A 230,686-nucleotide genomic window follows, 5' to 3' on the forward strand; every position below is an offset into this window, starting at 1 on the left:
AAATACCTAGACCTTTCACTATATTAAACTCTTCATTAAAAAAAATTACCCCAATTAATGAAATGAAAGTTATCCCTAACCCTGACCATATCGCATAGGCTACAGAAACATCTATCCCTTTGAGAGCGATACCCAAGGACGCAAAGCAAATTGTGTAACACATTACTACTAAAAGAGTTGCCCAAATACTATTAAAGCCATTAGAAAGTTTTAATGATACTGTTCCTAGTATCTCAAAAGAGATTGCTATCGCTAAAAAAATCCAAGCCAATATTAAGCACCTCAAATCATCTTGTTTGCAAAATCCGTAAAAATACCAAATATACCTTTACTCTTAGCTATTTCATAAATATTGTTATCATTAACAGTGTAGACACACACATTAATTAAATTGCAAAGCATATCAACTATATCAGACTGCAAAAACCTTATATCAGTATGGACATATTTTGCATTAACTATTTTAGATAATCTCATTATTTCTTTCACTGAATAATTATTATTCCATTCTATTAATAAAGCCAACGAAACTTCTTTGTCTAGATTTCTTAATTCTATTAAATTCTCAAAAATGAAAGAAGAAAAAATAATATGATGATTGGGGGAATCATACTTTTTGATAACATTGATTAATTCTCTTAGAAATTTCCTCTGAGAAAATTCCTTGTTTTTTAGTTCTATATTTACTAACATTCTACCTTCAATATTGCTTAACCATTGTAACACCTCTTCTAAGGTAGGGATCTTCTCGTCTTTATATAAATGATCAAACCAAGATCCAGCATCAAAATCCTTGATCTCGTCAACTGTAAAGTCTTTTACAAACCCTTTCCCATTTGTTGTTCTATCTATCTTCTCATCATGTATGACAACTATTTTTTCATCTTTTGTAATTTGGACATCCAACTCTAAGGCTCTAGCTCCACATTCATAAGCTTTTTGAAAAGCTATCATAGTGTTTTCAGGATAACATCCGCTAAGTCCTCGATGAGCATAAATTATCATTATGCACACCCTCCAGATAAAAAATACTTCATATGCTAGTTGATAATAACATTCAATTATAAAAATAAAGAAAATTAAAAATATAATAATTGACCTATAACTCATTTCCCTCCTCATGCCGTAGGAGCTGTGGAGAAAGCAGTGACTCTTGGAAGTTTACTAAATAACTTAGGAAGATATCTCTTCCATGGAATGTACTTATAGAAAGATTGTTACAAACGAATGTCACATTTTGTCGCTAGCATTTTTCTTGTATAGGATTTTTTCTCCTTTTAATAGTATAACGGGCTAAATACATTCACCCCCTAACGGTTAAATTTCACGCACAAATGAAGTTTTGGGATCGATAGCCTTTAGAGGAAGCTAACTTCCCCAAGATCCATCAAAAAAGTCAAAAACCCACACACTTCCCCGCTAAGCAACGAGGAACATGTGTGGGTCTCCGCTTCTCCACCACAACGTTATTAACTTGCTTTTAGCATATCATCTTTTGAAAACGCTGTCAAGCTATTTCTTCGGCAAAATTTGCACATAATCGAAGTCGAGCGTATCGACCGCGTCTTCGATCTGAAGGCGGGTGATAAACCGGTACGACCGGCCAGGGCGCGATGGCGGCAAGGTTTCCGGAATCGTGTAGGAAAACGGAATCTCCTTTTTCTCGTTCGGCTTGATCGAAAACGCACCGGCCGCTGGAATGACGGCGACAATGTCATCGAGCTCCTTGCCGTTTTCGATTGTTTTTTGCACAAGCTCCACATCGAGCCGCTCGATCCTTTGTTCCACCGTTCCGCCGTAAATGTGGACGGTTCCTTGAATCCTATCTCCCTGTCGCCATAACGATTTATCTAAGACCAAGTCGACGTGCGCCGACCCGACTCCGACCTTTGACATCATTTTGCGCAACAGCATCGTTGTCACCTCATTTTGCCTCTCTTGTCACATTCAATATTACGAAAAAAAACCACCGCCCGTTTCAGCCAAACGAAAAAATAAACAGACGCCCCCGCCGATGCGGCCACGTCTGTCCCAAGGCGAAAACAGGCGAACACGTTTTTGTTACCGCTTACATTTAAAATTACCGTATTTGCTTTCAATTGTCAATCAGCTATTCGTACACGTTTTCGGTTTCGATAATATAGTCGATCCGGATCACGGGAACCTCTTGCTGCTCCACTTCAGCAACGATCAAGCCGACGCGGTCGTGATAGATACAAAATGTGTCTTGCCCTTTGCGAAACGCTGATTCTCCATACGAAAGAACCATGTGGTAAATTTTGTTGTCGCTGAAATAGCGGCGGCTGACCCGACTGCCCAGTCGGACGATCACTTCTTGACCCGCGATTTTCCCGCGGTACATCCGCTTCTCCCCCTTTTCGCCGTTCCTATTCCAATGTATGGCTTTTTTTCCCCGTTCATGACTTTTTCCTTAGATGACTGGTGAAAAACAACCAATTGGCTCGATTGGGGAGAAGTCACGAGGAATGAAATGATGACGTTGCAACGTTTTTTGGTTTGGGAACACTGTCGGAGAGCAGTATTTCTCCTTAAATCACCGGCCTCTTAGAAGGACGGTGATCTCTAGGAGACCGGTGATTTAAGCGGACAAGCCGTTTATCAAACCCGTTTTTCAAATAGAAAAGCCTCGTCGCATCACGATCACCTTTCAAACGATTCCCCATTGCTCAAAAGAAACAACCGTTTTTCACCAGCCTTCTAGGCAACATGCCTGTTTGGCGATGGTGAAACAATTTTTTTCGGAAATTTCCTTTCTTTTGCTTGACGCGGTGACGCCCGGTAGTGTATAGTTAAGTCATCACATAACAGAATATATTTCAGGCATTCAGCATGAAGGCGCACCTTGGATTGCTGTGGAGTATATTTTGTTATTTGATAAAATCTCAAGGTTAGCCGATTAGGCTAAAAGTATTAGGAGGAATTCAGCATTATGCAACGTGGTAAAGTAAAATGGTTTAACAATGAAAAAGGTTACGGTTTCATCGAAGTGGAAGGCGGTTCGGACGTATTCGTACACTTCACAGCCATCCAAGGTGAAGGGTTCAAAACGTTAGAAGAAGGCCAAGAAGTTTCGTTTGAGATCGTCCAAGGAAACCGCGGACCGCAAGCAGCGAACGTTGTCAAATTATAAAGCTTCGTTGACATAGACGAAAGAACGGGAGCGGAAACGAAAGGCACCTTGCACAGTCAAGGTGCCTTTTTCCATTTCGATGCATAGATTCAGTCAAGAGGCAAACAATAGCAAAGGGAGGTGTTGATATGGCGAATCATGATGCCCACATACATACAGGCTACAACGATTTGAAACAAGTGGAACTGTTCGTGGAGACGGCGGAAAACATGGTCGGCCACGCCACAATGCAGCTCGACCCCGAGATGATTCAGCACGCCGAACGAGCGGTGCAAAACGCCCGCCATCAGCTAGCTCGCGCTCGCCAAGAAGCAACGGGCACAGACGATGATGTTCTCGCCCGCTGCGAACAGCGGCTGGCCCGCGCCGAACATCAGCTGCGCGAGGCGCAGTCATAATCCGAATCGAATGGGGGTCCCAAAAGGTGTGGACCCCATCCCATACCCATCAAGTTAAGAATTTTGGTCTTTGGCTATCATAGCGCACGACATGTTTCGTTTTCGATAGGACAGATGCCGCCTCTATCGTCTTGGCGCCCTTGATTGCCGCTTTTCCCGCCATTCCGACCCCTTTAGCAGGAGGAGCCATCGACGCAAGCAACATTCCCCCTGCCAGCAAACGGTCTCCTACAGAAAGGCGCTCGCCGGTAATCGGATCGTACTCGCCAAACACGCGCTGCACGTCGTACCAACCAAGAAGCTCCAATCCGAATTCTTTCATGTTATCGGCCAGCGTCTCGTCCGCTTGGCGCATCGCCGCGGCGGTATGGTAAATAATACTCGATTTTGTTGTTTTTTCTTGGCATGTATCGTTTATTTCTGCCTTATCCCCTCCCTAAGCTTGAGCAACTAATCATATCTCCCCCAATATATGCTTGCAATTTTCCTGCTTAATTTTGAACATGTAAAAAGGCTCATTCCTCCTTACCAGTCAAGTTGGAATAAGCCTTTGAAAGCTCGTCTAAGATATTTGTCAAGTTTTTAATTGTTTGGTTTATTGTTTTTGCTTTACGATCTTGTTTTAGGAACTGTAAATTCCTAACTACTATTCATTCCCTTCTGCCATTTCTTTCCATTCTACTTCCTTAGATTGAAAGTTTAGTATTATTACATCGTCTCCCCCATGAAGAACTATTTTAATACGCTCACCACATCCATCAAATGGAAGTAAATCAACCTCTAGTATTTCACTACTATCAAGATTGAATAATTCAGGTTCAGTTTTGTAGAATGTTACATCAGAGAATATTAATATGCCAAGTTGCATTTCCGGGTCAGTTTCAACATAGTAAGATTGCTTCCACTGACACAATTCTAAAGTTATCTTTAATTGCTTATTGACTTCATCATATTCTAATTTCTCTACAAGACTATCAAGAAGGTTGTAAGCTTTAATAAATTCTGATGGTTTCATGTTTCTCCTCCCAAGATATGGTTCTATGTGAGATGCTTTCGAGCCTTTTGGCACTGGATTGCCGTTAACATCAAGATAATAATCTCTTTTACCTGTACTATTTGGATTATATACATGATAATGATCTTTACCTTCAAAACCATTTGCTCCTGGTTTTCCGGGATCAAATCTAACCTTCATTCCAGTTTCAGGATCGATAAACTCTCGTGAGTTAGTATTTTTCGCCATTCCTTCCGGTGTAACATCTTTCCATCCATTGTTGATTAATTCCTTAAAGGCCGGTGAAAAAACGCTGTTTGCCTCGATCGATGATGGAACGCGTGAACATAGAAGCTGATGCAACCGGTTTTTCTATTTGAGAAACGATTGCGAGAAGCGGTTGTGTGAGTAAATCACCGTCCCCCTTAGGATCCTTTGGCAAGTTATTTATAGAAAATTTAGCTTTACCTGTACCCTTAATGGAAGAATGACTTGACTTGGGTATACGATCAATGGCCTCTCCTTCCATTTTCTTCATCATATGAAGAGTAGCATCTTCGACTTCATTTCTCGCTTCACTCATCCACACCTTTGGCACTGGTCCAACTCCCGCATACGCCGGCTGCCGTGAAACGGAGGCGACGCTTTTCACACAATCGCTGTAAGTCGTACCAGTCAAGAAGCTCCAAGCTGGATTCTTGTAAATAAGCCATGGTCAATTACTCTTAAAAATTAATTACAATCAATGGTTACTGAACGATTGAAAAGACAAAAACCTTGAAAGTCCTACAGCCAATCAAGGTTTAGTATGTTATTTATAAATCACTTGACACTTCCAAAGAGGATATTGTTCGTTAAAGTCTTTGAGGATATTCATCAGCGTTTGAGAGTCTTCTGGTAGTTTCCGTTCAATATGATCCCAGCCTTCAAAAATTAAAATTTCAGGCAATTCAACAAGACCAGTAATCGCATCCCAGAATGCATCCCAATTCATTCCATAAAAATCCGGTAAATCAAGCTCTTTTTTTAATAGAGAATGGAGTTCCTTAGAATCTTGAATATGACTCACATCTAACGTAACTTGTTTCCTACTTGATTTATCCTTTAATAAATCCATCATATCCCATCCTTTACTTATATGTTCCAATAAAATGCACGGTTTTATAATGATCAGTCGTAATATACATTAATCCATCATTCGAGTAGAGCAATCTTGTTCCCGGTTGTTTACTTCTAGACATTGTATTACTTAAACCTACATCTGCCTCGTACCACACTCTGCCCTCAGTGTTCGGTAATAGATTAGAAGTGTTTTTGAATATATCCCCTCCAATTTGTCCGCCCGGCACGTAATTATGAAGCGCTTTTCCTAGTGCCCAACCTTTTTGCATTGCCGCTGTCTTACTAACATAATTTGGAGGGAGTTGACCTGTTTTCCTTAAACTATCAACTAGAGGATTAGCCAACTCTGTAACTTTAAGAACCTCCTTGTACTTCGCGTATAATGCGATGTTGTCAGCTCCCGTTTTAACTAGATTCTTACCAGCTATCTCCCTCTCAACTTTCTTTATTATGTTGAGGGACGCATCTTTCGCTCCATCCTCCAAAAAGTGAGACACCGGTCCAACTCCCGCATACGCCGGCTGCCGTGAAACGGAGGCGACGCTTTCCACTAAATCATCCCATTGCTTCTTGAACAAACGGGCTGTTTCCGCAAACGGCGCTTTGACGACTTGCTGATAAGTCGTTTCGAAGATCGCCTTTATCTTATCATAGCGCACGACATGTTTCGTTTTCGATAGGACAGATGCCGCCTCCATCGCTTTGGTGCCCTTGATTGCCACCTGCCGGCCCCTTTAGCAGGAGGAGCCATCGACGCAAGCAACATTCCCCCTGCCAGCAAGCGGTCTCCTACAGAAAGGCGCTCACCGGTAATCGGATCGTACTCGGCAAACACGCGCTGCACGTCGTACCAACCAAGAAGCTCCAATCCGAATTCTTTCATGTTATCGGCCAGCGTCTCGTCCGCTTGGCGCATCGCCGCAGCGGTGCGATAGAGCAGCTCTTCGGCTTCGTTGAGCTTTTGTTCATAGCACCACAACCAATGAATCAATTCCTCCCGCAGCGCTTCGATGGCAGGCGTGCTGACGCCGGGGAGGTCCATCGCAAGGGAAGAGGGCTCCCATGACAGCGTCATCCGCGCCCGCTGGCACACATCTTCGGCATCGGGAATGTGCTTCGCGACCGTTTCTAATTCATCAGGTCTCAGCCGAATCATCGCCCGCACGGCTCCCTCGTGGTTGCGATGTATAGGCTCGTTCGATCAACCTCCTCATTCGTCGGCTCCTCTATCCCCCGTTTTCCTGTATCCATCGTGTCCGACCCGCTCAGCATTTCGCTTCACTCCTTCATTTGCGTTCACCATAAATGGTAACAGAAGTAATAAAGGTATAAATTATGATTTTTATACCATTTTTTCATGAATTGATTAGTTATATTTACCTATTTTTTACACAAAGAAGTATACAAAAGATCGTTACCATTTTCTTTATGAACTGAAACTAATATATGATCATTCCTTGGAGGAGCACATGCAAGCTCACAACGGGATGAATGCGAATCGGACAAACGATTTAAAGCGGTTTGCTTGTATCGAAAAATCGATCCGTGCCCCTATACATCCTTCTCAATTCGGAGGGGATGCCATCGAGTGCTACCTCAAACCCCACAATCGAATGGGCACGAATGTCTGTGATACGATGCTACTCCTCTATAATTACTTGTATCTCCACAAAAATATAGGTCACGGGAACTAAAATATCCTCGCAACCTATTATTAGTTTAGATGCTTAAATCAATCATAAAGTTAGGTGTAACTTTAACTTCGATTACCGGCTCTTTACTTTGTTGCTTTAGTATTATTAGTTTTGATTTCTCTACCCTAATTTCCTCTACATTTTGTATTTCAATATCATATAATGGATTTTGGAGTTGGTTATGGTCCAACCTTATTGTTACATATTGGTCATAAACCGAGAAGGAAAGTGCTAATTCTAATCCTAGGGAACCTTGCACTTGATATTTGTAAATTTCAGCTTCTCTATCAATTATTATTGGTTCACTATTGAATAATTCAAGCAGTAAATATTCATCATATTTAATTGCCATGAAAACCTCCCTCACCTTACTTCGGAATTACCGTGATAACATCACCTTTTGTGTTTGTAATTACAGTAACATCTTTACCATCATATTTTAGTGTATTTGGTCTATTTCCAGCAGTAGGTTTTACATTTCTAATTGTATCCTCTACAACCATCGGTGGAACACCCCTTGGGTCAACAAAATTTTTAAATTCTTTAGTACCTGGCTTTAATCCCTTTTCAAGGGCTCTTTTTTCTAACTCAGCCCTAACCTGGATAGTATCAGGTGCCATTCTTTCTAACGAGTGTTCTGAATATCTTCTTCCACCTATCTCGCCGCCTCCACGGGACATATCCCATCCATTATCATATTTGCCTATACCCTTAGCGAAAGAATTACTTGACTTGGGTATACGATCAATGGCCTCTCCTTCGATTTTTTTCGTCATATGGAGAGTGGCATCTTTCACTTCATTCCTCGCTTCGTTCATCCACACTCTAGACGCTGGACCAACTCCAGCATATGCCGGCTGCCATGCAGTGGATGCGACGCTCTCCACCAAATCATCCCATTGCTTCTTGAACAAACGGGCTGTTTCCGCAAACGGCGCTTTGACGACTTGCTGATAAATCGTTTCGAAGATCGCCTTTATTTTATCATAGCGCACGACATGTTTCGTTTTCGATAGGACAGATGCCGCCTCCATCGCTTTGGTGCCCTTGATTGCCGCTTTTCCGGCCATGCCGGCCCCTTTAGCAGGAGGAACCATCGACGCAAGCAACATTCCCCCTGCCAGCAAACGGTCTCCTACAGAAAGGCGCTCGCCGGCAATCGGATCGTACTCGCCAAACACGCGCTGCACGTCGTACCAACCAAGAAGCTCCAATCCGAATTCTTTCATGTTGTCAGCCAGCGTCTCGTCCGCTTGGCGCATCGCCGCGGCGGTGCGATAGAGCAGCTCTTCGGCTTCGTTGAGCTTTTGTTCATCCCGAGTTCGACAGTTTTGAGGCCATTTTAGGCAAATGAAAATGGCCAAAATGCTTTGATATCAAGGAGTTCACGATGTGGCCCCTAGAAAAAAAACGCCGAATTCCATAGGCACACGACTTGCCTATTTTAACTTTTAAAAGAGCTGAATATCGGTTATAATATAGACATGTACATACGACAAGTTACACGCAAAAAGAAAGATGGAATCACCGTAGCTTAACTCCATCATGAATCGTGGCCGAACGTAAGAGACGAATGCGAACGTCTCATGCTTGGACATTTTTCTTCAAAAAACGGCGACCTTGGTCAACGACCGAACGGACGGCCAAACAAGTGCAACTCTTTGCGGCTCTAGGGCTGGAGCCTCCTCCGAAGATTCTAGGCATCCATCCTTGCACCTAGATACACGCCCAACGTATGCCCAAATGCCTCTCGTCCATTTGGTATCAAGGGATGAGAGGCATTTTGTTTGCCTAGTCACTGTCGAACTCGGGTTCATAGCACCGCAGCCAATGAATCAATTCCTCCCGCAGCGCTTCGATGGCAGGCGTGCTGACGCCGGGGAGGTCCATCGCAAGGGAAGAGGGCTCCCATGACAGCGTCATCCGCGCCCGCTGGCACGCATCTTCGGCATCGGGAATGTGCTTCGCAACCGTTTCTAATTCATCAGGTCTCAGCCGAATCATCGCCCGCACGGCTCCCTCGTGGTTGCGATGTATAGGCTCGTTCGATCAACCTCCTCATTCGTCGGCTCCTCTATCCCCCGTTTTCCTGTATCCATCGTGTCCGACCCGCTCAGCATTTCGCTTCACTCCTTCATTTGCGTTCACCATAAATGGTAACAGAAGTAATAAAGGTATAAATTATGATTTTTATACCATTTTTTCATGAATTGATTAGTTATATTTACCTATTTTTTACACAAAGAAGGTGGAACACGTATACATCGGCCATGAGCGCTTGTCTGTTCCACGGTTGATTTTCCGCCGTCTGACGGCGGAAGAATGGCAAAAACGGATGGCGTATGTGCAAAAAAAAAGAAAAGGGAAGGCGCTGACACGCCAAACCCTCGAACAGAAGAAATACCACATCTTACCGACGAATTTACCACAAGAGTCGTTTGGTCAACAGGTTTATGAGCTCTATTCCCTGCGCTGGCCAATTGAATTGTTGTTTAAAGCCTAGAAGGCTGGTGAAAAAACGCTGTCACACATCAATCATCGCATTTTCATTCAGAAAAGAAGGCTGTTTCTACGAGGTTTCTCTAATTGAGAAATAGGTGGAAGCAGTAGTATTTTGCACTAAATCACCGGCCTTCTAGAAGGCTGGTGAAAAATCGCCGTTTGCCTCGATCGATGATGGAACGCGTGAACATAGAAGCTGATGCAACCGGTTTTTCTATTTAAGAAACGATTGCGAGAAGCGGTTGTGTGAGTAAATCACCGCCCCCTAGAAATCTGTATTTGATTGGGAGAAAGTCAAGAAGATGAAGAAAGAACGTTTCGAATGCCATTTATACGGGACGTTGATTGCCATTTTGGTCACCCAGACGTTTCTGTTTCACGCTCGGATGTATTGGCATCAAAAGGAAGACATTCAAATCAGTGAACGGAAAGCACTCGATCTTCTCCAATCGTATTGGCACCAGTTGCTTTTACGTTCGCCTAGGGCGGAAATCAACCTTTCCTCTCTCCTTTCCCTGTTGCGAAAACATGCCAAGAAAGATCGAAGGAAAGAGAAAGAAACGGCATCGGATATCTTAACGAAATGAGGGATAGGGTAGAAGCGGTGCCGTTCCGTCGCCCTATTGACGCGGACGGGGCGGGGCGGAAAGCAGCATTTCCCCGTACTGCCGCATCTGTTCGCCCACCGTGCAGCGCTGAATGCAAAACGACTGGGCGTACGTTTTTCCGTACTCTTTGCGGAACGTGCTCTTTAAAAAGCAGCCATCACAGTACATTTCTTCAAGCTGAGCGATTTGTTCCAATATTTCTTTCCGTCGGTTTCGCTTCTTTCCCATCGAACCTTACCCTTTCTCTGTCAATTCCATCCGGCTTGTGATCAGCTGCCCGGCAAGCGCTTGGCGGGCGAGCGCGTCCGCCTCTTTATTTTGCTTGCGGGAAATCGGTTCATACAACGGGTCGATGTGAAGCTCGCGCAGTTTTGCCTCGATACGGTCGAGCCAAGCGTTGTAATCGTCTTCAAAGCAAGGCCAGTCGCCCGACAGCTGCTTCAAGACGACGTGAGAATCGCCGCGAAACGTCACCGGCAAATGATGGACGCCAAGCTCCTCAAGCAGCTGCATCACAAACCAAAACGCCGCATATTCGGCCTCGTTGTTCGATTTGATTTCGCTGAGGCGGCGGTTGGCGCGCAGCCGGTAGCGCTGGTCGTTTTGCTTGTAATACACGACCGCGCCGACACCACCTTGGGAAGTTTGATGATCGAACCCGCCGTCAAAATAAACGACGACTTCATGCGGTTCGGCCGCGATTTCTTCAAGAAGTTTGCCAAGCTCCTTTTTCGACCATGCCGTGCCGTTTCGATCCATGAACTCGAGCGCCTTCGTCCGCCCGGTTTTTTCAAAATCGCCCGCGATGGCGAGCGCGTCTTTCGCCTCGAGCCATTCCGAAGTCAACCGCACCGCCTGTTTGTTGGGTGTGACGTACGTCCAATGAATTTGCACCTCCAACGTTCTGCCACCCTTTCGCATCACGATGATTGAGGCTGCTTTTTATTTTACCACACTCGTTCCCGTCTGTTCATCGTTTTCCGCCTCGATCGCTCTGTTTCAAAAAAGTATGTTTTTTTCAACGCATTTATGATACACTAGCGGCTAGCAATTGCTTATCGCCAAGACAAAAATAAGGAGGGAATCCAATTGAAGCAGCAAACCGTCGCTGATCTTAGTTTATTGGCCGTGACTTTCGTCTGGGGAGCGACATTCGTTGTCGTCCAAAACGCCATCTCTTTTTTGCAGCCGTTGTCGTTCAACGCGGTTCGCTTCGGCTTGGCCGGCTTGTTGCTGCTCGGCTGGATGGCCATCATGTCTCGCCCGCTGCTGCGAAATTGGTCATGGCGCGCGGTCGGCGCCGGAGCTTGGATGGGCCTCTGGCTGTTTGCTGGCTACGCCTTTCAAACGGTGGGGCTTCTCTATACGACGTCGTCCAAAGCAGGGTTTATTACAGGGTTGAGCGTCGTGCTTGTGCCGCTTTTTTCCTTTGTGTTGGGAAAAGAAAAGCCGACGGTCAATGCGACCGTTGGAGCGGTTCTCGCTGCCTTCGGACTGTACTGGTTGACGGGCGGAGCCGAGCTGTCGTTCAACCGCGGGGATCTGTTCGTCTTTTTGTGCGCCATGTCATTTGCCATGCACATTATTGTGACAGGTCGGTATTCCTCTCGCTATTCCACCCAAGTGTTGACGATGGTGCAAATTTTTACGGTGGCCTTGCTTTGTTTCTTATTTGCTTTTTTGTTGGAAGACGCCTCGCAGATGTGGAATGTTGCTGTGCTCCGCCGCCCGGAAGTATGGGGAGCGCTCGCCGTGACATCGCTGCTGGCAACGACCGCCGCTTTTTTGATCCAGACGGCGGTGCAAAAACATACGACGCCCGCCCATGTCGCTCTCATTTTTGCCACCGAACCTGTGTTCGCTGCTTTGACGGCGTATCTTTGGGTGGGGGAACGGCTGTCGCCATCCGCTTGGCTCGGCGGCTTCGCCATTTTGGCCGGCATGGTGTTTGCCGAACTGCCTAGCGTGCGCTTACGGAGGAAGCGGTGGCGGGCAAAGCGGAACATCTCCTCATAGCAGGACCATATCGAAGAAATCTTCTCTCTTCACTGAATACCCGGCAAACTGGAACATCTATAGCAAGGGCGGCAGACGCTGTCCTGTGTGAAAAGGGGGACAGCTCTTTTCCTCCTTTGCATATAGTTTGGCCGAAAGCGGTCATACTATCCGTGAGCGGAGGTGAAAGCGATGACCAAAAACGGCGGCCGCAATCGCGGCTCGAAGGCGCCGGGCGTCAACCCGCAAGGCTTTGGCCAAGACGGAACGTTCACCCCGGATCCAAAAAGCAAGCTCGAAAACGCGGCGAAAAAGCGGAACACAAAATAAAGCAGGCTTCCCGATGCGGAAGCCTGCTTTTTGTCGTTATTGCTTTACTTTCGCCAGTTTTTCGCGCAGCACCATTTGCAAAATGCCGCCGTGGCGGTAGTAGTCGATTTCGACTTCGCTGTCAAAGCGGACGATCACGTCAAACTCTTTTTTCTCACCCGTCTCTGGGTTCGTCGCCGTCACTTTGACAAGATCGCGCGGTTTGACGTTTTCATCGATGTGAATGTCAAACACTTCTTTGCCCGTCAAGCCGAGCGTTTCCGCGTTTTCGCCTTCTTTAAATTGCAGCGGCAGAACGCCCATCAACACAAGGTTCGAGCGGTGGATGCGCTCAAAGCTTTCGGCGATGACCGTCTTGATGCCGAGCAAGAACGTCCCTTTCGCCGCCCAGTCGCGCGAGCTGCCCATGCCGTAGTCTTTGCCGGCGACGACGACAAGCCCGGTGCCGTCCTGTTTGTATTTCATGCACGCGTCATAAATCGACATCACTTCACCGGTCGGCCAGTACGTCGTGTAGCCGCCTTCCGTGCCCGGCGCGATTTGGTTGCGGATGCGGATGTTGGCGAACGTGCCACGCATCATCACTTCATGGTTGCCGCGCCGCGAACCGTACGAGTTGAAGTCTTTCGGCTCGACGCCTTTCGAGATCAAATATTGGCCGGCTGGCGTGTTTTTGCCGATCGAACCGGCTGGTGAAATATGGTCGGTCGTGACCGAATCGCCGAATTTGCCGACGACGCGCAAGCCGGTAAGCGGTTCGACTTGGCGCACATCCGGGGACAGCCCTTCAAAGAACGGCGGATTTTGGATGTACGTCGAGTTTTCGTCCCATTGGTAAAGCGGCTCATCCGTCGTTTCGATGGCGTTCCAGCGCGGATTGCCGTCGAACACGCGCTCATATTCTTTGCGGAACAGTTCCGGATCGACCGCCCGTTTGACGACGTCTTTCACTTCTTCCATCGACGGCCAAATGTCGCGGAAGTAAACGTCATTGCCGTCTTTGTCTTTGCCGATCGGCTCGTTGAGCAGATCGATGTCGACCGTGCCGGCGAGCGCATAGGCGACGACCAGCGGCGGCGACGCCAAATAGTTGCCTTTCACTAGCGGATGGATGCGGCCTTCAAAGTTCCGGTTGCCGGACAGAACGCTTGTGACAAGCAAATCGCTTTCCGCGAGCGCTTTTTCGAGCTCCGGCGCGAGCGGGCCGGAGTTGCCGATACATGTGGTGCAACCGTAGCCGACGATGTTGAAGCCGAGCTGCTGGAGATACGGCAGCAAACCCGAGTCACGCAAGTAGCCGGTGACGACTTTCGAGCCCGGCGCAAGCGACGTTTTCACGTATTTCGGCACTTGCAAACCTTTTTCGACCGCTTTTTTCGCCACCAAACCAGCCGCCACAAGGACGTATGGGTTGGACGTATTCGTACAGCTCGTGATCGCCGCGATGACGACCGCGCCCGTTTTCAGCTTGACTTGTTCACCGTTCAGCTCGACGGTAATTTCCCGCTCCAAATCCGCTTCCGTCAGGCCGAAGCCTTGGTTGCCTTGCGGGGCTTTCACCGCTTCGCGGAACGATGGTTTCATTTTCGAGAGCGGGATCAAATCTTGCGGCCGTTTCGGTCCGGACAAGTTCGTTTCGATTTCCGACAAATTGATTTCGACGACGTCCGTAAACACCGGCTCCGGCGCGTCCGGCGTGTAGAACAAGCCGTTCGCTTTGCAGTACGCTTCAACGACTTGAACGTGATGCTCGTCGCGGCCGGTCAAGCGCAAATAGTCGAGCGCTTCAGCATCGACCGGGAAGAAGCCGCACGTCGCTCCGTACTCCGGTGCCATGTTGGCGATCGTCGCCCGGTCGGCAAGCGGCAAGGTCGCCACGCCCGGTCCGAAAAATTCGACGAATTTACCGACAACGCCTTTTTTCCGGAGCACTTGCGTCACCTTAAGCGCCAAGTCGGTGGCCGTCGCTCCGTCCGGCAACTTGCCCGTCAGGCGGACGCCGACGACTTCTGGCACTGGGAAGTAGGACGGTTGGCCGAGCATGCCAGCTTCCGCTTCGATGCCGCCGACGCCCCAGCCGAGGACGCCGATGCCGTTGATCATCGTCGTATGCGAGTCCGTGCCGACAAGCGTATCCGGGAACGCTTCGTATTCGCCGTTTTCCCCTTCGACTGCATGAACGACGCTAGCCAAATATTCCAAGTTCACTTGGTGGACGATTCCTGTAGCCGGCGGAACAGCCCGATAGTTGTTAAACGCTTTTTGCGCCCATTTCAAAAACTTGTACCGCTCGGCGTTCCGTTGAAATTCCAAGTCCATGTTGTACTCGAGCGCATCGTCCGATCCGTAACGGTCGACTTGCACCGAGTGGTCGATGACGAGATCGACCGGAATTTCCGGGTTGATTTCATACGGATCTCCGCCCAAATCGGCCATCGCTTTGCGCATGGAAGCCAGATCGACGACGGCAGGCACGCCGGTGAAGTCTTGCAAAATGACGCGCGACGGCTTAAACGGCACGTCGATATCTTTCATTTCCGGCGTTCCCCATTTCGCCAAGTTCTCGACGTGCTCTTTCGTAATGACGCGGCCGTCGACTTGGCGAAGCACCGATTCAAGCAACACTTTGATCGAGTACGGCAGGCGGCTCACCTGACCGATGCCCGCTTCTTCAAGCGCTTGCAAGCGGTAATAATTGTATTTTTTACCGTTGACTTCGAATGAAGAGCGGGCGTTGAATACATCTTGTTTCGCCATATGTACAACCCCCTTCACTTCACAATAATACTATACTATTTTTTTGCGCAAAAGTCGAAAAAATCGTATCCATTCTCGCATTCCTCGCAAAGCTTGGCACGACTTTATCTTATTATAAAACGGGAAGGACTGTAAATCATGGATTTCTAATGACCTTCCTCCTTGTTTTCTTATCACGCCCTAGTCGGAATATTCCCCTTGTTTCATCACAAACTACAACCGGAGGTGAACGAAATGGCCAAACGAAAAGCCAATCACGTCATTCCCGGCATGAACGCGGCTAAAGCGCAAGGGATGGGCGCCGGCTACAACGAAGAGTTTTCCAATGAACCGCTGACCGAAGCGCAGCGCCAAAACAACAAAAAACGAAAAAAGAACCAGTAGCGTGGCGGCCGCTCCGCCATCCCGGCCTGCCATAGCGCACAAAAAAGGGAATGTCCGCCGCCGGCATTCCCTTACTCGTTTTGATTGATTTCCTCCACAATGGCCTGCAAGTCGCTGCGAAATTTCTCGAGCTGCACGCGCTGTGTTTCCGAGGCGACTTCGAGCGCGTTTTCAATTTGGGCGAACGCCTCGTTGATTTCCTGACGCAAATGGGCCAGCTGGTGGCCGTAGTCGGCTTGATCGCGCACCAAGTGATCGTGCCATTCTTTCGCTTCCATCGTCGCCTTTTGCGCCGCTTGAAACGCGTCCTGTTTCGTTTTATGATACACCATCGCTCGTCCCTCCTTCGCGGTCGTTCACTACTTATCGTTTCAAACTGGGCGCAAATTATGCGCTGAATAAGCGAAAGCACAACGCCGCATGCTAACGGACAAAGGAGGGACAACCAATGACAAACAAAAATGACGGCAAAGATATGCGCAAAAACGCGCCAAAAGGCGACAATCCCGGGCAGCCGGAGCCGCTTGACGGTTCGAAAAAAGTGAAAAACCGCAACCATACGCGGCAAAAGCATAATTCAAGCCACGACATGTGACACAAGCAAGCGGAGTTTCCCTTCTCCGTTCAACCCGCCCGGCTTGCCGCTGGGCGGGTTGAACGGCTGTTGTCTTTATGTTTACATAATAAAATTATTGTAAAACCAAAAAGGTGGGCGGTCTCTAGAAGGCTGGTGAAAAACATTGGTTTCCTTTGGTCGATGAAAAAAAGTGTGCACTGTTGCAAGGCTTTTCTATTTGAAAAACGATGCTGGGAAGCGGTTGCGCGAGTAAATCACCGCCCTTCTAGAAGGAGGGGGATGTAAGGGAAAATGGTGCTCCCAACAGCGTTTCTCAATGTTGAAAAATCTTGCGACACCATAACCTGATCCCTTTTGGATTCTCGCAAATGGAGCGTTTTCACTGGGGTCTTCTAGAACATCCCATTGCCGCCCGTCTTGGGTTCATTTCCATTGAAGGACATCATCCCCACCCAAGCAACAAGCCGGCCGACGGCGATGACGATTAGCCTGTTTGCTGCTTGAGCGCTTCATACAGCTCTACGAATTCAGCGGCTAAGTCCTTGACCGTGATCGCCGTCATTAAATGATCTTGGGCATGCACCATCAGAAGCGTCACCACCGTCTGCCCGCCGCGCGCTTCTTGTTGCAGCAGCTCGGTCTGCAACCTATGGGCCGCCTGCAGTTCCGCTCCCGCCTGTTCAAGCATCCTGCGCGCCGCGGCAAATTCTCCTTTTTTCGCCGCTGCAATCGCCTCCATTGCATAACTGCGGCCGTTTCCCCCGTGAAGAATCAGTTGGAATACAGTTTGTTCATACGTTTGCATAACGCCCTCTCCTATAGTTTATAGAATTCACGGTACGTGATCAGCTGAACCCCGCGCTCGGCTATCTCGGCAACGAGCGTCGGGTCGGTCAGCACCGCCAGCTCTTCGACTCGCTGTTGACAATAGGAACTTCCTGACGCGAGCGGAACATCGATATACGCCGGGTGGCACATCACTTCCGCCGTTTGGCCGTCGCCAATTCGGTCGATAAGGGATAAAAAGCGGTCTTTCGTCAGCCCATCCCCGTAGAAATCCGGAAAAAAGACGTCGACGGTCGGCAGCCGATGCGGCCGCGCCGTCCGCACAGGGCGGATCGGCAACTGATAGCGTTCGGCCAATTGTTCCACAACCGGAAACACATTCGGGTGCTCATGAACGTGATGATGGCTGTCAATATGCGTCGGAGTGAGCCCGAACGAGAAGAAACGCTCCAACTGGGCGCAAAGCTCCCGTTCAATATCGCTGCGCCTAGCGCCGGCAAGCGCCTCCCCGCGCCGCGGAAACTCCCCATTTTCGTTCACTAGCGATGGAACATTGGCCAGCGGCCAGCCGCACGTCAGCACAAAATGAATGCCGACGCCGAGTTCCGGATGGTCCTTCGCCAACCGGGCGGCGTGTTCAGCCGCTGGCATGTTCGCCATCAGCGTCGCCGACGTGACGACACCGTTCTGAAACGCTTCCAAAATTCCGTAGTTGACCCCTTTCGAGTAACCGAAATCATCGGCGTTGACGATGCAATAGCGCGGCATTTCGCTCCTCCCCTTTACAGCGAGGGCGTTGCCCCCGCTCCGCTTAAAATTGTTGGATCGGCCTGCTCTTCGGCCGCTTTTTGTTTGTCCCAAACCGAGAAAAATGGATAGTAGATGGCAAACGCGATGAAGAAGTTAACGATTTGCAAAATACTCCCGGAAATTTTGCCTCCCGTCGCTGAGCGGTTTGTTCAGGAGGACAGATACAATGTTATGGAAACTTTCAAACGGCGTCATTTCCAAAATCAGCCGGGCTACCCAGACAACGACGAGCACAGCGGCTCCCGGGATCAAAGCAACAAAGGAGCGGGCCACAGCAGGCGGCACCCCGTCCGGCAATTTAATGACAATATTTTTTTGAATGATTTTCCGGTAAATTTCGGTTGACACAATCGCCAAAATCATGGCAACAAACAGCCCTTTGCTGCCGACCCATTGCACCGGAATGCCGCCGCTGACCATGATCGCCTCTTTTGCCCCTTCCGGCGTGAACGGCACTTGATACGGGGTCGCCAGCAAGAAAGCGGCCAGTGAAATCGCGCCGGCGGACAGCGCATCCACTTTATACTTTTCCGCCAGCCGATAGGCGACCCCGAAGCTGACAACAAGCGCCATAATATCGAACGTCGCTCCAACCGGATAAAGAAGCTTATCAAGCCAATGCTCGCCGAACCATTTCGCCATCCATTCGTTGTAACCAGGAATCGGCAAAAAAACAAGAATTAAAAATAAAGACCCGATAATCAACAATGGCATCGACAAAATAATCCCGTCACGAATCGCCTGCAAATGGCGCTGTTCGGCAATCTTGCCGGCGACAGGCATCACGCGGTCTTCCAACATCCGAATAAACCGGTCCATCCGCTTCTACCCCCTGTTTATTTTTTTAACCGCAGCGCAAAGTCCAACACGCCGGCGCCGTTGACCCGCCCATAGTCAGCTGGATTGATGACATCGACCGGAATGCCGCGCGCCTCCCCCTCTTTTTTGAAGGCGGCAAACTTATAGCGAATTTGCGGGCCAATGAGCACAACATCCGCTCGATCGAGATGGTCTTTCGCCTCATCGGCAGAGACAGCCCAAATAGTGGCTTCCATCCCCCGTTCCTTGGCAGCCTCTTGCATTTTCGTCACAAGCAAACTCGTCGACATGCCGGCAGCGCAAATGAGCAAAATGTTCATCCGCTTTCTCCTCCTTTTTTGCAATAATTCATTATTGTTTAAGCAAATTCCATGCCAACATCAAAAAGACAGCGCCGAAGCGGATGGAACGGTTGTGTGTTAACGGAGGGAAACTGTGTAATGGAAGCGTTTCCAATCGTCGCGCCTTATCCATCTCGTTTTCCTTGCAGCGAGCGAAAAAAGTGAACGATATGACACAGTTCATCTTCATCGATGCAAACACCGTACTGCTGTTCAAGCGGAAACAACCCCTCTTTGACCGCCCTGTACAGCGCGCCATCTTCATGCCCGCAAGCTTTCGACGCTCGTCGGTCACCGCCCGTTCTCTCTCCGGACAGCAGACGATCGAGCAAGCAGCAAAGATGAAAGACAAGCCCCACCAGATCGCGGCCATCCGCTTCAAGGCCGAGTTCCCGACCAATCGCCGCCAGCGCAGCGCGAATGGCAGGAATGGCTCGCGCCGGCGCGAGGTGGCGAAGATGGCCGGTCAGCTCTCTAGCCATATGCATATGAATTTCCTCGACATCGGCTAACGCTTGAATTTCTTTCATCGCCCTCAAGCTAAGCACGTCCTCAAGAGAAAAGTGCGGGATTCGCTCATCAAGGCAAAGGTGGCTGACAATACAGACGATGCGGAAATGTTTCGCGACGTTGGACAAGGTTTGCCGCGCTTCTTCCGCATCTGCCATTTGAATCGGAATAATGCGCCACATGCGCTCATCGAGCGGCAAATACGTTTCCAATATATGCTTTAGCGCCAACGCGCTTCCTTTTCCAGTAAAACAGGCAGTGACGATCGCCAGCATGTCCTGCTCCGCGGCCTCCTCCTCCCAAAGCGGCCCGCGAATGTAAAACGGCGCGGCGGCTTTCACTTCTTCGTAAATTTCCTGAAGCGCATAGCCGAGCATCGCTTTGCGGGCCGCTTCGAGCACGTGCGGCGTGCTGGCGGCGGAAATCACCCGCACCGGAACGGCGAGCTCTTTTTCCAAAAAGTTCGAAAACGACACAAGCGATCCCATGTCAACAAGCAACAGCACCCCTTTTTTCGATGGGACGGGCTGCAGCACCGCTTTCACCTGCTCGTAAATCCGTTTCGGGTCGGCATCAAGCGGCATATCGACCGCATGCACACACGCGGCGGCCAACAGCTGGTTCACGACATCCGCCATCGCCGAAGCCACACCGTTGCCATGCATCACAACGACGATCGCCACCCGTTCCTCCCGCTCTTCGGCTTGCTCCTCGTGGAACGCAAAAAACATCGTCAAAAATCCCGCTTCATCGATCGGGAAGTCGATATGCGTCCTTTCTTCCATCAGCTGAAGGCAGTCGAGCGCGACGGCGAATTCCTGCTTATAGGCGGCGCGAACTTCATTCAGTTTCGGATGGGAAACGATCGTCCCGGCCCGCAGGCGGTTGATCGCCGTTTGAATGTGCATGGCGAGCGCATACATCACCTTCTCGGCGAGGCGGCGCCCAAGTTTTTTCTCCGCATAGACAACCATCGCTTCGGTCAACTCAAGGACGTCGGGAGCGACCATTTTTTCAAGGTCGCGGCGATCGCGGATGCGCCGATCCACCCCTTTCATGTATTGCGAGAAATAATGCTTAATGTCCATTTCCAGCAATAGGTCCAGTTCATCGCCGACGATACCGCGCTCTTTTAGTTCTCCGTATTTGCGCTCAATCGCGCCGTAAACCGATTCGGATTCCGCCGCCGGCCCGCTCTCAACATCGGCCTCCCCCCCATGCGGCGGGAAGGCATACCACCGTCGCGGCAGCGAATAAGAGGCGGCTTGCGGATGTTTTTTCTCCAGCAAAAGTCCGCTTTGCACTTGAAATGGCAAATCGGCGCGATGAATGCGCACCGCTTGTTTCTTTCCGGTGACATAGTCGGCGTAGGCTTTGGCGCAAACGAGCTGCACATCGGCCTTCAGCTGCCCGACGTTGTTCGGGCACGGGTAAACCAAAAACGCGCGCATGGCATTGGCGGAGACGTCAATTTCTTTTCCGAGCCGCACCGCCTCTTCCTGAAAAAACTGCATCACCAGCCGAAAGCGTTCGTCAAGTGTCCGCTTCTCCAGCGGCGGCAGCAAAATATGCATTGGAATGCGGCGGCGGAACGTTTTCAGCAAATTCGACTCCGGATCTTCCGTTGTCGCACAAATGAGCAGCACATTCGCTGTTCTCTCCACATCCGTCTCGCCAAGCCGGCGGTAAATGCCGCGGTCAATAAACGTAAACAGCATTTCTTGCCCTTCGGCTGGCAGACGATGCACCTCATCCAAAAACAAAATGCCGCCGTCCGCCTTTTCAATCAGCCCTTTTTGCTCATAGGCCCCGGTATAGGCCCCTTTGCGGATCCCGAACAACTGGCCGAGCAGCAACTGGGGGGTGTTCGTGTAATCAGCGCAGTTAAACGTCACAAACGGCGCCCCCGGCGGAAAACGGCCAGCTGCGACGGCAAACTCGTGAAGCAGCTCCGCGAACATCGACTTCCCCGTTCCCGTCTCGCCGACAATCAGCATCGGCAGCCCTTTGGGCGGATATAAGACGGCAGCCTTTCCTTGCTCCACCGCGGCCGTCAAGCTCGGCTGCTGCTTGGCCAGCCGGTCGAGACGCGTCATCGCTTTTGGTCCTCGCGCCAGCGCAAAGCGAACCGGCCTTCCGGTTTGCTTTTGCACTTTTCCCTCCCGCCAAAGGCGGTTTAAATCACGGCTGACGTTGGCTCGGTCGAATCCGAGAGCGAGAGCCAACTCTTCAGCGCTTACCCACCGCTTCCCATTCCGTTCCCATTCTTGCAGCGTTTCGTAGACAAGATCGACTCTTTTCACAGCCGCTCCCCCCTTGATCAACACATTCGCAACCGCACCGGCAAACTCCTGCCGGCTTCCCGCGGAAACGTTGAACCGATCCGCCGCCCTTCCTTGGCCGGACACCGCTCCACCGGTCGAAAAGCGCCCGCCTTTGTCAGCGGTGTCATGACCGTCAGTGCGAAAACATCGAGAACACGGTTGACCCTCACGAAGCCAGAAAAACTCCGCTTTTTTCCCAACAACATGGCGGCGGAACATGTTTTTCCCTGCACTAGCATGAACATCACAACTCGTCGAAAAGCGATTTTCGCAGAAAAAAAGAGCGTCCCCAAAAGCGGGGAAACGCTCTCCTCTTTGTCGGTCGGCTGTGCTTTACTCAACCGCCATCCTTTTTGAAGCCGAACCGTTTATTTCGTAAAGACGTGATGCCCTATGCGAATCGTCACCGGGCGCGACAACATCCATTTGTCTTTTGTCACCCTTGGATTATAAAAGTAAAGCGAGCCGCGGCGGTCGTTCGGAAACAAGGCCAACGCCTTATCAACGGCCGCGTAATCTTGCTTGGTCGGCCGAATGCGGGTCAACTTTCCCGTTTTGACCGGCACAAACGCATAACCGCATTTCGTCTTTTGATAAATGACGCCGCGCACCGTTTTTGGAAACTCCGGATGCTTGGTGCGATTGAAAACGACAAGCGCCACTTCCACCTTGCCGGCAAACGGCTCGCTCGAACCGGTCTCCGCCTGCACCAACTGAGCGAGCAGCTTCCGGTCAGCGGCGCTTAATGTGATCGATTTCTTCTTTGCCGGGGCCGAAGCCGTCCGTTTCCCTGCCGCCGGAACTTTCAGCCGTTCTCCAGCGTAAATGAAGTCATGCTTTAAGCCGTTTAGCGCGCGCAGCGATGAAACGGTCGTATGGTATCGCTTGGCGATCGCTGACATCGTATCGCCCTTTTTTACTTGATAGTATGTATACGAGCCAGCCGCTTCCGTCGTCGGCCCCTGCGAGCCGAACGTCAAAAAACAGGCGGCAGCGAGCGCAATCATCGTCTTTTTCATTCCTTCGATCCCTCCCTAGCTCTCCACGTTCCTCCTAGCTTTTTTGTCTATTAGATAGATTAGCAGGCGGCGGGAAGGACGTCACTGTCTATCATTTCCATTCCTATCTAGACTTACCTTGCGAACGCTTGTTGTTCTAAGGCGGGACAGGTTTTTTTACAGTTGCGTTACAGTTGCGTTACGATTGATGACAGGCGCCGTTATCGGTTTCTTTGTGGCGAAACAGCGGGAGCGCGTTTTGAGCCAAAGTGGCGCCAAAGTGGCGCCAAACTTGCCAAACAGCACGCTTTTCGACATAATAATAGACGAATCTTGCGCCAAATCCGGCCGGAAAGCGGAATCGTCTTTTGGTTGGAATACAACCCGGCGGCCGTCGCATCCAATGGCTTGACAGGGCAAAGGGCGCATAGCACCGAATTAACGCATGGGAGTGGGGATCATGCTGACGGGATGGTTTCTTTGGTTTATTCTGTTTTGGGTCGTTTTTTTGCTCGTCATGATGTCCATTGGCGGCTTTTTCATGTTCCGCAAGTTTTTAAAGCGACTGCCGAAAGAAGACGGAAAATCGGAGCTGGACTGGCAGGAGTATTACATTGAACAGACGCGCCATTTATGGGGGGAAGAAGAAAAAGCGCTTCTTGAGGAACTCGTTCGCCCCGTGCCCGAATTGTTCCGTGACGTCGCGCGGCAAAAGATCGCCGGCAAAATCGGTGAACTTGCCTTGAAGGAACAGGCGCCGCGCATCACACGCGACCTGTTGATTCGCGGTTACATCATCGCAACGCCGAAGCGCGACCATAAATTTTTGATTCGGACATTGCAGGCGAAAAACATCGATCTCGCTCCTTATCAGCATTTGCTAGAAAGCCGCTGACCGTCCGCGGCTTTCCCGAAAAAGCGGTTCGCGAGCGTAAAAAAGCGCCCCGCTCGTTTTTCGGGACGCCATCATTTATGTGAGGACCGGCGGCTTCAACCGCGCGGCCAGCTTCCGATATGAAACGTACATGGCGATTCGCCACGGGACGATCATCGAAAACGCCAGCAAGTAAAACATTCCGCTTAATTGGCGGTAATCAATCGTCCGCCCTAAATACGTTTTCAAACCGAGGCGAATGATGATCAACCCGAGCAAAATCCAAATGAACGCCTTCGAACGTTTCAAATAAATGTCATGGCCGCGAACTTCAAATTTCGATGTTTTGATGAGGAACAACGAAAAAAACAACCCGAGAACGACCGCTTCGATGAGCTCGCCGCGCGTGACCCGGAACACCGGATCAATGAACATCAGCGCGCCGGTGCTCATAAACAGCGGCGGCAAAATGATTTTTTTGGCGTTGGTCGGCTTTTCCGACGCCTTCATGCGCACAAAAAAAACGAGAAACGCCATCACGACGGCGATGAGCGAAGTAACGAGCGGCAAAGCCATCACCTTCTTCCGACAAAAGTAGCTGGACAACGTTATTATAGCAAAAACCGTTTCGCTTGCCTACCACCACGTACCGATCACAACCCAGAAACTCCCTTTCCAAGTGCAAGTCTTTTTATAAAAGGCGGGCGACCGCTTCCAGCACGCGTTGTTCTTCGAATGGCTTGACGATGAAATCCGCCGCCCCCGCCTCGACCGCTTCCACGACCATGCGCTGCTGGCCGAGCGCCGAGCAGATGATGATTTTCGCTCCCGGATCCAACTCCTTGATCGCCCGCACCGCCTCGATGCCGTTCATCACCGGCATCGTGATGTCCATAATGACGAGATCAGGGCGCAGACGACGGTACAATTCCACTGCATCCTTGCCGTTTTCCGCCTCGCCGGCTACCTCATGATGCCCCTTCTGCAAAATGCGCGCCAACGTCACCCGCATGAACTTCGCGTCATCGACCACTAAAACAGAAGCCATATTCCACTCTCTCCTTTTCCACGAAAATCTTGTAAAAGCAAAACATGAGCGCCTTCATTGCTCGGTCAAAGGCGACATAGCGTTTTCCACGAAAATGTTGTAAAATCAAAACCCGGTAAAGCCGCCAAACAAGCTCGTCGCATACCCAATCAGTTTCGTCATCCAATCAAAATACAAAATCACGCCCATCGCGATCATGACATAGCCGCCCGCTTTCATCATGGACGCGCTATGGCGATGAATCCATTGCAGCTTGCCAAGGAAAAACGACAGTACGAAAAACGGGACGGCAAAACCGAGCGCATAAGCGAGCATATAGAGGATTCCCGACCCGGGATGGGTGGCCGCCAGCGCCACGACAGCCACTAAAATCGGGCCCATGCACGGCGTCCAGCCGGCGGCAAACGCCATGCCGATCAGCATCGAGCCGACATAGCCGGAGGGCCGCTCACGAAACGATACACGCCGATCTTGCAGCAAAAATCCCGGCTTCCATACCCCGGCCACGACGAGACCGAGCGCGGCGATCACCACGGCGCCGATTTGCCGAATCACATCTTGGTAATCGACAAACAAGCGGCCGATTAGCGAGGTGCCGAAGCCGAGCGAAACAAAAATGAGCGAAAATCCGAGCAAAAAACAACCCGTATGCCATAGGCTGCGGCGATTGAGCATCGCGTTTTCTTCTTTCAGCTCGCTGACCGACATACCGGTAATATAGGATAAAAACGCCGGATAAAGCGGCAGAGTGCACGGGGAAAGAAATGACAAAAACCCGGCGCCAAATGCGAGAAACACATTCAATTGATTCACGGGCGAATTCACTCCTAGTCGTTTCTATATAAGTTGCCATTTTGTTTTCCATCCCGCTGATGACTCTCATAACGGCTTGTACTTCGATGAAACCCGCAACGAAAAATCGGAAATTCTCATTTTGTTTTACGTAGCATTGCTCGCTCTTCTTGTCACCTTGCCAGCTTGTTAGATGATAAAGACGGGACACGGAGATCGGAAATGGTTTATTACAACCGATCTATATTTCTATTTTAGCAAAAATCCGCCCTTTCGTATAATGCGTTTCTCATGTTTTTTGGACAATTTTTCTATTTTCCATTTTTGTATTCATTGGTAAAATAGTATAAAATACAAGAGGAAAAGGGCGATTTTTCGTGCCAAAACAAAGCTTATTGACATTGATTGAACAAAAACGGATGGAGCTTGTCGATATCGTCGCCAAAACCGGCCTGAACTCGCCGGCCGCCATGAAAATCAGCAAAGAACTCGACACGCTGCTCAACGCTTATCAGCGCGAGCAAAGAAACGAGCGAAAGCAAAGCGCCTCCCGCTAAAACGGAACCGGCGCTTTTTCTTTGCCCAAAAGCGCCCATCGAACGCTGCCGGCGGCCAAAACGAAAAACCTTGCCGATGCCCCGCCTAGCGGCGGGCATCGACAAGGCCGTTTTGCAGCAAATACATTTGATAATAAATCCCCCGTTGCGCCAAGAGCTGCTGGTGCGTGCCGCGCTCAACGATTTCGCCGCGCTTTAGGACGAAAATTTGATCCGCGTCTTGAATGGTGGACAAACGGTGGGCGATCACCAGCGTCGTCCGTCCTTTTCGCATTCGCGCGAGCGCTTCTTGAATCGCTTCCTCTGTTTCCGTATCAATATGGGCGGTCGCTTCATCGAGCACCAAAATTTTCGGATCAGCGGCGATCGTGCGTGCAAAGGAAAGAAGCTGGCGCTGACCGCTCGATAACGTCGCCCCGCGCTCAGCGAGCACATGGTCGTAGCCCCCCGGCAGCCGCTCAATGAACGGCTCGGCTTGCACCAATCGGGCGGCCGCCCTCACCCGCTCCTCATCGATAGTTTCGTTGTACATGCGAATGTTGTCCCGCACCGTTCCGTAAAACAAAAACGGATCTTGCAAGACAAGGCCTAGCCGGCGGCGGAGCTCGGTGCGCGAATAATCGCGGATCGACCGGCCGTCAAGCAAAATATCGCCGCGGTCAAACTCGTAAAAGCGCATGAGCAAGTTGATGATCGAACTTTTGCCGCTGCCCGTATGGCCGACAAACGCGACCGTCTGTCCGGGTTGAATCACAAATGACACGCGCTTTACGACATCGCGTTTGCCATCGTAGGAAAAACTGACATCGCGAAACTCAATTTCACCGCGCTCGATCGTATACGGAGCTTGTTCCGGATGAAACGGCGCCTCCTCCTCGCGGTCAAGAAGGGCAAAGACGCGCGAGGCGGAAACGATCGCCTGTTGATACAGCGACAGGCGCATCATCATTTGCGTCACCGGCTCAAAAAAGCGCTCCAAATAGTTGACAAAAGCGTAAAGCACGCCGATCTCAACCGGGCTTTCGAGCGCCGAAATGCCAAAAAAGCCAAGCACCACCATAATCGAAACCATATAGATCACATCGATCGCCGGCCGAAGCAACAGCCCGTCAAGGCGGATGTTGCGCATCCCCGCCCGGTAATGCGCCTCATTCACAGCCGCGAACTCCCGGTAGAGGCGCTGCTGTTGACGAAACGCTTGAATGATGGCCATCCCTTGCAACGACTCATTCAATTTGGCATTCAGTTCGCTCAGCCGCTCGCGCATGTCTTGATAAAATACCGAGCTGTAACGGCGATACGTGCGCATAATGAGCGCGATGGCCGGCAGAATGAACAGGCAAAACAACGCGAGCCGGACGTTGAGCACAAACATGGTGATAAACACGCCAATGACAAACAGACCGTTTTGCACAAACACCGCTAAAACGCTAATAAACATGTCTTTGATGGCTTCCGTGTCATTCGTGACCCGCGAGACGATGCTGCCGCCTGGCGTTCGGTCGAAATAGCTCATCCCAAGGCGATGCACCTTGGAAAACACGTCCATCCGCAACGCTTGAATAATATATAAAGCGAGCCGCTGAAATTCAACAAGCTGAAAGTACGTGATCACGGTTTTCGCCCCGAGCACGCCGAGATAAGCGGCAGCCAACGCCGCCACCGGCTCAAAAGCCAGGCGGCCCGGCATGAGATAATCATCGATGAACACCTTCACCAAGTACGGCCCGGCAAGCTCGCCGGCCGTGGACAAAAGAAGAAGGAAAAACGCAAGCGCGGCTTCCTTTTTGTATCTCCCCATGTAAGAAAGCAACCGCCAAAGGACTCGCCGCTGTTCTTTGGCCGTCAACGTCTGTCCGTTCATGCCATCCCTCCGATCTGTGATCCTTCCACGAACGCTTCGAGCTGTTGGCGCTGATGCATATCGCGATACCAGCCGTCTTCGGCCACAAGCTTCTCGTGGGTTCCGGCCTGCACGATTCGTCCGCCATCGAGCACCACGATCCAATCGGCATGCTCGACCGCGCTTAAACGATGAGCGGCGATGATCGTCGTTTTGCCGCGCCGCTCTTGTTTTAAGGCGGCCAAAATGCGCGCTTCCGTTTTCGCGTCAACCGCCGACAACGCGTCGTCCAAAATGAGCACTTCCGGATTTGTCAACAGCGCCCGTGCGATCGACAACCGCTGTTTTTGCCCGCCTGACAAAGAAACGCCGCGCTCGCCGACAACGGTCGCATAGCCGTCTGGAAATTGAAGAATGTCCTCATGAATATGGGCGAGCTGCGCCGCCCGCACGATTTCCTTTTCCTCAGCCTCCGGTTGGGCGAAGGCGATATTGTCGCGCACGGAAGCCGAAAACAAAAAATGGTCTTGCGGGACGTAACCGATCGCCGAGCGGAGCGCCGACAGCGTGTAACTGCGAATGTCGTGGCCGCCGAAGCGAATTTCTCCGTCATAGCCGTCAAACTCGCGCAGCAACAGACGAAGCAGCGTCGTTTTCCCGGCCCCGGTTTTGCCGACAACGCCAAGCGTCGCCCCGCTCTTGAGCCGAAATCGAATGTCCGAAAGCGCCGTCCTCATCTCCCCAGGATAGACGAACCGCTTGATGTCGTACTCGATGTCGCCGCGCGGGGGAACATCGATGGCATCGGGAGCTTCGTGAATTTCGTCCTGCTCGGCCAGCAGTGCCCGCACCCGGTCATACGAGGCGCGCCCGCGCTCAACGATGTTAAACAGCCAGCCGAACGCCAACATCGGCCAAATGAGCAAGCCGAGATAGGTGGTAAACGACACGAGTTCCCCAATCGTCAGCTCACCGGTCAACACCATTTCGCTTCCAAACGCGACCGCGAGGAAAAACGACAGCCCGACAAGGAAGCCGATCGTCGGGTCAAAGAGCGCATCAATTTTGGCGACGGCGATATTTTTAGCCACCACATCTTCCGATTGACGACGAAACGCCTCCACATCTTGTTTTTCATAACCAAACGCTTTGATCACCCGAACGCCGCTGATGCTTTCCTGCACTTTATCGTTGAGTGACGAAAACGCCGCTTGCGCCGTAACAAACCGGCGATGAAGGATCGTTCCGTAGCGGCTCGTCGCCACCGCCATCACCGGCAGCGGCAATAGACTGATGACGGTCAGCTTCCAGCTGATCGAAACCGCCATGGTCGCCAGCACAAATCCGCCGAGCGTCAGCGAATCGACAAGCGTCAAAATGCCGCTGCCAGCCGTTTGCTGGATCGCTTGCAAGTCATTGGTCGCATGAGCCATCAGATCGCCGATCCGCTTCCGCTGGTAAAACGACGGCGACATCTTCGTAAAGTGTTCATACAGCTCATTGCGCAGTTGGCGAGTAAGCTTGACGGCCGCTCCGAAAATGCAAATGCGCCAAGCATAGCGAAGCCCATAGAGCGCCGCCGCCACAACGGCAAGGACGGCAAGCCAGCGAACAAGCACGCCGCGCGTCATCGTTCCATTTTTCATATGGTCAACCAAAATGCCGATCACTTTCGGCGGAACGGTTTCGAAAAAGGCGACGACCACAAGCAACAACACACCGGTCATGTACGCTTTTTTCTCTTGGCGAAAAAACCAAAACAAGTCGCGAAACACGCGCACAGTCCCATCTCCTTCCTTCGATTGCCGAACAATCGCTATATCATTGTAACAAAAATGAAAAAATTTTGAAAGGACATTTTCGCAAAATAAAAAGACACTCTTCATCGAGTGTCTATGTTTCCTTATTTCAGCTGGTTGTTCATCATTTTCATCATCTGGTTGATTTTCTTCTGCGAAGGCGTCATGCCCATTTGCATCATCATCATCCGAATCATCTGTTCATTGATCGGCGGATTTTTTTTCAAATAATTGATCATCGTTTTGCGGGCGATGAAAAACCCGATTGCCACACCGGCGATGAGCGCCAGCACGCCAACGAGAATCGTATCCCACATCGCAGCGATTTTCCTCCTTCTTGTTGTCTCTTTAACCAGTGTACTAAACGATGCGCCATTAGACAATATTCCGCCGCAAAAATCTTCACATTATGCGAATTTTCTCCCTGGCGCCGGCGCGCATAACCAATGGTAATCAGCAAAATCGGCAGCCACCGCCAAAAACGTTGGCGCTAGTTTGGCGAGCGCCCGTCCGATGTCGGCAGCCAGCGCGGCGCTGTCGGCAACAAGCAACAGGCGGCGTTTTTGGACGACAAGGAGCGCTTCCTCGCCAGATTCATGGCACAAAATGAACATATTGCGTTCCAAATTTTTGCCGACGCGTCCAGTGAACGATTGTTTCAAGCCGAGCTCGAGACGGGAAAACGACAACCGTTCGGTGATGAACTCCACTTGCTTGCGGCAAATCGCTTTTAACGGCGCTTTCGCGTGTTGATGCTCCCGTAGCAGTTCGACAATTTTTTCCGTCCGATGGCGATAATGCGCCGCCACTTCATCCTTCAACAAATAAATCCAATAACGAACCATGTTCGATCCCCCATTTCCGTTCCATCTGTTTTTATTATAGAAAAAGAAGGGGGAAAAATATGTCTATTGCCGGCAATTTTTTTCACTAACATTGTCGATTTTTGCGCGCAGCCTTTCAACCTGTGGCCGCTTGCGGCAAAGCTTGGCCCAGCCAGTTCAGCCGCGCCGCCGCGGGCCAACAACAAGCGGGTAACTGACGCGCGACACACGTCGGCGAAGGCGGTTCAGCCGCACGGCCGCGGGCCAAAAAACAAGCCGCCCTTGCTGCGGCGCAAGGGCAGCTGTCCCGAACTCTCTTCCGAAGCAACGAAGAAACTAGTCGATGTCCTCACATCCGCCCAATGAACTAGGCGGTGGAGGTCGTCATCCGCTCAATAAACTAGGCAGTGGAGGTCGTCATCCGTCCGGAAGATCGGCTTTCTCCGTTCATTTTCCAAGCAGCGCTTTGACGCGGCGAACCACGTGGTCGACGGTAAAGCCGTACTCAGCCATGATTTTTTCTCCCGGTGCGGAGGCGCCAAACCGGTCGATGGCTAACACATCGCCCTCGTGACCGACGTAGCGCTCCCAGCCGAGCGAGGCGCCCATCTCAATGGCCAGCCGCTTCGTCACGGTCGGCGGGATCACTTCATCACGGTACGCTTTTGGCTGCGCTTCAAAGCGGTCCCACGATGGCATGCTGATGACGGAAACGTGAATGCCTTCAGCAGCGAGCGCTTCTTGCGCGTTCACCGCCAGGCTGACTTCGGACCCGGTCGCCAAGAGCAGCGCCTCCGGAGCGCCGTTTTTCGCCGGTGAGACGACATAAGCGCCTTTTTTCATGCCTTCATACGCCAGCTCCGCCGTTTGCGGCAACGTTGGCACATCTTGGCGCGTCAACACGAGCGCGGTCGGCTTGTCTGTCGCTTCCAGCGCCAGCCGCCACGCTGCGGCGGTTTCATTGGCATCGGCCGGCCGGATGACCGACAAGTTTGGCATGGCGCGAAGCGAAGCAAGATGCTCCACCGGCTCGTGCGTCGGACCATCTTCACCGACAGCGATGCTGTCATGCGTCAACACATACGTGACCGGCAGCCCCATAAGCGCCGCGAGTCGAATGGCCGGGCGCAAATAGTCGGAAAACACGAAGAACGTGCCCCCGAACACCTTCAATCCACCATGGAGCGCCATGCCGTTCAACGCCGCTCCCATGGCAAATTCGCGCACGCCAAACCAAATGTTGCGGCCCTCGTAGCTGCCCGGCAAGAAGTTGCCGCCGCCTTTGATGAGCGTTTTGTTCGAGCTCGCCAAGTCGGCCGAACCGCCAAACAATTGCGGCACCGCTTTAGCGATGGCGTTGATCACTTCCCCAGAAGACGAGCGGGTCGCTAGGCTTTTGCCCGCTTCATACACCGGCAGCACAGCTTCCCAGCCGGCAGGAAGCGTTCCTGCGATCGCTTGCTTCAACTGGGCGGCCAGCTCCGGATGCGCCTGTTCGTAAGCGGCAAAGAGCTCGTTCCATTCCGCTTCCTTTTTCGCTCCCGGTTCTTGCACGGTCTCCCGGAAATGGGCGTACACCTCTTCCGGCACGTAGAAATCTTCGGCGAACGTCCAGCGGTACGCTTCCTTCGTCAACTTCGCTTCTTCCGCGCCGAGCGGAGCGCCGTGAACGCCGGATGTGCCCGCTTTTGTCGGCGCACCGTAGCCGATCGTCGTTTTGACTTCAATGAGCGTCGGCCGGCTGAGATCGGCCCGTGCTTCTTCCAACGCTTTTGCGATTTCTTCAATGTTGTTGCCGTCCTCAACGCGCAAATATTGCCAGCCATAGGCTTGGAAGCGTTGGGCGACGTTTTCTGAGAACGACAAATTCAGCTCCCCGTCCAAGGAAATGTCGTTCGAGTCATACAGGACGATCAAGCGGCCGAGCTGTAAATGGCCGGCAAGCGACGCTGCCTCGCTCGCCACCCCTTCCATTAAATCGCCGTCGCCGCAAATCGCGTACGTATAGTGATCGATGATGGGAAACCCGTCGCGGTTGTAAGTCGCCGCCAAATGCCGCTCGGCCATCGCCATGCCAACGGCCATCGCAATTCCTTGCCCGAGCGGACCGGTCGTTGCTTCCACTCCTGGCGTATGACCGTATTCCGGATGGCCCGGCGTCTTGCTTCCCCATTGGCGAAACTGTTTGAGATCGTCCATGGACACATCGTACCCGCTTAAATGAAGCAGGCTGTACAGCAGCATCGAGCCGTGCCCCGCTGACAGGACAAACCGGTCGCGGTTGAACCAGTTCGGATTGGCCGGATTGTGGTTCATCCATTTCGTCCAAAGCACATACGCCATCGGCGCCGCTCCCATCGGCATGCCTGGATGCCCAGATTTCGCCTTTTCGATCGCGTCGATCGACAGCGTTCGAATGGTGGTAATGGCTAATTCTTCGATTGAATGCGCCATCGTCTTCCTCCCTTTCATCAACATGGTGTCATTTACTATCATATAGAAAATAGACTCCCTTGTACAACGTTTAATTTCCCAACGAAGCATGGGAACGCCGCCGCGCGGCGCCAACACTTAATGGAGGCGCCGGCGTTGACTTTCTTTTAGCTTTTTCGGCGTGACATCGTTCCCGTTTGGATCGATGACCGTCACGGTATGAAGCATATCGGTCATCGCCTTGCGGAACGCCTGAATGTATTCGCGGCGCAACTTCGCCTGTTCGATCGTTTCTTCCGCCGTCAAGCCAGACGTTTTCGCCTTTTTGGCCAGTTCATTGATGCGGTCTAATTTCTGTTTGGCAAGCATCCGTTATCTTCTCCTATTCGTTAGGATGATCGTTCTCCGTTCTATGTTATCTGCTAAAACGCGAAGATGGCAACAATGACGCCTCGGCCACCTTCCTCTGCCTTTCTATCGCTTCGCAGCGCGCCTTCCTTGCCGCTCGCCCGTATATTCCTGATCGCGCTCGGTGCCGGGCTCGTAGCCGCTGGGCTGTTCGGCTTGCCGTTCGTCCATATATTCTTGGTAGCGGCGATGAACGGTCGCTTTGGACGCCTCATAGCCAAAGCTTCGGAGCGTGGCGGCGATATCGGCAAACGTGAAACCGCGCGCACGCAGGCGGACGATCTCTTCGATCGGCAGTTCGATGCGATCGCGCCCCGCGTTCTCTCCTTGGCGCCGCAAGTTCCGCTCCGGACGATAGCCGCGCGCGATGGCTCGCTGCATGCCGCGCTTGATTTTCGCGTTATGTAGTTTCCGCTGATACTCCTCGACGATCGCAATGATCGACAACACCATCTCATCGGCCTCGGACAGCGGCATCTCTCCGCGGTGGCTGGCGCTGTATAGCTTGACCCCTCGCTTTTTCAAGCAATGAAGCAGCGCCATGCGCGCATGGCCGCGCCCGAGCCGAGTTTCGTCTTGAACGAGCAAGACGTCCACGAGCCCCTCTTCACACAGTTCGAGCAGCTCGAGCACGCCGTCACGGTCAGCTTCATAACCGCTCGCCTGCTCGGCGATCACCTTGACCACCTCAAATCCGCTTTCCGCCGCGAGCCGTTCAAGCTCCTCCCGCTGCCGAGCCAGCGATGTTTCCTGCTCGCTTTTGTCCGTGCTGACGCGGCAATAAATGACCGCCCTCATGGCCATCCCTTCTTTCTTGTTACTGATTGGCGGCCAATGAACCGCCCCGCTTTGATTTTAACACGGGAATGACGATCTGTTCACCCGCTGTGAGACGGGAACTGCGAAGATGGTTCACCTCCACCACCCAGCGGATGAATTCGTCCGGCGATAAGCCGTGCTCCTGTTCATATTGCTTGGCCAACCCCCAAAGCGTATCGCCTGATGCGACGGTCACCGTCACATATTCCTGTTTATCAACCGGGCTGCCAGCGTAGATGAACGCGGCTGTGAAAAGCGTCATCAAAACTGAAAATACTAGATAGTGCACAAACGTTTTCTTCATTTTCCCCACCCCAAAAAGAGAATATTCGTTCGCTTTCCTTCATTATAATCAGGAACATTTGTTTGTGTCAACAAAAAATTCGAACTTATGTTTGTTTTTTCCCTTTCGGCATGATATAATGAAGGCAAATGACTTGCCGGAGGTGCAGGGAATGACGAAACTGTCGAAACGGCAGCAGCAAATTTTAGAGTTTATTAAGCAGGAAGTCAAAACGAAGGGCTATCCGCCGTCGGTGAGGGAGATTGGGGAGGCGGTCGGACTGGCGTCGAGTTCGACTGTCCATGGGCATTTGGCGCGGTTGGAAAGCAAAGGATACATCCGCCGCGACCCGACCAAGCCGCGCGCCATTGAAATTTTGGACAACGATGGCGGGAAGGAAAAAGAGGGCGAGGACATCGTCTCCGTGCCGATTATCGGGAAAGTGACCGCCGGGCAGCCGATTACGGCCGTAGAAAACATCGAGGACTATTTCCCGCTGCCGAAACGGCTCGCCGCCGGCGAAGAACAGCTGTTTATGCTTGAAGTGATGGGCGACAGCATGATCGAAGCCGGCATTTTGGACGGCGACTACGTCATCGTCCGCCAGCAATCATCGGCCCAAAACGGCGACATCGTCGTGGCCATGACCGAAGACAATGAAGCGACCGTCAAGCGCTTTTTCAAAGAAAAGGACCATATCCGCCTGCAGCCGGAAAACGCTCATCTCGAGCCGATCATCGTCCGCGATTGTACGATTCTCGGCAAGGTGATCGGCGTCTATCGCCTGATCGGCTAACGGAAGCGCAACGAAGACGGCGGACGGGGCGGACAAACGTCCATCACCTTGTCGGCTGACGCCGCGCGCCGCTGCAACGAGGCGGACGGGGCTTGAGCCAAAACCCGAACAGCGAGGTTGCCGGGTGTGAGCGGCCGGCCGCGGGAAAGGGCCGGTCCACAAGGCGGCATGGCAAAAGCGCGCGAGCCGAACAAGTTAGACCGCAGGAAAAAGAGCCGGTCCACAAGGTGTCTGGCTTCAAGGTAGGCACAACCAATCATGGGCCGGAAGCACCGGTACGTATATAAAAGAGGGGCTGACCTAAAGGCTGTCTGCCTTCAAGATCGACCGCAACCGATCATGGGCCAGAAGCGCTGGTACGTATATAAAAGAGGAGCTAACCCAAAAGGTTGCCGTTGCCTGCCTTCAAGATCGACGCAACCGATCATGCGGCCGAAGCAGTCAGCACGTATATAGAGCAACGAAAGAGGGTATCCCGATCTTTTTGGGATACCCTCTTTTTGATTAGTACAGCTCCATGTATTGATCCAATTCCCATTGGTGGACGGTCGTCCGATACATATCCCACTCGATTTCTTTCGCTTCAACGAAGTGCTCGAATAAATGCTTGCCGAGCGCTTGGACGATCACTTCGTCGGACTTCAAGTTTTCAAGCGCCTCAATGAGCGTAGCCGGCAAATCGACAATGCCTTCTTCGAGCCGTTCTTCTTTCGTCATGACGTAAATGTTCCGGTCCACCGGTGCCGGAGGGGTGAGTTTGTTGCGAATGCCGTCAAGCCCCGCCGCCAACAGCACCGCCATCGCTAAGTACGGGTTCGCCGACGGGTCAACGCTGCGCACCTCAATGCGCGTGCTCATGCCGCGCGAAGCCGGAATGCGAATGAGCGGGCTGCGGTTGCGCGCCGACCAAGCGACATAGCACGGCGCTTCATAGCCCGGAACGAGCCGCTTGTACGAGTTGACGGTCGGGTTTGTCACCGCCGTAAAGTTCGGCGCGTGTTTCAGCACGCCGGCGATAAACTGGCGCGCCGTTTCGCTCAACTGCAACTCGCCGTTCGGATCAAAAAAGGCGTTTTCCCCGTTGCGGAACAGCGACAAGTTGCAGTGCATACCCGAGCCGTTGATGCCGAAAATCGGCTTCGGCATAAACGTCGCGTGCAGCCCATGCTTGCGGGCGATCGTCTTCACGACGAGCTTGAACGTCTGAATATCATCGCACGCTTTGATGGCGTGGGCGTATTTGAAATCAATTTCATGCTGTCCTGGGGCAACTTCGTGATGGGACGCTTCGATTTCAAACCCCATTTCTTCGAGCTCAAGCACGATGTCCCGCCGGCAGTTTTCCCCCAAATCCGTCGGCGCTAAATCGAAATAGCCACCGCGGTCGTTCAACTCCATCGTCGGGTGCCCTTTTTCATCGAGCTTAAAGAGGAAAAACTCCGGTTCCGCCCCTAAGTTGAACGCCGTGAAGCCGAGCGCTTCCATCTCTTTGAGCACGCGTTTTAAGTTATAGCGCGGGCAGCCTTCAAACGGCGTGCCGTCGGCATTGTAAATGTCGCAAATAAAGCGGGCGACTTTCCCTTTTTCCGCCGTCCACGGAAAGATGACAAACGTGTCCAAATCAGGGTACAAATACATGTCCGATTCTTCGATGCGGACAAACCCCTCGATCGACGACCCGTCAAACATCATTTTGTTGTTCAGCGCTTTTTCCAGCTGGCTGATCGGAATTTCCACGTTTTTAATCGTGCCTAAAATATCGGTAAATTGCAGGCGGATGTATTTGACGTTCTCTTCCTTGACGATGCGCATAATGTCTTCACGCGTATATTTTGCCATCTTGAACCTCCTCACCGGCTCCGAAATCATTTCCCATCGTTAGTGAAAGAAGCGAGCGAGATCTCCTTGGCGAAGCGATGCGCGCTGAAACCGCCCGGCCTGAAGCAGCTCCGTCCGCAAAATTTCGCGCAGCTCTTCGTCCGACAGCTTCGGCTTTCCTGCCTTGTCGACTTTTTCCGGCTGTTCGTGACGCCCTTCCTGCCGCGCGGCAAAAATGCGCTTAATTCCAGCGAGGTTGACGCCTTGATCAATCAAATCTTTAATTTCAAGCAAACGATCGATGTCATTGAGCGAAAACAGCCGCCGATTGCCTTCGGTGCGCGCCGGCGTGACGAGGCCGTGCTCTTCGTAATAGCGAATTTGCCGGGCCGATAAGTCCGTCAGCTGCATCACAATCCCGATCGGAAACAATGGCATGGAACGACGAATTTGGCTGCTCATGCCAATTCCTCCTCGCTTTTCATACCTTTATTTTATCATAATGTGAAGAAAATAGTCAATTATATGTTACCTTTTCTCACAAACAAATGAGCTGCTGTTCCAGCAAGCGGTGAACAGCGGAGCAAACGGCGATTTTGACATGAGAATACGTCAATCCGCCCTGCACGTACGCCACGTATGGCGGACGCAGCGGCCCGTCCGCCGTCAGCTCGATGCTGGCTCCTTGCACGAACGTGCCCGCCGCCATGATCACTTGATCCTCGTAGCCGGGCATGTCGCTCGGATACGGAGTGAAATGGGCGTTCACCGGGGAAGCCGCTTGAATGGCTTGGCAAAAAGCAACCATTTGCTCTGGATCATTAAAGCGGACCGACTGCACCAAATCGGTGCGCTTCGCGTTCCATGACGGCGAAGTCTCAAGCCCGACCCGCTCGAGCAATGCGGCGGTGAACACCGCCCCTTTGAGCGCTTGGCCGACGACGTGCGGAGCGAGGAAAAACCCTTGATACATCTCAAGCAGGCTGTACAGCGAAGGGCCGACTTCGGCGCCGATGCCCGGCGAGGTCATCCGATAGGCGCACGCTTCGACGTATTGGTGCCTGCCGACGATATACCCTCCTGTTTTCGCCAATCCCCCTCCAGGGTTTTTGATCAACGAACCGGCCATCAAATCGGCGCCGACATGGCAAGGCTCTTTTTCCTCGACAAACTCCCCGTAGCAATTGTCGACAAACACAACGACATCCGGCTTGATCGCTTTGACAAAGGCGATCATCTCGGCGATTTCATCGACCGTAAACGACGGGCGCGTCGCATACCCGCGCGAGCGCTGGATGCCGATCATTTTCGTCCGCTCGTGGATCGCCTCGCGCACCGCCGGAAAATCAACGGCTCCGTCCGCCGTAAGCGGCACGCTCCGATAACGAATGCCAAACTCGTTCAGCGAACCGACGCCGCGGCCGCGGACGCCGACGATCTCCTCAAGCGTGTCATAAGGGGCGCCCGTGATGTAGAGCAATTCATCGCCCGGGCGCAGCACGCCAAACAGCGCGATGGCAATCGCGTGCGTGCCGGAAATGATTTGCGGGCGCACTAGGCCGGCTTCCGCGCCGAATACATCGGCGTAAATGCGATCGAGCGTGTCACGGCCGACATCATCATAGCCGTAGCCCGTTGTCGGGATGAAATGGCCGTCGCTCACTTGATGGCGGCGGAAACTGTCAAGGACGCGATGCTGGTTTCCGTCAACCAGCCTCTCAATCGAGCGATGGATCGGGGCAATTTGCGCCTCCACTTCTTCGATCAGCGCAGCGATCGTCTCTCCGTGTTTCCATGTTGTCCAAAACATTGGTGAACCCTTTCTATCATTGGAATGATTGCAGCTCCCTGTAAAGCGGGTGAGTCGGGAGTACGTACCCTTCGCATTCGTACGTCCCTTCTTGTTCATTATAGCGCCATTGCTGCAAAATCGTGTCCGCTTTTAACCGTGCGAGCCATTTTCCTTGGCCGCTTGGAATGGAGGCGTGGTAAAGGACCATTTGCCGCTTGATCGCCTCCTCCAAAAACGCGCGAAGCCGTTCGATATCAGCGGCAGAAAGCGCGCTCATGACGAGCGCCTCGGTCGTCGTCGGAATGAATTCTGGCGCCTGCCGGTCACGTTTATTGTACACTGTGACCATCGGAATGGAGGACGCCCCCAACTCCGCAACGAGCCGCAACACCGTTCGCTCATGTTCGGCGTAATCGGGATGCGACGAATCGACGATGTGCAGCAACAGATCCGCTTCCGTCACCTCCTCGAGCGTCGAGCGAAACGCGGCGACAAGCGTCGTCGGCAAGTCTTGAATGAACCCGACCGTGTCGGTGACAAGCACCGTATACCCGCACGGAAGGACGCATTGGCGCGTCAGCGGGTCGAGCGTCGCAAACAGCAAATTTTCCTCGAACGAATCGGCCGCCGTCAGCCGATTAAAAATCGTCGATTTGCCGGCGTTCGTATAGCCGACGAGCGCCACTTGAAACGCGTGATTTTTTTGCCGGCGCCCGCGGTACCGCTCGCGATGTTCGGCGATGCGGCGCAGTTCGGCTTTAATGTCGTCGATGCGGCGGCGAATGTGGCGCCGGTCGGTCTCCAGCTTCGTCTCCCCCGGACCGCGCGTGCCGATGCCGCCGCCCAAGCGAGATAGCGTCGCGCCTTGGCCGCCAAGGCGCGGCAACAGATACTCAAGCTGCGCGAGCTCCACTTGCAGCTTCCCTTCTTTCGAACGGGCGCGCCTTGCAAAAATGTCTAAAATGAGCTGCGTCCGATCAATCACTTTCACCTCGCCAAGCATGTTCGTCAAATTGCGGGCTTGACTAGGAGAAAGTTCACAGTTGAAAATGACAAGATCCGGCGTCAGCTGTTTGACGAGAGCGGCAAGTTCCTCTGTTTTTCCTTTGCCGATGTACGTCGCCGGGTGCGGCGCTTCCCGTTTTTGTGTCAACTCGGCTACCACCTCACCGTTGGCGGTCGCAACGAGCGAAGCGAGCTCCTCCATCGAATAGCGAAACCGCTCGTCATCGATTCCATGAAGTTGGCAGCCGACGATGATGGCTTGTTCGCGGCTCATAGCCTTCCTTCTCCTCTCGGGCGCAGCCATGTGATCCGCATGGAGCGCCAACCGTTTTTATGGCGCGGACGCTCGAGCGCATCCCGGCCATCGGCACGGGCTTCGCTCGGCTTTCCGCGAATGACCGAAAGCGGCTGTGTCCTCTTTGTTCATCATACCAAATTCAAGCAGCGCACGGCTAGTTCATTCCCGAAAAAACGATTGATTCCCGCCGCTTTTGCCTCTACAATGATACAAGAACACGACACGGAAAGGAACAGCACGAATGACGTGGGAAATATTGAGCATCATCGGCACGATCGCCTTTGCCATCAGCGGGGCGATCGTCGCGATGGAAGAGGAATATGATTTGCTTGGCGTCTACATTTTAGGGATCGTCACGGCGTTTGGCGGCGGGGCCGTGCGCAATTTGCTGATTGGGGTTCCCGTATCGGCGTTATGGGAACAAGGTTCGCTCTTTCTTGTCGCCTTAGTCTCGATGACGATCGTCTATTTGTTTCCGAAGCAGATGCTCCCGCCATGGAAGCGGTGGGGCAACTTTTTTGACGCCCTCGGGTTATCGGCGTTCGCCATCCAAGGGGCGCTGTATGCCGCAAAAATGGGCCATCCGGTAAGCGCGGTCATCGTCGCGGCGGTGTTGACCGGCAGCGGCGGCGGCATCATCCGGGACGTGCTCGCCGGGCGGAAGCCGCTCGTGCTGCATGCGGAAATTTACGCCGCTTGGGCGATTTTAGCCGGCATCGCCGTCGGCTTAAAATGGGCGGAGTCGCCCGTGGAGCTGTATGTGCTGTTTATTGCCGTCGCTGCTCTTCGCATTTTGTCATACACGTACGGCTGGAAGCTGCCGCGGCGGGCGGTGGGGGAAAAAGCGGGCGGGTAATCGCTTCCAGCGTAGATTCGAGTGATTGGGCATCAAACCATGGCCAAAGAAGAGATGGCAAGCAGGGGACTCCCCCGCGCGGGCGCTTCGCTTTCCTTACGCGCTTTGCCCGCTCCGCACCGCCACCGCCACTCCCGCGACGATGAGCGCCCCGCCTGCCCAAAAGGACGCGTCAAGCCGCTCATGCAAAAACAGCCAGCCAAAAAGCGAGCCGATGAGCGGCTGAAAAAAGAAAAAGAGCGAGCCGATGCCGGCGTCGATCATCTCCATCCCTTTGTTCCACAAGAAAAACGCGCCCGCCGTCGACACGATGCCAAGATACAACACGCCCATCGCAACGGGCGCATTCCATTGAACGGCCGTCAGCCCTGGGCGCTCCACCATCAACATCGGCGTCATGCCGACAAACGCTACCAAGATGGCGAAGGTCGTAATGGAAAGAACAGACATGCGCGCCGATGCCATTTTCACCAGCACCGACAACAGCGCCCAAGTGACCGCCGCGCCGACTAACGCCATATTTCCAGCCAGCGTCGACTCCCCGCTGCCCCCGAGGCCGACGATGACAATCACTCCCGCCGCCGCCAACACCAGCGCCACAAGCTTCCGCCACGTGAGCGCTTCCCCAAGCAGCCAGCGGGCAAATAAAACGACAAACGCCGGTGTTGAAGCCGTAATGAGCGAAGCCGTATGGGCGTTCGACCATTTCGTGCCGACAAATTGCAACGAAATGGAAATGACATAGCCGATGAGGCCAATCGCGATCACCATCAGCCAATCGCGCCCGCGCGTTGGCGGGCGCTCGCGTTTCATTGCCGCGATCAAGACTAGCGCGATCAAGGCGACACCGTAGCGCAGCCAGACGAGCGTCAGCGGCGGGATGTAGTCCAATACGTACTTGCTTACGACATACATCCCGCCCCAAATGCCGGCGGCGAGCGATAAATAGATGGAGGCAAGAACCGGTTGTTTCATCTTGCCCAGCGCTCCCCCTTTCGTCCGCTTTTCCTCATCTTATCACACCCGACCGGCTTCCGTCCCGCTTGGTTTTCAGCAAAAAAAGCAGGCTTGGCGGCCGCCCCGCTGCTGCTGGTGCGAACGTTATGTGTTTTGTCGCGCTTTACATTCGCTCGATGATCGTCGCTGTCGCCATGCCGTGCCCGATGCAAATCGTCAATAGCCCATAGCGGCCTTCCCGCCGCTCCAGCTCATGAACGAGCGACGTCATGAGCTTGACGCCGGTGGCGCCGAGCGGATGGCCAAGCGCGATGGCGCCGCCGTTGACATTCACTTTCGCAAGCGGGGCGCCGATTTCTTTTTGCCAGGCGAGCACGACCGGGGCGAACGCTTCGTTGATTTCAATGAGATCGATATCCTCGATCGTAAGTCCGGTCTTTTTCAGCACTTGTCTTGTCGCCGGAATGACGCCATCCAGCATATACGTTGGGTCGGAGCCGACGACCGTTTGCGCGACGATGCGCGCTTTCGGCTTCAGTCCGAACCGACGCGCTGCCTCCCGCTCCATGAGCAACAGAGCGGCCGCCCCGTCGCTCATTTGGCTCGCATTGCCGGCGGTGATGACGCCGTCTTCTTGAAACACCGGCTTGAGCGCGGCGAGCGCTTCCGGCGATGTATCGGCCCGCGGCCCCTCATCATCGGTGACAAGGATTTCGCGGCCATCGCGGTCAAGCCCTTTGACCGGGACGATTTCGGCGCGAAACTTCCCTGCGCGCATGGCGGCTAAGGCGCGCCGATGGCTTTCGTAGGCGTAGGCATCCAGCTCCGCGCGCGTCAGGCCGTATTTTTTGGCAATCCGCTCGGCTGAAACGCCTTGGTGGATGAACTCGTACTTTTCATGAAGCGACGGCGGAATCGTCCGCTCATTGCCGTCGCTGAAAATCGGGACTTTCGTCATGCTTTCGACCCCAGCGGCAATGGTGACATCCATATCGCCGGAGCGGATTTCTTGAGCGGCAAAATGGATCGCCTGCTGCCCGGAGCCGCACATCCGATTGATTTGCACGGCCGGCACTTCGATTGGGAATCCAGCCTCCAACGCCGCGAGCCGCCCGATGTTGTATCCTTGCTCGGCGATCGGCGTCACACAGCCCATGACGATATCTTCTACCTGTCCTTTTTCTATGCCCGCCCGGCGCACGACTTCATCCAACACCGCCGCGGCCAGATGAACCGGATGAACGTCGCGGAAGACGCCGTTCCGCTTGCCGACCGGCGTTCTGACGGCTTCCACAATCACCGCTTCGCGCATCATCTTCGCCTCCTTGTTGTTGTCAACGCCACGCCTTGACGGCGCGGCGGCCACACCGTTGTATCAAAAGGCGCACCGCAGCGCCGCCAAATGGGCCCATTTCTGTCCACCCTCTCCATGAGAGCGCCTGTTCATGTTGTATACGTATAGAACTCGAAGCTAACTTGAAACGGCTCTGTTTCCCCTTCAAGCGGCTGTTCATGTTGTATACGTATAGAACCCTTTCCCTGTTTTCCGCCCTAAATGCCCGGCTTCAACGAGCTTGCGCAAAAGCTGCGGCGCGCGGAACCGGTCGCCGGGCGGATGCGGCCGAGCGCCGCCTCCGCTTCTTGTTCAGACAACTGCCCCGCTTTCACAAAGCGGCGCAAGCTTTTTTCGACCGAGGCGAGCCCGTTTTGCAAAGCCGTTTCGGACACGTCATAGAAATGCACCGTTTTTCCCGCCATCGCCGCCGTTTGCGCGATACCGCTCCCCATCACTCCAGCGCCGATGACCGCAATCGTTTCGGCCACGGTGTTCGCCTCCTTTACTCCGCCGCCGCATCGGCATAGCGCGCCGCCATCTCATCGCGCAGCTTCCGCTTCAAAAACTTGCCGACGCTTGTTTTCGGAATTTCATCGAGAAACACAATGTCGTCCGGCAGCCACCATTTCGCAAATTGCGGGCGCAAAAAGTCGTACAGCTCTTCTTTTGTCACGCTTTTGCCTTCTTTCAGCACGACGCAGGCAATCGGACGCTCCTGCCATTTCGGGTGCGGCACGGCGACGACCGCCGCTTCAAACACCGCCTCATGGGCCATAAGCGCATTTTCCAAATCAACCGATGAAATCCATTCGCCGCCGCTTTTAATGACATCCTTCGTCCGGTCGACGATTTTCACAAACCCTTCTTCGTCCACGGTGACGACATCACCGGTATGGAGCCAGCCGTCGCGGAACGTCTCCTTCGTTCGCTCATCGTTGTAGTACTCGGCGGCGATCCACGGCCCGCGCAAGCAAAGCTCACCCATTTCCTTCCCGTCCCAGCGAACCGGCCCGTTTTGGCCGATCACTTTCATTTCAAGCCCTGGCGCAAGCAGCCCTTGTTTGGCGCGGATGTCGAGTTTCTCCTCGTACGACAGCCCGTCTTGATAGCTTTTCGGGCGCGAGACGAGCACAAGCGGGCTCGTTTCCGTCATGCCGTACGCGTGAATGAACGGAATGCCGTATTTTTCTTCAAAGGCGCGGATGACTCCTTTCGGCGCGGCCGAACCGCCGCAAATGACGCGCGTCAGGCTGCTGACATCATAGCGGCCTTTCTCCAATGCTTGCAGCAACCCGAGCCAAATCGTTGGCACGCCGGCCACGATCGTCACCCGCTCAGTTTCAATCAGCTCGGCAAGCACGTTCGGCGTAAACGCCGGCCCCGGCATGACGGTCGTCGAACCGAACCACGTGGCGGCAAACGGCATCCCCCATGCGTTGACGTGAAACATCGGCACAATCGGCATGGCGACATCGCGCTCGCACAACCCCAGCGTATCAGCTAGACCTAGCGCCATCGCGTGCAAGACAGTGCTCCGGTGCGTGTACACAACCCCCTTGGGCTGGCCTGTTGTCGCTGATGTATAGCACATTCCGGCCGGTTGGTATTCATCGAGGTCTTTCAAAAACGGAAATGCCGGATCGCCGTCAGCCAGCAGTTTCTCATAATGGTACACCGGCGCCAGCGCCGTTTCCGGCAGCTCGTCGGCGTCGGTCATAATGATGAAAGCGCGCACGTTCGGGATCTCGTCTTTCACCGCTTCAATGGCCGGCAGCAAATCATCATCGATCAGCAGAACGCGGTCATCGGCATGGTTGATGATGTACGCGATATGCTGGGGTGAGAGACGGATGTTGATCGTATGCAGCACCGCCCCGATGCCGGGAATGGCAAAATACGCTTCCAAATGGCGGTGATGATTCCAAGCGAACGTGCCGACGCGGTCGCCGACTCCCACCCCGAGCTGCTTCAACATGCTGGCCAGCCGGCGCGTCCGCTCCCCAATCTCTTTGTATGTATGGCGGACGACACCGCCTTTCATGCGGGAGATGACTTGTTTTTTCGGAAAAAATATCTCCGCCCGCTCAAGCATCATCGAAATGGTTAACGGTGTTTTCATCATCGGTTATTCCTCCCCCTTCAACAAATCAGCATGTTCATTGACTTTAGGCGGCGCTTCGACGTCCCACCGGCCATCCGGCCCATGCGCAGCCGTCCACACGCCATCCGGCTGCATCGCGACAAGGTGGCGAACTTGGTCGTCGGCAAACAGCCGCTTCGCTTCATCCGTTTCAAGCACCGGAGCAAGGCAAGCGTCGACCCTTTCCGCGAAGGCGCTCCATTCAGAAAACGTTTTTTCGCGAAACAAAGCGACAAGTCCGTCATACACCGCCTCTCCCGGCCGCGCCGGCGCCCACTGCGCTCCGATCCATTCCGGATGGCCGACCGCTTCGCAAAACTGGCGCCAAAAGTGCGGTTCAAGCGCCGCTACGCTCATATAACGGCCGTCTTTCGTCTCATACAGCTGGTAGCACACCACCTCCCCGGCCAGTTCGGCAAGGCCATGTTTCGGCCCGCCGCCGTGTTCCATGGCAAAATGGCCCGCCATCATCGCCGCCAAGCCGTCAACTAGCGAGACGTCCAAATAGGCGCCTCGGCCGGTCCGCTCGCGGGCGAACAGCGCCGCCAAAACGCGCTCCGCCGCCGCCATGCCGCCGATAAAATCAGCCAGCGTCACTTTCGGATGAACCGGACGGCCGCGTGCATCGGCGAGCTGCGCCAATACACCGGAGAGCGCCATATAGTTCAAATCATGGCTGCCGAGCAAGGAGCGGCCGCTCCGCTGGCCGAAGCCGCTGATCGAGCAGTAAATGATCCGTTCGTTGTCGCGGCGCACATCGTCATACCCGAGCCCAAGCCTAGCCATCACTCCGGGGCGGAAGCTCTCGATCACCACATCGACGCGGGCGGCGAGCCGCCGCGCTTGCTCGCGCCCCTCGTCCGTCTTTAAGTCCAAGGCGACGCTTTTTTTCCCGACGTTATAGGCGGCAAACAGCCGCCCCCCGGCGAACGGGCGCAGCCGGTCGCCGGAGGGGGGCTCGATTTTGATGACTTCGGCTCCGAGCTGAGCGAGGCGCCAGCTCGCAAACGGACCCGGCAAGTACTGGGAAAAATCAAGCACAACGATGCCGTTCAACATGGTCCTTCCCTCTTTCTACAAATCTAGCTCGCGAGCGATGATCGTTTTCATCATCTCGTTCGTCCCGGCGTAGATGGCGCTCACCGGAATGTCGCGATAGCGCCGGGCGATCTCGTATTCTTCCATATAGCCATAGCCGCCATGGAGCTGCATGGCTTCGGCGGCGACGCGTTTGGCCATCTCGGTAATCCACCATTTCGCCATCGACACTTCGGTGACGATCCGTTTTCCTGCCATATGCTCTTCAATGACGCGGTCGACAAACGTGCGTCCGAGGGCGATCTCGGTCGCCATTTCGGCGAGGCGGAACTGGACGGTTTGAAACTCGCTCACCCGTTTGCCGAACGCCGTGCGTTGTTTGACATATTGCTTCGTCAAGGAAACCATCACTTCCGCCGCCGTCTGCGCGGCGATGGCGACAACGAGCCGCTCCTGCTGGAGTTTTTCCATTAAGTAATAGAAGCCTTTTCCTTCTTCACCGAGCAAGTTGGACGCCGGCACTTTCGCATCTTGGAAAAACAGCTCGGCCGTATCTTGGGCGTGCAGCCCGACTTTCTCAAGTTTCCGCCCGCGCGTAAACCCCGGCGTATCCCGCTCCACGACGAGCAGGCTGATGCCGCGGTGCGGCGGTTTCGCGTGCGGGTCGGTTTTGCAGGCGACGATGACCAAGTCGGCATGAATGCCGTTGGTGATAAACGTTTTTTGCCCGTTGACGATGTAGGCGTCGCCGTCTTTCACCGCCGTTGTCGAAATGTTGGCCAAATCCGACCCGGCCCCCGGCTCGGTCATGGCGATGGCGGTAATGAGCTCGCCGCTGACGCATTTCGGCAGCCATTTTTGCTTTTGTTCCTCCGTTCCGTACGAGGCGATGTACGGCGTCACAATATCGTTATGCAAGCCGATGCCGACAAGGCTGGAACCGACTTTTTCCAGCTCCTCATGGATGACGACCGAGTAGGCAAAATCGGCGTTCAAGCCCCCGTACTTCTCATCGACCCATGGGCAAAGAAAGCCGTTTTCCCCCATTTTCGCCCAAAACGAACGCGGGATGATGCCGCGCCGCTCCCATTCGTCGTAGTACGGATACGCTTCTTTCTCTAAAAACTTGCGGAATGCATCGCGGAAAATCTGGTGCTCCTCGCGCAAATAGCGAGCTGTCACCGTTCATCCCTCTCTTCTGTTCGGTCACTTTTTCTCCGTTCCGCCCGCCGCCTGTTTTTTCAGCTGTTCACGCAGCAAAAACTTTTGGATTTTCCCGCTCGCATTGCGCGGCAGGGCGTCGATGAAATAATAGGCGCGCGGCCGCTTGTACGGGGCGAGGCGGTCGCTCGTTTGGCAAAACTGCTCGAGCTCATCGGCGGTCAAGCTGTCCTCTTTTTTGACGATGAAGGCGACGACTTTTTCGCCCCACAGCTCATCCGGCTCGCCGAGCACGGCGACATCAAGCACTTTCGGATGCTCATACAACACGTCCTCGACTTCGCGCGGATAGACGTTTTCTCCGCCGCTGATCACCATGTCATCGACCCGGTCGGCGACATACAAGTAGCCGTCTTCATCAACGTAGCCGAGATCGCCGGAATGATACCAGCCTTTGTACAGCGCTTGTTCCGTCGCTTCCTCGCGCTTGTAGTAGCCGACCATCATGCACGGTCCGCGCATCACAATTTCGCCGACTTCATACGGCGGCAGCACATCGTCTGGGTCGGACGGCCCGTCCTCCCGCGCGCGGACGACGCGGATGTCATGGTTGAGGCAGGCGCGCCCGGCGGAACCCGGTTTCTTGAGCTGCTCATCTTCCAACAAAAACGTCACCGCCGGCCCCATTTCCGTCATCCCGTACGCTTGAATCAGCTCAATGCCGAGCCGCTCTTGGCATTGCCTCACCAGCGCCGGAGCCATCGGGGCGGCGCCGTATAGGCCGAGGCGAAGCGATGATAAGTCGTAATCGCTTACATTTTCCTGCAAAATCATGTTCCACATCGTCGGGGCGCCAAACAGGAGCGTAATTCGCTCACGTTCGATCGTCTCGAGAACGAGCTTGGCATCAAAATGGTGCAAAATGACGCTCGCCGCTCCCGCATGCACGCGCGGCAGCAAGCAGCAATGCAGTTCGGCGCAATGGAAGAGCGCCGCCGCCGCCAGCCCGCGATCCGTCTCGCGGATGCGCATGACGCCATAGCAAAGGACGCTTTGCTCGATCATGTCGCGGTGCCGATGCATCACCCCTTTTGGACGCCCGGTCGTGCCGCTTGTATACATAATGGCGTACAGATCGCTCTCTTCCACAGGCACGCGCGGCGCTGCCACCGAAGCCCGGGCCGCCTGTTCATGAGCGCTTTTGGCAAACGGCGGCGGATCATGGTCGATCGACCAAAACGACACGTGCGGAAACCGGTGGTGAATCGCGGCGAGCTGCGGCTCAACCGCCCGTTCCAACAGCACGAGTTTCGGCTCCGCATCGGTCAAAATATAAGCGATTTCTTCCGCTTTCAGCCGAAAGTTGATCGGATTGAACACGGCGCCGATTTTGGCGCAAGCAAACAGGGCGGTGGCGAGTTCAAGCGTGTTGTACAGAACTGTAGAAACGCGGTCTCCCTTGCGCACGCCGGCTTCCTGAAACGCATTCGCCCACCGGTTCACGTCCCGCTCCCATTCGGCGTACGTATAGCGGCGGCCGGTCGCCACCTCGACGACCGCTTCCCGGTTTGGAAACTTTCGCACGGTCTGAGAAAACATCTCGCCAATCGTCATATACAAGCGGCATCTCTCCTTTTCTGTTCGATTTGCGCCAATCAACGGCGCTGTTTTTATAATACAGATAATTCAGACTATTTATCTTAACAAACAGCCTTTTGTTGTTTATGTATTCGCCTTTTTTTCAAGCATTCCTCTTTTCCAAAGCAAAAAAATGCGCCCGTTTCTTGTCCTTGCCAAGAACGAGCGCATCGGCTGGACAGATTACGCCTGAATGACAAGGTCGCGATCGCGGATCGTCATCAGCTCTTTTTTATCATAGCGTCCTTCATGAAGGAGGCGGACCGCCTGTTTGCGGATCGCTTTTTCGATCAAGTTGCGGATGTAGCGGCCGTTGCTGAACTTGAGGCGGCCGGTCGCTTCCAGCGTCCCTTCGAGATGAATGTATAGTTTCCGCTCCGCTTCCGGCGTCATTTCATATTCGCGCTCGCGCAGCATTTGCTTGGCGATTTGCACGAGCTCCTCGACCGTGTAATCGGGAAACTCGATCGTCAACGGAAAGCGCGACGGCAAGCCCGGATTTAGCGACAAAAAATAGTCCATTTCTTTCGGATAGCCGGCCAAAATCACGACCAAGTCGTCGCAAAAGTCTTCCATTCCTTTCACCAGCGTGTCAATCGCTTCTTTGCCGAAGTCCTTCTCCCCGCCGCGGGCGAGCGAATACGCTTCATCGATGAACAAAATCCCCCCGCGCGCTTTTTTAATCAAGTCGCGCGTTTTGTTCGCCGTATGCCCGATGTACTCTCCGACCAAATCGGCCCGCTCCGCTTCAATGAAATGCCCTTTGGACAGGACGTTCATTTCGTAAAACAATTTGCCGAGCAAGCGTGCCACCGTCGTTTTGCCGGTGCCGGGATTGCCTTTGAAAATCATATGGAGCGCTTGCCGGCTCGATTTTAACCCGTTCTCTTTGCGCAGCCGGTTAATGTACAGCCACGCGTAAATTTCCTTGATCATCTTTTTCACATGTTCAAGGCCGATCAGCTGGTCAAGCTCCCGCTGAATGTTGCGAAGCGCTTGATGTTCTTCGCTATCCATCCAGTCGCTTGGCTCTTCCTTGATCAGATGGTTGACCGTTTTGGAATTGAGCACGATATTGATTTGCCCTTTCGCCTTATTCATCGTCAATTCTGACAAGGGGCGTCACCTCGCTTCCTGTTTTCTTCCCCCCGCACCATTTTCACCGCGTCTTTGATGCCTCACCTTTTTGCTATTAATATACGTATGCCGCCGTCCATTCGTGACAATCGCCTAGAAGCCGGACAGCTGAGCAATGGGCAAAGGGAAGAAGGCGACAAGGAAAGTCTATACATGTTTATTCAGCAAGGAAGGCTTTTACGCATGCGAAGTCCTCCTTCGCTCTCGTTTACGGTGGAAAGCTCCTTGCCGCCAGTTGCGGGGCGAAGAAGCGGCGAAGCGAGAAACACGGAAAAAATCCATGGGCAACGTTTTGGCCTCCACGCGGGAGTGAACATCGCGCACCAGTTCCGCATGTTCATGGCAAGTTCCATGGGCAGCGGTCCGCCCTCCACGGAGATGAAACCTTTGTGTCAGTTCCGCATGTTCACAGAAAAGACGCCCCGCTCGATGGGGCGTCTTTCCGTTCGGCGTTATGTACCGACAGCTTATTGCTCGGCATCGAAATGAATGTTCCGCTCCGGCGCAAACGTCGAAATGGCATGTTTGTAGATGAGCTGCTGCTTCCCTTGCACTTCAAGCAGCACGGTGAAGTTGTCAAACCCTTTAATGTACCCGCGCAGCTGGAAGCCGTTTAACAAGAAGACCGTCACTTGGATGCCTTCTTTGCGCAGCTGGTTCAAAAACTGATCTTGAATGTTGATGACATTTTTCATCAAACGTCCTCCTCTTTTCTCTCTAAAGATATGGTTTATATATTCGCTTCGAGTTGAAGCTTTCCTGCTATGTAGTGAAAAATTTCCTCCGTTCTAGCGGGAAACGCAGCGAAGTCGGTCATGTCAAACCACCTCACCGGCATTTGGTTGCGAAACCATGTCAGCTGCCGTTTCGCGTAGCGGCGCGAATGTTGCTTCAATTGTTCGATCGCTTCCTCGAGGGAGACGCGGCCGTCAAAGTAGTCGTACAGCTCTTTGTAGCCGATCGCCTGCACCGCTTGGCAATCGCGGAATCCGCGATCGTAAAGGGACTTGGCCTCTTCGATCAGCCCTGCGGCGATCATGGCATCGACTCGTTCGTTAATGCGGCGGTAAAGCACGTCGCGCTCCGCCGTCAAACCGATGATAGCCGTCTCATACAACAGCCGCCGCTCGCCCCGCTGCCATGCACTGAACGGTTTCCCGGTGCAATGATGCACTTCAAGCGCCCGAATGACGCGGCGGATGTTGTGCGGATGGATGCGCGCCGCGCTTTCCGGATCAACGGCCGAAAGCCGCCGATGGAGCACCTCCGGTCCTTGCTCGGCCGCCAGCTGCTTCAGCGTCCGGCGATACGCTTCGTCGGACGGGGCATCAGAAAACTGATAGTCATAGATCGCCGCTTGGATGTACAATCCGGTGCCGCCGACGATGATCGGCAACCGCCTGCGCGCGGAAATCTCGGCGATGAGCGTCCGGGCGAGCCGCTGAAACTCGACGACGGAAAACGGTTCGCATGGCTCCTTAATATCGATGAGGTGATGTGGAATTCCTTCCATTTCATCCGGCTTCACTTTCGCCGTGCCGATGTCCATTCCTTTATAAATTTGCATCGAATCGCCGCTGATGATTTCTCCGTCCAGCTTTTTGGCCAACGCAATGCCGAGTTTGGTTTTGCCGACCGCCGTCGGCCCCACGATGACAACGACTTTTCCACCCATAGCGCTTCACTGCTTTCCATGTCAGAACTCCTGTTCAAACACCATTATACTGAAAAACGGCAGCGCATGAAACCATTTCTTTCTTATCGTTTTCACCATCCTGCCGTTCTTTTATACATGGCGCTTTCACTGCGAGCAAACGGGGTGTCCCAAAAGGACCGGGACGCCCTCTTTCGTCGCTATATATACGTACTGACTGCTTCCGTCGCACTATATGTTGTGCCTATCTTGAAAGAAGGCGACCTTTTGGGTCATCCCCTCTCTCATCGCTATATAGAAGCAGCAGCCGCTCCCCTGCCATACGATAGATTATGTTTTTCTTGAGAGGCGATCGCCTTTTGGATCAGCCCCTCTTCCGTTTCCGTATCTATGTGCGGACTGCTTCTGTCGCCCGATATGCCCCCCTTATCTCAAAGGGACACCACCTTTTCGGCCAGCCGCCTCAAAGCGAAAATTTGCGGACAATCGCCTGCAAATCATCGGCCATTCTCGCCAGCGCGGTGGAAGAAGCAGAAATTTCCTCCATCGATGCCAGCTGCTCCTCCGTCGCCGCCGAGACTTCTTGCGCGCCGGCGGACGTCGATTCGGCGACGTCGGCGACTAGGCGGACAGAGCGGACGATTTGTTCAGAAGAAGCGGCCATCTCGCCAACCGCGGTGGATACATCGCGGATTTGCGCGGCGACTTCGTCGACGGCAGCGCGAATTTGCGCGAACGTTTCTCCAGAAGTCCGGATTACATTCGTCCCGGATGCGACTTCATTGACGACCGATTCCATCGATGCCACGGCATGAGCCGTCTCTTCTTGGATCGCGGCGATCAGCTCGGCGATTTGCTGCGCCGAGGCGGCCGATTGTTCCGCGAGCTTTCGCACTTCATCGGCGACGACGGCAAAGCCCCGACCATGTTCACCGGCGCGCGCCGCTTCAATCGCCGCATTTAAGGCAAGCAAATTCGTCTGTGCCGCAATGGTGCGGATCGCTTCAATAATGGAACCGATTTGTTCGGAGCGATGGCCGAGCCCTTTGACCACCCCGGCAAGCTGTTCTACGGTGCGGTTCACGGTATCCATTTGCGCGACGCCCGCATCGATCGTTTTTCCACCGTCAGCCGCCCGCTTTGACGTGTCGGCGGCGATGGCGACCACGTTCTGCGCGCGGGCGGAAACTTGCCCGATTTGTTCCGACATAGCGTTAATGACCGACGATGTTTCTTCAACGCTTTGCATTTGTTGGTCGACCCCGGAGGCGACGCTCTGGACGGTCATGGCAATTTGTTCGGTCGCTTTGCTCGTCTGCTCGGCGCTGGCTGCCAACTGTTCGGAAGCAGCGGCGACTTGTTCGGCATTTTGCGCTACTTGTTGAATCACCTGACGCAAGTTGTTCGCCATTTGTTCGAACGCAGCAGCCAGCTCGCCGATTTCATCGCGGTTGCGCACGCTTATGTTCGCCTCGCGCAAATCACCGGCCGCAATCCGCTTGGCCGCATCGGTGAGAGCAAGCAGCGGGCGGGACAACGAGCGGCTGATATAGTAGCTGACAGCCGCTCCCATCGCGATCGTCAAGACGCCGACGATAAGAACAAGCTGGAGAACCGCCGCCGCCGATGCGCTCGCATCGCGGTTCGCCTGTTTCATCTCGCGCTCGTGCAACGCGGCCAATTGATCAATTTTTTGTTCAAACTGCGTGGTCAAATCGCGGCCGGTTGTCACGATCAGCGCCGTATATTGCTCAGTCTTGTTTTGGTCCTTTAATTCAAACGTTTTTTGCCCGAGCTCATAAAACTGCTGTTCAAGCAAATCGAGTTCGGCCAACCGCTGTTTTGTCGTTTCTTGAGTTGACGAAGCGGCCAGTTTTTCGCTCGTTTGTTTGTACGCTTTATGCGCTTTTTCGAAGTTTTCTTTGGATGTGGCATCCCCAGTCAGCAAGTAGCCGCGCATGCTGCCAACCTCGCGGCGGACAAGCACCTCAAGTTCTTTCGTGTTGACTAGCTTGGGCACCCTTTTTTCGATGACGTCCGTATATGTACGGTCCAGTACGGAATTTTCGTAATAGGCGAAACCGATCAGCAGTGCGATGAGTACGTAAACGAGACCAAAGCCGGCGAACAGTTTTTTACGAACGGTCAATTTCATTGACATATCCCCCATCTGCAAGTAAATTTCTACCTCTCCTTCTATATTATCGGATCACGCGCCGGCAATGTTTAGTCTGTTCGAGCAGGAGAGCCGCCTCTTTTTTTCGCGGCCAAACCAGCGCGCCGGTGCACCGCCGTCCGGTCCCAACGCCCCCGACCCGTGTTATCCGTTGCGCTTGCGCTGCCCGTTCGTACACCGGAAGGCGACCGCCGCTCCCTTTTGGCTGTCGCCGGCTGTAATCCTTTTTCCCGGGCTTAACCGCCTACGCTGTCCATTCCGGCTCGTTCGGCCGGGTTGGCTGTCGATCGCGGCGGAGGACACCTTAACCGCCTACACCGTCCCTTCCGGCTTCCGTGTGTTGCCGCCCGCCTCAGCTTGATCGCGGATCAAAAACGACGTCGCAAGAGCAACGATGCTGCCGATGAAACCAAACAAAAACAGGTGGTGAATGCCGGTTATAAAGGTCGGGGCCTGCGCCAAAAGCGCCCCCATGACCGTGACGCCGATCGCCGTGCCGATATTGCGGCAAAACATAAAAAACGACGTCGCAATTCCTTTTTCATGAGCGTCAGCCAGCTGCTGTGAACCGATGATCCCAACGGTCGACGTCAAGCCGAACGACAGTCCTTGCAAAAACATGATGAAAAAGACGTACCAAAACCCGTGGCTTTCGTTCAGCAAGGCAAGCAAAAGGCCGGAAACGACAAGCAGCACGTTGCCGATGATCAGAAGCAAGCGGTAGCCATAGCGCAAAATCCACTTCCCCGCCGGCACGGCAGCGATCATCCAGCCGACCGACGAGCCAAGCAGCGCCACGCCGCTCATAAACACAGACAAGTGGGCGACATTTTGCAAAAACAGCGGAATGTAGCTTGACGTCCCAAACAAAGCGACACAGCTGACAAAGCCGTTAATGTTCATCCATTTCAGCGTCCGATGATGGACAAGCGACAGCGGCACGAGCGGAGATGGCTGCCGTTTTTCAAAATAATAAAAGGCGACAAGCAACAGCGCCCCAGCCGCACCGTACCACCATTGCCCTCGTTCAACGACCGTCACAAGCAAAAGCAAGCTGATCGCCGCCGCAAACAGCGCCGCGCCCATATAGTCGACCGCCGCCCGCTTCGGTTCATACACTTCTTGATACGGAAGCAAGGTCAAAAGCGAGAGCAAGCAAATCGGGATGTTGACGTAAAAGATCCAGCGCCATGTCGCATACTCGACAAACAACGAGCCGAGCAGCGGGGCGAGCACCGCCGAAATTCCCCACATGGCCGTAAAAAACGCTTGGATTTTTCCGCGCTTTTCCACTGGAAACAAATCGCCGGCGATAATCGCGGGAAACGGCATCATAAACCCGGCCCCCACCCCTTGCAAGGCGCGGAACACCACCAGCTGCACCATGCTTTGTGACAAGCCGCAAAGAAGCGAGCCGATGAAAAAGAACATAATGCCAAAGCTGAATACTTTTTTGCGGCCAAACAAGTCCGAGAGGCGGCCAGCGATCGGCGACAAGACCGTCGTCGTAATCATGTACGATGCGAACGCCCACGCGTACAAAGAAAATCCGCCGAGTTCGTTCGCGATGATCGGCATTGTCGTATTCATGATGGTCGTATCCATCGACGCGACGAGCATCGCCAAGACGATGCTGACCATGACCGATAAGCGGCTGTTCATGCGAAGGACCTCCTTTTTCAGTAAACTACGAACAGTTTATTTTACATGATAAAAAATGAGAGCACCAAATGATATGCATTGAACATTTGAATCATTTGTGTTGGTTGTCGAATTTTGCTACCCTATAAATGGAAATCCCCAAAACCGCTAACGTGACTCCCATCATATCATTGCACCAGTAAGGAGGAGAGAAATGAAAAAAACAACGATTGTCTTTTCGATCTCGATTGTGATTGCCATTGCGTTTACTATTTGGGGGATGATTCCGGAATCTTTATGGCCGCGCTACAATTTAAACGCGGTCAGCAGCGCGGTGCACACGTTTCTAATCGATAAATTCAGCTGGTTTTATTTGCTCAGCGCTTCCTTGTTTTTAGCGTTTTGTTTATTTCTCATTTTTTCTCGCTACGGAAATATTCGTCTTGGCCGCGACGAAGAAAAACCGGAATACAGCTATATGACATGGTTTGCCATGCTGTTTAGCGCCGGAATGGGAATCGGGTTAGTGTTTTGGGGAGTGGCCGAACCGGTGTCCCACTATTACACGCCGCCAACCGGGGAAGGGGCGACAACGGAAGCGGCCCGTCTGGCGATGCGCTACTCGTTTTTCCATTGGGGGTTACATCCATGGGCAATCTACGGCGTCTTGGCCTTAGCGCTCGCTTACTTCCAGTTTCGCAAACGAGACGCCGGCGTTGTTAGCCGCACACTGCGCCCGCTGTTTGGCACACGCATAGAAGGCGGCCTCGGGGTAGCCATTGATACGTTGGCCGTCTACGCAACCGTGTTTGGCATCGCCACTTCGCTAGGTCTGGGAGCCATTCAAATTAGCGGGGGATTGCATCAGCTGTTTCCCCGCATTCCAAACAGCTTTTCGACCCAGCTGCTCATCATTGTCGTTGTCACCGCCCTATTTATGCTTTCGGCGCAAACCGGCCTTAACAAAGGCATAAAATGGCTGAGTAACTTAAATATCGCGCTCGCGTTGCTGCTCATGGTTTTCATGCTGTTTGCCGGGCCGACGAATTTTATTATGGATGTGTTCACAACAACAATCGGGACGTACTTACAAAACCTCCCGTCGATGAGTTTTCGGCTGAACCCGTTTGAACAAAATGATTGGCCGAAAGTGTGGACCATTTTTTATTGGGCGTGGTGGATCGCGTGGGCGCCGTTTGTCGGGACGTTCATCGCTCGCATTTCCCGCGGGCGCACGATCCGTGAATTTATGATCGGTGTCTTGGCGGTTCCAACGATTTTCAGTGCCCTTTGGTTTTCTGTTTTCGGCGGCTCGGCTCTTTACCTCGAGCAGTTCCAGCATGCGGGCATTGGCAAAGTGATGAATGAAAAAGGGATCGAAACTGCCTTGTTTTTTACATTCGAACATTTCCCGCTCGCTACATTGCTTTCGGGCATCGCCATTTTGCTCATTTGCACGTTTTTTGTCACATCGGCCGACTCGGCAACGTTTGTGCTTGGCATGCAGACGACCAATGGCAGCTTAAACCCCCCAAACTCGGTCAAATTCGTTTGGGGCATTGTCCAATCAGCGATAGCGGCCATCCTTCTGTTCGTCGGCGGACTTGAATCGCTGCAGACAGCATCCATTATCGCCGCGTTTCCATTTGCGATCATTATGATTTTGATCGTTCTGGCCCTTATCCGTTCCTTCCAGCAAGAAACGGCGCGAAAAACGCAAAAACCTATCGAATAATGACTAACGGTGTCCCGCTTTTAAGGACACCTTTTCTTATTTATAGACCTAATGATTGTCAAACGCTATCATTCACACCGTCCTCCTAATAGACAGCGACAGCAAAGGTCATAGACCGAAAGCATAAGAAAAGGCCGCCCGCCAAAGCCACAAAGCGCTTTATGCGAGCAGCCTTCCACCGCCTTCGGTGATATGTTTAGGAGGCCGGTGATTTAGTGCAAAATACTACTGCTTCCACCTATTTCTCAATTAGAGAAACCTCGTAGAAACAGCCTTCTTTTCTGAATGAAAATGCGATGATTGATGTGTGACAGCGTTTTTTCACCAGCCTTTTAGGCGACAGGTCAAACGCCCCTTCTCTATTCCATTAGTTAAGCACCCGAACCGCTTTGACAAACCGCGTTTTCCAATAAGAAGACGTCAGCGATGAATACGTGACCCCCAGCGAAACAGTCGCGTTGATCATTTGCCCGTTGCCGGCGTAAATGCCAACGTGGTTGATCGTGCCGTTTGAATCGGTGTCAAAAAAGACGAGATCGCCTTTTTGCAACTGGCTAAACGACACCGTTCTTCCGGCTTGCGCTTGAGCGGATGACGAGCGCGGCAGCGAAATGCCCGCCTCGCTAAAGACGCGCATCGTAAACGACGAGCAGTCAAACACATCGGTGCGCGACGGGTTCGCCCCGTACAAATATCTCGCTCCTAAATATTTTTCGCCGATTTCGATGATTTGGTCAGCCAGTGAAACGGACGATTCAGCCGAAACCGGTTTGACGGCCGATACGTTTTGTTCGGCGCGGACAGCCGTCATCCCCCCGGCCACTTTTATGGCTTGGCCGACACGAATCACGTGCGGGTTCGTAATTTGCGGGTTCAGCGCCAACAAGCGGTCCACGGTCGTTTGAAACTGGTTGGCAATCCCCGACAATGTATCCCCTTTTTGAACGATGTATTGGCCGTTCACAGCCGCGGCCGCCGGCTTGACAGTGTATGTATTTGCGCTTGCCCGCCCTGCTACTTGCAGCGCTTGTCCGGCGCGGATAAAATTCGGATCGGCAATGCTTGGATTCAGCTGGAGCAACACCTCCACGGTCGTGCCAAATTTTTGGGCAATGCCGCTTAACGTGTCGCCGGACTGAACGGTGTATGTATTGGTAACAGCTTGTTCGCTCCCGCTTTGTTCATCGATTTGCAACACTTGGCCTGGAAAAATGAAATCGGACGGTAACTGGTTTTGCTGCTTTAACCGCTCAACGGTCGTATCATAGTGCCTCGCAATCTCCCAAAGCGTGTCGCCTTTTTGCACCGTATAGCTGGCCGCAAAAGCAGAATGGCCGGCCAGCAGCGAACCGATCAACGTGCTTGTCCACACAAACGTCTTTTTCACGCTGCATCCCCCTAGCTGTCTATATTCTGATCCGTTTTTGACAACATTCGCTATGACTCTACAAAATTCGGCATGTATTCCTGCACATGAGCCATTATAGTAAAATCCAAACAACTCGTCTGTAACAAAACGAAGAAAAGTAGATTACAAAACGATTACAAAAAGGGCTAGCCCAAAAGGTTGTCTGCCTTCAAGATCGGCACAACCGATCGTGCGGCAGAAGCAGTCAGCACGTATATCGAGCAACGAAAGAGGGTGTCCCGATCCTTTTGGGACACCCTCCATTTACATTACCCGTTTAAATAACTTTTCAATTTCATAAGTTGAAAAATGGACGATGATCGGCCGGCCGTGCGGACAGGTGAACGGGTCGGTCGTCTTCCGCAGCGCCTCGAGCAACGCAAAGATTTCATCGTCGCGCAAATGACGGTTGGCTTTAATCGCCTGCTTGCAACTCATCATAATGGCGGCTTGCTCGCGCAGCTTCTTGATATCGACCGTTTTGGTTGCCAGCGCGTCCGCGATCATTTCCTCGATGATTTCTTTTTCTTTCCCTTTCGGAAACCATACGGGATGGGAGCGAACAACAAACGCCCGCGGACCGAACGGCTCAAGAAACACGCCGCAGCGGGCGAGTTCGTCGCGGCAGGCGACGAGGCGCTCGTATTCATCGGCCGGATATTCCAATGTCAGCGGGACGAGCAGCTCTTGCACCTCGTTAGACACTTGAGCCAGTTTTTCGCGGAAATATTCGTAATAGATCCGTTCTTGGGCTGCGTGTTGATCGATCATATACAGCCCTTGTTCATTTTCGGCCAAGATGTACGTTCCGTGCAGCTGGCCGATCGGATAAAGCGGGGGAAGGCGATCAGTTTGCTTTGTCTCCGTTTGTCCGTCAGCAGGCAGCGGCGGCGCCTCTGGTTTGTCCCCGCCATCCGCATGCGGTCGAGCAACGGGCGAAGCAGAGGCAGCGTCTTCCTTTTCTCCGTTTCCAACGTCAGCGGATGGCGACGGGGAAAACGGCCGCCCAGCAGACGGGGGCATCGTTCCCGTCTGTCCGCTTTCCCCACCGATGCGCGCGTTCGCCTCCTCGTTGTCAAGCCCCGGCATCGTCCCTGCCCGTTCGCGGTTCTCCCTCTGGCTGTCCGACTCCGCGGGCGGTTCATGAACATGATGGGCGAACGTAAACGAAGCTTGCTCCGTTTTCGGTTTGACCGTCTTGTTGGCCGCTGATACGGGCGGAATGAGTGTTCGCCGCCGGAACGCCTCGCGGATGGCAGATGCAACGAGCTCTTGCAGCTCCGCTTCTTTGCTGAAGCGGACTTCCAGTTTGGCCGGATGGACGTTGACATCTACGAGCACCGGATCCATTTCGATGGCGAGAACTACGATCGGATAGCGGCCGATCGGCAAAAGGGTATGGTAGCCGGCTTCAATCGCCTTCACCAGCGGCGCGCTGCGCACGTAGCGTCCGTTGACAACGAGCGACATGGCATGGCGCGAGGCGCGCGTCACCTCAGGCGGCGACAGGTAGCCGCGGACGAGAAAATCAAGCGACTCCGCTTCCATCGGAATCATCTGTTTCGCCGTCTCGGCACCGTAAATGGCAGCGAGCACGTGCCGGACATCGCCGCTGCCGTTCGTCAGAAGGAGCGTTTTGCCGTGATGGCGAAGCCGGAACGACACGTCGGGATGGGCGAGCGCAAGCCGTTGAACGACATCGACGGCATGGCCGAGCTCGGTGTGAATCGTTTTCATATATTTCAAGCGCGCCGGCGTATTGAAAAATAAGTTCGATACGGTCAAATCGGTCCCTTTGCGCGCTGCCGCCCGCTCGCGCGACAACAACCGGCCGCCTTGAAGCACCAGCTTCGTGCCCGGGCCGCTTCCCGTGCTTGTCACCAGCTCGACTTCCGATACCGCGGCGATGCTCGGCAGCGCCTCGCCGCGAAAACCGAGCGTGCGGATGCGAAACAAATCATGCTCATCTTCAATTTTGCTGGTCGCATGCCGCTCAAAAGCAAGAAGGCTATCGTCTTCCTCCATTCCGTCGCCGTTGTCGATGACGCGAATTTTCGTCATCCCGGCCTCTTCCAATTCAATTTCAATCGCTGTGCTATGGGCGTCAATGGCGTTTTCAACGAGCTCTTTGACGACCGAAGCCGGCCGCTCAACCACTTCGCCGGCGGCGATTTTATTCGCCAGCAAATCATCGAGTTTGCGGATGCGTCCCATCGCTTCTCCCCCCTTACTTCAGGAGCTTTTGCAGCTCATACAGCTTGTTCAGCGCCTCCAGCGGGGTCATCTCGAGCAAATGGAGGTCTTTCAGCGCCGCGAGCACCTTTTTTTCTTTTTGGGAAAGGGAGGTTTCCACAGGCGCGGGGGCAAGATCGGGAAACATGGTGAGCTGCTCGACCACCGTTTCTCGCTCCCGCTCTTTTCTTTCGCCCGCCGCCCGGCTCGGCGGCCGTCCGCCCGCTTGTCCTCCTGTTTTGGCAGGCGCGTCCTCTTCATCGGCCTGCGGACTGCGCACAGACGATTCCGCCGCTTCCCGCTTCGGTGTGGATTGTTCCCATTCGGCCAAAAGACAGCGGGCCCGCTCAATGAGCGAAGAGGGCAGCCCAGCCAGTTCGGCGACATGGATGCCGTAGCTCTTGTCGGCGGCACCAGCGGCGATTTGATGGAGGAAAACGACCTTTCCATTTTCTTCAACCGCACGGGCATGGACGTTCACAAGCCGAGGCAGCGTCTCTTCCAGTGCGGTCAGCTCATGATAATGCGTGCTAAACAGCGTTTTCGCACCGATTCGGTCGTGAATATATTCAATGATCGCCTGAGCGAGCGCCATGCCGTCGTACGTCGATGTGCCGCGTCCGATCTCATCGAATAAAATGAGACTGTTTTGCGTCGCATGGACGATGGCGTGGCGCGCCTCAAGCATTTCCACCATAAACGTGCTCTGCCCGGCCGCTAAATCATCGGCCGCCCCGATGCGGGTGAACACTTGGTCAAAGATCGGCAACACCGCCCGTTCCGCCGGAACGAAGCAGCCGATTTGCGCCATGATGGCGGTGAGCGCCACTTGCCGCATGTACGTGCTTTTCCCGGCCATGTTCGGCCCGGTGATGAGCAGCATTTCCCGCTCGCGGTCCATATAGCAGTCATTCGGCACATACGTTTGCGTGCCGAGCACTTTTTCGACAACCGGATGGCGCCCCCCTTGAATGGCCAAGACGCGCTCCGTGGAAAATTGCGGGCGCACGTAGCGGCGCTCGTCGCTCACCGCGGCGAACGATTGCAGCACATCGAGCTCGGCAATGGCTTTCGCCAGCGTCTGCAGGCGCGGGATGTATTGCTTCGCTTGCTCGCGAATGGCGACAAACAGCTCATATTCGAGCTCGATGCTTTTTTCCTCGGCCTCTAAAATCAGCGCTTCTTTTTCTTTTAACTCGGGAGTGATAAAACGTTCCGCGTTGGCGAGCGTCTGCTTCCGCTCATAGCGCCCCTCTGGCACGAGCGGAAGGTTCGGCTTTGTCACCTCAATGTAATAGCCAAACACGCGGTTGTAGCCCACTTTCAGCGACTTGATGCCGGTCGCTTCCCGCTCCTTCGCCTCCAGTTCGGCGATCCACGCCTTGCCGTTGCGGCTCGCGTCACGATAGCGATCAAGGCGTTGGTCATATCCGTCTTTGATGATATTCCCTTCCTTGACGGAAAGCGGCGGCTGTTCTTGAATCGAACGCTCGAGCAACTCGACGAGCTCTTCGCACGGGTCGAGCCGCTCGGCGAGCCGCCCGGCTTCCGAAAGCGGCAGCGCGCCGACCGTCCGGCGGAGCGCCGGCACTTCAAGGAGCGATTTTTTCAACTGTACGAGGTCGCGGGCGTTGGCGTTCCCGTAAGAAATGCGGCCGGCCAAGCGTTCGATGTCGTAGACGCTGCGAAGTCCGCTGCGCAGCTCTTGACGTTCGAAATACGCTGCTTTCAATGTTTCGACGAAATCGAGGCGCCGTTCGATCTCCTCGCGGTTCACAAGCGGGCGGTCGAGCCATTGTTTCAGCAGACGGCCGCCCATCGCCGTCACCGTTTCATCCAACAGCCATAACAGCGAGCCTTTCCGCCCTTTCAAGCGGACGGTTTCGACCAGTTCCAAATGCTGTTTCGAATGCCGGTCCATTTTCATATACTGGTCGACTTGATACAGTTCGGCCGGCTGCAAATGATCAAGCCGGCGCTTCTGCGTGCGGACAAGATAATGAAGCAGACGGGCAAGCGTTGAACGGAGCTTTTCTTGCCCGACGTGCCCGGCGACGCGATCCCACTCGTCCCGCCACGCCGCTTCATCTTCATAAGAAACGGTCGCTGCGAACCGTTCTTTCAACTCGCGCACCCATCCGTCATCGCTGTCTGACGAAACGACGAGCTCCCGCGCCCGAATAGCATGGAGCTCATTGGCCGTCTCCTCCCAAGACGACAGCAGCGTCAGCCGCACTTCCCCGGTCGACAAATCCGCGTAAGCCAATCCGTATGTACCATCCGCAAACGGCGTAAGCGCCGCCAAGTAGCAGTTTTCCTTGTCGGAAAGCCCCTTTCCTTCCATGAGCGTACCCGGGGTGATGAGCTGCACCACTTCGCGGCGCACAACCCCTTTGGCCGCTTTCGGATCTTCGACTTGCTCGCAAATCGCGACTTTGTATCCCTTTTCGATCAGCTGTTCAATGTATCCTTGCGCCGAATGGTACGGCACCCCGCACATCGGCACCCGTTCATCGCCGCCTGCGTCGCGGCTCGTTAATGTGATTTCCAGCTCCTGCGCCGCCTTGATGGCGTCGTCAAAAAACAGTTCGTAAAAGTCGCCAAGCCGAAAGAACAAAAACGCGTCCGGATATTGTGCTTTAATATGCAAATATTGCTGGATCATCGGTGTATACGACGGCATTGCTTCTCCCAACCTTTTTTGCCCGAAGGCTCATTGATTGCGCTACTATTATAACAAGCGGCAAAAGAAAAAACTAGGAAAGAAATTTCCTAGTTTTACTCTTCCTCACCAAGCAGCAGTTCAGGGCTTAAATCTTCCAATTCCTCGTCAAGGTCATCATCGTCGCAGAAATCATCGTCTTGGCCGCAGCCTTCTGGGTTGATGGCAACGCATACTTTCGTTTCGCCGATCACTTCGGCGACGAACTCCCGCTCGACATCGACGACGATTTTGTTGCCGTTCGGCGAAATCGTGCATTCGAGGCAGTTCGGCTGCTGGATGACGCGGACGATAATATCGGTGTCGTCGCTAATTAAATGGTCTTTATCACGGTATTTTAACTTGACCACATCAGTGTACGAGACCGTTTCCGTAACGACTTCCGTTTTCGTATTGTTGTTGTACGAATACCAGACGTTAATGTCGTAGTGGCCGTGAATTTCGACGGTTTTATCGCATTTTTTCGCTTCATAGCGGTGGTTGATGATCCAGCAGCCAAGAATGCTTGACGGGCGGTTCGGCGCCGTCACCGTATGGGTCGATTGCGTAAACTTGCGCCCTTTGCCGACAACGGCTTTTGTAATAATTTCCCTGTATTCAGACATCGAACGGAACCCTCCTCAAATGAATCTTCATTTCATCCTATGCGCCATCTCCGCTAATGTGCACAGCAAATGAATCATTATTCCGTATAGTTCATTGTATGCGCCCGCTCCGTTCGATGTGCCTTCTTTTTTGCCGCTGGCGGCGGAAGCGCCGACCCAATCCTTTCGGTTAGCGCTAGGAGGCCGGAGAAGATCGATGTTCCTTTTTCCATCGGCCGATGAAAAAAAAGCGCCCCCGCTTAAGGGACGCTTTTGACCCGTCTCTTCCGCTCCGCCAGCGTTTTAATGGCAGCCGCCGGGCTTGCTGTGACGAAGCGCGGCACCCGTTTCACCACGCAGCACGTCACCGCCGGTCGAAGCGAGAATTTCGTCGGTGACCGTATTGGAAATCGTCGAGGCGACGAGCTGAAGCAAATCGTTCACATCGGCTTGCGATTGCTGGAATTCGCTGACGATCGGGATTTGCGACAACTGTTCGTAAATGGCGTCAATTTGCTGCTCGACTTTTTTCAACGCCTCGCGTTTGCCGTAATGCTGGAGGTTGACCGCCTGCTTTTGCAGCGATTTCAACTCGTTGATCAGCGCGCGCACTTTTTCGTTTTGATGGATTTTTTCTTCGGCCCGTTTGAAAAAGTCGACTTCTTCCGTTTCGGCGATCATTTTGGCGAGCTGCTTCGCCTGCGCCAATACATCATCCCGCGTATACTTTGCCATCCTTTTTCACCTCCATCGCTTCGTTCACCAGCTCGCCTGTCAGCGTCCACGTCTTCGCCTGCGTAATGCGCACGTTGACCAATCGGCCGATGAGCGATTTCGGGCCGACGAAGTGGACGAGCTTGTTTTTGCGCGTATAACCCGCCAATACATCCGGGTTCGTTTTGCTTTCGCCTTCTACGAGCACTTCGACGACTTGCCCTTCGTATTGCTTCATTTTCTTGGCTGCGATTTCTTGTACAAGGTCGTTCAGCCGCTTGAGCCGCTCTTTTTTCACTTTCATCGGCACGTTGTCTTTCATGTTCGCCGCCGGCGTGCCTTCGCGCGGCGAGTAAATGAACGTGTACGCCGAGTCAAACTCGACTTCACGGTAAAGCGACAGCGTTTCTTCAAACTGCTCGTCTGTCTCGTTCGGGAAGCCGACGATAATATCGGTCGTCAACGCGACATCCGGAATGGCGGCTTTGATTTTGCGGACGAGCTCCAAATATTCCTCGCGCGTATACTTGCGACCCATCATTTTCAAAATTTCCGTGCTGCCTGATTGCACTGGCAGATGAATATGCTCAACCAAGTTGCCGCGTTTGGCGAGCACTTCGATGAGCCGGTCGTCAAAGTCGCGCGGATGGCTCGTCGTGAAACGAATGCGTGCAATATCGATTTTGCGCAGTTCATCCATTAAATCGCCAAGGCCGTACTGGATGTCGGTGAAATCTTTCCCGTAAGCGTTGACGTTTTGCCCGAGCAGCGTAATTTCTTTGTAGCCTTGGGCGGCGAGCTGGCGCACTTCTTGGATGATGTCTTCCGGGCGGCGGCTCCGCTCTTTGCCGCGCGTATACGGGACGATGCAGTACGTGCAAAACTTGTCGCAGCCGTACATGATGTTGACCCACGCTTTAATGTTTCCTTTGCGCGCTTTCGGCAAGTTTTCGACGACGTCCCCTTCTTTTGACCATACTTCGACGACCATTTCTTTCGACATGTACGCCTCATGCAAAATGTACGGCAAGCGATGGATGTTGTGCGTGCCGAAAATCATGTCGACGTATTGGTATTGCTTTAAAATTTTGTTGACGACCGCTTCTTCTTGCGACATACAGCCGCACACGCCAAGCAATAAGTCCGGGTTCGTCGTTTTAAGCGGCTTTAAGTAGCCGAGCTCGCCGAACACTTTGTTTTCCGCGTTTTCGCGGATCGCACACGTGTTGAGCAAAATGACGTTTGCGTCTTCCGGCCGGTCGGTCGGCTCATAGCCGAGCGCCATGAAAATGCCGGCCATCACTTCCGTGTCATGCTCGTTCATCTGGCAGCCGTACGTGCGGATGTAAAATTTCCGCCCGCGCCCCATGCCGCGGAATTCATCGGGAATCGCAAAGTCTTTCACATATTGCACTTCTTCCTTGCCGCGTTTTTTCGCTTCTTTTAAATTCGGCGGGAGAAAGACGCTCGAGAAGTATTTCTCATAGTCTTTCGACGTTTTCGCTTTCAGCCGGTCCAAGGCGGATTTTCTGTCCGCTGGATGGCTTTCCGTTTTGATTTGTCCCGTTTGCTCCAAACGTTGTTTTTCGTTCATCGCAATCGCGATCTCCTTTCTGTCCAACATCATTGCATGATTCTCGCAAAATTCTTCCAAACTACACATTATCATAGTATATCGTCAACTGCCAAGAAACACAACGGGAATTGTTCCGGAAGCCCGGAACATATCATGATAACAAAAAACCCCCGATGGGACAAGCCCTACGGGGTGTCAGTTGTTTCCTTTTTTACATAAATTCCGATACAAGCTGTTCGAACTGTTCTTTGTCTAGTTTCAAGTCCGCCTCAGCAAGCGGCGCTGCGCTGTAGCCCGGCACAAGCTCTTGATACGACTTTTGCTCTTCGTTTTGATAAATCACTCCGGTGACGAGCCCATCGTATTTCATGACCGTCTGCATCGCCATCTCGCGATTGGCCGGGTCGTACCCTTCGATGTCGCTCACCTTGACGAGCCGTTCTTTGAACCATTCGTACGTGTTCACTTTGTTGTATGTGACGCACGGGCTGAAGACGTTGATGAACGCAAATCCTTTATGCTTGACGCCTTCTTCGATCAAGCTTGTCAGCTCTTTCAAGTCGCTTGAGAACCCTTGCGCGACAAACGTCGCTCCGGCGCTTAACGCGATCTCGAGCGGCGACAGCGCCGGCTCGATCGATCCGTGCGGCGTGCTTTTCGTTTGAAAGCCGGCAGCGCTGCGCGGCGAAGTTTGTCCTTTCGTCAGCCCGTAAATTTGGTTGTCCATGACGATGTATGTGATGTCGATGTTGCGGCGAATGGCGTGAACCGTGTGCCCCATGCCGATCGCAAACCCATCGCCGTCGCCGCCGGCGGCGATGACGGTCAAATCGCGATTGGCCATTTTCACTCCTTGGGCGAGCGGCAACACGCGGCCGTGCGTGCCGTGGAAACCGTAGGAGTGAATGTACCCAGAAATGCGGCCCGAACAGCCAATCCCGGAGATGACGGCAAGCTCATGCGGTTCGAGCCCAAGATTGGCGGCCGCCCGTTGGATGGCCGCTTGCACGGAAAAGTCGCCGCAGCCGGGACACCAGTTTGGCTTCACATCATTGCGGAAATCTTTAAAGGTGGCCATTGCATGAACAACTCCTTGCATTTAGTATAGACATCGCCCGGCAGGAACGGATTGCCGTCGAATTTCAAGACGCTGGCGATTTTATCGGCATGCCCGACGTTCATTTTCAACAAGCTCGCCAATTGCCCGGTCGCGTTTTGCTCGATGACGACGACTCGCTTGGCTTTTTCGACAAGCGGGCGCATGTCATCCGCCGGGAACGGGTGAAGGAGGCGGATATGGGCATGGTTGACGTTGACGCCGTCTTGTTCGAGCCGCTCCATCGCTTCTTCAATCGCGCCTCGCGTTGACAAGAAGCCGACAAGCAGCAAATCCGGCTCCTCATGGCGGAGCTGTTTATGCACCGGTGTCGGAAAATGGAGATGCGCGAGCTTGCGCAGCCGCTTTTCCATTTGCGCTTGGCGGTTCGCGGCTGTTTCCGACGGCCGTCCTGTCTCCGCGTGCTCCACCCCGGTGACGTGGTGGATGCCGTTTTTCGTCCCCGGCAGCACGCGCGGCGAAATGCCGTCCGGCGTCAGTTCATACCGTTTGAAATTGTCCTTGCCGGAAAGCGGCGGCAATTCCCCGGTGACAAGCTTGCCGCGGCGAATTTCAACGCGGTCGTAATCGAGCGGTTCGACCGTTTGTTTGCCAAGCGACAGCTGCAAATCCGACAAGAAGATGACCGGGCATTGGTATTCCTCAGCTAAGTTGAACGCTTCCGCCATGTCGTAAAACGCTTCTTCGACCGTGCTTGGCGCCATGACGATTTTCGGGATTTCCCCGTGCGTTCCGTAAATCATCGCCAGCAAGTCCGACTGTTCTTGCTTCGTCGGCAAGCCCGTGCTCGGACCGCCCCGCTGGGTATCGACAACCACAAGCGGCGTTTCCGTCATCCCGGCCAGTCCGATCGCTTCGGCCATCAGCGACAACCCCGGTCCGGCGGAAGCGGTAAACGCCCGCACGCCCGCGTAATTGGCACCGATCGCCATCGTGCAAGCAGCGATTTCGTCTTCTGTCTGAATGACCGTCCCCCCGAAACGAGGCAATGCTTTGATTAAATATTCCATGATTTCGGAAGCTGGGGTGATCGGGTACGCGGCCATCAAACGGGCGCCGCCGGCAAGGGCCCCCAAGGCGATCGCGTCATTGCCGATCATAAACAGTCGCTGTTTTCCATCAGCTTGAGCGAGTTTCATCGGCTCGCCGCGGCCGTCCAGCTGCTTTTCCATATACCGCGCCCCAGCGCGAATCGCTTCCATGTTTTTGGCGACCACTTGCGCCCCTTTGCGGGCAAACGTGTCCGCCACCACGCTTTCGAACACGGCGGCGTCTAAACCGAGCACAGCGCTCGTCGCGCCGATGGCGACCATGTTTTTCATCAGCGGGTTGCCAAGTTCCGTCGCGATGTCAGTGAACGGAACGGCGTAAAGCGCCACTCCCGTCCCTTCTGGAATCGCCGGATCGAATTTGGCGTCGGCGATGACGATGCCGCCGCTATGAAGCTCGTGAAAATTGAAATCAATCGTCTCTTGGTCGAACGCCACGAGGATGTCCAAATCGTCCGCGACCGCCCGCACCGGCTTCGTGCTGACGCGGATTTTGTTGTTCGTATGCCCCCCCTTAATGCGCGAAGAAAAATGACGGTACCCGTATAAATAGTACCCGAGGCGGTTCAAGGCTGTGGAAAAAATTTCCCCGGTGCTCTCAATCCCTTCCCCTTGTTGGCCGCCCACCTTCCATGACAACTGTTCGATCATGCGTTACACCCCTTTATGTTCGCTCCAACCTTCACTGCTATTGTACCACTTTTCTGACAAGCCAACCACTCCCTTCCCTCTTGAAAACGAGCGGCCGGCGCGGTCAATGATTTCCCTTTCATTTTAGGATACGCCAAGCCGCTGTTCAATGACATTCATCACTCCGGCAAATGTGCATAAAAATTGTCGAACAAAAACCGTTTCACTTGATCGGCGGAATAATGCCGATGCAGCTCGTCAACAAGCCGGGCGTAGTCTCTCACCGAGGCAAGACCGGCGACCGTCTGCGTGATGCCGTCAAAATCGGAGCCAAAGCCAACATGGCGCTCTCCCCCGAGCGCACAAATATGATCGAGATGGCGAAGCACATCGGCCACCGTCGCCCCTCGTTTATCATCGGTCAAAAAATACGGCACAAAGGTAATGCCGATGATTCCGTCTTTTTCGATCAGCGCGCCAATCTGCTCATCGGTCAAGTTGCGCCGATGCGGACAAAGGCGATGCGCGTTTGAATGAGAGGCGATCGGAAAGCAGGCCGCCTCGATGACATCCCAAAACGCTCGCTCCGACAAGTGCGACACATCGACCCACCGTTTCGTTTCATTGAGCAGCTCGATGACTTGCCGGCCAAACGCGGTCAGCCCGGCGCCGCGCGTTTCCCACGCCCCGTCGGCGACGGCGTTCGGAAAGTTCCACGTCAAGCCGACAGACGCAACACCGAGACGAAGAAGCGTTTTCAGTTTGATAAGGTTTGAGCCGATAGCATCGCAGCCTTCGAGCGTCAGCATCGCGCCGATCTCCCCCTCTTTGAGAGAGGCAATGTCCCGCTTCGTGCGCACCACCTTCATCGCTGGAAAGGCATCGATGAGGCGGGTGAAAAAAAGATCGGCCATCTCAAGCGCCGCCGTGAACCGGGCCTCTTCCGGCACCGTTTCCGGTATGTAGATGGCAAAGCATTGCACCTTCACCCCGGCTTCCGCCATTCCCGAAAACGTCACATGAAGCGATCGTCCGTCACGGAACGATAAGGACCGATCTTGCCACAGTTTCATGAGCGCATCGCAATGGGCGTCAAAAATCATGTATACTCCCCCTTAAAAAGCAAAATAACCTGCCTGCCTTCAAGGTGGAAGGCGCCAACAGGTTATATTTTACCATTCGCCAATCATCGAGTTAACGAGGTTCAACGATCAATTTGATCGCGGTCCGCTCTTCGCCATCGATAATAATATCGGTAAACGCCGGAATGCAGATCAAGTCCATGCCGCTCGGTGCCACAAACCCTCGTGCGATCGCTACTGCCTTAACGGCTTGATTCAACGCGCCGGCGCCGATCGCCTGAATCTCCGCCGCGCCGCGCTCGCGCAGCACACCAGCCAAGGCGCCGGCTACAGAGTTCGGATTCGATTTGGCTGACACTTTTAATATTTCCATCCCTAGTTCCTCCCTCGTCCCCTTGGAAAAATGATTTCGTGAAAAGGTCTTCATTAGTAACTATATTCACGGTTTCAACAACTATTCCTGCTAGGGAGGGACACATTTTTTAAAATTTTCAAAAGATGAGCTATTCAAAATAAGGATGATCGTCATTAATGATCAGCCGCTCGATTTGAAGCGCCCGCCCGCTTTTGGCGTCCACATCGACAAGCACGGCGTTCAGCTGGCTTCTTCCTTCCTTAACGCCAAAACGGACCGGCAAGCCGGTTAAAAATTTGCGCAACACCGCGTCGCGATCGACGCCTAAAATGCCGTCGTACGGCCCGGTCATACCGACATCGGTAATATACGCCGTCCCTTTTGGCAAAATGCGGTTATCAGCCGTCTGAACGTGCGTGTGCGTGCCGATGACGGCGGACACGCGGCCGTCCAAATACCAGCCCATCGCCTGTTTTTCGCTCGTCGCTTCGGCGTGAAAATCAACGATGATGACAGACGTGCGCGCGGAAGCAACGGCAATTAGCTCGTCCGCCTTTTGAAACGGGCAGTCAATCGCCGGCAAAAACGCCCGCCCTTGCAAATTGATGATCGCCGCTTCCCCTTGTTCCGTCGCCACATAGACGATCCCCGTCCCCGGCGTGCCGGACGGGTAGTTCGCTGGGCGAATGAGCGCCTTCGCCTGATCGATAAACTCAAAAATCTCGCGCTGGTCCCACGCATGGTTTCCTAAGGTGATGGCATGAGCGCCGCAGGCAAGCAACGATCGGTAAATCGATTCGGTGATCCCTTTTCCGCCGGCCGCGTTTTCACCGTTGATGATGACGACATCGGGACGGTATTTTTCCTTCAGCTTCGGCACATAGTGCTCGACCATTTTTTGTCCCGGCGCGCCGACCACATCACCAATAAATAATATTCTCATCCCAGATCCCTTTCTACCTCAACACGATCACCGTCAGCGATCGCCGTTTATGTTTATTGTACGGGCAAAAAAAGAAAGTGGCAACAGCCTGCCACTTTTTACTTCGCGTACTCTACCGCCCGCGTTTCGCGGATGACCGTGACTTTAATATGGCCCGGATAATCGAGCTCTTCCTCGATCCGTTTGCGGATATCGCGCGCCAACCGATGCGCTTCCAAGTCGTCGATCATATCCGGTTTGACCATGATCCGCACTTCGCGGCCCGCTTGGATGGCGTATGATTTTTCCACGCCTTCGTAAGACTCGGCAATTTCTTCCAGCTTCTCTAAGCGGCGAATGTAGTTTTCCAGCGTTTCGCTGCGCGCTCCCGGCCGCGCTGCCGACAGCGCATCGGCTGCGGCAACGAGCACGGCGATGACCGACGTCGGTTCGGTGTCGCCGTGGTGCGAAGCGATGCTGTTGATGACGACCGGATGCTCTTTATATTTTGTCGCCAGCTCGACGCCGATTTCCACATGGCTTCCTTCCACTTCATGGTCAATCGCCTTGCCGATATCATGAAGCAAGCCGGCCCGGCGCGCCAGCATTTCGTCCTCTCCGAGCTCAGCCGCCATCAACCCGGCTAAAAACGCCACTTCAACCGAGTGTTTCAAAACGTTTTGCCCGTAGCTCGTCCGGAATTTGAGCCGTCCCAAAATCTTAATCAAATCCGGATGCAGCCCATGAACCCCGACTTCAAACGTCGTTTGTTCGCCGACTTCGCGAATATGTTCGTCCACTTCGCGGCGCGCCTTTTCGACCATCTCTTCGATGCGGGCCGGATGAATGCGGCCGTCTTGGACGAGCTTATCCAAGGCGATGCGCGCCGTTTCGCGGCGAATTGGGTCAAATCCCGACAAAATAACGGCCTCCGGCGTATCGTCGATGATCAAATCGATGCCGGTCAGCGTCTCGAGCGTACGAATGTTCCGCCCTTCGCGCCCGATAATGCGCCCTTTCATTTCATCGTTAGGCAAATTGACGACCGAAACCGTCGTTTCGGCGACATGGTCAGCGGCGCAGCGCTGAATGGCGAGCGACAAAATCGCCTTAGCTCGCTTATCCGCTTCCTCTTTCGCCCGCGTTTCCGCCTCTTTGATCATCATGGCGACTTCATGCGACAGCTCTTTTTCGACACGCTCTAAAACAAGCTGGCGCGCGTCGTCGCGTGTCAATCCGGAAATACGTTCCAGTTCGGCTTGTTGCTGTTGGACGAGCATTTCCACTTTGCTTTCCATTTGTTCAATATGCTGTTGCCTTTCGTTTAGCGCTTCTTCCTTCGCTTCGAGCAGCGCCTCGCGCTTATTGAGCGCTTCGTCTTTGCGGTCGAGATTTTCCTCTTTTTGCATGAGACGGTTTTCTTGTTTTTGAAGCTCGCTTCTCCGGTCGCGGATGTCGCGCTCCGCTTCCGTGCGCAGTTTATGAATCTCATCTTTGGCTTCAAGAAGCGCTTCTTTTTTCAAGGCGTCCGCCTCGCGTTTCGCCTCCTCGATCAGCTGCTCGGCAGCTGCTTTCGCCCCGCCAATTTTCGCTTCGGCAATCGATTTGCGAACAAAAAAGCCAACAACGGCACCAATGACTAAGGCAAGCAAAGCGGAGATGATGATTGGACCCATCGTTTCACCTCCTCTTGCTGTTCAATGTTCCCCTGCATTTTTCGCGCGCCGCCATCGTTGGCGCGGATGGATGTTCCCATTTTCAACGTATTGGCTCGACCCATTTTGCACAGCGATCGCCCGCGCGGCTTTCGGCATCTTCCCGTCCCGCCGCGGCGGACGATCGTTTGACCCCGCCATGCGTATGGACAAATATACATGTTCATTGTAAAGGCGCCCGTAGCAATTGTCAAGATATTACACAGGCCCACGCCCGCCGCCTAGGGGAAAGCGAACATGGAAAGGAGCTGACGCTTATCTTTCGCATCGTATAGACGCGCCGTCACGTTTGGGAAAGCGAACTCGGAAAGGGGCTGACGCAAAAGGTTGTCCGCCTTCAAGATCAGCACAACCGATGGTGCGGCAGAAGCAGTCCGTACGTATATCGAGCAACGAAAGAGGGTGTCCCGATCCTTTCGGGACACCCTCCGGGGCGCTTATTCCTCAAGCAACGCGAACTCGTCTTGCTGCGGTTCACCGCCCGCCTCGCTGCCGTCAATGCCGTAATGTTGACGGATGGCACGGGCGATTTCATCGGCAATATGCGGATTTTCTTTCAAAAATTGCTTTGCGTTTTCCCGGCCTTGGCCAAGCCGTTCGTCTTTGTACGAATACCACGAACCGCTCTTTTGCACGATGTCGAGTTCGGACGCCATATCGATGATTTCCCCTTCGCGGGAAATGCCTTCGCCGTACATGATGTCGACATCAGCTGTTTTAAACGGCGGCGCGACTTTGTTTTTGACGACTTTGATTTTCGTCTTGTTGCCGACCATGTCGTTGCCTTGCTTGATTTGTTCGGCGCGGCGCACTTCTAGGCGGACGGAAGCGTAAAACTTCAGCGCCCGCCCCCCCGGCGTTGTTTCTGGATTGCCAAACATGACGCCGACTTTCTCGCGGATTTGGTTGATGAAAATGGCGATCGTTTTCGATTTGTTGATGGCGCCAGACAGCTTGCGGAGCGCCTGCGACATGAGGCGGGCTTGCAAGCCGACGTGGGCATCGCCCATCTCTCCTTCAATTTCCGCTTTCGGCACGAGCGCCGCCACCGAGTCGATGACGATAATATCGACCGCGCCGCTTCGTACGAGCGCTTCGGCGATTTCGAGCGCCTGTTCGCCGGTGTCGGGCTGGGAAAGCAACAGTTCATCGATATTGACTCCTAATTTTTGCGCATAGATTGGATCGAGCGCGTGCTCGGCATCGATGAAAGCTGCTTGCCCGCCCCGCTTTTGCACCTCAGCGATCGCGTGAAGGGCAACGGTCGTCTTCCCTGATGATTCCGGGCCGTAAATTTCCACAATCCGCCCGCGCGGATAGCCGCCGACGCCTAACGCGATATCGAGCGCCAGCGAACCGCTCGGCACAACGGAAACTTTTCGTTCCACTTGCTCACCGAGCTTCATGATGGCCCCCTTGCCAAACTGTCGTTCAATTTGTTTTAACGCCTGCTCCAACGCGGCTTGACGATCTTGATTCACTCATTTCCTCCTCCTTTTGTAAGGCTACTTATACTATACACCGTTTTCTGACCATTGCCAAGCAAAAAATCGAACGTTCATTCGTTTTTTTTGGTGGGGAAACTAGCAACAATCGCCATGCTGATCCGGCGGAAACAAACGATGGGCGGTGGAGGGTGTGAAAGGAGGGAGCGGCCGAGATTAGCGGTCGGCCGCAAGCAGCTCCAGCAGCAGAAAACAACCGTATTTGGCGGCGCGGATGCGGATGTCGCCGCGCGTGCCGGACAACGTCAAACGGCGGACAGCGGTGCCGCGCTCGCGCATGGCAATGCCGATATAGACGGTGCCGGGCGGATGGCCTTCAAGCGGGTCGGGGCCGGCGACGCCGGTGAAGCTGATGCCGACATCGGCGCCGCATAGCGAACGGACGTTTTCCGCCAACACACGCGCGCACGATTCGCTCACCGCCCCGTCCGTTTCGAGAAGCGGCCGCGGCACGCCAAGCACCTGTTGTTTGACGCCGTTCGTGTAGCAAACGACGCCGCCTTGAACGATCCGCGACGCCCCGGGAACGGCGGTGAGCTGTTCGAGAAACAGCCCGCCGGTCAGGCTCTCGGCCGCCGCGATCGTCCATCCTCTTTCTTTTAACCGTTCGCTTGTCTTCGTAAACAGCGTTTCGTCGTCATAGCCGTAACAGTAGCGGCCAACGCGCGCCAAAATCGCCGCTTCTGCTTCATCAAGCAGCCGCTGCGCTTCCGCCGCGTCCCGGTGCTTCGCCGTCAAGCGGAGCGTCACCTCGCCGTCACCGGCCAGCGGCGCGATCGTCGGATTCGATTGCGCGTCAATCAAATCGGCGAGCGCCGTCTCCAGCGCCGCTTCGCCGATGCCAAAAAAGCGGAGCACACGCGACTCAATGCGTCCGGACAGCGGGAACGCAGCGCGCAAAAAGGGGATCCCGTAACGGGTAAACATCGGGCGCATTTCTTTCGGCGGCCCGGGCAGCAACATGTACGTGATGCCCGCGACGGTGAGCGCCATCCCCGGCGCCATGCCGTTTTCGTTTTTCAGGACGGTCGCCCCTTCCAAAACGAGCGCTTGCTTTTTGTTGTTGTCTGTCATCGGCCGATGGGCGCGGGCAAAGTACGCTTCGATTGCCCGCAACGCCTCTTCATCGATGACGAGCCGGCGGCCAAGCAAACGGGCGATCGTCTCCTTCGTGACATCATCCTTCGTCGGGCCGAGACCGCCGGTGAAGATGATGAGATTCGCCCTCGTTTGCGCCGTTTTCACCGCCTGCTCAAGGCGGCCGGCGTTGTCGCCGACAACCGTCTGGAAATAAACATTGATGCCCAAGGCGGCAAGCTGCTGCGACAAAAACTGGGCGTTCGTGTTGACAATTTGGCCAAGCAGCAGTTCCGAGCCGACGGCGATGATCTCCGCGTTCAATGAACAGCCTCCTCCTTCGCGGCTACCCTATTATTTAGAGCGAGCGAACGCATGTTTGTTTTTCGCAAAATAATCCCATCCCGACCAAACGGTGAAAATGACCGCCACCCAAAGCGCCAAGTCGGCAAACGGGAACGGGATGAGCGAAAACGGTAGATTATGAAGCAACAAGGCGGCAATCGCGATAATTTGCGTCCACGTTTTAATTTTGCCGAGCATATTGGCTGCCACGACTTCCCCCTCACCGGCAAGCACGAGCCGCAAGCCAGTGACGGCAAACTCGCGGCTGATGATGATGATCACCATCCAAGCCGGCGCGAACCCGAGTTCAACGAGCACAATGAGCGCCGCCGATACGAGCAGCTTATCGGCAAGCGGGTCCAAAAACTTGCCCAAATTGGTGACAAGCCCATACTTGCGAGCATAATAGCCGTCAATCCAATCCGTCGTTGACGCCACGATGAAAATGAGAGCGCCGACAAGATGGGCGATCGGGAGCACCTCGCCGCCGATGCGAATGCTGCCCCAACCGAACGGGACGAGCATCACAATCAAAAAAAACGGGATCAACATGATGCGCGCTACCGTAATTTTATTCGGCAAGTTCACAACGAATACCTCCGCTACTCAACATCGATGCGGGCAAAGAAGCGGCTTTCGCTGCGAAAGGCCGCCTCTTGCCGTCACTTTTTCAAGATGAATCGCAGTTTTTGAAACACTTCATCGTTTGGATCAAACGGATAGGCAAACGGCTCCCCGTTTACTTTTACATCAACGTCAAGCGCGTTGCCGATTTTCACCCAGACTTCGCTTTCCGCGGACAAATCGAACGTTTTCGTCTGGCCTTTCATTAAATTGTTGCGGAAAAACGAATGGCCTTTCGTGTTGTACACGTCGACCCAAGATTTCCCGCGCGATGACAGCTCGATGGTGAAGGTATCGGCATGTTGCACTTCAATCGTCGCCGTATTGCCGCTTTTCTCCTTTACACTGAGCGTCGCGGCCGGCTTTTCTTCGCTTTTAGCCGGAGCAGACTGCTCGTTTTCTTCACCGCCTTCACGGGTCGTTTGCTCCTCTTCTTTCGGCTTTTTCGACTGCTCAAGCGGCGAATGGTTCGACTTTTCCACTTCCGCCGTTTTCGTGCTTGTCTTCGCCGGCGGCACTTCCGCCGTGTTGCGCTGAAGGAGCAGCCAGACGAGAACCGCGGCGCCGATCACCGCGGCAACGCCGAGCAGTTTCGGCAGCCAATCGAGCCATTTCGCTCCCTCCGCGGACAATTGTTGGCGCGTTTTCACGCGCGAGAGCGGTTGTGGAATGTCCTCTTGATACGATTGGGGAATATCCTGCTTGTATTGCTCAAACAGCTCGTCCGGATCGAGGCCGACCGCCTCGGCATACTGCCGGATGAAAGCGCGCACGTAAAAATTTCCCGGCATAATGGCGTAATTTCCTTCCTCAATACCGAGCAAATACCGCTTTTGAATTTTCGTCAACTCCTGCAGCTCATCCAAACTCATCTTCTTTTCTTCCCGCGCTTCTCGCAAACGTTTCCCTAGTTCTGTCAACGGACAACACCTTCCGTTTTTTAGACTTGAAGCAAAGAAAAGCGATTCACTGATGACCTTTGCCAAACGCGTAGGAGGCTGGTGATTTACTCGCGGCTACGGCTTTACGATGTTAAAATCTCGTTACATCGGTCCTGCTTTTCGCTCATTCTCTCATTGATAAAGGGAATGAGCCGTTGTTCACCAGCCTTATAGGGGGCGCCCTATTACAATCCGAACTCGGAAAACCCGTCGCCGCCTAACAACGTCGGGCGCTCAATCGCTTCATACGAAATCTCTTCATCCGGTTCATGGCGCAGCTCAATAATGTAGTTAAAATCGTCGAGCGTGTATTCCGTATGGCGGACAAACAAATCCGGATGTTCGACGACCTTCGTCGCCTCAAGGCGCATCAGCTCGCGGACCAGCTGCCAATGCTGCTCATTTCCGCGGCGCGCTGAGACGATGCCGTCAATGATAAAAATATTGTCGACGCTATATTCGTCTTCCATGAGCTGCGTGCGCACCGTTTGCTTGATGAGCGTCGATGAGACAAACATCCACCGCTTGTTGGCGCACACGCTGGCGGCAACGATCGACTCCGTCTTGCCGACGCGCGGCATGCCGCGAATACCGATCAGCTTGTGCCCTTTTTCTTTAAAAATTTCCGCCATAAAATCGACAAGCAAACCGAGCTCATCGCGGACAAAACGGAACGTTTTTTTGTCATCGGCATCGCGCTGGATATAACGGCCGTGGCGAACGGCGAGACGGTCAAGCAGCTTCGGCTGGCGCAGTTTCGTCACCGTAATGTTGTCCATCGTCCGCAAAATCGTCGCCAGCCGCTCGATTTGCTCATTGCTGTCGCAAAGGAGCAGCATGCCGCGGCGCGAGTCCCGGACACCGTTGATCGTCACGATGTTGATGGACAACATGCCGAGCAGCGAAGCGACATCGCCGAGCAGCCCTGGGCGGTTGACATGAATTTCGTATTCCAAATACCATTCCTGCTTGCCCATTCCGTCTCCTCCTTGCCGGTGTCCGCACAAACGCCTTATGCTAAATTCATACTACTATAACCGCAAATGGAAAAGCAACCGAAAAGGAGGAGGAAAAACGCCATTTCCATGCGAGGGGAACAGCAAGGGGATCTGCCCGGCCGGATCGTCTCCAGCGGCGGCCTTGGCCGCATGTTCGGGGCGAAAGCCGCAGCCGGCTTCCAGCAGAAAAGGTGCCCCGCTCTTTCGTTTGGGACACCCCGTTTGTTTGTTCAGTGTTGGCGATGTTGAACGAGCTTCACCATCATATTGGCGAGCGCATGCTGTTCTCTTTCATCGGCTACGCTCCAAAGGTCAGCAAGCACCCGCTCTTCCGGGTTTTTCGGATCGACGTGTTTGGCCAAATAGTCCCCGATTTGATAAGCGACATCGGAGATGACTTGCTGGTTCAACCCTTGTTGCTGCGCCTGCTGCAGACGTTCAGCTAAGAATTCTTTCCATTGTTCAAAGTTGTCCAATACCGACATGTCTATTCCCTCCTTGATGAACGTTTCAAGGATAGTTTGCCTGTCCGAAGCCAAAATATACGTTTCGCCGCCTTAGCGGTCCCGATTGGGCAAGAACAAAACGGGCACCAACATCGAAGGTGAAACATCGATGTCACACACCGCTCGGCAGCCTTTTCATTCAGAAAAGTTCCATAGGCAACGTTTGCCCTCCACCTAGGGATGAAAATCCGCGTCAGTCCTGCATTTTCACAGAAAAGATCCATGGACAGTGGATTCGCCCTCCACCCAGGGGATGAAAATCCTGCGCCAGTGCGGCATTTTCACGGAAAAGATCCATGGACAGTGGATTCGCCCTCCACCCAGGGGATGAAAATCCTGCGCCAGTGCGGCATTTTCACGCTGATTGTGCAAGGTTTCTCGAATTGAGAAATGGATGGAATCAGCAGTATTTTGCACGAAACACCAGCCCCATAGGCATTTAGCAATGCCAGCCGCCGTTGACGGAAATGACTTGGCCCGTAATGTAGGAAGCGGCGTCTGATAAGAGAAACGCCACCGTTTTCGCCACCTCCTCCGGGGTGCCGAGCCGGCCGGCGGGAATTTCATCGACCAGCGCTTGAAGATCTTCGGCGCCTAACGGCCGCAGCATGTCGGTCTCGATCGCTCCAGGGGCGACCGCGTTCACGCGAATGCCGCTTGGGGCCAGTTCTTTGGCGAGCGCTTTGGCAAACGCGTTCTGCCCGCCTTTGGTCATCGAATAGACGGCTTCACAGGAAGCGCCGCACACCCCCCAAATGGAGGAAATGAACACAATATGACCGCGCTTGTTCGCAATCATCGGCGGGAGCAACCGTTTGATCAACAAAGCGGGGCTCGTGACATGAAGATGCACCATGCGCTCTATCAGTTCGTCATTCATATCCGTCAGCAGCCCGTAATAACTGGCCCCGCTATTGTAAACGATGGCGTCGATCGGCCGGTCGATTTGCGCGAGCAGCCGATCGACTTCGGAAGGCATCGACAAGTCGGCTTCCACCGGAACGACATGCGTGCCGGCCAATTCTCGCTGCAGCGCAGCGACCGGAGCCCGCCGCCGATAGTAATGAAGAAACAGCCCATAGCCGCTTTTAGCCAATTCGCGGGCGATGCTTTGTCCAATCCCCCCGGAAGCGCCGGTAATCAAAGCGTAGCGCATAACGTTTCCCCTCCTTTTCCATCCACCCCATTAATGATTGATGAGCGAGCCGCGTTCACCGCTTCGTATAAACACCATAGACCGAGCCTTGTTCGCTGAAAAGACCCGCAAATCGCAACTTCCGCGCGATCGGCAAGCCGGCGACCGCCGATATTGCCAAGACTCGCGAACAGCGGTGCGCCCTCCACAAAATCTTTCACGGCCGGCGGGAGCGTCTTGCGTCAGACTCGCGAACAGTGGTGCGCCCTCCGCCCCAAGGTGAGCATCGCCGTTTTGGGGAATGCTCACGAAAAAAGAGGGCCCGCCAAACAGCGAGGAAACGCCCTCTTCCCGATCAACGGCGCGCATCCGCATCGTCTTGGACATGCGTCCATGTCGCAGACGAACCGGAGCGCAAACCTCTTTATGACTCTTTGGGCACGACTTCGCAAACCGCGAGCTGCGAATCGCGGAAGCAAGCCGAAGCGACGTCCGCTATCTCATCGATCGTCAGCGCGGAGAGCACCGGCAAAATGTCAAACAAGCTGGCGCCGTAAAACGCGTAGCGCGTAAACTGGTTGGCGATGTATTCCGGCGAGTTGAGCGCGCGCAAAAAAGCGCCGATCTTTTTCTTTTTCACCCGCTCGATTTCTTCTTTCTTTATGGCGTCGACATCCAACGACAACAGCACCGTTTGAATTTCTGAAGCGAGGCGCTCAGCATCGCGCGTATCGCCGCCGACGAGGGCAAAGCCGAATTCTCGCTCTTCGGTATAATCGTACATGAACGTATCATCGATCAGCCCTTCGCGGTACAGCCGTTCGTAATGCGGTGAGCTTTTGCCGAACAAGTAATCGAGCAGCACGTGAAACGCGAGCTCATGGCGCAGCTTTTGCCCGCCGGTATTCGGCACGGACGGCGCTTTGATGCCGACAAAACATTTATTCGTCTGCACGTGCATCGGAATGATTTTTTTCTTTTCCGCCACGGCGCTTGGCTCTTCGTACGCAAACCGCTTCACTTCCGGCGCCGGCGGAAACGACTTTTTCGCCTGATTGTCGCGGATTTGCTGCATCATTTTTTGCTCATCGACCGGCCCGACGACAAACAACAGCATGTTGCTTGGGTGATAAAACGTTTCGTAGCACTCATACAGCAGCTCTTTTGTAATCTTGGCGATCGATTCGACCGTACCGGCGATGTCGATTTTGACCGGATGGTTGTGATACATGCTTTCAATGGCGCCGAAGTAAACGCGCCAGTCCGGGTTGTCATCGTACATGCGGATTTCTTGGCCGATGATGCCTTTTTCTTTTTCGACCGTTTTGTCGGAAAAATACGGCGTTTGCACAAAATCGATCAATGTCTCCAAGTTTTTCTCAACGTTATCGGTGCTTGAGAACAAATAGGCGGTGCGGGTGAACGTCGTAAAGGCGTTCGCCGACGCGCCTTGTTTGCTGAACTGCTGAAACACATCGCCATCCTCTTTTTCAAACAGCTTATGCTCCAAAAAATGGGCGATGCCATCCGGGACGCGTTTCATTTCCGTTTTTCCGAGCGGCACAAACTGATTGTCAACCGAACCGTAATTCGTCGTAAACGTCGCATACGTTTTATGGAATCCTTTTTTCGGCAATATATAGACGTCCAAGCCGTTTTCCATTTTTTCGTAAAACAGCGTCTCGCCTAGCGTTTCATACACCTGTTTTTCCATCGTCCGCCCCCCCTTCCATTCCGGTCAAAAAGTAGACGGTATCGAGCGCCACTTTGCCTGCGACGCGCACCACGTCTTCGCGCGTCACTTGATCGGTGCCGGTCAGCCATTCCTCGATCGAGCGCTGCCGCGTGGAAACGACGTTATGGTACAGCACTTCGACGAGTCCGCGCGGCGTATCGAGCGTCTCAAGCAGCTGATTGCGGATGACCGCTTTCGTCTGCACCATTTCTTCATCGGTGAAATCGCCGTTTTTCATCGCCTGCATCTGTTCATCAATGATGCGGCGCGCCTTCTCGTAATGGGCCGGCTCAATGCCCGACATCACCATCAACAGCCCTTTATGGCTTTCCAGCCGAGAGGCGGCATAGTAGGCGAGGCTCGCTTTTTCGCGGACGTTGATGAACAGCTTCGAGTGAGAAAACCCGCCGAAAATGCCGTTAAACAGCTGCAAGGCGTAGTAATCGTCGTCCTCGTACGTCACGTCAGTCCGATAGCCCATGTTCAGTTTCCCTTGCTTGACATCTTGCCGCTCGATCACTTCGTTCACTTCCCCTCGCGCTTTGGTCGGAGCGAGCGGCGCCTGTGCGGATGGCGAGCGTGTTGGCAAAGCGAAGCGGTTCGTGACCGCAGCGAGCACCTTTTCTTCTTCGACGTCGCCGATGACATACAAATCGAGCTCATCGTCCGCCAACGCCTGCTCATAATAGCGATACAGCCCCTCGGCGGTAATGGCATCGACATCTTCGAGCTCGCCGTTCGGCGAGAGGGCGTACGGCTCGCCTTTGCACATTTCCTGCACAAGGCGCATGTTCGCATAACGCATTTTGTCGTCGTACACCGCCTGAATGCGCTGGCGGAGCGCCCGTTTCTCTTGTTCGACGATCTCAGGGACAAACCGGCCGCCATCGAGCGCCGGGCGAAGCAGCAGATCGGCGAGAAGCTGGAGCGCTTTATCGAAAAGCGCCGGCCGTTCCGGCAAAAACTGTTCGTTGGCGACATCGATGCGAATCGTCACCACATGCTGTTCGCCTTTTTTGCTCAAATCGACCTGAAGCGTCGCTCCGTACAGCTCATCGAGATGGGTGCGCAGCGCCTTTACGCTTGGATAGTCAGCGGTGCCGCTTTGCAGCACATGCGGCAGCAGCGCGCGCATCGTCACCGTCTCCTTGGCAAGAGGGGCCTTCATTTTCCAAACGATCGTGTTCGTTTTGTACTTATCGGTCGGAATCGTATGAACGCGTACCGGTCCGACCGCTGTGACTTTTTCGTCGACCAATCCAACTCCTCCTTACTGTTGCCCAAAGTGCGCTACCTTTTTTATTGTAAAACTCCTTAGCAACAATATACCTTTTGGCCAGCGAAAAATGCAAATCATTCCATCCAGTCAAAAACGGCCGTCCGTTGTTCGGACAGCCGTTTTCGTCACCGTTTTCCTTTAATGTATGGCGTGCCGGCCGCTTTGGGCGCTTCCGCCCGGCCGATGAAACCGGCCAACGCCAAAATGGTAAGCACGTAAGGGGCGATAAGCAAGTAAACGGTCGGCACGTTTTTCAACAGCGGAATCGTTTGGCCGACGATGCTCAAACTTTGCGCCAAGCCGAAAAAGAGCGCCGCCCCCATCGCCCCGACCGGATGCCATTTGCCAAAAATCATCGCCGCGAGCGCCATAAACCCTTGCCCCGAGATCGTCGCATGGCTGAAGTCGCGGGAGATGATCGTCGCGTACACCGCGCCGCCCAGCCCGCCGAGCGCCCCGCTGATCATGACGGCGATATAGCGCATTTTGGCGACGTTAATCCCCATCGTATCGGCCGCCATCGGATGTTCGCCGACCGCGCGCAGCCGCAGGCCAAACGGCGTTTTATAAATGACATACCATGATACAAACGCCAAAGCAATGGCAATGTACGACGGCACATAGGCGTTGGAAAACAACAGCGGCCCAATGATCGGGATATCGCTTAATACCGGCACATCCATTTTGTCAAATCCGACTTGAATTTGGTCGGTTTGTCCTTTGCCGTACATTTTTTTCACCAAAAACAACGACAAGCCGAGAGCCAAAAAGTTGATCGCCACCCCGCTGACGACTTGATCGGCGCGAAACGTCACCGACGCGACAGCGTGCAGCAAGGAAAAGACAGCCCCGACGATCACGGCCGCCACTAAGGCGAGCCATGGTGTCCATGCGCCCAATCGATCGGCAAACGTCAAATTAAACACAATCCCGACAAACGCGCCGATGGTCATAAGCCCTTCCAGCCCGATGTTCACAACGCCGGACCGTTCGCTGAACACGCCGCCAAGCGCGGTGAAAATAAGGGGGGCCGCAAAGAAAATGGCCGTCGGGATAATCGTCTGCAAGACATCGTACACGCTCACTTACTCCGCCCCCTTTTGTCCACGAGATAACAGCCAGCGGATCATGTAGCTGGATGCGACAAAGAAAATAATGAGCGCGATAATGATATCGACGAGCTCAGTCGGCACGCCGGCGCTTGACGGCATTTCCAGCGCCCCGACTTTCAAGGCGCCAAACAACAAGGCAGAGAGCAAAATGCCAAACGCGTTGTTGCCGCCGATTAAGGCGACGGCAATGCCGTCAAACCCAAGGCCGGTGAATCCGGCTTTCGTAGAGATGTTTCCAAACGTCCCAAGCCCTTCCATCGCCCCGGCGACACCGGCAAAAGCACCGGAGATGACCATGGCTAAAATGATGTTGGCGCGCACGTTCATGCCGGCGTACTGTGACGCGTGCTGATTGAAGCCGACCGCGCGCAGCTCAAACCCTTTCGTTGTCCGCTCCAACAAAAACCACATGATGAACGCCGCGGCGATGGCGATGAAAATGCCGTAATGCATCGTCGAGTGGTGCGTGATCGCCCCGAAAAACTCGGACTGGAGCGAGGCGCTCGGCTTGACCGGATCCGATTTGAATCCTTCATCCGACAGCACCGAGCGGATGATGGCGTTCGTGACGTGCAAGGCGATATAGTTCATCATGATCGTAATAATGACTTCATGGACTTTCAAATAGGCCTTTAACACGCCGGGAAGCAAGCCCCACAACGCCCCAGCCGCAGCGGCTGCCAAAATGGCGAGCGGCAAATGGACGATTTTGGGCAAATCAAACGACACCCCGACCCAAACGGCGGCGAGCCAGCCGACGATCAGCTGCCCTTCGACCCCGATATTAAACAAGCCGGTGCGAAACGCGAACGCGACCGCCAAGCCGGTCAAAATATACGGCGTCGTCTGCCGGATCGTTTCGCCGATATAGTACGTATCGCCAAACGCTCCGTATACGAGAGCGGAAAAGCCAGCGATCGGATTGTAGCCGCTTGCGAGCATCACGATCGAGCCGGCAATCATGCCAAGCAAGACCGCCAGCACGGGAATGAAAAGTTGTTGAAGGCGATTGGATTTCATGACGACACACCCGCTTCCTTCCGTTTGCTTCCGGCCATCAACAGCCCAAGCTCTTGCTCCGTCGTCGCTTTCGGATCGACGATGGCGACGATTTTTCCTTCGTAAATGACGGCGATCCGATCGCTGACGTTCATGACTTCATCGAGCTCAAACGAAACGAGCAGCACCGCTTTCCCGCGGTCGCGCTGTTCGATGAGCCGTTTATGAATAAACTCGATCGCTCCGACGTCAAGCCCCCTCGTCGGCTGGGCGGCGATCAACAAGTCCGGATCGCGGTCGACTTCGCGGCCGATGATCGCTTTTTGCTGGTTGCCACCCGACAACGCCCTTGCTTTCGTATACTCATCCGGCGTGCGCACGTCAAACTCGCGGATGAGCTGGCGCGCTTTTTCATAAATCGCCGTGAAGTTCAACAAGCCCCGCTTGGAGTATGGCGGCTTGTAATACGTCTGCAGCACCATGTTCTCGCCGATCGGAAAATCGAGCACCAGCCCATGCTTATGCCGGTCTTGCGGAATATGGCCGACGCCGGCTTCGATGATTTGGCGCGGCGGCAAGTTCGTAATGTCTCGGCCGTTGAGCCGAATCGTCCCGGATTCTGCTTTGATCAAGCCGGTTATCGCTTCGATCAGCTCGGTCTGCCCATTGCCGTCGACTCCGGCAATGCCGACGATTTCACCGCCGTGCACCGTCAAATTCAACCCATTGACCGCGGCGAGCCCGCGGGCGTCTTTGACGACCAACCCTTCAATTTCAAGCACCGGCGTTCCCGGTTCGGCCGGCCGTTTTTCCGTCGTGAATTGCACCTCGCGGCCGACCATGAGCGCCGCCAGTTCGTTCGGGTTCGTCTCCGCTACATTGAGCGTCGCAATCCCTTTGCCGCGGCGGATGATGGTGACGCGGTCGCACACTTCCATAATTTCCTTGAGCTTATGGGTGATCAAAATAATCGATTTCCCCTCGCGGACAAGGGTGCGCATAATGTCCATCAGCTCGCGAATTTCCTGCGGCGTCAACACCGCTGTCGGTTCGTCAAAAATCAAAATGTCGGCGCCCCGATAGAGCGTCTTTAAAATTTCCACGCGCTGCTGCATGCCGACCGAAATGTCAGCGACTTTCGCCGTCGGATCAACAGCAAGCCCGTATCGTTCCGACAGCTCGCGCACCTCCTGCTCGGCCCGCTTGATATCGATCGTTCCCGCCCGCGTCGGCTCGCTGCCTAAAATAATGTTTTCGGTGACGGTGAACGTATCGACCAACATAAAATGTTGATGCACCATGCCGATACCGAGATCGTTGGCGACGTTCGGGTCGGTGATGCGCACCGGCTTCCCTTTGACGCGGATTTCGCCGCCATCGGGCTGATAAAGGCCAAACAGCACGTTCATGAGCGTCGACTTGCCGGCCCCGTTTTCGCCAAGGAGGGCGTGGATCTCCCCTTTTTTCACTTGCAGCGTAATGTTGTCGTTGGCGACAAACGCGCCAAACACTTTGCGGATGTTGAGCATTTCAATCACGTATTCCAAACGCTTCACTCCCCATTTCGGCAAGGTCAAAATCACAAAATGAGAGGCGGCAGCGGAACGGCCGCCCTTCATTTCATGATTTTGAAAAAGGCTAGCGCACGCACTAGCCTTCTTTACCGTTGTTCGTCACTTGATCGTCGCAGCGAATTGTTCATACTCTTTCCGGTTGGTCGGGACTTTCACTTCACCTTTAATTATTTTTTGTTTCCACTCATCAACAGCTTTCAAAACGTTTTCCGGAACGTTGCCGCCAGTCGTAGCGACGCGAATTCCGTTTTCGGGCAATCCGTACTCGATCGTTTTGCCGCCCGGGAAGTTTCCGGCTTTCGCCTGTTTCGCCAAGTCATACACCGCCACATCGACGCGTTTTACCATCGAAGTGAGCGTGACGTTGTACGTTTTGTCGCCCACTTTCACTTCCCCTTCCGGCGCTTGGTCTTTGTCGACGCCGATGACCCAAATTTTACGGTTCGGATCTTTTTTCTTCAAGTCTTTCGCTTCTGAGAAGACGCCGTTTCCGGTCGCTCCAGAGGCATGGTAGATGATATCGATGCCAGACGCGTACATGCTCGAGGCGATCGCTTTCCCTTTGTCCGCTTGGTCGAACCCCCCGGCGTATTGCACTTCCACCTTCGCTTTCGGGTTGACGGCTTTGACGCCGGCGCGGAACCCGCTTTCAAATTTCTCGATCAGCGGAATTTCCATGCCGCCCACAAACCCGATTTTGTTTGTTTTCGTCATCAACCCGGCGACCACGCCGACGAGGAACGAACCTTCATGTTCTTTGAACGTGATGCTGGCGACGTTCGGCTCGTTCACCACCGTGTCGACGATGGCGAAATGGTTTTTCGGGTTTTGCTTGGCGACTTCTTTCACCGCGTCGCCCATCAAGTAGCCGATGCCGTAAATCAAATCAAAATCGCTGCGCACGAGTTTGTTTAAGTTCGTGGCGTAGTCGGAATCGCTCGATGACTGCAAGTAGTCATAGCCGCCGCGGCCTTTTTCAAGCCCATTGTCTTTGCCGAATTTTTGCAATCCTTCCCAAGCCGACTGGTTGAACGATTTGTCGTCGATCCCGCCAACGTCGGTGACCATGGCGACGCTGAACGTATCTTTTCCGTTGCCCCCGGCATTATTTCCCCCTTGACCGCCACAGGCGGCGAGCATCGTGCTGGCGGCAAACAACGTTGACACTAGAAAACCAAGCCGCTTTTTCATCATCCATTTACCCCCTACATAAAAATTGGTTTCTTCACTTAGTATGGAACTGCCTTTCTGCTTCTATGTACCCGTTTTCACCTCCTTAAAAGCCAAACCGCTTCCGCATGACATGGAAGCTGAATTTGTCGGAGCGAAAATAGTTGATCGAATAAAAGATGGCTTCGTCGTTTTTATCGAAATGCATTTGTTTCAAAACAAGCAAAGCCGTTTCCGGATCGCATTGCAAAATCGGCGACACTTTTTCGTGATAGCCGAGCGGCTCGATGCGCGCGACCGCATAGGCGATGTCGCGGTGCGCTTGGTTGTGCAGGCTTTCAAACAGCGATTCCTGCTCATACGAAATGCCCCTTGGCAAATATTTGCACAGAATTTTGTCGATGCAGTAAACGACCGGTTCGCCATCGGCCGTACGCACCCGCTCGATCAGCAATAACCCCTCGTCCGGCCCGCATTGAAAGCGGCGCATGTCGTCCTCGGTCGGATGCTGAATCGAAGAGGATAAAAAAATCGTCCCCGGTTTGCGTCCGGCTTGGCGGATCATATCGGTCACGCTTGAGAGCTGCTCGATGCCGGACGTAAACAGCGGACGAGCATTGACAAACGTTCCGACGCCATGGCGGCGAATGATGACGTTTTCTTCTTCGAGCACCCGAAGCGCCTCGCGCAGCGTCGCCCGGCTGACTCCGAGCTGCTTGGCCAGTTCAAACTCAGACGGCAGTTTTTGCTTTTCTTTGTACACGCCTGTTTCGATATCCCGTTTTAAGCGATCGATCACTTGCAAATACAGATGGCGGCTGTCTGCTTTGATTGACATGACAATGTCCTCCACGTTTCCGCTAAAGATCAGACCTCTGACATTAGACATATAACCTTTTCGAAAATACTATATCACGTTTTCTTGGGCAAATAAATAGGCGATATCAAATTTTGTCGAAGAAAAAGAAACAGGTTTGATAACGCTTCCAATAAGATGCATCATAAGGCGGGCGGCGCTGATTTTTGCCCGCCTTATTCGGTTTAGGATGTCTTTTTGATGTCCTCTTTCGACCACAGCACCGCGCGCGGTTTGCTTCCTTCATACGGCCCGACGACGCCGCGCTCTTCCATGGCGTCGATCAAGCGGGCGGCGCGGTTGTAGCCGATGCGGAAGCGGCGCTGCAGCATCGAAACGGACGCGCTCTGCATTTCGACCACCAAGCGGACGGCCTCGTCGTACAAGTCGTCATCAAGGTCGCCGGCCGATGGCTCGCCGTCCTCGACCATCATTTCTTCATAGTATTGCGCTCGCTGCTGGCCGATGACGTACTGAACAACGTCTTCGACCTCTTGATCGGAAACGAACGCCCCTTGCACGCGCACCGGTTTGGAAGCTCCCATCGGCAAAAACAGCATGTCGCCGCGCCCGAGCAGCTTTTCCGCTCCGCCCATGTCCAAAATCGTGCGCGAATCGATTTGCGATGAGACGCTAAAGGCGATGCGCGACGGGATGTTCGCCTTAATGACGCCGGTGATGACATCAACCGATGGCCGCTGGGTGGCGATAATCAAGTGGATGCCGGCCGCCCGTGCCATTTGCGCCAAGCGGGTGATGGCTTCTTCTACATCCGATGACGCCACCATCATTAAATCCGCTAGCTCGTCGATGATCACGACGATGTACGGCAAGAGCGGTTGCTGTTCCGGCACCGTTTCGTTCTGCTGGCGGATCTGTTCGTTATACCCTTCAATGTTGCGCGTGCCGGTGTGGGAGAACAGCTCGTAGCGGCGCTCCATTTCTTGGACGACCTTTTTCAGCGCTTGGGCCGCTTTTTTCGCATCGGTGACGACCGGCGTCAGCAAATGAGGAATGCCGTTATACACGCTCAGCTCGACCATTTTCGGGTCGATCATCATCAGCTTGACTTCATGTGGCTTCGTGCGCATAAGCAGGCTGACGATGATGCCGTTGATGCAGACGCTCTTGCCGCTGCCGGTCGCGCCGGCGATTAATAAATGCGGCATTTTGTTTAGTTCCGCCGCCACGACTTCTCCGGAGATGTCACGGCCAAGCGGAATTAAAAGCTTCGCTTCCGCCTTGGTATGCTCAACGGCTTCCAGCACCTCGCGCAGCGAGACGGTCGCGATTTCTTCGTTCGGCACTTCAATGCCGATCGCCGATTTGCCGGGAATCGGCGCCTCGATGCGGATGTCTTTCGCCGCCAACGCGAGCGCCAAATCGTCGCTTAAGCTGACGATTTTGCTCACTTTCACCCCGACGTCCGGATACACTTCGTACTTCGTCACCGCCGGGCCGAGATGCACTTGCGTCACTTTCGCCTTGACGCCAAAGCTTTGGAACGTTTTCTCCAGTTTGCGGGCGTTGGCGTAAATGTTGGCATGGTCGGCCGACTGCCCGGCCGGTTTCGGCAAGCGGAGCAAATCGAGCGGCGGCAAGTCGTAGTTCGTATTTTCATGGGCGGAAAAAGCCAACGGCGGCGTCGGCTTCCCTCTGTCCCCATCATCTTCCGCCCGTTCGCTCTCCTCTTCCGGCTCAGCCGCCGAACGGACAGCGGCAAAATCGGAGATGATCGGGGGCGGAGACAGCATTTCCTCTTCCAGCTCCGCCGCGTCCGCCGGCTCCTCCTCAGGCCGGGCCGCGCGCCGCGTCCGCCGGCTTTGGCTGCGGTTCGCTTTGCCCTTCCTTCCCGTCCGCCATTGCTTCACATCCTCAAGAAACGCCCGCCATTCTTGACGAACAACCGATGCGGCAAGCTCGATCCATCGGCCGGCTGTGTCACGCAGCGGCTTTCCGGTAAGAATGATCAAACCGATGAGAAACAAGAGGAAACAAATCCATTTCGTCCCAGTTGAATCAAACAGCTGATAACTGGCGGCAAACAGCAGAGCGCCTACCATCCCCCCGCCTAAATCGGCATCGGCCGTCTTGCCGCTCGCTTCATTCCAAAACAAAGCCCACGTCGTCCGCATGACGCTCGGATCCCACTGTCCGCGGCGCGACATCAGCGCAAACAGCCTGTCATGGCTTAAAAGCAGGAGCGCCGCCGCGATGACCGCCACGCCGACAAACGGGCGGCTCGTCCATGACGGCCACTGCCGCTGCCAGATAAGCGCCGCTGATAACGCCAAAAGGCCGATCAACAATAGCATGTACCATTCGCCGAAAAAAAAGCGGCTGATGAGCACGAGCGTTTCCCCAACGAGCCCAAGGCGGGCTATCGCCACCACGGCCACAGCGAGCAAGCTAAGGCCGATCAATTCAAAGCGAACAGTGTCCACCCATGACTGCCCTTTTGGCCGTTTTCCTTTTTTTCGTCGCTTTCGTTTCGCCATGTGTCGTTCACTCCAACATCTTTTCAGTGGCAAAGCCGGAAAAAAGCAGCCAACAATGGCTGCTTTTTCTGTTTGTCTACTATTATACCATGAATGGCGAAACAATTCATTACGATGTTGCCGCTGAAGCGGGAAACCGGGCCCCCGGGGCGTATTTCGCCTCTAAAAAGTGGTAAGGATTGGTGCTTAAATTTTGCACGATTTCATACTCGCCGGTTTCCGTGGCTTGCACAAGAAACGGGATGCCGTCATAATACACCAATTTCTGCTTTTCGTACGCCGCCCTGTCGGTGGGGAACACTAAATACTCGGGCATCATCGTATACAAAATCATTGAACGATCTTCCCTTCGCCGCTTTTTTTCATCTCAATCAGCTCGCGCAGCTTCGCCATCGCTTGCGACACGCCGCCCACCTCGTCGATCAGCCCGTACCGGACGGCGTCGGGTCCGACGACGTTCGTGCCGATGTCGCGCGTCAAATTGCCTTTGGAAAACATGAGCTCTTTAAACTTTTCCTCACTGATCTTCGAATGTTTCGTCACGAAGCGGACGACGCGCTCCTGCATTTTATCCAAATACTCAAACGTCTGCGGCACCCCGATCACAAGCCCGGTCAGACGGATCGGGTGGATCGTCATCGTCGCCGTCTCGGTGATGAACGAATGGTCGCACGAAACGGCAATCGGCACGCCGATCGAATGGCCGCCGCCAAGCACGATGGAAACGGTCGGTTTCGACAGCGACGCAAGCATTTCGGCGATGGCGAGCCCGGCTTCGACATCGCCGCCAACAGTGTTCAAAATGACAAGCAGCCCTTCGATTTTCGGATTTTGCTCAATGGCGACGATCTGCGGAATGACATGCTCGTATTTCGTCGCTTTGTTTTGCGGCGGCAGCTGAATATGGCCTTCAATTTGGCCGACGATCGTCAAGCAATGAATGTTCGTATCGAGTTCCATTTGCGGAACGTTCGTCTGCCCGAGTTGGGTGATGGCGGCGGTTGCTTCCTCGGTCTTTGTCTCCGGCTGTTCGCCCTCGGCTTCCGCTTGGAAATAACGCTCCTTCTCCATTGTTTCGTCTCCTTTCTTGTCGGTCATACGTTTAGTATGGCCGAAAAAAGAAAGAAAAATGCCGGCAACAACCGACCGTTCCCAGCATTTTTCGTTGGACTTTGAGCATGATTGCATTACACTTTTATTTCAGCAAACGAAATAAAATAAGCTAGTGGGCAAAATTGTGGTCAATGTGGTAAAAGCGCAAAGGTTACGCCCGGCACCTCAAGGTGGATGTCGATCCGATCCAACAGCGGCCCTGACAAACGGGCGCGGTATCGCTGGATTTGCGGCGGTGTGCAGGTACACTGCCGCTGTTCCCGCGAGCCGAAAAATCCGCAGGGGCACGCGTGAAGATAACCACCTAGAACTGGCGATTTACAGGGAAACTTCAACGTCACCTGCATTGCCAGAAGATGATACACCCGGTGGGTGCATAAGACGTGCTCGTTTAGCGAAAAACATGTTGCTTGTCGATCTTGCTGCTGCAACCGGTCTCAGTGTCCGTTCTCTTCGTCTGGCCGAACAGAACAAGTCAACAGTAAGCCCGCCTAATCTTAGAAGATGATCTAAAGCTTTGGGGGTGTCAATCGCTTACCTTGGTTGTTTTGAGAACCTTCCGGAACATACACTAGGCCAGCGGATCAAGAAGGCTCGACTGTATCATGGATATAACAAAAGAGAATTTGGAGAGATTTTTGGGTTGAGCACGAGGATAATATGATGAGTACCGGCCTTCTGAAAAATATATGAAGCGTCTTGATATATTCTTAGCTATTTTGCATTAACATTAAAGCGTCCCTCGGATGTTGAAAAAGGCTTGTACGAGAATCGGTCTTCGACAAAAAGACAGGAGGTTGCGGCTACTGCCACGCACCCCCTCAATGCACTCAGGGAAATCATTTTTCGGACTTCCAACAATCTTAGGTACTGGGTACGCTCGTATCCGTCCAGGGTCAAATGGAATAAGCAGCGATTGGAACAAGTCGGGATCGTATTTCTCCCGATCGAGCCATATCTTCATCCTCTGGCCACAAAATCACCGGCATCCGGTCGCTGTGTCTATTTGGCCTGGATCGACCAGTCGATGACTTTATAGGTGTTCCCCTTCTTTTTCAGTTGGAGAACCCACTTCTCCCGATAGGTATCAAATCGTTCCATCCGGTCGGCGTAGTCGTTGAACCGGTCAAATTCGGGCAACTTGTTGCGAATAATGGTGACCTCAACCTGATTCGGACTGCATTCCTTCAGTGGTTGTACCGGATCGTAACACACGATTTGCCTGATGTCATTGCTTGTATTCTGCAGACGAGGATGTTGTTTCCACTTTTGCATTGCCTTGTCTCCCTCGATCCACTTCAGCAGTTCCTTCGGGTCACGGTGAAAGTAGCTTTCGACAAATTCGTAAACGACCCGAATTTTTTCATTTTTTGCCAAAGGTGCAGGAGCATTTTGTTGGTAGAAATGGTACAGACGCCGATAATACTGTTCAGACTCATCCATGTATTCATTCATTTTCAGAATATTTTCCTTGGACGCATAGGGAGTCGGAGCATCCGCATGTACGACGGGAGACGGGGTGTGACTCCAGACATATGTCAGCAGATTGCTCCCTCCTATCGCTAGGCACCATGCCATGACCCCGATCCATTGTTTGCGTTTCATATGAGTTGACCTCCCTAGTTTGTCAGGCTGCCATCATCCTGAATGATCCGTTTGATTTTCATCACGTTTTTACTCCAGATATAATCCAGCTTGTCAATTCTGACATTGGCGGATGACCCGGTTCCCCCTTCGTGGATGTACAAATGATTGCCGTTGGTATCTTTTCCTGCGTACATCGCCACATGATCCACTTTTTTGTCCTCATCCCAGTCAAAGAAGATCAGATCCCCGATTTTCAAATTGGTTTCATCAGGTGTTTTGCCTTTTGTCACTTCGCTGCCCCGTTTGATCTGGTCAGATGTGGTCCGGCCGATGTTTATATTCAATTCCGTCAAATATACAGACGAAGTAAAACCGGAGCAATCCATCGATTTGGGTGTCACCTTGTTTAGGTTGACTGTACCCGCACCGGGTTGAGCATACGGGATTTTCCCCACCCAGCGCTTGGCCTGACTCAGAATTTTGCCGCGAAGTTCATCTCCTTTGTTTTCTTTGGCTGTCGCAGTCGCGACTGCCTCTGCCGCATCCGGCTTCGCCAGCAGCGAGGCTTGATAGAGCGCTTGCGCCTGTCTGCTGATCTGCACGGCATCGGCCGAATCCTTTTCGCTTCCCCCTGTTGCCAGTCCTGCTTCTTTGCTGGAAAGTACGCGCTCGGTCTGGGTCGTACGTTGATTGGCTTGATAGGAAACCAGTTGGAACGTGGCCGGTTGGCTGCGAATAGAGGTCATCCCCAAACAACTCCTTTATTTCAAAATTTTTTCCCAATTGTCAGTTTACTATATTTACAGAGTTAAGTCAATAAGAATGAAGTTACCCACACCATTCTAGGAAGAGGGGATTTTGAAATGGCTCAATACCAGATTACCGTAGATTCACAACTTTGGCGTCAGCTTTTTCTCGGCCATTAGAATAGATGTGAAATGAATAATAACATTCGAAAACTCCGAAAAGAACGTGGCATACACGGGACGCACATCGCTAAAATGTTAAACATTACCCCTACGTTTTGTGAAATTGAACGCGGAAAGAAAAGATTGCGTGCGGATCTGGCCTCCCGAATCGCTGGGATATATGCTGATATTACGATCACACTGAATACCTACGCTCATGTTACATCGATGCAAAAGAGCTTTGCCAGAAACTTTGACTTGGCTGTCAAACAGGTTAGAAGCAAATCGCTTTAGCATCGTAAAGGTGGTCAATATGTGATCAAAGGACGATTTAAAAAGTAAAAAAAGAGCCGAAAACCTTGACATATCAAGGTTTTGCGACTCAAGTGTGGCAAGAAGAATTACACTTCCATAATAATCGGTAAAATCATTGGCCTCCGCTTTGTTTTTTCAAATAAAAATTGGCTGAGCGCTTCACGGATGTTCGCTTTCAGCGACGACCATTCGAGCATGTAGGATTCAAGGCAGCGCTCGATGATCGAAGCCACCATCTTCTCCGCTTCCTCAAGCAACGTCTCCGACTCGCGCATATAAACAAATCCGCGCGAAATGATTTCCGGTCCCGCCGCGATCGTTTTCGCTTCTTTATTCAGCGTGACGACGGCGATTAAAATGCCGTCTTGCGACAATAAGCGCCGATCGCGCAGGACGATGTTGCCGACATCGCCGATGCCAAGCCCGTCAATTAAAATGTTGCCGTACGGCACTTTGCCGCCGGAACGGGCGACGCCGCCGCGAAACTCGATCACTTCGCCTTTGTCGATCAAAAACGTCCGCTCTTCCGAGATGCCGACCGCTTTCGCCAGCCGAGCGTGCGCCTTTTGCATCCGGTATTCCCCGTGGACGGGGATGAAGTACTTCGGGCGCATGAAGTTGAGCATCAGCTTTAATTCTTCTTGGCAGCCATGCCCCGATACGTGCACTTGCCGATCGCGGTAAATGACGTTCGCCCCGGCGCGGTACAAGGCGTCAATCGTTTTCGCAAACCCGAGTTCATAGCCCGGCATGACGGACGCGGCGACGATGACGGTATCGCCTTCCTTGATGTTCACGTGCTTGTTCGTTTGGCGCGCCATCCGCCATAGCGCGCTCATCGGCTCACCATGCCCTCCGGTGGTCAAAATGACGAGCTCGCGGTCATGGTAGCGATCGAGATCGTGGGCCGAGATCGTCACCTTGTCTGGAACGTGCAAATAGCCAAGGCGCACGGCGATGTCCATCACTTTGTGCAGCGTTTTGCCGATCACCGCCACTTTGCGCCCGGACTCGTGCGATGCATAAAGCACCTGTTGGATGCGGGTAATGTTTGAGGCGTAGCAGGCGACGAATACCCGCCCTGGCGCATGGCCGATCACGTCGGCGATTTCATAGGCAACGGCCGTGTCGGAACCGCTGTAGCCCGGACGCTCGGCGTTTGTGCTGTCCGACAGCAAGCAGAGCACCCCTTGTTCGCCGATTTGCGCGATTTTGCCCAAATCGGTGCGGCTGTTGCCGTAGGGCGTCTGGTCAAACTTAAAATCGCTCGTGTACACGATCGCGCCTTGCGATGTTTGCAAGCTGATGCCGACTGAATCGGGAATGCTGTGAATCGTGCGGAAAAAGGTGACCTTGGCTTTGTCAAACACGAGCTCGACATCCGGGTGGATTTCGTTCAGCTTGGCGCCCGACACTCCTTGTTCCTTCAGCAACGCCTCTGCCAATCCGATCGTCAGCTTCGTTCCGTAAACTGGAACGGACAGCTGCTTGAGCACGTAGGCGATCGCTCCCATGTGCTCCTCATGCCCATGGGTGAGGAAAATCGCTTGAATGCGGTGCTGCCGTTCAACCAAATAGGTGATGTCGGGGATCACCTTGTCGATGCCGAGCATTTCATCTTCTGGGAACATCACCCCGGCATCGATGACAAAAATGTCCTCGTCCAATTCGACGACATACATGTTCTTGCCGATTTCCCCTACTCCCCCTAGGGCAAAAAGGCGTATTTTCTCTACCGGCTTTATTTTTGATTTCAAGGCTGCGTCCTCCCAATCATGATGCTAACCCGCTCAAAGTCACTTGCTTTTATTATAACGAATCGATGTTGAGAAACACAAGATGGCTAATGCGCCAACCGCTGGATTTCTCACCAGCGAAAAGCGCCCTCAACGCCCGCCAAGGAGACGTTGAGGGCGCTCGGTTACGACAGAGCAGAAAGCAGGCGCTGAAGCTCGTTCCGTTCCTGTTCCGTGAGCGGGACGAGCGGAAGACGAACGGCGCCGACATCCAGCCCACAAAGCTGCAGCGCCGTTTTCACCGGAACCGGGCTTGGAGCGGCAAACAGCCCTTTCATGAGCGGCAGCCATCTTCGGTGCAGCGCCGCCGCCTGCTGGTGATCTCCAGCTTGGAAGGCGCGAATCATTCGCTGCATTTCATCGCCGATGATGTGCGAAGCAACCGAGACCACGCCGGCCCCCCCGATGGCGAGCACCGGAAGCGTCAAGCTGTCATCGCCGCTATAAAGCAAAAAATCGTCCGGGGTCCGTTCAATGATTTCGGCCATAGCGTCCAAATTGCCGCTCGCCTCTTTGACCGCAACGATGTTTGGGATTTCCGCCAGCCGGATGACGGTTTCCGGAGCGAGGCTGACCGCTGTGCGGCCCGGGACGTTATAGAGCATCACCGACAGCGATGTGCTTTCGGCAATCGCTTTGAAATGCTGGTACAACCCTTCTTGGTTCGGTTTATTGTAATACGGCGAAACGAGCATGACGGCGTCGACGCCCGCCTCTTCCGCCCGCTTGGTCAGCTCGATCGAAGCGCGCGTATTGTTCGTCCCCGTCCCAGCAATGACCGGCACGCGGCCGTTGACGACGGCGACGACATGGCGAAAGAGCGCCAGTTTTTCTTCGGTCGTCAATGTTGGCGATTCGCCGGTCGTGCCGGCGACGACGAGCGCATCCGTGCCATGGTCGAGCAAATAGTTGACCAGCTCCGTCGTTTTCGGCAAATCAAGATTCCCTTTTCGGTCAAACGGCGTGACCATCGCCGTTACGACGTTTCCGAACTGAATCACGGTTTTCACTCCTCACTCCAAATCGCTTCGTCTCCCCCCGCCTCAGATAGGCAAAAGGCGTCATGGAGAGCGTTGACCGCTTTTTCCATATCTTCCTCTTTCACTAACACCCAAATGGTCGTATGGCTGTCAGCCGATTGCAAAATTTGAATGCCTTGTTCTGACAAGGCGGTGACGATTTTCGCCGTCACCCCGGGCACGCCGGCGATGCCGGCGCCGACGACCGATACTTTGGCGCAACGCGGCGTCACGGCCGGTTCATAGCCGATGCGGCGCAAAGCAGCAATCGCTTTGTCCGTCATCTCGCCGCTGACCGTGTAGACAACGCCGTATGGGGAAATATTGATAAAATCGACGCTGATCCCTTCGTGGGCCATCGCTTGAAACACGTCCGACTGCAGCTCATAATGCCCTTCTTTCGCCAGCACCTTGATTTGCGTGACGTTGGCGACATGGGCGATGCCCGTCACTAGCCGCTCCCGCACGTCGCTCCCCTTTTGCGGACGAATCGAGGAGGTGACAAGCGTTCCCGGCGCATCCGAATACGTCGAGCGGATGCGCAGCGGCACTTTCGCCTGCATAGCGATTTCGACCGCGCGCGGGTGAATGACTTTCGCCCCTTGATACGCCATGTTGCAAATTTCCGTATAGGTGACAACCTCAAGCGGTCGGGCGTTTTCGACAATGCGCGGATCAGCGGTCATGACGCCGTCGACATCGGTGAAAATATCGACCCGCTCGGCGTTTAGCGCCGCGCCGAGCGCCGCCGCCGATGTGTCGCTGCCACCGCGGCCGAGCGTTGTGATATCGCCGTTTTCCGCCATCCCTTGAAAGCCGGCCACGACGGCGACATCGTGCTGTTCAAGCGCCTCAAGGAGGCGGTCGCAGCGCATCTCGACGATTTTGGCGTTCGTATAGTCGCTGTTCGTGCGGAATCCGGCTTGCGCGCCCGTGAACGCCGCCGCTTTGATGCCGTGGGCGTTCAACAAGTTGCTGAACACGACGCTGGAGATGATTTCTCCGCACGCCATGAGCAAGTCTTGTTCGCGCTTTGTCACATGATGCTCGGAGCCGCCGATCAGGCTAAGAAGCGTGTCGGTCGCGTACGGATCGCCGTATCGGCCCATGGCCGATACGACGACAACAACTTTGTAGCCGTCTTCAAGCGCCTTTTCAATGTGGCGGCGCGCCATGTTTCGCCCGCGTTCATCGCGGACGGACGTGCCGCCGAACTTTTGGACGATAATTTTCATGGTAACACCTCGACGATTGGATAAACTTTCCCGGCCTTCGCTGCGAGGAAGGCGGGGCCTCCGTCACGCTGGCCCATCCTTGGGCGTCCGCCTTGTGTCAGGCGAACGCCGTGCCGCGTTGAGGCGGGAGATGCCGTGAAAAAACGGCGTTATATCAACCCGAGCTTTCGTAAATGTTCCGCGATTTGCACCGAGTTCGAAGCCGCCCCTTTCAGCAAGTTGTCGGCGACAATCCAGAGGTGGAAGCCGCGCGGATGATCCAAATCGCGGCGGATGCGGCCGACAAACACATCATACTGGCCGACGCAATGGACCGGCATCGGATACAGCTGTTCGCTCGGATCATCTTGCAGCACGACACCCGGCGCCTCGCGAAGCACCTCGTGCAAGTCGGCAACGGTGACGCCGTCTTGCTCAACTTCGATGTACACCGATTCCGAGTGCCCGCTCGCCACCGGAATGCGCACGCACGTTGCCGCCACTTTCAGCTCGGGCATGTGCATAATTTTTTTCGTTTCGTTGATCATTTTCATTTCTTCAAATGTAAAGCCGTTGTCTTGGAACTTATCGATTTGCGGTATGGCGTTGAACGCAATCGGGTAATGCTTCCGATCCGATTTCACTGGCAAAATGTTCGCCTCGACCGGCTTCCCTTCGAGCACCGCTTTCGTCTGCGCATGCAGCTCTTCGATCGCCTGCGCCCCGGCCCCGGAGACGGCTTGGTACGTTGAAACGATCACGCGCTCTAAGCCAAACGCCTTCCGAATCGGCTCCAACGCCACGACCATTTGGATCGTCGAGCAGTTCGGATTGGCGATAATGCCGTTATGCCACGTCAAATCGCTTCCGTTCACTTCCGGGACGACAAGCGGCACGTTTTCGTCCATCCGAAAGGCGCTCGTATTGTCGATGACGACCGCCCCGCGCCGCACCGCTTCCGGCGCCAATGCCTTCGATACCGCCCCGCCGGCGCTGAACAAGGCGATGTCCACCCCTTCAAAGCGCTCGGGTGATGCCGCTTGCACCTCAATTTCCTCGCCGCGGAACCGCATTGTTTTGCCAGCCGACCGCTCCGATGACAACAAAGTCAATGTTCCAACCGGAAAGTTCCGATCCTCAAGCGTCCGCACCATTTGCTGCCCGACGGCCCCCGTTGCTCCGACGACAGCGACATGATATTGCTTTTGAGTCATCCACCATTCTCCTTCCACATCGTCACTCTAAGAAGTGAATTCATAGTCTTTATTTTATCACATTCCGCTGTGGACGAGAGAACATTTTTATGCGCCGCTTTGATTTTTGATTCAGTTGTAGCGGAAGCGTTCGATGACCACCGGCTGCAGCTGTTTTCCTTCCAGCGCGGCGAGAACCGTGTCGCGCAACAGCGGCATGTAGGCGACCATCGAGTTTGGCTTCGCCTGCGGGGCGTCTTGGCCGAACGGAATAAAGTAAATGTTTTTCGCCGCCATCAGCCGCATCAAGTTGACGCCGTTTAAGCCGAGCGCATCGTTTGTGGAAATGCCGAGCACGACCGGGCGGTGGTTGCGCATCGTCGCTTTGGCCGCCATGAGCACCGGGGAATCGGTCATGGCGTTGGCCAGCTTGCTCATCGAGTTGCCGGTGAGCGGAGCGATCACCATGCAGTCGAGCGGAATTTTCGGCCCGAGCGGCTCCGCTTTGACGATCGTGTCAATCACTTCGTTTCCCGTCAACTGTTCGAGTTTTTTCACCCATTCCTCCCCTTCGCCGAAACGGGTGTTGGTCGTCTTAACGGTGTACGTAACAATCGGCAATACTTCGGCCCCTTCATGGACAAGTTTTTCAATTTCGGGAAACACCGCATCATACGTGCAATGCGACCCGGTGAGGCCAAAGCCGATTCGTTTTCCTTTCAGGCTGTTTCCGCTCATCGTTTGTTCTCCTCCCGTTTTTGCCAATCTTCATACAAAAGCTGCGCCAAAACGTTGGCGATGATTTGTCCGGCTGTTTTCGGCGCGACGATCCCGGGCAGCCCGGGCGCTAAAATGGCTTTCACGCCGCGTTTTTCGGCGTAGCGAAAGTCGGTGCCGCCCGGTTTGGACGCCAAATCGATGATCAGCGTATGGGCCGGCATTTTGGCGATCACGCTCGCCGTGACAATCAAATGCGGAATCGTGTTGATGCAGACGTCAATATCGCGCACTTCTTTTTCCAAATCGTTTAGGTGAAACGGCACGAGCCCCATTTCGGTAATGCGGGCGAGATGCTCCGACCGGCGCGCCCCGACTTTCACTTTCGCCCCTAGGGCGGCAAACGTCCGGGCAACGGTCATGCCGACGCGTCCGAGCCCTAAGACGGCGACGCGCGAGCCGTGAATCGTAAAATCGGTGTGCTGAATGACCATCATCACCGTGCCTTCGGCGGTCGGAATGGAGTTGTAGATGGCCACATCATCGCGCGCAAACAGCTGCACGTGCTTACGTTCGGTCTTTCTCACCAGCTCATCCAAATACGAGTTGCTGATGCCGGAGTAAATGGTGCAGCGTTGGGCCGTTCGTTTCACGATTTCTTCGGTGAATGGAATCGGTTCTTGGGCGAACACGCTGTTTACTTTTCCGTCCAACGTCGTGCCGTGAACCGGCAAAATAATGGCATCCAAATCAGGAAAATCGACTTCGTCAATCGGCAGCTTCACGGCCCCGGTAAAATGATGAGCCAGCTGGTCAAAGCCAACGAGCGATAACTTGGCATCCAATTCCACGAGTTTGCGAATGACTTCCAGCTGCCTCGCATCACCGCCGATGATGGCGACATGCATTCCTGTCAGCATCATGTTGTACGCTCACCTTCTTTGTTGGCAAACTGCTTCATTTCTTTTCCCATCTTATGTCGGGGAAAAACCATGGGTGAATGACCCGGGGGGAAAAAATGGGCGTCATCATCGCGGCGCTGGGCTGCAACAGTCATGTTTTGCCGTTCCGTTTCTATACATAGAATAAAGGGACAAAAAGGAGGGAACCGACGGTGAGGCTGAGCGAACTAAGCGGCAAAGAAATCGTGGATGTCAGAAGGGCCGAGCGGCTCGGGGTGCTCGGACAAACGGATTTGGAAATCAACGAACAAACCGGGCAAGTGGAGGCGCTCCTTATCCCGACAGGAAAATGGTTCGGGCTGCGGAAAGACCATCAAGAAATCCGCGTGCCGTGGAACTATATCCGCAAAATTGGCTCCGATATGGTGATGATCGACATTCCCGAAGAATAAGAGACAAAAAAGAAAAAAGCTAACCACCTCAGGAAAAGGTCGTTAGCTTTTTTACGCCCATTTATGAGCGAAGCGGACGCGGCAGCACGCCGTCCGGGCTGATGAGGGCGAGCGCGTAATCGTCGGTGAACACCGTGCGCGCCAGCTCGTTCACTTTTTCCACCGTGACGCTCTCAATCTCCTCAATGATTTCGTCAAGCGAGCGATGGCGGCCAAGGAGCAGTTCGTTTTTGCCGTTGCGGCTCATCCGGCTGTTCGTGCTTTCCAGTCCGAGCATCAAACTTCCCTTCATTTGTTCTTTGCTGTTATGCAGCTCTTTTTCGGTAATGCCGTCTTCTTTTAATTGCCGGATCGTTTCTTGAATCGTCGCAAACAAAACATCGAGCTGCTCGCTCCCGGTGCCGGCGTAAATGGCGAGCAGGCCGCTGTCTTGGTAGGCGGAATGGTACGAGAACACCGAATACGCCAATCCGCGCTGTTCGCGCACTTCCTGAAACAGCCGGCTGCTCATGCTGCCGCCTAAAATATTGTTCAAAATCAAGAGCGGGTAGGCATCCGGATGACCGATCGGCAGCCCGTTGAACCCGATGCACACATGCGCCTGTTCGACGTCTTTTTTGCGCGCCATCTTTTGCGGCGCAAACGATGGCGTCCCTGGAGAAGGCGGCCTCTTTGCTGCCGTGAACGAGCCGAAATAGCGCTCGATCTCGTCGATAAACCGCTCATCCACGTTGCCCGCCACCGAAACGACAACGCGATCCGGCGTGTAGTAATCGGCCATATACTGGCGCAGCGTATCGCCGGTAAACGTGCGCAGCGTCTCTTCCGTGCCTAAAATCGGATAGCCGAGCGGGTGGTTCGCGTAACACGCCTTGCCGAGCAAATCGTGGACGATGTCATCGGGCGTGTCTTCGTACATTTTGATCTCCTCGAGCACAACGTTGCGTTCTTTGTGGAGCTCATCTTCCACAAACGTTGAGTGGAAAAACATATCGGCGAGCATGTCAAGCGCCAGCGGGGCGTGTTCATCCAACACTTTGGCGTAGTAACACGTATACTCCTTCGAGGTAAAGGCGTTCACTTGCCCGCCGATGCTGTCGAATGCTTCGGCAATGTCTCGCGCCGTGCGCGTGGTTGTTCCTTTAAAAAACATGTGCTCCAAAAAATGCGAGATCCCATTGTTTTGTTCTGTTTCGTTGCGCGATCCTGTGCCAATCCATACGCCGATGGCCACCGATCGAACCGTCGGGATTTGCTCGAGCACGATTCGCACACCGTTTTTGCACGTATATTTGTTAATCAACTCCATGTTCCTCCTGTTTGTTTGCCAGTCTTTTCTCATCGAATAAGGCCGTCAAGCTGCCTAACGCGTAACCTTGGCGTTTGATTGAGACGATCAGCTCATCAAGCGCCGCCGCCGTCGGCATCGTCGGATGCATTAACACGATGGCGCCGGGATGGATGTTCGCTGCCACCCGTTTCACTATAACAGATGGGGCTGGTTTTTGCCAATCAATTGTATCGACGCTCCATAGAATCGTTTTCATGCCAAGTTCCGCGGCGATCTCGACGACCTCGTCGCGATAGCTGCCGCTTGGCGGAGCAAACCACTTGCATTGGACCGCGGTCGCCGCTTCGATCACTTCGTTCGTTTTCTTGAGCTCGCGGCGAATGTCGTCGCCGCTGAGCATTTTCATATCAGGATGGCTGTAGGAATGGTTGCCGATCTCATGGCCGGCATCTGCGATCATTTTTGCCATCTCTGGATGTTTTTTTACCCATTGCCCTTCCAAAAAGAACGTTGCCTTCACCTGATGCTTTTTCAGCGTCTCGAGCATGTCAGGAAGGTATTCTTCCCCCCAAGCGACATTGACCGTCAGCGCCACCATCGGTTTGTCGGGATGGCCGCGGTAGATCGGCGCCGGTGGCAAATCGTCCAAATGAACGCGCGGCGGCACTTGGCGGAACACAAGCTTGCGCTCATCGAATGTTCCTGTTTTTTTCATGTTTTGATAGGAAGCGTCAATATCGACGGCCAGACCGTTATACCCGGGCGTCGCCTTCCACACTTTATCAATGACCGCATCTTGGGCGGGAATTTCGTACTGCTTCGCCTGCTTGACGATCGTTTCATACAGCTTGTCGCGCTCCTTTTTCATCGCCGTTGTGTCCGCCGGACGCCAGCTCTCGACATAGTTGCCGACCGGCGGCCAATGCACGGCCATCCAGGCGGCAAGCAACATGACCGCCAGCGCCATATAGCGGATGGATGCGTTGTTCACCCTTGTCCCCCTCCTTTTTCATTACTACAAAATATGTGGGCGGGGGACAGTGTAGAACATAACAAAAGAGCCTTAAGAAACAAATTCCTAAGGCTTCATGCGGTGGCGCTCCGGCCGTCTTCCCCGTTTTTCCCGCGTCTCTTTCGGCGCCTAGCCGATGCCGCGGGCGTCGCGCAACACCGCTTTGCGCGACAGGTTGACGCGTCCTTGTTTATCGATTTCTGTGACTTTGACTAAAATTTCATCGCCGATCGAAACGACGTCTTCGACTTTGCCGACCCGTTCTTCGGCCAGTTCGGAAATGTGGACAAGCCCGTCTTTGCCGTTGAACAGTTCAACAAAGGCGCCGAATTTTTCGATCCGCTTCACTTTGCCTAAATACACTTGGCCGACTTCGACTTCGCGGACGATGTCTTCGATGATTTGCTTCGCTTTTTGGTTGGCCGCTTCGTCGACCGACGAGATGAAAATCGTGCCGTCTTGTTCGATGTCGATTTTGACGCCGGTCTCGTCGATGATTTTGTTGATCTGCTTGCCGCTTGGTCCGATCACCTCGCGGATTTTGTCCGGATTGATGTGCATGATCAAAATTTTCGGCGCATATTGGGACAGCTCTTTGCGCGGTTCGCTGAGCGTCTGCATCATATGGTCCAAAATCTCCAGCCGCCCTTTGCGCGCTTGCATGAGTGCTTCTTCCAAAATGTCGCGCGTCAGTCCTTTAATTTTAATGTCCATCTGCAGGGCGGTGACGCCTTTTCTCGTGCCGGCGACTTTAAAGTCCATATCGCCAAGATGGTCTTCAATGCCTTGGATGTCGGTCAAAATCGTGTAATGATCGCCGTTTTTCACCAATCCCATGGCGATGCCGGCGACCGGCGCTTTAATCGGCACCCCGGCGTCCATCATCGCCAGCGTGCTGGCGCAAATGCTCGCTTGCGAGGTCGAGCCGTTCGACTCCAACACTTCGGAAACGAGGCGGATCGTATACGGAAACTCCCGCTCCGACGGCACGACCGGCTCAAGCGCCCGCTCGCCAAGCGCCCCGTGTCCGATTTCACGCCGCCCCGGCCCGCGCATCGGCCCCGTTTCCCCGACGGAAAACGGCGGGAAGTTGTAGTGGTGCATAAACCGCTTCGATTCTTCCAAATCAAGCCCGTCCAAAATTTGCACATCGCCGAGCGCCCCAAGCGTACAGACGCTTAACACTTGCGTTTGCCCGCGCGTAAACAGACCGGAGCCGTGCGTGCGCGGCAGGACGCCGACCGCCGACGAGAGCGGGCGAATTTCATCGACTTTGCGCCCGTCCGGACGAATTTTGTCCACCGTGATCAGACGGCGCACTTCCTCTTTCACGAGCTTGTGCAAAATTTCCTGCACTTGCTTCAACTTCTCTTCATCCGCTTCTTCCGCCTCGTATTTGGCGATGACGCCCGCTTTCACGTCTTCAATGGCCGCATCGCGCGCCAATTTTTCCGGCACTTGCACCGCCTTTTTAATATCGGCTTCCGCAAGCTGGCGAATTTCCGCCTCCAACGCTGGATCCGGCTCATACAGGACGACTTCCATTTTCTCTTTGCCGACTTGGGCGGCGATTTCCTCTTGGAAGGCGATGAGCCGCTTCACTTCCTCATGGCCGAACATAATCGCTTCGAGCATCACTTCTTCCGGCACTTCGTCCGCGCCGGCTTCCACCATGTTGATCGCGTCTTTCGTGCCGGCGACAACGAGATGCAGATCGCTTTTTTCCATTTGTTCGACCGTCGGGTTGATGACAAACTGGCCGTCGACGCGGCCGACGATCACGCCGGCGATCGGTCCTTCAAACGGAATGTCGGAAATCGTCAGCGCCAGCGAGGAACCGATTAAGGCGGCCACTTCTGGCGCGCAGTCTTGGTCAACGCTCATGACCATGGAGACGACCTGCACTTCATTGCGAAACCCTTCGGCAAAGAGCGGGCGAATCGGGCGGTCGATCAACCGGCTCACCAAAATCGCTTTTTCGCTCGGCCGGCCTTCGCGCTTAATAAACCCCCCGGGAATTTTCCCGACGGCGTACAGCCGCTCCTCATAGTTGACGGTCAGCGGGAAAAAGTCGACGCTTTTCGCTTCCCGCGATGCGGTGGCCGTGCTCAGCACAACCGTGTCGCCATAGCGGACGAGCGCCGCGCCGTTCGCCTGTTTCGCCAGTTCGCCGGTCTCGATTATGAGCGGGCGCCCAGCCACCTCGATGGAAAACACGCGTTTCTCTTGTTCCATACAGACGAGTACTCCTCTCTATGTACAAATGAAATGATGGATGCCGCTGATGATTAGTATGGACGAATCGGCGTCATTGTTATCATCGCCGTGTCAATCCCGCCTGCAAACTAGCAAAAAAGCGGGAATGCTCCCGCTTTTTTATCGACGTAATCCAAGTTTCTCAATCAATTCACGGTAGCGCGTCACATCTTTGTTGCGCAAGTAGGTCAATAGATTGCGGCGTTTCCCAACCATTTTCAGCAGGCCGCGCCGTGAATGATGGTCTTTTTTATGGACGCGCAAATGCTCGTTCAACGTATTGATTTGCTCCGTCAAAATCGCAATTTGCACTTCCGGAGAACCGGTGTCGTTCTCGTGGATTTTAAATTGCTCGATGATTTCGCGTTTACGTTCTTGCGTCAATGCCATCCTCGTTCACCTCCCTAGCTTGAAATCCCCGGTTGCCGAGCGGGCGTCGGTGACTCGCCTAGCCAAGCAACGGTTCACATACACTGATTAGAATACCTCTTTTTCCGGCAAAATGCAAGTCTTTTCATTGAAGCGCCGGAAATACTGCTCCGCCTCCTCCTTGTCGCGGGCGATTTGCGCGGCCAGTTCGTCAACGCTGGCAAATTTCCGTTCGCTCCGCAGCCGGCGGTGCCATTCGACGACGAGCGTTTGTCCATAAAGATCGCCGGAAAAATGGAACAAATGCACTTCGATCGTCGGCAGCCCTTCGCGCGCCGCATGAAACGTCGGTTTATATCCGACGTTCGCCACCCCTTCATACTCATTGCCATTGACGGTCACCTTGACGGCATAGACGCCGACTGCCGGCAAAATATAATCGCCGTTTAAGGCGATGTTCGCGGTCGGGAAGCCGATCGTCCGCCCGCGCCGCTCCCCGGCCACGACCGTTCCCTCGAGATCATAAAAGCGGCCGAGCAGGCGGGGAAGTTGATCCACGTCCCCGCTTTCAAGCAGCTTCCGCACGCGGGTGGAACTTACCTTTTCCCCATCGACGACGAGTTTCGGAATGACCGTCTGCCCAAATCGGCCGCGGGCGTGGGTTGGCATCGTCTCCATCGTTCCTTTTCCGAACCGCCCGTAAGTGAAGTCAAAGCCGGCGACCACGTGCTTGACATGCAGTCCGTCCAAATACTCGTCGACAAATTGCTCCGGCGCCAAGGCGGCAAACGTCGGCGTAAATTCGACCACGTACAGCCGATCGACGCCAAGTGATGCAATGAGCCGCTCTTTTTTGCCAAGCGGCGTGATGGCGCGAAGTTCAGGCTGTTTGCCGAGCACGACGGACGGATGGGGATGGAACGTCATCACCGCGCTTTCGTACCCGCGCTCCTTGGCAGCCTCGACCGCCGTTTTGATCACTTTTTGGTGGCCGAGGTGGATGCCGTCAAAATACCCGAGCGCCATCACGGCAGGGGGGAGCGCTTGCCGTTCGAGCTGATGCGGATGTGAAAGAAACAGCGTTTCCATATCGATAACCCACCTTCTTTGTTTCCGCCGCGCCTTTTTCATGAACGAAACACTTTGAGCGGCTTCATCAAGCCGGGGCGCGTCGGGTGCTTGACGTACAGAGCCAGCGCTTCCCGCTCAGGCGAAACGAGCACAATCGGTCCATCAACCTGCTCGAAAAATGCGGGAAGGCGAAGCAGCGCCCCGTTCTTTACTTTCTCTGCTACTTTATCATTGATTTGATATTTCGGCAAATGAAAGAGCGCTCGCTCAATCGGAATGATGAGGGAAGCGGCCGTTCCGTCAGCCGCTCGCCGGGCAAGCTCCGCCAACGTCACGCACTCCTCAAGCCGAAACGGCCCCGAGGCCGTCCGGACCAGATCGGACATGTGCGCCGGGTAGCCGAGCCGCTCGCCGATCGTCACCGCAAGCGTACGGACATACGTGCCTTTGCTGCATGTGACGCGAAAGCGGAACGACACCGTTTCCCCGGTGAACTGCTCACGCTCATCGAGCAGCTTCAGCTCATAAATCGTCACGCGCCGCACCGGACGCTCCACTTCGAGGCCGGCGCGCGCGTATTCATATAGTTTTTTGCCGCCCACTTTCACCGCGGAGTACATCGGCGGCGTTTGCTCTATTTCGCCAGTCAAGCTGTCCAGCACCGCTTCGATCTCCGCGCGCGCGATCGCCCGCTCGATCGGGCGGGCGGCGATGATGTCGCCGTCGGCGTCTTCCGTTGTCGTCGCGGCGCCAAGCGTCACTTCTCCTTCGTACGTTTTCGTCGCACCGGTTAAAAATTCAGCGATGCGCGTCGCCTTGCCAAGGCAAATGGGCAGCACGCCGGACACGTTCGGATCCAACGTACCGGTGTGCCCCGCTTTTTTGACGCCGAGCAGGCGGCGCACGCTCGCCACACAGTCATGCGATGTCATTCCTTTCGGTTTATGGAGCAGCAATACCCCGTCCATCGGCGCACCCTTTCTGTTTCCATACTCGCAAATGAAAAGGAACGTCCGCTGCCGCTTTTCGTCCTCGTTTGCGGATAAAGCGCGGCAAAGAGGGTGTCCCAAAAGGATCGGGATCCTCTCTTTTATTTCTCTATATACGTGCTGACTGCTTCTGCCGCACGATCGGTCGTGCCGATCTTGAAGGCAGCCAACCTTTTCGGTCAGCCCCCTTGCTACTGCTTATCCGCATTCTCGTCAGCTTCCTTGCTGTCCGAAAGTTGCCGGATCAGCTGCTCAATGCGGCTTCCGTATTCGATCGTTTCGTCGATTTCAAATAAAATGTCCGGCGTTTTGCGCAGGCGGATGCGCTGCCCGATTTCCGAGCGGATAAACCCTTTTGCTTTTTCCAGCGCCTTCAGCGTCTCTTCCCGCTGTTTGTCATCGCCCAAGATGCTGATGTACACTTTGGCCTGCTGCAAATCGCCCGTCACGCGCACATCGGTCACCGTCACAAAGCCGATGCGCGGGTCTTTCAGCTTGCGACCGATAATGTCGCTCAGCTCTTTTTTCATCTGCTCGCCCACGCGAGTTGCCCGTATATTCATCATCCATCACCTCGATCACAGCCACTCGAATACTGTCGCCGCCCGCTCCAACTCGGGAAACGAATCGAGCAACGCCAACGCCCGTTCGAGCTCCCGTTCGGCAGCGCGGCGGCTGGACGCGATGGCAACGAGGCCGATTTTCGCCCGCTGCCACGCTTCTTGATGATCGATTTCCGCCACCGACACGTTGTACCGTTGCCGGATTCTCGTCAGCACCCGCTGCAAGACGGCTCGTTTGTCCTTCAGCGACCGGGCGTTGTAGATCAGGCACTCGCACGCGGCGAATCCGATCATGCCCGAGCCACTTCCTGCATAACGTACGCCTCGATGACGTCCCCTTCTTTAATATCGTTGAAGTTTTTGATCGTCACCCCGCACTCATAGCCTTGCGCCACTTCGCGCACATCGTCTTTGTACCGCTTGAGCGAATCGATTTCCCCTTCGTAGACGACGATGCCTTGGCGAATGAGGCGCACTTTGCTGTCGCGGGTGATTTTGCCGTCGGTGACGTAGCAGCCGGCGATCGTGCCGACTTTCGACACCTTAAACGTTTGCCGCACTTCCGCTTGGCCGATCACTTTTTCTTCGTATTCCGGATCGAGCATTCCTTTCATGGCCGCCTCAATTTCCTCGATGACGTTGTAAATGATGCGGTGGAGGCGGATGTCCACTTTTTCCGATTCGGCGGCGCGCTTCGCGTTGGCGTCCGGACGGACGTTAAAACCGATGACGATGGCGTTTGAAGCCGTCGCCAACGAAATGTCCGATTCGGTGATGGCTCCAACGGCAGCGTGGATGATTTTCACCCGCACGCCTTCGACGTCGATTTTTTGCAAGGCGGCGACAAGCGCTTCAACCGATCCTTGGACGTCGGCCTTGACGATCAAGTTCAGCTCTTTCATTTCGCCTTGCTTAATTTGTTCAAACAGATCGTCCAAGCTGATGCGCGTTTTGACGCTCCGCTGCTCCTGCAGCTGCCGCTGCGCCCGCACTTCGGCGATTTGCCGCGCTTTTTTCTCATCTTCAAACACCATAAAGCGGTCGCCGGCTTGCGGCACATCGTGCAGACCGGTGATTTCGACCGGCATCGATGGCCCCGCCTCTTTGACGCGCCGGCCGCTGTCGTTCACCATCGCGCGCACGCGCCCGTACGTCGTGCCGACGACGATCGGATCGCCGATGCGAAGCGTTCCGGTTTGGATCAACAGCGTCGCCACCGGGCCGCGTCCTTTGTCAAGCTTCGCTTCAATCACCGTGCCGACCGCGCGCCGGTTCGGGTTCGCCTTCAGTTCTTCCATTTCGCTGACGAGCAAAATCATCTCAAGCAAGTGGTCAATGCCTTCTTTCGTTTTCGCCGACAACTTGCAGAAAATCGTATCCCCGCCCCATTCTTCCGGAACGAGGTTGTATTCCATCAGCTCCTGCATGACGCGGTCTGGGTTGGCTTCCGGTTTATCCATTTTGTTGATGGCGACGATGATCGGCACGTTGGCGGCCTTGGCGTGGTTGATCGCTTCGACCGTTTGCGGCATGACCCCGTCATCGGCAGCGACAACAAGAATGACGATATCCGTCACTTGCGCGCCGCGCGCCCGCATCGTCGTAAACGCTTCATGCCCCGGCGTATCGAGGAACGTAATCTTTTTGTCGTTGACGGTCACTTGGTACGCCCCGATGTGCTGGGTAATGCCGCCCGCTTCTTGCTCCGTCACTTTCGAATGGCGGATCGCATCGAGCAGCGTCGTTTTTCCGTGGTCGACGTGCCCCATGATCGTCACAACCGGCGGCCGTTCCACGAGATCTTCCGGCGCGTCGACAATCTCGATCGTTTCGAAGTTCGTTTCATCGATCGTCACTTTTTCTTCGACTTCGACGCCGTAATCGGAGCAGATCAGTTCGATCGCGTCCTTGTCTAAGTCTTGGTTGATGGTCGCCATCACGCCGAGCATAAACAGCTTTTTAATGATTTCCGACGGCTCGCGGCCCAATTTTTTCGCCAGCTCGGCTACCGTCAGCGAACCTTCGAACGTAATTTTTTTCGGCAGCTCTTTTTCTTTTTTCACCGGCTGCGGCGGCTGCTTCGCGGCCGGGGCGGCTTGTTTTTTCCCTTTGGCCGGCCCTTTGCCTTTCTTTTTCGCCGCTTGGAGCAGCTTTTTCTCCTGCTGCTGGGCTTCGGTTTTTTTCGTTTCCTTCCCTTTTGGCGCACCTTTTTTCTTCACCGGCTTGCTTTTCGCCGCTTCTTTTCCATCGTCAAACAGTTCTTCATCAGCAAAATCGGTCGCTTTCGCCGGCGTCGGCCGCTTCGGCTTCTCCGGCTTTTTCCCTTTCTTTTCCTCTTTTCGCCCGTCTTTTTTCCCCGTGTTCGGGCGGTATTGATGATCGAGCTTTTCGACGACATCGGCCTCGAGCATGGTCATATGATTGTTCACTTCAATGTTCATTTCTTTCAATTTATGGATAACGTCCTTGCTAGACACGTTTTGTTTTTTGGCGTATTCGTAGACACGCATTTTGGACATACATTCACCCCCATTAAGATCGGTCGAGCATCGTCAGCAGTTGACGCGCGAACCCTTCATCGGTGACGGCGACGACGACGCGGGCGTCTTTGCCGATCGCCCCGCCAAGCGTATAGCGGTCCGGCACTTTGCAAAGCGGAACGCCATAAAACGCGCACTTGTCGGTCACTTTTTTTTCCGTATTGGCCGATGCGTCTTCGGACAATAAAACGAGCTGCGCTTTGCCCCGCTGCACTTCTTTGACGACAAGCCCTTCGCCGGAAACGACTTTTCCGGCCCGCTGCGCCAGCCCTAGCAGCGATGCCCAGCGGCTATTGTTCATGGCCCGTGCGCTTCTCCTTTTCCGCCAACGCGAGCAGCTCGTCATACAGCGTTTCCGCAATTTCGGCCTTTAAATGGCGGGCCAAAATGTTTTTCTTTTTGGCCAGCAAAATGCATTCCGGATCCAACGTCATGTATGCGCCGCGCCCCGCCTTCTTGCCGGTCGGGTCGATCGACACCTCCCCGTCTTTGGAGCGGACGATGCGCACCATTTCCCGTTTCGGTTTCATCTCTCCGGTGACGACGCATTTGCGTAACGGAATTTTCTTTTGCGCTGCCATCTCCATTCCCCCTCACTCGATGTCTGCCGGTTCAGTGAACGGTTGGCCGCTTTCCTCACTATGTTCATTATCAGCCGCCGCGCCGCTGAAATCAAGCGAAGTGGATGGCGCATATGGGTCAATGCCCATTTCCCGCGCTTCTGATTCGCTTTTAATATCGATTTTCCAGCCGGTTAATTTCGCTGCCAGCCGGGCGTTTTGCCCGCGCTTGCCGATGGCGAGCGACAGCTGGTAGTCGGGAACGACGACGGTCGTCGCCTTTTGTTCCTCGTTCACGATGACGCGCAGCACTTTCGCCGGGCTGAGGGCGTTGGCGACAAACTCAACCGGGTCCGCCGACCAGCGGACGATATCAATTTTTTCCCCGTTCAGTTCATCAACGACCGCTTGGACGCGCTGCCCCTTCGGCCCGACGCAGGCGCCCACCGGGTCGACCTCCGGGTTGTCGGAATGAACGGAAATTTTTGACCGGTCGCCAGCTTCGCGGGCGATGGACTTAATTTCGACCGTGCCGTCGTAAATTTCCGGCACTTCCAGCTCAAACAGCCGCTTCAGCAAGCCCGGATGAGTGCGAGAAACGAAAATTTGCGGCCCTTTTGTCGTTTTTTCCACTTTGGTAATGTAGACTTTCAGCCGATCGTGCGGCTTGTACGTTTCGTTCGGCATTTGTTCGTTTGCCGGCAGAAGCGCCTCCGCTTTGCCGAGGCTGACGTAGACAAAGCGCGGGTCGATGCGCTGAACGATGCCGGTCATAATATCTTCCTCGCGGTCGACGAACTCGGCGTAAATAATGCTCCGCTCCGCTTCGCGCACGCGCTGGGTGACGACTTGCTTCGCCGTCTGCGCCGCGATGCGCCCGAAATCGCGCGGTGTCACTTCCAGTTCGACGACGTCGCCGATCTGATAGTTCGGATTGATTCGCTGCGCTTCTTCAAGCGAAATTTCGAGGCGCGGGTCGGTCACTTCTTCGACGACGTCCTTGCGCGCGAGCACGCGGATCGTGCCGGTGTCCATGTTGAAGTCGACGCGCACGTTTTGCGCTTGGCCGAAATTGCGCTTGTATGCCGAAACGATCGCCGCTTCGATCGCTTCCACGATGACTTCTTGGCTGATGCCTTTTTCCCGCATCAGGTCGGCTAACGCCTCAAGCAGTTGCGTATTCATGAAACGAAAATCCCCCTTTTGCCACTTAAAAGAAAATGACAGCTAGCCTTGCGCTTGCCACTTTTTCATACGGAATGGCGACCGTTTTTTGCCGCCCGCGGTCTTTTACCGACAGCGTCACGGTCGTTCCGTCAAAAGCGGCCAGCTCGCCTTCAAATTGTTTTTCTCCCTCAATCGGTTCATACGTTTTGATCACGACATGTTTCCCGACCGCTTTGTAAAAATCGGTTTCGTTTTTCAGCGGCCGCTCCGCCCCCGGCGATGAGACTTCCAAGAAATAGTTGTGGGGAATCGGATCGACTTCATCGAGCTTTTCGCTCAGTTTTTCACTGACAACGCCGCACTGTTCAATATCGACCCCGTTCTCTGAATCGATAAAAACGCGCAAGAACCAGTTCTTCCCTTCCTTCACATATTCGATGTCCACGAGCTCCAGCCCCATTTCGTCCAAAATGGGCGCCACGAGTTGTTCGACCGTGTCTGTCACTTTTTTGCCCATCGTTTTCCTCCTTACCGAGCCAAGCTGCACGTATGGCATAATGAGAAAATCCCCTGCTCAAGGCGGGGAATGAACGAAAGACGGATGCCGATTCAAGACGAAAGAGTGGGTTTCCCCACTCTTTGCCTACCATTATCTTTGCCAATTACATTAAAACTATAACATATTGGTAATGATATTGCAACGGAAAACGGCCGCAAAAAAGCAGGTTGTTTTCCGCCGTCAAAACAGTGACAGCTGGTTATGGTCGGGAAGCGAGTCGAGGCAGCCGCGCTGTTCCAGATATTCCAACAGCGTTTTCGACACTTTGCCGCGCTGTTGCAAATCTTCTTTGGATAAAAATTCGCCTTCCTCACGGGCGCGCACGATCGCTTGTGCCACGTTGTCGCCAAGGCCGGGAATGGCGTTAAACGGCGGAATGAGCGAATCGCCGTCAATGACGAATTCGGTCGCCTGTGAACGGTACAGATCAATATTTTTGAACGAAAAGCCGCGCTCGCACATTTCCAGCGCCACCTCTAAGACGGTGAGCAAACTTTTCTCCTTCGCTGTCGCTTGGATGCCTTTGGCGTTAATTTCTTCAATCCGCTTGCGAATGGCGGCCGATCCTTTGATCATGGCGTCAAGGTCGAAATCTTCCGCCCGCACCGTGAAGTACGACGCGTAATACAAGAGCGGATGATGCACCTTAAAGTAGGCGATGCGCACCGCCATTAACACGTAGGCGGTGGCGTGCGCTTTCGGGAACATGTACTTGATTTTTTTGCATGACTCAATGTACCACTCCGGCACGTCGTGCTTGCGCATTTCCGCTTCAAATTCCGGCGTCAATCCTTTCCCTTTGCGCACCGATTCCATAATTTTAAACGCCAGCGACGGCTCGAGGCCGCGGTAAATGAGATAGACCATGATGTCGTCGCGGCAGCCGATCACTTCCGACAGCGTGCACGTCCCGTTTTGAATGAGCTCTTGCGCATTGCCGAGCCACACATCGGTGCCGTGCGACAACCCGGAAATTTGCACGAGCTCGGAAAACGTTTTTGGTTTTGTCTCTTCCAACATTTGTCTTACGAAGCGCGTGCCAAACTCTGGAATGCCGATCGTGCCGACGTTGCACATAATTTGTTCCGGCGTGACGCCGAGCGGTTCGGTGCTGCTGAAAATGCCCATCACATCCGGATCATCGGTCGGGATCGTTTTCGGGTCGATGCCGCTTAAATCTTGCAGCATCCGGATGACGGTCGGATCGTCGTGCCCGAGAATATCAAGCTTCAGCAAATTATCGTGAATCGAGTGGAAGTCGAAATGGGTCGTCCGCCATTCGGAGGACGTGTCATCGGCCGGATATTGAATCGGCGTAAAGTCGTAAATTTCCATATAATCGGGGACGACGATAATGCCGCCCGGGTGCTGCCCGGTCGTCCGCTTCACCCCGGTGCAGCCGGCCGCGAGCCGGTCGATTTCCGCGCCGCGCAGCTCGAGGTTATGGTCGCTCACATAGCCTTTGACAAATCCGTACGCCGTTTTGTCGGCCACGGTGCCGATCGTGCCCGCGCGGTAGACGTTGTCTTCGCCAAACAGCACTTTCGTATAGTTATGGGCACGCGGCTGGTATTCCCCTGAGAAGTTCAAGTCGATATCCGGCACTTTGTCGCCTTTAAAGCCGAGGAACGTCTCAAACGGGATGTCTTGCCCGTCTTTTTTGTATTTCGCCCCGCATCGCGGGCAGTTTTTATCCGGCAAGTCAAAGCCCGAGCCGACCGACCCATCGTTGAAAAACTCGGAATGCTTGCAGCTTGGGCAGACGTAATGCGGCGGCAGCGGGTTCACTTCGGTAATTTCCGTCATCGTCGCGACAAACGATGAGCCGACCGACCCGCGCGAGCCGACGAGGTAGCCGTCATCAAGCGATTTTTTCACGAGCTTATGGGAAATCAAATAAATGACGGCAAACCCATGGCCGATAATGCTGTTCAGCTCTTTTTCGAGCCGCTCTTCGACGAGCTTTGGCAACGGATCTCCATAAATTTCCTTCGCCCGCCGGTAGCTCATCTCGCGAATTTCCTCATCCGCGCCGTCAATGCGCGGGGTGTACAACTCGTCTTTGATCGGCTTGACATCGCCGATTAACGAGGCGATTTTCTGCGTGTTGTCGACGACGATTTCTTTCGCCTTTTCCGGCCCTAAAAACGAGAAGCAATCGAGCATTTCATTCGTCGTCCGGAAATACACATCTGGCAGGTCGTGCCGGTTGAGCGGATTCGCTCCGCCTTGCGAGTGGATCAAAATTTTTCGGTAAATTTTGTCCTCCCGATTCAAGTAATGAACGTTGCCGGTGGCGACAACGGGAATATTGAGCTTCTCTCCAAGGGCGACGATGTGGCGGATGATAGTTTTGATCATCTCTTCGTCTTGCACATAGCCCATTTCAATGAGCGGCTTGTACACATCCGGCGGATGCACTTCGAGAAAATCGTAAAAGCGAGCCAAGTCTTCCACTTCTTCCGGCGCCTTTTGGATCAAGTTGTCAAACAGCTCTCCTTTGTCGCAGCCCGAACCGACAAGCAAGCCTTCGCGGTGCTTCACAAGCACGGAGCGCGGGATGCGCGGCACGCGATGAAAATAGTGAATGTGCGACAAGGAAACGAGCTTAAACAAGTTTTTCAATCCGGTCTCATTTTGCGCCAGCAGCGTCGCGTGAAACGGGCGGGCAAGGCGGTAGGACGCCTCGCTGTGCGTGCGGCTGTTCAGTTCATCATGATACAAAATGCCCCGCTCTTCCGCTTCTTTTAATAGCCGCATGAGCAAATGACCGGTCGCCTCGGCGTCATAAATCGCCCGGTGGTGCTGCGTCAATTCGATAGCAAACTTTTTGCATAGCGTGTTAAGACGATGGTTTTTCAAATCCGGGTATAGAAAGCGGGCGAGCTCGAGCGTGTCAATGACGGGATTCGGCACGTGGCCGCGCCCCATTTTCGCGAGGCCGGCATTTAAAAAGCCGATGTCGAAGCTGGCGTTGTGGGCGGCGAGCGTCGCGTCGCCGGCCCAGTCGATAAAGCGAGCCAGCACTTCCTCCGGCTGCGGTGCGCCCTTTACCATCTCATCGGTAATGCCGGTCAGTTCCATCGTCGTCACGGACAACGGGTGGCCCGGATCGGCAAACGACATGAACCGGTCGATGATCTCGCCGTCTTTCACCTTCACCGCCGCGAGCTCGATGACCGTGTTGTACACGGCCGACAGCCCCGTCGTTTCGACGTCAAAGACGACATACGTCTCATCGGAAAGGCGGCGATGCGCCTCATTGTAGGCGATCGGCACGCCATCATCGACGATATTGGCTTCGAGGCCGTAAATCACCTTTATGCCGTGTTTTTTCGCCGCGCTGTACGCCTCCGGGAACGACTGAACGACCGCGTGATCGGTGATGGCAACGGCCGGATGCCCCCATTTTTTCGCCTGCTCAATAAGCGTTGCCACCGGTGTGACGGCATCCATTTGGCTCATCGGTGTATGCAAATGAAGCTCGACCCGCTTGTTTCCTTCCGGCGCCGTATCGTGCCGCTCATTGGCGGCGATTTCATTCAAATCGTTGGCGATGAGAACGAGATCGCGGACGAACGTATCGTTTTGCACGCTGCCGCGCACTTTCACCCACATGCCCTTTTTGACGCTGTGCATCAGTTCGGCATCTTCTTTGTCGCGCGAGAACATTTTGACTAAAATCGAGTTCGTGTAATCGGTGATTTTGGCCGTCAGCAGCGTGCGACCGCTTTTGAGTTCGCTCACTTCGGCGGCAAACACGTACCCTTGGACGACGACGCGCCGCTCTTCCTCGACGATCGTCTCAAGCAGGCGCACCGGCTCCTCGTCGCGAATCGGGTAGCCGATGACAAGCGGACCAGACGGAGCGCTTGTCGCTGTTTTTTCCTCTTCTTTCGCCAAATCGGTCAGCACAGCGAGCGCCCGTTCTTCATCCTCTTGCCGCTTTTGCGCCAAAAACTGCTCCATTTCTTGGTCAACCGGCTCAATAGTAACGTCAAGCTGAAGAGACGGAAACCCAAACGACATGTATACATCGGCGATTTTTTTGGCGAACCGCCGCTTCATGGCCAACGCTTCCGCCTCGTGCCGGGCTTTGACGATGAGCTTGTTTCCGCTCACGGCCGGCGTCTGGCGGCGGAGCGCGTCCACGAGCGGGGAGACGCCTTCCTGCAGCTGCTCAAGGCAAAGCGGCCAATACGCCTGCACATCCGCCTCCGTCACGTGCGGCGCGTCGACTTCGACCGTATGGCGAACGGCGGCAATATGGCGAAACGCCGCTTGCAGCCGGTTGGCAAATGTTTGATAGACGTCAGCCGGCAGCACGTTGGCGAAGCGAAAATAAAAATGCCAGCTCTTTTCGTGCTTATCAATCACCACTTTGCGAATCGCCGCCTCCCGAAAATGCGGCAGCCATTCATCCGACGTCATGTTCAGCTGCTCGAGCAGCACAAGAAACCGCTCTTTTTGCGCATTCATCATGGCTTCCCCTCGCATGAAATCGTTTCTCTTTTTCTATCATACCATACGAACGGCAACAGCGCCGGCGAAAAAGACAGCCATCGTCTTGTTCACCAGCGCTGTTCGTTCACCCTTGCAAGAGACGGCGCACCGTCTCGATGAGATCGGCGACCGGCACATCAAACGACTCGCCGGTTTTCCGCACTTTGACTTCGACAACGCCTTCACCGGCCCGCTTGCCGACGGTGACGCGGACCGGGATGCCGATCAAGTCGCTGTCGGCAAATTTCACTCCCGCGCGCTCGGGACGGTCGTCGTACAAAACGTCGAACCCCGCTTGTCCAAGCTTGTCGTACCATTCCTCGGCGAGCGCCCGCTGTTCATCGCTTTTGGCGTTCGCCGTCAGCAAATGAACGTGGAACGGCGCGACCGAAACCGGCCAGACGAGCCCGTGTTCATCGGCAAATTGCTCGGCGATCGCCGCGACAAGCCGGGAAACGCCGATGCCGTAACAGCCCATGATCATCGTCTGCGCTTGACCGTTTTCATCGAGGTAAACGGCGTTCATCGCTTCGCTATATTTCGTGCCAAGCTTGAACACATGGCCGACTTCAATGCCGCGGGCGAAGCGGATCGTCCCTTTGCCATCGGGAGCCGGGTCGCCTTCTTGGACGAAACGCAAATCCGCATATTGGCTGACGGGAAAATCGCGGCCGGGGTTGACGCCCGTATAATGATATCCTTCCTCATTGGCGCCGCAGACGCCGTTGACGATTGCCGCGATGGCATGATCGGCGATCACCGTCACCTCTTCCTTGACGCCGATCGGACCGAGCGAGCCGACCGGAGCGTTCATGACTTGCCTCGTTTCCTCCGGCGTCGCCAGTCTCACCACCGTCGCGTCCAAGACGTTTTTCACTTTGACTTCATTCGCTTCGTGGTCGCCGCGGACGAGCACGAGCACGTAGCGGCCATCGACGTGAAACAAGAGCGATTTGATGCAGCGCTCCGGCGCGACTTGCAAGTACGAAGCCACTTCCGCGATCGTTTTTTGCCCCGGGGTCGCCACCTTTTTCAGCTCAGCCGGTGGCTCATTACACTTTTCATACGTGGCGACGACCGGCGCCATCTCGATGTTGGCCGCATAGTCGGACGCATCGGAATAGGCGATCGTATCCTCGCCGATGTCGGATAACACCATAAACTCGTGCGTGTCTTTGCCGCCGATCGCCCCCGAATCGGCGATGACGGCGCGGAAGTTTAAGCCGCAGCGGCGGAAAATGTTCGCGTACGCTTCGTACATGTTGTTGTACGTTTCGTCGAGGCTTTCTTTCGACGTATGGAACGAATACGCGTCTTTCATGATAAATTCCCGTCCGCGCAGCAGCCCAAAGCGCGGACGTTTTTCGTCGCGGAATTTCGTTTGAATTTGGTACAAGACGAGCGGCAGCCGCTTGTAAGTTTTCACCTCGTCGCGGACGATCGCTGTGATCATTTCCTCATGCGTCGGCCCGAGGGCAAAATCGCGCTCATGGCGGTCTTTCAGGCGCATGAGCTCGGGACCGTACGAATACCAGCGGCCGGACTGCTGCCAAAGCTCAGCCGGCTGCAACGCCGGCATGAGGAGCTCCATCGCCCCGATGCGGTTCATCTCCTCCCGGATGATCGCTTCTACTTTTTGCAAAACGCGTTGCCCGAGCGGCAAAAACGTATAAACGCCGCTCGTGCTTTGGCGGATGAAACCGGCGCGCAACAGAAGCTGATGACTTTTCACTTCTGCGTCCGCCGGCACTTCACGCAACGTCGGAATAAACGCTTGACTTTGTCTCATTCATTCGCCACCTCGTTCTCTCTCTTTATAGGAAAAATTTTTGAATATCGTTCCATGTCACCACAAGCATGAGCAGCATGAGCAGAGCGAAGCCGATAAAATGGACCATCCCTTCTTTTTGCCGGTCGACCGGCTTGCCGCGCACCGCTTCAATGGCGAAAAAGAGCAGCCGGCCGCCGTCGAGCGCCGGCAACGGCAACAAGTTGATAATCCCAAGGTTGATGCTTAAAATCGCGCCCCATTTCATCAAGTAGTAAATGCCGGATTCGGCGACTTTGCCAGTCGATACGGCGATGCCGACCGGTCCGGACAGCATGTCAAGATGAAACTGGCCGGTGATCAACTGGCCGAGGCCGGCGACAATTTCTCGCGTCCAGTAGTACGTCTCGGTCAACCCTTGCTTCACGGAGCCAAACACCGACTTTTCCATCGGCTGATAGACCCCGATCAAACCGATCGTCTCCCCTTGAATTGTCTTCGCTTCCGGAGTGACGGCAACGGTCATGTCTTTTCCGTCCCGCCGAATTTGAAACTGGAGCGTTTCTTGCGGATGACTGCGAATCGTGTTAACGATTTCCGTCCATGTGTCCATCCGTTCGCCGTTGATCGCCACCACTTCATCTCCTTGCTTCAAACCAGCGGCGCGCGCTGCCCCGTCAGGCGTCAGCTCGCCGATCACCGGCTTGTCGACCGGATAGCCTTGCAAAAGGCCGATCAAAATAAAGACGACAAGCGCCAAGACAAAGTTGGCGAGCGGTCCGGCCAAGATCGTCATCGTGCGCTGCCCGAGCGTTTTGGCGGCAAACTGACGGTGGTACGGAGCGATTTGAATTTCTTGGCGATCGGCGACGAAAAACGCCGGCTCTTTGATGGCAAAACGCTCAAGCCGCTCTTCGTCGACATACCCGGTCACGTACATGCCATGCTCCAAATCAGCGTCTTCCACTTCAATGATGCGGGCGTTTGGATAATCGTCTTTATGGTTGACGATGATTTTTTCCACTCTTCCGTCGCCGTCAAGCAAAAGACCAACGATTTGTCCCCGCTTCAATTCAATCATTTCCGGATCTTCACCGGCCATGCGGACGAAACCGCCAAGCGGAAGCAGCCGGACGGTGTAGACCGTCTCTTTTTTCTTCACCGAAAACACTTTCGGCCCAAAGCCGATGGCAAATTCACGGCAAAGGATGCCGGCCCGCTTCGCTAACAGCAAATGGCCCAACTCGTGGAAAAAGACGAGGGCACCAAAGACGACGATAAATGAAATGATCGATTCCAACGTTTCAACCACCTTTATGATAGTAGTGTGCGAACGTAAGCGCGCGTGTCCGCGTCAATTGCGCGAATCTCTTCAAGCGATGGATCGCTGATCGGCTGGTGGCGCTCAAGGGCCCGTTCGATCCACTCTTCGATCGCCAAAAACGGGATGCGCCCGGCTAAAAACGCCGCCACCGCCTCCTCATTGGCCGCGTTCAACACCGCTGGCAGCGAGCCGCCCCGCCTTCCGGCCTCGTAGGCCAATCGCAGGCAACGATAGCGCTCGAAGTCGACCGGGGCAAAATGAAGCGATCCGATCGCCGCCAAATCGAGCGGTTGCGCCGCAGAAAGCGGCAGCCGTTCCGGATAGGTGAGGGCGTATTGAATCGGAACGCGCATGTCCGGTGTGCCAAGCTGGGCAAGCACGCTCGTATCGCGAAACTGAACGAGCGAATGGATGACGCTCTCGCGGTGCAGGACGACATCGATCCGCTCATACGGCAGCCCGAACAGCCAGTGCGCTTCGATCACTTCAAATCCTTTGTTCATCATCGTCGCCGAATCGATCGTAATTTTCGCCCCCATCGACCAATTCGGATGACAAAGCGCCTCCTCGACCGTGACCCCAGCAAGCTCCTCGCGCGTCCTGTCGCGGAAGCTGCCGCCGGAGGCCGTTAAAATGAGTTTGTCAACCTGTTCGAGCTTCTCCCCTTGCAAGCACTGGAAGATGGCGGAATGCTCGCTGTCGACCGGGAGCAGCGGCACCCCGCGCTTTTCGGCCGCCGCGGTCACCAAGTGGCCGGCAACGACCAATGTCTCCTTGTTGGCCAACGCGATCGTTTTGCCCGCCTCGATCGCTTTTAACGTCGGCACAAGGCCGACGCTGCCCACGACAGCGGTGACGACGATGTCAGCATCCGGATGGACGGCGGCTTCAATCAGCCCGTCCTCCCCATACACGACCATTGTCCGCCCGCCGTATTCGCTGCAAAGCGTCTCATATGCGCCGCGATCGGCGACGGCGACAAGGCGCGGGGCAAATTCGGCCATCAATTTCCGCGCTGCTTCGACGTTTCTCCCGACCGACGCAGCGACAAGACGAAAGCGGTCGGGATGGGCGCGGATGACGTCGAGCGTCTGCGTGCCGATCGACCCGCTCGCCCCCAATAAACTGATCGATTTCAATCGTTTCACTCCTCACCCGCTTATCGTATCGCTTCGATGAATATGTATAAAAGCGGCAGCACAAACAACAGGCTGTCAAACCGATCCAAGACGCCGCCATGTCCCGGCAAAATCGCTCCCGAGTCTTTCACCCCGTAATGGCGCTTGAACGCCGACTCGACCAAGTCGCCGAGCTGGCCGAACACGGAAAGCAACAACGCGAGCGATAGCGCCGCGGCAAAGCTGGCAAACGGCTCCGCCGCCCACTCGTAAACGGCGGCGACCACCACGGCCGAGACAATGCCGCCAAGAGCTCCCTCCACCGTTTTTTTCGGGCTGATCTCCGGCCATAGCTTGCGCCGCCCGAATGCGCGCCCGCAAAAGTACGCGCCAATGTCGGTCGCCCAAATGACGAACAGCGCATAAACCAAATAGGACAACCCGGTTAAACGAATGGCGGCAAAACAGAAAAATCCGACGCCGACATACAACACCGCCAAGACGACAAACGCCGCCTCGTCAAACGTCAACGCGTTTTTGGTCACTACCGTCGCGATGAGCAACAAGAAGGCAAGGCCGACGATCACGGCGAATTTAGCCGCACCGGCTGACAGCCACTCCCCGCCGTAGCGAGCGGGAACGAGCAGCAGCCAAAGAGCGGCAAAGCCGGCCGCCCCTGCCAACGACAGCGGCCGCATTCCTTTCATCCGCAGCAGTTCGAACAGTCCAACCGTCGCTATGATATATGTTACTATTATAAACGGAAATCCGCCAAAAATAACAATCGGCAAAAAGAGCGCCGCCGCGATCACTCCGGTGATGATTCGCTGTTTCATTGCGCCGACACCCCCCCAAACCGGCGGTCGCGCCGCTGGTAGGCGGCAATCGCCTCTAAAAAATGCTGTTCGGTAAAATCGGGCCATAACACATCGGTAAACCAAAGTTCCGTATACGCGAGCTGCCAAAGCATAAAATTGCTGAGGCGGATTTCTCCGCTCGTCCGAATGAGCAAATCCGGATCTTGGAGCCCCCCCGTCATCAAATACGAAGAAATGAGCGGCTCGGTAATGTCTTCCGGCGCAAGCGCCCCGCGCTCGACCTCTTTGGCGATTTGCTGGACGGCGGCGGTAATTTCCGCCCGGCTTCCGTAGTTGAGGGCAAAATTCAGCACCAACCCCGTGTTGCCGCTTGTATCTTGAATGGCTTTTTCGACCGCTCGGCGCGTATGGTCCGGCAGCGCCTCCGTATGACCGATGACCTGCACTTTCACGTTCTCAGCGATCAACTCGGGAAGGAACGTCGTCAAAAACTGCTCGGGCAGCTTCATCAAGTAATCGACTTCACCTTTCGGCCTCTTCCAATTTTCGGTGGAAAACGCGTAAAGGGACAAGACGCGAACCCCAAGCCCGTTAGCGAAGCGGGTGATTTTGCGCACCACTTGCATCCCTTCGTAATGGCCGGCCGCCCTTGGCAGCGCCCGCCTTTTCGCCCATCTTCCGTTGCCGTCCATGATGATGGCGACATGGTTCGGAATCGGACGCCTAAGCACCTCTTCTTTCGTCACCGGTGCGCCTTCCTCGTTCATTTTTCGCCTTTTAGTAAACATATAAGTCCTCCGCGAACGTGTTTTGCTTTTCCATTATAGCAAAAAAACCCTCCATGAACATAGAGGGTTTGCAACGTTTTGCCTATACTTCCATCACTTCTTTTTCTTTCTCTTTCGTAATGGCATCGATTTTGGCGATGTGGTCATCGGTCAGCTTTTGCACTTCATCGGTGTAGCTACGGAGCTCGTCTTCCGTAATCTCGCCGCTTTTCTCGAGCTTTTTCAATTCATCGTTCGCGTCGCGGCGGATGTTGCGCACGGCGACTTTCGCGTCTTCGGAATATTTTTTGACCAGTTTCGCCAGCTCGCGGCGCCGTTCTTCGGTGAGCGGCGGAATGACCAAGCGAATGACGGATCCGTCATTCGACGGCGTCAGCCCTAGATCCGAGGCCAAAATCGCTTTTTCCATCTCTTTAATGACCGATTTGTCATACGGCTGAATGACAAGCATGCGCGCTTCCGGCACGCTGATGGAAGCGAGCTGGTTGATCGGCGTCGCAACGCCGTAATAATCGACAGTCACTTTCTCCAGCAACCCGGCGTTCGCCCGCCCGGCGCGCACCGTCGCCAGCTCGCGAGTGAACGCTTGCACCGCTTTATCCATCTTCTCTTTCGCCTGTTGGATCACGTGTTTGGCCATCGTTATTTCCCCCTCACGATCGTTCCAATATTTTCGCCTAATACAGCGCGTTTAATGTTTCCTTCTTCCATAATCGAAAAAACGATAATCGGAATGTTGTTATCCATGCAAAGCGAAGAAGCGGTCGAATCCATGACGGCAAGGCCTTGTTTAATGACGTCCAAGTACGATAGTTCCTCGTATTTGACCGCATTGGCGTCGACCTTCGGATCGGCGCTGTAGACGCCATCGACATTGTTTTTCGCCATGAGAATGACGTCCGCCTCGATTTCCGCCGCCCGGAGCGCCGCCGTTGTATCGGTCGAAAAATACGGGTTGCCGGTGCCGGCGGCGAAAATGACGACCCGCTTTTTCTCCAAATGGCGGATCGCCCGGCGGCGAATGTACGGTTCGGCGACTTGCCGCATCTCGATCGATGTTTGCACCCGCGTTTCCACGCCGAGCTGCTCAAGGCTGTCCTGCAAGGCGAGCGCGTTCATCACCGTCGCCAACATGCCCATATAGTCAGCCGTCGCCCGGTCCATCCCCATTTCGCTTCCCGTTTTTCCGCGCCAAATGTTGCCGCCGCCGACGACGATGGCGACCTCGACGCCCAGTTCAACAACTTCTTTTACTTGTTTGGCGATCGACTGGATGACGGCCGGCTGGATGCCAAAACCTTGCTTTCCGGCGAGCGCTTCCCCGCTCAACTTTAACACGACGCGTTTGTACTTTGGTTGTTCCATGTCAAACCTCCATGATGCGAATCGCTTTGAAAAACAGGGAACACGCGCGTGTTCCCTGTTGCGGTCCGTCATTGCTTTCTGACTTGGCTCATCACTTCTTCGGCGAAATTGTCTTGACGTTTTTCGAGCCCTTCGCCGACTTCATAGCGGATGAACTGCTTCACAGCCGCTCCGTTCGACTCGACGTATTGGCGCACCGTCACATCCGGGTTTTTCACGAACGCTTGCTCAAGCAGGCAAACGTCTTCGTAAAACTTGTTCAGCCGGCCTTCGACCATTTTTTCGACGATGTTTTCCGGCTTGCCTTCGTTTAACGCCTGCTGCTTCAACACTTCGCGCTCATGCGCGACCTCTTCTTGTGGCACCTCATCGCGCGAGACGTATTTCGGGTGAAGCGCCGCGATGTGCATGGCGACATCTTTGGCGACGTCTTCGCTCGCGCTGCCGGCTAATAACGTTAATACGCCGATGCGCCCGCCCATGTGCAAGTACGCGCCAAACGTTTCGCCGTCCGCTTTGTTGACGACGGCAAAGCGGCGGAGCGTAATTTTTTCGCCGATTTTCGCGATCGCTTCGTTGATGTAGTCTTGGACGGTCGAGCCGTTGTCCATCGTTTGTCCGAGCGCTTCATCGAGCGAAGCCGGTTTTTGTTTCAGCAAGTGGGCGGCCAACGTTTTTACAAGCGCTTGAAACTCTTCGTTTTTGGCGACGAAGTCCGTTTCCGAGTTCACTTCCAAAATGACGGCGGTGTTGCCTTCCACAGCGATGTAGGCGACCCCTTCGGCCGCGATGCGATCCGCTTTTTTCGCCGCTTTGGCAATTCCTTTTTCGCGCAGCCAGTCGATCGCTTTCTCCATGTCACCGTTCGTTTCGGTGAGCGCTTTTTTGCAGTCCATCATGCCTGCGCCCGTTTTTTCGCGCAGCTCTTTGACCATTTGTGCTGTAATCGCCATAAAAAATCCTCCTTCGCTTTGTTGCGTATATGTATCGATGCCGGCAGCGGATGCCTGTTTTGCCCTTATTCGTTAGTATAGCCAAAAGTTGCTCGTTTCTGTCTCAAAAAAAGGTGATAAAAGGCTTTCCCTCTTATCACCTTTCGTGAGCGCCATTACTCCGCTGCGACGGCCGCCTCTTCGCCCTGTTTCGCTTCCAAGACAGCGTCGGCGATTTTCGAAGTCAACAGCTTGACCGCGCGGATGGCATCATCGTTGGCCGGGATGACGTAGTCGATTTCATCCGGATCGCAGTTCGTGTCGACGATGCCGATGATCGGAATGTTCAACTTGCGCGCTTCCGCCACCGCGATCCGCTCTTTGCGCGGGTCGATGACGAACAGCGCATCCGGCAGCTCTTTCATGTCTTTGATGCCGCCCAAAAATTTCTCGAGCCGCTCTTTTTCTTTTTTCAAGCCGATGACTTCTTTTTTCGGCAGAACGTCAAATACGCCGTCTTCTTCCATTTTTTCAATTTCGCGCAGCCGCTTGATCCGTTTTTGAATCGTCGCGAAGTTCGTCAGCGTGCCGCCGAGCCAGCGCTGATTGACATAAAACATGCCGCAGCGCTCCGCTTCTTCCTTGACGGATTCTTGCGCTTGTTTTTTCGTGCCGACGAACAAAATTTTGCCGCCGTTCGCTGCCAAGTCGCGGACGAAGTGATACGCTTCCTCGACTTTTTTCACCGTTTTTTGCAAGTCGATGATGTAAATGCCGTTGCGCTCCGTAAAAATGTATTTTTTCATTTTCGGGTTCCAACGGCGCGTCTGATGTCCAAAGTGGACGCCAGCTTCGAGCAATTGCTTCATGGAAATAACCGACATGAGTAATCCTCCTGTTTCCTTGATGGTTTTCGTTCCTCCGCCTGCCTCATCCCCCAGCAAGACTGGCCGCACCAGCACCGTTGCCGGAATCATCAGGCGTGTGTATTCACACCATGTAAAAATATATCATATTTATCGGGCGCAAATCAAGCGATGATTCGCTCATTGGCTCGTTTTTCTCGCGAATTTCAGCAGCAACTCCACTTCTGTCTTCCCTTTGCCAAGCTGTTTGGCGAGCTCTTCGACCGTCGCTCCTTGTTCATAGCGGCGGAGAACGAGCTCAGCGGACTGAGCCAACGGGGACAAATCAAGCACATCTTCGATGGCGTCGACCGGCAGAAAGTCACTTGGCGCCTCACGTTCTTCCTGCTCTTGAGCCTCGCTCGTTGGGGCGCCCGCCTGCATCGGTTGTTCCGTTTCGCCATCCGTCACATCGGATGCCAAACGATTCCCTCGAGCGGTTTGCCCAAGTTCCGCGCCGCGTTCACCGTCCCTTGGCAGCGCTGCGCCTTCTTCGGGCCGCGTCGCCGGTTGGCCATGCTGCTGCGCGCTCATCGCAGCGGGCGGCTCCTCTTCAGTGAGCAGGCCGGTCGGGGGCGACACCGGGCTCGCCGCCGACGCCTCCTTGTTGTTCAGCAAGCGGTCAAGCTCGGCCAAAAAACGGTCGTTTTCTTCTTTCCAGAGAGCGAGCTGCGCCGCCATCGCCTCTTCAAGCTCCGCAGCGCGCGCTTCGGCCTCTTTAAGCCGCGATAACCGCAGAAAAAGCAACACAATCAACAAAAAAGAAAAGAGATGCAACAGCAGACTAATGACAAGCCAAAACGCTTCCATGATGGTCACTATCCTTTAAGATCGATCGTTTTTCCTTTATACGGATGACTTCCGAACCGCGACGCCTCCCACCGAGCCTGGTCGTTCGTCCGCTTGTCGGTCACCCGGCGGCGCGCCTGTTCCCGCTGTTTTTCGGCTGCGGCCGCCAATTGCGCCTGCACCGTATACGGATGCTGCGCCGCGGCGGCCTGCATGTTTCCAGCTTCGGGCGCTTTCGGCATCACGCTTTGCAGCGCCGGCAGTTGAACGTCCATCTTCCCGCTCCCTTTCCATCACCGCTGTATATCGAAAAAGCGGCGCAATTTCCACAACGCTTTGGCATGAATTTGGGAAATTCTTGATGTGGACAAGCGTAGAAGATTCCCGATTTCCGTAAACGTCAACTCCTCTTTGTAAAACAAACTGATGACAAGCTGCTCCTTTTCATTCAGCTGTTTGATGCCCTCGGCCAGCTTTTCCACCAGCTCCTGCTTGACGACCTGTTCTTCCGGCAGCACGGCACGATCATCCCGGATCGAAAACGCTTCGTCCTCGTCTTCAGCCGCCGTCTGGCCGAGCGGCAGCCAATGAGAAAACAGCGTCTCGCCGGCCGCCGCCTGCACTTCATCCTCCGTCATGCCAAGCTCGGCGGCGATTTCCTTTGCCGTCACCGACCGCATATGTTGCTGCACGAGCCGCTCCGCTGTTTCTTCGATTTTTTTTGCTTTGTCGCGCACGCTCCGCGGCAGCCAGTCTTGCTTGCGCAAACCGTCCAAGATGGCGCCGCGGATGCGAAACGAGGCATACGTGTCAAACTTGAGATCGCGCGATGGGTCAAACTTTTCAAGCGCATCGTACAAACCGACAAGCCCCAAGCTGACAAGCTCCTCTTTGGGCACGGAGCTCGGCAGCGTGGCGGCAAGCCGCTGCACGTGGTAGGAAACGAGCGGCATATAGCGCACCACAAGTTCCTCGGCCGCATGACGGTCGCGGCGGTTGACCCAGTCATCCCAATATTTCCGCTCTTCACCTTTTAGCGCGCTCCCCATCATTCTCCCCCTCGTCTTGCACAACGGCGTTATATTTCCTTGAGTTCCTGGCTAGCCGTGCGAATGGACAGCACGCCTGTTTGCGGATGAAACTCAATCGTCCGGCCGTTATGGCCGCCGACGTCTTCGGCGACAACCGGAATATGAAACCGTTCGAGCTGTTTTTTGACTTCTTCGACATTGCGGGCGCCAATGCGCATCATATCTCCGCCGGCCGCAGAAAACGAAAACATTTGCGCTCCGCCGGCCAGCTTCGCTCTTAACATTCCCTTCCGGCCCCCGGAGGCAACGACGAGCCGAATGAGCGCTTCCACCGCCGTGTCGGCGTACTTGGCAACGTTGATGTCCCCGCCGCGCGCCATCGAGGAATGCGGCAGCATCACGTGCGCCATGCCGGCCACCGCTTTGCCGATGTCATAAATGACCACGCCGACGCACGATCCAAGGCCGCATGTACGAATGACGTTCGGCGCTTTGACGACCTCCATTTCACCGATGCCGATTTTCACAGCCTGCACAATGCTCATCCGCCGCTCACACCTAACGCACGAAAGATGGTGGAAAACGATTCTGGATCAGGAAGGAGAAAGAAATGGCCGTCAATGCTTTCATTGGGCCGCCGTTCATCGTAAATGGCCGTATCGATCAAAATGGCGTAATCACCGGCGCGCGACAGCTCCAGCAGACCGAACGACAATACCGCTCCGAGCATATCGATCGCCAGCGCCGGCACCGAAGGATGGAGCGCAAGCTGTGTAAAATCAGCAAGCGCCGACAAATACGAGCCGGCTAAAATGTTTCCGAGCTCTTGGAGCGCCGAACATCCAAGCTCATCGGCCCCGTCCTGAAACGAAAACGAATCGTCGCCGATCATGCGCCGCACAAACCGCTCCGCCTGCTCCGGCGGCAGCACGAAGAACATGTTCCCCGGCGCATCCCCTTCGATCCGCAAATAGACGCACGCCACCACTTGCTCCGGCCCGCCGATCAGCTCCATCATTTCAGCGAACGTCGCGATTTGGACGCGCGGCACCGACATCTCGATTTTTTTGTTCAATAGAAGCGACAAGGCTGTGGCGGCGTTGCCAGCGCCTATATTGCCGATTTCGCGTAAAATATCGATATGTGTTCCTGTCAAGCTGCGGACATCATCCAACCGTCAACGCCCCTCTCCCGAGTTTATCGCTCAAGCACCTTCGCCAAGTCAAGCAAGATGAGAAGTCGATTTCCAATTTTGGCCACTCCAGAAACGTAGCTCGCCTCCACAGCGCCGACCGCTTCGGGCGGCGGCTCGATGCTCGAGGCCGGGACATCGAGAACGTCGTTCGCCGCATCGACGATGAACCCGACTTCCACATCGTCAAGGGCGGCAATCATGATTCGCGTCTGCTCGCTGTACGGTTCAGGGGCGAAGCCGAACCGTTCGCGCAAATCAATGATCGGCGTCACGACACCGCGCAAGTTAATGACCCCTTTGACATACTGGGGCGTGCCCGGCACGCGCGTGATCGGCTGCATTTTCTCGATCGAGCGCACGTATTGCACCGGTAAGGCATACTCCTCATCCTTTAAGCGAAAAGCAATCACTTTCCAGTCCGTCTGTACGCTGGCCGTCATCCCATCTTCCCCCTTTATTTCACAGGCTGCTCAAACAAACGGCGTCCAAGCGCCTAGCGTTTGCTCTTTACGCCGCTTTATTTCACAAGCGCGTTGCAATCGATGATGAGCGCCACTCGGCCGTCGCCCAAAATCGTCGCCCCCGAGATGGCGAACACCGACGATAAATAGTTTCCGAGCGATTTCAACACGACTTCCTGCTGGCCGATAAACGAATCCACGGCTAGGGCCGCCAGTTTTTCTCCTTTGCGGACAATGACAGCCGCCACCGCCTCACCGTCATCGGAGGCGCGCGGGACGTCAAACACCTCTTTCAGCCGGACGAGCGGGACGATTTTGCCGCGAAAATCAATGACCGGTTGATTATGGGTGGAGAAAATCTCTTCTTTTTTCACGAGCGCCGTTTCGATGATCGAAGACAGCGGAATGGCATACGTTTCCTCGGCGATTTGGACGAGCAGCACCGAAATAATCGACAGCGTCAGCGGCAGCTGAATCGAAAACAGCGATCCTTTTCCCGGCTCTGAATCGACGGTGACGGCGCCTCCGAGCGATTCAATCGTGCTTTTGACGACATCGAGCCCGACGCCACGCCCCGAAATATCGGAAACTTGCTCCGCCGTGGAGAAGCCCGGGGCGAAAATCAACCCGTAAATTTGCTGGTCGGTGAGCTGGGCCGCCGCTTCCGGCGAAACGATGCCGCGTTTGATCGCTTTTTGCAGCACTTTCTCCCGGGAAATACCGGCGCCATCATCCTCGATTTCAATGAAAACGTGGTTGCCGCTATGGTAGGCGCGCAATTGAACGAGCCCTTCCTCCGGCTTCCCGTGCGCCATCCGAACATCGGGCGCTTCAATGCCGTGATCGAGCGCATTGCGAATCAAATGAACAAGCGGATCACCGATTTCATCAATGACGGTCCGATCGAGCTCGGTCTCTGCGCCAATGACCTCAAGCCGCACCTTTTTGCCAAGGTCGCGGGCGAGTTGGCGCACCATGCGCGGAAAGCGATTGAACACGGTTTCGACCGGCACCATGCGCATGTTCAAAATGATCGTTTGCAAATCGCTCGAAATACGGGACATGCGTTCCACCGTCTCCGTCAATTCGGCGTGATTCAAGTCGCGGGAAATTTGCTCAAGCCGACCGCGGTCCACCACCAATTCTTCGAACAAATTCATCAGCCGGTCAAGCCGTTCAATGTTGACGCGAATCGTTTTCGCCGCCTGCTTCGCCGGCGTTTTTTCCGGCGCTTCCGCTTCGGCTTGCGCGGCCGCCTGTTCCGCCGCGGCTACGCCAAGCGGCTCCGGCGCCGCTTTCTCTCCCGCCGCTTCCGTCCGCTCTCCGACCGTTGCCGCCGCAATCTCCACTTGTTCAACTTCGGAAATGCTCATCAACTGCTTTTGCAGCTCATCAGCCGGCACTTTCGACACAACCGTGACAAGAAACTCTTGATCAAATTGCTCTTCTTCAAGCAAGTCAACAGAAGGCGTCGATTTGACAATTTCTCCGGCTTCATTCAGGCGCTCAAACACCATATAGACGCGCGCTGCTTTCAGCAAGCAGTCTTGGCGAAGCCGAACGCGAATTTCATAGACAGAAAATCCTTGTTCCTGCGCCTGCTGGAGGACGTGATACTCAAACTCCCCGTAGGCATGCTCCGAAGACGGGGCCCCGCCGCCGGTCGGCCCCTCCGGCGTCTCCCCTCGCTCGATTTGACGCAACCGGCTGACCGTCTCGCTCACATCACGCTTCCCGTCGCCCCCCTCAGCAATGGAAACGATCATCGCTTCTAAATGGTCGACCGCCTCAAAAATCACATCGAGCAGCTCCGGCGTCACCGAAAACCGGTGATTGCGGAGGCCGTCCAACACGTTCTCCATTTGGTGCGTCAAATTGGCCAAATCTTCAAACCCCATCGTCGCGGACATGCCTTTTAGCGTATGGGCAGCGCGGAAAATTTCATTCACAATGGCGACATCATCCGGACTCTTTTCCAGTTCGAGCAGCCGTTCGTTGATCGTTTGCAAATGATCCTTGCTTTCGTCAATGAAAAGATCCAAATATTGACTCATATCCATGCCGTGTTCCCCCTCATTCCCCGATCGATTGAACGATGGCGGCGGCGATATCGGCAAGCGGGGCGATGACATCGATGACGCCGGCTTCGATCGCCGCTCGCGGCATCCCGTACACGACCGCCGTCTCACGCGCTTCGGCAATCGCCTTAACATTGCCGCTTTCTTTCAGCTTTTTCAGCCCTGCCGTCCCATCCATCCCCATTCCCGTCATGACCACCGCCACTTTGCGGACGTCGTCAATGGTGGCAAGCGATTCAAACAATACGTCAACGGCCGGACGATGGCCGGCGCGCGGCGGCGACTCGTCCAAGCGAGCTTGGAGCGCGCCGTTTTCCTTACAAACGACGAGATGGACACCGGCCGGAGCGATATAAGCGGTACCGTTTTGCAGCCGTTCCCCCTCCTCCGCTTCTTTCACCGTCATGGTTGCAAGCGCGTTGAGCCGGTCCGCTAACGATTTCGTAAATCCTTTTGGCATATGTTGGACGACGAGAACCGGGGCCGCTAAATCCGGCGGCAGCTGCGTCAGCACCACCTCAAGGGCGCGCGGTCCGCCTGTCGAGGTGCCGATGGCCACAACCGCCTTCTGCACCCCCGCCGTTTGAGCGGAGAAACGGTGCCGCACCGGGACGCGGCGTTGGGCGACAAGGGCGTGGATATTCACTTCGCTTGCATGGAGCACTTTTCGTATCAGCTCTTCTTTGATCTTGTACAAATCAAGGGAAATCGGCCCAGAAGGCTTGGCGATCACATCAACCGCCCCATGCTGCATGGCGGCGATGGCCGCCGCCGCTCCTTCGGTCGTCATGCTCGACACCATCACAACCGGCAACGGACGGTCGCGCATGATCTGCTGTAACGTGTCGAGCCCGTTCATGACCGGCATTTCAACATCTAACGTCACGACATCAGGAGAAAGGGAAGCGATTTTGGCGAGCGCCTCCTGGCCGTTGCGAGCCGTTCCAACAACTTCAAGCCGCGGATGTTCGGCCAAAAAATCGCTGATGCATTTACGCATAAACGCGGAGTCGTCGACGACAAGCACCTTGATTGGTTTCATCGTTTCTCTACCTTTCTAGCAAAAGTTGGCGCAGCTTCGCAAAAAAGCGGGAAGCCCGCCCGGCCGGTTCCTCCTCCCTTTTTCCGCCCGGCGCATAGCGGTGCGCCATCTGACGCACGGCCCGGCTGGCCTTCGCTTCCGGTTCGAGCAGCAAAAACGGCGTCTGGCTGGCGACGGCGCGGGCAACCGCCCGGTCTTCGGGAACGATGCCGAGCAAGGAAATGTCTTTATTGAAAAAACGGTCGGCAGCGTGCTTCAGCCGTCCGAACACCTCGTGCCCTTCCCACTCCTTAGCGGCGCGGTTGACGATGACGGAAAACGGCGCTTGGCAGCTGGATCCGTGCATATATTTCATCATGGCGTACGCATCCGTCATGGCTGTCGGCTCCGGCGTGGTGACAACGAACACCTCATCGACCGAGCGCAAAAAATACAGCTGTTCTTTGGAAGCGCCCGCTCCCATATCAAACAGAAGATAATCGTACGAGGAGGCGACGGTTTGCAGTTCGGCCAAAAACTCATCGATGCCGGCAGCGTCAATGGAAAGCCACTGCATCGCCCCCGTCCCCCCGGCGATATACGAAAGCTGCTCCGGGCCGCTTTTCACCAGCTCCGCGAGCGGCATCCGCTCGGAAACCCAATCGGCGAGCGTCAGCGAAGGCGATTGGCCGAGCAAAATATCAATATTGCCCATCCCGATGTCCATGTCCAATAGCAGCACGCGTGCGCCCAGCTGAGAAAGCGACAGCGAAAAATTGAGAGACACGTTCGATTTGCCAACCCCGCCTTTTCCGCTCGTGACAGCGATCGTCCGCGGCTCTGGCGCCCATTGTCGGCGGCGCAGCCCGCGGCGAAGCGGCTCCGCTTGATCGCTCATGCGCCCTCCGCTCCCAACAACAAATGAACAAGCCGCTCAGCGGACGCGTCCACCATGTCGTCCGGGACGTTTTGCCCATTCGTAAAATAGGCGGCACCAAGGCGGCTGTCGAGCAGCACGTTGACGATCGCGCCAAACGAATCGGTTTCATCGAGCTTCGTCACAATCAACCGGTCAATGGGAAGGCGGGAAAAGCGGCTGTAAATCGCCTTCATGTCTTCATACTTGCCGGTGGCGGCGAACACGAGAAGCGTTTCCGTTTCACTGTCGAATTCCAGCGTTTGCTGCAGCTCATCGATATATTGCGGATCGCGGAAGTTGCGGCCAGCCGTATCGACAAACACAAGATCGCAATGGGCCAGTTTTCGTTTCGCCTCCCGAAACTCTTCGCCGTTATAACATACTGCCAACGGGGCGTCCAAAATATGCGCATACGTTTTCAGCTGGTCAATGGCGGCGATGCGATACGTATCGGTCGTGATAAACCCAACCGTCTTTCCTTGTTCCAGCACAGCGCGCCCCGCGATTTTGGCGAGCGTTGTCGTTTTTCCCACCCCGGTCGGGCCGAGCAAAATCCAATACTTTTTCGCTTGCGCCGCCCCGGCAAACGGAAGCGAAGACAATAAGCTGCGCACCGCCTCTTTCGCCCAACCGGCGGCCGCCGCGGACGAACGCCCGCTTGGATTGGCATACCACCGTTCCAGCAAGCGCTCCATCACTTCGCGAATGTAGCTATCGGCCAGCCCTTGGTCGATCAGGCGCTGTTCAATGGCCGCAAGCGGCGGAGGGTAAGCCGGCGCAAGCCGCCGTTCACTCAGCTGACCGATGAACCGTCTCAGTTCCTCCAGCTCATCGGCAAACGATCGGTCCTCTTTTTCCGGCGCGGTCGCCGGCGGCCGCTCGAACAAGGCCGTCTCCGGCTGGCGCCGCGGCAGCGGATCCGGATCAACGCCGGCCAGCACTTCCACCTTTTTTTTGGCGAACAGCCCGAACAAACCGCCCGTTTGGATCTCTTTTGACCGCAAAATGACCGCGTCGCGTCCCAGCTCAGCGCGCACTTGTTTCATCGCTTCGTTCATGGACGGGGCGATAAATTTTTTCACTTTCATTCCACTTCCACCATCCCTACGCTTTGGACTTCAACGTCCGCTTCCAGTTCGTTGTATGACAGCACCGGAACAGCCGGAAAAGTGCGTTCGGTCAGCTGGCGGACGTACATGCGCACCGCGGGGGAGCAAAGCAATATCGGCGTTTGTCCGGAAAACGGATAGCGGTCGAGCGCGCGGGCGACCGCGTCCACCACCGCCTGCATCCGGGCTGGATCGAGCGCCAAATAGCGGCCATGCTCCGTTTGCTGCACGGCGTCGGCAATCATCTTTTCCACTTTTCCGGACAGCGTGATGACGCGCAGCGGTTCACCCGGCACGGCATACTGTTTCGTAATTTGCCGCGCGAGCGCTTGGCGGGCATATTCCGCCAACAAATCGGCATCGGTCGTCAGGCGGGCAAAATCGGCGAGCGCCTCAAAAATGAGCGGCAAATTGCGAATCGATACCTTCTCTTTTACCAGCTTGGCCAGCACTTTTTGAATATCGCCCACCGACAGCGGATTCGGCGTCACCTCATCGACAAGCACCGGATGCGACTCTTTCAAATGATCGATCAGCTGTTTTGTCTCCTGGCGCCCAAGCAGTTCGTGGGCATGAGCTTTCAGCACTTCCGTCAAATGCGTGGAGACGACCGACGGCGGATCGACGACCGTGTAGCCGAGCATCTCCGCTTGGTCTTTGACCGCCTCGGAAATCCATTTGGCAGGGAGACCGAACGCCGGATCGACCGTTTCAATGCCATCGACGGAATCGTCATCAACACCGGGGCTCATCGCCAAATAATGATCCAGCAGCAGCTCGCCGCGCGCCACCTCCTCTCCTTTTACTTTGATTCGATACTCATTCGGCTGAAGCTGAATGTTGTCGCGAATGCGCACAACCGGAATGACGATGCCGAGCTCAAGCGCGAGCTGACGGCGGATCATGACGATCCGGTCAAGCAGATCGCCGCCTTGATTGGCATCGGCAAGCGGAATAAGCGCATAGCCGAACTCAAATTCGATCGGGTCAACGTGCAGCAGCTGAACGACGCTTTCCGGGCTTTTCAATTCGTCGGCAGCGGCCGCCTCCTCTTCAGGCGGAACAGCCAGCGCCTCACTCTGCTTTTGCTGCTCCATAAACCGATAGCCGCCCAACGCCAACAGACCGGCCACCGACATCGTCAAGACGTCGTTGATGGGCGTAAACAAACCGAGCAGAAAAATCGTTCCCGCCGTCACATACAGCATTTTCGGAAAAGCGAACAGCTGGCGCATAATATCGCCGCTTAAATTGCTGTCTGACGCCGCCCGGGTGACAATGATGCCGGTGGCGGTCGAAATGAGCAGCGCCGGAATTTGGCTCACAATGCCGTCGCCGACCGTCAAAAGCGTATAACGCTTCGCCGCCTCGGCCATCTCCATCCCTTGCTCGACAACGCCAATCACCATGCCAAACAGCATGTTAATGACGACGATAATGATGCCGGCGATGGCATCCCCTTTGACAAATTTGCTTGCTCCGTCCATCGCCCCGTAAAAATCGGCCTCGCGCGCGACTTTTTCCCGCCGCCTGCGCGCCTCTTGCTCCGAGATCATGCCGGCGTTTAAATCAGCGTCAATGCTCATCTGCTTGCCCGGCAAGGCGTCGAGCGTGAAGCGGGCCGCCACTTCAGAGACGCGCTCCGCCCCTTTCGTGATGACGATAAACTGAATAATGACCAAAATCAAAAACACGACAAATCCAACGACGACATCGCCGCCGACGACAAACGTCCCGAACGTCTCGACGACGCCGCCCGCCTTCCCTGTGCTTAAAATCGAACGCGTCGTCGACACGTTCAGCCCTAACCGAAACAACGTCAACACGAGCAGCAAAGACGGGAAGACGGAAAACTCCAACGGCTCCTTCGTGTTCATCGCCGTCAGCAGCACAAGCAAAGCAAGAGAAATATTGATGATGATCAATACGCTCAACAGCCACGTCGGCAGCGGGATGACGAGCATGGCGACGATGAGCACGACAAGAAATAACACCGACAAGTCTTTGATTTGCGCTTGCATTCCCTTCTCTCCCTGATGCTACATTCGCTTCAGCCGATAGACGTATGCCAAAATTTCCGCCACTGCCTGAAAAAACGCCTCCGGAATCATGTCGCCGACTTCCGTCTGGCGGTAGAGCGCCTGCGCCAGCGGACGATTCTCCACGGTCACCACGCCGTGGGCTTTCGCCACTTCCTTGATTTTCAGCGCCATATAGTCCGCTCCTTTCGCCACGACGACCGGCGCTTCCATCTTGCCATCTTCATACTGGAGGGCAACGGCGTAATGCGTCGGGTTGGTGATGACGACATCCGCTTTGGGCACTTCCTGCATCATCCGCCGCATGGCCATCTCGCGCTGTTTTTGCTTGATGCGCGATTTGATGAGCGGGTCGCCTTCCGTCTTTTTATACTCGTCTTTGATGTCTTGCTTGGACATGCGAATGTTTTTTTCAAATTCAAATCGTTGGTACAAGTAATCAAACAATGACAAAAACAAGAGCGCCATAGCGGCATACAACCCCATTTTCACGGTCAAGCTGCCGATTTCGGCAAGCGCGCCGGCGACCGGCTGCGATGCAAGCGCCAACAGCTTGCTTTTTTCCGCCAACAGCACGGCGAACACGACGGCGCCGATCACGCCCGCCTTTAATACCGATTTTACCATCTCCACGACCGCGCGCAACGAAACGAGCCGCTTCACCCCTTGCACCGGGTTGAGCCGATTCCAGTCCATTTTCAGCGGTTCGACGGTAAAAAGGGCGCCGACTTGCAAAAAGTTGGCAAGCCAGGCGGCAAACACCGCCGCGGCAAAGATGGGTGCCAACAGCAAGGCCCCGTGGCGAAGCCAGTCAAGAAACAGAAGGTGAAGCGAATCGATCGTCAGCGGTGTCGTGGCGTAATCGGTCAACGCGCGGGCAAACAGGCGAAGCAACCCGTCGCGCTCGTATCCTCCGGCTAGGAACAGGGCGAGAAGCGCGCCGAGCAGCACAGCGGCCGCAACTAAATCGGCGCTTTTAGCCACCTGACCTTTGTCGCGCACTTCCTGCCGTTTGCGCGGCGTCGCTTTTTCTGTTTTTTCACCAGCAAAAAACTGCAAATCAAGCCGCCATTCGCTCATCTTACGAGCCCCCCAACAGCTGCATGAAGCCGCGCAGCGAAGAAAACATGAGCTGGAACAGTCCGCGCGCAGAAAGCAGCATCGTGCCAATCACCGCCGTCAACAGCAAAAACGCCGCCGCTGTCTTGACAGAAAAACCGACAGCAAAAATGTTCATTTGCGGCACCGCGCGGGCGACTAGGCCAAGCGCCACATCGACCAAAAAGAGCGAACCGACGAGCGGGGCGGCCATTTGCAGCGCGGCGGCGAACATCGCTGCGAACAAGCGCACCATATAGTCCGCTGCCCGTCCATCGGCCACATGCGGCCACTGATCAAGCGGCAGCCAGTGGTAGCTGGAAAAGAGGCCGTCAAGCAACAAATGGTGGCCGTCGAGCGAAAGCAACAAGAGCAACGCCAACGAATGAAGGTATTGGCCGAGCAGCGGGCTTTGCGCCCCCGTTTGCGGATCGATCACATTGGCGATGGCAAACCCGATTTGAAAATCGATCAGCCCGCCGGCGATTTGCACCGCGGCCATGATGATCGCCGCCAACAGCCCGAGCCCTAAGCCGATGAGCGCCTCTTTCAAGACGAGCAACACGTAAACGCCGTCAAGCGCCACCGGTGATTTGGGCAGCGCCCAAAAAACGAGCCAGCTGAAAAAAAACGCCAAGCCGATTTTGTAAGCATTCGGCACCGCCCGGTACGAAAAGAGCGGCAGCGCCGCAAAGAACGAAGCGGTGCGCACAAAGACGAGCAAAAACGCCGGAAAATAAGTCCATAGTTGTTCCATTGCCGATCAGCCTATAAATGAAGCAAGATTGTTCAAAATATCGTGCGCATACGACACCATTTTCGAGAGCATCCACGGGCCAAAAAACACAAACCCAAGCAAAACGGCGACAATTTTCGGCACAAAGGCGAGCGTCTGCTCCTGGATTTGCGTCGCGGCCTGAAACACGCTGACGACAAGCCCGATGACAAGCGACAACAGCAACAGCGGCCCGCAGACGACCAACGTCATATAAATCCCTTGTTCAGCAAGGCGAATGATCAAATCCGCACTCATCCACGCCACCCAATTCTTTTATTGAAAACTTTGCAGCAATGATTTGATGACTAAATGCCATCCATCGACGAGAACAAACAATAAAATTTTAAACGGCAGCGAAATCATCACCGGCGGCAGCATCATCATCCCCATCGACATGAGGACGCTCGCGACAATCATATCGATGACGAGAAACGGAATGAAAAGCATAAATCCCATTTGAAACGCCGTCTTCAATTCGCTGATCGCAAACGCCGGCACAAGCGCAGACAAAGGAATGTCGCGGACCGTTTTCGGCTGCTTGGCGCCACTGTAAGACAAAAACAGCGCCAAATCTTTCTGCCTTGTATGCTCGCTCATAAATTGCTTCAGCGGAACGGCGGCCCGCTCGTACGCCTCATCCAAGTTGATTTGGTCATTGAACAGCGGCTGTAGCGCCTGGTCGTTGATTTCTTTCCATGTCGGCGCCATAATGAAAAAGGTTAAAAACAAGGCGAGCCCGACGAGCACTTGGTTCGGCGGCATTTGTTGCGTCCCGAGCGCCGTGCGCACGAACGACAGCACAATGACGATGCGCGTAAAACAAGTCATCATGATTAAAATGCCGGGAGCAATCGACAAAACCGTTAGCAACAGCAGCAGCTTCACCGATGTCGAGACGTGTTCGGGAGCCATCGACTGAAACATATGGACGAATTCATTCATCGCCGCCCGTCCCTTTCTCTTTCACGCGCTTGAGCCATTCGTTCCGCTTTTCAGCCATTCGCTTCATCTCCTCAGTCAACAGCGCCGAAAACGGCCGGGAGGAGTTGGTTTCCCCCTTCATTTTGGCCATCCACTGTTCGCGAAGGCGGACGCCAAACCGGCCAAATTCCGTCATTCGTTCCACCCGATTGCGGTGTTGAGCCAGCAGCTCGCTGATTTCCTCCTCATCCTCGATCTCTCGAAGCAGTTGAATGGAGTCGGCAACGCCGATGACAAGCAACCGGCGCCCAACTTTCACCAACTGAACGGAACGGTTCGCCCCGACGCTCGTTCCGCCCAGATGCTCGATGACACCTTTGGAGTTCGACAACAACTGCTGGCGGCGGCCAAGCCATTTCAAGAGCGCATAAAGAAGCAGGAGAACAAAAGCGGTCGCTCCGATCAAACGGAGCACATCGGAGGCGGAAACGGCATCCGCTGCGGGAGCGGGCGCTGTCTCCGATCCCCGAGCCGGAACGTCCGGTCCGCACGCGTCCGGATGCTTGAGACAATCGGCGACCGTCGGATTTTGCGCGGCCGCCGCCGGCATTCCGCCAAGCACGATCGCCGCCGCCATCACGACAGCCGTCCACCACTTCATGGGCACGATGTTCACCGTTGGCCGCCTACCCGATCGTTTTGTTGATCGCTTCAATGACGCGGTCAGCTTGGAACGGCTTGACGACGAAATCTTTCGCTCCAGCTTGAATGGCGTCAATGACCATCGCTTGCTGCCCCATTGCGGAGCACATAATGACTTTGGCGTTGCTGTCGATTTTTTTGATCTCTTTGAGCGCGGCGATCCCGTCCATCTCCGGCATCGTAATGTCCATCGTCACGATGTCGGGGCGCGTCTCTTTGTACTTTTCGACCGCCTGCCGCCCGTCAGCTGCTTCCGCGACCACCTCGTGGCCGTTTTTCGTCAAAATGTCTTTGATCATCATGCGCATAAACGCTGCATCATCAACGACAAGCACTCTTGCCATGATTCCTACCTCCTGCATGCCTGTTATTTTAGCCGTTTTAACCGATCGCTTTGGCTCATAATATCGGTGATGCGCACACCAAAGTTTTCGTCGATGACGACGACTTCGCCTTTGGCAATCAGCTTATTGTTGACAAAAATATCAACCGGCTCCCCGGCCAGTTTGTCCAATTCAATAATGGACCCCGTTGACAGCTGCAAAATCTCTTGCACGGAACGTTTCGTCCGCCCGAGCTCCACCGTCACTTGCAGCGGAACATCAAACAGCAGTTCCAAATTGCGCGTCTCAGCAGCCGCTAACGACGGAGCGTCAAATTCAGCAAAATCGGCGGTTTGGACAGGCCGAACGTCCGCTTCCTTCACGCGCTCGGTCGAAGCTTGTCCCGGTCGGCCGGCGGGCTGGGAAACCATCGCTCCCCCCGCATTCGCCGGCGTCGGAGCAGGATCGGGCCCATCAGCGGGCATGGCGCGCGCGTGCGCCGACTCCGTCCGCTCTTCCACATCTTTCGGCTCGGAAGGAGGCCCAAGCAACAAGCCAACCAATTCCTTGGCGAAATCCACCGGCAACAGCTGCATAATGTTGGAGTCGATCAACTCACCGACCTTCAACCGGAAGGACACTTTAATAAAAAACTCCTCATCCGGCAAATACTCCAGCCCTTTTCCTTCGGACAAATCAAGAAGATGAAGCGTCGGCGGAGAAATGTCCACTCGCTTGCCAAAAACCGTCGACATCGATGTTGCTGCCGACCCCATCATTTGGTTCATCGCTTCTTGAACCGCGCTCAATTGAATCTCGCCAAGCTCATCATTCACCGCCGTTCCGTCGCCGCCCAGCATTAAATCGGCGATCACCGCCGCATCATGCTGCTCGATGACGAGCAAATTCGTTCCGAGAAACCCGTCCGTGTAGTTGACTTGAATGGCGACATACGGATGGGGGAATTCATCGGCGATTTTCGACCGTTCAATTACGGACACGTTCGGCGTCGTGATTTCCACCTTTTGATTCAAGAGCATTGACAGCGCGGTGGCCGAACTGCCAAAGGAAATATTGCCTATTTCCCCAATAGCGTCCTGTTCTAGTGGAGAAAAGATGTCATGAAGCGCCGGGATCCCTTCACTGTTGCCCATTCCGCGCAACAACGCATCGATTTCATCTTGTGAAAGCATTCCATCATTCATCATGGCTGTCTCCGTCCCCCTCGCTCATCGCTAAAATTTGCACCGCCAGCTTTTTGTTCCGCTTGCCGGGCTGGCCGATAAATTTCGGGATATGGCCGATTTTGACGACCAGCGGTTCATGGATGGACTGCTCAAGTTGGATCACATCGCCGACCTCGAGCTGAAGAAATTCGTTGATCGTAATGGACGCGGTGCCGAGCTCGGCAATGATCGGCAGCTTGGCCGCACGGACGCGCTGTTCCAACTGTTTCGCTTCCTCGGGGGAACGATCCCTTGTTTGCGCCTGCATCCAATAATGCACCGACAGCCGCGGCATGATCGGCTCGAGCACGACGTGCGGAATGCAAACGTTCATCATGCCGCGCGCTTCACCAACTTGCGTGTTGAGCGAAATGACGACAACGGTGTCATTCGGCGCAATCATGCGCAAAAACTGCGGATTGACTTCAAAATCGACAAACAGCGGATCGACCTCAGCCACCGACTCCCATGCATCACGCCAATGGACGAATGCTTTGTCAAACAAATTGGACATGATGCGCGTTTCGATCTCCGTCAGCTGATCCACTTTGTCCATGCCAACGCCGCGTCCGCCCATCACCCGATCCAACATGGCATAGGCGATATTCGGGTTGACTTCCAAAAGCACGTGGCCATTCAGCGGCGGCACCTCGAAGACGTTGATCACCGTCATCTTCGGAATGGAGCGGACGAACTCTTCGTATGGGATCTGATCGGCCGAAGCGACCGAAATTTGCACATACGTGCGCAGCTGGGCGGAAAAAAACGTCGTCAACAGGCGAGCGAAGTTTTCGTGAATGCGCGTCAAACTGCGAATCTGGTCTTTCGAAAACCGAAGCGCCCGCCGGAAGTCGTACGCTTTGACGCGCCGTCCTTCTTCTTCTTTTTTCAATTCTTCCGCGCTCATTTCCCCGGTGGAAAGCGCGGCCAACAGCGCGTCAATTTCGCTTTGTGACAATACTTCCCCGGCTGTCATCTCACCTTCCCCCCTTTAGTCGGCAGGCTATTGGAGGATAAAGGAAGTGATGTAGACATTCTCTACTTTCCCTTCCTGCATCAACCCATTGATGTCGCGCTTCAGCCGTTCTTTTAATGCCGCCATTCCTTCTTTTCCTTTAAAGTCGGCCGCTTTCATTTCCGCCAGTTGTTCAATGATCACATCCTTAATTTGAAAATCGCGCTTCTCCGCCTCTGCCCGCGCTTTGTCACTATCCGTTTGGATTTTAAATGCGATTTTAATATAGCGGCCATCGGCTAAATTCGTTGTCATCTCCGGAATGTCGATCGAGCTTTCCGCCAGTTCGTCAGCGCTCGGCGCCTCCTGCTCTTTGGCATTCCCCATCTTCGTCACCGCCATCAGCACCGCTGTGCCGGCCAAGGCGATGACCGCCAACAAAACAATCATCAGTTTCATTGCCTTATTCCCTTTCACTGTCCAATCCTCCTGCTCCCGATAAGCGAAACATGCCGATTTGCCGATAAAATTCGCTTGCGAGCGCCGTCACTTGCTCAACCGTTTCGCGGACGACGAATTTTTTACCGTTTGTCAACGTTACGGTCGTGTCGGGAAACGCTTCGACTTGTTCAATGTACAGCGCATTGAGCGTAAACCGTTTGCCGTTGAGCTTCGTCAATGAAATCATCGGCAAAAGCGGGCGAGAGAAAGCCGCTCACGCCCTACCTCCTATTCTATTTTTTCAAGTTCACGAGCTCTTGCAAAATTTCATCCGAGGTGGTAATGATGCGCGTGTTCGCTTGGAAACCGCGCTGGGCAACAATCATCTCCGTAAATTCTTCCGCTAAATCCACATTGGACATTTCCAGCGATCCGGAGACAATCGTTCCGGTTCCCCCCGTACCGGGCGTCCCTGTTGTCGGCTGGCCGGAGTTGGCTGTGTCACGGAACAAGTTGTTCCCTACTTTTTCTAATGCATCGTTATTAACGAATTTCGCCAATTGAATTTGTCCCGCTTGTTGTAATGCGCCGTTGGCATCAACATAGTTCACCATTCCATCCGAGCCAATGCTGATGTTTTTAGCGTCGGCAGGAATTTTGATCGTACGCCCTCCCGTCCCAAGCAGATATTGGCCATCCGCATTCACAATATAGCCTTGTGAATCAAGATAGAAGTTTCCTGCTCTCGTATACAGACGATTGTTTCCGGACGAATCGCCGATGACGAAAAATCCGTCGCCGGAAATGGCCAAATCAAGCACCCGACCCGTTGTTTGCAAGCTTCCTTGGGTATGAACGGTGTCAATGGCGGCCAGCTGGGCGCCAAGCCCCACCTGTTTTGGATTCGTTCCGCCGCGGCCAGCGCCTGGAGCGCTCGCCCCGGAGATCGTTTGACTCATTAAATCTTTAAAAATCGTTCTTCCTTTTTTAAAGCCGTATGTGTTGACATTGGCAATATTGTTTCCGATCACATCCAGTTTCGTCTGGAAATTGCGCATGGCACCAATGCCCGAATACATGGAACGAAGCATCGATTTCTCTCCCCTTTACGATGTTTGTTCGACTTTGATAACCTGATCGGCCGCGATCATCGCACCATTTTCAAGCCCTAAAACCACCTGTCCGTCCTTTTGTTGGACAGATTGAACAACCGCTTGTTTGACGTCGCTACCATCCAGCCAAGAAACCGTTTTGCCGATCCATTCACTATAGCGCAAAAGCATATCGCGGTGGCTCGTTTGCATCCATTGTTGCATTAAATTGGCAATATTCATCATTTGCTCAAGCGAAGAAAAATTCGCCATTTGTGAAATAAAATCTTTATCTTCCAGCGGATTGAGAGGATCTTGGTTTTGCAACTGGGCGAGCAAAATTTTTAAAAAATCGTCTTTCCCTAACATGCGATTTCCCGTTTTCGACTCCGGCTGAGCGGCGTTAGCCAGCCACAAATTCGAATCAATGGCGTTTGTTGTCATTTTTCATCCTCCTATTCATCCGCCTCCACCCCGTCTAATGCAAACGAGGAAGAAGGCGATGATTCCCGCTTTTGTTCCCGCCGCGATTCATTATGTTGGCGGCCGCCTTGACGCCCCTCGGACTGCGGCGGCAACGAAGAGCCCTCCCAATCGGTCCAAACCGTCCACTTTTCAACCGTGATCTGGCTCGCATCAAGCAGCTGGGTGAGCTGCGGCAGATGAGCGTGAAGCAACTCTTTCACCGCATCGTTGGCGACGAGCAGCTTAGCGGTCAGCTTCCCGCCCTCGTGCGTCATTTTCACCGTCACTGTGCCAAGATGCTCGGGATGAAGACGGATGACGAGCTGCGCCGCCCCGCCCGGGAGCCGCATCCAACGTCCCAGCCGCAAAGCGCGGGCGACTTGGTCAACAACAAAATCCGAATGTCCATTTTCCGCTTGGCTCGTCTGGCTGTCTGAACCGAGCGGCGGAGAGAACCAAGAAGTCGGATGGGCAGAAAATCCTGCCTGTCCATCCGTTCGCACTCCGTCCTCTCTGCGAAGCGAAAGCCGCTCGTGAGCAGAGACGGTAGGGCTGACATCAACGGGGAGAACCGAGCCGAGCGCTTGTTGTTCATGTTCTCCCGCCAGCGCCAAAGAAGATAGAGGGATGGATGTCATTTCAGCGTGCTGCTGAGCAACCCCTTGGTTCGCCTTATATGACCAAGCATAGGACGCTCCCTCTGCCGACAAACGGTTACTATCGCGGTTCGATGCCTGTTCGACGATCGCAGTCAAGCGCCCCCCTTCATACGCGGCCATTCTCCCCTCTCTCCCAAGCTCAAGCGCCCCGATGTCAATGGATGAACGTTGGCCTTTGCGATCAGGCTGAGAAGAAATGAGTTGCCCCTCTTTTGCGACAACCATTTGGTCATCTCCGGTTTGTAAACAACGGAACGCCGGAAAAATTCCGATCGTCGGGCCAGTAAAAAAGGAAAGCCACTCGAAACCGCCCTGTCCATCGGTTTGTTCCGCTTTGTTTTCAAGTTGTTCCACTTTGTTTTCAAGTTGTTCCGCTTTGTTTTCCGGCAAAGGGGGCCGCTCCGCCACCGCCGTTTCCACCGGGAAGGGTTCGGTCTGTTTATGTGCGAGCAATTGTGCGAATGCCCCGCTGGGCCCGGTTTCCTTTTTAAGCGGCGCCGGGGCGGACTGATCGCCCACGGCCTGCGGCGAACGGGCTGTCAACGTCACATTCATTGGGCCGCCTCCTCTCCCATCGTCAATTTGCTCAGCGAGGACAACAGCTTCGCTGCTTGTTTCGCCGGCATTTTGTCCAAAATCGCCGCCGCTTTGTCGCGGTCCATCTTGCTTAACACATCAAGCGCCTCGCTCTCGGAAAGCTCGGTTAAAACGGCCGCTGCCTGCTTGTCTGACATCGCGCCATACAGACTCGCGACATCGACGGAAGGAGACGCAGCCTCCGCAGCGGAAGCCGCCGGCTTGTCGGGTTCGGCGGCGGGGGCTGTCAACCGCGCCAGCTCTTTTTCTTTGGCCGCCAGTTCATTTTTGAGCTGGCGAATTTGGTTTTGCTGCTCATCGATCGTTCGCTTTTGCCGTGCGATCGTTTCTTGTTGCTTGGCCATCGCCTCGCGGATCGTTTTCTCCTTTTTCTTCCAATCGGTCCATTCCGAAACAAACGGAACGTTCGTGACCCATTGCTCTGCCGTTTTCGCCGCGTCAACACCGGCGGCGTTCAAAATCAACAAAAGGAAGAAAGCGGCAAACACGCTTGGGATGATCACGACGAACAAGAGCCATTGCCAGCGGCTCGTCTGTTGTTCCTGTTCGATGTTGCTTCCCGCCATCTACAACTCTCCTTGGCGCGCAAACCGCTGGATGGCCATTTCATCAAAGAAGCGGCGCTCCGCCTCTTTTTCGAGCTGCTTGGCCCATTGTTGCGCGCGCTCATGCATTTTTTCATATTTTTTCGCTTCGATGTTCAGCTCGACCAAGCGCCGCTGCCGGCGTTGCATCTGCTCGCGCGCCTGCATAACGACGAGCTGATAATGATCGATCGTCCGTTCCATGTTGGCGAGATAGTGCAACATATGGCGGATGGCCCCGATGGACAGGCCGGCTCGCAACTGTTCGTCCCGGACCGCTTCGCCTCGTTCTTTTTCCTTCAGCAGCCGGTACAGTGTTTCGGCCGCCTGTTCAAACTTGCGCACCGCCGCTTCGTATTCCCCAAGCGCCGCTTGCTTTTCTTTTTCTTTCATCGCCCATATTTTTTGCAACCGAAACGTCGTCATCACGTTTGTTCACCCTTTCCCCCGTGAAGATGGCGCACGTTTCCATCACCCGGCCGACACCAGACGGAACAGCGCCTCAATGCTTTCCTCGCGAGTCGTTTTTTCGTCGATCTCCTGGCGGCAAAACGCCATAATGCGCGGGTAAAACTGAATCGCTTCATCAATTTCACGGGATGATCCGTGCTTGTACGCCCCAATTTGAATCAAATCTTCCGAATCCATATAAGTGGACAGAAGGCGACGAAGCCGATTCGCTGCTTCGCGATGCTCGGCGCTGATGATGTGGGGCATGACGCGGCTGACGCTTTTCAGCACGTTAATCGCCGGATAATGCCCTTTGTTGGCCAGCTGGCGCTCGAGCACAAGATGGCCGTCCAAAATGCCGCGCACCGCATCAGCGATCGGTTCATTCATGTCATCGCCGTCGACAAGCACCGTATAAAAGGCCGTGATCGTCCCGGACGCGTTTGTTCCGGCCCGTTCCAGCAGCTTGGGCAACAGGGCGAACACGGATGGCGTGTAGCCTTTTGTCGTCGGAGGCTCGCCGACGGCCAGCCCGATCTCCCGCTGCGCCATGGCGACGCGAGTGACCGAGTCCATCATGAGCATGACATCGGCCCCTTGGTCGCGGAAATATTCGGCGATCGCTGTCGCCGTATAGGCCCCCTTCACGCGCATCAACGCCGGCTGGTCGGACGTAGCGACGACGACAATCGAGCGAGCGAGGCCGTCTGGACCGAGATCGCGCTCCAAAAATTCACGCACTTCGCGGCCGCGCTCGCCGATCAGGGCAATGACGTTGACATCAGCCGATGTATGGCGGGCGATCATCCCCATCAAGGTGCTTTTGCCGACGCCGGAGCCGGCAAAAATTCCAACCCGTTGCCCTTTGCCGACGGAAAGCAAACTATCGATCACGCGAACTCCGACTTCAAGCGGCTCGGCGATCGGCGGCCGGGTGAGCGGATTGGGTGGATCGCGCTCGACCGACACGGGCTTTACGCCTAAAGGCAGCGCGCTTCCGTCAAGCGGGTAGCCGAGCGGATCCAAAACCGTGCCGATCAGCGCCTCACCGACATGCACTTCGAGCGGTTTGCCAGCCGCTTCGACGAGACAGCCGGGGGCGATGTGCGTCATGGCGGAAAACGGCATGAGCAACACGTGCTGCTCATGAAAGCCGACGACTTCAGCGGGGATTTTGCGGCGGCCGCTCGCTTCATGAATGTAGCAAAGGTCGCCGATCGAACTTTCCGGTCCTTTCGATTCCGTCATTAATCCGATGACGCGTGATATTTTACCAAATCGTCGATACAAGTCAGCCACAGCCATTTCATCAAGAAGCGCCTGCCAGTTCAGGGGACGTTTCCTCCTTCAACCGCCGGAAAAGCGCCTCGCGCAGCCGTTCCAGCTGGGTATCGACGCTTGCATCAATGCGCCCGAACGGCGTTTCAACGAGGCAGCCGTATTCCGGCAGCGTATCATCGGGATAAATGAACAAATCGACGCGCTGCGGAAAAACGGATTTCAGCCGCTCTTGCTGTTCCGTCACCATTTCGTAGCAATGCGGATGAACGTAAACGGCCACTTCCGTCTGCCGCCGCACTTCTTGCAACGCTTGCAGAACAAGCGGTAAAAACGCGTTCCGATCGTTCTCAAGCGCGGCGCCAAGAATGCGTTCTGCCGCTTTTAGCGCCACTTCGAGCATCGTTTCCGCCGTCGCTTCGATGCGGGCGTAAAACTCACTGTTCGCCCGCTCCGCCGCGCGCCGCGCCTGTTCCACCCATTCGCGATGCTCGCTGAGCGCCGCCGCGTGCCCGGCTGCGTAGCCGTCTTCATACCCTTGGGCGCGCGCTTCTTGCATGAGCCGCTCTTTTTCAGCCTGCCATTGCTCTTGTTCGCGCGCGAGCTGTTCGCGCATCGCCTGGCAATATTGCTCAGTTTGTCGGCGAAGCTCGGCCGCTTCTTCCCTAGCGGCAACGACCGCTTCCATTTCCTCGGGCCTGCCGTCCATTTCCGAAAGACCGACGGCGAGCGGATGATGCACGGCGATGATTTTTTTGCCTGCGCGCGCCGCCACCGTTGGCGCTTTAATCACATTAGACAATGATATCATCTCCTCCCCCGCGGGCGATGACGATTTCACCGGCCTCTTCAAGGCGGCGAATGATGCCAACAATGCGCGACTGGGCTTCCTCGACATCCCGGAGCCGAACCGGTCCCATATATTCCATCTCTTCTTTGAACGTCTCTGCCATTCGCGCCGACATGTTGCGGAAGACAACGTCTTTCACTTCCTCGCTTGCCACCTTCAAGGCCAGCATGAGGTCGTTGTTGTCGACTTCGCGGATGACGCGCTGGATGGCGCGGTTGTCAAGCGTGACGATATCTTCAAATACAAACATTCGTTTTTTGATTTCCTCAGCCAACTCCGGATCTTGTATTTCCAACGCATCCAAAATCGTTCGCTCTGTGCTTCGATCGACTTGGTTCAACACCTCGACGACCGCTTCGATTCCGCCAGCTTGCGTGTAGTCTTGGACGAACGTTGCCGACAGTCGCCGCTCCAAAATTTGTTCGACTTCGCTGATAATTTCAGGCGATGTGCTGTCCATCAGCGCGATGCGCCGGGCGACATCGGCCTGCATTTCCTGCGGAAGCGCGGACAAAATTTGTCCGGCCTGAGCCGGCTCCAAATAGGAGAGAATGAGAGCGATCGTTTGCGGATGCTCGTTTTGGATGAAGTTTAACAGCTGCATCGGATCGGCTTTGCGGGCGAAGTCAAACGGACGCACCATCAGCGCCGATGTCAGCCGATGGATGATGCTCATCGCTTTGTCTGGGCCGAGCGCTCGTTCCAGCACTTCTTTCGCGTAGGCGATGCCGCCTTGGGCGATGTAATCTTGCGCTACCGCGAGCTGACGGAACTCTTCGAGCACTTCTTCTTTTTGGTCGGCCGTCACTTGGCGGACGTTGGAAATTTCCAATGTCAATTTTTCAATGTCGTCTTCGGATAAGTGCTTATAAACAGAGGCCGATACGTCCGGGCCAAGGGAAATGAGGAGGATGGCCGCCTTCTGTCTGCCCGTCAGCCCGCCTTTCCGTTCACGCTTTGCCATACGCCGTTCCTCCTACTCTTCCGATAGCCACGTTTTTAATAGTTTGGCAAACTCGTCCGGCTTTTCTTTCGCCAGACGCTCAAGCTGCCGGCGGCGCATCACCGACTCCGTCTCCGGCGGCTCCGGCAACTCCGGCTCCGCCATCGACGGAGCGAGCGGAAACTCTTCCTCTTCCTCTTCGTCCTCGCGGCGGCGCAGCCAGAAGAACAACAGCAAAGCGATCAGCAAGAGCGCTCCGCCGCCGGCGGCGTACCACCACCATGCCGGCCTTGCTGGCGCTGTTTCTGTAAACGTTGGTTTGCCGTTGAATTTTTGTACGGACACAACGATGCGGTTGTTGATGTCCTGATCGGTGAGCGTTTGCCCTTCGCCTTTGTCGATCGACGTCCGCACGATCGTCCCTAGCAGCTTTTGAATGTCATTGACCGTTTCCGGCGGCAGCGAATTCGGATCATTCGGCTTCGGCGGCTCCACCATCACTTGGATGCCTAAGTCGCGGATTTTGTACGGACTTTCCACGATTTGTTTTTTAATTCTGTTGACCTCGTTGTTGACCGTCTCCTCAGTCCGCTCGTAATCGCCGTTTGTATCGCCGTTGGCGGACTGATAGCCCGGCACTTCGTTCGTGCCCGTTCCGGCCGCGCCGCCCGGGCGCGCCCCGCTTCCCGAATACGCTTCTTTGATGCGCTGGACGCTGACCGCAATGCCTTTATTGTTTTTCTCATCGACCGGGGCGACTAAGTTTTCTTCCCGCTTTTCTTGCGTGAAATCGACATCGGCTGTCACGGAAACGACGACTTTATCCTGCCCCATCATCGTGCCAAGCAGCTGCTGCACTTGGCGCTGGATGTCGCGTTCGATTTGTTTTTTGATTTGCTGCTGCGAAGCGAATGTCGTTCCTGTCGAATTTTCGCCGTCATTTTTCAAATCAAAATACTCAAAAAACTGATTCATAATGACGATATTATCTGTAGAGAGATTAGGAACACTTTTCGCGACGAGGTGATAGAGCGCGCGAATTTGCTCGTCGCTAAACCGGTAGCCCGGCTTCGTCTTCAGCACGATCGAAGCCGAGGCTTCCCCTTTTTCATCAGAAACGAATACGCTCGGCTGCGGAAGCGTAATCATCACTTTCGCATCTTGCACGCCATCGATCGTTTTGATCAAGTTGGCGAGCTCTGTCTGCATCGCTTTTAACTTCACCATATTAAACTCGTTGTCGGTCATGCCGAAGCTCGCGTTTTGGCCAAAAAAGGAATAGTCGATCATTCCACTGTTCGGAATGCCTTCGGCGGCCAGCTCCACTTTCAAGGCGTCGACTTGCTCTTTTGGTACTTGAATCGTCGTGCCGCCGTCCACCACTTCAGCCGGCACGCCACGCTCATCGAGCGTCGCCTTGATTTGCCCAGCTTCCTGCGGCGTCAAGTTGCTGTAAAGCGGCACCATTTCTGTTCTCGTCGCCAAAAAGATCGCGATGCCGGCAGCCGCGAGCACAGCAGCCGCTACGGCGAGCGTGAGCCGTTTTTGTCTTTTCGTCCGTTCTTGCCAAAACACGCGAGCCCGGCCCCACCACTCTTTCCATTTGTCTCTCATACGATTCCCCCGATAATCGAGCTGCCCACCGCCATCGCACCGTGATGACGGCCGCTTCCATATGTAATGCTGTTCATGGTCGTTACAATGGCATGCGCATCATTTCTTGATAGGCCTCAATCGCCTTATTGCGAACTTCGAGCGTCAGCTGCAGGGCGATGCTCGCCTTTTGCCCTGCGATCATCACATCGTGCAGTTGGACATTTTCCCCGCGAACAAGCTTTTCCGTCAGCTCATCCGCTTGAAGTTGCGCCTCGTTGACTCGGTTGAGCGCTTCTTTGAAAAAAGCGACAAACTGCTTTTGCGCCACAGCCGGTTTCACCGGAGAGGAAACGGCCGCGGTCATTCCCAACCCGACGCGGTTGACTCCATCGATCATCGCCCATCCTCCTTACGAACTATTTCCCAATTTCCAACGCCTTCATCAGCATGCCTTTGGAGGCGTTCAGCGCCGTGACGTTCGCTTCATAGGAGCGAGTCGCCCCGATCAAGTCGACCATTTCCTTAAGCGGATCCACGTTCGGCAGGCGAACGTAGCCATCGGCGTTGGCGTCCGGGTGATCCGGATCGTACACGAGCTTAAACGGCGCGGGATCCTCGGCAATTTCTCGCACCTCCACTCCACCTTCTACCGGCTCCGCCCGTCCGATGGCGGCCTGCAGATAGCTGGAAAATTGAGCACCGCGCGGCTCAAATATGACCACTTTGCGGCGGTACGGTTCCCACTCGCCGTTGACCAAGCGCGCCCGCGTGGTATCGACGTTGGCGATGTTGGACGAAATGACATCCATGCGCAACCGCTGGGCCGTGAGCGCCGAAGCGGAGATGTTCAGGCTTTGAAACATCGACACCGCCTATTTCCCTCCTTTGATCACCGTTTTTAGCGTTGCAAACTTCCCATTCATCTGGTCGACCAACGCGTTGTAATAAATTTGGGTTTCTGCTAATTTTGACATTTCTTGATCAATGTCGACACTATTTCCATTATGATTGTAACTCATGTTGGCGTTGGTCGTCACGATGATTTTTCCGCTTTGTTCACTCGAAAACGAAAAATGCTTCGGGTTCGTCCGTTTTGCCTCAAACTGAAGCGCCCGCTCAAGTTCCGCCTGAAATCGCACGTCTTTCGCCTTATAGCCCGGCGTATCGGCGTTGGCGATGTTGTCAGCAATCGCCTGCTGGCGGAGCGAAGCGTAACGGAGTCCTTGCTCGAGCCAGTGGATCGTCGGTGAGAACAACGACAATGGAATCCCCTCTTTTATCCTATTTTTCGACAATTTCTGCTAGATTTCATTTTACGGGAAAGAAAACCCAATGTATAGCCGGAACTTGGTACTATTTTTCTCCCCTCGTCGTTGTTCGAAGGCTGGTGAAAACGATTGGTTTCCTGATCGATGAGGAAAAGTGTGCAGTGCTGCAATGTTTTTCGATTTGAGAAACGATGGCAGGAAGCGGTATGCACGATTGAATCACGGTCTCTGGAAACAAAACCCGCTAGGCAAAAATCCCTAGCGGGTTGAGACGGCCACGCCGTTTAGCTTGACTTCAATTTTTCCAGTTCGCTTAAAAATTTATCGTTCAATACTTTAATGTACGTTCCTTTCATGCCGAGCGAACGCGATTCAATGACCCCGGCGCTCTCAAGCTTGCGCAAGGCGTTGACGATAACCGAACGGGTGATGCCGACGCGGTCGGCGATTTTGCTCGCGACAAGCAGCCCTTCCGTTCCGTCAAGCTCTTCAAAAATATGCTCAATCGCTTCAAGTTCGCTGTAAGACAGCGAGCTGATCGCCATTTGCACAACCGCTTTGCTGCGCGCTTCTTCCTCGATCTCTTCCGCCTTTTCCCGCAAAATTTCCATGCCGACGACCGTCGCTCCGTATTCGGCCAAAATGAGATCGTCGTTATCAAACTCGCGGTCAAGACGCGACAAAATGAGGGTGCCGAGCCGTTCCCCGCCGCCGTTGATCGGGACGATCGTCGTCAAGCCGGTTTTGAACAAGTCACGATTTTCCACTGGAAACGCTGTATATTCGCTGTTAATATCAATGTTAGGAGACGTTTCCGTAATGTTGAACAAGTTTTTCGTATATTCTTCCGGAAACTGCCGCTCCTCGAGCATCCGTTTCATCCGCTCGTTTTCAATCGATTGCTTAATGGCGAAACCGAGCAGCTTGCCGCGGCGGCTAACGACAAACACATTGGCTTCAATCACTTCGCAAAGCGTTTCGGCCATTTCTTTGAAATTGACCGGCCGCCCGGCTGCTTTTTGCAGCATCGCGTTAATTTTTCGCGTTTTTTCTAATAAATTCATCGTTTTCATCTCCTCCTCACAAAATAAATTCGCGTAAATCTTTGTTTTTGACGATGTCGCCGAGCTTTTGCTCGACATACTGCGGCGTGATGACGACTTTGTCGATGCCGATGTCCGGCGCTTCAAACAGCAATTCTTCAAGCAGTTTTTCCAAGATGGTATGCAGCCGGCGCGCGCCGATGTTATCGGTCGTCTGATTCACTTCAAACGCCACTTCGGCAATCTTACGAATAGCATCGTCAGAAAATTCAAGATTTATACCTTCCGTGGCCAAAAGAGCTTGATACTGTTTGATGAGGGCGTTGTCCGGCTCGACTAATATTCTTACGAAATCATCGACGGAAAGTTTCGCCAGTTCGACGCGAATCGGGAAACGGCCTTGCAGCTCAGGGATCAAATCAGACGGCTTCGCCATATGGAACGCCCCGGCGGCGATGAATAAGATGTGGTCCGTTTTGACCGGCCCGTATTTCGTCATAACGGTCGAACCTTCGACAATCGGCAAAATGTCGCGCTGCACCCCTTCGCGCGAGACATCGGCCGAACCGGACACCGCCCCGCTGCGGGCGATTTTGTCGATTTCATCGATAAAAATGATGCCGGACTGCTCGGCAAGGCGAATCGCTTCTTGCGTCACTTCATCCATGTCGATCAGCTTTTGCGCCTCTTCGTTGATGAGCACTTTTCGCGCTTCGCTCACTTTGAGGCGCCGCTTTTTGCGCCGCTTCGGCATGAGGCTGCTTAACGCATCTTGCATATTGACGCCCATCTGCTCGATGCCCGCCCCTTGCAAAAAGTCAAACAACATCGGCGGCTGCTCCTCGATTTCAATCGTCACCATTTCGTTTTCGAGCTGGCCGTTTTCGAGTTGCCAAGCGACTTGGCGCCGTTTTCGCTCGACTTGCTCGTCCTCATGGCTGTAGCTGCTGTCTTGCTGGGTCGTCTGTCCCCCGAACAGCAGCTCAAGCGGGTTTTTGATCGTCTGTTTCGGTTTGCCGGGGACAAGCAATTCAACGAGCCGTTTGTTCGCCTGCTGCTCGGCCCGGTCTTTCACCTCGTTCATTTTCCGCTCTTTGACGAGCCGGACCGATGTTTCCACCAAATCGCGCACCATCGATTCGACATCGCGTCCGACATAGCCGACTTCGGTAAATTTCGTCGCCTCGACTTTGATAAACGGGGCGCCGACGAGTTTCGCGAGCCGGCGGGCGATCTCGGTCTTTCCGACCCCGGTCGGCCCGATCATTAAAATGTTTTTCGGCATCACTTCATCGCGCAATTTTTCATCGAGCAAGCTGCGGCGGTACCGGTTACGGAGGGCGATCGCCACCGCTTTTTTCGCCTCTTTTTGCCCAACGATAAACTGATCGAGCTTCTCGACAATTTGCCTTGGGGTCAATGTTTCCGCCATCATCGGCCTCCTCCTTTTTACAGCTCTTCCACTATGATATGGCCGTTCGTATAGACGCAAATGTCAGCGGCAATCTCGAGCGCTGCCTTGGCGATGTCTTTGGCGGTCAGCGAGCCGCCGGCATACTTCTTTAACGCGCGTCCAGCAGCGAGCGCATAGTGGCCGCCCGAACCGATCGCCAGCATGCCATCGTCCGGCTCGATCACTTCGCCGGTGCCGGAGACAAGCAACAGATGGTCTTTGTCCATCACGATCAACATCGCCTCAAGGCGGCGCAGCACTTTGTCGCTCCGCCATTCTTTCGCCAATTCCACCGCCGCGCGCGGCAAGTTGCCATTGAACTGCTCGAGCTTGCCTTCGAACATCTCAAACAGCGTAAACGCATCAGCGACCGAGCCAGCAAACCCGGCAAGCACGTTTCCTTGAAACAGCCGCCGCACTTTTTTGGCCGTCTGTTTCATGACGACCGCATTGCCGAACGTCACTTGGCCGTCGCCCGCCATCGCCGCTGCCCCGTTATGGCGGATGGCAAAAATCGTCGTCGCATGAAAAGTTCCCATCATTGTCCCCTCCCTGCCGGCGGGCCTACGCCCGCGGATGCGCCTGCAAATAAATGTGCCGAAGCCGGTCTTTCGTCACATGCGTATACACTTGGGTCGATGACAAATGCGTGTGGCCGAGCAGCTCCTGCACGGAGCGAAGGTCGGCTCCGTTGTTGAGCAAATGGGTCGCAAACGTGTGCCTCAGCACGTGGGGGCTGATCTGTTGCGTCAGCGCCGCCGCTTCCACGATCCGCTCGAAAACGTACCGCGCCCCTCGAGGCGTGAGCGGATTGCCACGAGCGTTAACAAACAAATAGCGGTGGTCTGCCGCCAACGTTTTCGTAAGCTCGCGCCGCCCGCCGTGGATATACCGTTTGAGCGCCTCACAAGCCGCGCGCCCGAACGGGACGTAGCGCTGCTTGTTTCCTTTGCCGTGAATGAATACGGTCTGCGCTTGGAAATCGATGTCGGACAGTTGAATGTGACAACATTCACTAATCCTGGCACCTGTCGCGTACAACAGCTCAAGCAGCGCCGCGTTGCGCTGGCCAAGAGCGGTATTCTCATCATTGACAAGAAAGAGCGCTTCTAATTCCTGCGGATATAAAAAATTCGGAATGGTTTGCTCTTTTTTCGGCAGCGCCGCAAACGCAAACGGATTTTCAGCCGCCCGCCCCTCGCGCAGCAAAAACTTGTAAAAGCTGCGCAAACTCGAAATTTTGCGGGCGATCGAACGGCTCGATAGCTTTTGCCCGTACAGCTTCGTCAAATACAAGCGGACATCGCTATAGGCCACGTCCTCAAGCCGCCCGATCCCCTCGGCGCTCATAAACTGCAAAAACTGCTCAATGTCGCGCCGGTAGCACACAATAGTATATTGTGAATAATTTTTCTCGATTTGTAAATATTCCAGGAACAATTGTAATACAAGTTTCGAATTTTCCATTGCCTCACCTCGCAGCGGCTCCTCCATCGTACCATACGATGGCATACAAACGCAACTATTTTTTATAAAATTCTGAATTGTGGCCGGCGCCTGTTTAGACGTCCGGCCGTTCTTCGTAATCGCACGCTGTGCATTGCACTTGCGCGCCCTTTTTCAATTTTTTCTCAATGAGCAGCCCGCCGCATTTCGGGCAAGGACGAGCGAGCGGCTGGTCCCAGGAAACAAAGTCACAGTCCGGAAAGCGATCGCAGCCATAAAACACTCGCTTCCGCTTGCTGCTGCGCTCCACGATTTCGCCTTCACGGCATTTCGGGCACTTGACGCCGATGGACTTCACAATCGGCTTCGTATGGCGGCATTCTGGAAAATTCGAACAGGCGATAAACTTGCCGAAGCGGCCCATTTTGTACACCATCGGACTGCCGCACACGTCGCAATCGATGCCGGCCGGCTCGTCTTTCAAATCCACTTCGCGCATCTCTTTTTCCGCTACTTTCAACCGCTTCTCAAATTCGCGGTAAAACTCGTCGACGACTTCGATCCAGCCCACTTTTCCTTCTTCGATTTCATCCAATTCTTTTTCCATTTTCGCCGTAAACTCGACATCGATAATTTCCGGAAAAAACTCGAGCATCAGCTCAACAACGATTTCGCCAAGCTCCGTTGGAATGAACCGCTTGTTTTCCAAGACGACGTAGTTGCGCTTTTGAATCGTATCAAGCGTCGGCGCATACGTCGACGGACGGCCGATGCCGAGCTCTTCCAGCGTTTTCACAAGGCGCGCCTCTGTGTAGCGCGGCGGCGGTTGGGTGAAATGCTGCTTCGGTTCAATCGCTTCGCTCTGGACGGTTTCTCCCTCTTCCAAGTTCGGTAGCAGCCGGTCTTGTTCCTCCGTCTGATCGTCCGATCCTTCGATGTATACTTTCATAAAGCCCGGAAACTTGACCTTTGACCCGTTGGCGCGGAACAGGACGCCGTTGTTTTCCAGCTCCACACTCATCGTGTCAAGGACGGCCGCTGCCATTTGGCTGGCGATGAATCGCTCCCAAATCAATTTATAGAGCCGGAATTGATCGCGCGTCAAATACGGCTTTACTTTTTCCGGATCGCGAAAGGCTGATGTCGGACGAATCGCTTCATGGGCATCTTGGGCATTGGTGCTTTTCTTTTCCTTCCGTTTTTCTTGGTTGACGTACGAAGCGCCAAACGCCGCCTCGATGTATGCCGCCGCTTCCCGCTGCGCCGTTTCGGCGATGCGCGTCGAATCGGTGCGCATGTATGTAATCAAACCGACGGTCCCCTCGCCGCCGAGGTCGATTCCTTCATACAGCTGCTGGGCGACCATCATCGTTTTTTTCGTGCGGAAATTGAGCTTGCGCGCCGCTTCCTGCTGCAGTGACGACGTGGTAAATGGCGGCACCGGACTGCGCTTGCGCTCGCGCTTGGCGACCGTTTTGACGGTGAACGAATTCCCTTGCAAGCGGGAAAGCACGGCTTTCACGTCTTCTTCCGTCTTTATGTCGCGCTTTTGCCCATCGATGCCGTAAAAGGAGGCGGGGAACGTTTCCGTGCCTTTTTGCAGCACCGCTTGAATCGTCCAATATTCTTCCGGACGGAATTCGCGAATTTCTTTTTCCCTCTCGATGATCAGGCGCAGGGCGACCGACTGTACGCGGCCGGCGCTCAACCCTTTTTTCACCTTCTTCCATAGGAGCGGGCTGATATTGTAACCGACGAGTCGGTCGAGCACGCGCCGCGCCTGCTGGGCGTCCACTAGGTTCATATTGATGGCGCGCGGCTGTTGAAACGATTGTTGAATGGCGTCTTTTGTAATTTCGTGGAACACGACGCGGCAATCCGAATGGATGTCGAGATCGAGCATGTTGGCCAAATGCCAAGCAATCGCCTCCCCTTCGCGGTCCGGGTCGGCGGCGAGGAACACTTTCTTCGCTTTTTTCGCCGCCGTTTTCAGCTCTTTAATCACCTGGCCTTTGCCGCGGATCGTAATGTACTTCGGCTCATAGCCGCGGTTTATATCAACGCCCATTTGGCTTTTTGGCAAGTCGCGGACGTGGCCCATCGAAGCTTTGACCGTATATTTTTTTCCTAAGTATCGTTCGATCGTCTTCGCTTTCGTTGGCGACTCGACGATAACTAAGTAGTCTGACATCGATCTTCCACCCCTAGGAGGTAAATTGAAATCTTCATTATTATTAATGATTATGGCCACATTTGTCAAACATGATCGCTACAAGTACGGGAATTCAGCGATCACATCGTCCGCTTGTTGCACTAGTTTGGCCCCGTGTTGAATGAGCGTATTCGGTCCAGCGGATTCGGCCAAACCGATCGGACCGGGGACGGCGAACACTTCGCGCCCTTGCTCGAGCGCATACGCGGCGGTGATGAGCGAGCCGCTTTTCACCCGGGCTTGTACGACGATCGTGCCGAGCGACAATCCGCTGATGATGCGGTTGCGAGCCGGAAACTGCCACGGCTGCGGTCTTGTTGCCGGCGGATGTTCAGCGATCACGAGATGTTCTTCCATGAGTTGCCGAGCAAAGGAACGGTGGGCCTTTGGATAAACGTGGTCAAGCCCGCCGGCGATGACCGCGATCGTCGTGCCGCCGTGCCGGACGGCCAGTTGATGGGCGCAAACATCAATGCCAAAGGCCAGTCCGCTCACGATCGTAAAACCGGCGGAAACGAGCGGCGGCACCAGTTTTTCCAACGCGGCGATTCCTTCTTTCGTCGGATGTCGCGTTCCGACGATGCTGATCAGCTTCACTTGTTGAAGCAAAGCGAGGTTCCCTTTCGCGTACAGCACCCATGGCGGCGCGTGGATATGCTTTAGCAGCGGCGGATAGTCAGCGTCCCATAACGTGATGAGGTGAATGCCCCGGCTGTGGTATGCTTGCAGCAGCCGCTGCATATCGATGGCATGCAAGTCGTGGAAAAAGGCGTTCCATTGCGCATCGGAGAGCGGGACAAGGGAGCGGAGGGCAGAGGGAGAGAGCGAAAATGGGGCAGAAAGCGTAGCATCAGCGGCCAACAGCGCCTGAATCGTCTTCCATCCCGCCCCACGGCAATGGTGGAGATGGATGAGCCGGTCGCGAACCGTATCGTACATCGTATTCCCCTTTCTCGCAACAGGATAAACAGCACCCCGCACGCAAGGGTGCGGGGCAGGAACATTAATGCGTTTTGCATTTTTCGTACAAGCCGCGCTCTTTTAAGACGGAAATGAGCGTTTCGCCGATGACGGCCGGCGTTTCCGCCACTTTGATGCCGCATTCGGTCATTTTTTTGATTTTTTCCGCAGCCGTGCCTTTGCCGCCGGAAATGATCGCGCCGGCATGGCCCATCCGTTTGCCCGGAGGCGCCGTCTGCCCGCCGATGAAGCCGACGACCGGTTTCGTCATGTTCGCTTTCACCCATTCAGCCGCTTCTTCTTCGGCCGTGCCGCCGATTTCGCCGATCATAATGACCGCGTATGTCTCTTCGTCCTCGTTAAACGCCTTCAGCACATCGATGAAGTTCGTGCCGTTGACCGGGTCGCCGCCGATACCGACCGCCGTTGATTGGCCGATGCCGGCTTGCGTCAGTTGGTGAACCGCCTCGTACGTCAGCGTGCCGGAGCGCGAGACGATGCCGACATGCCCTTTTTTATGGATGTAGCCCGGCATAATGCCGATTTTGCACTCTTCCGGCGTGATGACGCCCGGGCAGTTCGGGCCGATGAGGCGCGTCTTTTTCCCTTCCATGTACCGTTTCACTTTCACCATATCAAGCACCGGAATGCCTTCGGTGATGCAGACGACGAGATCAAGTCCGGCGTCGACCGCTTCCATAATGGCATCAGCGGCAAACGCCGGCGGAACGTAAATGACCGAGGCGTTCGCGCCCGTTTTTTCGACCGCTTCCGAAACGGTGTCAAACACCGGCACGCCTTCGACTTCCGTGCCGCCTTTGCCCGGCGTGACCCCGCCGACAATGTTCGTTCCGTATTCAATCATCTGTTTTGTATGAAACAGCCCTTGCGAACCGGTAATCCCTTGCACGATCACTTTCGTGTCTTTATTGACAAAAACGCTCACGTGTCTCCCTCGCTTTCTTAACGTACTAGCTCGACGATTTTTTGCGCGCCGTCCGCCATCGATTCCGCCGCCGTAATGTTCAAGCCCGACTCTTCTAAAATCTTTTTCCCGAGCTCGACGTTCGTTCCTTCGAGGCGAACGACGAGCGGAAGCGTCAAGCCGACTTGCTTCGTCGCCGTGACGATGCCGCTCGCGATGACGTCACATTTCATAATGCCGCCGAAAATGTTGACGAAAATGCCTTTCACGTTCGGGTCGGACAAAATGATTTTGAACGCCTCCGTCACTTTTTCCTCGCTGGCGCCGCCGCCGACATCGAGGAAGTTGGCCGGCTCGCCGCCGTAATATTTAATGATGTCCATCGTCGCCATCGCCAAGCCGGCGCCGTTGACCATGCAGCCGATGTTGCCGTCAAGGGCGATGTAGTTCAAGTCATATTTCGACGCTTCGATTTCTTTCGGGTCTTCCTCGTCCAAATCGCGGTACTCCAAAATGTCCGGATGGCGATAAAGGGCGTTGGAGTCAAAGTTCAATTTCGCATCGAGCGCCATCACTTTGCCGTCGCCGGTGACGACAAGCGGGTTGATTTCGGCGATCGAGCAGTCTTTATCGACAAACACTTGGTACAAGCCCATCATAAATTTCACCGCTTGATTGACGAGCGGTTTCGGGATGTTGATGTTGAACGCCAATCGGCGCGCTTGGAACGCCTGCAGCCCAACCGCCGGATCGATGTATTCTTTAAAAATTTTCTCCGGCGTTTTCGCCGCCACTTCTTCGATTTCCGTGCCGCCTTCTTCCGAGCCCATCAAGACGACGCGCGAGGTGGCGCGGTCGACGACAAGGCCGATGTAATATTCTTTTTGAATGTCGCATCCTTCTTCAATGAGAAGCCGCTTCACTTCTTTTCCTTCCGGGCCGGTTTGATGGGTGACGAGCACTTTGCCGAGCAATTCGCTGGCGTATGTACGGACTTCCTCGAGGCTTTTTGCTACTTTCACCCCGCCCGCTTTGCCGCGCCCGCCGGCATGAATTTGCGCCTTGACGACGCATACCGGTGTGCCGAGCGCTTTCGCCGCTTCGACCGCTTCATCGACCGTAAACGCGACGCGACCGTTCGGAACGGATACGCCATAGCTTCGCAAAATTTCTTTTGCTTGGTATTCATGAATGTTCATGCGCCAACCTCCTATGTATAAGATCAAAAAGTCTTAGCGCTTTCATTTTATACCTAACGTTTCCCGGTTGTCCACCGTTTCGTCACAATAATGAAAAAAAGCGGGGAAGAGGAAACCTCATCCTTTCCCCGCTTTTTGTTCTTTGGCGGCGCGGTCTAGATCGTATAAAAACGCAAACAGCTCCGCCACGAGCGCATACAGCTCTTCGGGAATCGTCTCATTCAGCTCCACTTCGCTGAGCAATTCAACGAGCACGGGGTCTTTTCGGATCGGAACGCCGTGTTGTTCGGCCATCTCGATGATCGCCTCAGCGACCGCCCCGCTCCCTTTCGCCTTTACCACAGGCGCTTCGTCCACATGGGCATCATACGACAACGCAACCGCCTTTTTTCTCCCCTCGCTCATGCCCGCCAGTCCACCCCGCTGCCGCCGCTTTGAAACGGAAAGAGAGAAGGCGGGCAAGCGGCAGACGCCGCCTTGACATCCACCCCTGACAATCGATAACCGTGCGCTTGAAACCGCTCTTTCGCGAGCGGGGACAACCGGGCGATCAGCGCCGACAGCTGCGGATCATCGTGAAAAATGGAAATGTGAACGATCCGACGCTGCACGCGCATATCGACGACCACCTCGCCCAACTCTTCAAGCGTCAGCGAACAGACGATGCGGCTGTAATCGGTGTCAAGCGTCCGCTCATGGCTTCGCCTTCCTTGCCAATAGACGACCAAATCGCTGTCATGGCGGCCAAGCGGAAGCGGAAAGGCGAGCCACGCGTGCTCCATCGCGCCGTCGCGGCCCGAAGCGATGGCCATGCCGTCCAGCCGGTCAAGCAACGCTTCCGCCGTCCGTTTCGCCCCGCTCGTTTCCGGATCGTGAAGAAGGCGAAGGAGCAGCCCTTTTAACGATGAGGGGGCGACAGGCGCCGAACCCGTTTTCAGCGCGCGGGCGAGTTCCGCCTCGTCGCCAACCCCAAGGCGAGCCGCCATCCGGCGCAGCCAATGAAACACGGACAGCGCCGGATCGCGGGCCGTTCGGGCGGCCGCCCACAGCTCTGCTTCCGCCCTAGGGAGCTCCCCGCGGCGAAAAGCGGCGTCCACCGCGGCAACTCGGGCGAAAAATCTTTCCTCATCCGTCACACCGAGCAGCCGCCCCACTTCAGAAAAACGCCGCTGCCGCAACGCCTCGCGAAGCGCCATACGGCCGTCCTTAGTCAACGGAGCGAGCCCGAGGCGAGCCCAGAGCGCCGACGCTGGCTCCGCTCCTTCCTGCCGAGCCGCTAACGCTACATGGGCTGCCGTCTCGTAGGCAAACAGCGAGGGTGAAAGAAGACGTTCGAAGTCCTGCCTGAGCGCCACCGTCCCCGGCTGGGCGGGAAGGGCGGCGAGCGCCGCCTTTAGTTCCGTCAACAATGAAGCGAGCGGCGCTCCCGCTCTCGCTGCCCACAGGGTGCGAAACACGGCCGGAGACGGCGGCAAACCGCGGCGAAACAAATGGGCGAGCACTTCTTCCGCGCTGTCCGGTTGCCCGGTTTGCTGCACCGCCTCGGCCAGCTTCACCACCTCCGTTTTGGTCACAACCGCTCCCGCTTTCAGCGCCTGGCGAAGCACCGGCAAGGCGGCATCCGACAGCTTCCAAGCACGCTGCCATTGGCGCGCGGCCTCTTCAAGCGAATGGGCGCCCGCCCTCGACAGCGGCACCGCTTTCCACCGGCCTTGTTCGTGAATTTCAAACAAATAGAGCCGTCCCTCAGCGAGCGGCGCTTCGAGCCGGGCGCGAATGAGTTGGCCGCCGGCCCGAACGAGCGCCGACCGCTCTCCCGTTTCCGTCTCTTCCACTTGTTCCACCCGGCCGATAATGGCCTCTCCTGGCGCCAACGGTCGTCTAGACACCGGATCGCGCACAGCAGCTACCGGCAACGTTCGTTCCATCCGCTCGACCATTCCCCTCCCCCTTTCTATATAAGTTACCATAAACCATTTCCGATTTTTCGTTGCGTGTTTCATCTAAGTACAAGTTGATGATGATAAACGAGTCGAGTAATCAGCGGGATGTAAAACAAACTTTCAACTATAGCTCGTCGTTTCCCTTTGATCGTCCGTGTCGATGCAACCCGTTTCCATACGATGAGGTTGACATGCTCGGACGGTGTGAAGCAAAGCGGGTCGACACCGGCGCCCTTTTGCTTTCCACGACGATGTCCCCGTTGGCCGTCTCCCGCTGAAAACGAGCGGCGGCCATTAATGAGGATCGCTTGGCGCTTTGGCGAAAGCCGTTCGCATGCAAAACAACGAATGAAAGAAAATCGATCGCCATTAAGCGCGATGGGCGAGCGCTACACCTCGCTTTTCCATCATCCGAGCCGTTAACGATGTTCATTGAGCGCTTCGCGCACCGGCGCAAAGGAACGGCGATGCTCAGGCGTCACTCCGTAACGGCGAATAGCTTGTAAATGTTCCGGCGTCCCGTAGCCCATATGGCGAGCGAATCCATATTGTGGATAGCGGCGGTCCAATTCGGTCATCCAGCGGTCGCGCGTGACTTTGGCGATGACCGATGCCGCAGCGATGGAAGCGCTGCTGGCATCGCCTTTGATCAGCGATCGTTGCGGCAATGAGCACGGAACCGTCATGGCATCGACAAGCAAATAGTCAGGCGGCGGGGAGAGGTTCTCCACCGCTTTCGCCATCGCCCGCCTCGTCGCCTCGTAAATATTCCACTCATCGATTTCCGCCGCGCTGACGATCCCGATGCCAATAGCGACAGCGCACGCTTCAATTTGTGCAAACAACGCTTCGCGCTTAGCCGGTGTGAGCCGTTTGGAATCGTCAAGCCCCGGCAAGTAAGCGCCTGCCGGCAAAATGACGGCGGCGGCCACAACCGGACCAGCGAGCGGACCGCGGCCCGCCTCATCGATACCAGCGATGCGAGCGGCGCCGGCCGCGTACAGCTCCCGCTCCCAGCGCAGCAACGCTTCCCATCGCTGCTTCTCCGCCCGGCGGCGCGCCTGCTCCCTGTCCAAACGAGCGAGAAGCGCCTGCACGCTCTTGCGCTCATCCCGCCGCAGCCATTCCCAATGCGGATCGTCGGCGCCAAGCTGCGGAAGAAGCGCCTCAATCTCCTTGACCGTATACCGTTTCATTCGTCTCTCCCTCTTCTACTTATACTATCGGTTCGATCGGGCCGGACGTCAAGCACGGCCCGCAAAAAAACGCCCGCCGGACAGTTCACGTCCGTAAAGCGGGCGCTTCAAAACTTAAGCGGCCTAATTTTTCGGTCCGAATATCAGACAGCACAATCTCCGCAACTTTGTCGTAATCCACGCCGCCGCCCGCTGTCAAACAGCCGCGCCGCCGCCCGATGGCCTCGAACAACGCGACGATGTCGGCGGGAATGTCATCGAGATCATAACGCGAAAGGAGCCGCTCCGGATAATGAGCGGACAAAAAACGGAGCGCGTAAACGGCGACATCTTGCCCATTCAAAATTTCATCTTTGATGGCGCCTGTTACCGCCAGCTTGTAACCGACATCCTCATCTTCAAACTTCGGCCATAGAATGCCGGGTGTATCGAGCAGCTCCATTTCTTTGCCGACCTTGATCCATTGCTGCGCCTTCGTCACTCCCGGCTTGTCGCCGGTTTTCGCGATATGGCGGCCCGCCAGCCGGTTGATGAGCGTCGATTTGCCGACATTCGGAATGCCGACGATGAGCGCCCGAACCGGACGCGGGTTTTTAATCCCTTTCGCCCGCATCTTGGCGAATTTGTCTTTCACCATCTCTTTCGCCGCTGCGGCCAGTTGCCTCACTCCCGTCCCGCTTTGCGCATCGATGGCGATCGCGGTTTTCCCTTGCTCGCGAAAATAGCGAATCCATTGTTCCGTCACCGCCTCATCGGCCATATCGGCCTTGTTGAGCAAAACGAGGCGCGGCTTTTGCCCAAGAATCTCGTCGATCATAGGATTGCGCGAAGACATCGGCACACGGGCGTCAAGCAGCTCAAAAGCCACATCAATCCATTTTAGTTTTTCTTGCACTTCCCGCTTCGCTTTCGCCATATGACCGGGAAACCATTGAATCGTCGCCATAGCCTTCACCTGCCTTTCGTTGATTCGTGATGACGCTTTGTTTGTTGCCTGCCGATGCGTCACGATCGTGGATTCCGCCTGAAAGAGACGGCCCATATGGATGAAAAACGAAACGACGGGCAGCGAGCTTTCTCCCGACCACACCGCTGGCGCTTTGAACGGGTTGCGATCGGATCATTTCACGATGCGGGCGTCTTGGAGCGGCCAGTAGACGATGCTCGCCTTACCGACGACTTTCGACATCGGAATGAAGCCGATATGGCGGCTATCTTTACTGAAGCGGCGGTTGTCGCCCATCACGAACAAATACCCTTTCGGCACGGTGCTCCGTCCAGTCAACTCTTTGAGCGTGAACGGCTCCGTCAACGGCCCATAAGCCACTTGCTTTTTGGCTTCAGCCAAATATGGCTCTTCATACGGCTTGCCGTTGACATAAAGCGTGTCGTTTCGATATTCGATTCGGTCGCCCGGCAAGCCGATGATCCGCTTAATATAGTCTCTCCCCGCTTCGGCGTGAAACACGATGATGTCGAAACGATGCGGGGCGCCTATTTTATAGGCGAGCTTATTGACGATCATCCGTTCATGATTATGTAACGTCGGCTTCATCGAATAGCCGTCGACAATGATCGGGGCGAAAATGAAATAGCGAATGCCCCCAGCGAGCAAGACAGCGACAACAATGGCTTTCATCCATTCGCGCCATTCGCTTTTTTTCTGTTCCATCATCATCCCACCTACGTTCAAATTTGCGATAGCGAAAAAAGGAGCTTGAAAGCAAGCTCCTTTTCCGCTACGTCCCAACGATGTCCGTTATTGAGCCGTTTTTTCCTTAATGCGCGCCGCTTTGCCGCGAAGCTCACGCAAGTAGTACAGTTTCGCGCGGCGGACTTTCCCGCGGCGGACGACTTCCAGCTTGGCGATTTTCGGCGTATGCACCGGGAACGTGCGCTCAACGCCGACGCCGTAGGACACTTTGCGGACGGTGAACGTTTCGCTGATGCCCGCCCCGCGCCGTTTAATGACGACGCCTTCGAACACTTGGATGCGCTCACGGTTGCCTTCCACGACTTTTACATGGACGCGCACCGTGTCGCCCGGGCGGAAATCCGGCAAATCGGTCCGCAACTGCTCTTTCGTAATTTCTTGGATCAAATGATGCATCTCGTTCCACTCCTTCCACAGATGTTCATGCCAATGAAAAATCGTCATTGCAGCGGAACATCGTTTTCCGTCCTCAAGCCAACCGCCTAAGGCCACACAAGGAACATAATAGCACAAATCGCGAACGCAGGCAATAGCTATTGACGTTCCTCTTCCCACTCTTTCAGCCATTGTTTTTGCTTGTCGGTAAGCGGGTAATCGGCAAGCAAGTCCGGGCGGCGCAAAAATGTCCGGCGCAGCGATTCCTTCTCGCGCCATTCGGCGATCCGCTGATGGTTTCCGGACAGGAGCACATCCGGGACTTTCAGGCCGCGAAAATCGGCCGGCCTCGTGTATTGCGGGTACTCGAGCAGCCCGGAGCTGAACGAGTCATCGACGGGCGATGCCTCGTTGCCAAGCACGCCTGGAAGGAGGCGGACCACGCTGTCGACAATCACCATCGCGCCAAGCTCCCCGCCGGTCAAAATGTAGTCGCCGATCGAAATTTCATCGGTGGCCAAATATTGACGGATGCGTTCATCATACCCTTCGTAATGGCCGCAAATAAGCACCAAATGCTCTGCTTTCGCCAACTCCTCGGCTTTTTTTTGCGTGTAGCGCTCTCCTTGCGGACAAAGCAAAATGATGCGGGCGCCGGGCGATCCGGCGGTGACGTGCTCGACGGCATCAAAAATCGGCTGCGGCTTGAGCACCATGCCGGCGCCGCCGCCATATGGATAATCATCGACCGTTTTGTGCTTGTTGTCGGCAAATTCGCGGAAATCAACGAGGTGAATGGCGACGGCTCCTTTTTCTTGCGCTTTCTTGAGAATGGATTCATTCAGCACGCCGGAAAACATGCCAGGAAACAGCGTCAAAATGTCGATCCGCATCACGCAAGCAGCCCTTCCATCGGCCGAATGACGATCGTTTTTTGCTCCGGATCGACATGGATGACCACCTCTTCAATATACGGAATGAGCACGTCTGAACCGTCCTCACGGCGGACGACCCACACGTCGTTCGCCCCCGGCGTCAAAATTTCCGTGACGGCACCGATCGTCTCTCCGCCTTCTGTCACGACGGTGCATCCGATGATCTCATGAAAATAATACTCGCCCTCATCGAGCTCGCCCAGCTGGCTTTCTGGCACTTTCAGCATCGCGCCTTTGAACGGTTCGACCTCGTTAATGCTGTCATAGCCTTCAAACGACAAGAGGTCAAACGATTTGTGGACGCGATGGCTTTTCACCGTCACTTCTATCGGCTCGTTGTCTCGTTCGCGGAAAATATACAGCTTGTTTCCTTTCTTGTATCGCTTCTCCGGAAAATCGGTGCGCGAAATGACGCGCACTTCGCCGCGGATGCCGTGCGTGTTGACGATTTTGCCGACGTTAAACCACCGTTCCATCCCCTTCATCCTTTCCTAGCGAATCTCTTTGACGACGCCGTCTTCAATGATGATGGCGCGCGCCTTCGTCACCTCTTCCCATCGGTCGCCGACGTTCACCTCGATGAGCGCCTCGACGTCCCGCTCTTTTAACTCGCTCCCTAACGGTAGGATGCGCAATTGCTCCAATTGGAACTCAAGCAGCTTGATTTTCTCGATGCGCTCATCGATTTCCTTGGCGAAATAGTGCTTGACTAAAGCGGGCGGGTGCTTCCCGCTTTTTTCCACCCGTTTTTGTTCAAAGCGAAGCTGGTCGCATTCGCGTTCAAGCTGTTGCTTGCGCTGAAGAAACGAGGCGGCAAGCGTCTGTTTGCTGCGCTCGGTGACCACTTGTCGCACTTCGACCGTTTGAATGAGCTTCATCGTCCCCCTCCTTTTCGGCATCAAACCATGCCTTCGCCGACCGCATCCAGCTTTGGCCTGACGATATCAAAAAAGGGAGAGGAACTTCCTCACCCTTTGTCCTTCACCTGCACGATCACCCGCTTGGACGCCCCGGCGGCAGCGGCGGCGACCACGGTACGGATCGCTTGGATCGTCCGCCCGTGTTTGCCGATCACTTTGCCGATGTCATCGTCATGCACCGACAGTTCACAAAGCAACGCCGCCTCGCCTTCGCGGCACTCAACCGCCACGGCTTCCGGATGATCGACAAGCGCCTTGACGATCGTTTCAATGAGCGGTTTCATATCCATCCCGCTTATTTCCCGTATTTTAAGTGATGGAACTTCTCCAAAATGCCTTGCTTCGACAGCAAGCTGCGCACCGTGTCCGACGGTTTGGCGCCGTTTTGCAGCCATTTGAGCGCCAGTTCTTCGTCGATGTTGATTTGCGCCGGCTCGGCGACCGGGTCGTACGTGCCGATCGTTTCAATGAAACGGCCGTCGCGCGGTGAACGCGAGTCCGCTACCACGATGCGGTAAAACGGTTTTTTCTTTGCACCCATGCGTTTTAAACGAATTTTTACTGCCATAGTTTGTACGCACCTCCGTATAGTGTTCACACAAGATAGTATATTAACAATTCTTCTTCCGTTTGTAAAGGTTTTTCGCTTAACAGATCTGGATTTACATAAACGGAAAACGGAAACCTTTCTTTTTTCCTTTCGGGACGTTCGTCATCATTTTCATCATTTTTTTCATCTCGTCAAACTGCTTGAGCAGCCGATTCACTTCTTGCACCGTCGTGCCGCTCCCTTTGGCGATCCGCTTTTTTCGGCTGCCGTTGATGATTTCCGGATGCATTTTCTCTTCCTTGGTCATCGAGCGAATGATCGCCTCAACGCGGGCGATTTGCTTTTCATCGACTTGAATGTTGGCGAGCCCTTTGATTTTATTGGCACCCGGCAACATTTTAATCAGCTCGTCAAGCGGTCCGAGTTTGCGCACTTGGCCAAGCTGGTCCAAAAAGTCGTCAAGGGTGAACGTGGCGGTGCGCATTTTTTGCTCGAGCTCTTTCGCCTTCTCCTCATCAACGGCGGCCTGCGCCTTTTCAATCAGCGTCAACACATCGCCCATGCCTAAAATGCGCGACGCCATTCGCTCCGGATGGAACGGCTCCAACGCGTCGAGCTTTTCGCCCATCCCGGCAAACTTGATCGGCGCCCCGGTGACGGCGCGGATCGACAGCGCGGCTCCTCCGCGCGTATCGCCATCGAGCTTCGTCAAAATCACGCCGGTGATACCGAGCTGTTCGTGAAAGCTTTGCGCGACGTTGACGGCGTCTTGCCCGGTCATGGCGTCGACGACGAGGAAAATTTCATCCGGCTTGACGGCCTCTTTCATTTGTCTGAGCTCATCCATCAGCCCTTCATCAATGTGAAGGCGTCCGGCGGTGTCAATGAGCACATAATCGCAATGCTCCGCCTTCGCCTGCTCAAGCGCCCGCTTGGCGATCTCAACCGGGTTTTCGTGCTCGCCTAACGAAAAGACAGGCACACTGAGCTGTTTGCCAAGCGTCTCGAGCTGCTTGATCGCCGCCGGCCGGTAGACGTCGGCAGCTACCAAAAGCGGCTTGCGGTTATGTCGCTTGCGCAGCCAGTTGGCGAGCTTCCCGGTCGTCGTCGTTTTCCCCGCCCCTTGCAATCCGACCATCATGACAACCGTCGGAGGCTTTTTGGCGACAGCGATTTGGCTTTGTTCGCCGCCCATTAACGCCGTCAATTCTTCCTTGACAATTTTGATGACTTGCTGGCCCGGCGTCAAACTTTTCATTACTTCCTGCCCGACCGCCCGCTCGCTCACTTGTTTGATGAAATCTTTCACCACTTTAAAGTTGACATCGGCTTCCAAAAGCGCGAGGCGCACTTCGCGCATCATTTCTTTCACATCGGCTTCGGTGACTTTTCCTTTGCCGCGGATGCGGCTCATCACCTGCTGCAAACGTTCAGACAACCCTTCAAACGCCATGGCGGTCTCCCTCCCTAGTCGAGTTCGTCAAGCTCATCGACGAGCGCCGCCAATTGGGCGTCAGCGCCGTAATGCCGGTCGATGTAGTCTCTCAGCCGCTCGATCGCTTGCTGCCGCCGTTCGTACTTGCGCAGCAACCCGAGCTTTTCTTCATACTGTTCCAGCATCGCTTCCGTGCGCCGGATGTTGTCGTACACCGCCTGGCGGCTCACTTGATACTGCTCAGCAATTTCTCCGAGGGAGTAGTCGTCCAAGTAGTACAGCGCCATATAATTGCGCTGTTTCGGCGTCAGCAGCGCTTGGTAAAAATCGTATAAATAGTTCATGCGCATCGTTTTTTCCAGCACCGGACTCTCCCTCCCTCATTGTTAAGTAAAATACCTTTACAACCATGTAGTGTACTGTTTTTTTCTCCGCGTGTCAAGCGCAGGAAAGCGCCCGCCTTCGCTTTTCCGGTTATCTAGTTTTCAGAGCGGGGCCGTGTCCGTGAACGTCGTTGCGTCCGTTTACGAGTCGAGCCAATCGGCAAACAGTCCATACACGTATTGTTCGGGATCGAACACTTGCAAATCGTCCATTTTCTCGCCGAGCCCGACGAGCTTCACCGGAATGTTCAGTTCATTGCGGATGGCCAAAACGATGCCGCCTTTGGCCGTGCCGTCGAGCTTCGTCAGCACAATGCCGGTCACATCGGTCGCTTCTTTAAACAGCTTCGCCTGGCTCATGGCGTTTTGGCCGGTCGTCGCATCGAGCACGAGCAGCACTTCATGCGGCGCGCCCGGAATTTCGCGGCTGATGACGCGCTTCACTTTTTCAAGTTCTTTCATTAAATTCACTTTGTTTTGCAGCCGGCCGGCCGTGTCGCACAGCAAGACGTCGACCCCGCGCGCTTTCGCCGCTTGAATCGCGTCATACATGACCGCCGCCGGGTCGGAGCCGGCCGCTTGCTTAATGACGTCGACGCCGACGCGCTCTCCCCACACCTCAAGCTGCTCGATCGCCCCGGCGCGGAACGTATCGCCCGCGGCCAAGAGCACCGATTTCCCTTCCGCTTTCAGCTTATGGGCAAGTTTGCCGATCGTCGTCGTTTTCCCGACGCCGTTGACACCGACAAACAAGATGACCGTCAGCCCGCCTTCTTGTATATTCAAAGCGGAAAGTTCTTTGTCATCCGCGCCGGCGCGGTAAATGTCGATGAGCTTCTCGGCGATGACATCGCGCATTTGCGCTGGATCTTGAATGTTGCGGCGCTTCACTTCCATTTTCAATTCGTCGACCAGTTCCATGACGGTCGCCACGCCGACATCGGCAGCGATCAAAATTTCCTCGAGCTCCTCAAAAAATTCTTCATCCACTTTCCGGTAGCGGGCGATGAGATCGTTCACCTTCCCGGCAAACGACGTTCTCGTTTTCGACAGCCCTTCTTTGAATTTTTCGGTGACCGTATCCGCTTGTTTCGTCCATTTTTCCTTCAACTTTTGAAAAAAGCCCATGGAGACTCCTCCCTTCCGTTATGACTGCACGAGCTGCTTCGAATCTTCAAGGCGGACGGAAACGAGCTTCGAGACGCCCGATTCCTGCATGGTGACCCCATACAATACGTCAGCCTCTTCCATCGTTCCTTTCCGGTGGGTGATGACAATAAATTGCGTATCGCGGCTGAATCGCTTCAAATACTGGGCATAGCGCTGCACGTTCGCCTCATCGAGCGCCGCCTCCACTTCATCAAGGACGCAAAACGGCACCGGCCGCACCTTTAAAATCGAAAACAAAAGCGCGATCGCCGTCAGTGCCCGCTCCCCGCCCGAAAGCAAGCTCAAATGCTGGAGCTTTTTCCCGGGCGGCTGGGCGACGATGTCGACTCCCGTCTCGAGCAGATCGCTCGGATCGGTCAGACGCAAATCAGCGCGCCCGCCGCCGAACAGTTCGCGAAACACCTCGCCAAAATGGGCGCGGATTTGTTCAAACGTTGAGAAAAACCGTTTTTTCATTTCCTCGTCCATTTCTTCGATGACTTGGTGAAGCGTCGCCTTCGCTTCCTCGAGATCCGCTTTTTGCTCGCTCAAAAAGCGATGGCGCTCGGAAACGCGCTCATACTCGTCGATCGCTCCCAAGTTGACGGTACCGAGCTCTTCGATGGCGCGTTTGATGAGCTTCACCCGCTTGCGCGCTTCATCGGCGCTGATCTCAAGCGTATGCCGAGAGCGAGCGGCTTCCAGCGACAGCCCGTACTCTTCGCCGAGGCGGGCGAGCAAATTGGCCAGCTCCACGTCAAGCCGATTCAGCTTCACTTCCTCATCTTTGACGACTTCGATGAGCTGCTTATGACGCCGCTTCGCTTCTTTCCATTCTCGTTCCAAATGCTCAAGCCGGCGTTGGCAGTCAAGCCGCTGTTCACGGCGGCTGGCGATCAGCTCGACCGTTTTTTGCTTGTCCTCGAGCTTTTGCCGCCGCAGCTGCTCCAGTTCTTCCTCGTTCCATTCCGGCGCTTCCATGTCGGCGCGCAAAGAAGCGCGTTCGCGCTCCGCCTGTTGCAGTCCGCGCTCGGTTTCCACAAGCTCCGCCTCGATCTCTTCCGCTTTCCGGCGCGCGTGCTTGACGCGCTCTTTCGTTTCCGCCAGCGCGATTTTTTTCTCGGTGATCGCCGCCTGAAGCGCTTCTTTCGTCGTTTGCTCGGTCTGTTTCTGCGCCTGCAACCGCTCAATTTCTTCCTCAATCGCCCGCAACTTCCCGTTCAGCTGCTCAAGCTCGCGGTCTAAGCCGGCCAAACGGTCGGTGAGCGCCGCCATTTCTTGTTCATCGCCGGCCTTTTCTTGATCATAAAAAGCGAGCTGCTCATCGATTCGCTTTTTCTGCCATTCGAGCTCGCGCTGCTTCTCTTTTTCTTGTTGCAGCGCCTGTTCGAGCGCAGCGAGCTCCGCTTTGAGCGCCGCCGCTTCGCCTTCCCATTGTTCGCATTCGCGCTGCTTTGCGGTCACGTCGCGCTCCAAGCGGGCGATGACATCGTCCATTTCCCGCAGCTTGGCGGCAAGCGCCTCCAGCTCGCGATTTCGCCCGAGCAACGAGGCGGCTTTTTTTCCCGTCCCGCCGCCGGTCATCGCCCCGCCCGGGCTGACGACATCACCGTCGAGCGTCACGAGCCGGTACCGGTAGTGAAGCAGTCGCGCCAATTCGTTCGCCCCTTTTAAATCGGCCGTCACGATCACATGACCGAGCAAATGGGCGATCGCCGCCTCAAAGGCGCGATCGTACGAAATGAGCTCGCTGGCGATGCCGACAAACGCCGGATGGCCGCTGATCGCTGCCCGCTCCCGTTCAGAAAGGGAGCGCGGTTGGATGACATCGAGCGGCAAAAACGTCGCCCGTCCATAACCGTTTGTTTTCAAAAATTGAATGGCTTGCCGCGCCGCTTGTTCATTCTCGACAACGATGTGCTGCATCGCGCCGCCGAGCGCCGTTTCGATCGCCGTTTCATAACGGTCGGGAACGCGGATGAGTTCCACGACCGCCCCGCGGATGCCCGAAAGCCGCCCGCGCGCCTTGAGCACTTCTTTCACTCCTTGAAGAAAGCCGGCGTACTCTTGCTGCATTTCCTCAAGCCACTGCCGGCGCGCTTTCGTCTGCTGCCGGTATTGGCGCGCCTGTTGAAGCGAGGCGTTTTTCTGTTCGATCTCCGCCCGCCGTTCCTTGAGAGCCGCCTCAAGGGCAAGAAGTCTGCTGCTTGCCGCGGCCATCGCATGCTGGAGGCGGGATTGCTCCGCCATTACCGCCGCTCGCTGCCGCTCGAGCTCATCGCGCTCCTTGACGTAGTGGCGGTTCCCTTCCTCTGCTGCCGATCGTTTCGCGCGGAGCTTCTCGAGAGCTTGCTCGACATGCAGACGTTCGTTTTTCAATGCCGCCTGTTCATGGACGAGATCGATGTAATCGCTCTTGCGCCGCTCCATCTCTTCTTCGATGTCCATGTCTTGGGCAGCTAGAGCCGCCTGCTGTTCGCCCAACTCCTTCTCGAGCGCGGCAGCGGACGATTCGAGCTGGGCAAGGGCGGCTTTTTCCTCCCGGAGTTGCTCCGTCAAACGGCGCCGCTTGGCCGTCAAAGCGGCCGACGTTTCCTCGAGCTGGCCGATGCGCTGAGCCGCATGTTTTTTCCGCTCTTTCAACACTTCCTTCCGCCCCTCGAGCTTTTCGAGCTCTTCGCTCGCCAACAGCAAGACTTGTTGAAGACCGTCAACCGACTCGTCAATGGCGGCTATTTGATCGCGCAGCTGCTCCATGTGAGCCTCCATTTTTTGTAGTTCTGCCGCCACTCTCCCCTCTTCCTGTTGATGCTCGCTGAGCGCCTCGTTCCACTCGCTCCATTGCCGATGCAGCTGCTCGATGTCATGCACCATGAGCGCCACTTCAAAGCGTTCAAGCTCATCCCGTTTTTCCAAATATTCTTTGGCGACCGAAGCTTGCATGCGAAGCGGTTCAAGCTGTTGCGTCAGCTCATGCAAAATGTCGTTGACGCGATGCAAATTGTCTTGCGTTTCCGCCAGCTTCGTTTCGGCCTTTTTTTTACGCCATTTATATTTCAACACCCCGGCTGCTTCTTCAAAAATCGTGCGCCGTTCCTCCGGCTTGCTGCTTAAAATTTCTTCGACCCGGCCTTGGCCGATGATCGAAAACGCCTCCTTGCCGAGCCCCGAATCGAGAAACAAATCGACGATATCCTTCAACCGGCACGGTTGGCGATTGATGAAAAACTCGCTTTCCCCGGAGCGATAGACGCGCCGGGTCACACTCACTTCCTGATACTCGAGCGGCAAAAAGCCGTCTTCATTGTCAAGGGTGATCGTGACTTCAGCGACGTTCAGCGGCTTGCGCGATTCGCTGCCGGCAAAAATGACGTCCTCCATCTTGGCGCCGCGCAGCGATTTCGCCGACTGTTCGCCGAGCACCCAACGAATGGCATCGGTAATGTTGCTTTTGCCGCTCCCGTTCGGACCGACGACCGCCGTCACGCCGGGGACGAATTCGATCGATACGCGGTCGGCGAACGATTTAAAGCCGATTACATCCAATCGTTTGAGGAACATGGTCTGATGCCTCACCATCTTTCCGCTTATCATATCGTCCGCCACGTTCACAGTGGCGAACCGGGATGTTCGATTCTTTCATCCTCGTTATCAATATACCATATCGCAAAAGAAAAAACGCCGGCTGAAAAAAAGACTGACGGAACATCGCCAGCCTTTCACTGCCTGTCGGCGGCCCGCAGCGCCTCAAGCGCCATTTGCGCCGCATGCTGCTCGGCTTCTTTTTTCGAGCGGCCGACGCCAACCCCGAGCTCTTGGCCGTTTAACGCGACCCTAGCGACAAACTCTCGATTGTGAGCCGGCCCCTTTTCTTCCAAAATGGCGTATTCAAGCGTTCCGCTGCCATCGCGCTGCACGAGTTCTTGCAGCTGGCTTTTAAAATCCATCACATGAGAAAAAGCACCTTCATCGATTTTCGGGAACATCGTTTGTTCCAAAAAGCGAATGACGGCGTCCATTCCTTGGTCCAAATACAGAGCGCCGATAAACGCCTCAAACACGTCAGCGAGCAGCGCCGGACGCGTCCGCCCGCCGGTCAGCTCTTCACCTTTGCCAAGCAAAACGAGCTCGCCGAACGACAAAGCATTGGCGAATTTGACTAACGACGGCTCGCACACAACGGCGGCCCTCAGTTTCGTTAGCTGTCCTTCACTCATATGGGGAAACTTTTGAAACAAATATTGCGAAACGGTCAATTCGAGCACCGCATCGCCCAAAAACTCGAGCCGTTCGTTATCCTCATGGAACCGCCGCCGATGCTCATTCACATACGATGAATGGGTGAACGCTTGAATCAGCAGTTTTTCGTTTTGAAACGTGATGCCGATTTTTTGTTGCAGCTCTTGAAACTTCGCCCGCCTTTTTTCATGGATGCGCTCTTTTTGTTTTGACATACAACTGCCCTCCGACTTCGTTCCAACCAAAACTGGCCGTATCTCCCTTTTATTATATCCGTTCACCGGCCTGCTACGCGAGCGGGCCGCCCGCCCGATGTTCCCGAAAAAGCAGAGAAAGCCCCGTTCGGAGCAACGGGACTTTGCAAAAAGCAGCATTACAAACGGCTTTTTATGTAGTTCACAGCATCTCCGACTGTGACGATTTTTTCCGCTTCCTCATCGGAAATTTCCATGTTGAACTCGTCTTCTAGCTCCATGACCAATTCGACGATATCCAGCGAGTCGGCGCCCAAGTCATCTTTGAACGATGCCTCAAGCGTCACTTGCGATTCGTCCACGCCCAAGCGGTCGACAATAATTTTCGTTACCCGTTCGAGTACGTCTGCCATTCGCCTTCACCTCCCTTCATGATTATAGTCGATTGGCCGTAAAAATACTAGAGGGCTGATGGCGGAATGCGGCAGCCAAGCGCACCTTCCCCCATCCATGCCCGAACGCGGGCCCGCTGCGGCCGTTCGTTCCCGAGCGGACGGCCCGCGTTTTCCACCGGCTTTTTCCGGTCCGTGCCGATTACGGCATGACCATGCCGCCATCGACGTGAAGCGTCTGGCCGGTCATATAGCCGGCCGCATCCGAGGCGAGAAACGCGACAACGCGGGCGACGTCATCCGGCTCGCCAAAGCGGGCGAGCGGAATTTGGTTTCGCATGGTTTCTTTTTGCTCCGCGCTGAGCGCTTCCGTCATATCGGTCGTGATGAACCCCGGCGCAACGGCGTTGACCGTAATGTGGCGGCTGGCGAGTTCGCGCGCCGCCGTCTTCGTCAGCCCGATGACGCCGGCTTTGGCGGCAACGTAATTCGCCTGCCCCGGGTTGCCGATCACGCCGACGACCGACGCGATGTTGACGATCCGTCCGTAGCGCTGCTTCATCATCGGCCGCGCGACCGCCTTCGTACAAAGAAATACCCCTTTTAAGTTCGTGTTAATCACGGCATCCCATTCTTCTTCCTTCATCCGCATCAATAAGTTGTCGCGCGTAATGCCGGCGTTGTTCACCAAAATGTCGAGGCGGCCGAATGAGTCGAGCGCCGCTTTGACCATGCGTTCCACATCGGCGGCCGAAGCGACGTCCGCCTGCACGGCGAACGCCTCGCGGCCAAGTGAGCGAATCGTTTCGACCACTTCGTTCGCCTTTGCTTCACTGCCGGCATAGTTGACGATGACGTTCGCCCCTTGGCGGGCGAGCTCCAGCGCGACAGCTCGACCGATGCCGCGCGACGCTCCGGTGACGAGGGCGATTTTTCCTTCGAGCATCGTTATTCTCCTTTCAGCGCCGCAACAGCCGCTTCTAGGGAAGCGAGATCGTTCACCGCATAAACGCGGACGTTGCGGTCGATTTTTTTCACGAGGCCGGACAACACGTTCCCTGGGCCGATTTCCACAAACGTGTCGACCCCAAGCGCCAACAGCGTGCGCACCGACTGCTCCCAGCGCACCGGTGAATAGAGTTGGCGCACGAGCAGATCGGCGATGTCTTCTTTCTTCGTCACCGGCTCGGCCGTCACGTTGGCAATGACCGGAATGGCAGCGTCGCGAATGGTTAAGCCCGCCAAGACGGCGTTCAGCTGTTCGGCCGCCGGCTTCATGAGCACAGAATGGAACGGCCCGCTCACCTCAAGCGGAATGACGCGCTTGGCGCCGCGCTCTTTTGCCAGCTGCCCCGCTTTTTCCACCCCGGCTTTCGAACCGGAGATGACGATTTGCCCCGGGCAATTGAAGTTCGCCGGCGCGACCGGATCGCCTTGGGCGGTGATTTCGCTCGTCACCGCCTCGAGCGCCGCGGCATCCATTCCCAAAACGGCCGCCATCGTCCCTTCGCCGGCCGGCACCGCCTCATTCATCAATTCGCCGCGGCGGCGAACGGCATAGACCGCATCGGCGAATGACATCGCCTCGGCGGCAACGAGCGCCGTATATTCGCCCAAGCTATGTCCGGCGACATAATCGGCGCTCAGCCCGGCCGCTTTGACGAGTTCGAGCAAGGCGATGCTCGCGGTCAAAAGCGCCGGCTGGGCGTTGTACGTGAGCGTCAACTCCTCTTGCGGCCCGTTGAACATGAGCGCGGAAAGCGGAAATCCGAGCCGCTCGTCGGCCGCTTCAATGACCGCGCGGGCGCGGGCGTCATGGTCGGCGGCATCTTTTGCCATGCCGACGACCTGTGACCCTTGTCCAGGAAACAAAAAGGCGATCTTCCCCATCGTTATCCCTCCTTGATCAATGCAGCCCGCTCCAGCTCCGCTTTGATGGTGCCGATCACATCATGGGCCACCATGTCACGCGCTTGGCGGACCGCGTGGAAAATAGCGTTCGCATCGGACGAACCGTGCGCTTTAATGAGAGGGGCGTTCAGGCCAAACAGCGCTGCCCCGCCGTATTCGGAGTAGTCCATCATCTTTTTCAGCCCAGCAAGCTTCGGTTTGAGGGCGGCAGCGGCGAGCTTGGCCGCCACGCTGCTTGTCAGCGCCTGCTTGAGCAAGGAAAACAGCGCCATCGCCGTTCCTTCGATCGTTTTTAAAGCGACATTGCCGGAAAAACCGTCAGCGACGACGACATCAGCCGCCCCTTGCAGCAAATCGCGCGCTTCGACGTTGCCGATAAAATGAAGATCGGTTTCTTTCAGCAAAGCAAACGCCCGCTTCATCGTTTCATTCCCTTTTTGGTCTTCGGTGCCGACATTGAGCAAACCGATGCGCGGGTTCGCGATCCCGCGCACTTGCTTGGCGTACACATGCCCCATCAGCGCATATTGCTGCAAATGTTCCGGGCGGGCGTCCACGTTGGCGCCGACATCTAAAAAGACAAACCCTTTTCCGTCCACCGTCGGCAGCGTCGGCGCGAGCGCCGGTCGGTCGATGCCGGCCGCTCGCCCAACGACAAACAACCCGGCGGCCATGAGCGCCCCGGTGTTGCCGGCGGAAATGCCGGCGTCCGCGCGCCCTTCTTTCACTTCCTCGGCCATGCGCACAAGCGACGAACGTTTTTTGCGCCGCACCGCCCGCACCGGCTCATCGGCCGCCTCGATCACTTCATCGGTGTGAATGACCGCGATGCGCTCCTCGCTCGGCAAATGCGGGCGAATTTTCGCTTCATCGCCGATCAACGTGATGCGAATGTCGGGAAAGTGCGCGGCGGCCCTTGCCGCGCCAAGCACGATTTCATGCGGGGCGTGATCTCCCCCCATAGCATCAATCGCGATGTTCATTGCTGTCGCCATCCTTTTTTTCCATGTTTGAACGATACATTTCGAACGTTCCGGAAAACACGAGCTCTTGGCCGACATAGCTGTTTACGTCAACGACCGTGCGCCCGCTTTCCGTTTTTCCGGTCACTTTCGCCTTCGCTACGACCCGCTCGCCTTCTTTCACTTGCCGCACAAAGCGGATCGTCGCTTTTGCCGTCAGCGCCAATTCATCGTGGATGACGGCAACCGCGAGCGAATTCGCTTGAGCGAACAAATGGTGGCCGCGGGCGATGCGGGTGCGCCGAAACACGTGCTCCTCTTTGACATCAAAAATGGAAATCGCGCTCGCATCCGGTTCGATGTCAATGATGTCGCCGATCACTTCCTCAAGCGGCAGCGCCCGCACTTTATCAGCGAACGACTGGCGGGCGACGTGTTTAATCCGCTCGCGCAGCTCGGGAATCGAGAGCTCAAGCCGGTCAAGGCGGATCGTCTGCACGCTGACAGAAAACTTCTCCGCCAGCTCCTCATCGGTCACAAACGGATTTTCGCGGATCGTCTCCTGCAGCAGCCGTTGCCGTTCGCGTTTGCTTTTTCTCATCGCTCGTTACACCGCCCGGATTTATGACTAGGTACTAAAAGTAATATATAATATCAACAACCGGAATGCAAGCAAAAAAAGTGGACCGCGACGACACCGGCAGCTCCCGCTCCGTCGCCTCAGTCCCATTTTTCCCCGCCGAGCGCGCCGGACGCCTCCAATTCCGCTCGCAACCCCGCATACGCCTCGCCGCGCCAAAACGCCGGCGAGGCGATCAGTTTGGCGGCATCGCGGTGAGCGACTTCGAAAATGCGATAATCGTGCACCGGGTCGCCATAGCGGAATTCCGGCAGACCGCTTTGCTTCGTGCCGAACACATCGCCCGGCCCGCGCAGCTCCAAATCTTTTTCCGCGAGCACAAACCCGTCCGTCGTTTCCGTCATGATCCGCATCCGTTCTTTGCCGATTTCGGACTTCGGATCGGCGATTAAAATGCAGTACGACTGCGCGGCGCCGCGGCCGACCCGGCCGCGCAGCTGGTGAAGCTGGGCCAATCCGAACCGTTCGGCGTCATAAATGACCATCACCGTCGCGTTTGGCACATTGACTCCGACTTCCACCACCGTCGTGGAAACGAGCACATGAATGCGGTTTTCGCTGAACGCGCGCATGACCGCCTCTTTTTCTTCCGGAGACAGCCGGCCGTGCATGAGCCCGACTTCGTATTTTCCGCGATAGTAATGGACGAGCTGGCTGTGAACGTCGATGGCGTTTTGCACATCGAGTTTTTCTGATTCTTCGATGAGCGGGCAAATGACATACGCCTGATGGCCGCGGCGCAATTCTTTTTCGATAAAATCGAGCACGCGCGCGAACTGATGATGCTTCACCCAATACGTCTCGACTTTTTTGCGCCCGGCCGGCATTTCGTCCAGCACCGATACGTCCATATCGCCAAATACTGTCATCGCGAGCGTGCGCGGGATCGGCGTTGCCGTCATCATCAATACGTCCGGCGCATGTCCTTTTTCGCGCAAAATGCGGCGCTGTTCGACACCAAAACGGTGCTGCTCATCGGTAATGACAAGGCCGAGGCGGTGAAACTGCACCCCTTCTTGGATTAAGGCGTGCGTGCCCACGACAATGTCAATCGTCCCTTCCTCGAGTTCAGCTAGCACTTCCTTGCGCCGTTTTCCTTTCACAGAGCTGGTCAACAGCGCCAAGGTGACATCGGTGCCGGCAAACAGCTCCGCGAGCGAACGGGCATGCTGTTCGGCCAAAATTTCCGTCGGCACCATCAGCGCTCCTTGAAACCGCGATAAGGCAGCCGCATACAAGGCAACGGCGGCGACGACCGTCTTGCCTGACCCGACATCGCCCTGCAAAAGCCGATTCATTTGCCGCGGCGCCCGCATATCGACCAAAATTTCATCGATGACCCGCCGCTGGGCGTTCGTAAGGGAAAACGGCAATCCGGCAAGAAACGAGGCGAGCTGTTCTTCCGAATACGAATGGGCGACGCCGCGCCGTTCGTCGCGCATGATTTTCCTTAGCGCCTGCATTTTCAACTGGTACAGCAAAAACTCCTCGTAGGCAAGCCGCCGCCGCGCCTGGTGCAGCTCTTCGCGCGAACGGGGAAAATGAAGGGCGCGAAGAGCTTCCTGCTTGTCAACGAGACGGTAGGCGCGGCGCAGCGCGGGCGGCAGCAGTTCAGGAATGTGCGAACCGAATTGGTCAAACGCCGCTTTCATCAGCCGGCGCATCATTTTAACCGTCAGCGGACTGCGCACGGAATAAACCGGCTCGATGCCCGTCGTCTCGGGCGCCGGTCCGAACCGGAGTTCGTACGCATTGATCGTCTGCCGGTGCCGATCCCATTTTCCGATCACGGTCACCGTTTCGTTGAGGGTGATTTTTTCCTTCAAATACGGGCGGTTGAAGCAAACGACGGTGATCAAATAGCGGTCGGCCAGCAGCCGAAAGGAAAGGCGCGATTTCTTCTTCCCGTAATACGTCAACACAGGCGCGCTATGCACTTTTCCTTCTACCGTCACCTTTTCCTCGTGCCGGACGGCGGCCAAATCTTTTTGCTCGTAATCGTCATATCGATACGGGGCATAAGCGAGCAGCTCGCCGACGGTGCGAATGCCGATGTCGGCGAGCGCCGCTGCCGTTTCCTCGCCAATGCCTTTGACCGCCGTCACCGGCTGTTGCATTGCTTCGCTCACTTTGTCGCCGCGGAAGCGCCGAAAATACGGGCCGCGATCGCACGGCCGGTCGGCGTGGCGGCCAACCCCCCTTGCGCTGTCTCTTTGAGCGCCACCGGCATGGCCGCGCCAATCCGATACATCGCTTCGATCACTTCATCGCACGGAATGCGGCTTTTGATGCCGGCTAGCGCCATATCGGCGGCGATCATGGCATTCGCCGCCCCCATCGCGTTCCGCTTTACACACGGCACCTCGACAAGGCCGGCGACCGGATCGCAAACCAAGCCGAGCATGTTTTTCAGCGCGATCGCCATCGCTTCCGCCGCTTGGCTCGGCGTTCCACCAGCCAGCTCAACGAGCGCTGCAGCGGCCATGCCCGCCGCTGAGCCCACCTCCGCCTGACAGCCGCCCGCCGCGCCGGAAATCGAAGCGTTATTGGCGACAACATAGCCGAACGCTCCGGCCGTAAACAGAAACTCGATCATTTCTTTGCGCGTCGGCCGCAGTTTTTCTTTCACAGCAAACAGCGTTCCCGGGACGACGCCGGCCGCTCCCGCCGTCGGCGTGGCGCAAATGACGCCCATCGCCGCGTTCACTTCGTTCGTTGCCATGGCTTTGCTGACGGCGTCCAAAATCGTTTCTCCAGACAAAAACCGCCCGGCTTCAATATAGCGTTGCATTCGCACCGCATCAAAACCAGTCAATCCGGAGCGGGACGACACCCCCTGCAAACCTCTTTCCACGGCGCGCTCCATAACGGACAAATGATGGTCCATTTGCGCGATCACGTCTTCCCGGCTCCGCCCGCTCACCTCGATTTCGTGGCGGATCATTACCTCAGCGATTTTCGTCTGCTCATTTTCCGCCAGCGCCACCAATTCAGCGACATTGCGAAACATGGATTCCCACCTGCCCTTTCGCAGCTAATCTCTGTTGCCGTTTGGCTTCCCTGTCGATATGAAATCGGTTTCGTTTTCATTCGTTGCCGATGTTCGCCCCAAGCGAGCTTCAAGCATCAGCGTGAAATGGAGTGCGCTTCAATCGGCCAGCTTTGCCACCTGCAAAATGTTCGGCAGCTGCTCCAGCTCTTGAATGAGATCATCGGTCAGCGGCTGATCGACTTCGATGGCCATGAGCGCTTCCTTTCCTTTTTCTTTGCGCGACACTTCCATATGCCCGATGTTAATGGCATGCTTCGCGAGCACGGAAGCGACTGCGCCGATCGTCCCATACCGGTCATTGTGCATAATCAAAAGCGCCGGATGATGGCCGGATAGTTTCAAGGCAAACCCGTTCAGCTCGACGATCTCGATTTTTCCGCCGCCAATCGAAATGCCGACCAATTCAAGCTCTCCGCGGTCATCGCCGATACAGAGGCGCGCCGTATTCGGATGGTGCGGAATCGCCTCTTCGGCCGAAAACGAGACGTCCAAGCCCTCGGCGCGCGCGATGTCCAGCGCCGCCGGCAGCCGTTCATCGAACGTGTCAAACCCGAGCAAGCCGGCGACAATGGCAACATCAGTGCCATGCCCGCGGTACGTTTCGGCAAACGATCCGTAAAACGAAACGCGCGCCCAAGACGGTTTGCGGCCGAATAGCTTATAAGCGACCAAGCCGATGCGCACCGCGCCGGCCGTATGTGAACTCGACGGCCCGACCATCACCGGGCCAATGATGTCAAAGACGCTTTTATATTTCATCTCTGCCATTCCCCCATGAAACCGAAAAAATAGAAGGGAAAAAAGCTCCCTTCTATCATTCTAACATATTATTCAACGGAAATGATAAACGGATACAGCGGCTGCTTTCCGTTATGCACTTCCACCTCAACCCCATCGTGTTCGTTTTCCAAATAAGCGATGACGGTCTCCACTTCCACTTCGGTCGCATCTTCGCCGTACAAAATCGTGACGATTTCGCTTTCCTCATCGATGAGCGCGTCTAAGAGGCGCTCGGTCACGGCCAATTTGTCTTTGTCGGCGGCGATGATGCGGTCATCCCACAGCCCCATGTAGTCGCCTTTTTTAATCTGTATGCCGTCTATCGTCGTATCGCGGACGGAAAACGTGACTTGCCCGGTTTTCACCTTCGCGAGCGCAGCGGTCATCGCCCGCTCGTTTTGCTCGGCTGATTGTTCGGGATGAAACGCGAGCAGCGCCGCTATTCCTTGGGGAACGGTTTTCGCCGGGATGACGATCACCCGGTGCTCAGACAGCTCAGCGGCCTGTCTTGCCGCCATCACGATGTTTTTGTTGTTCGGCAGCACAAACACCGTTTCGGCGTTCGCGCGCCGGATGGCTTCGGCGATTTCTTCCGTGCTCGGATTCATCGTCTGGCCGCCTTCAATCACTTCATGTGCGCCGATGCTCTGAAACAGCTCGGCCACTCCTTCTCCCATCGCCACGGCCACGATGCCATACGGCTTCGCCTCCTTTGCTGGGCCGGAGAGCGCTTTCGCCTCCCGGCCGACGATGTCGGCGTGCTGCTCGCGCATGTTTTCAATCTTAATGCGAATCAAGCTCCCGTAGCGCTGACCGTACGTTAACACCTCGCCTGGCGTCTCCGAATGGATGTGCACTTTGACAAGCTCATCGTCAGCGACAACGAGCAGCGAGTCGCCAAACCGGCTCAGCTCGCGGCGAAACGTTTCTTCCGAGAACGGCTGCCGCGCCAGCTTGTCCTGTTCTAGCCGAATCATGAATTCCGTGCAATAGCCGAACTCGATCTCATCAGTGTGAATATGGCTTTGTGCGCTTTGATGATGCGCGATTTTCACCAAATCGTCCATCGACGCTTCGGCGCGCGCCGCCCGGATGGTTTCCCCCTTCAAGGCGGCGAGAAACCCTTCATAAATGTACACCAGCCCTTGGCCGCCGCTGTCGACGACGCCGACTTCCTTCAAAATCGGCAGCAGCTCCGGCGTGCGTTTCAACGCCGCTTTCGCCTCGGCGAGCGCCGCTTCCATCACCGCGGCGACGTCGCGCTCTTTTTTCGCCACATCGACCGCTTTGCGGGCGGCTTCTTTGGCAACGGTGAGGATCGTCCCCTCAACCGGCTTCATCACCGCCTTGTAGGCCGTGTCCACTCCGGCTTGCAAAGCGGCGGCAAATTCGAAGCTGTTCACTTGCTGCTTGCCTTCAACCGCCTTGGCAAACCCGCGGAACAGCTGCGACAAAATGACGCCGGAATTGCCGCGCGCCCCCATCAATAGCCCTTTTGCCAGCGCTGCGGCGACGTTGCCGATATGGTTGGAGACGTTCGCCTTTACTTCCTTCGCTCCGGACGTCATCGACAAGTTCATGTTTGTTCCTGTATCGCCATCTGGAACCGGAAAGACGTTCAGCGCATCGACCGCTTTGGCGTTGTTCGCCAAATGGGCGGCTCCTTGCTCTACCATATCGGCAAACCGTCTTCCGTCAAGCGTCTTCAATGTCACCGGCTAATTCCTCCTTATTACTGATAACTATGGATTCGCCACTCGAACCCCTTGAACATAAATATTGATCGACTGAACGGCCAAGCCAAGCGTTTGATCAAGCGTGTACTTGACTTTCGATTGCACGTTGTGGGCGACTTCAGAAATTTTCGTTCCGTAGCTGACGATGATGTGCATATCGATATGCACTTCGCCGTTTTCTTCGCGAACGATGACGCCTTTGGCGAAGTTTTCGCGGCGCAATATGTCCGAAAGCCCATCGCGGATTTGATGTTTCGACGCCATTCCTACAATGCCATAGCAATCGACGGCTGCCCCCCCCGCGATCATCGCCACCACTTCATTGGCGACTTCGATGCGCCCGTATTTCGTTTGCCATTCGATCGACATGCTCGTTCCCCCTTTGCGTATCTCGCACAGCTACCTTTATTGTACTATAACGCCCTCTGTTTTCAAAGCGCTTCCCGGCCGCCCACTAGTATTATTTAGCCGAAAACGAAATGTCATGTCAAGGACATTTTCTTGAAAGAGTACGGCCTCGTCTATTGCAATGTCAGCCATTGTGTGGTACATTATAAAAGTGTCTTTAGAGCGATGCAAAAGCAAGGAGGGAACAACCAATGGCGAAATGCTTTGTCACCGGCAAGAAAAAGTCGTTCGGCAACACGCGTTCGCACGCCATGAACGCCAGCCGCCGCACGTGGAAAGCCAACCTGCAAAAAGTGCGCATTCTCGTTGACGGCAAACCGAAACGCGTTTGGGTTTCGGCGCGCGCCTTGAAATCCGGAAAAGTGAAACGCGTTTAACTCCAACAAAAAAAGCACCAAAAAATGGTGCTTTTTTCTTATCCTTTTTTAAACGCGTTCAACACCGCCCGCACAATTCCGCCCAAAAACTTTGGCAGCTTGATCGTATAAAACTTCATCCCGATTCCCTCCTCACAAATCATCACGAACTTCCCACCATTCCCTTATCCAGTATATTCTCTGCCCACCCAATCGCAACTACAGGCAGCCGGAAAAATCGCTGCTCCTTATCATCATTAATATGCCTTCAGAAAATGAAAAAGTACCGGAAGATTGGATAAGTTCATTACTAATGCATAATGTCGAACCGCGGGAAATATGACTGTTGGTTAACGGATATTTAAATCCGGCGAGCGTAAGGCCGGCCACCGTCTCGGAAACCGGGATGTACGAGACGTAACGATGCCGCTCGTCCTTCAGCACGGTATGCGCACCGGGACGGTGAACGGTGATGACGTTTTGCCGGTCGATTAGCTCAATCGGCCGGCCAGCGTATTTGACGAGCAGCTCGACATTGCCGAACAAATGATCAAGCCGCCCGCCGGTCGCCCCGAACAGCCGAATGGGCCCGGCGGTTTGCTCGACCGCCCAATCGAGGGCGATCTCCATATCGGTTTTGTCTTTCTCCGCCGGCCAAATGTCCAGTTCCGGCAGCATCTCGCGCAACCGCACGAGCGCTTCGGACGACAGCGAATCAAAATCGCCAAACGCGCGCACCATTCGCAATCCGTGCTCGAGCAGCGTTTCTGCGCCACGGTCGACGCTGACCCATTGCACCTCCTTGCCATCATAAGCGCGCAAATCGGGAAGAAGTTCGCGCGGGCCGCCGCCGACAATATGAATCGGCATCATTCTCCCCTCCCTGAGCCAAACGAATTCTTGAAGGTTGGTGAAAAACGCTAATGGCGAACAAAATCGGATCGACCGTCATGGAAAACGAATTGTTGAAGGCTGGTGAAAAGCGGCTGTTGGCCTTGATCACCGATTGAAGGCGCGAGCATAGAGACTGATGCAACAAATTTTCTATTTGCGAAACGATTCCGAGAAGCGGCTGCGCGAGTCAATCCCTAGCCCCTTGGCCAGCCATCGCCAAGAGGGCCGGGAAAAACGGTGATGGTCGCCAAATCAAAACGATCGGACCAACGGTGATGGAAAAGAACACGTCGCTTCACGGCGCCATGTTTCATTTTGCACAGGCGGCGCGAATCGCGCCAATGGCGGCCGCCCGATCGGAAGCGTTGAAGATGGCCGACCCGGCGACGAGCACATTGGCTCCCGCCTCAACGCAAAGCGGCGCTGTTTCCGCGCGAATGCCGCCGTCCACTTCGATATCCACTGCCTTGTTTTGTTCCCGAGCCATGCGCGCAACATCGCGAATTTTCGACACGACCGTTGGAAGAAACGCCTGTCCGCCAAAGCCCGGATTGACGGTCATCAACAAGACGAGGTCGACCTCAGCGATCACATGGCGGATCATTTCGACCGGCGTATGCGGATTGATCACCACTCCGGCTTTGACCCCTTGCTCTTTGATCAATTGAATCGTCCGATGCAAATGCGGGCATGCCTCCACATGGACGGAAATGAGATCGGCGCCGGCGTCGGCGAACGCCGGAATATAGCGATCCGGTTCGGCAATCATCAAATGGACATCGAGCGGAAGCTTCGTCACGGGGCGAATGGCGGCCACAACCGGCGGACCGATCGTCAAGTTCGGCACAAAGTGTCCGTCCATCACGTCAACATGAATCCAGTCGGCCCCGCCTTCCTCCACGGAGCGGATTTCTTCCGCCAAGCGGGCAAAATCGGCCGACAAAATCGATGGGGCAATTCGGATCATCGTTCAATACCTCGGCTTTCGTTCTTTCATTTCTGAAATAAAACTTAAATAATGGTCATAGCGGTACGGGGCGATGTCGCCGGCTGCCGCCGCCTCGCGCACCGCGCACTTCGGCTCGGCGACATGGAGGCAGCCGCGGAACTTGCAGTCCGCACCGTACACCCGAAATTCCGGAAAATAGTGCGGCAACTCATCGAGCGTCAGATGATCAAATTCCAAGGCGCTAAACCCTGGCGTGTCAGCGACAAGCCCGCCGGCCACCTCAAGCAGCTCGACATGGCGGGTCGTATGCCGTCCGCGCCCCAAATGGGACGAGATATCGCCGGTTTTTAAACGCAAATCCGGACGAAGCGCGTTCAGCAGCGATGACTTGCCGACGCCAGACTGCCCGGCGACGACCGAGACGCGGCCGCGAAGGCGCGCCGCCAGTTCATCGAGACCGCCCTTGGTCACCGCCGACGTTTCGATCACCTCATAGCCAATGCAGCGATAGTCGCGCACGTAACGGGCGATCGTCTCTTTCGTCTCGCCATCGAGCAAGTCCGTTTTGCTAATGACAATGATCGGCGTAATGTTCTTTGATTCAACGAGGACGAGAAAGCGGTCGAGCAGCTTCGCGCTGAAATCCGGTTGAACAGCAGAAAAGACCAAAATCGCTTGCTCGACGTTGGCGATCGGCGGCCGCACAAGCTCATTTTGCCGCTCGGCAATCTCCAAAATATAGCCTTCCGTTTCACTCGTTGCCTGAAAGATGACGCGGTCGCCGACAAGCGGCGTCACCTTTTGTTTGCGAAACACGCCGCGCCCCCGACATTGAAAGACGCGGCCTTCAGACAAAACGTAGTAAAATCCGCTTAATGCTTTCATGATTTGTCCTTCCGCCATAGCCTCACCTCTTTTTCTCATCGCCTTCTGGATAAGGAATCGATCCTTCCTCCTTCACCACCTGATTGACAATCACGCGATAGTAAGCCGCCTCGCCATAAGGAATGTGAAACTCCACCGTCTCCGTCACCGGTTTGGTCAATCGGTACGTTTTGTATGGCGTTGTCATATTATGGTTGGCATCTTGAATGTAGAGTTGCGCTTCCACCGTTTGCCCTTCTGCTGTCGGTTCGTACGGGATGGTAAGCTCTTTGATCACCGTTTTCGTCGGTTTTGGTTCCGGGCCGCGGGAAATGACGACCGTGACGGTGTCGCCTTTTTCCAACCGCTCTCCCGCCGCTGGGGTTTGCGATATAACGAGCCCCTCGGGCACCTCATCGGAATGCTCATACTTGATTTCGATGCGCAGCCCTTGGTCTTGGCCGTAATCGCGCACACTCTTTTCCGTATAGCCGGTCAAATCTTTGAGCGCCACTTTTTCCGGTCCGAGGCTGACGGTAAACATCACTTCGGTTTCATCCGGTACGACTTTGTCCCCGGCGTACGGGTATTGATCCAAAATCGTTCCTTCCGGCTTGTCGCTGTAGCGGCCGTTGCGCGTGATGCGAGAGAACCCTTCGGCGCGCAGCTCGGCCTCGGCCGCAGCGATGTCATCCCCAATAAAACTCGGAAATTCGATTTTCTTTTTTCCGGAGCTTTTATAAATGGTGACACCCGCCCCTTGTTTGACGGTCATACCGGCCTCCGGGCTCGTGCGCACCACTTTCCCTTCTTCGATCGTGTCGCTTTCGACATCAATCGTATCTTTGATCTCGAGGCCGAGCGCCGACAGCCGCTCAACCGCTTCATCATAATCTTTGTTGACGACGTTCGGCATCGTCACTTCTTTTGGAAAAACGAGGTCTGGAATCCACGTGAGCGCGCTCACAGCAGCGGCGCCAAGCAACAAAAGAATCGCCGCCAGCCAAGCGGCCCACTTCCACTTCCGTTTTCTGTTCGGCTTTGGCTGCTCGTCTTGTTGGGCCGATTCCGGCGCGGTTTTCTCAGCAGCAAACGTCTCCTGCGCGGACGCGGCGCTCTCTTTATCCTTAATAATCGGAACGGCTTTGGTCGCTTCCTCGCCGTCGTCGGGAATCGTAAATTTCGCCTCATTGCGCCGGCTTGGGTCGAGCGCCGTTCGGATATCTTCATTCATTTCCCGCGCCGATGGATAGCGATAAAACGGATCTTTGGCCATCGCTTTTAAAACGATATTCTCGACGCTTTGGGGAATCTCCGGATTCCACGCCCGCGGCGACGGCGTTTCTGCCTGCAAGTGCTTCAGCACGATGGACACGGCCGATTCGCCGGAAAACGGGAGCCGTCCGGTGAGAAGCTCAAACATGACGACCCCGAGCGAATAAATGTCCGACTTTTCCGTGGCGATGCCGCCGCGCGCCTGCTCCGGCGACAAATAATGGACCGAACCGAGCACGGAGTTCGTCTGTGTAATCGTTGTTCCGCTCATGGCCACAGCGATGCCAAAGTCCGTCACTTTCACACGGCCGTGCTCGTCAAGCAAAATGTTTTGCGGCTTAATATCGCGGTGAATGATGCCGTTCTCATGCGCGTGGGCGATCGCCGAGGTCAGCTGATCCATGATGCTAAGCGCCTGTTCGACCGGAAGCGGAGCGTGCTGCTGAATGTATTGCTTGAGCGTCGAGCCCTGCACATATTCCATGACGATATAATAGACGCCTTCTTCTTCGCCGACGTCATAAATGGAGACGATATGCTCATGGTTCAAGCTCGTCGCCGCCTGCGCTTCGCGGCGAAACCACTTGATAAACCGGTCATCGTTGGCAAAATCAAGCCGGAGCACTTTGACGGCGACATCGCGCTCCAAAATGATGTCGCGCGCTAAATACACGTTAGCCATTCCGCCGCCGCCGATGAGGCTGATAATTTTATAGCGGTCATTCAGTCGTTTTCCAATGAGCACCATGATCACCCGCCTTCACGTTCCGCTGAAAAATCGATGACCGCCAGCGAAATGTTGTCTTCCCCGCCCCGCTCATTGGCTAGGTGGATGAGCGCCTCCGCTTTTTCCTCGAGCGTGCGGCCGCTTGTCAACGTATGGAGTAGGTCGGCTTCGGTCACTTTGTTGGACAAACCGTCCGAGCACAAAAGGAGCAAATCCCCCTCATCGATGGAAATCGTTTTGACGTCCAGCTTCACCATCGGCTCAGTGCCAAGCGCCCGCAAGAGCACGTTTTTGCGCGGATGATGCTCGGCGTCTTCCTTGGAAATTTGCCCGCTTTTGACAAGCTCGTTGACAAGGGAATGGTCATCCGTCAGCTGCTGAATTCCGCTTTGATTCAACAAATAGCAACGGCTGTCGCCGATATGGGCGATCGTGACAAACGCGTCGGCGCAAATCGCGCCGACGATCGTCGTCCCCATGCCTTGACATTCCGGATGCGAAAGCGCATGCCGAAACAGCTGGGCGTTGGCCGCCTCAATCTGCGTCTTGAGCCATTGCTCGGCCTCGGTCGGTGACGAAAGGCCGGGCGCTTCCTCCCACTGCGCCTGCAAATACGCCACCGCCATCGAGCTGGCCACATCGCCGGCTCGGTGGCCGCCCATCCCGTCGGCAACGACCGCTAAATATTGGCCGCTTTGATTGACAAACACACCGCCGCTGTCTTCGTTATGTTCGCGAATTTGCCCGATATCGGTTCGGAAAACGGCTCGCATCCGATTCACCTCGTCTCTTCTTTTCGCTCCTTCGCGCGAAGCTGTCCGCAGGCGGCATCGATGTCATGTCCGTGTTCGCGACGAATGGTCACGTTAATTCCATGTTTTTTCAACGCCCGTTCAAAGGCGAAAATTTGACTGCGCGGCGTGCGCACATAGTTGCGCTCCGGCACGTAGTTGACCGGAATTAAGTTCACATGGCATTTCAGCCCTTTGATCAGCTCGGCCAGCTGCTCCGCATGCTCAAGCTGGTCGTTCACCCCACCGAACAATCCGTACTCAAACGTCACGCGCCGGCCGGTTTTTTCAATGTAATACCGAATGGCCTCCATCAGCTTCGGCAACGGATACGCCTTATTGATCGGCATAAGCTTCGTCCGCAGCTCAGTCGTCGGCGCGTGCAGCGAGACGGCGAAATTCACTTGCATCCCTTCATCGGCAAATTGGTAAATTTTCGGGATGATGCCGCTCGTGGAGACAGTAATATGACGAGCGCCGATGTTCAGCCCTTTCGGATGATTGACAATGCGCAAAAACGTCATCAGCGCGTCATAGTTGTCAAACGGCTCGCCGATGCCCATCACGACGATGCTGCTGACGCGCTCGCCTGTTTCATCGAGCGCCTTTTGCACTTGCACGACTTGGGCGACGATTTCGCCCGCCTCTAAATGGCGTTTCAGTCCGCCAAGCGTCGAGGCGCAAAACGTACAGCCGATGCGGCACCCGACTTGCGTCGTCACGCACACGGAATTCCCGTAGTTATGGCGCATGAGCACCGTCTCGATCGAATAGCCGTCATGCAGTTCAAACAAAAATTTGATCGTCCCATCTTTTGATGTCTGCTTCACAATCGTTTTCAATGTGGTGATGGAAAACGACGCGGCGAGCTGTTCGCGCAGCCGTTTGGGCAAGTTCGTCATCTCCGCAAAGTCGGTGACGCGCTTTTCGTACAGCCATTCGTAAATTTGTGTGGCACGAAACGGCTTTTCGCCGTGAGAGACAAGCCATTCTTTCAGTTCGTCAAGCGTCAGTGAATAAATCGACGGCAGCTGCGGCAACTGCTCTTCGCCGGTGGGCCGGCGGGCAGCTGGATGAACAATTTCCATTTTTTACACCTTCTTTCGTAACCGGGCGATAAAAAACCCGTCAGAATCAAAATGATGCGGCAGCAACTGAAGCATGCCGCCTTTCCCATGCGGCCGCACCGGTTCGGGCAGCCGTTCGAGGAGGCCAGCATCAAGGAAAAAGTCCGGATGGTCGGCCAAAAAACGGGTGATCGCGTCTTCGTTTTCCTCGCGCTCGACCGTGCATGTGCTGTAGACAAGCGCGCCCCCTTTTTTCAACAGCGGAGCGGCGGCCCGCAAAATGGCTTGCTGAATGTCGACAAGCGCCGCGACATCGTCTTTCCCTTTCGTATACTTGATTTCCGGCTTGCGGCGGATGACGCCGAATCCGGTGCACGGCGCATCGACTAAAATGCGGTCAAACGACTCGGGAGCGAACCGCTCGCCGAGCCGACGGCTGTCAAGAGCGAGCGCCGTGATATTGTCAAGGCCGAGCCGTTGCGCCTGCTGCTCAATGAGCTTCACTTTATGCTCGTGAATGTCGACGGCGACCACTTCGCCGCGGCCGTCCATCCGTTCGGCGATATGGGTCGTTTTCCCGCCCGGCGCCGCGCAGCAGTCGAGCACTCGCTCGCCGGGGGACGGATCGAGCGCTCGGGCGACAAGCATCGAGCTTTCATCTTGAATCGTCAGCCAGCCGGCGCGAAACGCCTCCGTATGGGCTAAATTCCCTTTTTCCGCGCGAATGGCTTCCGGGGCGAGTTGACCTTGAACGGCCTTCACTCCTTCGCTGTCAAGCCGCTCAAGCGCCTCCTCTACCGTTGCCTTCAACCGGTTGACGCGGGCGGTCGATTGCGGCGGGCGCAAATTCGTCTCGCACATGCGCGCCGCCTCATCAAAGCCGTATTGTTCGATCCAGCGCCGGACGAGCCACTCCGGATGGCTCGTCGCGACGGCGAGCCGCTTTCCGGGATCGTGAATCGCATCAAGCGACGGCAGCCCCTCGCGGCCGATGGCGCGCAAAACGCCGTTCACGAGCGAAGCGATGCCGCGATGGCCGCGCCGCTTGGCGATTTCCACCGCTTCAAAAATGGCGGCGCGATCCGGAACGCGGTCCAAATAGACCATTTGGTACAAGGTCAGGCGAAGAAGCACCCGCACCCATGGCTCAAGACGGCGCGCCTTGCGCAAAAACGGCGTCAAATAATAGTCGAGCGTATCGCGCCGCTGCACCGTGCCGTACACGATTTCCGTCAGCAGCGCCGCATCGCGCCCGTCAAGACGCCCTTTCCGGATGGCGTCATTCAGCTGCAAATGGCTGTAGGCTCCGTTTTGTTCGATAGCTAACAGCGTCGTTAAAGCGAGTTCACGTACGTTCATTGTCCTCTCCTAGCTTCATGCCGACCGCCAGCCGGCTGCCGGCGCCGCGCAAAAACTCGCCGGCGGCCATCCGCTTTTTGCCGGCCGGCTGCAATTCAGTAATTTTAATGGCCGTCTCATTGCCGGTCGCAACGACGATGCCATCGTCCTCCAGCGCCACCATCGTCCCCGGCGGCGCTAGGCTTGGCGCCGGCACTTTTTCCCCCCACCAAATTTTCCAGACGTTCCCGCCGTAGGTCGTATACGTGACCGGCCACGGGCAGAAGGCGCGGATATGGTTGTAAATGGCCTCGCCCGGCTGCGTCCAGTCAATCCGCTCTTGTTCGCGCCGGATATTCGGGGCATAGGTCGCCTTCTCTTCGTCTTGCGGAACGGGCGTGACGGCACCTTCGAGCAAAAGCGGGAGCGTTTCTGATAATAGTTTCGCCCCGGCGGCGCTCAATTTATCATGAAGCGTGCCGACAGTATCGGTTTCTGCAATCGGCACCTCGACTTGCGCCAGCATGTCGCCGGCATCGAGCCGCTCGACCATGTACATGATCGTAACGCCCGTTTTCGTTTTTCCTTGCCAAATGGCGTAATGGATCGGCGCTCCCCCGCGCAGCTCAGGAAGAAGCGAGGCGTGAACGTTGATGCAGCCGTATTTGGGCGCATCGAGCAGCGCTTTCGGCAAAATTTGCCCAAACGCCGCTGTCACGATCAAGTCAGGCGCGAACGCCAGCACTTGTTCGTATTGTTCCGGGTCGCGAACTTTCGTCGGCTGCAACACCGGAATACCGTGCTTCTCTGCTTCCACCTTGACCGGCGGCGGAACGAGCTCGCGCTTTCGCCCTTTCGGCTTGTCCGGCTGGGTGACAACGGCTGCCACCCGATACCCGTCATCAAGCAGCTGCCGCAAAATCGGCACGGCAAAGTCAGGCGTTCCCATAAAGACAATGTTCGTCATTGGCATCTATCCTTCCAATTCTTCAAGATCGCAGTAACGGATCACTTTTGAGGTAAACAGCACGCCGTGCAAATGGTCGATTTCATGCTGAAGCGCGCGGGCCAAAAAGCCGGTCGCAGAGATAGTAAACAGGCGACCGCGCCGGTTTTGCGCCCGCACGTTCACGTACTCGGCGCGCGGCACTTCGCCAAACAGCCCTGGAAAGCTCAAGCAGCCTTCAACATCCACTTGTTCGCCGCGCGCCTCGACAATGACCGGATTGATGAGCTCAATCCGGCCGTGCTCATCGCCGACATCGACGACAGCCACCCGTTTGGCGATGCCGACTTGCGGAGCGGCGAGCCCGACTCCATCAGCAGCCAGCATCGTTTCATACATATCGTCAAGCAGCCGGCCGAGCTGGCGATCAAAGGCGGTCACCGGCGCGCACGGCTGTTCTAAAATCGGATTCGGATACGTCACAATCGGCAAAATCGACAACGCCATTCCTCCATTGTTCACATCATCATGTAAGGGTTCATATCGACGGTGATGGTGACGCCGCCATGGGCGGCATCCGTCTGATAACGGTCGATCACCGCTTTGAGCGCAGCTGACAAATTCGGTTCCCGCTTGTATTTTATCATGCATTGGTAGCGATATCGATCGTGAAGGCGGGCGAGCGGCGAAGCGACCGGTCCGAGAATGATCGCTTCGTTCGACAGCTGCTTGCGCAAATAGCCGGCGATTTTCTCCGCCGCTTTGGCCGCGGCCGGCGCTTCTTGATGAGCGGCCGTGATGAGCGTCAAATAGTAATAAGGCGGATAGCCGTGGGCTTTGCGCAGCGCCATCTCGCGCCGATAAAACGAACGGTAGTCATGGCGGGCGGCCAATTGAATGCTGTAGTGATCCGGCGTGTACGTTTGAATCACGACTTGGCCGGGCAGCTCGTGCCGTCCGGCGCGCCCGCTCACTTGCGTCAGCAGCTGGAACGTTTTCTCAGCAGCCCGGAAATCGGGCAGATGAAGCATCGTATCGGCGGCGAGCACGCCAACGAGCGTCACGTCAGGAAAATCAAGCCCTTTGGCGATCATTTGCGTGCCGAGCAAAATATCGGCTTCTTTCGCGGCAAAGCGGGACAACAGCTCCTCATGCGCCCCTTTCCGCCCGGTCGTATCGACGTCCATCCGGATGACGCGCGCCTTTGGCAGCAACTTTGCCAACTCTTCTTCCACCTTTTGCGTGCCGGTGCCGAAAAAGCGGAGATGCTCCCCTCCGCACGACGGACAGCGAGGGACAAGCGGCTCTTCATGGCCGCAATAATGGCATTTCATCCGCTCTCCGGCGCGATGATACGTCAGCGAAATGTCGCAATGCGGACAACGGACGACATAGCCGCAGCTGCGGCACATGACAAACGTCGAATAGCCGCGCCGGTTTAAAAACAGTACCGCCTGCTCCCCACGATCCAGCCGAAGGCGCAACTCATCAAGCAATCGCCGCGAAAACATCGAGCGATTGCCGCTGCGCAGCTCCTCGCGCATATCGACCACATGAACGTCCGGCAAGGCGCGGTCGGCCACCCGCTCCGGCAGTTCGAGCAGCTCATACACCCCTTTGGCGGCGCGAGCGAACGTCTCGAGCGACGGGGTGGCGCTGCCGAGCACGACCGGACAGCCGTGGCGACGAGCGCGGTAAATGGCGACATCGCGGGCATGGTAGCGCGGCATCTCCTCTTGCTTATAGCTCGTCTCATGCTCCTCATCGATAATGATCATCCCTAAGTTTTCAAACGGGGCGAACACCGCCGAGCGCGCGCCGACGACAAGCTGCACCTCTTTGCGATGAATTTTCCGCCATTCGTCATATTTTTCGCCGACCGACAGCCCGCTGTGAAGCACCGCTACTTTCGGGCCAAACCGGCTTTTGAAGCGCTCAACCATTTGCGGCGTCAGCGAAATTTCCGGCACGAGCACGATCGCCTCTTTTCCTTGGCGCAACACTTCTTCGATCGCCTGCATATACACTTCCGTCTTTCCGCTGCCGGTGACGCCGTAAAGCAAAAACGTGCGATGTTCCCCGGCGCGCACTGAAGCGGTGATCTTCGCCAACGCTTGCGCCTGCGCCGGGGTGAGCGCCAGCGGCTCGCTCGGCTGAAACGTGCGATGCGCATAGGGATCGCGATACACTTCGACATCGCGAACAACAACCAATCCTTTCTCCACAAGCGCCTTCAGCGGGGCAGAGGAAATGCCGAGTGTTGCTTGCAGTTTGGCAATGGGGACCGCTTCCCCCCGCTTGAGCAAAAACGACACCGCTTCCTTTTGCCGCGCCGGCAGCGAATGAAGCGCCTGTTCCGCCTGTTCGGCCGAAACGGCAAGAGCGGCGGACTTCACCATTTTCTTCCCCGCTTTGTCTTTCACGTTATAAACGGCTTCGAGCACGCCTTGCTGCACCGCTTTTTGCGCCGCGCGCCATAAACCGGCGGCCTCAACCTCGTTCCACGCCACTTCCGTCCGTCCGGCAAACAGCGACTTCAACTCATCGGGAAGCTCGCCCCGTCTTTCCTCTTCTGCCAAACGGAGCACCTTCTCATATTTCGCTCGCATCGCCGCCGGCAGCATCGCCTGATAGGCGGAGATGGCAAAACAAAGCGTCGTTTCCGTCAAATGGCGGCCAAGATCAAGCAGCTCGCCGTTTAACACCGGCACGACATCAAGCACCTCTTCAATCGCCTTCAATGACTCGATCTCAGAATGATCTTTTACGTCCACAACAAATCCTTGCAACCGCCGCGCCCCAAACGGCACCGTCACCCGCATGCCCGGCTGAATCACGCCGCGCCAGCGTTCAGGAATCAAGTAGTCAAACGGACGGTCCGTCTGCCGTGTCGGAACGTCGACAATGACCGCTGCCACTTTCATTGAATCCCCTCGATATAGGCATGAATTTCTTTTAAAATTTCCACCGCCGCCTCGCGCTTGGACAGTAGAGGCAATCGGCGGACGGCGCCGTCACGGCGGAAAATGGTGACGATGTTCGTATCGCCGGCAAACCCCGCTCCCTCTTCGGTGACATCGTTGGCGACGACCAAGTCAAGCCGCTTTTCTTCCAGCTTTTTTCGCGCGTACTGTTCAAGATGGTCCGTCTCGGCGGCGAAACCGACTAAAATCTGGCTTGTTTTTCGCTCACCAAGCGCTTTCAAGATGTCCACGGTCCGCTCCATCTCGACCACATAGTCCCCTGGCTGCTTTTTGATTTTAGAGGCCGCCACATATTTGGGCCGATAATCGGCGACCGCCGCCGCTTTGATCACAATGTCCGTATCGGCAAAGCGGGATGACACGGCTTCATACATTTCTTCCGCCGATTCGACCATCACCGTCTCGACGCCATCCGGCGCAGAAAGCGCCGTCGGACCTGAAACAAGCGTCACCGAGGCGCCAAAGCGAGCCGCCGCTTCAGCGATGGCATAGCCCATTTTGCCGCTCGAATAATTGGAAAAATAGCGGACCGGATCAAGCCGCTCCCTTGTCGGCCCAGCGGTGACAAGGATGCGTCGACCGCGAAACAGCGGCGGATCATCAGCGAAAAACCGCTCGATATGGGCGATGATTTTCTCCGGCTCCTCCAGCCGCCCTTTGCCGATATAGCCGCACGCCAAATAGCCTTCCGACGGCTCGATAAACCGGTAGCCGAATTGGTAGAGCCGCTCGATGTTGGCTTGGACGGCCGGATGCTCGTACATATGGACGTTCATCGCCGGAGCGATCCAGACGGGCGCTTTCGTCGCCAAAATCGTCGTCGTCACCATATTGTCAGCGAGGCCGGCAGCCAGCTTGGCGATCGTATTGGCCGTCGCCGGGGCGATGAGAACGAGGTCGGCCCAATCGGCCAAATCGATATGAGCGATAACGGCCGGATTGTTTTCCGTGAACGTGTCGACATACACTTCTTGACGCGACAATGCTTGAAACGTCAGCGGCGTAATGAACTGGCACGCCCCTTCGGTCATGATCACTTTCACTTCGGCGCCGCGCTGGGTGAGCTGGCTGGTGAGCACCGCCGCCTTATAGGCCGCGACCCCTCCGGTGACGCATAACAAAATATGTTTTCCCCTAATCATCTCGGCCACCTCTCCATCTTAAAAAAATAACAACCTAACAGCTAGGTTGTTATTTTTCTTCCACTAATTCGACCTTGTCGCTGGCGATCTCCTCAAGCGCTTGGCCGACGAATTTTTTCGACACCGGCTTTTTCACCGTCAGCTCCGCGCCGTCTTGAAGCTCGCGCGCCCGCTTGGCCACCACGGTGACGAGCTTATACTTTGAATCGACTTTTTGCATCAGCAAATCGATGGAAGGGTACAACATCGTCATTCCACCTCCAACATTCGTTTATAGCGTTTGGCGACGCGCTCCCGCCGACAATGCTCGGCGATGACGATCGCCTTGATCCGGTCGCAGGCGAGCTCCACTTCATCGTTCTCCACGACGTAGTCATACTCGTCCATCATTTCTAGCTCCTCCCTCGCCGCCCGCAGCCGGTTTTCAATAAGCTCTTTCGATTCGGTGCCGCGCCCGACGATCCGCTTCTCAAGCTCCTTGAGGCTTGGCGGCGCGAGGAAAATGAAGAGCGCTTCCGGAAACGCCCGCCGCACTTTCATCGCCCCTTGCACTTCGATCTCCAAAAACACGTCTTTCCCTTCGGCGAGCGTTTTCTCCACGTAGTCGATCGGCGTGCCATAGTAGTTGCCGACGTATTCCGCCCACTCGAGCAGCTTGTTTTCGCGGATCATTTGTTCAAACTGCTCGCGCGTGCGGAAGAAGTAATCGACGCCTTCCACTTCGCCTTCGCGCGGCTTACGCGTCGTGACCGACACCGAATAATGAAGATTGATGTCCGGCCGCGAAAACAGCGCTTTGCGCACCGTTCCTTTGCCGACGCCGGACGGCCCTGACATGACGATCAATAGTCCCCGTTCGTTTTTCAACGTCCCAAACCCTGCCCTTCCTCGGAAAAATCATCGCTTCCGTATAAACGATTCGCCACCGTTTCCGGCTGCACGGACGACAAAATGACGTGATCGCTGTCCATGATGATGACGGCGCGCGTCCTCCGCCCGTGCGTTGCGTCAACGAGCTTGCCGTTTTCCCGCGCATCCTGAATGATCCGCTTAATCGGCGCCGAATCGGGGCTGACAATCGTAATGATGCGGGCGGCTGACACCATATTTCCGTACCCGATGTTGATGAATTTCACCATGACACGCCCACCTGCCATATTCGATATTGTTGCCGCCGGCAAGCTGTTTTAAACCGTTATTCGACTATTCGACGTTTTGCACCTGTTCTTTCATCTTCTCGATCGCGCTTTTCATCTCCACGACTTGCGCGGCAATGAAGCTGTCGTTCGCCTTGGCGCCGATCGTGTTCACTTCCCGGTTCAGCTCCTGCACCAAAAAATCGAGCTTCCGCCCAACCGGTTCGTCCATTTCTAAGGCGTCCGCCATTTGCGCCAAATGGCTGCGAATGCGTTTCAACTCCTCATGAATGTCCGCCTTTTCGGCAAACACCGCCACTTCGGCGAGCAAGCGCGCTTCATCGATCGGAGCGGGCACCCATTCGCGCAGGCGGCGCTCAAGCCGCTCACGGTATTGTTCCATGACAAGCGGCACCCGCTGTTCAATGGCGACAACGCTCGCTTCAATTTCTCGGAAACGCTCCCGCAAATCGGCAGCGAGCGCCTCCCCTTCGCGCCGACGCATAGCGGCAAGCGCCTTGGCCGCCTCATCGACCGCTGCCAACAGCAGCGGCTCAACCTCTTCATTGCCGCTTTCCTCTTCAATCACTTCCACGACTCCGTCCAACCGAAACAGATCGGCTGCCGTCACGCCGCCGTCTAGAGCGAACCGCCTTGCTGCCTCTTCGCAGCCGGCGCGATACTGCGAAAGCAGCTCCCAATCGATATGTATGCGCCGCTTGACCAGCCCGTCGCCGGCGATCGTGACGAACACTTCCACTTTTCCGCGCCGCACGTACGATGAAATTGCTTTTTTTATTTTATCCTCAAACACGAGCCATTGTCTAGGGAGGCGGATGGAAATTTCGCAAAACCGATGGTTGACGGATTTCATTTCCACCGCCACCGTCAAACGGTCTGTTTTTTTCGTGCTCGCGCCAAAGCCAGTCATGCTGTAAACCATGCCATCACATCCGTTGCTGTCATGATGAAAAAGAAAAGGTCATAGAGCTTGCCTCTATCACCTTTTTCATTATACCATAACCACGTTTTATTTTCTCGCCCGAAACGAGCCAGCAAACAAAAATGTCGGCAAGGCGGACAGACCGACGATGAGCAGCCAATCGACCGCGGCGAGCGGCTTCGTATGGAACACCGCAGCGAGCGGCGGATAGTAGATGACAACCAATAGCAAGGCAAGCGACACGGCCACCGCCGCGACAAGATACATGTTCCCGAATGGACTGCGGTCAAAAATCGAACGATCGCAGCGGCAGTCAAACACATGGATGAGCTGCGCCAGCACCAACGTCGCAAACGCCGCCGTCTGGGCGTAAACGAGATCCTCGCCGCTCCGTTCATAGGCCGTCAAAAACGCGGCCAACGTCACCGCGCCGATCAAAACGCCGCGACTTATGATTTTCCAGCCGAGCCCACGCGCGAACACCCCTTCATCGGGGCGGCGCGGCGGCCGCTTCATCACGTTTTCTTCCGGCCGGTCGAGCCCGAGCGCCATCGCTGGTAAACCGTCGGTGACAAGATTGACCCACAAAATTTGAATCGGCACGAGCGGCAGCGGCAACGCCAGCAGCATCGCAAACAACATGACAAGAATTTCCCCGACGTTCGAGGCGAGCAAGTAGCGGATAAACTTGCGAATGTTTTCGTAAATGTTGCGGCCTTCTTCAATCGCAGCCTCAATCGTCGCAAAGTTGTCATCCAACAAAACGAGCGACGCCGCCTCTTTCGCCACTTCTGTCCCCGATCGGCCCATAGCGACGCCAATATCGGCTGCTTTCAGCGCAGGCGCATCATTCACCCCGTCCCCGGTCATCGCGACGATATGGCCGCGCCGTTTGAGAGCGTTGACGATTTTCAGCTTATGCTCCGGAGCAACGCGGGCGAACACGTAAATGTCATCGACAGCGCGTTCCAACTCATCGACCGATAACTTCGAAAGCGTCGCCCCGTCCATCACTTGGCCGCCGGGCGGGAGCACGCCCAGCTGTTTGGCGATGGCGGTGGCGGTCAACACGTGGTCACCGGTGATCATCACCGTTTTCATGCCCGCTTCTTTGCAGCGCGCCACCGCTTGCTTCACCTCAGGCCGCGGCGGATCGATCATGCCGGCGACGCCGAGGAACCGCAGCTTTGTTTCCGCCTCCTTCTCCGACACGATCCGTTCTGTCTCCGCAAGCGGCCGGTACGCGACGGCAATCGTGCGCAAGGCGGAAGACGCCATCTGGCGAATCGCCTTCTCAATCGTCTCTTTCCAAGCCGGCGTCAGCACCTGTTCGCGGCCGTTCCATTCAAGGCGGTCCGCCCGCTCAAGCAGCACATCGGGCGCCCCTTTTGTCACGACCAACCGGCGGCCGTTTCGGTCGCGAACGATCACCGTCATCATTTTTCGCTCCGAATCAAACGGAAACTCCTGCTCGACCGTATACTCACGCCAAACCATTCCTTTCGCCAATCCCGCTTTCGCCGCCGCAACGAGCAGCGCCCCTTCGGTCGGATCGCCGTCGACATAGCGCCGCCCGTTTTCCTCTTTCAACTCCGAACGATTGCAAAGCACCGCCATCGTCAATAGGCGGGCGATCTCGGGAACGCGGGTTGGATCCACCGCCCGGCCCCGTTCGGAAAACTCGCCGGCCATGTCAAAGCCAACGCCGCTGACCGCAAATGTCCGTCCGCCTGCCCATACTTGCGTGACGGTCATCATGTTTTCCGTCATCGTCCCCGTTTTGTCGGAACAAATGACCGAAGCGCAGCCGAGCGTTTCCACCGCCGGAAGCTTGCGGACGATGGCGTTTCGTTTGATCATCCGCTGCACGCCAAGCGCCAAGACGACCGTCACAATGGCCGGCAACCCTTCGGGAATAGCGGCAACAGCGAGCGATACGCCGGCCAAAAACATTTCATACACGTCGTGTCCTTGAACGACCCCGACGGCCACCACCATGGCCGTCAGCGCCAAGGCGACGACAAGCAAAATTTTCCCAAGCTGCTCGAGCCGGCGCTGAAGCGGGGTTGCTCCCGCATCCGCCTCTTCAAGCATCGTCGCGATTTGCCCCATCGCCGTTTTCATCCCCGTGGCGATGACAATCCCGATCCCGTTCCCTCTTGTCACGAGCGTCCCCATAAACGCCATATTGTGCAAATCACCCAACGACGCCTGGGCGGTGCGCAGAGGGGCAGCCGATTTGGCCACCGGCACCGATTCGCCCGTCAGCGCCGACTCCTCGATTTCCAAGCCGGCTGCCTCAATCAAGCGGACGTCGGCCCCGACCCGGTCGCCGCTTGCCAGCCGCACCACATCGCCGACAACAAGCTCGCGCGCCGGGACTTTCACCCACTCCCCGCCGCGCAGCACCACCGCTTGCGGCGCCGACAACCGTTTTAAAGCAGCGAGCGACTTTTCCGCCCGCCGCTCTTGGATAAACCCGAGGATGGCGTTCATGATCACGATGACGACAATCGCCACCGCATCGACGTACTCGCCCAAAAACGCGGAAATCACCGTTGCCAACAGCAACACCAACACCATAAAATCTTGAAACTGGCGAAAAAAGACGACGATGGCTGACTCCTTCTTCCCTTCCGCCAGCTCATTGTACCCGAACTGCCGCAGCCGCTTTTCCGCCTCCGCTGCGGTAAGCCCGGTCTTGACGTTCGTCTTCGTTTCGTGCGCGACATCGCTGGCCGCGAGCGTATGCCACTGCATTAGTCTCCCCCTCCGTCCTCTCCGTCTTTTCAGCGCACTGTTTCCGCTTTTCTATGCTTATTCACTCCTGTCCAAAAAAATGATCGATTGGGCGGCATAAACAAACGACCGAAATCGCTTTGCCGCGCATTTCCTCATTTATATAACCGTTTGGATGAACATCGCCCTTCATCCCCCGAAATGTTCGCAAAAATGTTCAACAGAGCGGATCTATGGTAAGATCGAAGTAGTAACGAAACAAATAGAAAGGTGTTTTCCATGTCGTTTGACGGAGTGTTTACATACGCTATTGTCGGGGAACTCGAAGAGGCGCTTGCGGGCGGGCGGATCACGAAGATTCACCAGCCGTCGGCGCATGAGATCGTCATGCTCGTGCGCGCCCGCGGCCGTAACCATAAAGTGATGCTGTCGGCGCATCCGACGTACGCGCGCGTCCATTTGACAAACGAAACGTACGACAACCCGCCCGAGCCGCCGATGTTTTGCATGCGGCTGCGCAAACAGTTGGAAGGAAGCGTCATCGAAGCGGTTCGCCAAGTCGATTTTGACCGCATCATCACGATCGACACAAAGGGACGCGACGAACTCGGCGACGTGCAAACAAAGCGGCTCATCATCGAAGTGATGGGCCGCCATAGCAACATCATCCTCGTTGAGGCATCGACCGACACGATCATCGACAGCTTGAAACATTTGCCGCCGTCCGTCAACCGCTACCGGACGGTGCTCCCGGGGCACCCGTACGTCGCCCCGCCGACGCACGGCAAGCTGAATCCGCTTGAGGCGACGGAAGAAACGGTGCTGAAAAAACTGGATTTTCACGCCGGCAAGCTCGCCCATCAGCTCGTTTCCGCCTTCAGCGGCCTTTCGCCGCTGTTCGCCAACGAGGTTGTCTTCCGCGCCGGGCTCGCCAATCGGGCGACGCTGCCGAAAAGCTTCCTCGCGCTCATCGATGACGTCCGGCACCGCCGCTTTGCCCCGATGATGTACACGAACGGGGAAAAAGAATGGTTTTACGTGTTGCCGCTTACGCACATAAAAATCGAAGGCCAACCGTTTGCGAGCGCAAGCGAGCTGCTCGACCGCTTTTACTTCGGCAAAGCCGAGCGCGACCGCGTCAAGCAGCAAGCGCATGACATCGAGCGGCTCATGGCGAACGAAAAAGCGAAAAACGAGAAAAAGCTCCTCAAGCTTGAACAGACGCTCGAAGAAGCCAAAAAAGCCGACGTTTACCGACTGTACGGGGAGCTGCTCACCGCCCATTTGTACGCCATCAAGCGCGGCATGACGGAAATCGAAGTCACCAACTACTATGATGAAAACGGCGGCACGATCACGATTCCGCTCGACCCGCAAAAATCGCCGTCGGAGAACGCGCAACAGTACTTCCAAAAATACCAAAAAGTGAAAAACTCGCTCGCCGTCGTGCAAGAACAAATCGAGCGGACGAAAGAAGACATCGCCTATTGCGACACGATTTTAAGCCAGCTCGAAACCGCCGCGCCGAAAGATGTCGAGGAAATCCGCGACGAGCTCATTGAACAAGGCTACTTGCGCCCACGCGCGGCGAAAGGAGCGAAAAAGCGAAAACCAACCGCGCCTGAGCTGGACCGCTACACGGCCAGCGACGGCACGGAAATAGTGGTCGGCAAAAACAATAAACAAAACGACTATCTCACGACCAAACTCGCCCATAAGGACGACGTTTGGCTGCATGTGAAAAACATTCCCGGCTCGCACGTCGTCATCCGGAGCAAGCAGCCGTCTGACGGGACGCTCTTGGAAGCGGCGAACTTGGCCGCCTACTTCAGCAAAGCCCGCCACTCCGGCTCCGTGCCGGTCGATTACACGCGCGTCCGCTACGTAAAAAAACCGAGCGGCGCCAAGCCAGGGTTTGTCATTTACGAAAACGAACAAACGCTCTACGTCACACCGGACGAAGAGCTCGTCCGCGCCATGAAACAGCGGCAAAAAGAACACGCGGCGAAACAGCCGTAAACAAAGAATGTCCCTATAACCATGGTTGTCTTGATATGGTAACGTTTCTCCTTGAGAAACGATTCCGAGAAGCGGTTGCGCGAGTGAAATCCGCCACATCTGGACTGGGACTTTTTTCAATGTTCGGGATCCGGCGTCGATTCCGTAGCATAAACCATCCCGCCGCTATGGGGAGCGGCGGGCTCTATTCGTTCCCGCGCGTTATTTCACCTGTACGATAATGGAACCCGGCAGCCAGTCATGCCGAATCACCATGATCAGCTGCTCCGCGCTCTTTGGCACCTCAAACCTCACATTTCGCACCCTTGCGACAAGAATTGGGAGGATTTTTTGTTTCCATTGTCGAATGGATCCTTCACACCCAAGGAAAGCAAAGGAGTTTCTACACCATGAGCATTCAAATCCGTGCCATTTATGGTGGTTGTCATTTAGAATAAGTATCCTGTTCAAAGATCTTAACCTTCCTCAGTTGATGGATCATCTCGTTCCCGTGGCTCCACAATGCCAAACTCGAGCCAGCGATATCGTCAAACTAATCATTCTGGATATCTTGAGCGGCCGGCAAGCGCTCGTTCATTTGGAACAATGGGCGCATGACATCGATTGGCCGAAGCGGATTCGGCTAGGGCTGGTGCCGTCTTGGTTCAACGACGATGCCATCGCGCGTCATTTGGATCGACTGTATGAGGCGAATATCCATCAAGTCCTTTCGTCTTGCCTCGTGCAGATCGACAAGAAAGAAGGCCTTCTCTTCGCGTCTTCCACGCCAATGCGACGAACAAAACCGTTTACGGCGCGTATGAATCGGGGGGTGGGGACAATCGCTGCTTGACGGCAGCGCTGGTGGATATTTGGTCCATCACGCCCACATTCTCGCATTTACGGGATAGAGCTCCCGCTTGCGGTACGCGCTTTCTGCCGTTCAGTCGCCCCGCCCCCTTCCCACTCGACTGAAAGATAAATTGATGGAGCAGGCAAGCCTATGTATTTTTTTGCAATTACCTGAATTTTTTGTTTACAAGAAACAAGGAGTTTTAGGTATAATAAGGTTAAGTAGGGAAAATAGTAAAGTGGACCAAAGTGGCTAAAACTGCGGTTAGTGAAATTGAATTATCATCTGATTCGATGAATGTAACCGCTTCTTCTCTGTCTTCAAGTAGTGCATATAGGATTGTTACTAATACAGGGACAATGTGGGTTCTTGGGATTCCTGTTACGGAATATGTTATTGAAGGTAAATACTATTACAATAGTGATGGAGTAACTTCAGTGATTTATACAAAGGCTTATGTCAGTCATAATTATAATCCTGCTGTTGTTACTGATAAAGTGTGGGAAAGTGGATATGTTAGCAATAAAAAATATTATGGAGATGCTATGTTTTACTATAAAATTGGCTTGGGCTCAATAGGTCTTGGGCAGTTAGGGAATGTATATATTGGTGTTGTTGGGAATAAAAACGGAGTAGAGAGCGGATATTTTTACACTAAATAATATTTTTTGCTTCTTTACCAAAAGCTTATGCTTCCAAAAACTAACAAACTAATATTTTGGCATATACTTGTTCAGACAAGTGTATCATTTATCAAGTGCGTGTTGCGGTGATGAACCTATTTTTGGGGGGAGTAATGTTGAAAAAAAATGGATGGTTATACTCCTTTCAGTAATATCACTATTTTTAGTATTGATGGCTTTAGGTATATATGCTTTCTATTCTGTTAAAGGATAATCGTAAATTATCACTTTACCCGTGGTGCTGTTGAGCATTAGAACTCAACTAGCCCGAGTGTGGCCAGTGAATAGGCTAACCATATGCCGTCGAGCGCTACGTCAAATCCGATCATGGAATTCGCTCGAATCTCTGTAATCCGGTATTGGTCAACCAGAACCAAGAACACCGTCCGATCATTTTTACGTTTTGGTTGGATCCACTTCTCCCATGCCCCGGACGGGTGATGGTTCTGGTTTTTTCGAGACGGAGTCCAAAGCGCCATTGGGTATGCTTCGTATAGCCTTTTTTGCCAGTCGCGTCTAATGAACCCCTTGTCCCCGAGGTGATAGGGATGAGGAATTTGGATTATCACGCTTTCGGCTGCGATTCGATCGCGGCAGGAGGCTTCCGTCACCACATATCCCATTGGCAAACCTTGATCGGTCAATTGAAGGTGCAGTTTCCATCCGCCGTACCATTGCTTTTTTTGAAGCGCAATACGACGCTGTGTCCTTTCCGAGAGCGAAGAAGCTCCAGTCCGGAAGAGATGTCTTGTTGAGATTCCGCGATGCTGGATACGCAGGCGAACAGCACCACGGCCCCATACCGTTTCACCACCAGAACGTGGCGAACACGGTACCACCTGGCTTCAGCTGGTCTTTGGCCTGTCGGAAAACGCATTCGATCGTCCAGCGGTGGGCGTAGTAACCATGAGGCATGAACCTCCTTGTGGGTAGTTGGTGGTACATCGATTCTAACCAAGGAATCGGGTTCATGTCTCCTTTTTTATTTGTTTGTAAATTTATGTTAGCGAATTTGCTCATCTACAGGAGATTATAAAGAAGTCGCTACTGTATTAAAATATCTAAGGAAAAAGCCGGTGAGTTTATTAACTAACAACCCACTAAAAATTAAGAAGATGAAAGAGTATGGTATTAATATTTTAGAGAGCATTCCAATCTATGGTGATATCACAAATGATAATTTTAAATACTGTAGATGAGCATTTTTCATTACAATAATTTCCATGCCCTAAGAGACAAACAGGGTACCCCTTAGGCGACATGGAGCTGTTTTTTGATCACATCAATGGGAATCTCTTGCTTCGCAGCATCGTAGATGAACTCGACGATGCTGTGCCCTTTCCGAGACCGAAGAAGCTCCAGGCCGGAAGAGAGGTCTTGTTGAGATTCCGTGATGCTGTATACGCAGGCGAACAGCACCACGGCCCCATACCGTTTCACCACCAGAACGTGGCGAACACGGTACCACCTGACTTCAGCTGGTCTTTGGCCTGCCGGAAAACGCATTCGATCGTCCAGCGGTGGGCGTAGTAACCATGAGGCATGAACCTCCTTGTGGGTAGTTGGTGGTACATCTATTCTAACCAAGGAATCGGGTTCATGTCTCCTTTTTTATTTCGTTGTAAATTTATGTTAGCGAATTTGCTCATCTACAGTTATTGAATTGCCTTTAAAACAGTATTAATAAATTCTGGACCATCTTCAAAATCTAAATATCTCATACTATATTCATTTACATATTTTTCGATTTCTCTCCACGTCTCTTTATCACCTTTTTGTAAAACATCCTGCAACATTTTTAATTCGCTTATTAATTGTTTTACCATTGATTTAGGTTCTCGCTCTTTGAAATCGGTTGCCAATCCCTCAAGGTCTGACCAGCTAACACTTTGATTAAAATACCCACTCATGAAATATTTGAGCATTTCTGGCTTTTTAAAATTATCCACCATAAATCACCCTTTCTCATTTTGTAATACCGTCAAGAATTTTGTGTAATGCAAGATAGGGTATCTCTGAAATAGATTTGGAATGGATTAGGGGACTATATACATGCTCATTAAAAAATTAACCTTCGTATAACTGGTGCCCACTCCGGTGATACTGCGCCTAAGGAAAAGCATGGGAAAGGAGCGGAATTCGGCATGAAACGTCTCAAAATCACCGACCATCACGGATGGACGCCCCGGAAACTCCGCAAGCAGGAACGGAAGATCAAAAACGCTCCTCTCCGCCAACGCGTGATGGCCGTCCGCCTAGTCATGGAAGGATCGTTGGGCAAAGAGGTTGCTTCCATGGTTCATGCGTGCCGCCAAACCGTTTCCCATTATGTGCCGCTGTTTAACGAAGGCGGGCTTGAACTCCTGCTTCATCGGGATGTTGCCCCTTTGCGGGAGCCGTTTCTCACTGAAAAACAGCAGAAAGAGATCAAACAACTCGTGTTGACCACGACCCCTGCGGAGCTGGACTGGGACATCGCTTCGGCGTGGAATACGAAGATCCTTCAATCCTATGTGCACCACCGTTATGGCATCTCCATTTCCCGCGAAGCCTTGCGAAAACTCTTGCATTGAAAAGGGCTTTCTTGGACCCGGCCGACCGACACGTTGGCGAAAGGAGCCCCGAACCGTCTCATCGTCTTGGTGCTGGATAACGCCCGAATTCATCATGCCAAAATGGTGAGAGCGTGTTTGCAGGAAGAAGGACCGTGTTCACTTCATTTCTCTTCCTCCGTATTCTCCGCAACGGAACCCGATCGAACGCTTGTGGAAATGGCGGAAAGACACCGTCATCGCCAATGTGCTTCACAACGATCGAAACGATATCACTCAAGCCATTGCCCGGTTGGTGGAATACATCCATGAACGCCCCGAGGAAGTGCTGCAACGCCTGAGGTGTGCAGCGTAATCGAGAAGTTAAGTTTTCAAGGTGCATCTATATAGTTGTAAATTTATGTTAGCGAATTTGCTCATCTACAGTATAGTAAAGACTTGAATATACTTCAGTGTATTTTTCAGACCCTACCAATGTGATTTCATGGTTTACCAAACTCCTGTAATTGAATGACAAGAGTCGAGCCCCAGAAATGCCATGTATGGTCGCCATTAGCAATAGCCACTCATCACTACCATTATATATAATTTGAACAAGCCCTCCACCCATAAAATAAACCATTTTAATCGGAAATTTCATGATTATTTTGACTGAATATCTGCAAAATATAGTTTGATCACGACAATAAAAGGAGGAATTCAAATATGAACAGGAAATTTATAGGAGTAATGTCCCTCTTTTTAATCATATTATTCGGAATGTATGGCGTCGGGACTAAAATTGTCGCCAAATCAAAAATTGATGAAACAGAGTCAACAACGGCATTAGTGGTTAATAAAAATGATTTAGAGGACCTTTCCATTTACTTCTTAACGCCTTATATAACCAAAGCAGTGCAGGATTATTATGGAAAACCATCTGGAATTCAGTGGTGGAAGCCTAAAATATTAGAGATTAAAAATTTAGAACCCGGGAGTCGTTATAAATTCTTACTCAAAATTCATGTAGAAACATTTAAAGGGGCTCACAACCCTCCTTACGGAATTGATATAATAACACTTGAAATCGATTTTGACAAAATTCGTATTATTGATTACAAGCACATCGAAGAGAAGATAAAAAAACAAACATAGGGTATTACCTCTTTTATTTTTCCTAAATAATGGGCTCACTAATCAGCGAGGAACAGCTGAGCTTATACAGCTACTTTCTCCTGCCCGAGTTCGACAGTGACTAGGCAAATAAATCGCCTCTCAGTCCTTGATGCAGAAGGGCTGAGAGGCGATGAGGTATACTTGTGGCGTGTATCTAGGAGCGAGGATGAATGTCTAGGATCTTCGGGGGAGGCTCTAGTCCTAGAGTCGCAAAGGTTTGCCCTTATTTAGAGGTCGGTTCTGTCCGCTGATAAAGGTCCCCGTATTTTGAAGAAACTGCAGATGAGCATTTTTCATTACAATAATTTCCATGCTCTAAGAGACAAACAGGGTACTTCCCATAGTCATCAAGTCATCGCTAGTTCGAATGACTTTGGCCGTTCGATCGCCATTTCCGTCATCATCGGAGGCGACGGAAGTCCCGTTCGCCAATAACACATGACAAAAGCGCGAACCATCCTTTGGTCCGCGCTTCTTTCTTCTCGTCTATTTCCCCCACTTTTCCGGATTTTCCCGCCATTGCCGCAATGTCGCTAGGTCGTGTTCGCTGACGGTGCCAAGGCGGACGGCCGTTTCGATGAGTGTGTCGTAGTCGGTGAGGGTGTAGGCAGGCACATTCGCTTCGGCAAACGCCTGCTTCGCTTTTTCGAGTCCGTACGTGAAGATGGCGGCGACGCCAAGCACCTCGCAGCCTGCGTCTTTCAAGGCGCGCACGGCCGTGAGCGAGCTGCCGCCGGTTGAGATTAAGTCTTCGATGACGACGACGCGTTGGCCCGGTTCGGCTTTGCCTTCGATTTGCTTCCCTTTTCCGTGCGCTTTCGCTTGGCTGCGGACGTAGCACATCGGCAAACTAAGCCGCTCGCTCACCCACGCGGCGTGCGGGATGCCGGCGGTCGCTGTGCCGGCGATGAGGTCCGCTTCAGGAAAATGGGTGCGGATGAGGTCAGCGAGACCGTCGGCGACTAGGCGGCGCACGTCCGAATAAGCGAGCGTCAGGCGGTTGTCGCAATAAATCGGCGCTTTTAAGCCCGATGACCAGGTGAACGGGTCGTTCGGCCGCAAAGCGACCGCTCCTATTTCAAGCAGTTGGGCGGCAATGTCGTATTTCATCCTCTCTCTCCTCCGTTCCATTCGTGCTGCAGGCGGGCGTACGCGGCAAGCGGGTCGGCGGCGCGGGTGATGCTGCGGCCGATGACGATGTAGTCAGAACCAAGCGCACGCGCTTCTCTTGGCGTGACGACGCGCACTTGGTCGTGCACTGCATCATCGGCAAAGCGAATGCCCGGGGTGACGGCGAGAAACGCGGCGCCGCACCGTTCCTTGATGAGCGGCGCTTCGTTCGCCGAGCAGACGACGCCGTCAAGGCCGCTTTCTTTCGCCAACGCCGCGTAATGGCTGACCGTGTCGGCAAGCGGGCGGGAAATGCAAAGCTCTTCATGAAGCATGCGCTCGTCCGTGCTTGTCAGCTGGGTGACGGCGATGCAGCGCGGTCGGGCGGCGCCGCTTGGCGTGCCGGCGTCAAGCCCTTCGAGCGCCGCTTCCATCATGCGCCGGCCGCCGGCGGCGTGGACGTTCACCAAATCAGCGCCGACACGGGCGAGCCCTTTCATCGCCTGTTTCACTGTATTCGGGATGTCGTGCAGTTTTAAGTCTAAAAAGACGGCGTGCCCTTGTTCTTTGAGGAACGCGACGATGGACGGCCCTTCCTGATAGTACAGCTCCATGCCGACTTTCACAAACAGCGGCGTGCCGGCAAACGGCCGTAAAAACGATTCAACGTCTTGTTTCGATGGAAAATCAAGGGCGACAATGAACGGCGTGTGCACAGATTTTCCAGCTCCTTCCTGTACATTCGGAGATCTGATCTATCCCCAGCTCGTCAAGCAGCGCCGGCAGTTCGTTGATGATCGTCGGGCAGACGAATGGATCGACGAAGTTGGCTGTTCCGACCGCGACCGCGCTCGCGCCGGCGTAGAAAAATTCGAGCACATCTTCCGCCGTTTGCACGCCGCCCATGCCGATGATCGGAATCGACACCGCTTGGCTCACTTCGTAAATCATGCGGATGGCGATCGGTTTGACCGCCGGGCCGGATAAGCCGCCGGTGCCGTTGGCCAAAATCGGCCGGCCGGTTTTCACGTCGATGCGCATGCCGACGAGCGTGTTGATCATCGTCAGGCCGTCAGCGCCCGCTTGTTCAATGGCTTTCGCCATCGCGACGATGTCCGTCACGTTAGGCGACAGCTTCACATACACCGGGACAGCCGACACTTCCTTGACAAGCCGCGTCAGCTCGGCGGCCACCTCCGGCACGGTGCCGAACGTGATGCCGCCTTTTTTCACGTTCGGGCAAGAAATGTTGAGCTCCAAGGCATGGACGTTCGGCGCTTTGGAAATCGCGGCGGCTACCTCGACGTATTCTTCCATCGTCGAACCGGCGATGTTGGCGATGATCGGCACGTCAAACTGTTCAAGCCATGGCAGTTCCTCCGTCAGCACCTTGTCAAGACCGGGGTTTTGCAGGCCGATGGCGTTTAACATCCCGCCCGGCGTTTCCGCCACCCTTGGCGTCGGGTTGCCAAAGCGCGGCTCTTTGGTCGTCGCTTTGATCATGATGGCGCCTAACACGCTTAAATCGTAAAACCGGGCGTACTCGCGGCCAAACCCGAAACAGCCGGACGCCGGCATGATCGGGTTTTTGAGCGAAAGCCCCGGCAGTTCGACCGCCAGCCGGTTCATAACACCACCTCCCCGGCCCGAAACACCGGACCGTCGCTGCATACTTTTTTATACGCCGTTTCGCTTCCCGGCACATGGCAGACGCAGGCGAAACACGCCCCGACGCCGCAGCCCATCCGCTCTTCCAACGACAAGTACACCGGCCGGCCGCGGAACCGTTCATCGAGCGCCTTTAGCATCGGCTTCGGGCCGCAGGCGTACAACACGTCAAACTCGAGCGCACGCGCTTCGATCACATCGGTGACGCGGCCCGCCGCCCCGTGCGACCCGTCATCGGTGGCGATATACGTCTCGCCGAACGCGGCAAATTTTTCTTCGTAAAAGACCGCCGCTTTCGTTTGGAACCCGAGCACGCTCACGACGTTCACGCCCCGGTTCGCCAGCTGTTTCGCCAGTTCATAGAGCGGCGGAACGCCGATGCCGCCGCCGACCAACAGCGCCCGGCCGCCCGCCGGCGCGGCTTCGAGCGGAAAGCCGTGGCCGAGCGGGCCGAGCACATCGACCGTGTCGCCCGGCTGTTTTTGCGCCAACAGCGCGGTGCCCTTCCCTTCCTGGCGGTAAATGATCGTGCATTGCCCCTGCTCGTGGTCGATTTGGCAAAGGCTGAGCGGGCGGCGCAAGAGCGGATCGGCCGATGCGGCCACTTTCACATGAACGAACTGGCCGGGCTGCTTCATCTCTTGCACGAGGCGGCCTGCCAGCGTCAGTTCATACGTGCGCTCGGCGATCAGCCGCTGGCTTGCGACCGTCATTTGTTCGCGGCCGATCATGACCGCACCAACCCTTCCGTCATCGCCGTTGTCGAGAACGTCATCGATTCGAGCACTTGCAACATCGCCCGTGCGGTATCGAGCGACGTCAAGCACGGAATGCCGTTTTCGACCGCTTCGCGGCGGATGCGGAAGCCGTCGCTTTCCGGCTGTTTCCCTTTCGTCAACGTGTTGATGACGACTTGCGCCTTCCCTTGGCGGATGACATCCAAAATGTTCGGCGACGCCGAATGGATTTTATTGACGACCGTCACCGGGATGCCGGCCGCTTTCAGCGTTTCCGCCGTGCCGTTCGTCGCCAGCAGCTGATAGCCGATGTCCGCAAAGCGGCGGGCCAGCTCGACCGCTTCTTCTTTGTCTTTGTCCGCGACCGTCAACAGCACCGCCCCGTGCGGCTGGATGTGGATGCCAGACGCGACAAGTCCTTTATAGAGCGCTTTTTCAAACGTCACATCCTTGCCGATCACTTCACCGGTCGATTTCATTTCCGGGCCGAGCGAAATGTCGACATTGCGCAATTTCGCAAACGAGAACACCGGCACTTTCACGTACACGCCTGGACGGACCGGGCGGACGCCGGTTTCATAGCCCATCTCGGCCAGCTTCGCCCCTAAAATGGCCTTGGTGGCGAGGTTGGCCATCGGCACGCCGGTGATTTTGCTTAAAAACGGCACGGTGCGGCTTGAACGCGGGTTTACTTCCAACACGTAGACATCGCTTCCCGAGACGACGAACTGGATGTTTAAGAGCCCGACGATGCGCAGCCCGCGCGCCAGCCGGATCGTGTCATCCGCGATCTGATCGATCACTTCGGCACTTAACGTTTGCGGCGGGTAGACGGCGATCGAGTCGCCGGAATGGACGCCGGCCCGTTCGATATGCTCCATAATGCCCGGGATGACGACCGTCTCGCCGTCGGAAATGGCGTCGACTTCGACTTCCTTGCCGGTGATGTAGCGGTCGACGAGCACCGGGTGCTGCGGGTTGACGCGCACGGCGTGCTCCATGTAATGGAGCAGCTCCTCACGATTGTACACAATCTCCATCGCCCGGCCGCCGAGCACGTACGACGGGCGGACGAGCACCGGATAGCCGATCTCTTCGGCGATGGCGACCGCTTCTTCGACCGAAACGGCCGTTTTGCCGGCCGGTTTGGGAATGCCGAGTTCGGAAAGCGCCTGTTCAAATTTGTCGCGGTCTTCGGCGCGGTCCAAATCCTCCAGCGTCGTCCCGAGCAAGCGGACGCCGCGCGCCTCGAGTTCGGCCGCCAAATTGATCGCCGTCTGGCCGCCAAACTGAACGATGACGCCGACCGGCTTCTCAAGGTCGATGACATGCATCACGTCTTCGGCCGTCAGCGGCTCGAAGTACAGTTTGTCCGACGTGCTGAAGTCGGTGGAGACTGTTTCCGGGTTGTTGTTGATGATGATCGCCTCATAGCCGGCCTGCTTAATGGCCCAGACGCAATGGACGGTGGCGTAGTCAAATTCGATCCCTTGGCCGATGCGGATCGGGCCCGAACCGAGCACGATGACGCTCGGTGTTTCCGTCACGATCGACTCGTTTTCTTCCTCATACGTGCTGTAGTAATACGGCGTTTCTGATGTGAACTCGGCCGCGCACGTATCGACCATTTTGTACACCGGCACGATGCCTTCTTGGCGGCGCAGCGCGTAAATGTCGCGCTCCGTTTTGTTCCATAATGCCGCCACGGCGGCGTCCGAGAAGCCGAGCGCTTTCGCCTTCCTCAGCGCGTCAAGGTCGCCCGGACGGTTTTTCAAGACCGTTTCCATCTCAATGATGGTTTCGATTTTATGCAAGAAAAAGCGATCGATTTGGCTCCATTCATGCAACGTGTCGACCGTCACCCCGCGGCGGAGCGCTTCGGCGATGTAAAAGAGCCGTTCATCGCCCGCCTTGCGGATCCGTTTCTCGATGACGTCGTCGGTGGCGGTGTCCGCCTCTTTTAATGCGAGATGGTGGACGCCGATCTCGAGCGAACGGACCGCTTTTAACAGCGATTCTTCAAACGTCCGGCCGATCGCCATCACTTCGCCGGTCGCCTTCATTTGCGTGCCAAGGCGGCGGTTCGCCGATTCGAATTTGTCAAACGGGAAGCGCGGAATTTTCGTCACGACATAATCAAGCGCCGGCTCAAAGCAGGCGTACGTTTTCCCAGTGACCGGGTTGATCATCTCATCGAGCGTCAGCCCGATAGCAATTTTCGCCGCCAGTTTCGCGATCGGGTATCCGGTCGCTTTGGAAGCGAGCGCCGACGAGCGGCTGACGCGCGGGTTCACTTCGATGACGTAATAGCGGAAGCTGTCCGGGTCGAGCGCCAGCTGGACATTGCAGCCGCCTTCGATGCCAAGGGCGCGGATGATGTTCAAGGACGCGTTGCGAAGCAGTTGGTATTCGCGGTCGCTTAACGTCTGGCTCGGGGCGACGACGATCGAGTCACCGGTATGGATGCCGACCGGGTCGATGTTTTCCATGTTGCAGACGACGATGGCGTTGTCGTTGGCATCGCGCATCACTTCATACTCGATTTCCTTATAGCCGGCGATGCTCCGCTCAAGCAAGCATTGGTGCACCGGGCTCATTTTCAAACCGGTCGAAACGATGTCGATCAGTTCTTGTTCGTTCGTGCAAATGCCGCCGCCCGTGCCGCCGAGCGTAAACGCTGGGCGGACGATGACCGGATAGCCGATCTGTTCGACAAACGCATACGCCTCTTCCAGACTGTGAATAATGGCGCTCTCCGGCACCGGTTCACCAAGCTCGTTCATGAGGGCGCGGAACTGTTCACGGTCTTCCGCCTTTTCGATCGCCTCGAGTTTCGTGCCAAGAATTTCGACGCCGCACTCTTCAAGCACGCCGGCCTTGGCGAGCTCAACCGCCAAGTTGAGGCCCGTTTGGCCGCCGAGCGTCGGCAAAATCGCATCCGGCCGCTCTTTGCGGATGATGCGGGCGACAAACTCAAGCGTCAGCGGTTCCATATACACTTTATCGGCGATTTCCGTATCGGTCATGATCGTCGCCGGGTTCGAGTTGACGAGAATGACTTTATAGCCTTCTTCTTTCAAAGCGAGGCACGCTTGCGTCCCGGCATAGTCAAACTCGGCTGCCTGACCGATGACGATCGGGCCGGAGCCGATGACCAAAATCGTTTCGATGTCGCGGCGTTTAGGCATGGATGACTTCCCCTTTCTTGTTGAACTCGCGGATGAGCGCCAAAAACTCGTCAAACAGCGGATTGGCATCTTCCGGCCCCGGCGACGCTTCCGGGTGGTATTGCACCGTAAACGCCGGGAAATCGAGATGGCGCAGCCCTTCGACTGTGCCGTCGTTCAAGGCGACATGCGTCACTTCCAGGCGGGTGCCGGCGAGCGACTCATGCGTCACAGCGTAGCCGTGGTTTTGCGCTGTGATGGCGACTTTGCCGGTGCGCAAATCTTTCACCGGATGGTTCGAGCCGCGATGGCCGAATTTCAATTTTTCCGTATTCGCCCCGCACGCCAAGGCAAACAGCTGATGGCCGAGGCAAATGCCAAAGAGCGGCACTTTGCCCAAAATCCCGCGAATCATATCGATCGCTTCCGGCACGTCTTTCGGGTCGCCCGGGCCGTTCGAGAGCATCACCCCATCCGGATGCCAGCTTAATACTTCTTCGACGGTGGCGTTGTACGGCAAGACGATGACATCGCAATGGCGCTTGTTCAGCTCGCGCAAAATGCCGTGCTTCATTCCAAAATCGATCAAGACCACGCGCTCGCCGCGCCCCGGGCTCGGATAGGCGCTTTTCGTCGAGACGCGCCGCACTTGGTCGCGCGGCCACTCCATCGCCCGCAGGTGGGCCGCCGCTTCCGCCGGATGGACGTCCAAGCCGCAAATCATCCCTTTTAGCGTTCCGTACTGGCGAATGAGGCGCGTCAGTTTGCGCGTATCGATGCCGGCCAGCCCCGGGATGTCTTTTTCTTTTAAATAGTCATCAAGCGTCATTTCGCCGCGCCAGTTGGATGGCTTCACGCACGCCTCTTTCACGATGAATCCGTGCACGTACGGGCGAATCGCTTCAAAGTCATCGCGGTTGATGCCGTAGTTGCCGATCAACGGATACGTCATCGTCACGATTTGTCCGCAATACGACGGATCGGTCAAAATTTCTTGGTATCCGGTCATGCCGGTGTTAAACACGACTTCCCCGGTCGTGTCTTTCAAGCTGCCAAACGCTTCGCCAACGAAAAACGAACCATCTTCTAAAATTAGCTGCCGCTTCATGTCATGCCCTTCCTTTCTCCCATGCGATTGTTCCGCCGACCAACGTCATCACCGGCCAGCCTTGGCATGCCCAACCGGCAAACGGCGTATTGTTTCCTTTTGAAGCGAACGTCTCTGGATTGATCGTTTCTTCCGTTTCCAAATCAATGATCGTCAGATCGGCCGGCGCCCCGACTTCAAGCCGTCCGGCGTCAAGGCCAAAGCATTGCGCCGGCTTGATCGTCAGCCAATCGATGAGCTGTTTCAACGTAACGAGGCCCGTTTTGACCAAGTGCGTATATAAGAGCGGAAACGCCGTTTCCAATCCGACGATGCCAAACGGCGCCGCCTCGATCCCTTTTGCTTTTTCCGCCGCCGTATGCGGTGCGTGGTCGGTGGCGATCAAATCGATCGTCCCATCGAGCAGGCCCTCGATCAATGCCTCGCGGTCCGCGCGGCTGCGCAGCGGCGGATTCATTTTGTAATTCGCATCCAGCCCCGGAATGTCCTCATCGCACAAGAGGAGATGGTGCGGCGTCACTTCGGCGGTGACGCGGATGCCGGCCCGCTTCGCATCGCGGACGACGCGCACCGATTCTTTCGTGCTGATGTGGCAGACGTGATAATGGCATCCGGCTGCTTCAGCAAGCAGCACATCGCGGGCGATGTGCACCGCCTCGCAGACGGACGGGATGCCAGCAAGCCCATATCGGCGGGCAAAATCGCCTTCATGCACCGCGCCGCCGTTTTTCAATGTATCGTCTTCGCAGTGAGCGACGATCGCCATATCGAGCGCGGCCGCCCGTTTCATCGCTTCGAACATCATCCCAGCCGACTGGACGCCGACGCCGTCATCGGTAAAGGCGAACGCCCCCGCTTCTTTTAACGCCGCAAAATCGGTCAGCTCTTCCCCTTTTTGCCCGATCGTAATCGCCGCATACGGCAGCACATGGACGTGCGCCGTCTCGCGGATGCGGCGCGAAAGCCACTCCATCTGTTCTTTCCGATCCGGCACCGGATTCGTGTTCGGCATCGCCGCCACCGTCGTAAAGCCGCCTTTGGCCGCGGCGAGCGTGCCTGTTTCAATCGTTTCTTTCGCTTCGCCGCCCGGCTCGCGCAAATGGACGTGCACGTCAATCAACCCGGGGGCGATCAGCTTTCCTTGAACGTCCACCACGTTCCCTTCCCCGTCGACCGGCAGTTCCCGGCCGATGGCGGCGATGCGTCCGCCTTCGATTTTCACATCGGTTGGCACGAGCTTCCCTTCTTTATTGAACGACATGCCATGTTTCAACCATACGGCCATGTTCGATTCTCCCTTCTATCGCCCGTTTTAAGACCGCCATCCGCACGTAGACGCCGTTTTCCATTTGTTTAAAAATGCGTGACGATTTCGCTTCGACCAGCTCGCTCGCGATTTCGACCCCGCGGTTGACCGGCGCCGGATGCAAGATGATGGCGCCCGGCTTCATCCGCCGCGCCCGTTCGAGCGTCAGCCCGTACCGCACGTGGTACTCTTCCTTCGTCAGCCCCATGGCTTCGGCGTGGCGCTCGTGTTGAATGCGCAGCAGCATCACGACATCAGCGCGGACGATGGCCTCATCGATTTCCACGTATGTCCCGTACGGATTCGCATCGTCTTTCCATTCCGGCGGACCGGAAAACAACACGTTGGCGCCAAGTCTTGTCAATGCTTCTGCATTGGAGCGGGCGACGCGGCTATGGCGGATGTCGCCGATGATCGCCACCGTCAGCCCGGCAAACGTCCCGAACTCTTGGCGAATCGTGAGCAGATCGAGGAGCGATTGGGTCGGATGGTGCCCGCAGCCGTCGCCGGCGTTGATGATCGGGATGCCAACCGCATGACGGAGCGCTTCGAAATAGGCATCTTCGTGATGGCGGATGACAACGGCGTCAACACCGATCGCTTCCAGCGTTCTTACCGTGTCGTACAGCGTTTCCCCTTTTTGCACGCTCGAGCGTTCCGGGTCAAACGGAATGACGTGAAGCCCTAACTTTCGTTCCGCCATCTCGAAGCTGCATTTCGTGCGCGTGCTCGGCTCGAAAAACAAATTGGCGACATACATCGGCGCCGCCGGACGCCACCGGCGCCCGCGGCGGAACGATTCCGCTTCATCGAGCAAGCGGTTGATGTCGGCAAGCGGCAGTTCGCTTAACGTGAGCAGATGGGTCATCGGTTTCTCTCCCTTTTCGTTTTTGATAAAAAAACACCTTGCCAGCGAGGCAAGGTGTGATGATGGGCACCCGGTGGAGCCGAGGGCAGACTCCGGCCCGGTGCGCTTCGTTTCACACCTTTTTAAGCCTCACGGGACTTAATTAAAAGGTGCTGTTCGATTAAGCGACATGGTCGTTTTTTTCTTCTTCAAACATGTTTTCCACGGCTGACGGCCGCCCCGGCAGCACGAAATTGAGCAGGACGCCGGCAATCGCTGAAAGCGCCATTCCTGTGATTTGGAAGCTCTCGCTGATTTTGAGCACCGCGCCGCCGATGCCGATCACTAAGATGACCGAGGCGATGACTAAATTGCGCGTTTCACCGAAATCCACGCGGCTGTCGACCAACATGCGCAAGCCGGACGAGGCGATGATGCCAAACAGCAGGATCGAGACGCCGCCCATGACCGGCGTCGGAATCGAGCTGATCAGCGCCGTGATTTTGCCGACGAAGCCGAAAGCGATCGCGATGACCGCCGCGCCAGCCAGCACATAGACGCTGTACACCCTTGTGATGGCCAGCACGCCGATGTTTTCCCCGTACGTTGTTTTCGGCGGCCCGCCAAGCAAGGCGGAAATCATCGTCGCCGTGCCGTCGCCTAAAATCGAGCGATGCAACCCCGGCTTTTGGATGAGGTCGCGGCCGACGACTTTGCTTAGCACAAGCTGATGGCCGATGTGCTCCGACAAGGTGACGATCGCCACCGGCACCATGAGCATGACGATCTGCGCCGTGACGTGCACCGGATAGTCGACAAACGGGATGAGGAAATCCGGCCATTCAAACCATTTTGCCGCCGCCACTTTCGACAAGTCAACCAGTCCGACGGCGAGGGCGTAAACATAGCCGACGACAATGCCGACAAGCACCGGAATCAGGCTCAACATGCCGCGCGCCAGCACCGAGCAAATGATCGTGGCGGCAAGCGTCACCAATGCAACGGAAAAGTGGAGCAGACTGTATTTGCCGTCCGGGCCGTTCATCGCCATCCCGACCGCTGTGCCGGCTAAGCCGAGGCCGATGACGATGATGACCGGGCCGACGACAACGGGCGGCAACAGTTTCATCACCCAGCGGTAGCCCGCTTTTTTAATGATGAGAGCGACAATGCCGTACACCAATCCGGCGAGGAAGCTGCCAATCATCGCCGCCCCCGGGCCGCCGGACGTTTTCGCGGCGATGATCGGCGCGATGTAGGCGAACGATGAACCGAGATACGCCGGCACTTGCCATTTCGTGATAAGCAAAAACGCCAATGTCCCAAGCCCGCTCGTGAACAAGGCGATCGACGGATCCAACCCGACCAAATACGGCACCAAAATCGTCGCCCCGAACATCGCGAACAAGTGCTGCAAGCTTAATGTCACCCATTGCCCGACCGTCGGGCGCTCTTGAATATCCAACACCGGTTTGTTCATGTTCTTCGCTCCTTTCGCCTGATCAGCGAATGTATCTTCTCGTGTGCACAAAAAAACCTCTTTGGCCCGCGCAGGCACAAAGAGGGTGCAGAAACAGCCGAAACCATTCCGCCCCTTTGGCAGCCTCGCGGGACTGCGCTTAAAAGGGAGCTTGCGCTATTTTTCATGAATCGATACTTGATCGACGCCATCGACTTCGGACAGTTCGACGACAATCATTTCCGCGCTCGAGGTCGGGATGTTTTTGCCGACGAAATCGGCGCGGATCGGAAGTTCTCGATGCCCGCGGTCAACGAGCACGGCGAGCTGGATGCGCGCCGGGCGACCCAAGTCCATAATGGCATCCATTGCCGCCCGCACCGTCCGACCGGTAAACAGCACGTCATCAACCAAAATGACTTTTTGTTCGCTGACCGGAAACGGGACGTTCGTTCCTTTGACAAGCGGCTCATGGTCATCCGTTTTCACCGTCAAATCGTCGCGGTACAGCGTAATATCGAGTTCGCCGACCGGAATGGGCGCCCCTTCAATTTGCTCGATCCGCTCAGCTAGGCGGCGCGCCAAGTAAATGCCGCGCGTTTTGATGCCGACCAGCACACAGCCGTCAATGCCTTTGTTCCGTTCGATGATTTCATGGGCGATGCGCGTCAACGCGCGGCGAATCGCCTGTTCATCCATTACGACCGCCTTTTGCATTCCGTCCACCTCCTCCAACCGGGCCTGCCGCTCTCATGCATCGGCGCCAGCCCTCGGCTTCGTCCAATGGTCGATGACGTTTTGCTTGCGTTTGCCTGTTTGCACAAAAAAATCCCCCGCCTGCGAAGCGGGGGTGCGGCCCATCCTGTTTCAAAAAACGGGCATACGCTGCCTATCTCTTGTTGATCCGACCCCTTCTCAGCCTCACAGGACTGAACTTAAAGGTTCCTGTTCACCTGTTCTCATTGTAAAGGGAGCGTGTTCGTTTGTCAATCGTTTTTTCGCAGCCATTCGAGCAGCTCGGCAAACTCCGGCGGCAACGGCGCTTCAAATTCCAAATAGTCGCCGCTGCGCGGGTGATGGAAGCCAAGCACCCCGGCATGAAGCGCCTGGCCGTCGATCGGGAGCGTCTTTTTCGGCCCGTATTGCGGGTCGCCGGCGAGCGGGTAGCCGATATATTTCATATGGACGCGAATTTGATGCGTCCGTCCCGTTTCCAGCTGGCATTCGACATACGTATACTGGCGAAACCGCTCGAGCACGCGGAAATGGGTGACGGCTTCTTTGCCGTTTTCTTCGGTGACCGCCATTTTTTTTCGGTCGCGTTTGTCGCGGCCGATAGGAGCGTCGATCGTGCCGTAATCGTGCGGAATGACGCCATGGACGATCGCCTTGTAGCGGCGCGTCACCGTTTTGTTGACGAGCTGCTCAACAAGCGAGCGATGGGCGGCATCATTTTTCGCCACCATCAACAGCCCCGATGTATCTTTGTCAATCCGGTGGACGATGCCGGGGCGCAGCACGCCGTTGATGCCGGATAGGTCGCGGCAATGGGCGAGCAAAGCGTTCACGAGCGTGCCGCGCATATGCCCGGGCGCCGGGTGGACGACCATGCCGCGCGGTTTGTTGACGACAAGGACATCCTCGTCCTCGTAATAAATGTCGAGCGGAATCGGCTCCGGTTCCACATGAATCGGCTCCGGTTCGGGCGGCGAGATGGCGACCGAGTCACCCGCTTCACATTTGTAATTCGCCTTCACCGTGCGGCCGTTGACCGTCACGAGCCCGTTTTTGATCCATTGCTGCACTTGCGAACGCGACCATTCATCATTCAGCGCCGCGATCACTTTATCGATCCGCTCACCGTCATATTCGTCTTCGATGTGAAACGTGATCGTGTCCATCTACTCATTCCCTTTCTCTGGTGTCGCGAAAAAAAATAGATGAATAAACAGCAAGATGACGCCAACCGTCAGCGCCGAGTCGGCGATATTGAACACCGGAAAGCTGTACGTGCCGATGTGCGTATGAATAAAGTCGACCACTTCTTTCCGGAATACGCGGTCGATAAAATTGCCGATCGCCCCGCCGAGCATCAGCCCAAGCCCCACGCCGGCTAGGCGCTCGGAAGGCTTCAGGCGGCGGATGTAAATCACGATCGCCGCCACGACGATCACCGTAATCAAATAAAAGAGCCAAAACTGCCCTTCCAGCATGCCCCATGCCGCTCCGCGATTGCGGTGCGACGTAATGTAGAGCACGTTGTCGATGATCGGGATGCTTTCCCCAAGTCGCATAGAGCGGACGACAAGCCATTTCGTCCATTGATCGAGGATGATGACCGCCGCCGCAAGCCAATAGTATGCCACCGTGCCAAATCCCCCTGTCCTTCTCATTCATCCTTTTTGCATTGTAGCATAATTCGCCATGGCAAACAAATGAAGCGGCAAAAAGGAGTCAGTCAAGACTTTATAGAGAGCTTTTTTCGATTTACGGCGGCCATCTCAATTAGCCATGATAAGGAGAAGCGACTTCTCACTTCCTGACCATGGAAGCGACAAGAGGAGTGTGCGGCCGGGTGCACTAAACGAACCGACATCGTTCCATAGAAGCTCCTCATCCCCACATTCAGCCGATGGCTTCCAATTCGTTTACCAAAACTCCCGTCCAATCAAAATGGCGGCGATCACGATGCCCACCCCCAGCCACATCATGGGGAGAAGGAGAGACAATGAGTCGACCGGCGCTTGAAACAAAAACAGATGTGGCCACGGCATGAATGTTCCCTGCGTTGCGACTTCCATAAAGGTATAGACCGCGATGACCGATAAGGCGATATCTAGGCTGCCAAAGACGCCTAACAAGGCAAGCCCAATCAACTGGTAAAACGAAAACAGCAGAAACAGGTGCACCAACACGGGTGCGGTGAGAAACATCGTTCCATGAATCCATATAACCGCCGCGACAAGAAGAACGATGCATCCCCCGTGCAAAACAGCATAGCGAACCAAGTCGAAGACGACCGTTTTTCGGTAATGCCATAACAGCGCTTCTTTCGCCCCTTCGTCGTACAAATGGCGGTACAAAAAGACGAGATGCCATCCGGCGATCGGCACGGCGATGCCTTGGATGACGGTGTACGGCAAAAACGGTTCGTCGGAGCGGGCGGACAAGATCCCCATCAACCCGACGCACAGCCCGTAGACGAGAAACGGAAACCAGTACAATCGGCCGAGCAAGCGGCGGTCGAAGGAAAAATGATGGGCGATCGTCTTTTTATCCATGCGCTTCCGCCTCTTTCAATAACGCCAAATATCCGTCCATCAGCCGCGGGGCGACAGGCC

General features: G+C 55.0%; 224 protein-coding genes and 12 pseudogenes (2 of these 236 only partly in view). 24 read left to right on the top strand and 212 right to left on the bottom strand.

Annotated features, from left to right (window positions below):
* The 4 genes from NST29_RS10980 to NST29_RS10995 all read right to left on the bottom strand — a co-directional run.
* On the bottom strand, nt 1-271 hold the 5' portion of the coding sequence (locus tag NST29_RS10980; RefSeq protein ID WP_033843591.1) for a multidrug efflux SMR transporter. The gene continues 41 nt to the left of window position 1, outside the view; the window shows 271 of its 312 coding nt (coding positions 1-271); the start codon lies at nt 269-271; its stop codon lies off the left edge, out of view.
* Nucleotides 272-282: 11 nt separating this feature from the next.
* A complete protein-coding gene (locus NST29_RS10985; protein ID WP_324697413.1) occupies nt 283-1,005 on the bottom strand; it encodes a glycerophosphodiester phosphodiesterase family protein in 723 nt (240 codons plus the stop codon).
* A gap of 507 nt (nt 1,006-1,512) precedes the next feature.
* Entirely contained in the window at nt 1,513-1,914 is a 402-nt protein-coding gene (locus tag NST29_RS10990) for a sporulation protein (RefSeq protein ID WP_033022036.1), read from the bottom strand.
* A gap of 196 nt (nt 1,915-2,110) precedes the next feature.
* Nucleotides 2,111-2,362 carry a hypothetical protein gene (locus NST29_RS10995; RefSeq protein ID WP_033022033.1) on the bottom strand — a complete coding sequence of 84 codons (252 nt, stop codon included), beginning with the start codon at nt 2,360-2,362 and terminating at the stop codon, nt 2,111-2,113.
* Nucleotides 2,363-2,950: 588 nt separating this feature from the next.
* Here NST29_RS10995 and cspD point away from each other — a divergent pair.
* Together cspD and NST29_RS11005 are read left to right on the top strand one after the other, a co-directional pair.
* On the top strand, nt 2,951-3,151 hold the full coding sequence (gene cspD, locus NST29_RS11000) for a cold-shock protein CspD (protein ID WP_003251474.1): 201 nt from the start codon (nt 2,951-2,953) through the stop codon (nt 3,149-3,151).
* A gap of 128 nt (nt 3,152-3,279) precedes the next feature.
* Nucleotides 3,280-3,549, top strand: a complete 270-nt coding sequence (locus NST29_RS11005; protein WP_033022030.1) for a DUF2564 family protein — start codon at nt 3,280-3,282, stop codon at nt 3,547-3,549.
* A gap of 76 nt (nt 3,550-3,625) precedes the next feature.
* Here the strand turns inward: NST29_RS11005 and NST29_RS11010 are convergent.
* The 8 genes and pseudogenes from NST29_RS11010 to NST29_RS11045 form a co-directional block, all read right to left on the bottom strand.
* Nucleotides 3,626-3,928: pseudogene (locus tag NST29_RS11010) on the bottom strand (pre-toxin TG domain-containing protein); the annotation flags it as partial.
* 267 nt (nt 3,929-4,195) lie between these two features.
* Complete coding sequence (locus NST29_RS11015) at nt 4,196-4,792, bottom strand: hypothetical protein (RefSeq protein ID WP_231559819.1); 597 nt, start codon at nt 4,790-4,792, stop codon at nt 4,196-4,198.
* 43 nt (nt 4,793-4,835) lie between these two features.
* A complete protein-coding gene (locus NST29_RS11020) occupies nt 4,836-5,141 on the bottom strand; it encodes a hypothetical protein (protein WP_131385757.1) in 306 nt (101 codons plus the stop codon).
* 213 nt (nt 5,142-5,354) lie between these two features.
* The gene (locus NST29_RS11025) at nt 5,355-5,660 is read right to left on the bottom strand and encodes a barstar family protein (RefSeq protein WP_033022020.1); all 306 of its coding nucleotides are present in this window, start codon (nt 5,658-5,660) and stop codon (nt 5,355-5,357) included.
* Nucleotides 5,661-5,673: 13 nt separating this feature from the next.
* Nucleotides 5,674-6,009 (bottom strand): ribonuclease domain-containing protein, encoded by a 336-nt coding sequence (locus tag NST29_RS11030; RefSeq protein ID WP_268746097.1) that lies wholly within the window; start codon nt 6,007-6,009, stop codon nt 5,674-5,676.
* Nucleotides 6,010-6,099: 90 nt separating this feature from the next.
* Nucleotides 6,100-6,821 (bottom strand): annotated as a pseudogene (locus NST29_RS11035) (pre-toxin TG domain-containing protein); the annotation flags it as partial.
* Between the two features lie 563 nt (nt 6,822-7,384).
* Nucleotides 7,385-7,711 carry a hypothetical protein gene (locus NST29_RS11040; RefSeq protein WP_033843136.1) on the bottom strand — a complete coding sequence of 109 codons (327 nt, stop codon included), beginning with the start codon at nt 7,709-7,711 and terminating at the stop codon, nt 7,385-7,387.
* Nucleotides 7,712-7,727: 16 nt separating this feature from the next.
* The gene (locus NST29_RS11045; RefSeq protein WP_231559818.1) at nt 7,728-8,723 is read right to left on the bottom strand and encodes a pre-toxin TG domain-containing protein; all 996 of its coding nucleotides are present in this window, start codon (nt 8,721-8,723) and stop codon (nt 7,728-7,730) included.
* Between the two features lie 180 nt (nt 8,724-8,903).
* Between NST29_RS11045 and NST29_RS11050 the strand changes: the two are divergent.
* Nucleotides 8,904-9,079: pseudogene (locus NST29_RS11050) on the top strand (transposase); the annotation flags it as partial.
* Between the two features lie 86 nt (nt 9,080-9,165).
* Here NST29_RS11050 and NST29_RS11055 read toward each other — a convergent pair.
* Nucleotides 9,166-9,363 (bottom strand): annotated as a pseudogene (locus NST29_RS11055) (hypothetical protein); the annotation flags it as partial.
* A gap of 331 nt (nt 9,364-9,694) precedes the next feature.
* Here NST29_RS11055 and NST29_RS11060 point away from each other — a divergent pair.
* Together NST29_RS11060 and NST29_RS11065 are read left to right on the top strand one after the other, a co-directional pair.
* Nucleotides 9,695-9,862, top strand: coding sequence for a hypothetical protein (locus tag NST29_RS11060; RefSeq protein WP_231559817.1), 168 nt, complete (start codon nt 9,695-9,697; stop codon nt 9,860-9,862).
* Nucleotides 9,863-10,163: 301 nt separating this feature from the next.
* On the top strand, nt 10,164-10,448 hold the full coding sequence (locus tag NST29_RS11065) for a hypothetical protein (RefSeq protein ID WP_033843585.1): 285 nt from the start codon (nt 10,164-10,166) through the stop codon (nt 10,446-10,448).
* A gap of 33 nt (nt 10,449-10,481) precedes the next feature.
* Here NST29_RS11065 and NST29_RS11070 read toward each other — a convergent pair whose 3' ends face one another.
* Both NST29_RS11070 and NST29_RS11075 read right to left on the bottom strand, forming a co-directional pair.
* Nucleotides 10,482-10,697, bottom strand: a complete 216-nt coding sequence (locus NST29_RS11070) for a zinc-finger domain-containing protein (RefSeq protein WP_033022432.1) — start codon at nt 10,695-10,697, stop codon at nt 10,482-10,484.
* Between the two features lie 6 nt (nt 10,698-10,703).
* Nucleotides 10,704-11,369, bottom strand: coding sequence for a ribonuclease H family protein (locus tag NST29_RS11075; protein ID WP_033022433.1), 666 nt, complete (start codon nt 11,367-11,369; stop codon nt 10,704-10,706).
* 189 nt (nt 11,370-11,558) lie between these two features.
* Between NST29_RS11075 and NST29_RS11080 the strand changes: the two genes are divergently transcribed.
* Complete coding sequence (locus NST29_RS11080) at nt 11,559-12,485, top strand: DMT family transporter (protein ID WP_033022434.1); 927 nt, start codon at nt 11,559-11,561, stop codon at nt 12,483-12,485.
* A gap of 171 nt (nt 12,486-12,656) precedes the next feature.
* Nucleotides 12,657-12,794 carry a small, acid-soluble spore protein L gene (sspL, locus tag NST29_RS11085; RefSeq protein ID WP_033022435.1) on the top strand — a complete coding sequence of 46 codons (138 nt, stop codon included), beginning with the start codon at nt 12,657-12,659 and terminating at the stop codon, nt 12,792-12,794.
* Between the two features lie 36 nt (nt 12,795-12,830).
* Here sspL and acnA read toward each other — a convergent pair whose 3' ends face one another.
* Entirely contained in the window at nt 12,831-15,551 is a 2,721-nt protein-coding gene (acnA, locus tag NST29_RS11090; RefSeq protein ID WP_033022436.1) for an aconitate hydratase AcnA, read from the bottom strand.
* A 234-nt stretch (nt 15,552-15,785) separates the two neighbouring features.
* Here acnA and sspO point away from each other — a divergent pair, with 234 nt between their 5' ends.
* The gene (gene sspO, locus NST29_RS11095) at nt 15,786-15,935 is read left to right on the top strand and encodes a small acid-soluble spore protein O (RefSeq protein ID WP_008879509.1); all 150 of its coding nucleotides are present in this window, start codon (nt 15,786-15,788) and stop codon (nt 15,933-15,935) included.
* 71 nt (nt 15,936-16,006) lie between these two features.
* On the opposite strand, the gene NST29_RS11100 is transcribed toward sspO, so the two are convergent.
* Complete coding sequence (locus NST29_RS11100; protein WP_033022437.1) at nt 16,007-16,267, bottom strand: hypothetical protein; 261 nt, start codon at nt 16,265-16,267, stop codon at nt 16,007-16,009.
* 116 nt (nt 16,268-16,383) lie between these two features.
* Here NST29_RS11100 and NST29_RS11105 point away from each other — a divergent pair, with 116 nt between their 5' ends.
* Entirely contained in the window at nt 16,384-16,530 is a 147-nt protein-coding gene (locus NST29_RS11105; RefSeq protein ID WP_031410206.1) for a small acid-soluble spore protein P, read from the top strand.
* A 466-nt stretch (nt 16,531-16,996) separates the two neighbouring features.
* On the opposite strand, the gene NST29_RS11110 is transcribed toward NST29_RS11105, so the two are convergent.
* From NST29_RS11110 to NST29_RS11135, 6 genes and pseudogenes are all read right to left on the bottom strand, one after another.
* The gene (locus NST29_RS11110; protein WP_033023247.1) at nt 16,997-17,317 is read right to left on the bottom strand and encodes a PTS lactose/cellobiose transporter subunit IIA; all 321 of its coding nucleotides are present in this window, start codon (nt 17,315-17,317) and stop codon (nt 16,997-16,999) included.
* A gap of 11 nt (nt 17,318-17,328) precedes the next feature.
* A complete protein-coding gene (gene chbG, locus NST29_RS11115) occupies nt 17,329-18,066 on the bottom strand; it encodes a chitin disaccharide deacetylase (RefSeq protein WP_033023246.1) in 738 nt (245 codons plus the stop codon).
* A 177-nt stretch (nt 18,067-18,243) separates the two neighbouring features.
* Nucleotides 18,244-18,927: pseudogene (locus tag NST29_RS11120) on the bottom strand (PTS transporter subunit EIIC); the annotation flags it as partial.
* Nucleotides 18,928-18,944: 17 nt separating this feature from the next.
* On the bottom strand, nt 18,945-19,247 hold the full coding sequence (locus NST29_RS11125) for a PTS sugar transporter subunit IIB (RefSeq protein WP_033023243.1): 303 nt from the start codon (nt 19,245-19,247) through the stop codon (nt 18,945-18,947).
* Between the two features lie 146 nt (nt 19,248-19,393).
* A complete protein-coding gene (locus NST29_RS11130; protein ID WP_235207658.1) occupies nt 19,394-22,321 on the bottom strand; it encodes a sigma-54-dependent transcriptional regulator in 2,928 nt (975 codons plus the stop codon).
* 149 nt (nt 22,322-22,470) lie between these two features.
* A complete protein-coding gene (locus tag NST29_RS11135) occupies nt 22,471-23,121 on the bottom strand; it encodes a cell wall hydrolase (RefSeq protein ID WP_033023236.1) in 651 nt (216 codons plus the stop codon).
* 439 nt (nt 23,122-23,560) lie between these two features.
* On the opposite strand from NST29_RS11135, the gene NST29_RS11140 reads away from it, so the two are divergent.
* Nucleotides 23,561-23,995 (top strand): DUF2621 domain-containing protein, encoded by a 435-nt coding sequence (locus tag NST29_RS11140; protein WP_033023234.1) that lies wholly within the window; start codon nt 23,561-23,563, stop codon nt 23,993-23,995.
* A gap of 75 nt (nt 23,996-24,070) precedes the next feature.
* On the opposite strand, the gene NST29_RS11145 is transcribed toward NST29_RS11140, so the two are convergent.
* The 3 genes from NST29_RS11145 to NST29_RS11155 form a co-directional block, all read right to left on the bottom strand.
* Nucleotides 24,071-24,544, bottom strand: a complete 474-nt coding sequence (locus tag NST29_RS11145) for a cytochrome c biogenesis protein CcdC (RefSeq protein WP_108209768.1) — start codon at nt 24,542-24,544, stop codon at nt 24,071-24,073.
* Nucleotides 24,545-24,665: 121 nt separating this feature from the next.
* On the bottom strand, nt 24,666-25,022 hold the full coding sequence (locus tag NST29_RS11150; protein ID WP_033023231.1) for a response regulator: 357 nt from the start codon (nt 25,020-25,022) through the stop codon (nt 24,666-24,668).
* Between the two features lie 105 nt (nt 25,023-25,127).
* Entirely contained in the window at nt 25,128-25,835 is a 708-nt protein-coding gene (locus tag NST29_RS11155) for a cytochrome c biogenesis protein CcdA (RefSeq protein WP_033023228.1), read from the bottom strand.
* Between the two features lie 356 nt (nt 25,836-26,191).
* Here NST29_RS11155 and NST29_RS11160 point away from each other — a divergent pair, with 356 nt between their 5' ends.
* Entirely contained in the window at nt 26,192-26,371 is a 180-nt protein-coding gene (locus NST29_RS11160) for an aspartyl-phosphate phosphatase Spo0E family protein (RefSeq protein WP_033023226.1), read from the top strand.
* An 85-nt stretch (nt 26,372-26,456) separates the two neighbouring features.
* Here NST29_RS11160 and NST29_RS11165 read toward each other — a convergent pair whose 3' ends face one another.
* The 4 genes from NST29_RS11165 to sirA form a co-directional block, all read right to left on the bottom strand.
* Complete coding sequence (locus NST29_RS11165; protein WP_033023225.1) at nt 26,457-28,235, bottom strand: ABC transporter ATP-binding protein; 1,779 nt, start codon at nt 28,233-28,235, stop codon at nt 26,457-26,459.
* A complete protein-coding gene (locus tag NST29_RS11170) occupies nt 28,232-29,995 on the bottom strand; it encodes an ABC transporter transmembrane domain-containing protein (RefSeq protein WP_033023277.1) in 1,764 nt (587 codons plus the stop codon). The genes NST29_RS11165 and NST29_RS11170 overlap by 4 nt, the downstream gene beginning before the upstream one ends.
* 122 nt (nt 29,996-30,117) lie before the next feature.
* Nucleotides 30,118-30,330 (bottom strand): YneF family protein, encoded by a 213-nt coding sequence (locus NST29_RS11175; RefSeq protein WP_033023223.1) that lies wholly within the window; start codon nt 30,328-30,330, stop codon nt 30,118-30,120.
* Nucleotides 30,331-30,420: 90 nt separating this feature from the next.
* Complete coding sequence (gene sirA / locus NST29_RS11180) at nt 30,421-30,858, bottom strand: sporulation inhibitor of replication protein SirA (protein ID WP_033023222.1); 438 nt, start codon at nt 30,856-30,858, stop codon at nt 30,421-30,423.
* Nucleotides 30,859-30,924: 66 nt separating this feature from the next.
* Between sirA and NST29_RS11185 the strand changes: the two genes are divergently transcribed.
* Complete coding sequence (locus NST29_RS11185) at nt 30,925-31,203, top strand: hypothetical protein (protein ID WP_033023220.1); 279 nt, start codon at nt 30,925-30,927, stop codon at nt 31,201-31,203.
* Nucleotides 31,204-31,284: 81 nt separating this feature from the next.
* On the opposite strand, the gene tkt is transcribed toward NST29_RS11185, so the two are convergent.
* The 4 genes from tkt to yneA all read right to left on the bottom strand — a co-directional run bounded on the left by tkt (nt 31,285) and on the right by yneA (nt 34,801).
* Nucleotides 31,285-33,291 (bottom strand): transketolase, encoded by a 2,007-nt coding sequence (tkt, locus tag NST29_RS11190; RefSeq protein ID WP_033023219.1) that lies wholly within the window; start codon nt 33,289-33,291, stop codon nt 31,285-31,287.
* Between the two features lie 117 nt (nt 33,292-33,408).
* A complete protein-coding gene (locus NST29_RS11195; protein WP_033023217.1) occupies nt 33,409-33,639 on the bottom strand; it encodes a DUF896 domain-containing protein in 231 nt (76 codons plus the stop codon).
* Between the two features lie 105 nt (nt 33,640-33,744).
* Entirely contained in the window at nt 33,745-34,476 is a 732-nt protein-coding gene (locus NST29_RS11200; RefSeq protein ID WP_235207657.1) for a recombinase family protein, read from the bottom strand.
* Nucleotides 34,477-34,495: 19 nt separating this feature from the next.
* The gene (gene yneA / locus NST29_RS11205) at nt 34,496-34,801 is read right to left on the bottom strand and encodes a cell division suppressor protein YneA (RefSeq protein ID WP_033023273.1); all 306 of its coding nucleotides are present in this window, start codon (nt 34,799-34,801) and stop codon (nt 34,496-34,498) included.
* 151 nt (nt 34,802-34,952) lie between these two features.
* On the opposite strand from yneA, the gene lexA reads away from it, so the two are divergent.
* On the top strand, nt 34,953-35,576 hold the full coding sequence (lexA, locus tag NST29_RS11210; protein ID WP_033023215.1) for a transcriptional repressor LexA: 624 nt from the start codon (nt 34,953-34,955) through the stop codon (nt 35,574-35,576).
* A 504-nt stretch (nt 35,577-36,080) separates the two neighbouring features.
* On the opposite strand, the gene glnA is transcribed toward lexA, so the two are convergent.
* The 4 genes from glnA to hflX form a co-directional block, all read right to left on the bottom strand.
* Complete coding sequence (glnA, locus tag NST29_RS11215) at nt 36,081-37,415, bottom strand: type I glutamate--ammonia ligase (RefSeq protein WP_033023213.1); 1,335 nt, start codon at nt 37,413-37,415, stop codon at nt 36,081-36,083.
* Nucleotides 37,416-37,454: 39 nt separating this feature from the next.
* Nucleotides 37,455-37,856, bottom strand: a complete 402-nt coding sequence (locus tag NST29_RS11220; protein WP_033023211.1) for a MerR family transcriptional regulator — start codon at nt 37,854-37,856, stop codon at nt 37,455-37,457.
* Nucleotides 37,857-37,932: 76 nt separating this feature from the next.
* Complete coding sequence (locus NST29_RS11225; protein WP_033023208.1) at nt 37,933-39,204, bottom strand: methionine gamma-lyase family protein; 1,272 nt, start codon at nt 39,202-39,204, stop codon at nt 37,933-37,935.
* A gap of 16 nt (nt 39,205-39,220) precedes the next feature.
* Nucleotides 39,221-40,465: a GTPase HflX gene (hflX, locus tag NST29_RS11230; protein ID WP_033023201.1), complete on the bottom strand. Its 1,245-nt coding sequence runs from the start codon at nt 40,463-40,465 to the stop codon at nt 39,221-39,223.
* 265 nt (nt 40,466-40,730) lie between these two features.
* Between hflX and NST29_RS11235 the strand changes: the two genes are divergently transcribed.
* A complete protein-coding gene (locus tag NST29_RS11235; RefSeq protein ID WP_033023200.1) occupies nt 40,731-41,345 on the top strand; it encodes a trimeric intracellular cation channel family protein in 615 nt (204 codons plus the stop codon).
* Between the two features lie 96 nt (nt 41,346-41,441).
* Here NST29_RS11235 and NST29_RS11240 read toward each other — a convergent pair whose 3' ends face one another.
* The 8 genes and pseudogenes from NST29_RS11240 to spoVK all read right to left on the bottom strand — a co-directional run bounded on the left by NST29_RS11240 (nt 41,442) and on the right by spoVK (nt 50,731).
* Nucleotides 41,442-42,320 carry a DMT family transporter gene (locus NST29_RS11240; RefSeq protein WP_033023198.1) on the bottom strand — a complete coding sequence of 293 codons (879 nt, stop codon included), beginning with the start codon at nt 42,318-42,320 and terminating at the stop codon, nt 41,442-41,444.
* A 145-nt stretch (nt 42,321-42,465) separates the two neighbouring features.
* Nucleotides 42,466-43,617 (bottom strand): thiolase family protein, encoded by a 1,152-nt coding sequence (locus NST29_RS11245; protein WP_200878294.1) that lies wholly within the window; start codon nt 43,615-43,617, stop codon nt 42,466-42,468.
* Nucleotides 43,618-43,910: 293 nt separating this feature from the next.
* Nucleotides 43,911-44,126, bottom strand: a pseudogene (locus NST29_RS11250) (3-hydroxyacyl-CoA dehydrogenase NAD-binding domain-containing protein); the annotation flags it as partial.
* A gap of 14 nt (nt 44,127-44,140) precedes the next feature.
* Nucleotides 44,141-45,760, bottom strand: coding sequence for a long-chain fatty acid--CoA ligase (locus NST29_RS11255; protein ID WP_339232156.1), 1,620 nt, complete (start codon nt 45,758-45,760; stop codon nt 44,141-44,143).
* Between the two features lie 3 nt (nt 45,761-45,763).
* Entirely contained in the window at nt 45,764-46,837 is a 1,074-nt protein-coding gene (locus NST29_RS11260) for a CaiB/BaiF CoA-transferase family protein (RefSeq protein ID WP_033023191.1), read from the bottom strand.
* Between the two features lie 15 nt (nt 46,838-46,852).
* Complete coding sequence (locus NST29_RS11265) at nt 46,853-47,998, bottom strand: acyl-CoA dehydrogenase family protein (protein WP_033023190.1); 1,146 nt, start codon at nt 47,996-47,998, stop codon at nt 46,853-46,855.
* Nucleotides 47,999-48,022: 24 nt separating this feature from the next.
* Nucleotides 48,023-49,597 carry a fatty acid--CoA ligase gene (locus tag NST29_RS11270; RefSeq protein WP_339232157.1) on the bottom strand — a complete coding sequence of 525 codons (1,575 nt, stop codon included), beginning with the start codon at nt 49,595-49,597 and terminating at the stop codon, nt 48,023-48,025.
* Nucleotides 49,598-49,798: 201 nt separating this feature from the next.
* A complete protein-coding gene (spoVK, locus tag NST29_RS11275; RefSeq protein ID WP_033023188.1) occupies nt 49,799-50,731 on the bottom strand; it encodes a stage V sporulation protein K in 933 nt (310 codons plus the stop codon).
* 174 nt (nt 50,732-50,905) lie between these two features.
* Between spoVK and NST29_RS11280 the strand changes: the two genes are divergently transcribed.
* Complete coding sequence (locus NST29_RS11280; RefSeq protein ID WP_131385789.1) at nt 50,906-51,241, top strand: hypothetical protein; 336 nt, start codon at nt 50,906-50,908, stop codon at nt 51,239-51,241.
* Here the strand turns inward: NST29_RS11280 and hfq are convergent.
* The 4 genes from hfq to NST29_RS11300 all read right to left on the bottom strand — a co-directional run bounded on the left by hfq (nt 51,220) and on the right by NST29_RS11300 (nt 56,244).
* Nucleotides 51,220-51,447: an RNA chaperone Hfq gene (hfq, locus tag NST29_RS11285; protein ID WP_033023186.1), complete on the bottom strand. Its 228-nt coding sequence runs from the start codon at nt 51,445-51,447 to the stop codon at nt 51,220-51,222. The two genes, NST29_RS11280 and hfq, sit on opposite strands and share 22 nt — an antisense overlap.
* A gap of 35 nt (nt 51,448-51,482) precedes the next feature.
* On the bottom strand, nt 51,483-52,427 hold the full coding sequence (gene miaA / locus NST29_RS11290; protein ID WP_033023185.1) for a tRNA (adenosine(37)-N6)-dimethylallyltransferase MiaA: 945 nt from the start codon (nt 52,425-52,427) through the stop codon (nt 51,483-51,485).
* Nucleotides 52,428-52,869: 442 nt separating this feature from the next.
* A complete protein-coding gene (locus NST29_RS11295; RefSeq protein WP_033023271.1) occupies nt 52,870-54,567 on the bottom strand; it encodes a methyl-accepting chemotaxis protein in 1,698 nt (565 codons plus the stop codon).
* Nucleotides 54,568-54,894: 327 nt separating this feature from the next.
* Nucleotides 54,895-56,244, bottom strand: a complete 1,350-nt coding sequence (locus NST29_RS11300) for an MDR family MFS transporter (RefSeq protein WP_033023183.1) — start codon at nt 56,242-56,244, stop codon at nt 54,895-54,897.
* Nucleotides 56,245-56,437: 193 nt separating this feature from the next.
* Here NST29_RS11300 and NST29_RS11305 point away from each other — a divergent pair, with 193 nt between their 5' ends.
* Complete coding sequence (locus tag NST29_RS11305; RefSeq protein WP_033023181.1) at nt 56,438-57,958, top strand: BCCT family transporter; 1,521 nt, start codon at nt 56,438-56,440, stop codon at nt 57,956-57,958.
* 367 nt (nt 57,959-58,325) lie between these two features.
* On the opposite strand, the gene NST29_RS11310 is transcribed toward NST29_RS11305, so the two are convergent.
* From NST29_RS11310 to dpaA, 37 genes are all read right to left on the bottom strand, one after another.
* On the bottom strand, nt 58,326-59,345 hold the full coding sequence (locus NST29_RS11310; RefSeq protein ID WP_033023180.1) for a C40 family peptidase: 1,020 nt from the start codon (nt 59,343-59,345) through the stop codon (nt 58,326-58,328).
* 285 nt (nt 59,346-59,630) lie between these two features.
* On the bottom strand, nt 59,631-61,580 hold the full coding sequence (mutL, locus tag NST29_RS11315; protein WP_033023179.1) for a DNA mismatch repair endonuclease MutL: 1,950 nt from the start codon (nt 61,578-61,580) through the stop codon (nt 59,631-59,633).
* Between the two features lie 13 nt (nt 61,581-61,593).
* Complete coding sequence (mutS, locus tag NST29_RS11320) at nt 61,594-64,281, bottom strand: DNA mismatch repair protein MutS (protein ID WP_033023168.1); 2,688 nt, start codon at nt 64,279-64,281, stop codon at nt 61,594-61,596.
* A 95-nt stretch (nt 64,282-64,376) separates the two neighbouring features.
* Nucleotides 64,377-64,925, bottom strand: coding sequence for an outer spore coat protein CotE (locus tag NST29_RS11325; protein ID WP_033023165.1), 549 nt, complete (start codon nt 64,923-64,925; stop codon nt 64,377-64,379).
* Between the two features lie 282 nt (nt 64,926-65,207).
* The gene (locus NST29_RS11330; RefSeq protein WP_033023162.1) at nt 65,208-65,639 is read right to left on the bottom strand and encodes a RicAFT regulatory complex protein RicA family protein; all 432 of its coding nucleotides are present in this window, start codon (nt 65,637-65,639) and stop codon (nt 65,208-65,210) included.
* Nucleotides 65,617-67,212 (bottom strand): tRNA (N6-isopentenyl adenosine(37)-C2)-methylthiotransferase MiaB, encoded by a 1,596-nt coding sequence (miaB, locus tag NST29_RS11335; protein WP_033023160.1) that lies wholly within the window; start codon nt 67,210-67,212, stop codon nt 65,617-65,619. Before miaB ends, NST29_RS11330 begins: the two co-directional genes overlap by 23 nt.
* A 193-nt stretch (nt 67,213-67,405) precedes the next feature.
* Entirely contained in the window at nt 67,406-68,272 is an 867-nt protein-coding gene (locus NST29_RS11340) for a 2-oxoacid:ferredoxin oxidoreductase subunit beta (protein WP_033023159.1), read from the bottom strand.
* Entirely contained in the window at nt 68,239-70,011 is a 1,773-nt protein-coding gene (locus NST29_RS11345; protein ID WP_033023157.1) for a 2-oxoacid:acceptor oxidoreductase subunit alpha, read from the bottom strand. Before NST29_RS11345 ends, NST29_RS11340 begins: the two co-directional genes overlap by 34 nt.
* A gap of 158 nt (nt 70,012-70,169) precedes the next feature.
* The gene (locus NST29_RS11350; protein ID WP_033023156.1) at nt 70,170-71,093 is read right to left on the bottom strand and encodes a dipeptidase; all 924 of its coding nucleotides are present in this window, start codon (nt 71,091-71,093) and stop codon (nt 70,170-70,172) included.
* A 91-nt stretch (nt 71,094-71,184) separates the two neighbouring features.
* Nucleotides 71,185-71,445 carry a stage V sporulation protein SpoVS gene (gene spoVS, locus NST29_RS11355; protein WP_003251598.1) on the bottom strand — a complete coding sequence of 87 codons (261 nt, stop codon included), beginning with the start codon at nt 71,443-71,445 and terminating at the stop codon, nt 71,185-71,187.
* A gap of 130 nt (nt 71,446-71,575) precedes the next feature.
* Complete coding sequence (locus NST29_RS11360; protein WP_033023154.1) at nt 71,576-72,370, bottom strand: TIGR00282 family metallophosphoesterase; 795 nt, start codon at nt 72,368-72,370, stop codon at nt 71,576-71,578.
* A 98-nt stretch (nt 72,371-72,468) separates the two neighbouring features.
* Entirely contained in the window at nt 72,469-74,025 is a 1,557-nt protein-coding gene (rny, locus tag NST29_RS11365; protein WP_033023152.1) for a ribonuclease Y, read from the bottom strand.
* A 476-nt stretch (nt 74,026-74,501) separates the two neighbouring features.
* Nucleotides 74,502-75,545: a recombinase RecA gene (gene recA / locus NST29_RS11370; RefSeq protein WP_033023151.1), complete on the bottom strand. Its 1,044-nt coding sequence runs from the start codon at nt 75,543-75,545 to the stop codon at nt 74,502-74,504.
* Nucleotides 75,546-75,725: 180 nt separating this feature from the next.
* Nucleotides 75,726-76,970 carry a competence/damage-inducible protein A gene (locus NST29_RS11375; RefSeq protein ID WP_033023150.1) on the bottom strand — a complete coding sequence of 415 codons (1,245 nt, stop codon included), beginning with the start codon at nt 76,968-76,970 and terminating at the stop codon, nt 75,726-75,728.
* Nucleotides 76,971-77,000: 30 nt separating this feature from the next.
* Nucleotides 77,001-77,579, bottom strand: coding sequence for a CDP-diacylglycerol--glycerol-3-phosphate 3-phosphatidyltransferase (gene pgsA, locus NST29_RS11380; protein ID WP_033023148.1), 579 nt, complete (start codon nt 77,577-77,579; stop codon nt 77,001-77,003).
* Nucleotides 77,580-77,653: 74 nt separating this feature from the next.
* Nucleotides 77,654-78,535 carry a helix-turn-helix domain-containing protein gene (locus NST29_RS11385; RefSeq protein ID WP_033023146.1) on the bottom strand — a complete coding sequence of 294 codons (882 nt, stop codon included), beginning with the start codon at nt 78,533-78,535 and terminating at the stop codon, nt 77,654-77,656.
* 206 nt (nt 78,536-78,741) lie between these two features.
* Nucleotides 78,742-79,533 (bottom strand): DUF3388 domain-containing protein, encoded by a 792-nt coding sequence (locus NST29_RS11390; protein WP_033023144.1) that lies wholly within the window; start codon nt 79,531-79,533, stop codon nt 78,742-78,744.
* 251 nt (nt 79,534-79,784) lie between these two features.
* On the bottom strand, nt 79,785-80,039 hold the full coding sequence (locus NST29_RS11395; RefSeq protein WP_033023142.1) for a DUF3243 domain-containing protein: 255 nt from the start codon (nt 80,037-80,039) through the stop codon (nt 79,785-79,787).
* 460 nt (nt 80,040-80,499) lie between these two features.
* Nucleotides 80,500-81,216: an SDR family oxidoreductase gene (locus NST29_RS11400; RefSeq protein WP_033023141.1), complete on the bottom strand. Its 717-nt coding sequence runs from the start codon at nt 81,214-81,216 to the stop codon at nt 80,500-80,502.
* 403 nt (nt 81,217-81,619) lie between these two features.
* The gene (locus NST29_RS11405; protein ID WP_033023140.1) at nt 81,620-82,909 is read right to left on the bottom strand and encodes a pitrilysin family protein; all 1,290 of its coding nucleotides are present in this window, start codon (nt 82,907-82,909) and stop codon (nt 81,620-81,622) included.
* Complete coding sequence (locus NST29_RS11410) at nt 82,890-84,188, bottom strand: pitrilysin family protein (protein WP_033023139.1); 1,299 nt, start codon at nt 84,186-84,188, stop codon at nt 82,890-82,892. The genes NST29_RS11405 and NST29_RS11410 overlap by 20 nt, the downstream gene beginning before the upstream one ends.
* A 146-nt stretch (nt 84,189-84,334) precedes the next feature.
* Nucleotides 84,335-85,294, bottom strand: coding sequence for an ABC transporter permease (locus NST29_RS11415; protein ID WP_033023137.1), 960 nt, complete (start codon nt 85,292-85,294; stop codon nt 84,335-84,337).
* Nucleotides 85,295-86,341 carry an ABC transporter permease gene (locus NST29_RS11420; protein ID WP_033023135.1) on the bottom strand — a complete coding sequence of 349 codons (1,047 nt, stop codon included), beginning with the start codon at nt 86,339-86,341 and terminating at the stop codon, nt 85,295-85,297.
* On the bottom strand, nt 86,338-87,867 hold the full coding sequence (locus NST29_RS11425; RefSeq protein ID WP_033023268.1) for an ABC transporter ATP-binding protein: 1,530 nt from the start codon (nt 87,865-87,867) through the stop codon (nt 86,338-86,340). Before NST29_RS11425 ends, NST29_RS11420 begins: the two co-directional genes overlap by 4 nt.
* Nucleotides 87,868-87,993: 126 nt before the next feature.
* Nucleotides 87,994-89,085 (bottom strand): BMP family protein, encoded by a 1,092-nt coding sequence (locus NST29_RS11430; RefSeq protein WP_033023266.1) that lies wholly within the window; start codon nt 89,083-89,085, stop codon nt 87,994-87,996.
* Between the two features lie 85 nt (nt 89,086-89,170).
* Nucleotides 89,171-89,902: a GntR family transcriptional regulator gene (locus NST29_RS11435; RefSeq protein WP_033023133.1), complete on the bottom strand. Its 732-nt coding sequence runs from the start codon at nt 89,900-89,902 to the stop codon at nt 89,171-89,173.
* Between the two features lie 203 nt (nt 89,903-90,105).
* Complete coding sequence (locus NST29_RS11440; RefSeq protein ID WP_033023131.1) at nt 90,106-92,418, bottom strand: DNA translocase FtsK; 2,313 nt, start codon at nt 92,416-92,418, stop codon at nt 90,106-90,108.
* A 109-nt stretch (nt 92,419-92,527) separates the two neighbouring features.
* Nucleotides 92,528-92,752 carry a YlzJ-like family protein gene (locus NST29_RS11445; RefSeq protein WP_033023129.1) on the bottom strand — a complete coding sequence of 75 codons (225 nt, stop codon included), beginning with the start codon at nt 92,750-92,752 and terminating at the stop codon, nt 92,528-92,530.
* Nucleotides 92,749-93,489, bottom strand: a complete 741-nt coding sequence (locus NST29_RS11450; RefSeq protein WP_033023128.1) for a ClpP family protease — start codon at nt 93,487-93,489, stop codon at nt 92,749-92,751. The genes NST29_RS11445 and NST29_RS11450 overlap by 4 nt, the downstream gene beginning before the upstream one ends.
* 1,044 nt (nt 93,490-94,533) lie before the next feature.
* The gene (locus NST29_RS11455) at nt 94,534-95,136 is read right to left on the bottom strand and encodes a hypothetical protein (RefSeq protein ID WP_033023127.1); all 603 of its coding nucleotides are present in this window, start codon (nt 95,134-95,136) and stop codon (nt 94,534-94,536) included.
* 14 nt (nt 95,137-95,150) lie between these two features.
* Nucleotides 95,151-95,864, bottom strand: coding sequence for an NlpC/P60 family protein (locus tag NST29_RS11460; RefSeq protein ID WP_033023126.1), 714 nt, complete (start codon nt 95,862-95,864; stop codon nt 95,151-95,153).
* A gap of 563 nt (nt 95,865-96,427) precedes the next feature.
* Entirely contained in the window at nt 96,428-98,098 is a 1,671-nt protein-coding gene (locus NST29_RS11465; protein WP_033023125.1) for a ribonuclease J, read from the bottom strand.
* A gap of 164 nt (nt 98,099-98,262) precedes the next feature.
* Nucleotides 98,263-99,138 (bottom strand): 4-hydroxy-tetrahydrodipicolinate synthase, encoded by an 876-nt coding sequence (dapA, locus tag NST29_RS11470; RefSeq protein WP_033023121.1) that lies wholly within the window; start codon nt 99,136-99,138, stop codon nt 98,263-98,265.
* Between the two features lie 5 nt (nt 99,139-99,143).
* On the bottom strand, nt 99,144-100,391 hold the full coding sequence (gene dapG / locus NST29_RS11475) for an aspartate kinase (RefSeq protein WP_033023119.1): 1,248 nt from the start codon (nt 100,389-100,391) through the stop codon (nt 99,144-99,146).
* A 149-nt stretch (nt 100,392-100,540) separates the two neighbouring features.
* A complete protein-coding gene (gene asd, locus NST29_RS11480) occupies nt 100,541-101,584 on the bottom strand; it encodes an aspartate-semialdehyde dehydrogenase (protein ID WP_033023115.1) in 1,044 nt (347 codons plus the stop codon).
* Nucleotides 101,585-101,695: 111 nt separating this feature from the next.
* Nucleotides 101,696-102,301: a dipicolinate synthase subunit B gene (locus NST29_RS11485; protein WP_033023114.1), complete on the bottom strand. Its 606-nt coding sequence runs from the start codon at nt 102,299-102,301 to the stop codon at nt 101,696-101,698.
* Nucleotides 102,298-103,203: a dipicolinic acid synthetase subunit A gene (dpaA, locus tag NST29_RS11490; protein ID WP_033023113.1), complete on the bottom strand. Its 906-nt coding sequence runs from the start codon at nt 103,201-103,203 to the stop codon at nt 102,298-102,300. Before dpaA ends, NST29_RS11485 begins: the two co-directional genes overlap by 4 nt.
* Nucleotides 103,204-103,394: 191 nt before the next feature.
* Here dpaA and NST29_RS11495 point away from each other — a divergent pair, with 191 nt between their 5' ends.
* Complete coding sequence (locus tag NST29_RS11495; protein WP_033023112.1) at nt 103,395-103,634, top strand: YlmC/YmxH family sporulation protein; 240 nt, start codon at nt 103,395-103,397, stop codon at nt 103,632-103,634.
* 61 nt (nt 103,635-103,695) lie between these two features.
* Here the strand turns inward: NST29_RS11495 and NST29_RS11500 are convergent, their stop codons facing one another.
* From NST29_RS11500 to NST29_RS11945, 90 genes and pseudogenes are all read right to left on the bottom strand, one after another.
* Nucleotides 103,696-104,943 carry a pitrilysin family protein gene (locus NST29_RS11500; RefSeq protein ID WP_033023110.1) on the bottom strand — a complete coding sequence of 416 codons (1,248 nt, stop codon included), beginning with the start codon at nt 104,941-104,943 and terminating at the stop codon, nt 103,696-103,698.
* On the bottom strand, nt 104,930-105,916 hold the full coding sequence (locus NST29_RS11505; RefSeq protein WP_339232163.1) for a polysaccharide deacetylase family protein: 987 nt from the start codon (nt 105,914-105,916) through the stop codon (nt 104,930-104,932). The genes NST29_RS11500 and NST29_RS11505 overlap by 14 nt, the downstream gene beginning before the upstream one ends.
* An 87-nt stretch (nt 105,917-106,003) precedes the next feature.
* A pseudogene (pnp, locus tag NST29_RS11510) lies at nt 106,004-108,172 on the bottom strand (polyribonucleotide nucleotidyltransferase).
* 141 nt (nt 108,173-108,313) lie between these two features.
* Nucleotides 108,314-108,583, bottom strand: a complete 270-nt coding sequence (gene rpsO, locus NST29_RS11515; protein WP_033023106.1) for a 30S ribosomal protein S15 — start codon at nt 108,581-108,583, stop codon at nt 108,314-108,316.
* An 87-nt stretch (nt 108,584-108,670) separates the two neighbouring features.
* Nucleotides 108,671-109,657: a bifunctional riboflavin kinase/FAD synthetase gene (gene ribF / locus NST29_RS11520; protein WP_081917078.1), complete on the bottom strand. Its 987-nt coding sequence runs from the start codon at nt 109,655-109,657 to the stop codon at nt 108,671-108,673.
* 32 nt (nt 109,658-109,689) lie between these two features.
* The gene (gene truB, locus NST29_RS11525) at nt 109,690-110,601 is read right to left on the bottom strand and encodes a tRNA pseudouridine(55) synthase TruB (RefSeq protein WP_033023103.1); all 912 of its coding nucleotides are present in this window, start codon (nt 110,599-110,601) and stop codon (nt 109,690-109,692) included.
* A 212-nt stretch (nt 110,602-110,813) separates the two neighbouring features.
* Nucleotides 110,814-111,185 carry a 30S ribosome-binding factor RbfA gene (rbfA, locus tag NST29_RS11530; protein ID WP_033023102.1) on the bottom strand — a complete coding sequence of 124 codons (372 nt, stop codon included), beginning with the start codon at nt 111,183-111,185 and terminating at the stop codon, nt 110,814-110,816.
* Between the two features lie 15 nt (nt 111,186-111,200).
* Entirely contained in the window at nt 111,201-111,479 is a 279-nt protein-coding gene (locus tag NST29_RS11535; RefSeq protein ID WP_033023101.1) for a DUF503 family protein, read from the bottom strand.
* Nucleotides 111,476-113,704: a translation initiation factor IF-2 gene (gene infB, locus NST29_RS11540; RefSeq protein WP_339232164.1), complete on the bottom strand. Its 2,229-nt coding sequence runs from the start codon at nt 113,702-113,704 to the stop codon at nt 111,476-111,478. The genes NST29_RS11535 and infB overlap by 4 nt, the downstream gene beginning before the upstream one ends.
* Before the next feature lie 13 nt (nt 113,705-113,717).
* Nucleotides 113,718-114,026, bottom strand: a complete 309-nt coding sequence (locus tag NST29_RS11545) for a YlxQ family RNA-binding protein (protein WP_033843530.1) — start codon at nt 114,024-114,026, stop codon at nt 113,718-113,720.
* On the bottom strand, nt 114,016-114,306 hold the full coding sequence (locus tag NST29_RS11550; RefSeq protein ID WP_033023089.1) for a YlxR family protein: 291 nt from the start codon (nt 114,304-114,306) through the stop codon (nt 114,016-114,018). The genes NST29_RS11545 and NST29_RS11550 overlap by 11 nt, the downstream gene beginning before the upstream one ends.
* Nucleotides 114,307-114,318: 12 nt before the next feature.
* On the bottom strand, nt 114,319-115,470 hold the full coding sequence (gene nusA / locus NST29_RS11555; RefSeq protein WP_033023087.1) for a transcription termination factor NusA: 1,152 nt from the start codon (nt 115,468-115,470) through the stop codon (nt 114,319-114,321).
* 25 nt (nt 115,471-115,495) lie between these two features.
* Nucleotides 115,496-115,969, bottom strand: a complete 474-nt coding sequence (gene rimP, locus NST29_RS11560) for a ribosome maturation factor RimP (protein ID WP_033843529.1) — start codon at nt 115,967-115,969, stop codon at nt 115,496-115,498.
* Between the two features lie 222 nt (nt 115,970-116,191).
* Nucleotides 116,192-120,493 carry a PolC-type DNA polymerase III gene (locus NST29_RS11565; RefSeq protein ID WP_339232166.1) on the bottom strand — a complete coding sequence of 1,434 codons (4,302 nt, stop codon included), beginning with the start codon at nt 120,491-120,493 and terminating at the stop codon, nt 116,192-116,194.
* A 106-nt stretch (nt 120,494-120,599) separates the two neighbouring features.
* Nucleotides 120,600-122,303: a proline--tRNA ligase gene (locus tag NST29_RS11570; RefSeq protein WP_033843528.1), complete on the bottom strand. Its 1,704-nt coding sequence runs from the start codon at nt 122,301-122,303 to the stop codon at nt 120,600-120,602.
* 25 nt (nt 122,304-122,328) lie between these two features.
* Nucleotides 122,329-123,594 carry an RIP metalloprotease RseP gene (gene rseP / locus NST29_RS11575; protein WP_172418587.1) on the bottom strand — a complete coding sequence of 422 codons (1,266 nt, stop codon included), beginning with the start codon at nt 123,592-123,594 and terminating at the stop codon, nt 122,329-122,331.
* Between the two features lie 2 nt (nt 123,595-123,596).
* A complete protein-coding gene (dxr, locus tag NST29_RS11580) occupies nt 123,597-124,745 on the bottom strand; it encodes a 1-deoxy-D-xylulose-5-phosphate reductoisomerase (RefSeq protein WP_339232994.1) in 1,149 nt (382 codons plus the stop codon).
* A gap of 20 nt (nt 124,746-124,765) precedes the next feature.
* Nucleotides 124,766-125,560 (bottom strand): phosphatidate cytidylyltransferase, encoded by a 795-nt coding sequence (locus tag NST29_RS11585; RefSeq protein ID WP_033023075.1) that lies wholly within the window; start codon nt 125,558-125,560, stop codon nt 124,766-124,768.
* Nucleotides 125,557-126,330, bottom strand: coding sequence for an isoprenyl transferase (locus NST29_RS11590; protein ID WP_033023072.1), 774 nt, complete (start codon nt 126,328-126,330; stop codon nt 125,557-125,559). The genes NST29_RS11585 and NST29_RS11590 overlap by 4 nt, the downstream gene beginning before the upstream one ends.
* Before the next feature lie 82 nt (nt 126,331-126,412).
* Nucleotides 126,413-126,970 carry a ribosome recycling factor gene (gene frr, locus NST29_RS11595; protein WP_033023066.1) on the bottom strand — a complete coding sequence of 186 codons (558 nt, stop codon included), beginning with the start codon at nt 126,968-126,970 and terminating at the stop codon, nt 126,413-126,415.
* Nucleotides 126,971-126,972: 2 nt separating this feature from the next.
* The gene (pyrH, locus tag NST29_RS11600; RefSeq protein WP_033843524.1) at nt 126,973-127,695 is read right to left on the bottom strand and encodes a UMP kinase; all 723 of its coding nucleotides are present in this window, start codon (nt 127,693-127,695) and stop codon (nt 126,973-126,975) included.
* A 68-nt stretch (nt 127,696-127,763) separates the two neighbouring features.
* Nucleotides 127,764-128,648 (bottom strand): translation elongation factor Ts, encoded by an 885-nt coding sequence (gene tsf, locus NST29_RS11605; protein WP_033023063.1) that lies wholly within the window; start codon nt 128,646-128,648, stop codon nt 127,764-127,766.
* Between the two features lie 155 nt (nt 128,649-128,803).
* Nucleotides 128,804-129,511: a 30S ribosomal protein S2 gene (gene rpsB / locus NST29_RS11610; RefSeq protein WP_033023265.1), complete on the bottom strand. Its 708-nt coding sequence runs from the start codon at nt 129,509-129,511 to the stop codon at nt 128,804-128,806.
* Nucleotides 129,512-129,673: 162 nt separating this feature from the next.
* The gene (locus NST29_RS11615; protein ID WP_033023263.1) at nt 129,674-130,342 is read right to left on the bottom strand and encodes a hypothetical protein; all 669 of its coding nucleotides are present in this window, start codon (nt 130,340-130,342) and stop codon (nt 129,674-129,676) included.
* Nucleotides 130,343-130,350: 8 nt separating this feature from the next.
* Nucleotides 130,351-130,596 carry a hypothetical protein gene (locus tag NST29_RS11620; protein ID WP_033023061.1) on the bottom strand — a complete coding sequence of 82 codons (246 nt, stop codon included), beginning with the start codon at nt 130,594-130,596 and terminating at the stop codon, nt 130,351-130,353.
* Nucleotides 130,597-130,614: 18 nt separating this feature from the next.
* Entirely contained in the window at nt 130,615-131,370 is a 756-nt protein-coding gene (locus NST29_RS11625) for a FliA/WhiG family RNA polymerase sigma factor (RefSeq protein ID WP_033843521.1), read from the bottom strand.
* 29 nt (nt 131,371-131,399) lie between these two features.
* Nucleotides 131,400-131,897, bottom strand: a complete 498-nt coding sequence (locus tag NST29_RS11630) for a chemotaxis protein CheD (RefSeq protein ID WP_033843520.1) — start codon at nt 131,895-131,897, stop codon at nt 131,400-131,402.
* Nucleotides 131,894-132,526, bottom strand: coding sequence for a chemotaxis protein CheC (locus NST29_RS11635; RefSeq protein ID WP_033843519.1), 633 nt, complete (start codon nt 132,524-132,526; stop codon nt 131,894-131,896). Before NST29_RS11635 ends, NST29_RS11630 begins: the two co-directional genes overlap by 4 nt.
* A 23-nt stretch (nt 132,527-132,549) precedes the next feature.
* The gene (locus NST29_RS11640) at nt 132,550-132,987 is read right to left on the bottom strand and encodes a chemotaxis protein CheW (RefSeq protein ID WP_033023055.1); all 438 of its coding nucleotides are present in this window, start codon (nt 132,985-132,987) and stop codon (nt 132,550-132,552) included.
* A 77-nt stretch (nt 132,988-133,064) separates the two neighbouring features.
* Nucleotides 133,065-135,068, bottom strand: coding sequence for a chemotaxis protein CheA (locus NST29_RS11645; RefSeq protein WP_033023053.1), 2,004 nt, complete (start codon nt 135,066-135,068; stop codon nt 133,065-133,067).
* Nucleotides 135,069-135,081: 13 nt separating this feature from the next.
* Entirely contained in the window at nt 135,082-136,128 is a 1,047-nt protein-coding gene (locus NST29_RS11650) for a chemotaxis response regulator protein-glutamate methylesterase (protein ID WP_033023052.1), read from the bottom strand.
* Between the two features lie 7 nt (nt 136,129-136,135).
* Nucleotides 136,136-137,005 (bottom strand): MinD/ParA family protein, encoded by an 870-nt coding sequence (locus NST29_RS11655; RefSeq protein WP_339232169.1) that lies wholly within the window; start codon nt 137,003-137,005, stop codon nt 136,136-136,138.
* Nucleotides 137,002-138,114, bottom strand: coding sequence for a flagellar biosynthesis protein FlhF (gene flhF, locus NST29_RS11660; RefSeq protein ID WP_033023049.1), 1,113 nt, complete (start codon nt 138,112-138,114; stop codon nt 137,002-137,004). The genes NST29_RS11655 and flhF overlap by 4 nt, the downstream gene beginning before the upstream one ends.
* Nucleotides 138,111-140,156 carry a flagellar biosynthesis protein FlhA gene (gene flhA, locus NST29_RS11665; protein WP_339232171.1) on the bottom strand — a complete coding sequence of 682 codons (2,046 nt, stop codon included), beginning with the start codon at nt 140,154-140,156 and terminating at the stop codon, nt 138,111-138,113. The genes flhF and flhA overlap by 4 nt, the downstream gene beginning before the upstream one ends.
* A gap of 18 nt (nt 140,157-140,174) precedes the next feature.
* Nucleotides 140,175-141,254, bottom strand: coding sequence for a flagellar biosynthesis protein FlhB (gene flhB, locus NST29_RS11670; RefSeq protein ID WP_033023032.1), 1,080 nt, complete (start codon nt 141,252-141,254; stop codon nt 140,175-140,177).
* 1 nt (nt 141,255) lies between these two features.
* Nucleotides 141,256-142,029, bottom strand: coding sequence for a flagellar biosynthetic protein FliR (gene fliR, locus NST29_RS11675; RefSeq protein ID WP_033023031.1), 774 nt, complete (start codon nt 142,027-142,029; stop codon nt 141,256-141,258).
* Between the two features lie 6 nt (nt 142,030-142,035).
* On the bottom strand, nt 142,036-142,305 hold the full coding sequence (gene fliQ, locus NST29_RS11680; RefSeq protein WP_033023029.1) for a flagellar biosynthesis protein FliQ: 270 nt from the start codon (nt 142,303-142,305) through the stop codon (nt 142,036-142,038).
* Between the two features lie 18 nt (nt 142,306-142,323).
* Nucleotides 142,324-142,992: a flagellar type III secretion system pore protein FliP gene (fliP, locus tag NST29_RS11685; RefSeq protein ID WP_033023027.1), complete on the bottom strand. Its 669-nt coding sequence runs from the start codon at nt 142,990-142,992 to the stop codon at nt 142,324-142,326.
* A complete protein-coding gene (gene fliZ, locus NST29_RS11690) occupies nt 142,985-143,638 on the bottom strand; it encodes a flagella biosynthesis regulatory protein FliZ (protein WP_051962812.1) in 654 nt (217 codons plus the stop codon). Before fliZ ends, fliP begins: the two co-directional genes overlap by 8 nt.
* A gap of 19 nt (nt 143,639-143,657) precedes the next feature.
* A complete protein-coding gene (locus NST29_RS11695; RefSeq protein ID WP_033023025.1) occupies nt 143,658-144,017 on the bottom strand; it encodes a response regulator in 360 nt (119 codons plus the stop codon).
* A gap of 23 nt (nt 144,018-144,040) precedes the next feature.
* Nucleotides 144,041-145,204: a flagellar motor switch phosphatase FliY gene (gene fliY, locus NST29_RS11700; protein ID WP_339232173.1), complete on the bottom strand. Its 1,164-nt coding sequence runs from the start codon at nt 145,202-145,204 to the stop codon at nt 144,041-144,043.
* Nucleotides 145,194-146,198 carry a flagellar motor switch protein FliM gene (fliM, locus tag NST29_RS11705; RefSeq protein ID WP_033023020.1) on the bottom strand — a complete coding sequence of 335 codons (1,005 nt, stop codon included), beginning with the start codon at nt 146,196-146,198 and terminating at the stop codon, nt 145,194-145,196. Before fliM ends, fliY begins: the two co-directional genes overlap by 11 nt.
* Nucleotides 146,199-146,225: 27 nt before the next feature.
* On the bottom strand, nt 146,226-146,654 hold the full coding sequence (fliL, locus tag NST29_RS11710) for a flagellar basal body-associated protein FliL (RefSeq protein WP_033023014.1): 429 nt from the start codon (nt 146,652-146,654) through the stop codon (nt 146,226-146,228).
* The gene (locus NST29_RS11715; RefSeq protein WP_033023261.1) at nt 146,641-146,865 is read right to left on the bottom strand and encodes a flagellar FlbD family protein; all 225 of its coding nucleotides are present in this window, start codon (nt 146,863-146,865) and stop codon (nt 146,641-146,643) included. Before NST29_RS11715 ends, fliL begins: the two co-directional genes overlap by 14 nt.
* A gap of 46 nt (nt 146,866-146,911) precedes the next feature.
* Nucleotides 146,912-147,709, bottom strand: coding sequence for a flagellar basal body rod protein FlgG (gene flgG / locus NST29_RS11720; RefSeq protein ID WP_033023013.1), 798 nt, complete (start codon nt 147,707-147,709; stop codon nt 146,912-146,914).
* Nucleotides 147,710-147,724: 15 nt separating this feature from the next.
* A complete protein-coding gene (gene flgD, locus NST29_RS11725) occupies nt 147,725-148,153 on the bottom strand; it encodes a flagellar hook assembly protein FlgD (protein WP_033023011.1) in 429 nt (142 codons plus the stop codon).
* Nucleotides 148,154-148,164: 11 nt separating this feature from the next.
* Nucleotides 148,165-149,388 carry a flagellar hook-length control protein FliK gene (locus NST29_RS11730; RefSeq protein WP_231559813.1) on the bottom strand — a complete coding sequence of 408 codons (1,224 nt, stop codon included), beginning with the start codon at nt 149,386-149,388 and terminating at the stop codon, nt 148,165-148,167.
* Nucleotides 149,385-149,996, bottom strand: a complete 612-nt coding sequence (locus NST29_RS11735; protein WP_033023010.1) for an MgtE protein — start codon at nt 149,994-149,996, stop codon at nt 149,385-149,387. Before NST29_RS11735 ends, NST29_RS11730 begins: the two co-directional genes overlap by 4 nt.
* Nucleotides 149,997-150,443: a flagellar export protein FliJ gene (fliJ, locus tag NST29_RS11740; protein WP_108209767.1), complete on the bottom strand. Its 447-nt coding sequence runs from the start codon at nt 150,441-150,443 to the stop codon at nt 149,997-149,999.
* 42 nt (nt 150,444-150,485) lie between these two features.
* Nucleotides 150,486-151,769, bottom strand: coding sequence for a flagellar protein export ATPase FliI (gene fliI / locus NST29_RS11745; RefSeq protein ID WP_339232176.1), 1,284 nt, complete (start codon nt 151,767-151,769; stop codon nt 150,486-150,488).
* A gap of 4 nt (nt 151,770-151,773) precedes the next feature.
* Nucleotides 151,774-152,553, bottom strand: a complete 780-nt coding sequence (fliH, locus tag NST29_RS11750) for a flagellar assembly protein FliH (protein WP_061912718.1) — start codon at nt 152,551-152,553, stop codon at nt 151,774-151,776.
* Nucleotides 152,537-153,556 carry a flagellar motor switch protein FliG gene (gene fliG, locus NST29_RS11755; RefSeq protein WP_033023007.1) on the bottom strand — a complete coding sequence of 340 codons (1,020 nt, stop codon included), beginning with the start codon at nt 153,554-153,556 and terminating at the stop codon, nt 152,537-152,539. Before fliG ends, fliH begins: the two co-directional genes overlap by 17 nt.
* Nucleotides 153,557-153,568: 12 nt before the next feature.
* The gene (fliF, locus tag NST29_RS11760) at nt 153,569-155,149 is read right to left on the bottom strand and encodes a flagellar basal-body MS-ring/collar protein FliF (protein ID WP_339232177.1); all 1,581 of its coding nucleotides are present in this window, start codon (nt 155,147-155,149) and stop codon (nt 153,569-153,571) included.
* An 82-nt stretch (nt 155,150-155,231) separates the two neighbouring features.
* Nucleotides 155,232-155,528 (bottom strand): flagellar hook-basal body complex protein FliE, encoded by a 297-nt coding sequence (gene fliE, locus NST29_RS11765; RefSeq protein WP_061912716.1) that lies wholly within the window; start codon nt 155,526-155,528, stop codon nt 155,232-155,234.
* Between the two features lie 19 nt (nt 155,529-155,547).
* The gene (gene flgC / locus NST29_RS11770) at nt 155,548-156,000 is read right to left on the bottom strand and encodes a flagellar basal body rod protein FlgC (protein WP_061912715.1); all 453 of its coding nucleotides are present in this window, start codon (nt 155,998-156,000) and stop codon (nt 155,548-155,550) included.
* Nucleotides 156,001-156,003: 3 nt separating this feature from the next.
* Entirely contained in the window at nt 156,004-156,393 is a 390-nt protein-coding gene (flgB, locus tag NST29_RS11775) for a flagellar basal body rod protein FlgB (protein WP_033022997.1), read from the bottom strand.
* Between the two features lie 290 nt (nt 156,394-156,683).
* Entirely contained in the window at nt 156,684-157,463 is a 780-nt protein-coding gene (gene codY, locus NST29_RS11780) for a GTP-sensing pleiotropic transcriptional regulator CodY (protein WP_011230715.1), read from the bottom strand.
* Between the two features lie 16 nt (nt 157,464-157,479).
* Nucleotides 157,480-158,874, bottom strand: a complete 1,395-nt coding sequence (gene hslU / locus NST29_RS11785) for an HslU--HslV peptidase ATPase subunit (protein WP_033023255.1) — start codon at nt 158,872-158,874, stop codon at nt 157,480-157,482.
* Between the two features lie 17 nt (nt 158,875-158,891).
* Nucleotides 158,892-159,434, bottom strand: a complete 543-nt coding sequence (gene hslV / locus NST29_RS11790; protein WP_033022994.1) for an ATP-dependent protease subunit HslV — start codon at nt 159,432-159,434, stop codon at nt 158,892-158,894.
* 25 nt (nt 159,435-159,459) lie between these two features.
* Nucleotides 159,460-160,362, bottom strand: coding sequence for a tyrosine recombinase XerC (gene xerC, locus NST29_RS11795; RefSeq protein WP_033022993.1), 903 nt, complete (start codon nt 160,360-160,362; stop codon nt 159,460-159,462).
* Nucleotides 160,363-160,456: 94 nt separating this feature from the next.
* A complete protein-coding gene (gene topA, locus NST29_RS11800; protein ID WP_033022990.1) occupies nt 160,457-162,532 on the bottom strand; it encodes a type I DNA topoisomerase in 2,076 nt (691 codons plus the stop codon).
* A gap of 78 nt (nt 162,533-162,610) precedes the next feature.
* Complete coding sequence (dprA, locus tag NST29_RS11805; RefSeq protein WP_033022988.1) at nt 162,611-163,492, bottom strand: DNA-processing protein DprA; 882 nt, start codon at nt 163,490-163,492, stop codon at nt 162,611-162,613.
* A gap of 64 nt (nt 163,493-163,556) precedes the next feature.
* Nucleotides 163,557-164,459, bottom strand: a complete 903-nt coding sequence (gene sucD / locus NST29_RS11810; RefSeq protein ID WP_015374401.1) for a succinate--CoA ligase subunit alpha — start codon at nt 164,457-164,459, stop codon at nt 163,557-163,559.
* Nucleotides 164,460-164,476: 17 nt separating this feature from the next.
* Entirely contained in the window at nt 164,477-165,637 is a 1,161-nt protein-coding gene (gene sucC, locus NST29_RS11815; RefSeq protein ID WP_033843507.1) for an ADP-forming succinate--CoA ligase subunit beta, read from the bottom strand.
* Nucleotides 165,638-165,754: 117 nt separating this feature from the next.
* Complete coding sequence (locus NST29_RS11820) at nt 165,755-166,042, bottom strand: EscU/YscU/HrcU family type III secretion system export apparatus switch protein (protein WP_033022976.1); 288 nt, start codon at nt 166,040-166,042, stop codon at nt 165,755-165,757.
* Complete coding sequence (locus NST29_RS11825; protein WP_033022971.1) at nt 166,039-167,577, bottom strand: flagellar hook-length control protein FliK; 1,539 nt, start codon at nt 167,575-167,577, stop codon at nt 166,039-166,041. The genes NST29_RS11820 and NST29_RS11825 overlap by 4 nt, the downstream gene beginning before the upstream one ends.
* 422 nt (nt 167,578-167,999) lie before the next feature.
* Nucleotides 168,000-168,776, bottom strand: a complete 777-nt coding sequence (locus tag NST29_RS11830) for a ribonuclease HII (protein WP_033022962.1) — start codon at nt 168,774-168,776, stop codon at nt 168,000-168,002.
* Nucleotides 168,777-168,861: 85 nt separating this feature from the next.
* On the bottom strand, nt 168,862-169,722 hold the full coding sequence (ylqF, locus tag NST29_RS11835; RefSeq protein ID WP_033023254.1) for a ribosome biogenesis GTPase YlqF: 861 nt from the start codon (nt 169,720-169,722) through the stop codon (nt 168,862-168,864).
* Between the two features lie 174 nt (nt 169,723-169,896).
* Nucleotides 169,897-170,448: a signal peptidase I gene (gene lepB / locus NST29_RS11840; RefSeq protein WP_339232182.1), complete on the bottom strand. Its 552-nt coding sequence runs from the start codon at nt 170,446-170,448 to the stop codon at nt 169,897-169,899.
* 87 nt (nt 170,449-170,535) lie between these two features.
* On the bottom strand, nt 170,536-170,886 hold the full coding sequence (gene rplS, locus NST29_RS11845; RefSeq protein WP_033022957.1) for a 50S ribosomal protein L19: 351 nt from the start codon (nt 170,884-170,886) through the stop codon (nt 170,536-170,538).
* A 137-nt stretch (nt 170,887-171,023) separates the two neighbouring features.
* Entirely contained in the window at nt 171,024-171,758 is a 735-nt protein-coding gene (gene trmD / locus NST29_RS11850; RefSeq protein WP_033022956.1) for a tRNA (guanosine(37)-N1)-methyltransferase TrmD, read from the bottom strand.
* Nucleotides 171,758-172,276 (bottom strand): ribosome maturation factor RimM, encoded by a 519-nt coding sequence (gene rimM / locus NST29_RS11855; RefSeq protein ID WP_033022955.1) that lies wholly within the window; start codon nt 172,274-172,276, stop codon nt 171,758-171,760. Before rimM ends, trmD begins: the two co-directional genes overlap by 1 nt.
* Nucleotides 172,277-172,291: 15 nt before the next feature.
* A complete protein-coding gene (locus tag NST29_RS11860; RefSeq protein WP_033022954.1) occupies nt 172,292-172,678 on the bottom strand; it encodes a YlqD family protein in 387 nt (128 codons plus the stop codon).
* A gap of 89 nt (nt 172,679-172,767) precedes the next feature.
* Complete coding sequence (locus NST29_RS11865) at nt 172,768-173,004, bottom strand: KH domain-containing protein (protein WP_033023251.1); 237 nt, start codon at nt 173,002-173,004, stop codon at nt 172,768-172,770.
* 11 nt (nt 173,005-173,015) lie between these two features.
* Nucleotides 173,016-173,288, bottom strand: coding sequence for a 30S ribosomal protein S16 (gene rpsP / locus NST29_RS11870; protein WP_033022953.1), 273 nt, complete (start codon nt 173,286-173,288; stop codon nt 173,016-173,018).
* A gap of 94 nt (nt 173,289-173,382) precedes the next feature.
* Nucleotides 173,383-174,723, bottom strand: coding sequence for a signal recognition particle protein (ffh, locus tag NST29_RS11875; protein ID WP_033022952.1), 1,341 nt, complete (start codon nt 174,721-174,723; stop codon nt 173,383-173,385).
* A gap of 14 nt (nt 174,724-174,737) precedes the next feature.
* A complete protein-coding gene (locus tag NST29_RS11880; protein ID WP_033022951.1) occupies nt 174,738-175,070 on the bottom strand; it encodes a putative DNA-binding protein in 333 nt (110 codons plus the stop codon).
* Nucleotides 175,071-175,229: 159 nt separating this feature from the next.
* Nucleotides 175,230-176,216, bottom strand: coding sequence for a signal recognition particle-docking protein FtsY (gene ftsY, locus NST29_RS11885; RefSeq protein ID WP_061912709.1), 987 nt, complete (start codon nt 176,214-176,216; stop codon nt 175,230-175,232).
* Nucleotides 176,217-176,234: 18 nt separating this feature from the next.
* Nucleotides 176,235-179,798 carry a chromosome segregation protein SMC gene (gene smc / locus NST29_RS11890; protein ID WP_033022946.1) on the bottom strand — a complete coding sequence of 1,188 codons (3,564 nt, stop codon included), beginning with the start codon at nt 179,796-179,798 and terminating at the stop codon, nt 176,235-176,237.
* A gap of 158 nt (nt 179,799-179,956) precedes the next feature.
* Entirely contained in the window at nt 179,957-180,691 is a 735-nt protein-coding gene (gene rnc / locus NST29_RS11895; RefSeq protein ID WP_033022942.1) for a ribonuclease III, read from the bottom strand.
* A gap of 158 nt (nt 180,692-180,849) precedes the next feature.
* On the bottom strand, nt 180,850-181,083 hold the full coding sequence (locus NST29_RS11900; RefSeq protein ID WP_011230691.1) for an acyl carrier protein: 234 nt from the start codon (nt 181,081-181,083) through the stop codon (nt 180,850-180,852).
* Between the two features lie 181 nt (nt 181,084-181,264).
* Complete coding sequence (gene fabG, locus NST29_RS11905) at nt 181,265-182,008, bottom strand: 3-oxoacyl-[acyl-carrier-protein] reductase (protein ID WP_033022939.1); 744 nt, start codon at nt 182,006-182,008, stop codon at nt 181,265-181,267.
* 2 nt (nt 182,009-182,010) lie between these two features.
* Complete coding sequence (gene fabD / locus NST29_RS11910) at nt 182,011-182,952, bottom strand: ACP S-malonyltransferase (protein WP_339232185.1); 942 nt, start codon at nt 182,950-182,952, stop codon at nt 182,011-182,013.
* A gap of 2 nt (nt 182,953-182,954) precedes the next feature.
* Nucleotides 182,955-183,956, bottom strand: a complete 1,002-nt coding sequence (plsX, locus tag NST29_RS11915; RefSeq protein ID WP_033022933.1) for a phosphate acyltransferase PlsX — start codon at nt 183,954-183,956, stop codon at nt 182,955-182,957.
* Nucleotides 183,940-184,536, bottom strand: coding sequence for a transcription factor FapR (gene fapR, locus NST29_RS11920; protein WP_033022932.1), 597 nt, complete (start codon nt 184,534-184,536; stop codon nt 183,940-183,942). Before fapR ends, plsX begins: the two co-directional genes overlap by 17 nt.
* 119 nt (nt 184,537-184,655) lie before the next feature.
* Nucleotides 184,656-186,704, bottom strand: coding sequence for an ATP-dependent DNA helicase RecG (gene recG, locus NST29_RS11925; RefSeq protein WP_339232186.1), 2,049 nt, complete (start codon nt 186,702-186,704; stop codon nt 184,656-184,658).
* Nucleotides 186,701-187,585 carry an L-serine ammonia-lyase, iron-sulfur-dependent, subunit alpha gene (sdaAA, locus tag NST29_RS11930; protein WP_033022926.1) on the bottom strand — a complete coding sequence of 295 codons (885 nt, stop codon included), beginning with the start codon at nt 187,583-187,585 and terminating at the stop codon, nt 186,701-186,703. The genes recG and sdaAA overlap by 4 nt, the downstream gene beginning before the upstream one ends.
* 138 nt (nt 187,586-187,723) lie before the next feature.
* Nucleotides 187,724-188,386, bottom strand: coding sequence for an L-serine ammonia-lyase, iron-sulfur-dependent subunit beta (gene sdaAB, locus NST29_RS11935; protein ID WP_033022925.1), 663 nt, complete (start codon nt 188,384-188,386; stop codon nt 187,724-187,726).
* Between the two features lie 68 nt (nt 188,387-188,454).
* Nucleotides 188,455-190,122: a DAK2 domain-containing protein gene (locus tag NST29_RS11940; protein ID WP_033022923.1), complete on the bottom strand. Its 1,668-nt coding sequence runs from the start codon at nt 190,120-190,122 to the stop codon at nt 188,455-188,457.
* A gap of 27 nt (nt 190,123-190,149) precedes the next feature.
* Nucleotides 190,150-190,512 (bottom strand): Asp23/Gls24 family envelope stress response protein, encoded by a 363-nt coding sequence (locus tag NST29_RS11945; protein WP_033022916.1) that lies wholly within the window; start codon nt 190,510-190,512, stop codon nt 190,150-190,152.
* A gap of 230 nt (nt 190,513-190,742) precedes the next feature.
* On the opposite strand from NST29_RS11945, the gene rpmB reads away from it, so the two are divergent.
* Complete coding sequence (gene rpmB / locus NST29_RS11950) at nt 190,743-190,928, top strand: 50S ribosomal protein L28 (RefSeq protein WP_033022914.1); 186 nt, start codon at nt 190,743-190,745, stop codon at nt 190,926-190,928.
* A gap of 38 nt (nt 190,929-190,966) precedes the next feature.
* Here rpmB and spoVM read toward each other — a convergent pair whose 3' ends face one another.
* From spoVM to NST29_RS12035, 17 genes are all read right to left on the bottom strand, one after another.
* The gene (gene spoVM / locus NST29_RS11955; protein WP_033011182.1) at nt 190,967-191,047 is read right to left on the bottom strand and encodes a stage V sporulation protein SpoVM; all 81 of its coding nucleotides are present in this window, start codon (nt 191,045-191,047) and stop codon (nt 190,967-190,969) included.
* Between the two features lie 79 nt (nt 191,048-191,126).
* Nucleotides 191,127-191,777 carry a thiamine diphosphokinase gene (locus NST29_RS11960; protein WP_033022913.1) on the bottom strand — a complete coding sequence of 217 codons (651 nt, stop codon included), beginning with the start codon at nt 191,775-191,777 and terminating at the stop codon, nt 191,127-191,129.
* Nucleotides 191,778-192,111: 334 nt separating this feature from the next.
* On the bottom strand, nt 192,112-192,768 hold the full coding sequence (gene rpe / locus NST29_RS11965) for a ribulose-phosphate 3-epimerase (protein ID WP_033022912.1): 657 nt from the start codon (nt 192,766-192,768) through the stop codon (nt 192,112-192,114).
* Between the two features lie 3 nt (nt 192,769-192,771).
* Entirely contained in the window at nt 192,772-193,653 is an 882-nt protein-coding gene (gene rsgA / locus NST29_RS11970) for a ribosome small subunit-dependent GTPase A (protein WP_033022911.1), read from the bottom strand.
* 4 nt (nt 193,654-193,657) lie between these two features.
* Nucleotides 193,658-195,634 (bottom strand): Stk1 family PASTA domain-containing Ser/Thr kinase, encoded by a 1,977-nt coding sequence (gene pknB / locus NST29_RS11975; protein WP_339232995.1) that lies wholly within the window; start codon nt 195,632-195,634, stop codon nt 193,658-193,660.
* Nucleotides 195,635-195,639: 5 nt separating this feature from the next.
* Nucleotides 195,640-196,389 carry a Stp1/IreP family PP2C-type Ser/Thr phosphatase gene (locus NST29_RS11980; protein ID WP_033022905.1) on the bottom strand — a complete coding sequence of 250 codons (750 nt, stop codon included), beginning with the start codon at nt 196,387-196,389 and terminating at the stop codon, nt 195,640-195,642.
* A gap of 5 nt (nt 196,390-196,394) precedes the next feature.
* A complete protein-coding gene (gene rlmN / locus NST29_RS11985; protein WP_033022904.1) occupies nt 196,395-197,495 on the bottom strand; it encodes a 23S rRNA (adenine(2503)-C(2))-methyltransferase RlmN in 1,101 nt (366 codons plus the stop codon).
* A gap of 3 nt (nt 197,496-197,498) precedes the next feature.
* Nucleotides 197,499-198,833, bottom strand: coding sequence for a 16S rRNA (cytosine(967)-C(5))-methyltransferase RsmB (gene rsmB, locus NST29_RS11990; protein ID WP_339232188.1), 1,335 nt, complete (start codon nt 198,831-198,833; stop codon nt 197,499-197,501).
* The gene (fmt, locus tag NST29_RS11995) at nt 198,820-199,779 is read right to left on the bottom strand and encodes a methionyl-tRNA formyltransferase (protein WP_033017967.1); all 960 of its coding nucleotides are present in this window, start codon (nt 199,777-199,779) and stop codon (nt 198,820-198,822) included. Before fmt ends, rsmB begins: the two co-directional genes overlap by 14 nt.
* A 6-nt stretch (nt 199,780-199,785) precedes the next feature.
* Entirely contained in the window at nt 199,786-200,259 is a 474-nt protein-coding gene (gene def / locus NST29_RS12000; RefSeq protein ID WP_033017971.1) for a peptide deformylase, read from the bottom strand.
* Between the two features lie 17 nt (nt 200,260-200,276).
* Nucleotides 200,277-202,682 (bottom strand): primosomal protein N', encoded by a 2,406-nt coding sequence (gene priA, locus NST29_RS12005; RefSeq protein WP_033017965.1) that lies wholly within the window; start codon nt 202,680-202,682, stop codon nt 200,277-200,279.
* The gene (gene coaBC / locus NST29_RS12010) at nt 202,679-203,884 is read right to left on the bottom strand and encodes a bifunctional phosphopantothenoylcysteine decarboxylase/phosphopantothenate--cysteine ligase CoaBC (RefSeq protein WP_033017963.1); all 1,206 of its coding nucleotides are present in this window, start codon (nt 203,882-203,884) and stop codon (nt 202,679-202,681) included. Before coaBC ends, priA begins: the two co-directional genes overlap by 4 nt.
* A gap of 49 nt (nt 203,885-203,933) precedes the next feature.
* A complete protein-coding gene (rpoZ, locus tag NST29_RS12015; RefSeq protein ID WP_033017962.1) occupies nt 203,934-204,131 on the bottom strand; it encodes a DNA-directed RNA polymerase subunit omega in 198 nt (65 codons plus the stop codon).
* A 2-nt stretch (nt 204,132-204,133) separates the two neighbouring features.
* Nucleotides 204,134-204,751 (bottom strand): guanylate kinase, encoded by a 618-nt coding sequence (gene gmk, locus NST29_RS12020; RefSeq protein WP_033017960.1) that lies wholly within the window; start codon nt 204,749-204,751, stop codon nt 204,134-204,136.
* Complete coding sequence (locus NST29_RS12025; protein WP_033017959.1) at nt 204,748-205,041, bottom strand: DUF370 domain-containing protein; 294 nt, start codon at nt 205,039-205,041, stop codon at nt 204,748-204,750. The genes gmk and NST29_RS12025 overlap by 4 nt, the downstream gene beginning before the upstream one ends.
* 46 nt (nt 205,042-205,087) lie before the next feature.
* Nucleotides 205,088-205,963, bottom strand: coding sequence for a YicC/YloC family endoribonuclease (locus NST29_RS12030; RefSeq protein WP_033017958.1), 876 nt, complete (start codon nt 205,961-205,963; stop codon nt 205,088-205,090).
* 87 nt (nt 205,964-206,050) lie between these two features.
* The gene (locus NST29_RS12035) at nt 206,051-208,723 is read right to left on the bottom strand and encodes a calcium-translocating P-type ATPase, SERCA-type (protein ID WP_339232190.1); all 2,673 of its coding nucleotides are present in this window, start codon (nt 208,721-208,723) and stop codon (nt 206,051-206,053) included.
* A gap of 258 nt (nt 208,724-208,981) precedes the next feature.
* Between NST29_RS12035 and NST29_RS12040 the strand changes: the two genes are divergently transcribed.
* From NST29_RS12040 to NST29_RS12050, 3 genes and pseudogenes are all read left to right on the top strand, one after another.
* Nucleotides 208,982-210,721: an NFACT RNA binding domain-containing protein gene (locus tag NST29_RS12040; protein WP_033017952.1), complete on the top strand. Its 1,740-nt coding sequence runs from the start codon at nt 208,982-208,984 to the stop codon at nt 210,719-210,721.
* A gap of 389 nt (nt 210,722-211,110) precedes the next feature.
* Nucleotides 211,111-211,528: pseudogene (locus NST29_RS12045) on the top strand (DUF4277 domain-containing protein); the annotation flags it as partial.
* Nucleotides 211,529-211,801: 273 nt separating this feature from the next.
* Entirely contained in the window at nt 211,802-212,215 is a 414-nt protein-coding gene (locus tag NST29_RS12050; protein ID WP_153017178.1) for a hypothetical protein, read from the top strand.
* A 272-nt stretch (nt 212,216-212,487) separates the two neighbouring features.
* On the opposite strand, the pseudogene NST29_RS12055 reads toward NST29_RS12050, so the two are convergent.
* The 4 genes and pseudogenes from NST29_RS12055 to NST29_RS12070 form a co-directional block, all read right to left on the bottom strand.
* Nucleotides 212,488-212,919, bottom strand: a pseudogene (locus tag NST29_RS12055) (transposase); the annotation flags it as partial.
* Nucleotides 212,915-213,136, bottom strand: a pseudogene (locus NST29_RS12060) (IS701 family transposase); the annotation flags it as partial. The pseudogenes NST29_RS12055 and NST29_RS12060, both read right to left, overlap by 5 nt.
* 351 nt (nt 213,137-213,487) lie before the next feature.
* A pseudogene (locus NST29_RS12065) lies at nt 213,488-213,768 on the bottom strand (IS701 family transposase); the annotation flags it as partial.
* 123 nt (nt 213,769-213,891) lie between these two features.
* A complete protein-coding gene (locus NST29_RS12070) occupies nt 213,892-214,185 on the bottom strand; it encodes a contact-dependent growth inhibition system immunity protein (RefSeq protein WP_153017177.1) in 294 nt (97 codons plus the stop codon).
* Between the two features lie 195 nt (nt 214,186-214,380).
* Here NST29_RS12070 and NST29_RS12075 point away from each other — a divergent pair.
* The 3 genes and pseudogenes from NST29_RS12075 to NST29_RS12085 all read left to right on the top strand — a co-directional run.
* Nucleotides 214,381-214,806: pseudogene (locus NST29_RS12075) on the top strand (helix-turn-helix domain-containing protein); the annotation flags it as partial.
* Nucleotides 214,807-214,954: 148 nt separating this feature from the next.
* On the top strand, nt 214,955-215,143 hold the full coding sequence (locus NST29_RS12080) for an integrase (protein ID WP_231559889.1): 189 nt from the start codon (nt 214,955-214,957) through the stop codon (nt 215,141-215,143).
* A 350-nt stretch (nt 215,144-215,493) separates the two neighbouring features.
* Nucleotides 215,494-215,922 (top strand): DUF3888 domain-containing protein, encoded by a 429-nt coding sequence (locus tag NST29_RS12085; RefSeq protein ID WP_033022292.1) that lies wholly within the window; start codon nt 215,494-215,496, stop codon nt 215,920-215,922.
* Nucleotides 215,923-216,429: 507 nt separating this feature from the next.
* On the opposite strand, the gene pyrE is transcribed toward NST29_RS12085, so the two are convergent.
* The 14 genes from pyrE to NST29_RS12155 all read right to left on the bottom strand — a co-directional run.
* Entirely contained in the window at nt 216,430-217,053 is a 624-nt protein-coding gene (gene pyrE / locus NST29_RS12090) for an orotate phosphoribosyltransferase (protein WP_033022290.1), read from the bottom strand.
* Nucleotides 217,050-217,769 carry an orotidine-5'-phosphate decarboxylase gene (gene pyrF / locus NST29_RS12095; protein ID WP_033022286.1) on the bottom strand — a complete coding sequence of 240 codons (720 nt, stop codon included), beginning with the start codon at nt 217,767-217,769 and terminating at the stop codon, nt 217,050-217,052. Before pyrF ends, pyrE begins: the two co-directional genes overlap by 4 nt.
* On the bottom strand, nt 217,741-218,682 hold the full coding sequence (locus NST29_RS12100; protein ID WP_033022284.1) for a dihydroorotate dehydrogenase: 942 nt from the start codon (nt 218,680-218,682) through the stop codon (nt 217,741-217,743). The genes pyrF and NST29_RS12100 overlap by 29 nt, the downstream gene beginning before the upstream one ends.
* Nucleotides 218,679-219,452 carry a dihydroorotate dehydrogenase electron transfer subunit gene (locus tag NST29_RS12105; RefSeq protein ID WP_033022282.1) on the bottom strand — a complete coding sequence of 258 codons (774 nt, stop codon included), beginning with the start codon at nt 219,450-219,452 and terminating at the stop codon, nt 218,679-218,681. The genes NST29_RS12100 and NST29_RS12105 overlap by 4 nt, the downstream gene beginning before the upstream one ends.
* Nucleotides 219,449-222,646, bottom strand: coding sequence for a carbamoyl-phosphate synthase large subunit (gene carB / locus NST29_RS12110; RefSeq protein ID WP_033022279.1), 3,198 nt, complete (start codon nt 222,644-222,646; stop codon nt 219,449-219,451). The genes NST29_RS12105 and carB overlap by 4 nt, the downstream gene beginning before the upstream one ends.
* Complete coding sequence (locus tag NST29_RS12115; protein WP_033022276.1) at nt 222,639-223,733, bottom strand: carbamoyl phosphate synthase small subunit; 1,095 nt, start codon at nt 223,731-223,733, stop codon at nt 222,639-222,641. Before NST29_RS12115 ends, carB begins: the two co-directional genes overlap by 8 nt.
* 1 nt (nt 223,734) lies before the next feature.
* Nucleotides 223,735-225,018, bottom strand: a complete 1,284-nt coding sequence (locus tag NST29_RS12120; protein WP_033022273.1) for a dihydroorotase — start codon at nt 225,016-225,018, stop codon at nt 223,735-223,737.
* Nucleotides 224,981-225,907 (bottom strand): aspartate carbamoyltransferase catalytic subunit, encoded by a 927-nt coding sequence (locus NST29_RS12125; protein WP_033022270.1) that lies wholly within the window; start codon nt 225,905-225,907, stop codon nt 224,981-224,983. Before NST29_RS12125 ends, NST29_RS12120 begins: the two co-directional genes overlap by 38 nt.
* A 160-nt stretch (nt 225,908-226,067) precedes the next feature.
* Nucleotides 226,068-227,366 (bottom strand): solute carrier family 23 protein, encoded by a 1,299-nt coding sequence (locus NST29_RS12130; RefSeq protein ID WP_033022268.1) that lies wholly within the window; start codon nt 227,364-227,366, stop codon nt 226,068-226,070.
* A gap of 156 nt (nt 227,367-227,522) precedes the next feature.
* A complete protein-coding gene (gene pyrR, locus NST29_RS12135) occupies nt 227,523-228,062 on the bottom strand; it encodes a bifunctional pyr operon transcriptional regulator/uracil phosphoribosyltransferase PyrR (protein ID WP_031410515.1) in 540 nt (179 codons plus the stop codon).
* Between the two features lie 269 nt (nt 228,063-228,331).
* A complete protein-coding gene (locus tag NST29_RS12140) occupies nt 228,332-229,246 on the bottom strand; it encodes an RluA family pseudouridine synthase (RefSeq protein ID WP_033022263.1) in 915 nt (304 codons plus the stop codon).
* The gene (lspA, locus tag NST29_RS12145) at nt 229,247-229,738 is read right to left on the bottom strand and encodes a signal peptidase II (protein ID WP_081897193.1); all 492 of its coding nucleotides are present in this window, start codon (nt 229,736-229,738) and stop codon (nt 229,247-229,249) included. It abuts the gene before it with no gap.
* Nucleotides 229,739-229,993: 255 nt separating this feature from the next.
* Entirely contained in the window at nt 229,994-230,626 is a 633-nt protein-coding gene (locus tag NST29_RS12150) for a hypothetical protein (protein WP_033022258.1), read from the bottom strand.
* Nucleotides 230,619-230,686, bottom strand: the 3' end of a protein-coding gene (locus NST29_RS12155; protein WP_033022257.1) for an ATP-binding cassette domain-containing protein. It continues 799 nt past the right edge of the window; only the last 68 of its 867 coding nucleotides appear in the window; its start codon lies off the right edge, out of view — the gene reads right to left on this strand; its stop codon occupies nt 230,619-230,621. Before NST29_RS12155 ends, NST29_RS12150 begins: the two co-directional genes overlap by 8 nt.

It is taken from the genome of Geobacillus sp. FSL W8-0026 (genome assembly GCF_037966255.1).
In the GTDB taxonomy this organism is placed as follows: Bacteria; Bacillota; Bacilli; order Bacillales; family Anoxybacillaceae; genus Geobacillus; species Geobacillus icigianus.

Excerpts from the sequence above, each read along its gene's own strand:
- NST29_RS10985 (WP_324697413.1), bottom strand. The coding sequence starts at position 1,005 with ATGATAATTTATGCTCATCGAGGACTTAGCGGATGTTATCCTGAAAAC.
- NST29_RS10990 (WP_033022036.1), bottom strand. The coding sequence starts at position 1,914 with ATGCTGTTGCGCAAAATGATGTCAAAGGTCGGAGTCGGGTCGGCGCAC.
- NST29_RS10995 (WP_033022033.1), bottom strand. The coding sequence starts at position 2,362 with ATGTACCGCGGGAAAATCGCGGGTCAAGAAGTGATCGTCCGACTGGGC.
- cspD (WP_003251474.1), top strand. The coding sequence starts at position 2,951 with ATGCAACGTGGTAAAGTAAAATGGTTTAACAATGAAAAAGGTTACGGT.
- NST29_RS11005 (WP_033022030.1), top strand. The coding sequence starts at position 3,280 with ATGGCGAATCATGATGCCCACATACATACAGGCTACAACGATTTGAAA.
- NST29_RS11015 (WP_231559819.1), bottom strand. The coding sequence starts at position 4,792 with ATGGCGAAAAATACTAACTCACGAGAGTTTATCGATCCTGAAACTGGA.
- NST29_RS11025 (WP_033022020.1), bottom strand. The coding sequence starts at position 5,660 with ATGGATTTATTAAAGGATAAATCAAGTAGGAAACAAGTTACGTTAGAT.
- NST29_RS11040 (WP_033843136.1), bottom strand. The coding sequence starts at position 7,711 with ATGGCAATTAAATATGATGAATATTTACTGCTTGAATTATTCAATAGT.
- NST29_RS11060 (WP_231559817.1), top strand. The coding sequence starts at position 9,695 with ATGGCGTATGTGCAAAAAAAAAGAAAAGGGAAGGCGCTGACACGCCAA.
- NST29_RS11065 (WP_033843585.1), top strand. The coding sequence starts at position 10,164 with ATGAAGAAAGAACGTTTCGAATGCCATTTATACGGGACGTTGATTGCC.
- NST29_RS11070 (WP_033022432.1), bottom strand. The coding sequence starts at position 10,697 with ATGGGAAAGAAGCGAAACCGACGGAAAGAAATATTGGAACAAATCGCT.
- sspL (WP_033022435.1), top strand. The coding sequence starts at position 12,657 with ATGACCAAAAACGGCGGCCGCAATCGCGGCTCGAAGGCGCCGGGCGTC.
- acnA (WP_033022436.1), bottom strand. The coding sequence starts at position 15,551 with ATGGCGAAACAAGATGTATTCAACGCCCGCTCTTCATTCGAAGTCAAC.
- sspO (WP_008879509.1), top strand. The coding sequence starts at position 15,786 with ATGGCCAAACGAAAAGCCAATCACGTCATTCCCGGCATGAACGCGGCT.
- NST29_RS11100 (WP_033022437.1), bottom strand. The coding sequence starts at position 16,267 with ATGGTGTATCATAAAACGAAACAGGACGCGTTTCAAGCGGCGCAAAAG.
- NST29_RS11105 (WP_031410206.1), top strand. The coding sequence starts at position 16,384 with ATGACAAACAAAAATGACGGCAAAGATATGCGCAAAAACGCGCCAAAA.
- NST29_RS11110 (WP_033023247.1), bottom strand. The coding sequence starts at position 17,317 with ATGCAAACGTATGAACAAACTGTATTCCAACTGATTCTTCACGGGGGA.
- chbG (WP_033023246.1), bottom strand. The coding sequence starts at position 18,066 with ATGCCGCGCTATTGCATCGTCAACGCCGATGATTTCGGTTACTCGAAA.
- NST29_RS11125 (WP_033023243.1), bottom strand. The coding sequence starts at position 19,247 with ATGAACATTTTGCTCATTTGCGCTGCCGGCATGTCGACGAGTTTGCTT.
- NST29_RS11130 (WP_235207658.1), bottom strand. The coding sequence starts at position 22,321 with ATGTTCCGCCGCCATGTTGTTGGGAAAAAAGCGGAGTTTTTCTGGCTT.
- NST29_RS11135 (WP_033023236.1), bottom strand. The coding sequence starts at position 23,121 with ATGAAAAAGACGATGATTGCGCTCGCTGCCGCCTGTTTTTTGACGTTC.
- NST29_RS11140 (WP_033023234.1), top strand. The coding sequence starts at position 23,561 with ATGCTGACGGGATGGTTTCTTTGGTTTATTCTGTTTTGGGTCGTTTTT.
- NST29_RS11150 (WP_033023231.1), bottom strand. The coding sequence starts at position 25,022 with ATGGCTTCTGTTTTAGTGGTCGATGACGCGAAGTTCATGCGGGTGACG.
- NST29_RS11165 (WP_033023225.1), bottom strand. The coding sequence starts at position 28,235 with ATGAACGGACAGACGTTGACGGCCAAAGAACAGCGGCGAGTCCTTTGG.
- NST29_RS11175 (WP_033023223.1), bottom strand. The coding sequence starts at position 30,330 with ATGTGGGATACGATTCTCGTTGGCGTGCTGGCGCTCATCGCCGGTGTG.
- sirA (WP_033023222.1), bottom strand. The coding sequence starts at position 30,858 with ATGGTTCGTTATTGGATTTATTTGTTGAAGGATGAAGTGGCGGCGCAT.
- tkt (WP_033023219.1), bottom strand. The coding sequence starts at position 33,291 with ATGGCGCATTCAATCGAAGAATTAGCCATTACCACCATTCGAACGCTG.
- NST29_RS11195 (WP_033023217.1), bottom strand. The coding sequence starts at position 33,639 with ATGCTTGCCAAACAGAAATTAGACCGCATCAATGAACTGGCCAAAAAG.
- NST29_RS11200 (WP_235207657.1), bottom strand. The coding sequence starts at position 34,476 with ATGAGGGCGGTCATTTATTGCCGCGTCAGCACGGACAAAAGCGAGCAG.
- yneA (WP_033023273.1), bottom strand. The coding sequence starts at position 34,801 with ATGAAGAAAACGTTTGTGCACTATCTAGTATTTTCAGTTTTGATGACG.
- lexA (WP_033023215.1), top strand. The coding sequence starts at position 34,953 with ATGACGAAACTGTCGAAACGGCAGCAGCAAATTTTAGAGTTTATTAAG.
- glnA (WP_033023213.1), bottom strand. The coding sequence starts at position 37,415 with ATGGCAAAATATACGCGTGAAGACATTATGCGCATCGTCAAGGAAGAG.
- NST29_RS11220 (WP_033023211.1), bottom strand. The coding sequence starts at position 37,856 with ATGAGCAGCCAAATTCGTCGTTCCATGCCATTGTTTCCGATCGGGATT.
- NST29_RS11225 (WP_033023208.1), bottom strand. The coding sequence starts at position 39,204 with ATGTTTTGGACAACATGGAAACACGGAGAGACGATCGCTGCGCTGATC.
- hflX (WP_033023201.1), bottom strand. The coding sequence starts at position 40,465 with ATGAGCCGCGAACAAGCCATCATCGTCGGCTGCCAACTTCATGGAATC.
- NST29_RS11235 (WP_033023200.1), top strand. The coding sequence starts at position 40,731 with ATGACGTGGGAAATATTGAGCATCATCGGCACGATCGCCTTTGCCATC.
- NST29_RS11240 (WP_033023198.1), bottom strand. The coding sequence starts at position 42,320 with ATGAAACAACCGGTTCTTGCCTCCATCTATTTATCGCTCGCCGCCGGC.
- NST29_RS11245 (WP_200878294.1), bottom strand. The coding sequence starts at position 43,617 with ATGATGCGCGAAGCGGTGATTGTGGAAGCCGTCAGAACGCCGGTCGGC.
- NST29_RS11255 (WP_339232156.1), bottom strand. The coding sequence starts at position 45,760 with ATGATGAAAACACCGTTAACCATTTCGATGATGCTTGAGCGGGCGGAG.
- NST29_RS11260 (WP_033023191.1), bottom strand. The coding sequence starts at position 46,837 with ATGTTGAACGGCATCGTTGTGCTTGATTTTTCCCAGTACTTGCCGGGT.
- NST29_RS11280 (WP_131385789.1), top strand. The coding sequence starts at position 50,906 with ATGTTTATTCAGCAAGGAAGGCTTTTACGCATGCGAAGTCCTCCTTCG.
- hfq (WP_033023186.1), bottom strand. The coding sequence starts at position 51,447 with ATGAAAAATGTCATCAACATTCAAGATCAGTTTTTGAACCAGCTGCGC.
- miaA (WP_033023185.1), bottom strand. The coding sequence starts at position 52,427 with ATGGGTGGAAAAGTCGTTGTCATCGTGGGGCCGACGGCGGTCGGCAAA.
- NST29_RS11295 (WP_033023271.1), bottom strand. The coding sequence starts at position 54,567 with ATGTCAATGAAATTGACCGTTCGTAAAAAACTGTTCGCCGGCTTTGGT.
- NST29_RS11300 (WP_033023183.1), bottom strand. The coding sequence starts at position 56,244 with ATGAACAGCCGCTTATCGGTCATGGTCAGCATCGTCTTGGCGATGCTC.
- NST29_RS11305 (WP_033023181.1), top strand. The coding sequence starts at position 56,438 with ATGAAAAAAACAACGATTGTCTTTTCGATCTCGATTGTGATTGCCATT.
- mutL (WP_033023179.1), bottom strand. The coding sequence starts at position 61,580 with ATGGGACGCATCCGCAAACTCGATGATTTGCTGGCGAATAAAATCGCC.
- mutS (WP_033023168.1), bottom strand. The coding sequence starts at position 64,281 with ATGCCGTCGTATACACCGATGATCCAGCAATATTTGCATATTAAAGCA.
- NST29_RS11325 (WP_033023165.1), bottom strand. The coding sequence starts at position 64,925 with ATGTCTGAATACAGGGAAATTATTACAAAAGCCGTTGTCGGCAAAGGG.
- NST29_RS11330 (WP_033023162.1), bottom strand. The coding sequence starts at position 65,639 with ATGGCAAAGTATACGCGGGATGATGTATTGGCGCAGGCGAAGCAGCTC.
- miaB (WP_033023160.1), bottom strand. The coding sequence starts at position 67,212 with ATGAACGAAAAACAACGTTTGGAGCAAACGGGACAAATCAAAACGGAA.
- NST29_RS11340 (WP_033023159.1), bottom strand. The coding sequence starts at position 68,272 with ATGGCCACCTTTAAAGATTTCCGCAATGATGTGAAGCCAAACTGGTGT.
- NST29_RS11345 (WP_033023157.1), bottom strand. The coding sequence starts at position 70,011 with ATGATCGAACAGTTGTCATGGAAGGTGGGCGGCCAACAAGGGGAAGGG.
- NST29_RS11350 (WP_033023156.1), bottom strand. The coding sequence starts at position 71,093 with ATGATTTTTGACGCCCATTGCGATGCGCTCATGAAACTGTGGCAAGAT.
- spoVS (WP_003251598.1), bottom strand. The coding sequence starts at position 71,445 with ATGGAAATATTAAAAGTGTCAGCCAAATCGAATCCGAACTCTGTAGCC.
- NST29_RS11360 (WP_033023154.1), bottom strand. The coding sequence starts at position 72,370 with ATGAGAATATTATTTATTGGTGATGTGGTCGGCGCGCCGGGACAAAAA.
- rny (WP_033023152.1), bottom strand. The coding sequence starts at position 74,025 with ATGGGTCCAATCATCATCTCCGCTTTGCTTGCCTTAGTCATTGGTGCC.
- NST29_RS11390 (WP_033023144.1), bottom strand. The coding sequence starts at position 79,533 with ATGGGCAAGCAGGAATGGTATTTGGAATACGAAATTCATGTCAACCGC.
- NST29_RS11395 (WP_033023142.1), bottom strand. The coding sequence starts at position 80,039 with ATGTCGGTATTGGACAACTTTGAACAATGGAAAGAATTCTTAGCTGAA.
- NST29_RS11400 (WP_033023141.1), bottom strand. The coding sequence starts at position 81,216 with ATGCGCTACGCTTTGATTACCGGCGCTTCCGGGGGGATTGGACAAAGC.
- NST29_RS11405 (WP_033023140.1), bottom strand. The coding sequence starts at position 82,909 with ATGGAAAAACAGGTGTATGAAACGCTAGGCGAGACGCTGTTTTACGAA.
- NST29_RS11420 (WP_033023135.1), bottom strand. The coding sequence starts at position 86,341 with ATGAAATCCAATCGCCTTCAACAACTTTTCATTCCCGTGCTGGCGGTC.
- NST29_RS11430 (WP_033023266.1), bottom strand. The coding sequence starts at position 89,085 with ATGAAAAAGCGGCTTGGTTTTCTAGTGTCAACGTTGTTTGCCGCCAGC.
- NST29_RS11435 (WP_033023133.1), bottom strand. The coding sequence starts at position 89,902 with ATGTCAATCAAAGCAGACAGCCGCCATCTGTATTTGCAAGTGATCGAT.
- NST29_RS11440 (WP_033023131.1), bottom strand. The coding sequence starts at position 92,418 with ATGGCGAAACGAAAGCGACGAAAAAAAGGAAAACGGCCAAAAGGGCAG.
- NST29_RS11445 (WP_033023129.1), bottom strand. The coding sequence starts at position 92,752 with ATGATTTTGTATACGATGATGCCCGAGTATTTAGTGTTCCCCACCGAC.
- NST29_RS11450 (WP_033023128.1), bottom strand. The coding sequence starts at position 93,489 with ATGGAGAAGGAGCGTTATTTCCAAGCGGAAGCCGAGGGCGAACAGCCG.
- NST29_RS11455 (WP_033023127.1), bottom strand. The coding sequence starts at position 95,136 with ATGAAACGCAAACAATGGATCGGGGTCATGGCATGGTGCCTAGCGATA.
- NST29_RS11460 (WP_033023126.1), bottom strand. The coding sequence starts at position 95,864 with ATGACCTCTATTCGCAGCCAACCGGCCACGTTCCAACTGGTTTCCTAT.
- dapG (WP_033023119.1), bottom strand. The coding sequence starts at position 100,391 with ATGAAAATTATCGTCCAAAAGTTCGGCGGCACGTCCGTCCGCGATGAA.
- asd (WP_033023115.1), bottom strand. The coding sequence starts at position 101,584 with ATGACTCAAAAGCAATATCATGTCGCTGTCGTCGGAGCAACGGGGGCC.
- NST29_RS11485 (WP_033023114.1), bottom strand. The coding sequence starts at position 102,301 with ATGAGCGGAAACAGCCTGAAAGGAAAACGAATCGGCTTTGGCCTCACC.
- dpaA (WP_033023113.1), bottom strand. The coding sequence starts at position 103,203 with ATGATGCTGACAGGAATGCATGTCGCCATCATCGGCGGTGATGCGAGG.
- NST29_RS11500 (WP_033023110.1), bottom strand. The coding sequence starts at position 104,943 with ATGGAGTTGATTAACAAATATACGTGCAAAAACGGTGTGCGAATCGTG.
- rpsO (WP_033023106.1), bottom strand. The coding sequence starts at position 108,583 with ATGGCATTGACGCAAGAACGTAAACGCGAAATCATCGAGCAATTTAAA.
- truB (WP_033023103.1), bottom strand. The coding sequence starts at position 110,601 with ATGGACGGGGTATTGCTGCTCCATAAACCGAAAGGAATGACATCGCAT.
- rbfA (WP_033023102.1), bottom strand. The coding sequence starts at position 111,185 with ATGAATATACGGGCAACTCGCGTGGGCGAGCAGATGAAAAAAGAGCTG.
- NST29_RS11535 (WP_033023101.1), bottom strand. The coding sequence starts at position 111,479 with ATGATCGGATTCGCCGCGTGCGAGTGCCTGATCTACAACGCCCGGTCG.
- infB (WP_339232164.1), bottom strand. The coding sequence starts at position 113,704 with ATGTCCAAAATGCGTGTCTACGAATACGCCAAAAAACAAAACGTGTCT.
- NST29_RS11545 (WP_033843530.1), bottom strand. The coding sequence starts at position 114,026 with ATGAACAATAGCCGCTGGGCATCGCTGCTAGGGCTGGCGCAGCGGGCC.
- NST29_RS11550 (WP_033023089.1), bottom strand. The coding sequence starts at position 114,306 with ATGGCAGCGCAAAAGAAAATTCCGTTACGCAAATGCGTCGTCACCGGA.
- nusA (WP_033023087.1), bottom strand. The coding sequence starts at position 115,470 with ATGAATACGCAACTGCTTGAGGCGTTAGCCGACCTGATGCGGGAAAAA.
- rimP (WP_033843529.1), bottom strand. The coding sequence starts at position 115,969 with ATGGGCAAAAAAGTGACAGACACGGTCGAACAACTCGTGGCGCCCATT.
- NST29_RS11565 (WP_339232166.1), bottom strand. The coding sequence starts at position 120,493 with ATGATGAATGCGCAAAAAGAGCGGTTTCTTGTGCTGCTCGAGCAGCTG.
- NST29_RS11570 (WP_033843528.1), bottom strand. The coding sequence starts at position 122,303 with ATGAGACAAAGTCAAGCGTTTATTCCGACGTTGCGTGAAGTGCCGGCG.
- NST29_RS11585 (WP_033023075.1), bottom strand. The coding sequence starts at position 125,560 with ATGAAACAGCGAATCATCACCGGAGTGATCGCGGCGGCGCTCTTTTTG.
- NST29_RS11590 (WP_033023072.1), bottom strand. The coding sequence starts at position 126,330 with ATGTTTACTAAAAGGCGAAAAATGAACGAGGAAGGCGCACCGGTGACG.
- frr (WP_033023066.1), bottom strand. The coding sequence starts at position 126,970 with ATGGCCAAACACGTGATCCAACAGGCGAAAGAGAAGATGGATAAAGCG.
- pyrH (WP_033843524.1), bottom strand. The coding sequence starts at position 127,695 with ATGGAACAACCAAAGTACAAACGCGTCGTGTTAAAGTTGAGCGGGGAA.
- tsf (WP_033023063.1), bottom strand. The coding sequence starts at position 128,648 with ATGGCGATTACAGCACAAATGGTCAAAGAGCTGCGCGAAAAAACGGGC.
- rpsB (WP_033023265.1), bottom strand. The coding sequence starts at position 129,511 with ATGTCGGTTATTTCCATGAAGCAATTGCTCGAAGCTGGCGTCCACTTT.
- NST29_RS11615 (WP_033023263.1), bottom strand. The coding sequence starts at position 130,342 with ATGGAAGCGTTTTGGCTTGTCATTAGTCTGCTGTTGCATCTCTTTTCT.
- NST29_RS11620 (WP_033023061.1), bottom strand. The coding sequence starts at position 130,596 with ATGGACGTTCAACTGCCGGCGCTGCAAAGCGTGATGCCGAAAGCGCCC.
- NST29_RS11625 (WP_033843521.1), bottom strand. The coding sequence starts at position 131,370 with ATGGGGAGCGCGCTAAAAGGTGAAGAGCGGAAATATTGGGATGACTGG.
- NST29_RS11630 (WP_033843520.1), bottom strand. The coding sequence starts at position 131,897 with ATGAGCATTGTGCAGGCTGTGAAAATCGGCATCGGTGAAATGGAGGTC.
- NST29_RS11640 (WP_033023055.1), bottom strand. The coding sequence starts at position 132,987 with ATGACGGCCAGCGTACAGACGGACTGGAAAGTGATTGCTTTTCGCTTA.
- NST29_RS11645 (WP_033023053.1), bottom strand. The coding sequence starts at position 135,068 with ATGGATATGAGTCAATATTTGGATCTTTTCATTGACGAAAGCAAGGAT.
- NST29_RS11650 (WP_033023052.1), bottom strand. The coding sequence starts at position 136,128 with ATGAAACCAATCAAGGTGCTTGTCGTCGACGACTCCGCGTTTATGCGT.
- NST29_RS11655 (WP_339232169.1), bottom strand. The coding sequence starts at position 137,005 with ATGAGCGATCAAGCGGAGCCGCTTCGCCGCGGGCTGCGCCGCCGACAA.
- flhF (WP_033023049.1), bottom strand. The coding sequence starts at position 138,114 with ATGAAAGTGAAAAAATTTATCGCCCCGTCCATGAACGAAGCGATGAAA.
- flhA (WP_339232171.1), bottom strand. The coding sequence starts at position 140,156 with ATGCAAGCGCAAATCAAAGACTTGTCGGTGTTATTTCTTGTCGTGCTC.
- flhB (WP_033023032.1), bottom strand. The coding sequence starts at position 141,254 with ATGAGCGAATGGCGGCTTGATTTGCAGTTTTTTGCTGGTGAAAAAACA.
- fliR (WP_033023031.1), bottom strand. The coding sequence starts at position 142,029 with ATGGAACAACTATGGACTTATTTTCCGGCGTTTTTGCTCGTCTTTGTG.
- fliQ (WP_033023029.1), bottom strand. The coding sequence starts at position 142,305 with ATGAGTGCGGATTTGATCATTCGCCTTGCTGAACAAGGGATTTATATG.
- fliP (WP_033023027.1), bottom strand. The coding sequence starts at position 142,992 with ATGAATGAATTCGTCCATATGTTTCAGTCGATGGCTCCCGAACACGTC.
- NST29_RS11695 (WP_033023025.1), bottom strand. The coding sequence starts at position 144,017 with ATGGCAAGAGTGCTTGTCGTTGATGATGCAGCGTTTATGCGCATGATG.
- fliY (WP_339232173.1), bottom strand. The coding sequence starts at position 145,204 with ATGATGAATGATGGAATGCTTTCACAAGATGAAATCGATGCGTTGTTG.
- fliM (WP_033023020.1), bottom strand. The coding sequence starts at position 146,198 with ATGACAGCCGGGGAAGTATTGTCACAAAGCGAAATTGACGCGCTGTTG.
- NST29_RS11715 (WP_033023261.1), bottom strand. The coding sequence starts at position 146,865 with ATGATTTCATTGACGAAGCTCAACGGCAAACGGTTTACGCTCAATGCG.
- flgG (WP_033023013.1), bottom strand. The coding sequence starts at position 147,709 with ATGCTTCGTTCCATGTATTCGGGCATTGGTGCCATGCGCAATTTCCAG.
- flgD (WP_033023011.1), bottom strand. The coding sequence starts at position 148,153 with ATGACAACAAACGCCATTGATTCGAATTTGTGGCTGGCTAACGCCGCT.
- NST29_RS11730 (WP_231559813.1), bottom strand. The coding sequence starts at position 149,388 with ATGAATGTGACGTTGACAGCCCGTTCGCCGCAGGCCGTGGGCGATCAG.
- NST29_RS11735 (WP_033023010.1), bottom strand. The coding sequence starts at position 149,996 with ATGGCGGGAAGCAACATCGAACAGGAACAACAGACGAGCCGCTGGCAA.
- fliI (WP_339232176.1), bottom strand. The coding sequence starts at position 151,769 with ATGGCTGTGGCTGACTTGTATCGACGATTTGGTAAAATATCACGCGTC.
- fliH (WP_061912718.1), bottom strand. The coding sequence starts at position 152,553 with ATGATATCATTGTCTAATGTGATTAAAGCGCCAACGGTGGCGGCGCGC.
- fliG (WP_033023007.1), bottom strand. The coding sequence starts at position 153,556 with ATGGCAAAGCGTGAACGGAAAGGCGGGCTGACGGGCAGACAGAAGGCG.
- fliF (WP_339232177.1), bottom strand. The coding sequence starts at position 155,149 with ATGAGAGACAAATGGAAAGAGTGGTGGGGCCGGGCTCGCGTGTTTTGG.
- fliE (WP_061912716.1), bottom strand. The coding sequence starts at position 155,528 with ATGATCGATGGAGTCAACCGCGTCGGGTTGGGAATGACCGCGGCCGTT.
- codY (WP_011230715.1), bottom strand. The coding sequence starts at position 157,463 with ATGAATTTATTAGAAAAAACGCGAAAAATTAACGCGATGCTGCAAAAA.
- hslU (WP_033023255.1), bottom strand. The coding sequence starts at position 158,874 with ATGGCGGAAACATTGACCCCAAGGCAAATTGTCGAGAAGCTCGATCAG.
- hslV (WP_033022994.1), bottom strand. The coding sequence starts at position 159,434 with ATGGGAACTTTTCATGCGACGACGATTTTTGCCATCCGCCATAACGGG.
- xerC (WP_033022993.1), bottom strand. The coding sequence starts at position 160,362 with ATGGAAAATTCGAAACTTGTATTACAATTGTTCCTGGAATATTTACAA.
- topA (WP_033022990.1), bottom strand. The coding sequence starts at position 162,532 with ATGTCAGACTACTTAGTTATCGTCGAGTCGCCAACGAAAGCGAAGACG.
- dprA (WP_033022988.1), bottom strand. The coding sequence starts at position 163,492 with ATGTACGATACGGTTCGCGACCGGCTCATCCATCTCCACCATTGCCGT.
- sucC (WP_033843507.1), bottom strand. The coding sequence starts at position 165,637 with ATGAACATTCATGAATACCAAGCAAAAGAAATTTTGCGAAGCTATGGC.
- NST29_RS11820 (WP_033022976.1), bottom strand. The coding sequence starts at position 166,042 with ATGAGCGAGGGGAGAAAAAAGGCGGTTGCGTTGTCGTATGATGCCCAT.
- NST29_RS11825 (WP_033022971.1), bottom strand. The coding sequence starts at position 167,577 with ATGGTCGAGCGGATGGAACGAACGTTGCCGGTAGCTGCTGTGCGCGAT.
- NST29_RS11830 (WP_033022962.1), bottom strand. The coding sequence starts at position 168,776 with ATGAAACGGTATACGGTCAAGGAGATTGAGGCGCTTCTTCCGCAGCTT.
- ylqF (WP_033023254.1), bottom strand. The coding sequence starts at position 169,722 with ATGGCGACGATTCAATGGTTTCCCGGTCATATGGCGAAAGCGAAGCGG.
- lepB (WP_339232182.1), bottom strand. The coding sequence starts at position 170,448 with ATGGAACAGAAAAAAAGCGAATGGCGCGAATGGATGAAAGCCATTGTT.
- rplS (WP_033022957.1), bottom strand. The coding sequence starts at position 170,886 with ATGCATCATTTGATCCAAGAAATTACGAAAGAGCAGTTGCGGACCGAT.
- trmD (WP_033022956.1), bottom strand. The coding sequence starts at position 171,758 with ATGCGGATCGACATTTTGACGCTGTTTCCTGGCATGTTTTCCGGCGTG.
- rimM (WP_033022955.1), bottom strand. The coding sequence starts at position 172,276 with ATGGAACGGTGGTTTAACGTCGGCAAAATCGTCAACACGCACGGCATC.
- NST29_RS11860 (WP_033022954.1), bottom strand. The coding sequence starts at position 172,678 with ATGAAGCTCATTCAAACGGTCGAAGTGCGACAAGTGGTCACCGAGCGC.
- NST29_RS11865 (WP_033023251.1), bottom strand. The coding sequence starts at position 173,004 with ATGAAACCGCTCATTGAAACGATCGTCAAGGCGCTTGTCGATCATCCG.
- rpsP (WP_033022953.1), bottom strand. The coding sequence starts at position 173,288 with ATGGCAGTAAAAATTCGTTTAAAACGCATGGGTGCAAAGAAAAAACCG.
- ffh (WP_033022952.1), bottom strand. The coding sequence starts at position 174,723 with ATGGCGTTTGAAGGGTTGTCTGAACGTTTGCAGCAGGTGATGAGCCGC.
- ftsY (WP_061912709.1), bottom strand. The coding sequence starts at position 176,216 with ATGGGCTTTTTTCAAAAGTTGAAGGAAAAATGGACGAAACAAGCGGAT.
- smc (WP_033022946.1), bottom strand. The coding sequence starts at position 179,798 with ATGTTCCTCAAACGATTGGATGTAATCGGCTTTAAATCGTTCGCCGAC.
- rnc (WP_033022942.1), bottom strand. The coding sequence starts at position 180,691 with ATGTCAAAACAAAAAGAGCGCATCCATGAAAAAAGGCGGGCGAAGTTT.
- NST29_RS11900 (WP_011230691.1), bottom strand. The coding sequence starts at position 181,083 with ATGGCAGACGTACTCGAACGGGTAACGAAAATTATTGTCGACCGCTTG.
- fabG (WP_033022939.1), bottom strand. The coding sequence starts at position 182,008 with ATGCTCGAAGGAAAAATCGCCCTCGTCACCGGAGCGTCGCGCGGCATC.
- fabD (WP_339232185.1), bottom strand. The coding sequence starts at position 182,952 with ATGGGGAAGATCGCCTTTTTGTTTCCTGGACAAGGGTCACAGGTCGTC.
- plsX (WP_033022933.1), bottom strand. The coding sequence starts at position 183,956 with ATGAACATCGCGATTGATGCTATGGGGGGAGATCACGCCCCGCATGAA.
- fapR (WP_033022932.1), bottom strand. The coding sequence starts at position 184,536 with ATGAGAAAAAGCAAACGCGAACGGCAACGGCTGCTGCAGGAGACGATC.
- sdaAA (WP_033022926.1), bottom strand. The coding sequence starts at position 187,585 with ATGTTTCGCAATGTCGCTGAATTGGTGGCGCTGGCGGAAAATGAGCAG.
- sdaAB (WP_033022925.1), bottom strand. The coding sequence starts at position 188,386 with ATGAAATATAAAAGCGTCTTTGACATCATTGGCCCGGTGATGGTCGGG.
- NST29_RS11945 (WP_033022916.1), bottom strand. The coding sequence starts at position 190,512 with ATGTCGATCGAATGGCAAACGAAATACGGGCGCATCGAAGTCGCCAAT.
- rpmB (WP_033022914.1), top strand. The coding sequence starts at position 190,743 with ATGGCGAAATGCTTTGTCACCGGCAAGAAAAAGTCGTTCGGCAACACG.
- spoVM (WP_033011182.1), bottom strand. The coding sequence starts at position 191,047 with ATGAAGTTTTATACGATCAAGCTGCCAAAGTTTTTGGGCGGAATTGTG.
- NST29_RS11960 (WP_033022913.1), bottom strand. The coding sequence starts at position 191,777 with ATGCCGATTCATATTGTCGGCGGCGGCCCGCGCGAACTTCTTCCCGAT.
- rpe (WP_033022912.1), bottom strand. The coding sequence starts at position 192,768 with ATGATCCGAATTGCCCCATCGATTTTGTCGGCCGATTTTGCCCGCTTG.
- rsgA (WP_033022911.1), bottom strand. The coding sequence starts at position 193,653 with ATGGCGGAAGGACAAATCATGAAAGCATTAAGCGGATTTTACTACGTT.
- NST29_RS11980 (WP_033022905.1), bottom strand. The coding sequence starts at position 196,389 with ATGCGAGCCGTTTTCCGAACCGATATCGGGCAAATTCGCGAACATAAC.
- rlmN (WP_033022904.1), bottom strand. The coding sequence starts at position 197,495 with ATGGAAATTGTTCATCCAGCTGCCCGCCGGCCCACCGGCGAAGAGCAG.
- rsmB (WP_339232188.1), bottom strand. The coding sequence starts at position 198,833 with ATGAACGTACGTGAACTCGCTTTAACGACGCTGTTAGCTATCGAACAA.
- fmt (WP_033017967.1), bottom strand. The coding sequence starts at position 199,779 with ATGACGAACATTGTCTTTATGGGAACGCCTGACTTTGCCGTGCCGATT.
- priA (WP_033017965.1), bottom strand. The coding sequence starts at position 202,682 with ATGAAAGTGGCAGCGGTCATTGTCGACGTTCCGACACGGCAGACGGAC.
- coaBC (WP_033017963.1), bottom strand. The coding sequence starts at position 203,884 with ATGATTAGGGGAAAACATATTTTGTTATGCGTCACCGGAGGGGTCGCG.
- rpoZ (WP_033017962.1), bottom strand. The coding sequence starts at position 204,131 with ATGTTGTACCCTTCCATCGATTTGCTGATGCAAAAAGTCGATTCAAAG.
- NST29_RS12025 (WP_033017959.1), bottom strand. The coding sequence starts at position 205,041 with ATGGCAGGTGGGCGTGTCATGGTGAAATTCATCAACATCGGGTACGGA.
- NST29_RS12030 (WP_033017958.1), bottom strand. The coding sequence starts at position 205,963 with ATGGTTTACAGCATGACTGGCTTTGGCGCGAGCACGAAAAAAACAGAC.
- NST29_RS12035 (WP_339232190.1), bottom strand. The coding sequence starts at position 208,723 with ATGCAGTGGCATACGCTCGCGGCCAGCGATGTCGCGCACGAAACGAAG.
- NST29_RS12040 (WP_033017952.1), top strand. The coding sequence starts at position 208,982 with ATGTCGTTTGACGGAGTGTTTACATACGCTATTGTCGGGGAACTCGAA.
- NST29_RS12085 (WP_033022292.1), top strand. The coding sequence starts at position 215,494 with ATGAACAGGAAATTTATAGGAGTAATGTCCCTCTTTTTAATCATATTA.
- pyrE (WP_033022290.1), bottom strand. The coding sequence starts at position 217,053 with ATGAAATACGACATTGCCGCCCAACTGCTTGAAATAGGAGCGGTCGCT.
- NST29_RS12100 (WP_033022284.1), bottom strand. The coding sequence starts at position 218,682 with ATGAACCGGCTGGCGGTCGAACTGCCGGGGCTTTCGCTCAAAAACCCG.
- NST29_RS12105 (WP_033022282.1), bottom strand. The coding sequence starts at position 219,452 with ATGATCGGCCGCGAACAAATGACGGTCGCAAGCCAGCGGCTGATCGCC.
- carB (WP_033022279.1), bottom strand. The coding sequence starts at position 222,646 with ATGCCTAAACGCCGCGACATCGAAACGATTTTGGTCATCGGCTCCGGC.
- NST29_RS12115 (WP_033022276.1), bottom strand. The coding sequence starts at position 223,733 with ATGAAGCGGCAGCTAATTTTAGAAGATGGTTCGTTTTTCGTTGGCGAA.
- NST29_RS12120 (WP_033022273.1), bottom strand. The coding sequence starts at position 225,018 with ATGGCCGTATGGTTGAAACATGGCATGTCGTTCAATAAAGAAGGGAAG.
- NST29_RS12125 (WP_033022270.1), bottom strand. The coding sequence starts at position 225,907 with ATGACCCATCTGCTCACGTTAAGCGAACTGCCGCTTGCCGACATCAAC.
- NST29_RS12130 (WP_033022268.1), bottom strand. The coding sequence starts at position 227,366 with ATGAACAAACCGGTGTTGGATATTCAAGAGCGCCCGACGGTCGGGCAA.
- pyrR (WP_031410515.1), bottom strand. The coding sequence starts at position 228,062 with ATGCAAAAGGCGGTCGTAATGGATGAACAGGCGATTCGCCGCGCGTTG.
- NST29_RS12140 (WP_033022263.1), bottom strand. The coding sequence starts at position 229,246 with ATGGACACGATCACGTTTCACATCGAAGACGAATATGACGGTGAGCGG.
- lspA (WP_081897193.1), bottom strand. The coding sequence starts at position 229,738 with ATGAGAAGGACAGGGGGATTTGGCACGGTGGCATACTATTGGCTTGCG.
- NST29_RS12150 (WP_033022258.1), bottom strand. The coding sequence starts at position 230,626 with ATGGATAAAAAGACGATCGCCCATCATTTTTCCTTCGACCGCCGCTTG.